Source organism: Pseudomonas sp. S2_B10, assembly GCF_054668425.1.
This window is the reverse complement of the sequence record NZ_CP162768.1, coordinates 5,084,017-5,312,675: the sequence shown is the minus strand read 5'-3', so window position 1 is coordinate 5,312,675 and position 228,659 is coordinate 5,084,017. Positions and strand designations below refer to the sequence as shown.

Genomic DNA, 228,659 nt, shown 5'->3' with positions numbered 1-228,659 from the left:
TTTCCCTCGAATAAAACGAAATGCCAAGGAGTTAAACCATGAGCGACAACATCTTCACCGGTTGCATGCCGGCCCTGATGACCCCGTGCACCGCCCAGCGCAAACCGGACTTCGATGCGCTGGTGAGCAAGGGACGCGAGCTGATTGATATCGGCATGAGCGCCGTGGTCTATTGCGGCTCGATGGGCGACTGGCCGCTGCTGACTGAAGCCGAGCGTCAGGAAGGTGTGGCGCGCCTGGTCGCCGCCGGGGTGCCGACCATCGTCGGCACTGGTGCGGTGAATACCCGTGAAGCGGTTTCCCACGCAGCGCATGCGGCGAAAGTCGGCGCGCAAGGCTTGATGGTCATTCCGCGCGTGCTGTCCCGTGGTGCTTCGGCGACGGCGCAAAAGGCCCACTTCGCTGCCATCCTGCAAGCCGCACCGAACTTGCCGGCGGTGATTTACAACAGCCCTTACTACGGCTTCGCCACCCGCGCCGATCTGTTTTTCGAACTGCGTCGCGAATACCCGAACCTGATCGGCTTCAAGGAATTTGGTGGGGGCGCAGACCTGCGCTACGCGGCTGAGAACATCACCTCCAAGGACGATGACGTGACCCTGATGGTCGGTGTCGACACGCAAGTGGTGCACGGTTTCGTCAACTGCAACGCTACCGGCGCCATCACCGGTATCGGCAACGCCCTTCCTCGCGAAGTGCTGCAACTGGTCGCGCTGAGCAAGCAGGCCGCGCAAGGCGATGCCAAGGCCCGACGTCAGGCGCGGGAGCTGGAATCGGCATTGGCAGTGCTGTCATCGTTCGACGAAGGCTGTGATCTGGTGCTGTATTACAAGCACTTGATGGTGCTCAACGGCGACAAGGAATACACCCTGCACTTCAACGAAACCGATGCGCTGAGCGACTCGCAACGGCGCTATGCCGAGAAGCAGTATTCGCTGTTCCGTCACTGGTATGAAAACTGGTCTGCCGAACAGAATTTCGCCTGACCACCACCTGCTGCGAGTCATCACGATTCGCGGCAGGCCTCGCTCATTTCACAGGAAGACACCATGACTCTGACGGGCAACATGCTGATCGGCCAGCAAGCCGTGACCGGTAATCGTCCAGCCTTTCGCGCGATTGATCCGGCGACCAACCAGGCACTTGAACCGCAGTACGCCGGGGCATCAGCCGAACAGGTGGAACAAGCCTGCGCCCTGGCCTGGGCGGCGCTAGACGCGTATTGCGAAACCAGCCTGAGCAGCCGTGCGGCATTTCTCGAAAGCATTGCCGAGCACATCGAAAACCTTGGCGATGAACTGATCGAACGCGCCCACGCCGAAACTGGTCTGCCACCTGCACGCCTTCAAGGCGAGCGTGGCCGCACCTGCTCGCAATTGCGCCTGTTCGCCCGTACGGTGCGCGCGGGTGAATGGCTGGATGTGCGCGTCGACAGTGCGCAACCGCAACGCCAGCCACTGCCGCGCTCCGACCTGCGCCAGCGGCAGATTGCCCTGGGGCCGGTCGCGGTGTTTGGTGCGAGCAACTTTCCCCTGGCATTTTCCGTGGCCGGTGGCGACACCGCTGCGGCATTGGCGGCTGGTTGCCCGGTGATCGTCAAGGCGCACAGCGCGCATCCCGGCACCAGCGAACTGGTCGGCCGCGCAGTCGCGCAAGCGGTCAGGGCCTGCGCTCTGCCCGAAGGCGTGTTTTCCTTGTTGTTCGATTCGGGGTACGAAGTCGGCATCGCATTGGTCAGTGATTGGCGCATCAAAGCCGCTGGTTTCACCGGCTCGCGGGCTGGTGGACTGGCCTTGATGAAAGCCGCGCAAGTGCGGCCGGAGCCGATTCCGGTGTATGCGGAAATGAGCTCGATCAACCCGGTAGTGCTGTTTCCTGCCGCGCTGGAAAATCGGGCGCAGGCGTTGGCCGAAGGATTTGTCGCGTCGCTGACACTGGGCGCCGGGCAGTTCTGCACCAACCCGGGATTGTTGATTGCCCGCAAAGGCCCGGCGCTCGACGGGTTTCTCGGCGCGGTAGCGGAACTGATCCCGCGCAGCGCGGCGCAAACCATGCTCACGCCCGGTATCTTCGGCGCCTATCAAGCAGGCGTGACCGCTCTGCAAGGCAATCCCCGTGCACGCGCGGTAGCGGTTGGCCAAGTCGGCGGCGCCCCGAATCAGTGTCAGACGCATGTCTTCAGCACCGATGCAGCGGATTTTCTTGCCGATCAAAGCTTGCAAGCCGAGGTCTTCGGCGCGACAGCGCTGATCGTGCAATGCAGCAGTGACGAGGAAATTCGTCAGGTCTGCGAACATCTGGAAGGTCAACTGACCGCGACCTTGCACATGGACGACGCCGACCTTGCACTGGCGCGCACGTTGTTGCCAACCCTCGAGCGCAAGGCCGGGCGCTTGCTGGTCAATGGCTGGCCGACCGGCGTGGAAGTCTGCGATGCGATGGTCCATGGCGGGCCTTACCCGGCGACCTCGGATGCGCGCAGCACCTCGGTGGGCACTGCGGCGATCCTGCGTTTCCTGCGGCCGGTGTGCTATCAGGATTTCCCCGACAGCTTGCTGCCGACGGCGCTGCAACAGACCAATCCGCTCAACCTTCGGCGCTTGCTCGATGGCCAACGGGAAGCGACACACCATGGCGAATAACCCTTCGCACGACATCGCCGTGGTCGGCGCCGGGATCATTGGCGTGGCTTGCGCACTGCGCCTGGCCCGCCAGGGTTTGCGCGTGGTGGTCATCGATCAGCAGGAACCGGGGCATGGCGCTTCGTTCGGTAATGCCGGGCATCTGGCCACCGAGCAGGTATTTCCGATTGCAGACGTGTCGATCCTCAAGCGCTTGCCAGCCATGCTGATGGACCCGATGGGGCCGCTACGCCTGGACTGGAAATACCTGCCGCGCGCGCTGCCGTGGTTTACCCGATTGCTGCTGAATCTGCGGCCTGAGCCTTTTCAGAAAACCGTCGCCGGCTTGCGCGCACTCAATGAAAGCAGCCTGGATGCGTGGCAGCGCTTGCTCAGCGATATCCAGCGCCCGGATCTGCTCAAGGTTGACGGCTCGTTACTGGTCTTCGAAAAACCTGAATCGCGGCAATCCCTCGAAGCCTTGCAGGCACGCCTGAATCAGCAGCAGGTGCCGGTGGATTACTGGCAGGCGGGGGCGATCCGCGAAACGGCGCCGCAGCTCAGCGAACAGATTCAGGGCGGACTGTTTTTCCCGCGCACCGGGCATTTCCTTGATCCCTATGGGGTGGTCTGCGCACTGGTCGAAGCGGCTCGCAGCAGCGGCGTGAGTTTTCTCCAGCAGCAGGTTCAGGGCGGCTACGTGCAGGAAAACGGCGTCATATTTATAACGGGCAACGGCGGTGTGAAGGCCAGCCGCGTGTTACTGGCCTGCGGTGCGCATTCGGCGAAACTGACTGCCGCGCTGACCGGCAAGCAAGTACCGTTGGACACCGAACGTGGCTATCACCTGATGCTGCCGCACGAGCATGATCGCCTGCCCTTCCCCGTCACCTCGCTGGAACGCAAATTCATCATGACGCCGATGCGCGATGGGCTGCGCCTGGCCGGCACGGTCGAATTCGCCGGATTGGAGCGGCCAGCGAACATGGCGCGCGCCTGGCAGTTGCAGCGTTTGAGCCAAGGCCTGTTTCGCAAGGACCTGAAGGCTGATGGCGCGACACCGTGGATGGGCTTTCGCCCGTCGCTGCCGGATTCGCTGCCGGTGATCGATCAGGTTTGCGACGGCAAGGTCTTGCTTGCCTTCGGTCATCAGCATCTGGGCCTGACTCAAGCGGCGCTGACGGCGGAATTGATCGGGCAGATGGTCTCAGGCGCGGCTCTCGCGCTGCCGAGTGTCGACGCCTACCGACTGGCACGTTTCTAAGCGTGCTTCAGCGCGTCGCCGTGATGCATGGCCACGTGGCCAGTCTTGTCGCTCTTGACCTCGTACTGCGGCGCGTCTTTCGAAGCCGGCCGGTGGCGGCCCATGAACTCGGTATCGCGAGTGTGCACCTTGACCACTTTGCCGTGGATCTCGCCGGCCTCGGAATTCCAGCGCACCGCTTCGCCGACTTTGAATGAACTGCTCATCATTGCGTCCTCGCCTCTGGCTGTTGGTTTATGGAGCCGCGCGCGTCGGAGAAATTCCGCTTTTTTGCGAGGCGACCGAAGGCAGGCAAAAAAATCGAACGGCGAAAATCACCCGCACCTCCAACCTGCACAAGCCGTAGAAAACGGCCATGACGAGGTGTGAGATGAATAACGATCAAGGCAAGCAAGGTGACGATCCGCTCCCAACCACGCCCGACCCGCTGAGTCCGGGGCGTACCGAGGTCGATCCGATGAAGGAACGCGGCATCGATGAGCTACCCGACAACGAAGGCGAAATCCCGCTGGATGATGACGACACCGGTCTGGATCCGGAGCGGGTACGTCAGGAAACCGATAACGCCGAGATGGACGACCAGCCCAATCCGCGTTGAGCCTGAAACGGCAGCCATACGGCTGCCTTTCGGTTGCGCAATCAACAGCAGAATCAGGCAAGCATTTCACAGAAATGCACTACCTCGCGCTCCGACCCAGGCGCAACAATGGGCGTCCGACAACCCCATGGAGGATGCTCACATGCTCGTACAAGCCTACGGCGCCCACGCTGGCGACAAACCTCTTGAGCCGATGCAGATCAACCGCCGTGCCCCGGCGGCGCACGACGTACAGATCGATATCGCCTTCTGTGGCATCTGCCATTCCGACCTGCATCAGGTGCGCGCCGAATGGGCTGGCACGCAATTCCCCTGCGTGCCCGGCCATGAAATCGTCGGCCGCGTCTCGGCGGTTGGCGATCACGTCAAAAACTACAAGGTCGGCGATCTGGTCGGTGTCGGCTGCATCGTCGACAGCTGCCAGCACTGCGATGACTGCGAATCCGGTCTGGAAAATTACTGCGACGGCATGATCGGCACCTACAATTTCCCGACCCCGGACGCACCGGGCTGGACCCTCGGCGGCTATTCGCAAAACATCGTCGTGCACGAGCGCTATGTGTTGCGCATCCGTCATCCCGAGGCGCAATTGGCCGCCGTCGCGCCGCTGCTCTGCGCCGGCATTACCACCTACTCGCCGCTGCGCCACTGGAACGCTGGCCCCGGCAAGAAAGTCGGTGTGGTCGGCATCGGTGGCCTGGGCCACATGGGCATCAAACTGGCCCACGCCATGGGCGCCCATGTCGTCGCCTTCACCACCTCCGAATCCAAGCGCGAAGCGGCCAAGGCGCTGGGTGCGGACGAAGTGGTGGTGTCGCGCAATGCCGAAGAAATGGCGGCACACACCAAGAGTTTCGACTTCATCCTCAATACCGTCGCAGCGCCGCACGATCTCGACGCCTTCCTCGTCCTGCTCAAGCGCGATGGCGCGTTGACCCTGGTCGGAGCGCCCGCATCGCCGCATCCGTCGCCGAACGTGTTCAACCTGATCACCAAGCGCCGCACCATTGCCGGTTCAATGATCGGCGGCATTCCCGAGACTCAGGAAATGCTTGATTTCTGCGCCGAGCACGGCATCGTTTCCGACATCGAGTTGATCCGCGCCGACCAGATCAACGAGTCCTACGAGCGCATGCTCAAGGGCGACGTGAAATACCGCTTCGTCATCGACAACGCAACGCTCGCCGGCTAAGCGCAAGCGCCCATCGGCAGCGCAATGCTGCCGATGGTTCGGGGATTTCACCTGCACAATTGACAGCGTCAGCGTTGCTCGCCAGAGTCGCACCCCTTTTTCCACCGCTGGGTGAACGGGGTCGCCATTGAACCAACAGACATTGTCCATGCGCCTGGAGCGCGTCGCTGCCCACGTGCCGGTCGGCGCGCGGCTGGCGGATATCGGCTCGGATCACGCCTATTTGCCGGTTGCCCTGATGCGCCGAGGCCTGATTACAGCGGCGGTGGCTGGCGAGGTCGCGCGCACGCCGTTCCACGCGGCGCAACGCACCGTCAATGACAACGACCTGCACGGCCAGATCAGCGTGCGTCTGGCCGATGGTCTGGCGGCGATCAGGCCTGACGACGGCATCAGCGCCATCACCCTGTGCGGCATGGGCGGCGAAACTATTCGCGATATTTTCCAGAACGGCAAAGCTCACCTCAATGGCGACGAACGGCTGATCCTGCAACCCAACGGCGGCGAGCAAGCGCTGCGCCAGTGGTTGATGGATAACGGCTACCGCATCGTCTGTGAAGAGGTGCTGCACGAGAATCGCTTCGACTACGAAATTATCGTTGCCGAGCGCGGTTCTGATCCGGTGACTTACGATGCCAGGGAACTGTTTTTCGGACCGCTGCATATGCAGGCGCGCTGCCCGGCATTTCTGCACAAATGGCAACGCAGGCTGAAGCAGCGGCAGAAGACGTTGGGGCAGTTTACGCGAGCGCAACAAGCGCTGCCGGAGGACAAAATTCTTGCGCTGAAGCAAGAGATGCAGTGGATCAGTGAATTGCTCGGGTGACTGTGCCGCCGTCTTCGCGAGCAGGCTCGCTCCCACAGGAAATTGCATTTCTCCTGAGGGAACACGGTCAACTGTGGGAGCGAGCCTGCTCGCGAAAGCGGTGGGTCAAGCTACAGAGCAACCAAGTTGGCCGCAGCCGTCGGAAAAAAAAGCCTGCTGTTAAAAGCAGGCTTTTTCGTGGGTGGTGAACTTACTTCTGCTGCGTCAGCGCCGAGTAGCTGTTCATCAGGTTGCGGTAGTTGGGAATGCGCTGCGACAGCAGGTTACCCAGACCTTCGATGTCGTTGCGCCAGTCGCGGTGCAGCTCACAGGCTACAGAGAACCAGTTCATCATCTGCGCGCCAGCCTGAGTCATGCGGCTCCACGCGGCTTGCTGAACAGTGGTGTTGAAGGTGCCGGACGCATCAGTCACCACAAACACATCAAAACCTTCCGCCAGCGCCGACAGGGTCGGGAACGCTACACAGACATCCGTTACGACACCGGCAATGATGATCTGCTTGCGCCCGGTGGCCTTGATTGCCTTGACGAAGTCTTCGTTGTCCCAAGCGTTGATCTGACCTGGGCGAGCGATGTACGGCGCGTCCGGGAACATCTCTTTCAACTCCGGTACCAGCGGGCCGTTCGGGCCTTGTTCGAAGCTGGTGGTGAGGATGGTTGGCAGGTCAAAGAACTTGGCCAGATCCGCCAGCGCCAGCACGTTGTTCTTGAACTCGTTCGGCGAGAAGTCCTGCACCAGCGAGATCAGACCGGTCTGGTGGTCAACCAGCAGCACGATAGCGTCGTCTTTGTTCAGGCGGTTGTAGGTTGGAGTGGTCATGGTGTGCGTCCCTTTTCAAGTTTTGAGTTTTGTTGTTGCGTTCAAGTTGGGTACAGATTACTGACGCACAGCAAAGGGATAAATCAGCTGAAAAGCGTTTCACCGTCCACTCAAACCGGACAATCATTCGAGGCCCGCTCTGATTAGATACACCACAGTACAAATGATGTTCCTCAGCCCCCATTTATCAACTCCACGCAACTTCCTAAAGTCTCCTCCAACAGCCACCCGCCATCCTGACGGGCCAGCGACAGAGGAAATCATCATGAGCACATCGAAAAAAGTAGTTGTCATCACCGGCGCCTCGCAAGGCATTGGTGCAGGTCTGGTCGAAGGCTTTCGCGCCCTTGGCCATCAAGTGGTCGCAACCTCGCGCTCGATCAAAGAGTCGAGTGACCCGGATGTCCTGACCGTTGCCGGCGACATTGCCGATCCGCAAACCGCCGAGCGCGTGATTCGCGCCGCCGTCGCCCGCTTCGGTCGCGTCGATACGCTGGTCAACAATGCCGGGATCTTTCTGGCCAAGCCGTTCACCGCTTACAGCCAGGCGGACTATGCCCAGGTCGTGGCGACCAACATGAGCGGCTTCTTCTACATCTCGCAACTGGCCATCGCCGAGATGGAAAAACACGGCAACGGCCACGTCGTCAGCGTGACCACCAGCCTGGTCGATCATGCAATCGACGGCGTGCCTTCGGTATTGGCGTCGCTGACCAAAGGTGGCATCAACGCCGCGACCAAATCCCTGGCGATCGAGTACGCCAAGCGTGGCATTCGGGTCAACGCGGTATCGCCGGGCATCATCAAAACGCCGATGCACGCCGAGGAAACCCATCAGGCGCTGGGCAGCCTGCACCCGGTCGGCCACATGGGGGAAATCGACGACATCGTGCAAGCGATCCTCTACCTCGACGGGGCGAATTTCGTCACTGGCGAGATCCTGCATGTCGACGGTGGCCAGAGCGCCGGCCATTGATCGAAACCCTGCAACGCCGCCGGTGGATACCGGCGGCGTCGTTGGTTGTGGTACACAGAGGATGAACGTCCGTCGATCCTCGGTGCGAGCCACAATGAAACGCCATTTTGAAGATTTGCAGTTAGGCAGTATCGAACTGTTCTGCCTGGCCGCCGAAGCCGGCAGCTTCACCGCCGCTGCGCAACTGGCCGGGGTCACGCCCGCTGCGGTGAGCCGGTCGATTCTGCGTCTGGAGCAACGCCTGGGTTCGCGACTGTTCGCCCGCACTACGCGCAGCATCCGCCTCACCGACGCCGGCCGCAGCTTCTTCGAACAGTGCAGCCAGGCGTTGACGCAACTGGTCGAAGCGCAGCAGGAAGTCATGGGCGCACAGACTTCGCCGTCGGGTCGACTGCGCATCAGCCTGCCAACCACCTACGGGCATCACCGCATCCTGCCGCTGCTGCCGAAATTTCGTGCGTTGTACCCCGAGGTCACGGTCGACGTGCACTTGGGCAATCGCAATATCGACTTCGTTGAAGAAGGCTACGACCTGGCGATACGCGTACGCGCGCAACCGGACTCGACCCTGATCGCGCGCCTGCTGGAAGACGCCGCCCTGGTGGTGGTCGCCGCCCCCGAATATCTGCATAGAGCCGGCACGCCGCAGACCCTCGACGATCTCATTGCGCATGAGTGCATCCAGTTCGAATTGCCCAGCAGCGGGCGGCGGATTTCCTGGCTGTTTCAGGAAAACGGCCGAGACCTGGAAGTGATTTCCGACGGTGGCTATTCCTGCTCCGACGATGTGCTCGGCGGTGTGACGCTGGCCAAGCACGGCGCCGGGCTGTTTCAGACTTACCGGTTCATCGTCGAGCAGGAACTCGCCGATGGCCGCCTGATTGAAGTGCTGCAGCCGTACGCCGGACGTTCGCGCCCCTACACCCTGCTCTACCCGCACGGCCGCTACGTGCCGCAGCGGGTGCGGGCGTTTGTGGATTTTCTGCTGGGGTTTCGTGAGGAATGGGCGGGACTCCCGAGGTAATCAGCCGGTCTGACGCAGGCGGCTGAGCTCCTTGGACGGCGGGCAGCCGAACTGGCGGTTGTACTCGCGACTGAACTGCGAGGCGCTTTCGTAGCCGACGCGGTAGCAGGCGCTCGAGACGTCCAGCCCTTCATTGATGATCAGCCGCCGCGCCTCTTGCAGGCGCAGCTGTTTTTGATATTGCAGCGGGCTCATGGCGGTGACGGCTTTGAAGCGGTGATGCAGCGCCGAATTGCTCAGATTGGCCACCTGCGCCAGCGCGTCGATGCGCAGCGGTTCAGTGAAATTCTTGTTCAGCCAGTCGATGGCCCGCGTGACCCGATGGGTCTGCGAATCGTTGACGGCGATTTCATACAGCAGATGCCCGTGCTGGCCGCGCAGCAGGCGGTAATACAGCTCGCGCAACGCCATCGGCGCGAGCATGCCGATGTCGCGCGGATTATCCAGCAGGCGCACCAGACGCAGCATGGTGTCGAGCAATGTCACGTCGATCTTGTCGAGAAACATGCCGCGCCCGGCGTCTTGCGGCATGCCGGTCAGCGGCGACTCGGCAATCAGTTGCGTCAGTTGCGCCGGATCGAAATCCAGCCGTACGCAAAAATACGGCGCCTCGGGCGAGGCTTCGATCACCCGTCCCGACACCGGCAACGTCACTGACACCACCAGGTAATTCAACGGGTCGTAGAGGAAACGTTCGTCGCCCAGCCCGACTTCCTTGCGCCCCTGCACGATCAGGCACAGCGCCGGGCGGTGCACGACATGGATCAGCTCGGACGGCCCATCGAGACGGATCACGTGCAGCGGCGCAATCGCGGTTTCGTAGGTGCCCGGCGCATCAAAGCGCTGGGTCAGCAGGCGCACCAGCTCGGCGCGATACACCGCCGTGTCGTGGAGGATGGAAGCGTCGTGGTTATCCATGCAAAGGGCCTCGAAAGCAGACGAAGGTGGGTCAACTGCCCAGGAAGATTAGCCAGTTTTACCCAGCGGCGACTAGATCAAAGATGCTGCAGATTTGCCTGATTCTGCGTCGGTCAGATCGGGGTAAACCATGGGCACATCTTCTTACGTGCCCATGGTTTGCCGCACTGCTATCAGCCTGCCGTTACCGTCATGCCGCCATCGGCCATGACCACCGAGCCGACCATGAAACTGGCGCGGTCGGAGGCCAGAAAGGTCACGATCTCGGCGATCTCTTCCGGCTGCGCCGCCCGACCGATTGGCGCTGCTTCGCCGTGCTGTGCGAGGAAGCCAGGGCCGTCCTCGACCACATCATTAAGGATATTGGTCACCACATCGCCGACGCCGATGGCGTTGACGCGAATGCCGTGCTCGATGACTTCCAGGGCCAGCGTACGGGTCAGTTGCGCCAGCGCACCTTTCGAGGCGGTGTAAGCGGCAATGGTCGGAAACGCAAAGTACGACGCATAGGAAGCGATATTGACGATCGCACCGGATTTGTTCGGGATCATCGCTTTCACCGCTTCGCGGCAGTGCAGGAAGGCGGCCGTGGCATTGACTGCCTGGATTTTTTCCCAATCGTCGCGGCTCATGTCGATCACGGCTTTGTTGATGATGATCCCGGCGTTGTTGACCAGAATATCCAGACGCCCGAACTGCTCGACGGCAAGGCCGACAGCACGTTCGGCGGCGCCGTCCTCGGTGATGTCCGCCACCAGCGGCACCAGATCGGGACGAGCCAGTGCTTCGACAGCCGGGTTGAGGTCTTCGGCAATCACCTTGGCGCCGCGAGCGTGCAGCATCAGCGCAATCGCCTTGCCGATGCCACTGGCCGCGCCAGTGACCAGTGCAACTTTACCGGCGACTTCTTGGGGCAGGGTGTGGTTGAAATCAGTCATGGTTTTAACTCCTCGATAGCGAATCGGTGTTGCGCCTGATGGCGCGGTCGTGAACACGGCTTCACTGTCGCGCACTGTCCGCCGCCGGGCTTTCGGGTGATTGCCGGGACTGTCGGGGTTTTGCGCTGGAGTTTCTCGTTCGCCCGCCCTAACCTTCAAAATCATTCGCAGCCGAAGCTTTTCATGGAGCGTCCTGTGCCCTCTTCCAGCCCCGCTACACCGACAATCAGCCAGCCCGCGCGCATCGCCGCCGAAGCCATGCCGGAGCATCTGCCCGGTGTTGCGGAAACGACCACGCCGCGGCCGCAGATCAAGGATGCGGTGGTGCAGCTGTTCCGCCATCAAACCCTGCTTGAGCCGATCCGCGTGCCGTGCGTGGCCGAACCGCTGCTGGTGCTGGTACTGGCCGGCACTGCCCGGGTCGAAGAACGCTCGTTGGGTGGAGAATGGCAGGCGAGCCAGGTCACGGCGGGCGACTTCTTCCTGACCAACACCCGCGAACCTTATGAAATGCGCTGGCAGACCGAAGGTTGCGAGGTCTTCGAAGTCATGCACCTTTATCTTGGTCTGGGCTTGATCGAACACGCGGCGCGCGAAGCGTTCGGCGAACAGGCCGGTGCAGTGACGTTTGTCGACGTGTCCGGTGCGCGTGACGAGCAGGTCAGCTTCATCCTTGAGCAACTGCGCATCGAACTGACCGAACAGCGCCATCCCAGTGCACTGCTGGTGCACAGTCTGGCCCAGGCGTTGGCGATCCATTTGCTGCGTCATTATCTCGACCCCGACAGCAACCCGCGCCGCGACAACGCCCTGCCCGCCTACAAACTGCGCCGGGTGATCGAAGCCATGAATGCGCATCTGCCGGAAGATTTCAGCCTCGGTGATCTGGCCGCAGTCGCTGAGCTGAGCGACTACCACTTCAGCCGCACCTTCAAGCGCGCCACCGGTTTATCGCCCTCGCAATACTTCATCCGCCTGCGCATGAGCCGCGCGCGTCATCTGTTGCTGGAGACCGCACGCAGCGTGATCGACATTGGCCTGGAAGTCGGCTACTCCAGCCCCAGCCACTTTTCCCAGGTGTTCCGCCGTGAAGTCGGGGTCACTCCGAGTGCCTACCGGGACGCGCCACGCGGAGCCTGAAAACCTGGCGAAAAGCGATGCAGCAGAATTGGGCAAATCCCGAGGAGGAATCGATTAATAGCCCATGAGCCGCCGCACTTAATCTTCTTCCAGGCCCACTCACGGGCACACAGAAGAGGACGACATCATGCTGAACATTCAAGACAAAGTGATCGTGATTACCGGAGCCAGCAGCGGCATCGGCGAAGCCACCGCACGCCTGCTCGCCGAACGTGGCGCCAAAGTGGTGTTGGGGGCTCGGCGTACCGAGCGTCTGGCAGTGATTGCCGAAGGGATCAATAGCGCCGGCGGCCACGCGCAGTTCCGCGCACTGGACGTCACCGATCAGCAGGATGTGCAGCGCTTCGTTGATTTCGCCGTCGAGCATTACGGCCGCGTCGATGTGCTGGTCAACAACGCCGGGGTCATGCCGTTGTCACGGCTGGATGCGTTGAAGGTCGATGAGTGGAACCGCATGATCGACGTCAACATCCGTGGAGTACTCCACGGCATCGCCGCCAGTCTGCCGTTGATGCAGCGCCAGCGCGCCGGGCAGATCATCAACATCGCCTCGATCGGTGCTTACGCGGTCAGCCCTACTGCGGCGGTGTACTGCGCGACCAAATACGCCGTACGGGCGATTTCCGAAGGCTTGCGCCAGGAAGTCGGTGGCGATATCCGCGTCACCGTCATCGCACCGGGCGTGACTGAATCGGAACTGGCCGAGAGCATTTCCGATGAAGGCGGCCGCGAAGAGATGAAGTCATTCCGCAAGATCGCCATCCCCGCCGAAGCCATCGCCCGCGCAATTGCGTATGCCGTCGAACAACCGGCGGATGTCGACGTCAGCGAACTGATCGTGCGCCCGACCGCGAGCCCTTACTGAGACCAGGAGTGAATCTGTGGGAGCGAACCTGTTCGCGAAAGCGCTGGGTCAGTCGAGGATGATGTTGAATGTACCGCCGTCTTCGCGAGCAGGCTCGCTCCCACAGGGGGTCGTGGCACCACCAAATCATTGGTCAACACGGAACATTGTGGGAGCGAGCCTGCTCGCGAAAGCGCGGGTCAGTCGGCAAAGATGCTGGATGTGTCGCCGTCTTCGCGAGCAGGCTCGCTCCCACCGGGGATTTAGCGCACGGATATTCCAACCCTGGCCGGTCGATACTGGTTTTCACGATGTCGGTGACTGAACTGCATAAGGGTGCGCGGGAGAGCCTCTCACTCTAATTCCAGAGTGGGAGGCATCGATTAAATCGCTCGATCAGCGTGACGGCGGATGTTCGGTTGACACCGAGTTGGCCGCATCCACATCTGACATATCTTCCTCGACCGGTGCCTCATCGTCCGGCGGCAAAGGCACCTCGGGATTTTCCCGCTTGGGATCGTGCCCCGTCTCGTTGTCGGTGGTGCGCGTCACGGCTTGTTGCGACTGGTTGCCCGGTGCGTTTTCATCAATGTCCATGTCGGTCTCCGATGTGATTCAGCGATAGGTACCTGAACGTGTGAAATGCCGGCGCGTGACAAGTGCCCGGCAATGGACGAACGGCGTTCTGTAGAAAACGCAAAAGCCTGCTTTCGAGGCAGGCTTTAGCTTTGGATGGGAGGCTTACTTCTGCTGCGTCAGCGCCGAGTAGCTGTTCATCAGGTTGCGGTAGTTGGGAATACGCTGCGACAGCAGGTTACCCAGACCTTCAATATCGTTGCGCCAGTCGCGGTGCAGCTCACAGGCCACCGAGAACCAGTTCATCATCTGCGCGCCAGCCTGAGTCATGCGGCTCCACGCGGCTTGCTGAACAGTGGTGTTGAAGGTGCCGGACGCATCAGTCACCACAAACACATCAAAACCTTCCGCCAGCGCCGACAGGGTCGGGAACGCTACACAGACATCCGTTACGACACCGGCAATGATGATCTGCTTGCGCCCGGTGGCCTTGATTGCCTTGACGAAGTCTTCGTTGTCCCAAGCGTTGATCTGACCTGGGCGAGCGATGTACGGCGCGTCCGGGAACATCTCTTTCAACTCCGGTACCAGCGGGCCGTTCGGGCCTTGTTCGAAGCTGGTGGTGAGGATGGTTGGCAGGTCAAAGAACTTGGCCAGATCCGCCAGCGCCAGCACGTTGTTCTTGAACTCGTTCGGCGAGAAGTCCTGCACCAGCGAGATCAGACCGGTCTGGTGGTCAACCAGCAGCACGATAGCGTCGTCTTTGTTCAGGCGGTTGTAGGTTGGAGTGGTCATGGTGTGCGTCCCTTTTCAAGTTTGGAGTTTTGTTGTTGCGTTCAAGTTGGGTACAGATTACTGACGCACAGCAAAGGGATAAATCGGCTGAAAAGTGTTTCACCGTCCACTCAAACCGGACAATCCACTTCAATCGTAAAACGGCTCAACCGAAGTCCGGCTGCCGACAAAGAAACTGTCCGCTACCAGGCGCAACGGTTGCAGGTCGAGGTCGCTGGCCTTGTCGCTGATCAATTGCTGGAAGTGGCGGTAGACCGCTGCGTACTCGCCCTCCTCCGACACGCTTTGCTTCACGCCGTCGATGCTTAGCACCGCGCCGCCATTGTCCAGACGCAGGACGCCTTCGACGCAGCGAATTTCGATGCTCCACAGTTCATCGTGGCCATGGTCGAAATCGAACTCGGCACGCACGTCGAGCCGACGCGCATCGGACATTTTGATAGAGGCGGCAATCGGCGACTGGCAGTTGCTCGGCACGCGCAGTTCGGCGGCTTCGACAAACAGCGGCAGCGCCAGCAAGTGGGTGATGATCGACAAAGCGTTGATGCCCGGATCGAACACGCCGAGGCCGCCCGGTTGCCAGATCCATGCCTGACCCGGATGCCACTTGCGTACGTCTTCCTTCCAGTCGATCTGCACGCTTTGCAGGGTGCGGCTGGCCAGCCAGTCGCGGGCGGCGGCGATGCCCGGTGCGTAGCGTGAATGCCAGGCGAACAAAGCGCTGACGCCTTGATCGGCGACTTGATCGACCAGGGCCATAGCCTCGCCCAATGTCGCACAGGGCGGTTTTTCCACCAGCACGTGCTTGCCGGCCGCCAACGCCTGTTGCACCAGTGCGAAGCGCCCCTGTGGCGGCGTGCAGAACGCAATTGCGTCGACAGTCGGGCCGTTTTCGAGCAGTTCGCCCAGCGACTGGAAGTTCTCCACCCCGGCGCAAGGTTTGCCCTGGGTAGCGACCGCCACCAACTGGAACGCCGGGTTGGCGAGGATGGCGGGAACGTGTTGATCCTGGGCGATCTTGCCGTAGCCCACCAGGCCGAGACGAATCGGTTGCATTACAGACTCCTGTTGTTGTTTTGGTCTTTGCAGCGCAGCGGCAAGAGTACGTGTTTCTGCGCCCGCCTCCAATCGTCATACTATTTAAATCGAGTTTGGTCGCGGCGAACGCATGGCTTATTCGTCATTTCTTCTTACACCTTTTATCGTCCGATCCGGCACCGCGCGGCGATCGGCAGCCGGCGATCAGCCTCAGTTTGCTATCATGCGGCGCTTTTACGGTTAACCCCTCGCCAGTCCTGCCGACTGGCGGGCTGCAAAAGGCGGTATTAGATGACGGCTTTGTTGACTCGCCGCAAGGTACTTGCGGGAATGGGCGTGCTCGGGCTCGGCCTGCTCGCCGGTTGCGACACCCGTGGCCAACTGTCGTACAAGTACGGCAAGGATCTGAGCGACAAGATCCTCGGACGCACCTTCAAGCTGAAGAACCCCGAAGGCGAAACCATGTCGCTGTCGAGCTTTCGCGGGATGATGCCGATGATCTTCTTCGGCTTCACCCAGTGCCCGGCCGTTTGCCCCACCACCCTGGCCCGCGCCGCGCAGATCAAGAAACTCATGGGCCGCGACGGCGACCGCCTGCAAGTGGTGTTCATCACCCTTGACCCCGAGCGCGACACGCCGCAGATCCTCGACGCCTACGTCAAAGCCTTCGATCCGAGCTTCGTCGCGCTGTACGGCACACTTGAGGAAACCAAGGCCACCGCCAAGGAATTCGACGTGTTCTACGAGAAAGTCCCGGCCGGCGACACCTACACCATCTCCCACACGTCCACCAGCTACGTCTACGACTCGCGTGGTGAGTTGCGCCTGGGCCTGTCCACTTCGCTGACAGCCCAAGAGTGCACGGAAGATTTGCTTACTGTTATGGAGGTCTGCTGATGCATCCCGTTCTGAATCACCTCAAACGCACCGTATGTGCACTGTCCCTGCTCGGCCTGGCCTTCCAGGTGTCGGCGCAGACCAAAGTCGACGATGCCTGGGTCCGTGCCACCGTGCCGACCCAGTCCGCCAGCGGCGCGTTCATGACCGTGACTGCCGACAGCGACAGCAAGCTGCTCAGCGTTGCCTCGCCAGTGGCCAAGGACGTTCAGATTCATGAAATGAGCATGAAGAACGATGTGATGACCATGGGCCCGGTGAAGTCCGTTGAGCTGCCTGCCGGCAAAGCCGTGAGCTTCGACCCGAACGGCTACCACGTCATGCTGATGGGCCTGACCGGTCAGTTGAAGGAAGGCGACAGCGTGCCGCTGACCCTGACCGTGGAAAACGTCAAGGGCGAGAAAGAAACCATTGAAGTCAAGGCACCGGTCCGCGCGCTGACCAACATGGGCGGCCACGATCACAGCAAGATGCATTGATCGCTGACGGAAAGACTGTTCGCCCGACACATAAACGGGGCGGCCTGATCGATGATCGGGCCGCCCCGTTTTTTTGCCCGGAAGAGGGTTTACGCGGCTAAACCTGTGGGAGCGAGCTTGCTCGCGAAGGCGTCAGGCCAGTCAACTCATCTGTGGCTGAAACTCCGCTTTCGCGAGCAAGCTCACTCCTACAGTAGTTCCGGGTGATGCCCAATCCCTCAACTCCCCGCACCACCATGCGCTTCTTCAAAGAAGTAATCCTTCCAGCTCGCCGCTTTGTTCTTCAACACGCCCAGTTCCTGCAATTTCTCGGCATATATAAACGTGCGTTGCGGTACGACGGTGAAGTCGATTTCCGGGTCTTTGACGATTTGCTCGACCAGAGCCAGCGGCAGTTTCGATTGTTCGACGCGGATGTAGGCTTGGGCAGCGGCGGGCTTGTCGGCTTTGATGATCTGCTCGGCTTCGGCCAGTGCGTCGTAGAACGCCTTGTAGGTTTTCGGGTTTTCGTCGTGGAATTTTTCCGTGGTGTAGAGCACGTTGAACGTCGCCGGGCCGCCGAGGATGTCGTAGGAGCTCAGCACTTTATGCACGTTCGGGTTTTGCAGAGCCTGGTACTGAAACGGTGGGCTGGAGAAATGCGAATTGATTTCCGAGCCGCCGGCGATCAGCGCGGCGGTGGCGTCCGGGTGCGGCAGGCTGACTGAAATGTTATCGAATTTCTTGAACTGGTCGTCGCCGAACTCCTTGGCGGTTTCAATCTGCAGGGTGCGCGACTGAAAACCCACGCCGGCGGCCGGCACGGCGATACGGTCCTTGTCGCTGAAGTCCTTGAGGGTTTTGATGTTCGGGTTGTTGGTCAGCAGGTAATTGGGCATCGACCCCAGCGCGGCGATGGCTTTGACGTTCTGCTTGCCCTTGGTGCGGTCCCACACTGTGAGCATAGGCGGCACGCCGGCCGAGACGACGTCCAGCGCTCCGGTGAGCAGCGCCTCATTCATGGCCGTGGCGCCAGAAATGCTGTTCCAGTCGACCTTGATGTCCAGCCCCTGAGCCTTGCCGTGCTTCTCGATCAGTTGTTGATCGCGCACGACATCAAGGATTAGATAACCAATGCCGAATTGCTGGGCGATGCTGATCTTACCCTCGGCTTGGGCGCCGCTACTGAACAGCGCACCCGCTGCCAGAGTAGCGGCCAACAGAGTCAGCGCAGAACGTTTGAACGGTGTGGCCATGACAACCTCGCAGCATGGGGGTGGGCTGAAAGGCCTGACTTTATAGCTATAAAAAACAGAAATTAAATATCCTTATCGCATATCGATAGCACTGAGCGATTTGACGTCTGCTGCTGGAATTCAGGAGCAGTGGATGAACCTACAACAGTCTGAAACAAAAAACTGCCCTCGGGAAAAATGGCACTACTTCCCACAACCCACGCCCGCTATGGGCACGCGCCGTTTCGGGGATCGCCGGCCGCAGGTTTAAAAAGCCGATCAGCCTTCCTGCCCTTGATATCATCACCCACACTTTTTTGACCCTTTGATGACAAGCAGGCCTTTTTTGTGAGCGCTCTTTTCAACTGGCTGCGGCGGCCGAATGCCCGCCTTCTTTCTCTAATCGTTTTGGTAATGATCGTGCCGGTGTGCCTGCGTGCAGCGTTGGGCTGGTCGACACCGCTGGGCTTTTTGTCGGATCTGGCCGTGGGTAGTCTGCTGGTGGTAGCGCTGCATCGCCGTACGTGGTGGCTGGCCTTGCCGGTGCTGGTGATTTGGGCGCTGCTGGCGATCGCCACGGCAGAATTGGTCAGCGCCGTCGGCCGCCTGCCGACGCCTTCGGATGTTCACTACCTGATCGACCCGCAGTTCGTCGAGAACTCCACTGGCGGCGGACTTGCGCACCCTGCCCTGGCCATTGCCTTGCTGGGTGCGTTGGTTTTCTGGCTGCTGGCCCAATTTGTGGGGCGCGGTCTGGCTCGTCCGGCATTGCCGCGCGCGGCCTGGGCAGCGCCGATCGTTTTGTTCGCCGCGCACTGGGGCGCGCTAAACCTGTGGCCGAATGACGGCGACGCCTGGCGCCTGTACAACCTGCCGCATCAATTGCTCGCCAGCGAAGTGGCCGACTTGCAGATCCAGGCCGAGGAGTGGCTGGACGGCGACGTCGAAGAACCGACACCGGCGATGGCCGGGCTCACCGATGTCGATCTCATTGGCCAGAAGCTGCTCGCCGCGCCGGGTCAGGCGCGCAATGTGTTGATCATTGCCCTGGAAGGAATCCCCGGCGCCTACATCCGCGCCAACCGCGAAGCGATCGGCAGTCATTACCAGGAAGACCTGATGCCCAACCTCAGCCGCTGGGCCGAGCGCGGCATGAACACTCCGGATTACGTGCTGCACACCCATCAGACCATTCGCGGTCTGTACGCCATGCTGTGCGGTGACTACGACAAGCTCAACAACGGCACGCCCAAAGGCGTGGAAATGCTCACCCTCAACGAACGCAACCAGGCCTGCCTGCCGGCGCAGCTGCGCGAACACGGCTTCAGCACTCATTACTTGCAGGGCGCCGGCCTGCGCTTCATGGCCAAAGACAAGATCATGCCGCACATCGGTTTCGATGCGACCCACGGCCTGGAATGGTTCAGCAACAGCAACTATCTGGAGTTCCCGTGGGGCAAGGATGACAAGGCGTTTTTCGAAGGTGCGCTGGATTACGTCGGCCAGTTGAAAAAGCAAAAGCAGCCGTGGATGTTGACCCTGCTGACGGTCGGCACCCATCAGCCCTACTCCGCACCGGAGGATTATCTGCAGCGTTATGAGACGCCCAAGCAGGCTGCCGTCGGTTATCTCGACGATGCGCTGGATCAGTTTCTTTCAGGGCTGGAGCGCCAAGGCGTTCTCAAGGACACACTGGTGGTGATCACCTCGGATGAATCCCATGGCATCGACGGCGTGCGGCTGGCCTCCTCGTGGGGTTTCAACCTGACGCTGGCACCGGAGCAGGCGCAACTGCCGCGTCTGAATGCCGGGGTTTATGGTCACGTCGATCTGAGCACCTCGATCCTCGACTATTTCGACCTGCCGGTGCCGACTGCGCTGAGCGGGCGGTCGCTGTTTCGCGACTACGACTCCGGGCGCGAAATCATGTCGTTCACCAACGGCAAACTGCGCTACCACAACGGTCAGGGCATCTTCTCCGAGTGCGATCTGCCGCGCCGCTGCCGCTATTACCAAAGCACCGGCTTCATCGCCGAAAGTGCCACATACAAAGGCACCTACAGCGGCCACCCGGCCCGGCAAATCGCCGCGCGCGCCGAGGCGCTGGACCTGTCCTTGCTGCGCACACCGCTCAATCATCGCTACCAGTTCGGCAGCAACAACATCATCCCTCTGCAAGCGCAGATCAAGGATGACTGGGCCGACAACCTGATCGGCGCGCAATACCTGGAAATGCCCAAAGGCTCGCACACCCGCGTGCGCCTGACCGTGCGCTCGGTCGATCCGCAGCAGGCGGCGTACATTCAGCTCAAGGCCAAGGAATTTGAACAGGACGTGCAACTGGGCCTGCCAGCAGAAATGGTAGCCACGGCGGATCAGCCGCTGGAGATGGATTTCAGCTTTGAAAACCCGCAGCCGCGCAAAGCCTTCTCGTTTCATTTGCTGGGCTACGGCAATGGCGCGGTTGAAGTATCGGACTTCAGCGTGATCACTGAACTGCCTGGGCAGGATGACATTCTTGATGACGTGCCCGAGGACGACACCGCGCAATCGAGTTGACGCCTTTATTTATAAAGGCTGCACTCGCCTGTCACTTTGCTTCGGGGTAACGAGTGTAAGATCGAAATTGCCTGTCACTTTCCCGGCTTGTCCCAGATCCAGAGCAAAAGTGCCTGTTACGGTTTTGCGAAAATTGGAAAAGGTGACGATGAGTTCACCCTCAATAATGGGTTGGTCAAAATGATTGATCACAACCTTCCAATGCCGCCCCATGGTTGGAAAAATCACTGTGTGAGGACCATCTCCCTCTAACGCATTCGGCACAGACAAATCGACCGTGTTTATAAAATCTTCAGTTCCGATGATGATAAATTCCTTCTCGGTCTGTGCATAAACACATAACTTGCTCTCCAGAAATTTATCGTCATCGAGAAACGCGACGAAGCTACCGGTAGCATTTCGTTTGTTCATAAGGTCACTTGTTTTGTCCTGATACATGTCGATATTCCCTTTAGGTAAAGGTGACGTTGCGTTGACTCCAACGTATTGGGATTGCGTGGTATCAACCACTGTCAAAGCTGACAGTTTTTAAGATCGCTTCGAAATAACGCCGCTTTTGCATCACGATATCGCGCTAGCAAAAGAGCCTGCCTATCGCCTGCCAAGACTGCGGCTATTAGCCGACTTGCCAACTCGGGTCTAGCCTTACCAGTCCGAAGTCGGCACGAGCCGGCCGCAGACCTGATAGGGATCCGAACATGGCAAACGAATCGAAATGCCCGTTCAACCACGCCGCCGGCGGCGGTACGACGAACCGTGACTGGTGGCCGAATCAACTCAATCTGAAAATCCTCAGCCAGCATTCCCCCAAGTCCGATCCGCTGGGCCAGGACTTCGACTACGCCAAAGCCTTCAAAAGCCTCGACTTCCAGGCGCTGAAACAAGACATCAAAGCACTGATAACTGATTCTCAGGACTGGTGGCCAGCCGATTTCGGCCATTACGGCCCACTGTTCGTGCGCATGGCCTGGCACAGCGCCGGGACCTATCGCACCGCCGACGGCCGTGGCGGCGCCGGCTCCGGTCAGCAACGCTTCGCCCCGCTCAACAGCTGGCCGGACAACGTCAGCCTCGACAAGGCCCGCCGTCTGCTGTGGCCGATCAAGCAGAAATACGGCCGCAACATTTCCTGGGCCGACCTGATCGTGCTCACCGGCAACGTCGCCCTTGAATCCATGGGCTTCAAGACCTTCGGTTTTTCCGGGGGCCGCGCCGATGTCTGGGAACCGGATGAAGATGTGTACTGGGGTTCGGAAACCGAGTGGCTGGGCGGCGACAACCGTTACGGCAAGAGCAATGGCCCGGTGCAGGAGCCCGGCGACGGCACGCTGGTGGCTGAGCCCGATCTGCATGGCCGTGAAGAAAGCCGCACCGATCAGGGCGAACGCAATCTGGAAAATCCCCTCGCCGCCGTGCAGATGGGTCTGATCTACGTCAACCCTGAAGGCCCTGAAGGCAACCCGGACCCGGTGGCCTCGGCCAAGGACATTCGCGAAACCTTCGGCCGCATGGCCATGAACGACGAAGAAACCGTGGCGCTGATCGCCGGCGGCCACGCGTTCGGCAAGACCCATGGCGCCGGCCCGGCTGACAATGTCGGTCCCGAACCGGAAGCGGCTGGCCTTGAGCAACAGGGTCTGGGCTGGAAAAACGCCTTCGGCACCGGTAAAGGCGCCGACACCATCACCAGTGGTCTGGAGGTAACCTGGACCACCACGCCAACACAGTGGAGCAACAACTATCTGGAAAACCTGTTCGGCTTCGAGTGGGAGCTGACCAAAAGCCCGGCGGGCGCCCATCAGTGGCAACCGAAAAACGGCGCCGGTGCCGGCACCGTTCCCCACGCTCACGATCCGAACAAGAAGCTCTCGCCGACCATGCTCACCTCCGACCTGGCGTTGCGCTTCGATCCTGCATACGAGCAGATTTCCCGGCGTTTCCTGGCCAATCCCGATCAGCTCGCCGACGCATTCGCCCGCGCCTGGTACAAGCTGATCCATCGTGACATGGGTCCGCTCTCTCGCTACCTCGGCCCGGAAATGCCGCAAGAGGAGCTGCTCTGGCAAGACCCGCTGCCCGACGTGACGCACCCGCTGATTGACGACAGCGACGCTGCGGCGCTGAAAACCAAGGTGCTGAATTCAGGACTGTCGGTGTCGCAACTGGTTTCGACCGCGTGGGCGGCGGCGTCGACGTTCCGCGGCTCGGACAAGCGCGGTGGCGCCAACGGCGGACGCTTGCGTCTGGCCCCGCAGAAGTTCTGGCAGGCCAACCAGCCCGAACAACTGGACAAAGTGCTGAGCACGCTGGAAAGCATTCAGAACGAGTTCAACGGTTCTGCTGCCAATGGCAAGAAGATCTCGTTGGCGGACCTGATCGTCCTGGCCGGTAATGCCGGGGTGGAAAAAGCCGCGCAGAACGCCGGGCATTCGGTGTCGGTGCCGTTTTCACCGGGCCGCGTCGATGCTTCGCAGGAGCAGACCGATGTCGAATCGTTCGGCTTCCTGGAACCGATCGCCGATGGCTTCCGCAATTACAGCAAAGGCAAATACACGGTTGCGGCAGAAACCCTGCTGATCGACAAGGCGCAGTTGCTGACTCTCACGGCACCAGAAATGACCGTGCTGCTGGGTGGTTTGCGGGTATTGAACACCAATGTTGGCCAGACCCAGCATGGCGTGTTCACCGACAGACCCGAAACGCTGAGCAACGACTTCTTCACCCACCTGCTGGACATGGGCGTGGAGTGGACGCCGACCTCACGGGATGCTGATGAGTTCGAGGGTCGCGAGCGCAAGACCGGGGCGGCGAAATGGACGGCGACGCGGGTGGATCTGGTGTTCGGCTCGAATGCGCAATTGCGCGCATTGGCCGAGGTCTATGCCAGTTCCGACGCGAACGCGCAGTTCGTCAATGATTTCGTCAAGGCGTGGACGAAGGTGATGAATCTGGATCGGTTTGATCTGCGTAAATAGCTGTTTGTTGTGCCAATGAAAATGCCGCTCGTTGAGCGGCATTTTTTTGTTGATCGTTCCCACGCGCAGCAAAGGAATGCAGCAAGGGACGCTCTGCGTCCCAAAGCCGATGCAGAGCGTGGAGAGAGGCATTCCCACGCAGAGCATGGGAACGATCAATTAAAGGCCCCAACATTTAATCGGCGTTACGCCAGGCTTTTGCTCACCACTTCATACACATCACTAGACAGCGCCCCGGACGCCAGAATCCGCTCCAGTTCAGCCTTCATCAACGCCTGGCGCGCGCTGTCGTATTTGCGCCAGCGGGTCAGCGGGGCCAGTTGGCGCGAGGCGATCTGCGGGTTGAAGCCGTTCAGTTCGATCACCAGATCGGCAAGGAAGCGATAACCGGAACCGTCCGCCGCGTGGAAGTTGATCAGGTTCTGCCCGGCGAACGCGCCGATCAGTGCCCGCACCTTGTTCGGGTTCTTGATGTTGAACGCCGGGTGCTGCATCAACGCCTTCACCCGCGCCAAACCGCCCGGCAAGGTGCTACCGGCCTGCACGCTGAACCACTGATCCATGACCAGCGGATTGTCCTTGAAGTGCTCGGCGAAGCTGGCCAAAGCCAGGGCCTTCTGCTCTTCGAACGGCGAGTTGACCAGCACCGCCAGCGCGGTCAGGCGCTCGGTCATGTTGTCGGCGGTCTCGAATTGCTCCAGCGCCGCTGCCAGCACTTCCGGCTTGCCGCTGAGCATCAGGTACGACAGGGCGATGTTCTGCAAGGCGCGACGGGCGAAGTGCTCGGCCTCGGCCACGTACGGAGTCTTTTTCGACAGATCGCGGTTGGCCTGATAACGCAGCCACAGCGCTTCGAACAAGCCTTCGGCGAGTTGCTTGCGGGCGAACTCGCGAGCGACGTGAATCGCCTCGACGTCAGCCACTTCGCTGATCTCGGTGAGATAGGCCTCACCCGGCAGCGAGAGCATTTCGGCAACCATCGCCTGATCCAGCGACTCGTCGGACAGCACCGTGCGCAGCGCCGACACCAAACGCGGATCGAGCTTCAGGCTCTCGCCGTTCTGATGCTGGCCGATCAACTCTTGAAGCACTTGCACCGACAGTTGCTGACCGGCATCCCAGCGATTGAAGCCGTCGCTGTCGTGCTGCATCAGGAACATCAGTTGATCGCGGTTGTACGGGAAGCTCAATTTCACTGGCGCCGAGAAGCCGCGCAGCAGCGACGGCAACGGCTGTTCGTTGATGTCGACGAAAGTGAAGGTCTGCTCGGCGTCGGTCACCGAGATCACCCGAGTGGTGCCTTGTGCCGAAGCTTCCCCAGCCAGACGCAGGGCGATTTCGTTGCCCTGGCTATCAAGCAGCCCGAGCTCGACCGGAATCACGAACGGCAGTTTTTCTACCTTGTCCGGGGTCGGCGGGCAGCTCTGGCGGAAGGTCAGGCTGTAGGTTTTCGCCGCAGCGTCATAGGACTCGCTGACGGCCAGACGCGGTGTGCCGGCCTGGCTGTACCAGCGCTTGAACTGGCTGAGGTCAACGCCATTGGCATCTTCCATGGCCTTGACGAAGTCGTCGCAGGTCACGGCCTGACCGTCGTGGCGTTCGAAATACAGATCGCTGCCCTTGCGGAAGCCGTCGGCGCCCAGCAGGGTGTGGATCATGCCGACCACTTCCGAACCCTTTTCGTACACGGTCAGGGTGTAGAAGTTGGAAATCTCGATGAAGCTGTCCGGACGCACGGCGTGGGCCATCGGCCCGGCATCTTCGGCGAACTGGTGGGTACGCAGGTACGCCACGTCCTGGATGCGCTTGACCGTCGCCGAGTTCATGTCCGAGGAGAAACCGGCATCGCGGAACACCGTGAAGCCTTCCTTGAGCGACAACTGGAACCAGTCACGGCAGGTCACGCGGTTGCCCGACCAGTTGTGGAAGTATTCGTGGGCGACGATCGCCTCGACCCGCTGGTGCGCGGCGTCGGTCGCGGTTTCGGCGCGGGCCAGCACGGCGCTGGAGTTGAAGATGTTGAGGCCCTTGTTCTCCATCGCGCCCATGTTGAAATCGTTGACGGCGACGATCATGAAGATGTCCAGATCGTACTCGCGACCGTACACCTCTTCGTCCCAGCGCATGGATTTCTTCAGGCTGTTCATCGCGTGCTGGCACTTGTCGATGTTTTCCGGCTCGACATAAATGCGCAGCGCGACGTTGCGCTGGCTCATGGTTGTGAAAGTGTCTTCGACGCACCACAGATCACCGGCGACCAGCGCAAACAGGTACGCCGGTTTCTTGAACGGATCTTCCCAGGTCGCCCAGTGCCGGCCGTCTTCGCCGGGGCCGGAAGCGATCGGGTTACCGTTGGAGAGCAACACCGGGTAGCTGTGCTGTTCGGCCACGACGGTGGTGGTGAACTTGCTCATCACGTCCGGGCGGTCGAGGTAATAGGTAATCTTGCGGAAGCCTTCGGCCTCGCACTGAGTGCAGAACATCGTGCCGGACTTGTACAGGCCTTCCAGCGCGGTATTGGTTTCCGGATGGATGCGCACGCTGGTGTCGAGGGTGAAGGTTTCACTGGTCGGTTGCAGCGTCAGGTGACTGTCGGAGACTTGATAGTCAGCGGCGCTCAGCTCCTGATCCGCCAGCGTCACCGACAGCAGCTCGAGTTGCTGGCCGTCGAGCACCAGCGGCGGCAGGCCGGCGCCACGTTCAGGATTACGGCGCATCACCAGTTGCGCATGAACCAGGCTGTGGTCCTCGAACAACTCGAAGGTCAGGTGCGTTTCGTCGATCAGGTACTCGGGCGCCTGATAGTCCTTGAGATAGATCATCTTCGGTTGTTCGGTGCGCATGCTGGAATCCTTATTGATGCACGGCGAGCTGGTACGCCGTGTATTTACGAATGTTGATCACGCCGGTGTCGAAGATCAGGTACTGACCCTTGATCCCCAGCAGCGTGCCTTCGGCAATCGGGTTCTTGTCCAGGTTGAAGCTGACGATTTTCGCCGGGTATTGCTCGACGGGATAGCGGATTTCCAGCGGTTCGACATCGGCAATCGTCTGAATAGCCTGTAGGCCGAATCGCTCCTGTAACCCTTGCAGGCCTTCGGCGCAGCTTTCGAACAACTGATCGCGCACCTGCGCCAGATCCACCGCCGCCGCATCGCCCTTGAGCAGCGCGCGCCAGTTGGTCTTGTCCGCCACCTGGCTGCGGAACAGGTCCTCGACAAACCCCGATTGCTGGCGTGTCGATACACGCATGATCGGCAGCGCCTGACTCGCACCCTGGTCGAGCCAGCGGGTCGGCAACTGCGTAGCACGGGTGATGCCAACCTTGATGCCTGACGAATTGGCCAGGTAAACCACATGGTCGGTCATGCAGAATTTCTCGCCCCACTCCGGATCGCGGCAGGTGCCGGCGTCGAAGTGGCAGCGCTCCGGGCTCATGATGCACAGGTCGCACTGCGCCAGTTTGGTCATGCACGGGTAGCAATAGCCCTGACTGAAACTGGTTTTGGTCTTGCGCCCGCAATGGGTGCAGTGGATCGCCCCTAAAAATTCCAGACGCAGCGTGCTGCCGATCAACGGATTGACCGGCACCTCGACGTCATCCAGACGAAACGCGTACTGCACGTTCGACCCGTCCAGACGCGCCGACATTTTGCTGATTGCACCGCGGCCAATCTCGATCAATGGATGGCATCCGACTTGAACAGGATATTCGGCACTTCGATCGACTTCGACGCACACTCTTGCGGGCCCATGTAGCCAGTGCGCTGGTCTTCCGGCAGGTTCTGGATTTCCCAGGCAATCATCGCCTGCAACGACAGCTCGCGCTGTTCGGCAGTGAGTTTGTTGCCGTCGGACCATTTACCGATTTCCACGGCCAGTTTCAGGCTTTCGTAGATGTCCGGGGTGATGTTGTTGATCATGTCGTTGAAAGAGGACATCAGGGTCTCCGTGCTCTTTGCTGAAACAAAAATGTTAGACGGCCAGTTTACGGCGGTTATACAAACCGCCCAACAAACCGGTAAAGCATCCGATGAGTAACCCGCTCAGGTGCGCGGCGTTGGCGATCTGGCCGAAACCGATCAGCGAGATCAGCCCGGACATGCACACCACCAGCCACACCAGCATCATCACCAGCACGCCGCGCGGCAAACGATAGGCCGGGTTCGGCGCCAGCAACTGGAAGATCCAGCAATGCCCGAGCAAGCCGTAAAGCACGCCGGACAGCCCACCAAACAGGCTCGGGCCGCTCCAGACGAACTGCGCGTAGTTGGACACCAGACTGAACAGCAGCGTCAGGCCGATCAGGTTGATGCTGCCCTGGCGCGACTCGATGCGCCGCCCCAGCTCCCAGTACCACATACCGTTCATGGCCAGATGGAGGATGCCGAAGTGGATCAGCATCGGCGTGACCAGCCGCCACCACTGCCCCGCCGCGAGGCTGTCGGCCAGCGGCGTGAAGTGGATGTACTCACCGATCACGCGGAAATCGAGAAAGGTCAGCCAGCGTAAGGTCTCGAGGTTTTCGCCGAGGAAGGTCAGACCACCGACGATCAGGCTCAACAGCAGAATCAACCCGGTGGCTTTGGCGTGTTTCAGCTGCTCGGCGAAACTCGGGCGCTTGAAGGTCTGGCCCATGGGTAGGTCCAGTTGCTGATCCGGGTCGCCGGCCGGGAAGCGCTCGTACAAGAAACGCACGTCCTCGCTGATTTCTTCTGGTGCCCACAGCACCTGTTCGCCCGCCTCTTCGCTGACGCGATGGGGCACTTGCATGCGTTGCAGCAGTTTGACAAAACCGCTCAGATCCACCGCCAACGGCAGGCGCAATACCGCTACCGCACTCATTGCAGCACCTCCGGCCGCTCGACATCGACCCAGACAAATTTTTGCGGATCCAGGCGCGTTTCCTGGTCCAGACGATAGGCCACCAGTTTGCCGTAGAGCACGGCGCTGTAATCCAAGCACGCGAGGTTCGGGCGGATCGGCGCCGGTTTGCCGCTGCGCCAGTAGTGGCCGACGAACAGCAACGGCTCGTCGACGCCATAGCGCAGCAGGGAATTCTTTTCAGTGGACGTCAGCGGCGTCTGCGCGACAGGTTCCGGCAGTGCATCGGGCTGGAACACGATGTCGCCATAGGTTTTCGGATCGTCTTCCCAGAACTTGGTGCGGAAGAACGAACGCACCAGACCGTCGCCGCTGGTCATGGTCAGGCCACCGGGCAGGCGCATGTCGGTGCCGCGCAGCAAGCGGTCGAACACAGTGCAGGCGAAGCTGCCGGGCACCGCCGAGGCCTGGAGGAAATGCTCATCGACGCAGCCATTGGGGAACAGCGCCCGCAGCGGCTCGATCAGCCCGGCGTCCCAGCACGCATGCACCACGCGGAAACGACCGGCATCGACGAACAGCGGCAGCTCGTAGAACCACTGCTGGAAGTCATGCCAGTCACCGGGATGGTCCTCGAATTGGCTCAGGGTTTCCTGCAACAGCCGCGCATGGCGCTTGGTGTGTTCGCGCACGAACTGCTTGCCGCTGCCCGGTGGCGCCGGGGTGACCCAGCCGAGCGCATTGAATTCATGGTTGCCCATGATGCACAGCGCCTGCCCCGCCTCGACCATGTCGTGGACGATGTGCAGCGCCTCGCGAATGCGCGGGCCACGGTCGATGATGTCGCCGACGAACACCGCCATGCGTGACGGATGCCGCCAGACCCCGCCCTGCTTGTGATAACCGAGACGGTCCAGCAAGTGTTCGAGGGTCATGGCGCATCCGTGCACGTCACCGATCAGGTCGTAACTGCGCGCGGGATCGAGCATCAGTCGCCTCCGCCCCCCAGCTTGCTGCCCCAGCCAAGCTTGGTGCGGCACACCTCGTAGTAATTGTGATCGAGCGGATGAATCAGGCGCAGCTTCTGCGCTTTCTTGCTCACGGTAATGGTGTCGCCCGGTGCGCAGGTGAAGTGGTTCTGCCCGTCGCAGGACACCTGCGGGTAGATTTGCATATCTTTGGACACGACGATTTTCAGCTCACTGTTGCCATCGACCACGATCGGCCGTCCCGACAAGGTATGGGGGTACATCGGCACAATCACAATAGCGTCGAGCTTGGGATGCATGATCGGCCCGCCGGCGGACAACGCGTAGGCGGTGGAGCCGGTGGGCGTCGCGACGATCAGGCCGTCGGCCTTCTGGCTGCAGACGAACTGGCCGTCGATATACAGCTCGAATTCGATCATCCGCGTCGATTTGCCCGGGTGCAGCACCACATCGTTGAGCGCATCGCCCTGGCCGATGGCCTCGCCATGGCGACGCACTTCGGCTTGCAGCAGGAAACGGTTTTCTACCAGATAGTGGCCGTCGAGCACTTCGGCGACCTTGATTTCCAGCTCGTCGGGGCGAATATCGGTGAGGAAGCCAAGGCTCCCACGGTTGATGCCCAGCACCGGAATATTGTGCCTGGCCAGCGCTCGCGCGGCGCCGAGCAGGCTGCCGTCACCGCCGACGACGATGACCATGTCACAAACTTCGCCGAGCATCTTGCGCGACGAGGTTTGCAGGCCATGGCCGGGCAGGACTTCAGCGATGGTGTCTTCGAGGATCACATGCAGGTGACGGTCGAGCAGAAAGCGTTTCAGTCGGCGGACGGTATCCAGCACCTGGGAACTGCCCAGGCGACCGATGATGCCGATATTACGAAATTGCTCCATGGGACCTCTGCGGACAATCGAAAACGCGAAAACCCGATTATGGGCGAAAGCGCCAGATAGACAAAATCCTTTCAGCCTCAAGGGTGCGCTCAGGTTTAAGGCTATGCTCGCAAGATGATCCTGTTCCCCGACTTGTTGCAATTGCCCCATCGATTACGCCATCCCGAAGTGCGGGACCTGGCGTGGGTGATCCTCGCGCCGCCGATGCTCGCCGCCACGCCGTGGCCCCAGCGCCATCCGCTTGCCGGCAGCGAATGGGTGCACGACCCGCAGCGCCTCGAACATTGGCTGCACCAGCTCGACCGCGACAGTTACGGCCTGCTGCAATGGCTGTCGCAGGCGCGCACCCGGCGTCTGGGTCTGTATTACGAGCGTCTTTGGCAGTTCGCCGTCTCGCATGCGCCGGACATCGAACTGATCGCCGCCAACCTGCCGATTCGCCGCGCCGGGCACACCCTCGGCGAACTCGACATGCTGCTGCGTGACCGCGACGGCGTGCATCATCTGGAACTGGCGATCAAGCTCTACCTTGGCCCGCAGGATGGCGATGGCCGCGATCCCGCGCAGTGGCTGGGGCCGGGTTGTCATGACCGGCTGGATCGCAAACTGGCACATCTGGCCGAGCATCAATTGCCGATCTCGGCGCGCCCGGAAAGCCGCGAGGTGCTCGCGGCACTGGATATCGAAACCTTCAGCGCGCAGTTGTGGCTGGGCGGTTATCTGCTGTATCCGTGGCCCGGGCACGCCGACTCACCGAACGGCGCGCATCCACAACATCTGCGTGGCAGCTGGCTGCATCAGAAGGACTGGCCGGCGTTTGTCGCACAGCGCCCGCCGGGCCGCTGGCAACCCCTGCCCCGCCATGCGTGGCTGGCGCCGGCGCATTACCCGGCGGATCAGGTCTGGACAGATGAGCACTTGCGTTTGTGGCTGGCAGACCTGCCAGCACTGGCCCCGGCGCAGTTGATGGTGCGCCTGACCGAGAATGCCCAGGGCGAATGGGAAGAGGCGGAGCGGTTGTTTCTGGTGGCGGATCTTTGGCCGAATGTCCCCGGCCAAGCCTGAGATTTGTAGTGCCTGACCCAATTCGCGAGCAGGCTCGCTCCCACAGAGAAAGCATCTCAAATGTGGAATGCGATCCCTGTGGGAGCGAGCCTGCTCGCGAAAAGAGCAACTCGGTCTATAGGGATAGCCGCACCGCCAATGCCGCCAACGTCACCAGCAACACCGGCACGGTCAACACAATCCCGACACGGAAGTAATAGCCCCAGCCAATATGGATGCCTTTGCGCTCCAGCACATGCAGCCACAACAACGTTGCCAGACTGCCGATCGGAGTGATCTTCGGCCCCAGGTCGCTGCCGATCACGTTGGCGTAGATCATCGCTTCCTTGATCACCCCGCTGGCCTGACTGGCGTCGATCGACAGCAAGCCGATCAGTACCGTTGGCAGATTGTTCATGATCGACGACAGCAGCGCCGTCAGCACCCCGGTGCCCATCGCCGCGCCCCACACGCCGTGGCCGGCGAATACATCCAGCCACCCGGCAAGGTAACCGGTGAGTCCGGCATTGCGCAGGCCGTACACCACCAGGTACATGCCCAACGAGAAAATCACGATTTGCCACGGCGCTTCTTTCATAACCTTGCGCGTGGAGATCTTGTGGCCGCGCGCGGCAATACCCAGTAGCAGCGCGGCGCACACCGCCGAAATTGCGCTGATCGGAATGCCCAGCGGTTCGAGGGCAAAGCAGCCGATCAACAGGATCACCAACACCGCCCAACCGGCGTAGAACGTCGCTTTGTCGTGGATCGCGGTGTGCGGGTTTTCCAGCTGTTCCGGATCGTAAGCGGCCGGGATGTCGCGGCGAAAAAACCACAGCAACATGCCCAACGTCGCCGCCACGCTGACGAAGTTCACCGGCACCATCACTGCGGCATAGCGGTTGAAGCCAATATGGAAGAAGTCCGCCGAAACGATGTTGACCAGGTTCGACACCACCAGCGGCAGGCTCGCCGTATCGGCGATAAACCCGGCGCCCATGACGAAGGCCAGCGTCGCCGCTGGTGAAAAGCGCAGCGCCAGCAGCATTGAAATCACGATCGGCGTGAGAATCAGCGCCGCGCCGTCATTGGCGAACAGCGCAGAGACCAGCGCGCCGAGCAGCACCATGAAGGCAAACAATTTGCGCCCACTGCCCCGCCCCCAACGCGCCACGTGCAGCGCCGCCCAGTTGAAAAAACCAGCCTCGTCGAGCAACAGGCTGATGATGATCAGCGCGACGAAGGTGCCGGTCGCATTCCAGATGATCTGCCAGACCAGCGGGATGTCCGTGAGGTGAACGACGCCAAAAATCAACGCCAGCACGGCGCCCAACGTTGCACTCCAGCCGACGCCGAGACCTTTGGGTTGCCAGATGACGAGGGTGATGGTCAGCAGGAAAATCAGTGACGCAGCGAGCATTCGCAGAAGCCTTCAAATAGCGAAACGGGTGGAAATCGAACAAATGTGGGAGCGAGCCTGCTCGCGAAAGCGGTTTGTCAGACGCGAAGAAATTGTTATCTGACAGTCCGCCTTCGCGAGCAGGCTCGCTCCCACAGTGCGTTTCGGTGAGCTTATTTCTTGTGTTGCTCGACGAACTGGCCGTAAGCATCGATGAATTTTTGCAGGAACGGCTTCACCGAGTCGCTCAGTTTGCCCGCTTCGTCGAACGCGTTACCGGCGCCGCCCAGGTAGGCTTCCGGCTGTTGCAGGCAATGGATATCAAGGAAAACAAAGGTCTGGCGCAGGTGCTGGTTGGCGCCGAAGCCACCGATGGCGCCTGGCGATACGCTGATCACCGCGCCGGGTTTGCCACTCCACGCGCTCTGGCCATAAGGACGGGAACCAACGTCGATGGCGTTCTTCAACGGTGCCGGGATCGAGCGGTTGTACTCGGGGGTGACAAACAGCACCGCGTCGGATGACGCCACTTTCTGACGGAAAGTGCTGTAGGCTGCCGGCGGAGAATCGCCGTCGATGTCTTCGTTGTACAGCGGCAGTTCACCGATTTCGACAATCTCGAGCTTGAGATTGGCCGGTGCCAGTTCGGCGAGGGCCAGTGCGACTTTGCGATTGATCGATGCTTTGCGCAGGCTACCGACCACTACAGCGACGTTGTAGACATTGCTCATGGATGACTCTCGATGGTCCGTGGGAAGAGTCGCTAGTTATAGATGATCCAGTGACATTTTCACCAGTGGTCATTGGTTTTTCCTGCGCGAGGAATATTTTTTTCCTGTAGGAAAACTTACCGAGCTTGCTGACGGTCTACAAAGCCGCAAATCAAGCGTTTTATCTCCAGAGGTTCTAAGCAGATGGCAGCAGTACTCGTCGGTCAGTTTCATGCAAGAGATGCGGAAGGCCGCGTTTATTCCGTGCATGAATTCCAGGAATCGAACCCGTCTGCAGACGGATCCACTGGCTCGGAGCCCATTTACAAACTCGCCATTGGCGATCGGGTCAACAAGGTCAGTGACAGCGAGTTTCTCCTGGTGCAATCAGGCATTACCCTGATCCGCGAACCTGAGCCAACCGTCGCTCAATAACCTAGCGTTATGAGCAGAAGTCATGCGAGCGGACTTGGGGTAGGATTCAGCGTCTGACCCCACCTGCTGAACATGGACTTCACGCATGCGTTTACGCCACATCGAAGTGATTCAGGCGCTCTTGCAGACCGGTCACCTGGGCACCGCCGCCGAATGGCTGCAACTGCCGGTGACCGAGGTCGAAGAGCGTTTGCGCGAAGCCGAGAGTCAGTTGGGGTTCATGTTGTTCGCCAGCGTTCGCGGTCGGCTGCAATCGACGCCCGAAGCGCGCGCCCTGCAAGCGGAAATCGCGCACATTTATGAGGCACTTGAGCCGGTGCAGCGTCTGGCCAACAGCCTCAAGCAATACCTCGCCCCGCCCCTGCGCATCATCGGCACCCCGCCGCTGGCTCAACAATTACTGCCACAAAGCCTTGCGACCCTGCGTCGACGCCTGCCCGACGCACCGTGCAGCCTGCTCAGCGCGCCGACTCGCGACATCGTCCGCAGCCTGTTATTGCGCGAAAGCGATCTGGGCCTGAGCCTGCACGATCCCGAACACCCCGATATCCACTGCCAGCCGCTGGCCCAGGGCAAGCTGCAATTGCTCGCTCCGCACGGCTGGCTGCAGCCGAAACAGAAATACATTTCCCTCGCGGATCTGGCCGGTCAGGCCATGGTCGGTCTCGAAGGTCAGGATCCGCTGAGCCCGGCGCTGGAAAACAAACTCCAGGCCTTGCGCCCGGCACCGAGCATTCAGACCCGCGTGCAGACCCATCAGATGATGCGCAGCATGGTCGAGGCCGGCGAGGGTCTGGCCATCGTCGATCCGTTCACCGCTCTGGGCGCCCGCGCCGGTGGGCTTGACGTCTGCCCGCTCTCACCGGCAGTGCCGATCAGCCTCTGCGCCCTGACCTTCAAACATGCCGCGCCGTCGGCGGCGATTCAGACCTTGCTGGCGATCGTCACGGAACAAGCCGAGGCGATGTTGTCGAGCTGAGTGGTTTTTACAGCGGATTATCGAACAGGCGATACCAGAACAACGCGACTTCAGCGGTATGCGGATCGATGCCGCGATAGCGCAACTGGTCGATGCCGCCGATCACATAGCCGCAACGCTCATACAGACGACAGGCGCCGAGATTGTTGTTTTGGGTTTCGAGCATGATGCCCGGCAGCTTCTTCTTGCGACTCCAGAACTGCGCGACATCAAGCAACGCCTTGGCCACGCCGTGGCGACGGGCCGGGGCATGCACCGCCAGCTCATCGATGTGGGCAAAGCCGTTCCAGTTGGTGCTGATCACCAGGTGACCGACCGGCTCGTCGTCCAGGTACGCCATGAAAATCGCACTGTCGGGCGCGTTGTGAAAGGCGCTGAATTCTTCGGGATCGATGCCGTAGCACTTGCGGTACGGCACGATTGGCGTTACCGGCCATTGCTCGACCGGTTTGCCGATCACGGCAGCGCCGTAGGCAGCGACCTCGAAACTGAAGTCGCTGCCCCAGATATACGGCGCAAAACCTTCGTCGGCTACACGCACCGACAACCCTGGGTATTTCGGATTCATGACCGGTTGCATACTGGGAAAAGTCCTCATTCCTTGACGCAGCCGACGGTGTCGACCTTACCGTCGCGATGGATGATTGCCAGCGCAAATTTCAACTCTTTGTACATGAGGCTCAGTGTCCTGAGGCGGCAGATTTGCACCTGACCAGTGCACTCAGGGTAGAGGGTTGCGGCGAATGTGGCGAGGGTGGCAACTTGGCTCCATGTCGCCAAACGCAAAAAATCGCTGCCTTCCTGGCCCCCACTATGGAATGCAATCCCTGTAGGAGCTGCCGAAGGCTGCGATCTTTTGATCTTCTGATCTTTTGATTTTTCAGACCTGCGCATCAGCCTCGGCAATCTGCGTCCACAACGCCGGCGCTCCCGCCGATTTGGCGATGATTTCCAGCCGCACCAGATGCGCCGCCAGTTCTTCTTCGGTCGCCCGGATGATGCGTGCTGGCTGGCGATCGACCGGCAGGCGGCGGATTTCGGTAGCCGAGTTGTCGGCGCCCTCGCCCGTGCCATTGCCGTCAGACGCGTTGCCAGCCAGCGACAGGCTGGTCTGGCCGCCGGTCATGGTCAGGTAGACGTCGGCGAGAATCTCCGAGTCGAGCAAGGCGCCGTGCAGTTCACGGCCGGAGTTGTCGACGCCGTAACGTTTGCACAACGCGTCGAGGCTGTTGCGCTGCCCCGGGTGACGTTCCCGGGCCATCATCAGGGTATCGAGGATGGTGCAATGCTGGGTGATATCGGCGCGATCGTGCTGGCCCATCAAGGCAAATTCGTTGTTGATGAAGCCAACGTCGAACGCCGCGTTGTGGATGATCAGTTGCGCGCCCTGGATGAACTCGAAGAACTCATCGGCAACTTCGGCAAAGCGCGGCTTGCCGACGAGGAATTCGTTGGTAATGCCATGCACACCGATCGCGCCTTCGTCGCTCTCGCGATCCGGTTGCAGATAAACGTGGAAATGCCGGCCCGTCAGGCGCCGACCGATCAGTTCGACGCAACCGATTTCAATGATCCGGTGACCATCGGTCACCGGCATGCCGGTGGTTTCGGTATCGAGTACAACGGATCTGGTGGCCATCAGTGCTCAGCTCTCAACGGGTCAATCGTGCAAAAGCGCGGATGTTAACACGCTGGACTCGAACCCTGTAGGAGCTGCCGAAGGCTGCGATCTTTTGATTTTTCCTGCAACAAGATCAAAAGATCGCAGCCTTCGGCAGCTCCTACAGGGGAATGCATTCCAATGTGGGAGCGAGCCTGCTCGCGAATGGCAGCGCCACGGTTTATAAGCGAAATCAGCTCTGCTTGTAACCACGCACTTCGTCAACGCCACGATTGGCCAGTTGGTCAGCCCGCTCGTTACCGTGATGGCCAATGTGCCCGCGCACCCATTTCCAGGTGACTTTGTGGCGGTTGACCTGCTCGTCCAGCTCTTTCCACAGATCGGCATTCTTCACCGGCTCTTTCGCAGCCGTTTTCCAGCCGCGCTTCTTCCAGTTGGCCATCCACTCGTTGATGCCTTTCATCACGTATTGCGAGTCGGTGACCAGCAGCACTTCGCAGGGGCGCTTGAGCGCTTCGAGGCCACGAATCGCGCCGAGCAGCTCCATGCGATTGTTGGTGGTGTTGGCCTCGCCGCCCCACAGTTCCTTTTCGACGCCCTTGCACACCAGCAGCGCGCCCCAGCCGCCGGGGCCGGGGTTGCCCTTGCAGGCGCCGTCGGTGAACAGTTCTACGGTGTCGACGCTTTCCACGCTTTCGCTCATGCCAGTCTTTCCAGAAAAATGCCTGTCCTGCCAATCACGGATCGACAATGACCGCGACCGGGACAAGCCCGGCCACAAATAAAAGAAGATTTACGGTTCGATGCGGCGGCGGTTGACCTTGGCCATCGGCAGCGGAATCAGCTTGCCCATCGGCTCGCGGCGTTCCTGGCGCAACGGCCTGAGCCCCACCACGATCTTGCGCGCCACCAGCAGATAGAAGCCGCCGCCGGACAATTGCCAGTCACCGGCCTTGCGTTCCCAGCCGGCCAGACGGTTCTGCCACTTGGGTGATGCGAGCGGCGGACGATAGCACCCGAAGCGGCGTTTCTCCAGCGCGAAGCCCAGCAGATTGAGCCAGTCGGCGACCCGCGACGGCGAGATGCAGCGCGCCTTGCGCAGGGCATCATTGGCGAAGAAATGCCGCAGCCCCCAGGTGCTCCAGGGGTTGATGCCGATGATCAGCAGATGCCCGCCGGGGCGCACGCTGCTCGCCGCTTCACGCAGCAAACCGTGGGGCGACAGGCAGAAATCCAGGCCATGCTGCATCACCACCACGTCGGCGGCGTGCTCGCTCAACGGCCAGGCCTGCTCTTCGCAAACGATCTCGACTCCGGGCAACGGTGCGCCAAGACGCACGTTGCGCTGCACTTGCGGCGCGGCCGGCGGGGTTTCGGCGGACGGCCCGTAATGCACCAGATAACCGCCGAAGAAGCGGCCGAGCTCGTCATCGAGCATGCGCCGCTCTTCATCCAGCAGAAATTGCCCGAGCGGCCCCGACAGCCATTCGCGGGCGGCGCTGATCAATGCCAGCCAGTCGGGATCGGCCTGAGCGAACGCTTTATCGGTCATGTCATTCTCCAACGCGCCAGGAACTACTAAGATGCGCCAATGTTTTCTGCTTGGCGAATTCCGACGATGATACAGATCAGTGCCCTGCCCGCGTTCACCGACAACTACATCTGGTTGTTACAGGATCATCAGACCCAGCGCTGCGCGGTGGTCGATCCGGGCGACGCCACCCCGGTGCAGGCGTGGCTTGACGCGCATCCGGGCTGGGTGCTCAGCGATATTCTGATCACTCACCATCACCATGACCATGTCGGCGGCGTCGAGCGCCTGAAAGCCGCGACCGGCGCCAAGGTCTACGGCCCGGCCAGCGAAAGCATTCCGGCGCGTGACATAGCGCTCAAGGACAACGACAGCGTCAGCGTGCTCGGCTGGGACTTCGACGTCTATGCGGTGCCCGGTCACACCCTGGGGCACATCGCCTATTACCACCATGGCCTGTTGTTCTGCGGCGACACCCTGTTCGCCGCCGGTTGCGGCCGGTTGTTCGAAGGCACACCCGAGCAGATGTACCACTCGCTCAGCCGTCTCGCGGCCCTGCCGGAAGATACGCTGGTTTACTGCACCCACGAATACACCTTGAGCAATCTGAAATTTGCCGCCGCCGTCGAGCCGGGCAACCCGGACATTGCCGCCCGTCTGGAAAAGGTCACCCAGCAACGGCAGAACGGCGTGATGACATTGCCGTCGACTTTGGCCCTGGAAAAGCTGACCAATCCGTTTTTACGCACTTCTGAAACATTGGTTACACAAAAAGTGGACGAACGGGAAGGCGCTCAAAACCGGGCGCCGAACGAGGTATTTGCGGCTCTGCGGGCATGGAAAGACAAGTTCTGACAAGCGCGCCGGCCGGGACAAAAATTCTCAATGGTTGACCGCAGGGGGTGCGCTTTCTAGAATCGCCCGACATTTTTGCCCGGAACTTACTTCCAGCCAATGTCGTCATCCATACGTAAGTCCGTCAATTCAGATGCTTTGACCCGCCTGGCGCAAGCCATCGCGGTGGCTGTGTCCGCCACGCTGGCGGGTTGCTCCAGCCACGCTCCGCAGACTGAAGCGACGCATACGCCGAACATTGCTGCGCGAGCCAAGCAGAAGCCGATCTGGCTGACCGAGAAGCCCACTCCCGTGGCGCCCCAGGACATCTGGGAACGCATGCGTCAGGGCTTCCAGTTGCAGGAAGGCCTTGGCGTCAATCCGCGCATCGAGCAACAACGCCTGTGGTTCGCCAGTAACCCCTCCTTCCTCGAGAATGCCGGTGAACGCGGCAGCCTCTACATTCATTACATTGTCGAACGCCTCGAAGAGCGCAACATGCCGCTGGAACTGGCCCTGCTGCCGGTGATCGAGAGCGCGTACAACCCGATGGCCTACTCCCGCGCCGATGCGGTGGGCCTGTGGCAATTCATTCCGTCCACCGGGCGTTACTTCAACCTGCGCCAGACGCGTTTTTATGATGGTCGTCGCGACATTACCGCCTCGACCACGGCCGCGATGGATTACCTGACCCGCCTGCACGACATGTTCAACGGCGACTGGCTGCTGGCGCTGGCAGCCTACAACGCTGGTGAAGGCACCGTCAGCCGGGCGATCGAGCGCAACGAAAAGCTTGGCCTGCCCACTGACTACTGGAACCTGCCGCTGCCGGCGGAAACCCAGGCCTATGTGCCGAAGTTGCTGGCGCTGTCGCAAGTGGTGCTGGCGCCGGAAGCCTATGGCGTCAACCTCAATCCGATCGCTAACGAACCCTACTTCCAGGTTGTCGAAATCAACCAGCGCATGGACCTGTCCAAGGTCGCTGCGGTGGCGAACATCGATGAAGACGAACTGTTCCAGCTCAATCCGGCGTTCAAACAGCGCACCACCATCGACGGTCCGCAGCATTTGCTGGTGCCGACGTCCAAGGCACAACTGCTGACTGCCAGTCTGCAGACCATGCGCCCGGACGAACTGATCAGCCCGCGCTCGCTGAAACCGGTGTTCGAAGGCGCCGATCCGTCGGAAGTGGCGCAGCTCAAACGTGCTTATCGGGTCAAGCGTGGCGACAACCTCGGCTCCATCGCCAAGGCCAACAAGGTCGAAGTCAAGGATCTGCAGCGCTGGAACAAGCTGACCGGCAAGAATCTCAAGGTCGGCCAGACCCTGGTCATGCAGGACAACACCAAGCGTGCCCCGGCGCGCAAGTCCGGCCGGGTCAACACCGTGGTCGCGGCAAATACCAAGACCAAAGGCAAGGACGAGAGCAAGCAGCAGACCCAGTACAAGGTCAAGCGCGGCGACACCCTGTATGTGGTGGCCAAGCGGTTCAACGTCGAGATGCAACATCTCAAGCGTTGGAACCCGGGTGCGGGCAAGGCGTTGAAGCCGGGGCAGATGCTTACGGTTTATCAGCCGCACTGATTGAAGAGCCCCTGATATTTCAGGGGCTTTTTTTGGATGAAGTTTTTGTGGTGTGCTTTAGATCCATCCCCCTCACCCCAGCCCTCTCCCCCAGGGGGGAGAGGGGGAAATGGAGCCGATCGGGGGCTTTTCAGAAACTGACTTCGACTCGGTATCGCACGTCGGTGCAACTCGCCCAGACACCACGATCAGTCCCCTCTCCCCTCCGGGAGAGGGTTAGGGTGAGGGGCTCTTCGCGCAAACGATTAACCCGCCATTAACCCGCATCTTTTTCCTGTCCAGACAAGCTGTTACTGTACGGCCCACAAAGCCCAAGCCGCTGGATCGGATCTGACTTGAAGCGTGCCCTCTCCCTGCTCCTGATCAGCCTGGCCTTGAGCTCACCCGCAAGCGCGACGATTACCGAAAGTCATGGTTATGCGCAGTTCGGCACGCTCAAGTACCCGGCCAGATTTACCCACTTCGACTGGGTCAACCCGCAAGCGCCCAAAGGCGGTACGTTGCGGGTGATGGCGTTCGGCACCTTCGATACTGTCAATCCGTACACCTTCAAGGGCACCAGCCCGGTTACCACCGCCAATTTTCTCCAGTACGGCATCAACGAGCTCAACGAGCCGCTGATGGTCGGTACCGGGCAGTATTCGCCGTCCGGCGACGAGCCGGCGTCGAGCTACGGTTTGATCGCACAATCGGTGGAGTACAGCGAAGATCGCAGCTGGGTCGTCTTCAATTTACGCCCCGAGGCGCGGTTCCACGACGGCGCACCGATCACCGCCTATGACGTGGCATTCTCTTATCGCCTGCTGCTCAAGGACGGTCATCCGCTGTATCGCACGGCCTTGCAGGAAGTGCTACGGGTCGACATCCTCAACAAACAACGCATTCGTTTCGTGTTCAAGCGCTCGGGCAATCCGCTGCTGATCCTGCGCCTTGGCGAGTTGCCGGTGCTGCCGCAGCATTACTGGAAAGACCGCGACTTCAAAGCCACCACCTTCGAACCGCCGCTGGGTAGCGGGCCGTACCGCATCACTACGGTCACGCCGGGGCGGCAGCTGATGTTCGAGCGGGTCAAGGATTACTGGGGCAAGGACCTACCGGTCAATCGCGGCAAGTACAATTTCGATCGCATGGAAGTCGAGTTCTACCGCGACAGCGATGTCGCCTTCGAAGCGTTCAAGGCCGGGGAGTTCGACATCTACATCGAGCATCAGGCGAAGAACTGGGTCAACGGCTACAACTTCCCTGCTGTACGTCGTGGCGAAGTGATCAAGGCACAGATCCCGCATCAGATTCCGACCCAGACTCAGGGCCTGTTCATGAACAGCCGCCGCGCGACCTTCGCCGACGTAAAGACCCGCGAAGCGCTGGGCCTGATGTTCGATTTCGAGTGGACCAACCGTGCGCTGTTCAGCGATGCCTATAAACGCACCAGCAGCTACTACCCCAACAGCGAATTCACTGCGTCCGGCCTGCCGGTCGGCCATGAATGGCTGATGCTCAAGCCTTACAAGGAGCAGTTGCCAGCCCGGCTGTTCACCGAGCCGTTTACCCTGCCGAAGACCGACGGCCGAGGCATTCCCCGGGAAACCATGCGCAAGGCGCTGGCCCTGCTCGCCGAGGCCGGTTGGAAGCTCCACGGCCAGCGCCTGCAAGACAAAGACGGCCAACCGCTGCGTTTCGAACTGCTGCTGGTCAACCCGAGCCTGGAGCGGCTCTATCAGCCGTACATCGAAAACCTCAACAGCATCGGCATCGACGCGCGCCTGCGCACCGTTGATCGTGCGCAATACAAACAGCGCCTCGATCAATTCGATTTCGACATGATCTCGATGACCCTCGGCCAGACCCTGAGTCCGGGCCTTGAGCAGTGGCAGTACTTCCACTCCAGTCAGGTGAACGTCAAGGGCAGCAAGAATTACGCGGGCATCGCCAACCCGGTGGTCGATCACCTGCTCGAACAATTGCTCGCCGCGCGCACCCGCGACGAGCAGGTCGCCGCCGGCAAGGCGCTCGATCGCGTGCTGCTCTGGCAGCACTACAGCATTCCCAACTGGTACCTCAATTATCACCGTCTGGCCTACCGCAACCGGTTGGCCTTTGTCACCACGCCGCCCTACACCCTGGGCCTGAGCGCATGGTGGCTGAAGTCTTCGGAGAAAGATCGATGAACGCTGTTCGCACCCTGCTCGTGCAGGCCAGCGGCTTGCTGTTCGCCGGGCTGGCCTGGGCCGCCCCGCAACACGCCGTGACCCTGTACAACGAGCCGCCGAAATACCCGGCCGATTTCAAGCATTTCGACTACGTGAACCCTGATGCGCCCAAGGGCGGCGTATTCCGTCAGGCCGGGTTCGGTGGCTTCGACAGCCTCAACCCGTTCATCAACAAAGGCGTACCGGCCGATGACATCGGCCAGATCTACGACACCCTGACCAAACACAGCCTCGACGAGCCGTTCACCGAGTACGGCCTGATTGCCAGCAAGATCGAAAAAGCCGACGACAACAGTTGGGTGCGTTTCTACCTGCGCCCGGAAGCACGCTTTCACGACGGCCACCCGGTGCGCGCCGAAGATGTAGTGTTCAGCTTCGAGACGTTGACCAAGGAAGGCTCGCCGATGTTTCGCGGCTACTACAACGACGTCGCCGAAGCCATCGCCGAAGACCCGTTGAAAGTGCTGTTCAAGTTCAAGCACAGCAACAACCGCGAGCTGCCGCTGATCCTCGGCCAGTTGCCGGTCCTGCCGAAACACTGGTGGGCCAGTCGCGACTTCAACAAGGGCAATCTGGAAATCCCGCTGGGCAGCGGCCCGTACAAGGTCACCCAAGTGAAGGCCGGCCGTTCGGTACGTTACGAGCGGGTCAAGGATTACTGGGGCAAGGACTTGCCGGTCAACCGTGGCTTCTACAACTTCGACACGATGACCACCGACTATTACCGCGACAACACCGTCGCCCTCGAAGCACTGAAGGCCGGGCAGTTCGATTACTGGCTGGAGATGACCGCGAAGAACTGGGCCAGCGCCTATAACGTTCCGGCGGTCACCGAGGGCCGTTTGATCAAGGAACTGATCCCCAACAGCAACCCGACCGGCATGCAGGGCTTCGTCTTCAACCTGCGCCGCCCGGTGTTCCAGGATGTGCGCGTGCGTCAGGCGCTGGGGCTGCTGTTCGACTTCGAATGGACCAACAAGCAATTGTTCAACGGCGCCTACGTGCGCACCCGCAGTTACTTCGAGAACTCGGAAATGGCCGCCACCGGCCTGCCCGACGCCGAGCAACGGACGATCCTCGAACCGTTTCGCAGCAAACTGCCGGCCCAGGTGTTCAGCGAAGCCTTCGAAAATCCCAAGACCGACGCCAGCGGCATGATCCGCACCCAGCAGCGTGAGGCCTATCAACTGCTGCAAGAGGCCGGCTGGAAAATCGTCGATGACAAAATGGTCGACGCCACTGGCAAACCGGTGGTGATCGAATTCCTCCTCGCCCAGACCGAATTCGAACGGGTGCTGCTGCCGTTCAAGCGCAACCTCAGCGACCTAGGCATCGATCTGGTCATCCGCCGCGTCGACGTCTCGCAGTACATCAACCGCGTGCGCTCGCGGGATTTCGACATGATGGTCGGCAGCTTTCCCCAGTCCAATTCGCCGGGTAACGAGCAGCGCGAGTACTGGATGAGCGCCGCCGCCGACAAACCGAGCAGCCGCAACAGCATGGGCCTCAAAGACCCGACCGTTGATCAACTGGTGGAAAGCCTGATCAACGCCGACTCGCGCAAAAGTCTGGTTGCCCACGCTCGCGCCTTGGACCGGGTGCTGCAATGGGGCTACTACGTGGTGCCGAACTGGCATATCAAGAGCTGGCGCGTGGCTTACTGGAATCATATAGGCCACCCGAAAACCTCGCCCAAGTACGACATCGGCATCAATACCTGGTGGGTCAAGCCTGACGCCAAGCCTGCCGTAGAAGTCGAAACCCAACTGCAAGCCGACCCTGCGGGCACGGAGTAATCAGATGCTGGCGTATATCTTTCGGCGACTGCTGCTGATCATCCCGACCCTGTTCGGCATTCTGCTGATCAACTTCGTGATCATCCAGGCCGCGCCCGGCGGGCCGGTCGAGCAGATGATCGCCAAGCTCGAAGGTTTCGAAGGCGCCACCAGCCGGATTGCCGGCGGCGGTGCCGAAGTGGCGGTGGCCGGCTCGTCCTACCGTGGCGCGCAGGGGCTGGATCCGGCGCTGATCAAGGAAATCGAGCACATGTACGGGTTCGACAAATCGGCCCCGGAACGTCTGTGGATCATGGTCAAGAACTATGCGCAGCTGGATTTCGGCGACAGTTTCTTCCGCGACGCCAAGGTCATCGACCTGATCAAGGAAAAGATGCCGGTGTCGATCTCGCTGGGGCTGTGGAGCACGCTGATCATGTATCTGGTGTCGATCCCGCTGGGCATCGCCAAGGCCACGCGGCACGGCAGTCACTTCGACGTATGGACCAGTTCGGCGATCATCGTCGGCTATGCGATCCCGGCGTTTCTGTTTGCGATCCTGCTGATCGTGGTATTTGCCGGCGGCAGTTATCTGGACTGGTTCCCCCTGCGCGGGCTGACTTCGAACAACTTCGATGAGCTGAGCCTGGGCGGCAAGATCCTCGATTACTTCTGGCACCTGGCATTGCCGGTCACCGCACTGGTGATCGGCAACTTCGCGACCATGACCCTGTTGACCAAGAACAGCTTTCTCGACGAGATCAACAAACAGTACGTGGTCACCGCCAAAGCCAAGGGCCTGACCCGCCATCGCGTCCTTTACGGCCACGTGTTCCGCAACGCCATGCTGCTGGTGATTGCCGGTTTTCCGTCGGCATTCATCGGTATCTTCTTCACCGGTTCGTTGCTGGTGGAAGTGATTTTCTCCCTCGACGGCCTCGGCCTGATGAGTTTCGAAGCGGCGATCAATCGCGATTACCCGGTGGTGTTCGGCACCCTGTTCATCTTCACCCTGCTCGGGCTGGTGGTGAAACTGATCGGCGATCTGACCTACACCTTTGTCGATCCGCGTATCGACTTCGCCAGCCGGGAGCATTGAGATGAACCTGTCCCCTCTCAACCGCCGGCGCTTCGAACTGTTCAAGGCCAACAAGCGTGGCTGGTGGTCGCTGTGGCTGTTCCTGATTCTGTTCGGCCTCAGTCTGGGCGCCGAACTGATCGCCAACGACAAACCGCTGGTCGTGCATTACGACAACAACTGGTATTTCCCGGCGATCAAGCGCTATCCGGAAACCGCGTTCGGCGGCGAATTCCCGCTGGAAGCCAACTACAAGAGTCCGTACATTCGCGAACTGCTCAAGGCCAAGGACGCGTGGATTCTGTGGGCGCCGATCCCCTACAGCTACCAAAGCATCAACTACGACCTGAAAGTCCCGGCCCCGGCGCCACCCTCGGCGGACAACCTGCTGGGCACCGACGATCAGGGCCGCGACGTGTTGGCGCGGGTGATCTACGGTTTCCGCATTTCCGTGTTGTTTGCGCTGACGCTGACCGTGCTGAGTTCGATCATCGGCGTGATTGCCGGGGCGCTACAGGGCTTTTATGGCGGCTGGGTCGATCTGGCCGGGCAGCGTTTTCTCGAGATCTGGTCGGGGCTGCCGGTGCTGTATCTGCTGATCATTCTCGCCAGTTTCGTCCAGCCGAATTTCTGGTGGTTGCTGGGCATCATGCTGCTGTTCTCGTGGATGAGCCTGGTCGATGTGGTGCGCGCCGAGTTCCTCCGTGGCCGCAATCTGGAATACGTGCGCGCCGCCCGCGCGCTGGGCATGCAGAACGGCGCGATCATGTTCCGCCACATCCTGCCCAACGCCATGGTCTCGACCATGACCTTCATGCCGTTCATTCTCACCGGCGCCATCGGCACCCTGACCGCGCTGGACTTCCTCGGCTTCGGCTTGCCGGCCGGCAGTCCGTCGCTGGGCGAACTGGTTGCCCAAGGCAAATCCAACCTGCAGGCGCCGTGGCTGGGCATGAGCGCGTTTGCCGTACTGGCACTGATGTTGAGCCTGCTGGTGTTTATCGGCGAGTCCGCTCGCGATGCCTTCGACCCGAGGAAGTGAAATGAATCAGGACAATCTGATCGAAGTGCGCGACCTCGCCGTCGAATTCGGTTTCGGCGAGCGAGTACACCGTGTGGTCGAAGGCGTGAGCTTCGATATCAAGCGCGGCGAAACCCTGGCACTGGTCGGCGAATCGGGCTCGGGCAAATCGGTAACGGCGCATTCAATCCTGCGCCTGCTGCCCTACCCCATGGCGCGGCATCCGGCCGGCAGCATCAATTACGCCGGGCAGAACCTGCTGGATTTGAGCGAGAAGACCATCCGCCATATTCGTGGCAACCGCATCGCCATGATCTTTCAGGAGCCGATGACTTCGCTCAATCCGCTGCATTCGATCGAGAAGCAGATCAACGAAGTGCTCGGCATCCACAAGGGCCTGAGTGGCAAAGTGGCGACCAAACGCACGCTGGAGCTGCTGGAAATGGTCGGTATCCCCGAGCCGCACAAGCGGCTCAAGGCGCTGCCCCATGAATTGTCCGGCGGCCAGCGGCAGCGGGTGATGATCGCCATGGCCCTGGCCAACGAGCCGGAATTGCTGATCGCCGACGAACCGACCACCGCGCTGGACGTGACCGTTCAGCTGAAAATCCTCGATTTGCTCAAGGATCTTCAGGCTCGATTGGGCATGTCGCTGCTACTGATCAGTCACGATTTGAACCTGGTGCGAAGAATTGCGCATCGCGTATGTGTCATGCAGCGCGGTTGCATCGTCGAACAGGCATCGTGCGCAGAGCTGTTCCGTTCGCCGCAGCATCCGTACACTCGGGAATTGCTCGGCGCGGAGCCCAGCGGCGGCCCGGCGAGCAATGAAATCGGCGCGCCGCTGCTCGAAGTCGAGGACCTCAAAGTCTGGTTCCCGATCAAGAAAGGCCTGCTCAAACGCACGGTGGATTACGTCAAGGCAGTGGACGGCATCAATTTCAGCCTGCCTCAGGGGCAGACTCTGGGGATCGTCGGCGAAAGCGGTTCCGGCAAATCCACCCTCGGTCTGGCGATTTTGCGGCTGATCGGCAGCAAAGGCACGATCCGCTTTGAAGGCAAGCAGCTAGACTGCCTGACGCAGAACGAGATTCGCCCGCTGCGGCGGGAGATGCAGGTGGTGTTTCAGGACCCGTTCGGCAGCCTGAGCCCGCGCATGTGCGTCAACGACATCGTTGGCGAAGGCCTGCGGATACACAAGATGGGCACCGCGACCGAACAGGAAGCGGCGATCATTGCGGCATTGAAGGAGGTAGGTCTGGATCCGGAAACCCGGCACCGCTACCCCCACGAATTTTCCGGTGGGCAACGGCAGCGAATCGCCATTGCCCGGGCCTTGGTGCTGAAACCGGCGCTGATCCTGCTGGACGAGCCGACTTCGGCGCTCGACCGCACGGTGCAGCGGCAAGTGGTGGAGCTGTTGCGTTCACTGCAAGCCAAGTACAACCTGACGTATTTGTTCATCAGCCATGACCTGGCTGTCGTCAAAGCGCTGAGCCACCAGCTGATGGTGGTCAAGCATGGCCAAGTGGTCGAACAGGGAGACGCGCAAAGTATCTTTGCCGCCCCCCAACATCCGTATACACAGCAGTTGCTGGAAGCCGCTTTTCTGGCACCAGCCACTGCGCAATAACCTGAAAGAGGAGCAACACATGGGTTTTCTCGCCGGTAAGCGCGTACTGATCGTCGGTGTCGCCAGCAAGCTGTCCATCGCATCCGGCATCGCTGCCGCCATGCATCGCGAGGGCGCTGAGCTTGCCTTCACTTATCAGAACGACAAACTCAAGGGTCGCGTCGAAGAGTTCGCACAAGGCTGGGGTTCGAGCCCTGAGCTGTGCTTCCCGTGCGACGTGGCCAGCGATGAAGAAATCGCCAAGGTCTTCGAAGAGCTGAGCAAGAAGTGGGACGGTCTGGACTGCATCGTGCACTCCGTCGGGTTCGCCCCGGGCGACCAACTGGACGGCGACTTCACCGAAGCCACCACTCGTGAAGGTTTCCGCATCGCTCACGACATCAGCGCCTACAGCTTCGTGGCCCTGGCCAAGGCCGGTCGCGAAATGATGAAAGGCCGCAACGGCAGCCTGCTGACCCTGTCGTACCTGGGCGCCGAGCGCACCATGCCGAACTACAACGTGATGGGCATGGCCAAAGCCTCGCTGGAAGCCGGCGTCCGTTACCTGGCCGGTTCCCTCGGTCCGGACGGCACCCGCGTCAACTGCGTATCGGCTGGCCCGATCCGCACCCTGGCCGCTTCCGGCATCAAGAACTTCCGCAAGATGCTGGCCGCCAACGAAGCGCAGACTCCGCTGCGCCGCAACGTCACCATCGAAGAAGTCGGCAACGCCGGCGCCTTCCTGTGCTCCGACCTGGCGTCGGGCATCAGCGGTGAAATCATGTACGTCGACGGCGGCTTCAACACCACCGCGATGGGCAACATCGAAGAGTGATCTTCCTGTAGCCGATAGAAAAACCCGCCGGATCCGGCGGGTTTTTTATGCCTGCAGGAAAGCTCGCCCAACTACATATGTACCGCCAACCACCCTGCCCTGCCTTTGATACTCGGCGCTCAATGCTTATCAGCCGCCAGGGAGGCGCAGATGGACGACACACCGGTACATGAACAGACGCTGATTCACAATCTCATCGCAGAATTGACCGCCGTACCGGTGGTCAGCGCCGCCACACCGGCGCGCACGCTGGAGGTTCCCCGTGCATGCCGGCTGCGCGAATGGATGGAGCTTTACTGGAGCGCCCTCGAACGCCCTGAATTTCTCGATTGGGCCAGTGGCTTTAACATCGATCTGGACACCTTGCAGATCAAGGGCGATACCCTGCAAGCGCAATCACCCTCGAACGGCTCCAACGGCGTTCGCACGTTCACGCTGGAAGATGATTCAGGCTGGTGGCAGATGGCGCCGATGCTGCTGTCGATTTCCCAGCGTATCGATCCTGCGGGGCTGGGCCTGCCCTACATCGGCGGTAAATCCGCCAACCCGCTGTATCGGTTTCCACGGCAAGTGGTGCTGGCGTTCTACGGTTACCCGGAACCGCAAAACCAGATTCAGGCCCGAGTCATCCTCGCCGAGCTGAAGAAAACCGGGCTGGCGGCCATCGATGAAAACGGCCAGAGCACGTCGGCGCTAGTGAAGGAACGCAACGCGCAACTGGAAGACTTTCGGGCGATCGCCGATCGAATCGATGAAGTGTTGCTGGCGAGCGACCCTTTCGAGCAGCGAGGCTTTCTCGACACGCCGGTAACCCTCACTTCGGCCTCTGTTTCCGCGCCGGCCAGAGGGCCGCGCCTCAAACTGGGCGAGCTTCTGGGCCGCTATGAGTTTGCGTTGCCGCAAGATGCTCGCGAAGCCAGGGCACTTGCGCAACGCCTGCGCCAGCAAAGCTGGCCGGCGCTGCCCTACGTCAGCGATTACGTGCAAAGCAACGACCCCATCCGCAGTTATCGTGAAGAATTTGGCGCTCTGGAAGATAACCGGCACATCGTGCGACGCCTTGAAGCGCTGAGCTGGAACAAAGCGCCCAAGGCCAAGATCGATTACGAGGAAATCAGCGAGCCCCATCCGGATTCCGCGCTGGCGGGACGGATGAAGTATGGCCAGCGTCAATTGCAGACACTCAGCGCCGATGAGGATTTTCAAGCCATCCTGCAGCAGCACGGACTGCCCGCCGACAGTCAATTGCTCGTCACTGAATCCGGTCATGTCGGTACTGCCAGCGTAAAAGGCTGGGTCACCCTGACGGCGCAGGTGGAAAAACAGGCTGATCTGAAACTCTTTCGCGACCAGCTCAAGGCCAAGGCAAGCAAAGCCGGCGGCGCCTTGCGTTCAAGCGGTAAAGTCACCCTTGGGCAAATGTTGCGCTTCTACAATCTGCTTTTGCCGAACACTGTCGAGCAAGCCCTCGCGCTGGTGAAATGGTTCAGGATCAATCTGCACACCCGTCCCGGACATATGAATCACTGGTATCTGCTGGGCCAGCCGTGGACACAAACCGAGCGGTTCACGGCGCAACAGCGTCAGAGCATCATCGACACCACACAGGCGTTTTTACCCGTAGACTCGCCGCCGTTGATCGACTACCTCAGTGAGGGTGTCGATACTGATCTGCCGCTCAAAACGCTCCAGGCAAAAGCCGACTACCTGATCAGCCGAATTCTGATCACACCGCGCGCGCAAACGCTGGGCAATCTGCTGGTGAAGAATCTGGGTGCTCCGGCGCAGGAGAAACGCCTGCTGGCCACCAACCGCGATCGCCTGTTGCTCGCTGCATTGATTCTCAGCCTGGAGCCGAACGCGGGTGAGGATTTGAACCGTATTGTCGAGCAACGTCTGGAGGGGCGTGATTTCTGGGGCGACAGCTATGACGAGGTACGCCGCTTCATTGATCGGCAGCCCGCTCTTGCATCGGTCAAAAACAAGACGTTGGCCACCCATCTGTTGTTGTCCGGTATAGCGCCGGAGTTTCTGACCCGGCATATTCCGCCATCACTCTGTTACATGAGTTGTTCGCGTTGGGTCAGGCTGAAGCAGGTCGTGCTGTATATCGAAAGCCAAATGCCGGGTGTGGCACGCCTGATGAGCTATGAGCAACTGAACCAACTGACCAAAGGCCCGGCCCCCACGCACTTCTACAAATTCCTGCGCGAGGATTCCTGTGCCTCACTGGTCGTTGACTGGGCGGTTGCCAGAGGGCTGATCCAGCGCAATGCCGAATTTCCGGTGACTGTTTATGACGCCACGACGCTGAAGCAGGCCGATGTCCTGTTCCGCAACCACAATCGCCTGTTGAACGATCTTTATCGGCGGGCGTTCCTTTCGGCACCGCCCACTCCCGTCACGGTTGCCCTGGCCGATCTGCGCAAGGTGTTCAGCGATTCCCCCTACCTCACGGAGAAGGCGCTGTTTGTTGCAGACGCCAACCCGCAGACCTTTTCAGCGCATTACTCGCTGAGCGAATTGCATGTCGCCGGCAAGCTGACAGGGAAGCTGGCGGGATGGCAATCGAGCAATGCACAGTTGCAACTGGCCCCCATGCTTGCCTCGTTGCCCAGACTGCACAATGTGGCGACCTACTTCCATGCGGCACTGAGCGCACGCCTGAGGCAAATGAAGGACGCACATATCGCATTTCTCAAGGAAGCGTTCTGTCGCTTGCCGTTCGCGCAGCGAATCGACATCGAAGATCACGAGCTGGAACTGCTCGCCCTGCGGCCAGTATCGGCAGCCACGGACAAGCTGGCTGACGCCAGCACTGCGCCATTCGGCATCTTGGCGCTGCTGCGTGGGAGTCCAGCCAGAGTCTTCGAGATTTTCACTGGCAGGAATGAAGTGGTGCTGCGTCGCGATATCGACCTTGCATTACTCAAACCATCGGGGGCAAATGATGCGGCGAAATCGCTGCCCGTCGACGTCGAAGCCTACAGGCACGGCTCCCAGCCTCGCTTGAATGCCACTTGTAACGCGTTCATTACTCGCCTCGATATTCAGGGCGCACCCCTGGCGCAACAGGAGCGCGCCGCCGTGCCCGATACCTTCGCCTCCAACACAGTCAACGCCATCGCCAGCACCGCTGTCCGGCATCTGTTCGATGCCTTTAAAGCACAAGCCTTGCAAGACGCATTGCGCGTGCCCGAACTCGAGGATGCCGTTGCGAGTCACGAGAAATGGCTGACGTTTTACCAGAAGCTGAGCCCGCCCAAGCGCTGAGCACTGGCGAATCCGGCGATAGATCGACTGACGCCTTCGCGAGCAGGCTCGCTCCCACATAGATGGTGCTGAACTGAAAAATCCTCCGCGCCATCGAGACCTGTGGGAGCGAGCCTGCTCGCAAAGACATTCCATCAGCCAGCATCAAATTGCCTGACCCACCGCCATCGCGGGCAAGCCCGCTCCCACGGGATTCAAGGGACTCTGTGGGAGCTGGCTCGCCAGCGATGGTGCCGTTACTAACAGCCTTTCAGAGCTTGCTTGTGCGCATACATCGCGCCATCCGCATCGGCGAGCAGGCGATCAACGGTTTCGTGGCGTTTGGGGTCGTATTCGATCTGGCCGACGCTGAAACGAATCGCGTAACCACGGTGCAGCGTGGCGTTGCGCTCTTCGAGGATTTCCTTGAGCCGCGCCATGATCCGCGTGGTTTCAACGTGGCTCGAGCCGGTCAGCAACGCGACGAACTCATCACCACCCAAGCGCCCGACCACATCGCTCTCGCGAAAGGCAATGCGCAACACATCGGCGAAGGTCTTCAGCGCACTGTCGCCTTCGGCATGCCCGTACAGATCGTTGATCTGCTTGAAGTCGTTGAGATCGAAAAACAACAGCGTCGCCGGTCGGTTCAAACGTGCGCAGGCATCCAGCGCATGCTGGGCCAGTTGCTTGAAACCACGGCGATTGGACAGCAGCGTCAGTTCATCCATGCTTGCCATCTGCACCGCCGTCAGCTCTTGCTCGGCCATCTCCGCGAGGTCGCGCAACAAGGCACGCTCTTCGTCGTCGAGGTTGCGGGGTTTGGTATCGATCAGGCACAAGGTGCCCATCTTGTTGCCGTCAGGCACGGTCAGCGGATAACCGGCGTAAAAGCGAATATTCGGCGCGCCGGTGACCAACGGGTTGTCATGAAAGCGCAAATCTTCCAGCGCATCGGGCACCAGCATCAACTCGTTTTGCAAAATCGCATGGCCGCAGAACGAGACATCGCGGGACGTCTCGCTGACATCCAGACCCACACAGGACTTGAACCACTGGCGATCCTTGTCGACCAGCGTGACCAGGGCGATCGGCACGTTGAACAGGCGCTTGGCCAGGCGCGTCAGGCGATCGAAACGCTCTTCAGGGGCCGAGTCGAGGTTGAGGCCGTGCAAGGCGTCGATTCGTGCAGCTTCATTGGCAGGTTTTCCGGGCACCAGCATGCGCACACTCCGTAGACAGTCATGCGTTCAGCGTAGCGCTTAATCGTCGGGGCATCACATTTGCGCCACCGGACAAGGCCCGCCGGCATCGGCCCAGAGTTTGAATTGCGCGACGAAGATATCGTGCGGCACTGGCACCGGTGCGCGCCCTGCCCCGGGATTCCAGCCCCAGAGCACCAGTTTGTCTTCGCTGACGTGTTTTAACAGCGCGGCGAAATCACGATCACCATTGCTCGCGCGGTCCTTGATCAGCGCGCAGAGCTTGTCCGGGGGCAGGCCGATCCAGGCCATTTTGTGTGCCGCTGGCGGCAGGCTCCAGTGCGGCGCACCCGGCGGCGCATGGGGGCCATAACTGGCCGGCGGATTGCTTTCAGCATGACAGGTGGCGCAGGGCAAACCGGCGGCGCCCTTGCCGTCCATGCCGCGCACCACATTCATCGCGTGGGGGGTGCCGGCGTCGAACTGCAACGGCGAATCGCCGGGAATGTGGCAGTTCTGGCAGCGCGGACTCTGGAACACTTTCTGCACCGTGCCGAAGGCCTTCAACGCTTCCTGATCCTCGGCAAACAGGTCCGAGGCATAGCCACCGAGGCCCAGCAACACGACGGTGCCCAACACAAGATGTCGTTTCATCTCACACCCCCGACAATTGCAGTGGCAGTTCGCGCAGGCGTTGCCCGGTCAAGGCGAACACTGCGTTGGCCACCGCCGGCGCGGTCGGTGGCACGCCGGGCTCGCCGATGCCGCCGGGTTTTTCGCTGCTGGGGACGATGTGCACTTCCACCACCGGCATTTCGTTGAGCCGCAGCACCTGATAATCGTGATAGTTGGACTGCACGACGCCGCCGTCCTTGACGGTGAGCTTGCTGTGCAGGGCCATGCCGAGGCCGAAAGTGATGCACGATTCCATCTGCGCGGCGATGCTCTGCGGATTCACCGCAATGCCGCAATCCACTGCGCAGACCACCCGATGTACGCGGATCGCCAGATTGTCTTGCGACACCTCGGCCACTTGCGCCACGTAGCTGCCGAACGACTCGTGCACCGCCACGCCGAGGGCATGGCCGTCCGGCAACGGTGCGCCCCAATTGGCCTTCTCCACCGCCAGATTGAGCACGCCGAGGTGGCGCGGGTGCGCCTTGAGCAGCGTTCGTCGGTACTCCACCGGATCCTTGCCCGCCGCCGTCGCCAGTTCATCGATCAGCGATTCCATGACAAAACCCGTGTGGGTGTGGCCCACCGAACGCAGCCACAACACATTGATGCCGGTCTGCGGCGAATGCAGCTCGACCTGATGATGAGGCAGATCCTTGATGTACGGACTGTCGGCCACGCCCTCGACCGAGGTGGCATCGATGCCGTTCTTGACCATCGCTGCCTCGAGCATCGTCCCGGCCATGATCGACTGGCCGACCAGCACATGCTGCCAGCTCATCGGCAAACCATCAGCACCCAGTCCGACCTGCGCCTTGTGCAGGTACATCGAGCGGTAGTAGCCGCCGCGAATGTCATCTTCGCGCGCCCACACGGTTTTCACCGGCAGGTCCGCCGCTTTCGCCACTTGCACGGCTTCGGCGACGAAGTCCGAAGTCGGATTGGCACGGCGACCGAAGCCACCGCCGAGAAATTCCGTGTGAATTTCGACCTGCTCGGGCTTGAGCCCGGTGATCTTGCTGGCGACCATTTGGTCCAGCGTCTGAAATTGCGTACCGGTCCAGATCTCGCATTTGCCGGCGCTGATTTTCACCGTGCAATTGAGCGGTTCCATCGGCGCGTGGGCCAGGTAAGGCACGCTGTATTCGACCTCGATTTTTTTCGCGGCTTTGCCGAAATTGGCCTTGGCGTCCCCCGCCTGAGTGGCGGAAGTGCCCGGCGTCGCCGCCAGTTTGCGGAAACTCTCGAGCAGTTTTTCACTGCTCATGTCGGCCAACGGCCCCAGGTCCCAATCGACCTTCAGCGCATCACGGCCCAGCTTCGCCGCCCAGAAATGCTCGGCCACCACCGCTACGCCGCTGGGCACCTGCACAACCTTGTGTACGCCGGGAATGGCCAGCGCTGCGGCGCCTTCGAAGGATTTCACCGTGGCACCAAACACCGGCGCGCGGGCGACCATCGCGGTCATCAGGCCTTCAAACTGCACGTCCATGCCGAACTTGGCGCGGCCGGTGATCTTCTCCGGGGTATCGAGGCGCTTGGTCGGTTTGCCGATGACTTTCCAGTCCTTGGCTTCCTTGAAAGTGATGGTTTTCGGGTCCGGCACCGGCAGTTGCCCGGCGGCATCGGCCAGTTCGCCGTAGGTCGCGCGTTGGTCCCCGGCGATGACCACGCCGGACTCCGTGCGAATCGTCGACGGCGCGACGTCGAAGCGTTTCGCAGCCGCTTCCACCAGCATCTGCCGCGCCGTCGCCCCGGCGAGTCGATAGCGGTCAAATTCCATCCAGGTCGATGTCGAACCTCCGGTGATCTGCATGCCGCCAAATGCCGGCAAGCCGTAATCCGCCGCCGAGGCTGGCGAGTGCTCGACGCGGATTTTCGACCAGTCGGCGTCCAGTTCTTCGGCGATCAGCATGGTCAGGCCGGTCCAGATGCCCTGGCCCATTTCCGAATGACCGAGCAGCACGGTGACGCTGTTGTCCGCCGCGATGCGCAGAAACGCGTTGGGTGCGAACGTCTTGTTCTGATTTTCTGCCGCCCGGGCAAAGCGGTTGGCCCCGGGCACCACAAACGCCACCATCAGGCCGCCGCTTAACAGTGCGCTGCCCTTGAGAAACCCGCGACGCGATACAGGACTGTTCATCGTTCCTCTCCCAGAGAATGACTCAGCCGATTTCGGCGGCGCGTTTGACCGCAGCGCGAATGCGCGGATAGGTGCCGCAGCGGCAGATATTGCCGGAGAGCGCCTGATCGATATCGCTGTCGGTGGGCTTGGGAATTTTCGCCAGCAACGCGGCGGCGGACATGATCTGCCCGGACTGGCAATAACCGCACTGCACCACGTCCAGCTCGGCCCAGGCCTGCTGCACCGGGTGCGAGCCATCGGTGGACAAGCCCTCGATGGTGAGGATTTTCTGGCCGTGGGCGACGGCAGTCGCCGGGGTGATACAGGAGCGTAATGGCGCGCCGTCGACGTGCACGGTGCAGGCGCCGCACTGGGCCATGCCGCAACCGAACTTGGTCCCGGTCAGGTGCGCGATATCGCGCAGAACCCAGAGCAGCGGCATGTCGGCGGGTACATCGAGCTCTTGGTCCTTGCCATTGATATTCAGGGTCAGCATCGGGTGATTTCCTCAGACTCACGTATTGCAAAGGGGCGTCGCTGTGGTCGCAAAAACCTACGGACGCCCGCGCTTATCCCTTTCAGCAAAGCCTAATTTGCGCTTGAAGCCAGACGTTGTGACCAGCGGTCATGCAGACCCCGGCTTTGCTCCTACAGTTGATAACGGCTCGCACTGAGTCGTCGTATCTCTGCGCAACCGGCCCGCGAACCTCGCGGTTGTCCATCACAGGTCAGGAGTAACGAATATGGGCTTTGTCACCACTCGAGACGGCGTCGACATCTTCTACAAGGACTGGGGGCCGCGCGACGCGCCGGTGATGCACTTCCACCACGGCTGGCCGCTCAGCTCGGATGACTGGGACGCGCAGATGCTGTTTTTCCTGGCACAGGGCTTTCGGGTGATTGCTCATGATCGACGCGGGCATGGCCGCTCGAGCCAGGTCTGGGACGGCCACGACATGGATCACTACGCCGACGATGTGCTGGCAGTGGTTAATCATCTGGGTACGCGCGACGTTGTCCACGTCGGCCATTCCACCGGCGGCGGCGAAGTGATCCATTACATCGCCCGGCATGGTCAGGACAAGGTCAGCAAAGCGGTGTTGATCAGCGCCGTGCCACCGTTGATGGTGCAGACCGAAAGCAACCCGGGCGGTTTGCCGAAATCGGTGTTCGATGGCTTTCAGGCGCAGTTGGCGGCGAATCGCGCGCAGTTCTATCGCGATGTGCCGAGCGGACCTTTCTACGGCTACAACCGCCCGGGCGCCGAGTCGGCGGAAGGGATCATCGCCAACTGGTGGCGCCAGGGCATGATCGGCGGGGCCAAGGCGCATTACGACGGCATCATCGCCTTCTCGCAGACCGACTTCACCGAAGACCTGAAAAAAGTCACCGTGCCGGTGCTGGTCATGCACGGCGAGGATGACCAGATCGTGCCTTACGCCAACTCCGCACCGTTATCGGCGAAACTGCTGCCCAACGGCACACTGAAGTCGTACCCAGGATTTCCGCATGGCATGCCGACCACGCAGGCTGAAACCATCAATGCGGATTTGTTGGCGTTTATTCGCGGGTAACCGCCTCAATCAGGCTTACTGCAATTGGCAAACACTGATCCCCTGTGGGAGCGGGCTTGCCCGCGAGGCGTCTCTCCAGTCCAATTATCTGCGAATGACACTCCGCTTTCGCGAGCAGGCTCGCTCCCACAGTTGGGATTGGGTATATCCGTCAGAGACTGGTCGGCTGGAAGGCCGCCATCGCTGGCAAGCCAGCTCCCACAGTTGGAATTGGGTATATCCGCCAGAGACTGGTCGGCTATAAGGCCGCCATCGCTGGCAAGCCAGCTCCCACAGTTGGAATTGGGTATATCCGCCAGAGACTGGTCGGCTATAAGGCCGCCATCGCTGGCAAGCCAGCTCCCACAGTTGGAATTGGGTATATCCGCCAGAGACTGGTCGGCTATAAGGCCGCCATCGCTGGCAAGCCAGCTCCCACAGTTGGAATTGGGTATATCCGCCAGAGACTGGTCGGCTATAAGGCCGCCATCGCTGGCAAGCCAGCTCCCACAGTTGGGATTGGGTATATCCGTCAGAGACTGGTCGGCTGGAAGGCCGCCATCGCTGGCAAGCCAGCTCCCACAGGGATCAGGGTAGATCTGCTGTTCATTCGTATCTTTGAGATAGCTATCGCGAGCAGGCTCACTCCTACAAGAGCAAGAGCAAGAGCAAGAGCAAGAGCAAGAGCAAGAGCAAGAGCAAAAGATCGCAGCCTTCGGCAGCTCCTACAGTCTCCGCGTTCGCCTTAGGTCGAGTGTCAGCTCGCCTGCTTTTGATCTTGATCCACCGGCGACGTCGGAAGGCTGAGCGGAGGGATTGATCCGGGCGTGGGAGCGCAGCGACCGTCTGGCGCAGCCAGACTCAGCGGAAGGAGGTGCAGCGAAGCAAACCGGAGCCGCTGCGCCCGGATCAGTCCCGGAGCGAAGGAACCCGAGCCTGCGAGGGCCGAACGCAGGAGCAAGCGTTTTTTTGCTTACTTTTTTTAGGCGTTTGTAAAAAAAGTGAGTCGCCGTAAGGGCGAAACCCTAAGCAGCCGTTACCGCAGCAACGGATATGTACTCGGTCAACCAGAACAAATCATCGCTCGACAACAAGCCTTCGCGAGCAGACTCGCCCCCACAGAAATCGCAAGCGTGCTGAAGGCTGAATCAATCCCCTACCCCTCTGCCCGCCCTTCGCCTTCACGATCACCACGGTAATGCCTGGCCAGCGGAAAATCCGGCAGCCACGATTCACGCCGCACAATCCAGCTCTCATAGGTCGGCTTCAACTGATCCGGCGCATCCAGCGCGCCGAGGTTCACCTCGACCTCATCACCACTGCGATTGAACACCGACGAACCACAGCGCGGGCAAAAGTGCCGCCCTTGATACTCATGGGTTTCACCGCTGATGGTCACCGCGTCCTCAGGAAAAATCGCCGAGGCATGAAACAGCGCACCGTGGATCTTGCGACAGTCCAGGCAATGGCACAGCCCGACCCGGTAAGGCTCGCCAGAGGCTTCAAAACGCACATCGCCGCACAGGCATCCGCCGGTAAATGCAGTCATGGTTCAGCTCCATCGCGCTCGTGGTGTCACGCCCCCAGAGCCTATAACAGTCGGCGCTGCAATGCAGACGATGTTTCAGATGAAAGAACTCAATGTCGCCGCACTGCAACGGGCATTCGCCGGCCAGAGCTAATACACTCGGACGCTGACCTGCCGGGACGATCACGATGAAACACGCCACAGCGAAAAACCCCGAGAAAGCCCCGCGCTTCTGGCGCGACGACGCCCTGCCCTTCATCGAAGCGCGGGCGATCGTGGATGGGCGTGAAGTCTGTTATGCGCGGCATTCCCACGCGCACTTTTCCATCGGCGCAATCACCGCCGGGCGCAGTACCTATGTGCATGAGCAGGCGCAGTATGAAGTGGCAGCAGGCACCGTGGTGCTGATGAATCCCGGCGATGTACACGCCTGCAATCCGATCGATGATCAGCCTTGGTCGTATGTGATGCTGTATGTCGAAACGCCGTGGCTGACGGATTTGCAGCATCAATTGGGGTTTGCCGGGGAGCTGGAATTCCGGCGATTTAGCGACACGCATCTGGCTGATGCCGAGCTGTTCGGCAAATTGATGGGGTTGTATGAGGTTTTGCTCGACGACCAAATGGAGGCACTGGCGAAACACAGCGCGGCGGTAGAGTTTTTCAGTGATTTGCAGGTCCGCCTGAATCCGGCAGATGAGCCCGTCGATGAGCCGAATTTCAAGCTGGAACGCGCCGCTGATTTCATCCGTGGACATTGCACCGAAGTGCTCAGCCTGGAGGCAATTTGCGCGGCGGCGCAACTGTCGCCGTCGTACTTGATTCGCGCGTTCAAGCAGCGTTACGGGATGACGCCCCATGCCTTCCTGGTCAACCAGCGCATCCAGTTCGCCCGCGAGCGCTTGCGTAGCGGCCAGTTGATTGCCGATGTCGCGCTCCAGGCCGGGTTTGCCGATCAGGCGCATTTTCAGCGAGCGTTCAAACAACATCTGGCGGCAACGCCGGGGCAGTATCGCGGCTGACTTCATACTCGAAGTTGAACACTACCCCCTTGTGGGAGCGAGCCTGCTCGCGAAAGCGGTGTGTCATTCAACACTTCACTGACTGATCCACCGCATTCGCGAGCAGGCTCGCTCCCACAAGGGGTTGTGGTGGGCCTGTCAATCAAGTGAACAGCAAATAAAGCGCACTCACCGCCAGCAACAACGCCATCAACCGATTGAACCAGCGCATCCCTGCCGCATTGCTCAGATACCCGCGCAAGAACGTCCCGGCATACGCCCAGCAACCCACCGACAGATAGCAGATCACCAGATACACCGCCGCAAATTGCCAGACCAGCCGCGCCTCGCCGTCGGCGACAAACGCGCCCATGCCGGCGACGCATGCCAGCCAGGCCTTGGGGTTGAGCCATTGCATCACCGCGCCATAGAGCATCGACGGCGCACGGCCGGACTCGCTGGTGTTCAGTTGGCCGTCATCGCTGGCCAGTTTCCAGGCCATGAACAACAGGAACGCCACCCCGGCCCATTGCACCACGCGGGTCATGAACGGCCACAATTGCAGCACCTCATGCAGGCCCAGGCCCATCAGCACCAGCAACAGCACAAACCCCAACGTCGCCCCGGCCACGTGCCGCTGGCTGGCGCGGAAACCGTACTGCGCGCCGGCGCTCAAGGCGACGATATTGACCGGCCCGGGGGTGATGGATGCGGCGAGGGCAAACGCCGCCATGGAAAGAATCAGACTCATTGCACACCTGCTTCAATCGAGGAACGAGGTGGCTACGGTAGCGAGCGGGGGATTTGCAGTATTGAAGAAAATGACCCTGAGGCTGCGAATCTGATCCGATCGTTCCCACGCTCTGCGTGGGAATGCAGCCCGGGACGCTCTGCGTCCCATTCAGAGCCGAACGCAGAGCGTCCGTAGAGGCATTCCCACGCAGAGCGTGGGAACGATCGAAACCTACTGGGGGCAATCAGGCCAGGCGCGGCACGGTGAAGCGGAATTCGCTGCCCTGCCCCGGCTCGCTCTCGGCGACGATCTGGCCGCCATGGGCTTCGACGATGCCTTGGGTGATGTACAAACCCAGGCCAGTGCCGGTCGGGTTGCCTTCCTTTATCGTCCAGTAGCGGTCGAACACATGCGGCAAGTGCTCCTTGGGAATGCCTTCACCACTGTCACGCACGATGAACACGATCTCGTCGCCCACCGATTTCGCGTGTACGCCGACGGTGCCCATGCGCGGGGTGAACTTGATGGCGTTGCCCACCAGGTTCGACAGCACCTGAAACAGCCGCTCGGGGTCGGCGTGGATGCGCAGGTCAGGATCGGCCTGGAAGGAAATGCTGATGTCCTTGTCATGGGCCAGCGGCGACAGCAACGCTTGGGCCTCTTCAAAGATGTGCCCGACCTCCAGCGCCTGCGGGGTGATCGAGTAGCGCCCGGCATCGATTTTCGAGGTATCGAGCAGGTCTTCCAGCAGCGTGTTCATCCGCGCCGTGGCCTGCTGCATGGTGTCGATTGCAGTGGAGATACGCCGCGAAGTGTGCGCGCCTTCCGAGCTGAAGGCTTTCTGCATCATGCCGCAGAGCATCGAAATCACCGTCATCGGGTTGCGCAGGTCATGGGAAACCACCGCTACCAGATCATCGCGCGCCTGCACCGCCTCCTGTTCACGACGTACCTGACGGGCCAGATCGTTTTCCAGCGCCGAACGGCGCAGGTCATTGGCGGCGAACCGGTCACCGTGGCTCCACTTGGTGGAAATCCCGGCCATCTCGACCTTCCAGATCTCGAACGAAGTACGCGGACGCAGGCGCATCCCGGCGTCGGAGGTTTCCAGATCCAGCGGCTTGCGCGGGTCACCGCTCCAGTTGATGTTTTCCTTCACTTCCGGACGGAACCACAGCACGCCGTTGTCCACCGGTTTGGGCAGGCTCATGGCGAGCACACCGCTGGCCACAGACTGATACTGCGCCGCCGGCGGGTAAACGCTGGACAGGTGATGGCTGGCGAACACCGGCTCGCCGCGCGCCTGCAACCACTTGTGCAGCGCGCGAATTTCTTCCGGCGCCGGGCAGTTGCCGTAACGGTGCAACTGCTTGTCTTCGATGATCGCAATGCCGCCGGCATTGACCAGCGCCATCAGCGTCGCTGGCTGCTGGGCGAGGCCGTCGAAAACATTTTGTGGCGAATCGACCATCGCCTGATTAAGCCGCGCCAGCGCTTCGACCTTCTCTTCACGCTGGCGGGTCAGTTCAAGGGTTTCCATGGCACTGATCTGCAACGACAGGACCTGGCCGATGGTCTGGCAAGCCATGCGCAATTCATGCGGCACGTGCAGCGGCTGGCGGTTGCCGCAGCTGATCAGGCCCCAGAGCTTGTCGCCCTTGAGCAGGGAAATGCTCATCGACGACAGCACGCCCATGTTCTTCATGTACTGGCAGTGAATCGGCGAGACGCTGCGCAGCGTGGCGAAACTGAGGTCCAGCGGCGTTTGCGTGTCCGGGCGCAGCTTCGGCACCAGTGGCACTGGCTGATAATCGGCGTTGGGGATGATCCGCAGCCAATTGGTGCGGTACAGCTCGCGCGCCTGCTCGGGAATGTCCGAAGCCGGGAAGAACAGGCCGTTGAACACTTCCATCGACGGATCGGACGCTTCGGCGATGACCTGACCGTGGCCCTCTTCCTCGAAGCGATAGATCAGCACCCGGTCGTAACCGGTCATCGCCTGGATTTCCTTGACGCTGATGTCGTACAGGGCCTGCAGCGTGGTCGCCGCTTGCAGGCGCTGGAGCATGCGGCCCAGGTGGGTATTGACGCCGGCGACGTTGCGCGGCTGGAAATTCTTCACATGGATTTCCAGCTCGAGAATCAGCACGCCCTGATGGCGGTGCAGCAAACCTTCGAATTCAGTGCCGTTGAGCTCGAATCGTAGCGGCGCCGCCTCGGAAAACGCTGTCTGCTGCAAGGCTTCAAGCACGTGCGCGGTGTGTTCGGCGCCGATCAGGCTGTGCAGCGGCTGGCCGATCAGCGATTCGGGCGCGCGGGCCAGCAGGGTTTCGACGTTGGCGCTGACCTGAATGATCTGCAGCGCAGGCTCGGTCAGGGTCAGCAGCAAACCATGGGGCTGGATCGCGCCAGGAAAGCGGATCGGCTCGTCGGCACAGTTGGCCAGCAGTTCTTCAAAGGCTTGTGGGTCTTGCGGGTTCATGCCAGTACCTCCTGGCGCTCGAGCCACTGCTCGAAACAGCTGAATGTGGTTTGTGCTGCGCTGACCACGGCCGCGCGTTCGCTGGCCGCCATGGGCCGGTTGCTCAGGTATTCGATGAACTCACGCCAGCGCCGCCCGGTGGCCGCGCCGTAGACGTCGAGGAAGGCAGCGCCATTGTCGGCGTCCAGATTCAGCCGCGCGGCGATCTCCCGACGCAGGATCTGCCCGCCGAGAGTGGCGCCTTCGAGCACGTACAAAACACCGAGACTGGCGGCGCTGGAGTCGATCACCGGCAAGTCCTCGCACAGCGGCAAATCATTGGTCGTCGCGCCCAGCGCGCGCAGGTCGGCGTGCAAGGTCTCGGCCTTCAAACGAGGCGTCAGATCGAAATCATCCGGGACAGCGCCACTGGCGAGCAACGCCCGTTCCAGCGGCTGATAAAAACCGTAATAGGCCGCCATCAAGCGCTCGAATGCGGGGGTATCGAGGGTATCGGTAAAAAAAGGAAGGCGTTTTTCCAGTGCGATGTGCAGTTCGGCTGTGCCGGCCCGCAGATCTTGCAGCACCGGTGGCACATAAACCTCACGGGCCTTTGCTTGCATGTAGATCGCTCTTGGTGGGACCCGGCAGGGGCCATTCTGGGTGGGCTCGACGTGGGGGGAATTTATCACGCCACGCGGCTTTTTCTGCCTGCCGAAGCGTTTTTTCTGTCGAACTGCGACCCTATGACAGGTTCAGAGTGGCGCCGGATCAGAAAAGTTCGACCGACGCCATTATCCTGCCACTGCTGACCACCTCAATCAGCGCCGTCGTTCTGCACCGATGGATCGCCGTTGGCCGGTACGCTGCTGTCGGCAACGGGTTTCGAAGGATTGTTTTTTTCGGCGCCGGGATAACCGGGCAGACCGCGAGTATCGTCCGGCGTCATGACATCCTCGTTATCGCGGCTGACATCCCAGTCGGTGGTGGCGTTGGGGTCTTCATCGCGCCCGGCCGTGCCGATGGCGAAGCCGTCGTCGTTGGCATTGACGGTTTGCTCAAGCGCTTTGTCGTTGCTGGATGGGTTGCTCATGTCTGCCTCCAGAACACGTTGATCGGACTTGTTTGGAAACGCCTCGGCCGCTCAAGTGCAATGGACAAGACCAACGGTGCATTCGCGGGGCACTGGTCGCCTGGCGTGAACCACCGCAACGGCGCACGGTTCTCAAGAGAACCACTTGCTCGAGCACCGTCATGAGCCACCCGCGATTCGGCATTGAGGAAGAGTACTTTCTCACTGACCTGCAGAGCCTGCGCATGGTCGGCAGTCCGCCCCCACAGGCCATCGAGGCTTGCAGGGCGGCGCTGGGTGTGTGGTTTGCCACGGAGATGTTTCAGGGCCAGATCGAAGTGGCTTCGCCGGTGTTCAGCGACTTTGTGCACGCTGGCGATTTTCTCCGTGGCAGCCGTCAGGCCTTGGGTGCAGCCCTTGAACCGTTTGCTCTGGGCGTGCTCAGCGCCGGCAGTCATCCGCTGGCCGACTGGCGCGAGCAGGTTCCGACCGACGAGGAACATTTCCATCATCTGTTCGAGCGCTACGGCCATGTTGTCCGCCGCAGCGTGTTGTCGGGGCTGCATGTGCACGTCGAGGTGATCGAGCCGCTGGATCGCATCGCCGTGATGAACGAAGTCCTGCCGTGGACGCCGCTGCTGTTGGCGCTGAGTTGTTCGTCGCCGATCTGGGATGGCGCCGCCAGCGGTTTCATGAGCTATCGGCAGACCGCGAGTGACGAATGGCCACGCATGGGCATCCCGCCGCTGTTTGTCGATCAGCGCCATTACGACGAACACTTGGCGTTTCTCATGCGTATCGGCGCGATCAGCCAGCCCGGCGAGTGTTGGTGGGGCGTGCGCCCGGCAGCGCGTTTTCCGACCCTGGAACTGCGTATGACTGACGCTTGCCCTCGGGTCGAGGATGCGCTGACCCTTGCGGCGTTCTTTCGCGTTCTGGTGGCTCACGCCAGTGCGCAGCGGCGGCCAGGATTGCTCTATGACCAGACCGCACGTTCGATGCTGGAGGAAAATCGCTGGCGGGCCAAACGCTTGGGAATTCATGGGCGCTATTTGGTCGAAGGCATCGACGGCGACTGTTCGCTCGCGCAATGGCTGGAACTGGCCGAGCAGCGCTTTGCCGAGACGGCGCAGATACTGGGTGCAGCGCAGCTGTTCGAGCGTGCGCGGACGATCATCGACAGCGGCACCAGCGCCGATCGGCAACTGGCGCTGTTCAATCTGGCGTCTGAACAACCGCAAAACGGCCGCTCGGCCCTCGGGCAAGTGGCCGAGCTGCTGCTTCAGGAAACCGCTGGCTGATCGCTCTCGGACGGGCCTTTGAGTTCGACCTGATTGCCGTCCGGGTCGAAACAGTAAAGCGACAAGCCGTAACCCTCGGCGCCAAAACGCCTGGCGGCTTGTTCAACGGTCAGCCCGAACGATTGCAGATGGGCGATGAGCGCGGCTTCGTCGAACGGCTCTATGCGCAGACAGAAGTGATCGACGTTGCGCTTGTGCGCATCAGCGGCGCCGCCGCCCTTGCGCCCGAGTTCGCCCGCCAAATCGACGAGATCGATCATCGACGTACCGGCCCGCAGGTGCACCAGCCCCAGCGGCTGGTTATGCCTGACCACTTCGGCGCCAAACACCCTGGCGTAGAAATCGATGCTGCACTGCAGGTCGGCGACGCGCAGGACGATATGATCGATGTGCTGAATGGAAAAGGGATGCATGAGTTGGCTTCCTCGAAAGCGGCGACCCGCTCATTGTGCTGCACAAGGGAAAAAATTCACTGTCGATTTTTCGGTGGAGCCATCGACAAAGCGGATTTACTCTCACGTCATGAACATACCAGCCGCTGTCCTGCCGCCCCACGCCGAAATGGTTCGCGCCATGCTCGAGCGCGACACTGCCTATGAAGGCGTATTCTTCACCGCCGTGAAAACCACCGGGATCTTTTGCCGCCCCAGTTGCACGGCGCGCAAGCCGAAACCGGAGAACGTCGAATTCTTCGCCCACGCCGACGAATGCCTGTGCGCCGGTTATCGCGCCTGCCTGCGCTGCAAACCGCTGGACGCGGCAGCCATTGCCCCGGACTGGGTGCAGCGCCTGCTCAACGCGGTGGACGCCGATCCCGAACGGCGCTGGAGCGATGCGCAATTGCTCGCCGAGGGCATCGAACCGCTGAAACTGCGGCGCTGGTTCAAGCAGCATTTTGGCATGACCTTCCACGCCTGGCTGCGCACACGGCGCCTCGGCATGGCCCTGGGCGGGATCAGGCAAGGCACGTCGATCGATCACGCGGCGTTCGACTCCGGCTACGAGTCGCTCAGCGGTTTTCGCGATGCGTTTCAGAAGTCCTTCCACATCACCCCGGGCCGCGCGGCCAATAGTGAACCGTTGCTGTTCACCCGCCTGACCACGCCGCTGGGGCCAATGATCGCCATGGCCGAGCGCCGTGGGCTGGTGTTGTTGGAATTTCTCGATCGCCCGGCGCTGACCCGTGAAGTTGAAGCGCTGCAAAACCGTAACGGCTACGCGATTGCACCGGGGCATAACGCCCACTTGCAGCAGATCGAGGTGCAACTGGCGGATTACTTTGCCGGCAGACTCACTCAGTTCAGCGTGCCGCTGCACCTGCCCGGCAGCGCTTTTGCCCGTGAGGTGTGGGCGGCGCTGCTGCAAATTCCCTATGGCCACACCAGCACGTACGGCGCCATCGCGGCAGGCCTGGGCAAACCCGGCGCCAGCCGTGCCGTCGGGCTGGCCAACGGGCACAATCGGCTGTCGATCGTGGTGCCGTGCCACCGAGTGATCGGCGCAGACGGTTCGCTGACCGGTTATGGTGGCGGACAACCGCGCAAGGCGTTCCTGCTCAGGCTGGAAAACGCCGCGCTGCAAATGACTCAACAATTGGCTTTTTGAGCCATGCGATCCAACGCGCAAACAGGGATTTCGATGAGTACGTCCGTATCACCGCAACATGGCTGACACGTATGAGATGGCCAGCGCTTTTCTGGCCGCGATAGACGCTGATTGGCTGCGCCATGTCAGCGCCGTCGGCCCGTGCCTGCATCAACCACATCCAGCGCGCGACCCGTATGAATCGCTAGTACGGGCGATTGCCTATCAGCAACTGCACGCCAAGGCCGGCGATGCGATCCTTGGGCGTTTAGTGGGGTTGTTTCCCGGTCAGGTGTTTCCACGCCCGGAGCAGATTCTCGCGACTGAGGTCGAGCGACTGCGTGCTTGTGGCTTTTCAGCGAGCAAGATTGCGACGATTCAAGGGATCGCCCAGGCGACGCTGGACGGCGTGGTGCCGGATTACCCGACTGCACGGGCGATGGACGATGAAACCCTGATCGAACGCCTGACCAGTTTGCGCGGTGTCGGCCGCTGGACCGTGGAGATGCTGTTGATCTACAGCCTCGAACGCATGGACATCCTGCCGGCGGATGATTTTGGCGTACGTGAGGGATATCGGCGCTTGAAGGGACTGGAGGTGCAGCCGACGCGCAAACAGATGATCGGGATTGGCCAGGCGTGGAAGCCTTATCGGACGGTCGCGGCCTGGTATCTGTGGCGCGTGGCCAAGGCTTAGACCGCATTATCGTTCTTCGCGAGCAGGCTCGCTCCCACACTGAATCAGCGTTCGGCGCTCTGTTTCCGCGCTCCCAGGGTGAGGGGAAAATCGAACTGTCGCTGCAAATCCTCAGCCTTGAGAATCTCGAATAACGCCTGCGCCGCCGCCGACAGGTCATTGCCCGGCTCGGTCAACACACCAATCGCCCGCTCCACAGAATCATTCAAGGTCAGGCAATGCGCACCGAGCTCGCACATTTGCCCCGCGCACAATGCCGGCACCGCGCTGACCCCAAGCCCGCTGGCAACCATTCGGCCAACGGTCGCCAATTGATGACTCTCGAACTCCACCGGCAACTTCATTCCGCGCGCCTGCAAATGCTCTTCCAGCATCACCCGCACCGTTGATGGCCGCTGCAGGGTGATGAACGGTTGCTCCAGCAAGGTCTGCCAATCGATGTCGGCGCGACCGGCCAGCGCTGAATCGGCCGGCACCACGGCGACAAAACGATCGACATACAAAGGCGTGAACGTCATCGATGTGCTCTGCATCGGCGCGAACGCCACGCCGAGTTCAACCTGACGATCGCGGACCATTTCCAGCACTTGCTCGTTGATCACGTCGTTGACCGTCACGTTGACGTTCGGATAACGCGCGCGGAAGCTCTTGAGAATCGGCGGCAGAAGATTGCCGGCAAACGACGGCATCGCCGCCAGCGTCACGCGTCCGCGTTGCAGGCTGAAACGCTGGCGCATCTCGTCTTCGGCGTTGTCCCAGTCGGCGATCAAGCGGCGCGCCAGCGGCAGCAGGGACTCGCCTTCCGGGGTCAACGCCACGTTACGCGTGTTACGGCTGAACAGACGCCCTCCCAGGCCCTCTTCCAGCGCCTTGATGGTCAGGCTGAGCGCCGATTGCGACAAATGCAGACGCTCGCAGGCCACAGCGAAGCTCAGGCTATGGGCCACGGCGAGAAAGGCCCGGATCTGTTTGATGGTCATGTCGCTTTGCTCCAGTTGCGAGCGGCAAGCGTCAAGCTGCAAGCCGTGATGCGATGGCCCTGATCGTTCCCACGCTCCTGCGTGGGAATGCAGCGCGTGACGCTCCGCGTCACTGGACGCGGAGCGTCCCTGGAGGCATTCCCACGCGGAGCGTGGGAACGATCATCGCCGAACGCGTATTGGTGAGATTTATCAATCAATCCACCTTAAAAATCAACTTAACAAATATATCCAGCAGAGAGACACTCCAGTCATTCGGCTAGCCAGCCGCCCGCAAATAATAAAAGAGGTGCCTATGGCAGGTTTCGACAAGCGTGTGTATTCCTACGAGGAAGCGATGGCCGGGCTGGAAGACGGCATGACCGTTATCGCCGGCGGCTTTGGTCTGTGCGGCATTCCGGAAAACCTGATCGCCGAGATCAAGCGCAAGGGCACCCGTGACCTCACCGTGGTTTCCAACAACTGCGGCGTTGATGGTTTCGGCCTTGGCGTGCTGCTCACCGACCGCCAGATCAGCAAAGTCATCGCCTCCTACGTCGGCGAGAACAAACTGTTTGAAGAGCAACTGCTCAAGGGCGAGATCGAAGTCATCCTTACCCCGCAAGGTACCCTCGCCGAAAAAATGCGCGCGGGCGGCGCCGGCATTCCGGCGTTCTTCACCGCCACTGGCGTTGGCACCCCGGTTGCTGAAGGCAAGGAAGTGCGCGAGTTCAAGGGGCGCAAATACCTGATGGAAGAATCCATCACCGGCGATTTCGCCATCGTCAAAGGCTGGAAGGCCGACCATTTCGGTAACGTCGTTTACCGTCACACCGCGCAGAATTTCAACCCGTTGGCCGCTACCGCCGGCAAGATCACCGTGGTCGAAGTCGAAGAAATCGTCGAGCCCGGCGAACTCGACCCGACGCAGATCCACACCCCGGGCATCTACGTCGATCGAGTCATTTGCGGCACGTTCGAAAAACGCATCGAACAGCGCACCATCCGCAAATAATCAGGCCTACGGAGAACAACAACATGGCACTTACCCGCGAACAAATGGCTCAACGCGTCGCCCGCGAAATGCAGGACGGCTACTACGTGAACCTCGGCATCGGCATTCCGACCCTGGTCGCCAACTACATCCCCGAAGGCATGGAAGTCATGCTGCAATCGGAAAACGGCCTGCTCGGCATGGGCCCGTTCCCGACCGAAGAAACCATCGATGCCGACATGATCAACGCCGGCAAACAAACGGTGACTGCGCGGATCGGCGCGTCGATCTTCAATTCCGCCGAATCCTTCGCGATGATCCGCGGCGGCCATGTCGACCTGACCGTGCTCGGCGCGTTCGAGGTCGACGTCGAAGGCAACATCGCTTCGTGGATGATCCCCGGCAAACTGGTCAAGGGCATGGGCGGCGCGATGGATCTGGTGGCCGGCGCCGACAACATCATTGTCATCATGACCCACGCGTCCAAGGACGGTGAGTCCAAGCTGCTGGCCAAGTGCAGCCTGCCGCTGACCGGTGCCGGCTGCATCAAGCGCGTGCTGACCGACCTCGCCTATCTGGAAATCGAAAATGGCGCTTTTGTCCTCAAGGAACGCGCACCTGGCGTCAGTGTTGAGGAAATCGTCGCCAAAACCGCTGGTAAACTGATCGTCCCGGATCACGTACCGGAAATGCAGTTCGCTGCCCAGTGAGGAATTCGAAAATGCAAGACGTCGTCATTGTTGCCGCCACGCGTACCGCGATCGGCAGTTTTCAGGGCTCCCTGGCCAATGTATCCGCAGTAGACCTGGGCGCGGCGGTGATCCGCCAGTTGCTCGAGCAGACCGGCCTCGACGGAGCGCAGGTCGATGAAGTGATCATGGGCCAGGTGCTCACCGCTGGCGCCGGGCAGAACCCGGCACGTCAGGCCGCAATCAAGGCTGGCCTGCCACACGCCGTACCGGCCATGACCCTGAACAAGGTTTGCGGTTCGGGCCTCAAGGCTTTGCACCTGGGCGCGCAAGCGATCCGTTGCGGCGACGCCGAGGTGATCATCGCCGGCGGTCAGGAGAACATGAGCCTGTCCAACTACATCATGCCGGGTGCGCGCACCGGTCTGCGCATGGGCCACGCGCAAATCGTCGACACCATGATCAGCGATGGCCTGTGGGATGCGTTCAACGATTACCACATGGGCATCACTGCCGAGAATCTGGTCGACAAATACCAGATCTGCCGCGAACAGCAGGACGCCTTCGCTGCCGCTTCCCAGCAGAAAGCTGCCGCTGCGATCGAGGCCGGGCGCTTCGTTGATGAAATCACGCCGATCCTGATCCCGCAGCGCAAAGGCGATCCGGTCGCGTTCAAGGTCGACGAGCAGCCACGCGGCGATACCAGCGCAGAATCTCTGGCGAAACTGCGTCCGGCGTTCAAAAAGGACGGCAGCGTCACCGCAGGCAACGCCTCGTCGCTGAACGACGGTGCCGCCGCCGTGATTCTGATGAGTGCCGAGAAAGCCAAATCGCTGGGCCTGCCGGCTCTGGCCAGGATTGCCGCCTACGCCAACGCTGGCGTCGATCCGGCGATCATGGGCATCGGCCCGGTATCGGCGACCCGCCGCTGCCTGGACAAGGCCGGCTGGAACATCGACCAGCTCGACCTGATTGAAGCCAACGAAGCGTTCGCTGCGCAATCGCTGGCCGTGGCCAAAGACCTGCAATGGGATCTGGACAAGGTCAACGTCAACGGCGGCGCCATCGCCCTCGGCCACCCGATCGGCGCATCAGGTTGCCGCGTGCTGGTGACATTGCTGCACGAAATGCTCAAGCGCGATGCGAAAAAAGGTCTGGCGACCTTGTGCATCGGCGGCGGTCAGGGCGTGGCTTTGGCGCTGGAACGCGGCTGATACGGAGTTCAAGGTTGACGGCGGATCCACGACATCCGCTGTTGGCTGGCAACAAAAAACCCGGTGCGATTTGCGTTGCACCGGGTTTCTTTTTGCCTGTCTACAATCGGTGGTGAATGTTCTGGCCCCTTCGCGGGCAGGCTCGCCCCACATTCTGCAACGCATTTCCCTGTGGGAGCGAGCCTGCTCGCGAAAGCGCTTGATCAGGCGCCAACCACTCAAGGCTTGCGCAACAGATAGGTATCCATGATCCAGCCATGCTCCGCTCGCGCCGCCTTGCGCACCCGTTCGATCTCATCGGCCACTTCCGCCAGCCGGCCGCTGAGCAGTATCTCGTCCGGCGTGCCCAGGTAAGCGCCCCAGAAAATCTCGGTCTGCCGATCTGCCACTTGCTGATAGGAATCTTCGGCATCGAGCATCACCACCAGACTGTCCGCTTCACTCACCTGCCCCGCCGCCAATCGCCGGCCTGTGGTGATTTCTACTGAGCGACCAATCGTGTTCAAAGGTATTCTGTGCTGCGCAGCCAGGGCCTGAACGCTGGTGATCCCCGGTATCACTTCGTATTCAAACTGACAGCGGCCTGATGCCTGAATCGCCTGAAGAATCCGCAGTGTGCTGTCGTACAACGCCGGATCGCCCCAGATCAGGAATCCGCCGCACTGGCCGTCGGACAATTCTTCATTGATCAGCCGTTCGAAGGTCTGCTGCTTGGCGAGGTTCAGTGCATCGACGCTCGCTGTGTAGTCGACATCGCCGCGCTCGCGCTCCGGACTGCTGGCTTCGACAAAGCGATGTGCGTGGTCGGTGATGTAGCGCTCGCAGATCTCGCGGCGCAGATCGATCAGCGTCTGCTTGCTCTGGCCTTTATCCAGCAAAAAGAACACATCGACCCGATTCAGCGCTTTCACCGCCTGCATCGTGATGTAGTCCGGATTGCCGGCGCCAATGCCGATGACCAGCAGCTGTTTCATCAGAATTCCTCTTCAAGGGCTATGCCCGGCAAGCGTAGCCGCCAGATGCCATTGAAGCGCAAGTCGATCATCGCCAGTGGCTCGACGTCGATCGCATTGAACGCTGCGCCCTGCAGCACCTGCATCAGCGCCGCGCGCATGACGAACGGATGCGTGACTGCCACTACATGTCCTGGGGTTTCGGCGATGGAGTCCAGCCACATTGAGACCCGCTGCGTCAGTTGCCTGACCGATTCGCCGCCGTGGGGTGCGGCTTCAGGATCGGCCAGCCAGGCTTGCACAGCCTGGTTTTCATTGGCTTGCAGATCCTTGACCGATTGCCCGTGCCAGCGTCCCCAATCGCAATCGCGCAGGGCTTGATCAATCTGCGCATCGACGCCAAACCATGCTGCCGTTTGCCGGGTACGCAGCTCAGGCGCGCAAATCAGCCGCCGTGGCGGGGCGAATCGCGCCCTCCACGCGTCAGAAGCTAAATGCAACTCTTCAACAGGCTCGTCCGTAGGAAAACGCGCCAGTTTCTGTGCGACGGTTCGCGCATGGCAAATCAGTGTCAAACGGCTACTTGGCACAAGCAGGTTCTCGGTCGAAAGATAAAACAAACAATGGCACACAGCCGATACGCGTCGCATTGTGCCGTAAAACCTTGGCGTTCAGGGTTGTCACCGGCCCGTCGCTGAGCTTGGGATAGGCAATGTCTGACACAGCAATCGGCAAAGGACTACAACAGCGCGTTACTTCGACGTAGCCCTTATTACACGGGCACCTTGCACACTTTTAGTGCTCAGAAAACCTGTACAAAATTTAGCTAGACATGTAGCACCCATTACATAAATACTCGTTTAACGGAATGTGAAACAAATTCGACACCCCATCCAGCAGGAGCCCGGATGCCCCCTCTCAGAGACCTGATCACCGATCCCGGCCTGGACCTGACGCCGTCGGAGCGCAAAGTCGTTCGCGCCCTGCTTGATCAGTATCCGCGCAACGGTCTCGGGCCTATGGCGCGACTGGCCGAACATGCCGGTGTCAGCGATCCGACCATCGTGCGTCTGGTGAAAAAGCTCGGTTTCGGCGGTTATGCCGAATTCCAGGAAGCCCTGCTCAGCGACATGGACCATCGCCTGCGTTCACCGCGCACACTGTTGCAGCCGCGCTCGCAGCAGAACAAGGACGATGCCTGGGCGCATTACCTGGCCGACAGCCAGCGTTTACTGGTCGACACCCAAGCCCTGACCCAGCCTGAAGACGTGCGCATCCTCGTGGAATGGCTGCTCGACAGCCGCCATCAGGTCTACTGTTTCGGTGGCCGCTTCAGCATTCTGCTGGCCAATTACCTGCTCAACCATTTGCGTCTGCTGCGTCCCGGCTGTTTCGCCCTGGAAGATAACGCGCTGCTGCCTGACCGCTTGTTCGACCTGCAACGTCAGGACGTGGTGCTGGTGTTCGACTACCGGCGCTACCAGACCCAAGCTTTGCGCGTTGCGCAGGCGGCGAAAAACAACAACGCGCGAGTGGTGTTGTTCACCGATGTCTACGCCTCGCCGCTGCGCGAATTGGCCGACCTGATCATCAGCGCGCCGGTGGAATCGGCGTCGCCGTTCGACACCATGGTGCCGGCGCTGGCGCAGGTCGAGGCGTTGATTGCCTGCCTGACCTTGCGCGTGCCGGACCCGGCCGATCGCCTGGAAGGCATCGATGCCCTGCGCAACGATTTTGCGACTCACCTGCTGGAGGACAAATAAGGATGTTCAGCCTTCCCCACCGCTCGCCACGGGACCTGCCGTTTGCGACCGACCACACCGCTTTGTTGCTGGTGGACATGCAGCGCGCCTGGCTCGAACCGCAATTCGACCCGCACCTGAGCGGCGCGGATGCCGAGTATTTTCTCCAGCGCACGCGCAGCCAGGTGGTGCCCAACCAACAGCGCCTGCTTGGCGCCTTTCGTCAGGCGCAGCAGAACGTGCTGCACACGATTATCGAAAGCCTGACCGCCGACGGTCGCGACCGCTCGCTGGATCACAAACTGTCTGACATGCACTTGCCCAAGGGCAGCGTGCAGGCTCAGGTCATCGCTGAACTGACCCCGACCGAAAACGAAATCGTGCTGCCGAAGACCTCCTCCGGGGTGTTCAACTCGACCAACATCGATTACGTGCTGCGCAATCTGCAAACCCGGCATCTGATCATCGCCGGCATCGTCACCGACCAATGTGTGGACATGGCCGTGCGCGACGCCGCCGACCGTGGTTATCTGGTGACGCTGGTAGAAGACGCCTGCGCCACTTACAGCGCCGAACGCCATCACGCCTGCCTCAACGCGATCAAGGGTTACTGCTGGATCACCGACACCGACACCGTGCTCGGTCGTCTGCGGGAGATGCAGCCATGAGCCCGCGCCTGACCCCGTTGCCGATGACCACACTGGTCACCACCGACCTGATCGGCATCACCCGGGGCCGCTCGTTTCCTAGCGATGAGCTGGAGCATTACCAGGCGGCGGGTTGCGGCTGGGTCCCCGCCAACAGCGCGTTGACGCCGCAGGACATCATCGCCTCGAGCAGTCCGTGGGGCGCGTACGGCGATCTGCGGCTGATTCCGGATCTGAGCAGCCGCGTCACTGTCGGCAGCGGCCCGGACGCCAATGCACCGGTGCTGGATTTCATCCACGCCGATATTCGCGAGACCGACGGCCAGGCCTGGGGCGCCTGCCCACGCACATTGCTGCGCGATGAAATCGAGCGCTATCACGATGAGCTGGGGTTGCAGGTCAACGCCGCCTTCGAACATGAATTCAACCTGCACGCAGGCATTGCCGAACACGCGGCGTTCTCTCTCGAAGCGCAGCGCCAGGGCGCCGAATTCGGCGGCTGGCTGCTCAGTGCCCTGCGCGCCGGCGGCGTCGAGCCGGAAATGTTTCTGCCGGAATACGGCAAGCACCAATACGAAATCACCTGCCGCCCGACTCTCGGCGTAGCGGCGGCGGATCGTGCGGTCAACGTGCGCGAAATCACCCGGGAAATCGCCCGGCAAATGGGCCTCGACCTGAGTTTTGCGCCGAAGACTGCCGCCGAAGCGGTGTGCAACGGTGTGCACCTGCACGTCAGCCTGCTCGACCTGGCCGGCCAGCCGATGTTGTACGACGCCGGCACCAGCAACGGCCTGTCGAGCATCGGTCAGCATTGGGCTGCCGGAGTCCTGCATTTTCTACCGGCGCTGTGCGCGTTCACCGCGCCGACGCCGCTGTCCTACCAGCGTTTGCAGCCGCACCACTGGAGCGCCTCCTATGCGTGTCTGGGGCAGCAGAACCGTGAAGCGGCGCTGCGCATCTGCCCGACTGTGACCCTGGGCGGCAAGTCCGCCGCGCAGCAGTTCAACCTGGAATTCCGCGCCATGGACGCCACCGCCTCGCCGCATCTGGCCATGGCCGCGCTGCTGATTGCCGGGCGGCTGGGCATCGAACAGCGTCTGGCGCTGAGCGCGATCACCGATGAAATTCCCGATTCACTCAACGACGAGCAACGCAAGGCCCGGGGCATCGTCGCCCTGCCCGCCTCGCTGGCTCAGGCGCTGGATTGCCTGCGTGACAGTGCAGCCTTCAATGAATGGCTGCCCAAGCCGTTGCTCGACACGTATTACGCCCTGAAAACCGAGGAACTGGCGCTGACGGAACAGCTCTCGCCCGCTGACCTGTGTGAGCACTATGCACGCCTGTACTGAATCCGCCGAGCTGGGGTTATACACCCGCCCGGTCTACACCCTGAGCCGCGAGGACTCGACGAATCCGTTGATCCTCGTGTGCGAACACGCCAGTCGATACATCCCCGACGCCCTGAACAATCTGGGCCTGGACGAGGCGGCCGCACGCGAACATATCGCCTGGGACATCGGCGCGCTGCAACTGGCCGAACAGTTGTCGGAACAACTCGGCGCCACGTTGCTCAGCGCCAATTACTCACGGCTGCTGATCGACCTCAACCGCCCGCGCCATGCGCCGGACAGCATTCCGTTGCAGAGCGAGATCTATCCGATACCTGGCAATCGCGAACTCGACGAAGCAACCCGCGAGTACCGCCGGCAAACGCTGTTCAAGCCGTTTCATGCGCGCTTGCAGACGCTGATCGATGAACGCATTGCAAAAGGCCGGCCGGTGCGTGTAGTCGGTATTCACAGTTTCACCCCGGTGTATTACGGCCAGCCGCGACCACTGGAAGTCGGCGTGTTGTTCGGCCAGGCCCGGGACTATGCCCTGCGTTTGCTCGACGGGCTGCAAGTGCATCCGCTGAAGGTGGCGGGCAACCAGCCGTACAGAATTGATCCCTTGGGCGACATGACCGTGCCGGTGCACGGCGATGCCCGGGGCCTTGAGGCGGTGCTGATCGAGGTGCGCAATGATCTGCTGCGCAGCCCCGAAGCGGTCTCGCGCTGGGCAGGTTACCTCGCACCTTTGCTGTAAACGATGGACCGATAAAACATAAACCGACCGATGGCTGACAAGGAGTTGCGCTTCATGGAAATTGAAGAATTCGGCTACAAGCAAGAGTTGAAACGTAGCCTGACGCTGACCGATCTGGTGGTGTACGGGATGATCTTCATGATCCCCATCGCCCCGTTCGGTGTGTATGGCTACGTCAACGCCGAAGCACCGGGGATGGTGCCGCTGGCGTACATCATCGGCATGGTGGCGATGCTGTTCACCGCCCTGAGTTACGGCAGCATGGCCAAGGCCTTTCCGGTTGCCGGCTCCGTATATTCCTACGCCCAGCGCGGCCTTAATCAACACGTCGGCTTCATCGCTGGCTGGCTGATGCTGCTCGATTACCTGCTGATTCCGCCGCTGCTGTACCTGTATTCGGCGATGGCGCTCAACCATTTGTACCCGGACATCCCCAAGGTCGGCTTCATTCTGGCGTTTCTGGTCAGCGCAACATTCGTCAACCTGCGCGGCATCACCTTCACCGCGCGGATGAACATGCTGTTCCTGCTGGCACAACTGGTGGTGCTGGGCATCTTCCTGTTCTACGCCTGGAACGCCCTGCACAACGGTGGCGGTAACGGTGAGCTGACGCTGGCGCCGCTGTATCACCCGGAAACCTTCAACTTCGCCCTGCTGATGCAAGCGGTGTCGATCGCCGTGCTGTCGTTCCTCGGCTTCGACGCGATCTCCACCCTCGCCGAAGAAATCAAGGAAGATCCGGGCCGCAGCGTCGGCAAGGCAGCGCTGATCACCCTGGCGGTGATGGGCACGATTTTCGTCGTACAGACGTGGATTGCCACCGATCTGGCGGCGGGCATGGGCTTCAAATCCGCCGACACCGCGTTCTATGAAATCGCTGAAATCGCCGCTGGCAGCTGGCTGGCGACTCTGACCGCCGTCGCCACGGCGCTGGCCTGGGGCGTGGCCGTGGCAATCACCTCGCAGGCCGCCGTCTCGCGTCTGCTGTTCGGCATGGCCCGCGACGGCAAGCTGCCGAAGGTGCTGGCCAAGGTCCACCCGAAACACAACACGCCGTACCTGAGCATTTATCTGGTGGCCGTGTTGTCGCTGCTGATCTGCTACCTGTTCATCGACGCGGTCGACATCCTCACCTCGCTGATCAACTTCGGCGCCCTCAGCGGTTTCATGCTGCTGCACCTGACGGTGATCAACCACTACTGGCGTCGGCAGAAGTCGGGGCAGTTTGTGCGCCATCTGCTCTGCCCGGTGATCGGCTTCATCATCGTCGCCGCCATCATGTACAACATGGGCGTCGATGCGCAGAAACTCGGCCTGATCTGGATTGCCCTTGGCCTTGTGTACCTGTTCTTTCTCAACAAGCTCGGCGCCAGTACAGCGCTGCCCGATCCGAGCAAAGGCTGACAAGAAAAAGAGCGGCGTCTGACAACAAATCAGGCGACCGCCGATTCAACGCGTGGAAACCGACAGTGATAGTCAGGTTCGGCGAATGGGCCGAATCTTTTGATACAGGAGTACATCCATGCTGGTCTTACGCCCAGTCGAGCAGAATGATCTGCCCCAGCTACAGCGCCTGGCCCGCGAGAGCCTGATCGGCGTGACTTCGCTGCCGGATGACAGCGAACACCTGCGCGAAAAAATCGCCGCGTCGTGCGCGTCTCTCGACAGCGCCGCCACAGCCCAGGGGCCGGAAAACTATTTCTTTGTACTGGAAGATCTCGAACGCCAGCAATTGGTCGGCTGCTCGGAAATCCTTGCCACCGCCGGCTTCAAGGAGCCGTTCTACAGCCTGCGCAACCGCCATTTCACCAGCACTTCGCGGGAGTTGAACATCGAGCACGGCGTGCCGGCGTTGTCACTGTGCCATGACCTCAGCGGGCATACCTTGCTGCGCGGTTTCCACATTGACGCCGCGCTGGTGCGTACGCCGTTTTCCGAACTGTTGTCGCGAGCGCGCCTGCTGTTCATTGCTGCGCATGCACAGCGGTTCTCCGAAGCGGTGATCACCGAAATCGTCGGCTACAGCGACGAGCAGGGTCACTCGCCGTTCTGGGATGCGCTGGGCAAGCACTTTTTCGACCTGCCGTACGCGGAAGCCGAGCGCCTGTGTGGGTTGCAGAGCCGCACGTTTCTCGCCGAACTGATGCCGCAATACCCGATCTACGTGCCGATGCTGCCGCAAGCGGCGCAGGATTGCATCGGCCGCGTGCACCCGGACGGCCAGGAAGCGTTCGACATCCTCGCGCGGGAAGGCTTCGAAACCAACAGCTACATCGACCTGTTCGACGCCGGCCCGACCCTGTATGCGCGTACCGCAAACATTCGCTCGATCGCTGGCAGCCAGACCGCCATTGTCCGCCAACAAGTATCGACCGACGCCCGTGGCCGTTACCTGCTCAGCAACGACGCCCTGCATGACTACCGCGCGATTGTCACCGAACTCGACTATCACCCTGATCAACCGCTGCCCCTGACGCCCGCCATCTGCGCGGCACTGAAAGTCAGCGAAGGCAGCTCGATACGGCTGGTCGCTCTGTGAGCCGCGTTAGCCATCCGCGCCTGAATCGGTACGCCAAAGGAGTTGGAGCATGATTGTCCGTCCGGTAAAAGTCAGCGACCTGCCAGCCTTGATGACCCTCGTCGAACAGGCTGGACCAGGTTTCACCACCCTTCCGGCCAACGAGGACCGACTTGCGCACCGGGTGCGCTGGGCGCAACGGGCGTTCGCCGAACAGGTGGAGCGCGCCGATGCCGATTACCTGTTTGTCCTCGAGGATGATGAGCAGCGCGTGGTCGGTGTCAGCGCGATGGCCGGCGCCGTTGGCTTGCGCGAGCCCTGGTACAACTACCGGCTCGGGGTGACCGTCAGTTCGGCGCCGGACCTGGGCATTCAGCGGCAGATCCCGACGCTGTTCCTCAACAACGAACTGACCGGGCAATCGGAGCTGTGCTCGCTGTTCCTGCGCCATGACCAGCGCAACGGCAGCAATGGCCGCCTGTTGTCGCTGGGTCGTCTGCTGTTCGTCGCCGAATTTCCGCATCTGTTTGGCGAGAAGATGATCGCCGAACTGCGAGGCAGTGCCGATGAAAACGGTTGCTCGCCATTTTGGGACAGCCTCGGCCGGCACTTCTTCCAGATGGATTTCACCCACGCCGATCACTTGTCCGGCCTGGGCAACAAAGCCTTTATCGCCGAACTGATGCCGCGCCAGCCACTGTATACCTGCCTGCTCACCGAACAGGCGCAGGCGGCAATAGGCCAGACTCACCCGAACACCCAGCCGGCGTTGAAGATTCTTCAGGCCGAGGGCTTCACGCACAAAGGCTATATCGACATTTTCGACGGTGGCCCGGTCATCGAAGCGCCGATCCGCAGCATCCGCACGGTGCGCGACAGCCTCGAACTGACCCTGAGCCTCGGCACCCCGGACGAGCAGGCGCCGCTATGGCTGATTCACAACCGCCGGCTGGAAAACTGCCGTATCACCGTGGCCCCCGGTCGACTGGTGGGCAACAGCCTGGTTGTCGATCGTCTCACCGCCAAACGCCTGCAACTTCAGCCGGGCAATTCAGTGCGCGCAGTGCTCCTGCCCCATCAACAGCAACATGCCGTGGCGGCCTGATATTTCCAGCACGGGAGATTAAACCTTTCAGCCGCCAGTCCTGCCGCGCAAATTCGTCATGATTCTTGACCCATTCGCGTGATAGCCTTTTCACTCTTCGGCGTTGACACCTTTGCTCAAGCCCTTCCATTCCTTATGTATTGGTGGAACTCGTATGACCAGGCTTTCCCATCAAGATTTGCGCCGTAACTTCCGTCAGCTGCTGGCCTCCGACACCTGCTACCACACGGCTTCGGTGTTCGACCCGATGTCCGCCCGCATCGCCGCTGACCTGGGTTTTGAAGTGGGTATCCTCGGCGGTTCCGTGGCCTCCCTGCAGGTGCTTGGCGCGCCGGACTTCGCCCTGATCACCCTCAGCGAATTCGCCGAACAGGCCACGCGCATTGGCCGCGTCGCCCAATTGCCAGTGATCGCCGACGCCGACCACGGCTACGGTAACGCTCTTAACGTGATGCGCACCATCGTCGAACTGGAACGCGCTGGCGTCGCTGCACTGACCATCGAAGATACCTTGCTGCCCGCGCAATTCGGGCGCAAATCCACCGACCTGATCACCGTGGCCGAAGGCGTCGGCAAGATCCGCGCGGCGCTGGAAGCCCGGGTCGACACCGAGATGGCCATCATCGCCCGCACCAACGCCGGCATTCTGCCGAATCAGGAAATCATCAGCCGCACCCGCCAATATCAGGCGGCGGGCGCTGACGGTATCTGCATGGTCGGCGTGCAGGACTTCGATCAACTGGAACAAATCGCCGAGCACCTCACAGTGCCGCTAATGCTGGTCACCTACGGCAACCCGGCCCTGCGCGACGACAAACGCCTGGCCGAACTGGGCGTGCGCGTGACCATCGACGGCCATGGCGCCTACTTCGCCGCGATCAAAGCAACCTACGACAGCCTGCGCGAACAGCGGCAGATCTTCACCCAGGCCGCCGACCTGAGCGCGACCGAGTTGACCCACACCTATACCCAGCCGGAGGAATACATTCTCTGGGCCAAGGAGTACATGAGCGTCAAGGAGTGATGCACACGCTGCACCGGCCCCTTCGCGAGCAGGCTCGCTCCCACAGTTGAAATGCGGTCCCCTGTGGGAGCAAGCCTGCTCGCGAAAGCGTCTATTGCGGCACCGCTAAACCGGCGTCTTATACCCCTCCTCCCGCTGCGCCGCCCGCGCCTGAATCACATTCAAAATCGCACAGCCCTCGCGCATCAGCAGATGAACCGCGCTGGTCACCCGCGTCAGATCACAATCGGAGATGCCCTTGAGGTTGAGGCTGGCGAAAGTGTCGGCCAGATCGCGCACGACCAAAAACCGGTGCATCGCACAGGCGGCCATGTCGCTGAGTTCAGTGTGGGTATTGATGAAGAGCACCGGCGATTCGGCGTCGTAGGTGTCGATGGGGAGATAGCGCGGCATTACTTGGTCGGTCATAGAGTTCACTCCAGAAAGGTCAGGTTCTGTATTCGACCGGCCAAGATCGTCGCAGGGTTATCTGCGAACCGAGACTATAAGAGCCGCGCCCGACGGCCGCAACGAGAGCTTCTGTCGGACTTTTCGGTATTTTTTGTGCGCCGTCCTCGACTGCCACTTTTCCCACAAAAGCCCCTCACCCTAGCCCTCTCCCAGAGGGAGAGGGGACTGATTGGGGGATGCTCTGGATCTACGCCGACGTGAGAGATCGCGTTGAATGCGAATTTGAATTCAACTTGATCTGGCGGTTGCCACATGGACCACAAACAACGCGGTCAGTCCCCTCTCCCCTCCGGGAGAGGGTTAGGGTGAGGGGCCGATTTCTCTGGCACCCCGCCCGGCCTCGTCACACCGCAAACCCCATCACCGCGGCTTGGCCAACTCCATGATCATCCGTGACAACAAATAAATCCGCGGCGCCACGCTCGCCACCTCGGCATATTCCTCAGGCGTGTGAATATTGCCGCCGACAATGCCGAAGCCATCCAGCGTCGGCGTCCCTACGCCTGCGGACAGACTGGCATCCGCCGCGCCACCACTGCCCTCCTCGGTCAGCTTGCGGCCAATCTCGCCGTAAATTCCCTGGGCCATGGCCATCAGGCGATCCGACTCGGCCGTTTGTGGCATCGGCGGCAAACCGCGCTGCAAGGACGTTTTCACTTCGGTATCGGCAATCAACTTGTCCTGCGAGACCCGCGCCAGATCCTTCTCGATGCGATCAAATTCCTCCGGCACTGCCGCGCGCACATCCGCCTTGGCCGTGGCCTGATCAGGAATCACGTTGGTGCGATCGCCGGCCTTGAGCACGGTGAAGTTGATGGTGGTCTTCTTCGCCTCGTCACCGAGCTTGCCCAGTTGCAGAATCTGATGCGCCGCTTCCATCGCCGCGTTCCGGCCCAACTCTGGCGCGACGCCGGCGTGGGCGGCCTTGCCTTTGACTTCGACCAGCGCCGTCGCACTGCCCTTGCGCCACACCACCAGGCCATCGGCCGGGCGCCCCGGTTCGAGGTTGAGGGTGACGTCGTGCTGTTTGGCGGTTTTCTTGATCAGGTCGGTGGCGACGTCCGAGCCGGTTTCTTCGCTGGCATCCAGCAGGAAGGTGATCTGCGCGTAATCCTTGAAGTCGAGGTTCTTCAGCACTTTCAATGCGTAGATGCCGGCGACGATGCCGCCCTTGTCGTCCATCACACCCGGCCCGTAGGCGCGGCCGTCCTTGATGTGGAAAGGCCGCTCGGCGGCGGAGCCTTCCTTGAACACCGTGTCCATGTGCGCCATCAGGAGGATCTTCGCTTTGCCCGTGCCTTTGAGCGTGGCCAGCACGTGGTTGGATTTTTCCGGGGTGTTGGGCACCAGTTCGATGGTGGCGCCGAGTTTTTTCAGTTCATCGATGGCAATGTCGCTGACCTGTTTCAGGCCCGGCTCATAACCTGAGCCGGAGTCGATATTGACCAGTCGCTCCAACATTTTCAGGGCTTCGGGCTGATACTGCTCGGCATCGGCGAGCACTTGTTTGTGCGGTTCGGCGCAAGCGCTTACGGCCGAGAACGCCAGGGACAGACCGAGACTGGCGGCCAGCAGAGAGCGGGGAAATGAGAACGTCATGAAGCAGTCCTTGTTTCGTGTCGGGGGACTTCAACCGTAACCGACATCGGCGCAAGGCTCTATAGCGAATGCGACACTGATCTAACCGACAACACATACCCCGGTGGGAGCGAGCCTGCTCGCGAAGGCGTCGTGGCAAACGATATTGATACCGCCTGACCCAGCGCTTTCGCGAGCAGGCTCGCTCCCACAGGTATCAGCTCGCCCGTCAGACCGAATCCAGCAGCGCCTGCCTCGGCTTGTTGTCGCTGTTGCAGATCACCCGATTGCGCCCACTGGCCTTGGCTTCGTACAACGCCTGATCGGCCTCATCCAGCCAACGCGTGGCGTCGGCATGGCTCGGGTCGTACGCGGCCAGGCCAATGCTCAGACTGACCTTCAACGCGGGGTTCTGCTCGTAGCCCATCACCGCAAAACGCTCGCGCAAGGCTTCCATGGCCTGAGCCGCGTTGAACAGTGGCAGCTCCGGCAAAATCACGCAGAACTCGTCCCCGCCATAGCGCCCCGCCACATCCGTGGCGCGCAGATTCTGTTTGAGCAGTTTGCTCAACTGGCGCAGGACGATATCGCCAGCGACATGCCCATAGGTGTCATTGATCGCTTTGAAGTGGTCGATGTCGATCAGCGCAATCGCCGCGCCCTGCTGCTGGCGTTTGCAGCGCTGGAACGCGAGGTTCAGCTGATCCTTCCACGCGCCATGATTGAGCAGGCCGGTCAGGCTATCGGTGCGACTCAACGCCAATAGCTCGCGCTTGTGCCGACCGAGAGTCGAGGCCTGGCGAAAGCAGATCCAGCCCAGCGCCAGCGGATACAGCAACAGCAACGGCAAACAGGCGTACAGCTGCAGCGGCGATGTCGGTGGAATGAACGCCGGAGCAAACACCACCAGCCCCACGCCCATACCGAATAGCTGTGCCGCCGTGCCCGCCAGCAAAAAACGCCCGCCACCGATGGCGACGTTGTTCATCGCCATCATCGAAATCGTGGTAGCGCTGGGCAAGGGATTGAACTGCATGGCGGCGACCCAGAAGCCGCCCATGAATGCATCGATCAGCAAATTGCGGTGTTCGGCGCGAAACGGCACGCTCGAGCTTCGCGCCCATAGAAAGGCCAGATGCGGCCAGACCAGGCCGTTGAACAGCATCAGGCCCCACACCCACAGCGGCGGATCGAGCGCGTGCATCGCCACGCTGACACACATCAGCCCGAGCAGCAGCCCGAACACCCGCGACCTGTACAGCCTCCTGGCCAGTGAAAGTCCCTTTCCTCGCGTATTTCCCATAAGGGCCTCGACCGCGCGATGCATGGTTACATCCCGACAAGGATGTGTCCGGAGTCTATCAGGGCGCCGTTAAATAGCCATCACCGGCCAGCGGCCTGAATAGAGCGCTATCAGCGCCGCACGCGCGGCCCAGAGTTGGCTATAAATGAAAGAGGGGAAATGGAAAAACAACTATAAAAAGGGGGCACATGCATACCTACGCTGTGTTGATCATCGGCAGCGGTTTCGGCGGCCAGTGCGCGGCGGTCAACCTGCTCAAGGCCGGAATCGACGACTTTCGCATTCTCGAGCGACGCGATTTTTTCGGCGGCACCTGGTGCCAGAACACCTACCCCGGCGCAGCGGTGGACGTGCCGTCGCCGCTGTATTCGCTGTCATTCGCGCCCTACCGCTGGTCGCAGATGTTCGCCGAACAGGCGGAACTGCGTCGCTACACCGAACAGCTGATCGAGCAGTTCGGTTTGCGCGACCGCGTGGAGCTGGGGGCCGATGTCGAGCGGGTCGAATGGGACGAAGCGGAAAAGCGTTGGTTGGTGCACACCCGCGCCAGAGGTACTTTCCGAACCCAATTCCTGATCAACGCTTCCGGGCCGTTGAGTCAGCCGGTCATCCCCAACTTTCCTGGGATGGATCGCTTTCAAGGCAAGACTTTTCACACAAACAATTGGGATCACAGCTACGACTATCGCGGTAAACGCGTGGCGATCGTCGGCAGTGGTGCCAGCGCCGCGCAGGTGATCCCGGCGATTGCGCCACAAGTCGAACACCTGCATGTATTCCAGCGCACGCCGCATTGGGTGCTGCCGCGTGCCGATCGCAAATTCGGCCGTTTCCAACGCTGGCTGCTCGGTCTGAAGCCGGCGTACAAGCTGCTGCGCTGGCTGATCTACTGGCAATTCGAAACCCGGGTGATCGCCTTCAAATACTCGAGACCGGCGATTCATCTGGTCCAACAACATGCGCTGCGTTTTCTCAAGCGCCAGGTTCCGGACCCGCTGCTGCGGCAAAAACTCACTCCGGACTTCACCATCGGCTGCAAACGCGTTTTGGTGTCCAGCACGTACTACCCGGCGCTGAGCCGCGCCAACGTCACGTTGCACAGTCGCGAGCACGGCATCGCTTCGATCGACGAAAGCGGGATCAACACCGTGGACGGTGAGCATCTCGATGTTGATCTGATCGTCTGGTCCACCGGTTACGACGCCACCGACGGGGTGATTTCCTACCCGGTCAGCGGCAAAAACGCGGTGCAACTCAGAGATGTCTGGGCCGAATACCCGCGCGCGTACCTCGGCACCAGCCTGCCGGATTTCCCCAACCTGTTTATCGTCACCGGGCCGAACACCGGCATTGGCCACACCTCGGCACTGTTCATCATCGAATCGCAGATGAACTACATCCTCGACTGCATCCGCACCGTACGGGCCAAAGGCCTGCACAGCATCGAAGTGCGCCGTGACGCAGAACGTACCTACACTGCAATGATCCACCGGGAAATGCAGCGCACGGTGTGGAAGTCCGGTGGTTGCCACAGTTGGTACCAGAGCAAGAGCGGTCATGTGATCGCGATGTTTCCCGGCTTCAGTTTCAGCTATCACCTGCTGACCCGGGCGCTGAAACCGGCCGACCATATTTTGTCCTGAACACGTAAAAGGAAGACGTCGATGCTTTTGCTGTTTGTCGCACTCGCGGTTTTCGTGGCCTGGAGCTGGTTGAGTTACCCGGCGGTCGGCCATTGGCTGTACGACCTGGCCATGGCCAGCGAGGCCAGGTTGTACAAATTGCACAAGATCGAAGTGCCGATCGCCGAGATGACCGTGTCGACCTGGCAAGGCGGGCCGTACGAGGCGTCCAGCGCGATCCTGATGCTGCACGGCTTCAGCGCCGACAAAAACCTCTGGCTGCGCTGCGCCCGGCACTTCGTCCGTCAGTATCGGGTGATCATTCCGGATCTGGCCGGCCACGGTGAGACTGGCTTCAAGGCTGGCGGCGGTTACGACATTGCGGTTCAGGCCAAACGCATGATTCAGCTGCTCGATGTCTGCGGCGTAGAGAAAGTCCACGTCATCGGCAACTCCATGGGCGGCTACATTGCCGCGTGGCTGGCAGCGACCTATCCGGAGCGAATCGCCTCGCTGGCATTGATCGACCCGGCCGGCGTCACCGCACCGGAGCCGAGCGACATGGAGCGCCATCTGGCGCGCGGGCACAACCCGTTCCTGATCAACTCCCGCGAAGAATTCCAGCGCTTCTACGCGATGACCATGGAGTCGCCGCCGTGGGTGCCGAAGCTGGTGCTGGACGCCTTCGCCCAGCGCTACGAGCAACAACGTGACGAGCTCGAAGAAATCTTCCGCGACTTCCGCGCCAGCCCGCCGATGGAGCCGAAACTGGCCGAGATCCAATGCCCGGCGCTGTTGCTCTGGGGACGCAAGGATCGCCTGATCGACGTCAGCAGCGTGCCGGTGTGGAGCAAAGGCATCGCCAATCTCGAAGTGGATGTGTGGGATCACGTCGGGCACATGCCGATGGTCGAACAGCCGGGAAATACCGCGCGGCTGTACGGGGAGTTTCTGGAACGACAGCGATGAACATGGATATTCGCAATGCCCCAGGTGGCGCAACTGATCGTTCCCATGCTCTGCGTGGGAATGCCTCAGGGGACGCTCTGCGTCCAGTGACGCGGAGCGTCACGGGCTACATTCCCACGCAGAGCGTGGGAACGATCAGCGGAGACAGAAGGTTGGCGTTCCCATGAACATTCTTTACGACGAACGCCTCGACGGTCCGTTGCCCGAGGTGAACAAGGGCGAATTGCTCAAGGCTCTGCAACAAGCCCTGCCGGACCTGGACATCCTCTGGCGCGAAGATGAACTCAAACCCTACGAATGCGACGGTCTCTCCGCCTACCGCACCACGCCGATGCTGGTCGCCCTGCCCCGGCGCCTGGAGCAAGTGCAAACCCTGCTGAAACTCTGCCATCAGAACAACGTGCCCGTGGTCGCGCGGGGTGCCGGCACTGGGTTGTCCGGCGGCGCCCTGCCACTGGAAAAGGGCCTGCTGCTGGTGATGGCGCGGTTCAACAACATCCTGCACATCGACCCCGCTGCACGTATCGCGCGGGTTCAGCCGGGTGTGCGCAACCTCGCCATATCTCAAGCGGCGGCGCCGTTCGGTTTGTATTACGCGCCGGATCCGTCATCGCAGATCGCCTGCTCGATCGGCGGCAACGTCGCGGAAAACGCTGGTGGCGTGCATTGCCTCAAGTACGGCCTGACCGTGCACAACGTGCTGAAAATCGAAGTACTGACCATCGAGGGCGAGCGCCTGACGCTGGGCTCCGAGGCGCTCGATTCAGCCGGTTTCGACCTGCTCGCCTTGTTCACCGGCTCCGAAGGCCTGCTGGGGATCATCACCGAAGTCACGGTGAAACTGCTGCCCAAACCGCAAGTCGCCAAGGTCCTGCTCGGCAGTTTCGATTCAGTCGAGAAGGCCGGCCGAGCGGTTGCCGAAATCATCGCTGCCGGGATCATTCCCGGAGGCCTGGAAATGATGGACAACCTGGCCATTCGCGCCGCCGAAGATTTTATCCACGCCGGTTACCCGGTCGACGCCGAGGCGATTCTGTTGTGCGAACTCGACGGCGTCGAAGCCGACGTGCACGACGATTGCCAGCGGGTGCGCGAAGTCATGACAGCAGCCGGCGCCACTGAAGTGCGCAAGGCCCAGGACGAGGCCGAGCGCGTGCGTTTCTGGGCCGGGCGCAAAAATGCGTTTCCGGCGATCGGCCGGTTGTCGCCGGATTATTACTGCATGGACGGCACCATCCCGCGGCGCGAATTGCCCGCTGTGCTGCAAGGTATCGCTAGCCTCGGCGAGGAATATGGCTTGCGCGTGGCCAACGTGTTCCATGCCGGCGACGGCAACATGCATCCGCTGATTCTGTTCGACGCCAACCAGCCAGGGGAGCTGAATCGGGCCGAGGCGTTGGGCGGCAAGATCCTCGAACTGTGCGTGAAAGTCGGCGGCAGCATCACCGGCGAGCACGGCGTCGGCCGCGAAAAAATCAATCAGATGTGCGCGCAGTTCAACAGCGACGAGTTACTGCTGTTTCATGCGGTGAAAGCCGCGTTCGATCCGCAAGGCCTGCTCAATCCCGGCAAGAACATTCCGACCCTGCACCGCTGCGCCGAATTCGGCGCGATGCACATTCACGCCGGGCAACTGCCCTTCCCCGAGCTGGAGCGATTCTGATGGCTGATTTCGATGCCGCCAACGCCCTGCTCGATCAGGTCAACGCCGCGCGGGCCAATGCCACGCCGCTGAAGATTCAGGGCGGCAACAGCAAGGCGTTTCTCGGTCGCGAGGTGGCCGGCGAAGTGCTCGACACCCGTGCTCATCGCGGCATCGTTCAATACGATCCGACCGAACTGGTGGTCACCGCACGTGCCGGCACGCCGTTGTCCGAGCTGCTTGCGGCGCTGGATGAGGCCGGGCAAATGTTGCCCTGCGAACCGCCGTCCTTCGCCGACAGCGCCACGGTCGGCGGCATGGTCGCCACGGGACTGTCCGGACCTCGCCGGCCGTGGTCCGGCTCGGTACGCGACTTCGTTCTCGGCACGCGGGTGATCACCGGCCTCGGTCAGCATCTGCGCTTCGGTGGCGAAGTGATGAAAAACGTCGCCGGTTATGACCTTTCGCGACTGATGGCCGGCAGTTTCGGTTGCCTCGGCGTGCTCACCGAAGTGTCGCTGAAAGTCCTGCCGAAACCGCGCCAGTGCCTGAGCATTCGCCTCGATATCGACTGCGCTCGGGCCTTGAGCAAACTTGCCGAATGGGGCCAGCAACCGCTGCCGATCAGTGCTGCGTGCCACGATGGCCGGAGCCTGTATCTGCGTCTGGAAGGCGGCGAAGGTTCGGTGACGGCGGCGCATCAACGCCTGGGTGGCGAGCCGCTGGACTCGGTTTTCTGGCGCGACCTCAACGAACAGCGCCTGAGTTTTTTCGACGAAGGTTTGCCGCTGTGGCGCCTGTCATTGCCGAACAATCTCGGCCCGCTCGAGCTGCCCGGCGAGCAACTGATCGACTGGGCCGGCGCGCAACGCTGGCTTAAATCCGAAAGCTCTGAGATTCACGCACTCGCCCATTCCTTGGGCGGCCATGCAACGTGCTTTACCCACGGTGCCACCGACTCGCCGTTTCAACCCTTGGCGCCAACCCTGCTGCGCTACCACCGGCAACTCAAGGCGCAACTCGACCCGCAAGGGCTGTTCAACCCCGGACGCATGTACGCGGAGGTCTAGCCATGCAAACCACCCTCAGCGAGCAATCGCGAAAATTGCCCCGGGCTGGCGAAGCGGAAAAGATCCTGCGCACCTGCGTGCATTGCGGTTTCTGCAACGCGACGTGCCCGACCTATCAATTGCTCGGCGATGAACTCGATGGCCCGCGCGGGCGCATTTATCTGATCAAGCAAGTGCTGGAAGGCGCACCGGCCACCGAGCAGACGCAACTGCATCTGGATCGTTGCCTGTCGTGCCGCAACTGCGAAACCACCTGCCCGTCCGGCGTCGATTATCACAACCTGCTCGACATTGGCCGCGCGGTAGTCGACAGCGCGGTGCCGCGCCCTGCCGCTCAGCGCTTGCTGCGCGAAGGCTTGCGTGCGTTGGCGCCCAATCCCGGTTTGTTCAAAGGCTTGCTGCGCATGGGCGCGACCTTTCGACCGCTGCTGCCGCGCCTGCTGGAAAGCAAACTGCCGCAACACTTGGGTGTTATGGGGTCGCGCCCCGCTCCTCGGCATGCGCGCCGGGTGTTGTTGCTCGAAGGCTGCGTGCAACCGGGTCTGTCGCCGAACACCAATGACGCGACCGCGCGGGTGCTCGATCGTCTGGGCATCAGCGTCACTCCGGTGAGCGAGGCGGGTTGCTGCGGCGCGCTCGACTATCACCTCGACGCCCAGGCCAAAGGTCTTGACCGCGCTCGACAGAACATCGACGCCTGGTGGCCGCACTTGCAGAATGGCGCCGAAGCCATCGTGCAAACGACCAGCGGTTGTGGCGCGTTCATCAAGGATTATGGGCATTTGCTTGCGGACGACCCGATCTACGCCTCGAAAGCACGGCGGATCAGCGAAATGACTCGGGATCTGGTGCAAATCATCGCCGAGGAACCGCTGGAGCAAGTGTGCGCCGCCAGCGAACGACGCATCGCCGTGCATTGCCCGTGCACTTTGCAGCACGCACTGAAACTCGGCGGCGCCGTGGAAGCCGTGCTGACCCGACTCGGCTTCAACCTCACACCAGTGCCGGACGGCCATTTGTGCTGCGGCTCGGCGGGCACCTACTCGCTGACCCAACCGGTGCTGGCGCGGCAACTGCGTGACCATCGACTCAACGCCCTGGAAAGCGGCCGACCGGAGTTGATCGTCACTTCCAATGTGGGCTGTCAGAGCCATCTGGCGAGCGCCGGGCGCACGCCGGTCAGACACTGGATCGAGCTGGTGGATCAGTCGTTGGCAGAATGAAGTTCGTAGGATTCTTCGTTTGCCCGCGTGGGCGAAGGCTGCGATCTTTTCCGGCATCCATTTCGTCACCGTGGCAGGAATTTTTTTCATGACCGTGCAGCCGTTCGTCAACCCCGACCTGATCCGCCAACGCTTCTCCCGAGCGATGTCCGACATGTACCGCGAAGAGGTGCCGCTGTACGGTGCGCTGATGGAACTGGTGGAAAAAACCAACCGCGAAGTGCTGGCAGGTCAGCCAGACATCGCCGGGCAACTCAAGCGCACCGGCGAAATCGATCGGTTGGACATGGAGCGCCACGGCGCTATCCGCGTCGGCACCGCGAGCGAACTGGCCACCCTCGCCCGCCTGTTCGCGGTGATGGGTATGCAACCGGTGGGTTATTACGACCTGACCCCAGCGGGTGTGCCGGTGCATTCAACGGCGTTTCGCGCGGTGCATGAAGAAGCGCTGCAGGTCAGCCCGTTTCGCGTGTTTACCTCGTTGCTGCGCCTGGAGCTGATTGAAGACGCTGAATTGCGTTCGTTTGCCGAGTCGGTACTGGCCCGTCGTTCGATTTTTACTGAAGAGGCGTTGCGCCTGATTGAACAGGCGGAAACGGCTGGCGGACTGAATGACGACGAAGCCGCAGAATTCGTCCGACAGGCCCTGGAGACTTTTCGCTGGCACCACAGCGCCACCGTCAGCGCCGCGCAGTACCAGAAACTCAGCGCCCAGCACCGCTTGATCGCCGATGTCGTTGCGTTCAAAGGCCCGCATATCAATCACCTGACCCCGCGCACGCTGGACATCGACACCGTTCAGCAACAGATGCCCGCCCATGGCATTACACCAAAAGCGGTGATCGAAGGCCCACCGCGCCGCAACTGCCCAATCCTGCTGCGCCAGACCAGCTTCAAAGCGCTGGACGAGCCGATCGCCTTCACCGATCAGCCCGAAACCCGTGGCAGCCACAGCGCGCGCTTCGGCGAAATCGAACAACGCGGCGCCGCCCTCACGCCGAAGGGTCGCGCGTTGTATGACCGCTTGTTGAATGCCGCTCGCGATGAATTGGGCGACTTCCCTAACGAAGCCAATGCCGCACGCTACGACGCGCTGATGACTCAGCACTTTGCGGAATTTCCTGACAGCATCGAGGGCATGCGCGAACAGGGGCTGGCGTACTTTCGTTTTTTCGCTACGGAAAAGGGCCTCGCGGCGCACGGACTTGGCGAATCGTCCCTGGAGGATTTATTGCGCGATGGCTACGTGAAAGCGGAGCCACTGGTGTACGAAGATTTCCTGCCGGTGAGCGCAGCGGGGATTTTTCAGTCGAACCTGGGGGATGCCGCACAGGCGCATTACGGCGAACACTCCAATCGACAGGCTTTCGAACAGGCGCTGGGGCGTTCGGCCATCGATGAGTTGGGGTTGTATGCCGGGACGCAACGGCGGTCGATTGAGGAGTGTTTGACCCGACTCGCGCGTTAAAACATCAAAAGATCGCAGCCTACGGCAGCTCCTACAGTGGAAATGCATTCCAAATGTAGGAGCTGCCGCAGGCTGCGATCTTTTGATCTGAAGCTATGAGGCAATCTTTGCCTCCATAGCAATCTTTGCCTCCATAAAGGCATCTGGCCATTATGCGCAAGAAGTTGCGCAGTAGCCCGTAATATTTCACGGCCTAAATCCTCTGCAGCGCAAGCAGTGCAAGCCCTGCAGCCAAGTGCGCAAGAAGTTGCGCAGTACTGCGCAACTTCTTGCGCACTTTCTCCCGACTGGCCCGCTGAAAATCGCCCCGAATGATCACCGACTACCGTGGCGCCCCCGCCATCCGGGCACCGCGCAAAACCTGGCACGCTCCTTGATAACTCTCAGCCACCCACCGGGCGATTTCGCCTCCGGGCACCCTAACTTTATCCGCAAGGAGAGCACCCCATGGCAACACCAGCGTACATGTCGGTTACCGGCGAAAAACAAGGCCTGATCACTGCCGGCGCTTTCACCGCCGACTCCGTTGGCAACACCTACCAGGAAGGCCACGAAGACCAGGTCATGGTTCAGGCTTTCACCCACGACGTGATCATCCCGCGTGACCCGCAATCCGGTCAGCCAACCGGTCAGCGCGTACACAAGCCAGTTGTGATCACCAAGGTCTACGACAAAGCTTCGCCACTGCTGCAAGCAGCACTGACTTCCGGCGAGCGCATGAGCGAAATCGTTATCCAGTGGTACCGCACTTCGGCTCAAGGCACCCAAGAGCACTACTACACCACCAAACTGGAAGACGCGATCATCGTCGCCATCAACAACAAAATGCACAACTGCCAGGATCCAGGCAACGCGCACTTCACCCACCTGGAAGAAGTGCAGTTCACCTACCGCAAAATCACCTGGACCCACGAAGTATCCGGTACTTCGGGTTCCGATGACTGGCGTGCTCCAGTCGTTTAATTACGGCTGACCGTTACACGCATCGGCCAGCTCTGCTGGTCGATGTTGTTTACGCCCCTCCAGAATTTCGCGTACGTTGAGCCGCTTTTTTGCGGCCGTCGACGAGCGCCGCTGTACAGCACGAGGAACAAGGGATGTTCGCGCCGGCCAATGAAACCCACTTTGCCCTGACCATCGAAGGGCTTTCCGCCGACTTTCAGGTGTTTACCCTCACCGGCCGGGAAGCCATCAGCCAGCCTTTTGTCTTTGAGGTGGAGCTGGTCAGTGAGCAGCCGTCGCTGGACCTCGAAACCCTGCTGCACAAACCGGCCTTTCTGCAGCTGTCGCCTGACGGCAGCGGCATCCATGGCCAGATCTACCGCGCCGCGCAAGGCGATTCCGGCAAGCGTCTGACCCGATATTCGGTGACGCTGCGCCCACAACTGGCGTACCTGGCGCACCGCATCAACCAGCGCATCTTCCAGAACCTCAGCGTGCCGAAAATCATCGGCCAAGTGCTGGAAGAGCACGGTATTCAAGGCAACGCCTACGAATTCAAGACCGGCTCGATCTATCCCGAGCGCATCTACTGCGTGCAATACGACGAGTCGGATCTGCACTTCATCCAGCGCCTGTGCGAGGAAGAAGGCATTCACTTCCACTTCCAGCACAGCGCCAACGCGCACAAGCTCGTTTTCGGCGACGACCAGACGGTGTTCCCGAAACTGGCCCCTGTGCCTTATCAGCAAGACTCCGGCATGGTCGCCAGCAACCCGGTGATCAAGCGCTTCGACCTGCGCCTGGAAACCCGCACCAGCCGCACCACCCGCCGCGACTACGACTTCGAAAAACCGCGCCTGACCCTGGAAAGCGAAAACCGTGGCGACGCCCTGCCCGACCTCGAAGACTACGATTACCCGGGCCGCTTCATCGACCGCGAGCGCGGCAAGCACCTAGCCAAACGCGCCCTCGAACGCCATCGCAGCGACTTCCAATTGGCCGAAGGCAAGAGTGATCAGCCACTGCTGGTCAGCGGCCATTTCCTCGCCCTGACCGAACACCCGAAAGCCAAATGGAACGACCTGTGGCTGCTCACCGAAGTGCTGCACGAAGGCAAACAGCCGCAAGTCCTCGAAGAGTCGGTGACCAGTGACACCACCGCACTCAAAGACGATTTCCACCAGGGCTACCGCAACCGCTTCCAGGCCACGCCATGGGACGTACCCAACCGCCCGCCGCTGCGCCACCCGAAACCGCGCATCCTCGGCAGCCAGAGCGCCGTGGTCACCGGCCCCAAAGGTGAAGAAATCCACTGCGACGAGTACGGCCGGGTCAAAGTCCAGTTTCACTGGGACCGCGAAGGCCAGGCCGACGACAAGACCAGTTGCTGGCTGCGCGTCTCCTCCGCCTGGGCAGGCGCCCAGTACGGCGGCATCGCCATCCCGCGCATTGGCATGGAAGTGCTCGTCACGTTCCTTGAAGGCGACCCCGATCAACCGCTGATCAGCGGCTGCCTGTACCACAAGGAAAACACCGTCCCCTATCCACTGCCGGCAAACAAGACCCGCAGCACCTTCAAGACCCTGAGTTCCATGGGCGGTGGCGGCTACAACGAACTGCGCATCGAAGACAAAAAAGGCCAGGAACAAATCTACCTGCACGCCCAGCGCGACTGGGACGAAAACATCGAGCACGACCAGAAAATCCGCGTCGGCAACGAACGCCACGACACCGTCGAGCAAAACAGCTACAGCGAATTCAAGGCCGAAGAACACCACACCGTCTACGCCGACCGCAAAGTCGAAACCCGCGCCAACGACCACCTCACCGTCGGCGTCAACCAGCACATCAAGATCGGCACCGGCCAGTTCATCGACGCCGGCCAGGAAATCCACCTGAGCAGCGGCATGAAAGTGGTCATGGAGGCTGGTGCGGAACTCACGCTGGTGGGCGGTGGCAGTTTTATCAAGATCGATGCTGGCGGCGTGACTATGAGCGGGCCGGTGATCAACATGAATTCTGGTGGTAGTCCGGGCAGTGGGACTGGTGCTGCGCCGTTGATGCCGGGGCCGTTGAAGCAAGCGGATACGGATAAAGCCGGGCAGTTGCTGGTGCCAGCGCAGAGGCAGGCGTTGATGCAGAAGAAGCCGATTTGTGCGGTGTGCGAAGCCGCCAAACAGGCTGCGCATAGGGAGCTTCAGTAAATGATCGAGCTACCGCCACTTCCGATTGATCTGCCATGGGAAACCCCAGCTTATCTGCTGCTGGATGGCGTCAGTGTTCCCCATCTCGCGCAGCAATTGTTTCAATGGGATAACCAAGCCTACAGCCTGTATCAGTCCACTCGCTGGCAGGAGTTGTCAGATATTTCGCCCTATCTGATCGAGCTTAAAGGTGCCAGCGATCCGCTCTTGGCGTACTTCAGAGAACATGCGGCTGAGGAGTGGGGTTATCTGCTGTTCAGCGACGCAGATGCGCATTCGTTGTGGGGCCATTGGCGTCACTTGCTGAGCGTGAAGCACCCGAGTGGCATAGAAGTCATGCCCCGTATTGCCGACCCTGCGGTCATGCACCAGCTGTTTGCATTGGCAGAAAAAAAGGGCAGCGCGAAATGGTTCGGACCGGTCAGACATGTCTGCCTGCCGGACGGAGTTGGCATCAACTGGCATCAACACATTTGCCACCGACCCGCTATAGCCGAACCCGAGACCTATCGTTTGACGGATGAAGAACTCACTGCGTTGGGCGAAGTAGAATTTCGTAACTTCATATCTGATCTAAATGAGCATTTGCATACGTACTTTGCGGACTTCATGGCGACTTTTGCATCTGAAGATCGTCGGCCCTATGCGCAAGCACTCGCGGAAGATGCCTATCAAAAGGGTTTCGCTTCTGAACAGGAAATCACCCTCTATGCGAACGTTTTCGGCTATCTCGCTGGTGAGCCGGTCACTGATCATCCCGACATCGTTCAGCTACTCGCGCAATCGACGTCTGAAGCACCACTGAAACGCGTTGAGCGCGCTGCAGAACTGGCCGAACGCCGTGCCGCCGATCGACAAGGAAGCCAATCGTGACCACTCAACAACCGCCTAAACCCAGCGCCAACACCGCCGCAATGGCCAAGCCGGCGAAAGACACCCGAGTGCCGATGGGTGTGTGCCCGTTGATGAACAAGAAAGTGCAACTGCTACCTCTGCGCTATGGCCTGGTCCAACATCTCGATCCAGCTGCCGAGGTGTCCATGCCGTACAAAACCAAAAGCCAGCCGCTGGGCATTCGTTTGCTGCGCGATGGGTATCTGTACATCATCAATGGCACCACCGGTTACTTGCACGAATACCGGATCGAGAAAGGCCAGATCACCAAGCTGCTGTGGAACAGTCAGGAAGTATCGGCCGACACTCGGACCAGTTCAGTCGGGGAACCGCATCTGATTTTCACTCGATCTCACACGCTTTACGCCAGTTATTCCGAGATTCAGTGGACAGCTTTCAAATGCTCGCAAGTGCTCAACTCCAAGGATGAGCGCAAACGCTTGATGCAGCAGCTCGAGTTGACAAGCGCCTGCCCGGAAAAGGGTGGCGAGCATTTGCTGAGTAAGCAGCAGGCGGAGAGCTGGCTGGCCGAGGTCAAGGAAGATCAGTCTCGATCCGATGCCAAACCAGAGGGTTCGAATCAGCAGGAAAGCGTGGCCTATCACTGGGAGGATCAGCCACTCTTCAAGCAAACCACCATTGAAAGTCTGACCAGTAACGTGCAAGGCCCGTACAAGAACGACTACCTGTTTCTGGTGCTACGAGACGACATTGGCGTGATGCGTGATCTGGCCAGTGCGCAGTTGAAAGTGGCTGACTGGATTGAACAATGGAGTGCTGATGAACGATGCCAGGCTCAATACCTTACTGGCTCTTACATACAGTCGCTCTACGACGTCAATGGGCCCCGACTTGACGCTCTGAGCAAAACAGACCCTGATATCAAGTCGTTGAAAGACGACACCAACGAAGAGCAGCAGAACAAGATTTATGAGTATCTGAAGGTTCGCCGGGATAACAGAGATCCGGGGATCTATGGAGACGAAGCGCACTGGCGAAAAATGGCTGAAAAGGATCCTTATGCCCGTGCGTACATGGACATGACGGATTCGCTGGGCAATCCGTTATACCGTAAACATCAAGACACCTTGAATAAACTGAGCCTGCAAAGCTGGTACGCATTGCATGGCAAGGAGCTCGGTCAGCGTGGCGTCGATGACTTGGTTAACCGACCGGAGATGGAGGCATTTCTCCTCAAACAGCAAATACTGCTGAGCCACTGGCACGGACGGTTGAAGAACATTCGTGATGATCGCCTGACGATGTTTACCAGTGGCTACTTCCACGGAGCCGCCTGGTACTACGATTTCAAGCTCGATGCGCAAATCAAGCATCGTCTGGAGACTGAATTCGTCTGTGTCGCCGCGATGTGTGCTGACCCGAAGGCCGTCGCGAAACTTGAGGCTTACATGGAAGCCAATCTGCTGACCGTCGTACCTGGGCTGGACACGCTGACTCTGGCCGCACAAGTCGACGTAGCAAAAAAACTCGCGGACTTGAGCAGTTTCTCGATCAACGTGATCTCCGCCAAGGAAAACCTGGCCAACGTCAACGTCCTGACCAATCAGTTCCACAGTTTGATGACCGAGCGCCTGCCCAACTACGCCAAACTGAACACTCAGTTCATGGGCATGCAAAGCTTGCTGGACGAGGCCTATAACCCAGCTCGACAGATGAAAATTGCCGATCAGTTGGACAAAGCTCACGTAGCCTTCGCGCGTGCACAAACCGTCGATCCCAACAGCTACATTCGCGAAATCGGAGCGCCTGCGCGTTTACAGTTACTGCGAGAGTTTTCCCGGCAAGGGCTGACATTGCGTGCAGCGTCTGCCGCCGAAATCAACGCCTTCAACCTTGCCCGAGATCAGGCGTTGGACCTGCGCGGCCAGTTGAAGGAAACCTACAAGCTGCGCAATCGCGAATTGTCCCGGCAAACCACCGGCTCCGCCATGCCGGGCAGTGAAACGCAGTACAACCAACGGATTGCCCAAATCAAAAATTCGCTGTTACCTTTGGAACAGAGGCTCTGCGATGCGTTGACTGTAGGCGGAGACAGCCCGGCAAAAATCGGCACGGTGATCGAAGGTCTGGATCCGCAATTGCGGGCAGAGATGGGCCGGACCGTACGAGACTTCCGGGCTACAGGGACATTCAATAAGCCGCTCGCAGGGGTCATGAGGTCGAAGGGGGATGGGATCGCGTTTGCGTTGTTTGTGATTCAGGGGCAGAAGTTTATTGAAGCGATAAGTTCAATGAGTAAAAAAGATGTTCCGTCGCTATCTGACTGGTGGAACCTATTTGAGTCACTCGTAGGTTTTTCGGCTGCTGGTTTTGCTACGGTACAAGGCTTGGCGGTAACAATATTTCAAGCTCATTTATCGGAAATGGTTAGTGCTACAGGCAAGGTCAATACCCTTAGCCGCTTGGGCCGATGGACGGGCGTCGCTGGTGTAGGCGCTTTCAGTTTCGGCGCGATTTCCGCCTCTATTGACTTGGGCAAGCACTCCATTCAATGGGGCAAGGCCTTGGCTAAAGGCGATTACAAAGAATTAGGAGCTACAACCCTCCAAATCAGTGGTGACTCAATACTAGTAGGTACAAATACATGGGCTGCCACGCGTACAAGTTCAATCGTTGTTAACATTATGAAAAGCCCGACTGAACTCCGTGCTTTAGCTTGGGCAGAGGCGAGTCCAAGAATTATGGCGATTGGCGCACGCGCCAACTTGATTGGTCTGATCGCGACTGCTTTGCAACTGGTGGGCGAGGGTTTATACAACTATTTCAATCTGGACGACTTGCAAAGATGGATGGAGTCCAGCGTCTGGGGAAATAAAACTAAGAATCGCAGCATGCAGGACGAATGGAACGAACTGGCAAAGGTCGTGCAAAAACCTACTTGTGAAATGATTCGTGATGCCAAGCAGACCTATCTGAAGCTTATAATTCCAGGCGTTAGCACGCAGGAAATGGATACTCGAAAATTGCAATTGAAAGCGTACCAGCAATATCGCGATGTTCCAAAGAAAGGGGGTTACGCGCCTGGCCCATTTCCCTTGAGATGGCGGGAGTGCACGACAACTTGGATTAGTCGATTAGTCGTAGCCAGTAAAGGCAGCGAAGCGTTGACAATTCATTTGCCGATCAGTGACTCATTGCAGACCACAGATTTTTCCTTGGCATTGACCATCGCTTATCAATTGGAAGCTGAACGTGACGTAATGCACGAAACCTGCTTTGTGCTCCGTGACCTGCATATTATTAGCTCACCTTATAGGCGCGATCCAACGCGCGGTGTCTTTAAGCTTGATTCTGCTGACTCGTTGCCGATTGGCACAAGTAAATCCCAATTCATATTGTTCAAAAAAGAAGATTTGGGGACCATCGATGCTTAAAAGCCTTTTCAAACGCGGCGCTAAATTCACTACTTCTGAAGCCGCAGCGGACATCCGTAGCGAGAGGCCAAGGGCTGGAGAAGTCCGCGCCCGTGGAATGAATGAAACTTTGTTTCTATCGCCATTACCGGTCTATACAGGACAAACTCAATCCTCTCGCCGGAATTTTTCAGGGATGAACGAAGTATTCCTGGAACTCGGTGGAAGTAATTGGGGAATGGTTGAACAAGGAAAAATACTTGCCGCTGGAATTTGGATGGCATTGACGACAGCATTCATTGCTCCGGTGCTTATCTGTGCTTGGCTCGCACTTTTCAGCCCTCACGGAATAGATCGAAGGTTCGTCGACCTAATTGGTGACTCGTTACTGGTTTTTGCTAGTGGCTCTCTACTGTTTATTCTCCCTCTTGGTGCGTACTTATACGGAATGCTCTCCGGCGTCTTTAAAGCAGCAAAAACCTACCCCGTCCGCTTCAACCGCCAACGCCGCGAAGTCTGCTACGTCGACAGCAAAACCCGCCGCGTCCTCATCGTGCCTTGGGAAAGCGTAGTCGCCTGGGTCTCCAACACTCAGGGCGTCACCAGTTATGGCGCTACTCGCCAGTACACGTTCGGCATGGGTCTGGAGGATGAGGAGCAGGACAAAGTGCAATTCCTCCTGCTACCACAACCCAGCGATGCACATGCTTTAGGGATGTGGACGTCAATTCGTAATTACATGGAAGACGGTCAGTTGGTAGATGCTCCAAACCCGATGCTCAAGGCACTGGGTTTGACTCCATCCGGTGATCGGCTCAAACCGTACGAAGGCCTACACACTTTTGAAATCGAACGCGAAGACGCACGCGCGATGGGGTCGCTGGACGAGGGTGGCGACGAACTGACGCCCGAGCAGCGCGAGCATTACGGTTACTCGAAAAAATCCCATTGGCCACTGCGCCGCTGGTACATGTGGCGCGTGCTGAGCTTCTGGAAGATGCCTTACATGCTAGCCGAATGGGCGCATCGCAAAGGGCGGCCTACCCTTCCGGAACAAGTGCAAACATGGTCTGAGCCGTTGCCACCAGAGCAATGGGCCAAGCCCAGCGCTGCATTGGTGAAAACCAATCAAATGGTCAAGACTGCCATGGACAAAAAAGGCGCCACGTTCGTCGAAGCGTGCAAAGCGGCGGGTTTGCATGGATGAAATGTGAGCAACCAAGGTCGTCTATTTCTTTGAGTTTTTAACATCTGTTAAAACGTAAAGCCGATTTGTTTCGGTTTATCCGACGCCATAAGTCGGAAATTTCGAGTCTGAAATCCCCATGAATATCCGTCAGATAACGCTTGCCAATCGATGGACCGCAACCTTTCAAAACATCGGCGAGTTTCGCATGGGCGTCGAGGGCTGGGGCTTGCTTCTACAGGGTCCGAATAACCAGACGATCAAATACTTCGCAGACCAGATTGTTCTAGCGAACGACGAGGACGGCAACCAAGCCAACACCTGCATCCTGCTCTCGGTCGATGGTGTTTACGGCTGTTTGCATACGGCCGTAGACGGCGACTGGGTGATCGATTTTGCACGAGGGATGATTGCCCCTCATCGAGTAACGATTCGCCACCATCACGACGCTTACGACGAAAGCCTCGCACTATACGAACAGCCGGCCTTCAAACGTGCGCGCCAGTACATCAGTGTTGTTGGAAAACACATCTACCTGACTTTTCCGCTAACCAGAGATGAGGATTTTCCCAAGGTATGGGACGAATACCTGGCAATCCGCAAGCGCCAACTGGATGAGCTTTACTTCTCAACCTGATGAACGCATGGCTACATCCGGTAAGCATCCCAACCGTTTTACGTCCTCACACTTCTCCAGTGTCCCCCCCTCCCAAATTAAGCTTCACCTAAGCTTCCCCCGCTAGCATCCCGGCTCATCAACCTGTCGTCTTGAGCCGTGATGAGTCCCTCCGACATGAAAGCCTTCGATCTGCCTACCCAGCCGCATCCCAACTTCAGTCTGGTTCTGGTCAATTACAAAACCCCGGACATTACCCGCATGTGTCTGGAGCTGTTGCGCGAGCATGTTCAGGCGCAGGGCATTCCAGTGTGGGTGGTGGACAACGATTCGGCGGATGCCAGCCTCGATTATTTGCGTTCGCTGGACTGGATCAATCTGATCGAGCGGCCGTCGCCCGGTAAGGAAATGGGGCATATTGCTCATGGCAAGGCGCTGGATCTGGCCTTGGCGAAAGTTGAGACCGATTATTTGTTTCTGCTGCACACCGATACCTTTGTCTACGACATGGAAGTGTTCGCGATGATGATGCGCGAATGCACGAAAAGTGCGGACATGGCGGCGGTGGGTTGTGTTGAGCAACTTGATCGTGGGTGGCTGCGAGATACCTGGCGGTTAACTTCGCGATTCTGCAAACATCATGTTCGTCGGCTCAAAGTTCATTTCGGGCTGCATTCGAAACCACCACGCCCGTATAAAGAAACCCATTTGAAAAGTTTCTGCACGCTGTGGAATGCACGTTTGATGAAGTCGCTCGGACTGCACTTCTGCATGGATGAGGAGGTGCCTGGTTACACGCTTCAGGATCGAATGGTCGGGTTGGGCTATGGCGTCAGGTTTCTCTCGCCGCGGAAGATCTTCCGCTACCTTGATCACATCCAGGCCGGCACCGTCGCGGCGGCAGGCACGTATGGCAAGGATCATCGCCGTACAAAAATGTACCAGCAGACACTCAAGCGCTTGCAGGGGCAGCATGGCAAAACCGGTATGCAAGCTTCGACTTGATCGAAAACAATAAAAAAGGGCGACTGCAAAGTCGCCATTTTTGTTTGCAGATTCTGTATACAACTTCCGCTAGCAGTGGAGTTCGCCCAGTGTTACGGCCTGGCAATCCTTGCACCGGTAAAGAGCCCTGACACTGGGCGAACGCCGAGGATTTTAATTCAAACAAGTGGACCTGTCGTCATGGCCAAACATGAAATTTTTGCACTGAAAAGTTAAAAACTGTGTTTTGCCGATTTATCCCGGGAATTGTCTTACAAAAAACTTTATATGATTGCTCTCATACATAAAGTTGTACAAGAGCAATAAACTTGTAGAGTGAATACTCAACTATCGTGCTGACTGGTCACTTTCAGGATATCGGTATAAGTGACAATAACGCTCTGCCCTACTTTCAGATCTTTCAACTTGGCCTGAATCTCCGGCTTCTTCACATCGAGCGTCTTCGATTGTCCGGACGGATTTTCCAGGGTGACCTGATTGGTCTTCAAATCAATTTTGCTGATTTTCAGCTGCACCTGAACCTGACGATAGGCCTCGCCGCCCGGGTTATCGCTGCCCGGGGCCTTGCGCAGTTCGCCGGTACGTTCGGTGGTGCCTGGCAGACCTTTATCCACGTCTGTATCGAGATAAGCGGCGACAGATCGCTGCACCTCGATCTTCACCAGGTCCCCTACTTTGAGATTGGCAAGATTTTTCGCTTTGTCGCTGAGCTGAACGTGGACCTGACGTCCCTCGGGGCCTTCCAGCACGACCTGGTGATTGGCCGGGTCGACGGCGAGCACTTTGGTGGTAACGGAATCGGCCTCAACGACGGCGGATAACGGAATGTCGGCAGCCAGAGCGCCGAAACTCGTGACAGAAAGCAGCGTTGCGAGAGTGATGGCCTTGGCCAGAGCGTCGAGCTTCATATGCATTACTTTCCCTGTGATGAAATGGCGACGCCCGCCACCGAAACGACTTCAGCAGCAGGCGTGCCAGTGAGCATAGACGCTGTTCAGGGCTTGACTTGGGTTTTTGGCCCACGGGTATGTGGCTTGGCAGTCTCTTGGGCGGTGGATTCGCCACTGGGCGTGCCTTTGCCGCTGTCCTGTCGCTGCTTGGGATCGGTCGGGCGCAAGGCATCATTGTCGCGCTCGGTTTCACCGGCCGGGCGTGGTTCGTCGGGGTTGTCGTTCTGGTTGTTGGTGGTATTCATGGCAGGAGTCCTCAGGCTTCGGGATCTTCAAGTTCGCGGGCGACGTTGACCTCGGGTGACTGCTTGTGCAGATCGTCGGCTTTGGCGCGCATCAACTGCCATTGCTCAAGATCGATTGCGCCTTGGCCGAGCAGGTCATCGGCGATGCGTTGCAGATCGAGGTAGTGAGCGTCAGGGGAGTTCTGCCAGTAGGCTTGATCGTCGAACAGGCGCTGCCAGGTGTCGAGGTCTGGGGGTTGCAGGTCGTCGCTCATGGGTGAGTCCGAAAATGGCGGGTTTCTGGGTAGAGCGGAGAGCGCTGGCGAGAGTTCCAGTCAGTTAACTCAGCGGTCACAGCGCTGACGCTTTCGCGAGCAGGCTCGCTCCCACAGGGAAGAAAGCGGTGCCGCCGTTAATACCCGGTCATTTCCAGATAGCCTTGGCCAGGATGGCTGCCATCAATCTTCACCGGCCCTTCCCAGTACGGGATACGCAAATCCATCCACGCATTGCGGTTGATCGCGTCAACGCTGATATCGAGTTTCTTGTCAGGAATGCGGATCGACCATTTCACCGGCATCGGTCGATCGGCAACCTTTGCCGTGTCCTGCGGCACAAGGCTGATCTGCTCGCTGCGCAACGTCTGAATCTGCCCGTCAGCGGCGATCCAGGTGCCGGTCAGATAAGGCGCGCCGGTCTTCTGCCGCATGCGATAAAGCATCACGTGTTCGCCGCTGTCCAGATGCAGCGAGAACCAGTCCCAGCCAGTTTGATTGGCGGTGAGTGGCTGACTGCTCCACTCGCGATCGAGCCACGCCGGGCCGCTGACGGTGTAGGTCTGGCCGTCGATCTGCAGCGTGCCGCTGGCCTGGAAAAATGGCTGGCTGTAGTAATACGACGCCTGGCCTTCTTCGGATTTCTGGCTGAAACCCTGGTCGCCTTGCAGCACCAGCGGTCGGCTGGAGGTAAGGCGCAGTTGATAAGCGAAATTCTTGTCACGAGCACTGAGTTGCATGTCGCGCAACGGATCCTGCGCCTGACTGGCAAACATCCAGTCATCGATCCACGCCTCGAACGGCGCCAGGCGCACGCCGGCCTGGCCTACTCCGCCCCGGGCGTAGCGCTCGGCGGCATGATGCACCGAGCGCGAAGTGACTGCCGCATGGCCCAGCCAGATCGTTTGGTTGCCCCAACCGGCCTGCTCGGCGACGGGTTTCAGGGCGCTGCGAAACAGCGTCCATTGCACGCCGAAATCATTGCCCTGCTGATCCTTGAGGTTGGCGGTGACGTACCACCACTCAATGCGAAAACCATCATGCGCGCCATGATCGGCCGGAAAGCTGAATATCCGACCGGGCACCACCGGGGTGAAGGATTGCGCCTGATCGCCCATGCCGGCAAAACCCTTTTCCTCGGGTGCAGGCTGATCGCAGCCAGCGAGCAGCAGCGCAATCATCAGCACGAGCCATTTAGTCCTCATGGGCAAATGTCCTCAGCAAGTCCGCCGGTTGTGTGCGGTACAGCGAATACAGCGGCCATGCCGAAGCCAGTAAAGTCGCGAGCAAGGCCAGGCCCATCAGTTGCAGCAACTGCAACGGGAACACCCGCAACGGCAGGCGCCAGCCGAATGCCTGCACGTTGATCACCGCATCCAGGCACCACGCCAGGGCGATGCCCAACGGCAGCGCCAACAGCAACGTCAATACGGCAAGCAGCCAGGTCTGACCGAGGTTGAGCAGCATCAATTGTTTGCGTGTAACGCCCAGCGCCCACAGCGGTGCGAGCTGACTGAGGCGACTCTGGCTCTGAGTGAGCAGACTGATGAACAGCGCCACACCCGCCACGGCCAGGGTCAGGCTGTTCAAAGCTGCTGTCGCAGCAAATGTGCGTTCAAAGACTTGGACCGACCAGCCCTTGAGCCGCGCCTGATCGACGATGCGGTTGTCATCTAGCGCAAAACGCGTCTGCAAGGCGTTGAGCAGCGCCGGAATCTGCGCTGGGTCGATACGCAGATTGAAGCGGTTCGGCGTGAGTTGCGGCCAGCCGCGCAGCAGGTGCTCACTGCTGATCAGCACGTGCCCCTTCGGATTGCCGTAGTCGGCGTAGATGCCGACGATGCGCGGCGACCATGTGCCGTTCGGCGTGGGAATGTTCAGATGCTCGCCCGGCTTCACTTTCAGGCGTCGCGCCAGTTGTTCGCTGAGCATCACCGCATCGTCCGTGGCCAGTTTGCCCCACGGATCGCTGCCACTGCTGTCGAGCAACGGCCAATGCTGGCGATAGTACGAGTGGTCGATGATGCCGTAGACATCGGCCGGCCAGCCTTGCAGCGTCACCGAAACCTGCCAGTTGGGCAGCACAGCGGTCACGTCGGGCTGCTGCTTGAGCCAACTGTGCATCTCGCGGGCCTGCGCCGGATTGGCCGGGTTGATGTACAACTCGGCGCTCAGGCGTTGTTCGAGCCAGTCGTTGAAGGTCTGGCGAAAACCGGCGGTCATGCTACCGGCGCCGATATTGGCGGCGAGCGCCAACAGCAGCGCCATCAGCGCCAGACTCAGGGCTGGCAGTTGCTGGCGGCAGTCGGCGAGAAACCACTGGCCGAGCACCGAACGACTGCGCCCGAGCAACGGGTTCAACAACGCGCTGAGCAACACCGGCAAGGCCAGAGCGGCACCGAGCAACAGCCCGGCCATGAGCACGAAACCGCTGCTCAGGCTGTCGCCCCAGATCAGCGCCGCCAGCGCAATTGTCAGCAGCGCTGTCGCCAGCCAACCCTGTCGGCGCAACCAGCGCGAATACTGTTGATGCCACGCCTGCGGATCGGCCACCGCCAGCAATGGCAGGCGCGCCGCCCGCAGCAGACTGTTGGCCCCGGCCAGCAACGCGCCGAGCAGGCTCAGCCCTATGCCGCTGAACCACCACCAGGGACTCAAACGCAACTGCCCCGCCACTTCCGCGCCATATAAACCGCGCAGGCTGGCGGCGACGTCCGGCAGCAGCACGCTGGCCAGCCAATAGCCGCTGATCACACCGAACAATCCGCCGATCAGCGCCAGCACACCCAGTTCAACCACCAGACATGCGATCAGCATTCGTGCACTGACGCCACAGGCGCGCAAGGTGCGCAGCAAACCTCGGCGCTGTTCCAGAGCGAGGCCGATGGCGGCGTGGACGATGAACAGGCCGACCAGAAATGACAAAAATCCAAGGGCATCGAGATTGAGGTGAAAGCTCTCGGTCAGCCGCGCGAGATTGTTTTCTTCGCCGCTGCTCTTGAGCTGCAAGCGATCGGTGAAACTCGCTGGTAATTCTTGATGAAAGTCCTTGGGCAGCAGCAATCGCGACAATTGCTCGGATTGGTCGAGCAGTCTTTGTGCTGCGCCGATGTCGACCAGCAACAACCCCGGCGCCATGTCCTTCTGCGCGAACAGCGGCGGCAGGGTTTGGCCGTTCACGGTTTGCGGTGTATCGCCTTCGCGCAAGCCGAGCATTTGCATCGTGTCCGGAGAAATCCAGGTGCTGCCCGGCGGGCTGAAAAATTCGACGATGCGCTCGATCGGCATCGCCTGCCCGGCCACTGCCGAATCCGTCGGCAGCGACACCGGCTCGATGCCCATCACCTGAATCCGCTGGTCTTCGTGACCCTTGAGCGTCAGCCGGCCCTGCAACACCGGCGACACCGGCCAGCCCTGACGGCGCAATTCGATAAACCAGCGCTGTGGAAACAGCGACCCATTCGGCGTGCTGAGGCTGGCCTGCGGTTCGCCGCCGATCATCTGGCTGGCCCGCGCGTAGCTGTCACGTGCCTGACTGTTCAGCGCCTCGACGCCAGTGAGCAGACTGGTGGCCAGCCACAACCCGGTCAGCACGCTGAAAAACTGCACGGGATGGCGCCGCCAGTGGCTGAGCAGCGCGCGCAGGGTTTGCCGCCAGATCATCAGGCGACCCGCCCGTTCGACAACACCACACGCTGGGCCAATCGCGCCGCGACGCGCTGACTGTGGGTGACCATCAGCAGGGTCGTCGGCGTGTCATCGAGCAATTCCAGCAACAGCCGCAGCACTTCATCGCTGGTCGCTTCATCGAGGCTGCCGGTGGGTTCATCGGCCAACAGCAATTTCGGCTGCGAAGCCAATGCTCGGCCCAAAGCGACTCGTTGCTGCTGACCGCCGGAGAGTTGCTCGGGATACCGCGAGAGCAGATCGCCCAGACCCAGACGCTGCACCAGATGCGCTTGCCAGCGCGGCTCATGGCGCCCGGCCAGGCGCGCCTGAAAGGCCAGATTGTCTTCCACGCGCAGACTGCCGATCAGGTTGAACTGCTGAAACACCAGACCGATTTCCGTACGTCGCCAGTTGGCCAGTTGCGCTTCGCTCATGGCTTCCAGACGATGTTCACCGCTGCGGATGCTGCCGCTGTCGACCTTGTCCAGCCCCGCCACCAGATGCAGCAGCGTGCTTTTGCCACTGCCCGATTCGCCCATCAGCGCCAGGCTGCCACCGGCTTCCAGCGTCAGGTCGACGCCTTGCAGCACCGGCAACAATCCCTGTGGCGTGGCATAGCTTTTGAAAACGTCGCGAACCTCAAGCATGGGCAAACCCGATCAGTGAACCTGGGCCTAGGATAGCGGCCCTGAATGGTTTTTGTCCGCTGATGATCATCGTCAACCCAGCGCCGCGCCCTAAGCTGCTGGCTGTTCGGCCATAACGATAAAAAAACCGGAGACACCCATGCCCCGTTTCATCCTGAGCCCGCGTGGCCTGCTGACCTGCCTGATCACCACTTGCCTGAGCCAGCCGTTGCTCGCTGCTGACGGTCCGGTGGCGCCGAGCGTGCAAACCGCCGCAAGCAACGCTGCCGTGCTGCAAACCCTGCCTTTCAGCGACCGCACCGATTTCGAATCCGTCAGCAAAGGCCTGATCGCACCGTTCAAGGGCCAGATCAAGGATGCCGCCGGCAAAGTCATCTGGAACGTCAATGCCTATGATTTCCTCGCCAAAGACAAGGCGCCGGAATCGGTCAATCCGAGCCTGTGGCGACTGGCACAGCTCAATGCCCACGCCGGTCTGTTCGAGGTCAGCCCCAAGCTGTATCAGGTACGCGGTCTCGACCTGGCCAACATGACCATCATCGAAGGTGACGACGGGCTGATCATCATCGATCCGCTGACCATGGCCGAAACCGCCAGGACGGCGCTGGATCTGTACTACGCACATCGCCCGCGCAAACCGGTCGTCGCAGTGATCTACAGCCACACTCATGTCGATCATTTCGGCGGCGTGCGCGGGGTGATCGACGAGGCCGATGTCAAGTCCGGCAAGGTCAAGGTCTACGCGCCGGTCGGCTTCATGGAACACGTGATGAGCGAGAACGTCATGGCCGGCAATGCCATGAGCCGCCGCGCGCAGTACCAGTTCGGCAGCCTGTTGCCGCGCAGTGAAAAAGGTCAGGTCGATGCTGGCCTCGGCAAGAGCGCGCCCAGCGGTGGCACGGTCACACTGATCGCGCCTACCGATCTGATTGCCGAGCCGTTGGAAACCCGCACCATCGCTGGCCTGCAAGTCGAATTCCAGCTGACCCCGGGCACCGAAGCGCCAGCGGAAATGAACCTTTATCTACCGCAGCTGAAAGCCTTGTGCATGGCCGAAAACGCCACGCAGATGATGCACAACATCCTCACCCCGCGCGGTGCGCAGGTGCGTGACGCCAAAGCCTGGTCGCAATATCTCGATGACAGCCTGGCGCGCTATGGTGACAAGGCCGACGTGCTGTTCGCCCAACACAACTGGCCGACCTGGGGTGGCGAGCGGATTCGTACTTTGCTCGCCGATCAGCGCGACATGTACGCGTTCATCAACGACCGCACCCTGCACTTGCTCAACCAGGGCCTGACGCCGCTGGAAATTGCCGAAGCAATCAAGAAACTGCCCGGCTCGCTCGATCAGAAGTGGTACACCCGTGGCTATTACGGCTCGCTGAGTTTCAATACGCGCGCGGTGTATCAGCGCTACATGGGTTTCTACGACGGCAACCCGGCCAATCTCAATCCGCTGCCCCCGGTCGATGCGGCTAAACGCTCGGTCGAGGCCATGGGCGGTGCCGCGTCGGTGCTGGAGAAAATGCGCAGTGCGATGGCCAGCGCTGACTACCGATGGGCCGCGCAGTTGGGCAACCAGTTGCTGTTCGCCGATCCGGACAACGCGGATGCCCGCAACGCTCAAGCCGAGACGCTGGAGCAGTTGGGTTATCAAAGCGAGAACGCCACCTGGCGCAACATGTACCTGACCGGTGCGATGGAACTGCGCAACGGCGTACCACCGCAGTCTGCCAATACCGTATCGGTGGACATGGTCCGGGCGATGAGTCCGGAAATGTTCTTCGACTACCTCGCGGTACGCCTGGACAGCGACAAAGCCGTGGCCCATGACCTGACGCTGAACTGGACGTTCGACGATGTGCAAAGGGATTTCACCCTGACCCTGCGCAATGGCGTGCTGACTCATCGCGCCGGCTTGAATCCGGCGGCGGATGCGAGCGTCAGCCTGAGCCGCGATACGCTGGAGAAGATCAGCCTGAAGCAATTGGACTTCCCGACGGCGATGCAAAAAGGGCTGGTGAAGTTGCAGGGCAATGGTCAGAAATTCGGATTATTGATGGGCAGCCTGGATACGTTCGGGCCGCAGTTCAATATCGTCACGCCGTAAGTCAAAAGCCCCTCACCCTAGCCCTCTCCCAAAGGGAGAGGGGACTGACCGTGTTGGATGTACGAGATACGCCGAGGTGGGATACCGAGTAGAACTCAGATTCCGAACGCCATGAAGATCGGCTCCCTTTCCCCCTCGCCCCCTTGGGGGAGAGGGGGGAAATCTTGCTGGCACCCTCAATAACGATCAATCACCTCAATCCTGCTTTCAACAAACCTGCCCCGGATTCAACCGGAACTGCTTCGGCGTAATCCCGAACTGTTTGCGAAACGCGCGGATAAAGTTGCTCGGCTGGCGATAACCCAGCCGCTCAGCGATCCGCTCGATCGGTTGATCACCCGCCGTCAGCCAGTGCCGCGCCATCGTCAGATTGTCCTCACGCGCAGGCGCACAAGTTGCAGCGTGCAAGTGGCGCAGCATGCTCTGGTGCAGAAACGGGTTGGCGCCCAGCAAGGCCTGATCGAGCCTGGAGCGCGGCAAGGTCAGGCACAGATGCTCGCCTTGCTCCACCGCGATACCCACTCCACGCAGCCAGCCACCGGCCATTTGCTCCGGGCGCAGGCTGACACTCACAAACAAATCTCCAGGCGCCCCGCCGAGTCGACGGGCAATGTTGCGCACCAGCGTTATCGCCGCCGCATCCAGAGCGAAATGATGGAGCTGCCCCCGCAGCGAACGCAGGCGCAAACGAGCCACGTCGCCTGCCTCGACCAACTCCACCGCAACGTAATTGATCACCCTTGGCAAGCAGTCAATGAAGCACTTCAGACTGGCCCGCAAGGTCGCGGCCGAGTCGAGCAGAATATTCAGTCCTTGCAGGCAATCGGTCGCCATCCCGTCGGACAGTTCGCAGCCAAACGTCGGCGCTACCCCGGCCCATTCACACTCACGCCACAACCGTTCAACCGCTTGTGCGGCGATCAATTGATGCTGTCCGGCAAGCACAGACGGGCAGATCCCCACGCGCGTCATCAAGCGTTGCGGGCACAGCCCGGACTGGCGAGCATGCGCGAGAATCGTGCGGGTGAACGCGCTGGAGGCGAACAGAGGCTGAGACATGAAGGCGGCCATCGAAGAACAGGCGTGTACTTATGCCAGCGGACGTGCTATCGATCCAATGCATTAAAAGTATTCACAAAATGCAGGAGACGCATGATGGATCTTCGCCAGCTTCGCCACTTGGTCGCCCTCGCTGATTACCGCAACTTCGGTCGCGCCGCCGAGGCGATCAACCTCAGCCAACCAGCGTTCAGCCGCAGCATCCAGACTCTGGAGCGTGACCTTGACTGCGACCTGGTCGAGCGCAGCAGCCGTGAGTTTCGCCTGACCGGGCAAGGCCAACTGGTGCTGCAACATGCGCGGCGCCTGCTCGCTGGCAGTCAGGCGCTGCACAACGAATTGACGCAATACAACGGTCTCACCGGCGGCGAACTGCAATTCGGTTGCGGTCCGTATCCGGCGCAAGTGCTGGTGCCGGAAGCGCTGGCCGACTTCATTGATGCGCATCCGGCGATTCGCACGCGGTTTCATCAGGGCGACTGGCAGCAATTGACGCTGTGGTTGCGCGAGCAGCAGATCGAGTTTTTCGTCGCCGATGCGCGGCACTTTGTCAGCGATCCGCAGTATCAGGTGCATCTGCTGCGCACGCGGCCGGGACGGTTTTTCTGTCGCGCCGGCCATCCGCTCCTCGCGCAACGAGACCTGCGATTGCGCGCCCTGCTCGATTACCCGATCGTCGGCACGCGCATTCCACCGATGATCCGCAAGGTGCTCGCCGATATCCTCGGTGAGCAGGACTTCACCCCAAGCGTCGAGTGCGCACAATTTGACGCGATCCAGCGCGTAGTGCTGCGTTCAGACGCGGTGGGGCTCGCCACGCTTGAGGCCTTGCGTGAACAACTTGATCGAGGCCTGATCGAGCTGCTCGACTTTGTCGACGTCCCCCATGACGAGCCGGCGCTGCAACTGGGTTATGGCATCGTCAGCCGCGCCGGTTTTACCCTGACGCCAGCAGCGCGGGCGATGATCAAGGCGATCCTCAGCGTCGATCAGCGTTTGCTGGCGGCTAACGGAGCTACGGGAGACGCGCGCACAACATGAGCAAAATCGATCCGCAGCCCGTCAACGCTTTTTACGCGCCGACCCTGCTGCCGGCCATTGAAGAATTGCTCGCGCGCGGCGTTACCCAAGGCGCAATCGAAGCGCAGCTGCGCCGCAGCCTGTTCGATCTGCGCACGCCGTTCACGCGCATGCCGCTGCTGATGTCACGGCGCTTCTGGGCGTTTGCCGTGGAACAGAGCGGGGATCCCCTGATCGGTCTGGCGGCGGGTGAACGTTTCGTTTCGACGGCCACCAACGGGCTGACCTATCTGTTCGATGTCGCCGTGTCGCTGGAACGTGCCTGTGCGTTTTTCGCCGAGTACTTTGCGTTTTTCAACGGACATTTCCGTGTGCAAATCCTGCGTGAAGATGACGGCGTAACACTGCGTCTGGTCGACGACGGCAGTCTTGGTGCTCCGGCGGCGCTGACCGATTACATCCTTGTCAGCCTGTGCAGCCTGGTACGACGCAAATTGCTCGCCAGCGGCGTGAATCGTGATCCGGTGCTAGGTGTGGCACTGGCATCGGCAAGCCGCGAGCAGCATCAATCGGCATTGCGCGCGCCGGTGAGCGCAGAGCAATCATGCGCGGCGATTCATCTGGATCCGCAGCTGTTCGTAATGCCGTTGACACCGGGCAATCCGGCATTGGAAACAACGCTTGTCGATCTGCTGGAACAGACCCGACGTCTCAGTGAATCGACCTTGCTCGGACAGCTCAGCGATTATCTGATCGAAGATCTGGCGACAGCGGATTGGCAGCAGTTCTGTGTTACACAGCATTTGCTTGAGCGCACGGCGGCAAGGCGTTTGAAGGCGTTGGGCTGGACTTTCAGCGAACTGCTTGATGAGCATCGCCGCTATCGTGCCGAGGACCTGCTGCAATCCGGGGCGCTGGAGCTGGTCGACGTGGCGGATCGCTTGGGTTACAGCGATGTGCAGGGATTCAACCGGGCTTTCGCGCGCTGGCTGGGGTGCGCGCCTGGGGAGTATCGGGCGCGGTGGCTGAAGCTTTGAATTGGCTGGTGTCAGTGCTGGCCCCATCGCTGGCAAGCCAGCTCCCACAGAGGCCAGTGCTGACACAGGATTTGTGAACAACCTCGAACCCTGTGGGAGCTGGCTTGCCAGCGAAGAGGCCCGCCCGAGCAACTCAAAACTCATTGCCCCGCAGCCACACTCGCCGGTGCCCGCTCAGGCGTAACGATGCTGCCCAGATCGATATTCTTCCACTCAGGCTTGGCCCCCAAGCGCGCATTGAAGCGGTAGTTGAAAGTGAACTCATCCGCCGTCGGCACGCTCAGCGGTTTGCCATACACCGCTTCGATTGCGCCCAAGTCGTAGCCCATCACCTGCAACAGTGTCGGGAAGATGTTGTAGTGGCTGGAGCGGTCCTTGTTTGCTGGCAGATTCGCCGCCCAGTCCGGCGTCTGCAATCCACGGCCCTGAATCACCACCAGCGGCACCAGCCCCTCCTCTTCCACCGGGTCGCCGCCGCAGTGGGTATTCAAGCCCGGGTTGCCGCGCTCATGCAGATCCTGGCCATGATCGGAGGTGTAGATCAGCAGCGCATTGTCCAGATTGGCCTGGGCAAACACCCGGGCGAAGAACTCGCCGACGTTCCACAACAGCGTGTTCTTGTAGGCGTTGCGATACAGCACCCAGTCATCCGGCTGGCCGTTGAAACCGGTGCGTTCGCCAGTATCGGCGACTTCAGTGAACTGCCCGCGCGGCAGCGTTGGCCGGTAGGCCATGAACGCGTCCGGGTATTTGTCATGCACCGGAAAATGCGCGCCGACCTTGTTGATCACGATCAGCTCGGGGCGATCGTCATTGAGCAATTCGATCAGCTTCGCCGCTGCCGCCATATCGCGGTCGCGCACGCTGGTCTGGTCGAATTGCACGAAACTGTCGATGTCGTTTTTCTCGGCGGCGGTCATCAGGTTCTGCAGGTTGCCGGCCGTGCGTTGGGCGTCGATGTAGACCGTGCCGAGCCCGGCCTTCTTCGCGTACTGCCAGATCGACGGCAACGTGCTGTTGATGCGCCTGTAATCGGCGCGGGTGCCGCCGTAGCGCAAGGTGACGTTGGTGTCGGCGCTGCAGTTGGCAATGGACGCGGCATAACCGAAGTTGAAGACATCGACCCCGGCCGGCGCTTGCTTGAGGTTGCTGTGCACGCCGAACGGCGCGTTGATGTCGAGGTAATTGCCGGAAATGCTTTCGTCGATGATCAGCACGATATCGTGGCCGACGGCAGGCGTGGCGCGCGCAAGCGTCACCGATTCACGCGGGCCGACGGTGTCATGCAACGCTTCGTAAGCAAACAGGTTGAGGTAGGCCAGCGGCGTGTACATGATCGGCAGACCACGTGCGCCCTCACCCGCTCGTAGAAACAACAATCCGCTGAGCATCAATACGCCGACGAGGGGCGCCGCGACCCGCAACGTGTTGGGTATGAACAGCGCATGACGCGGCTTGAGCCCGATGCCGAACAACAGCAGCAAGCCACTGAGCAGCGCGCGCAGGATCGCGTCGCGGTACTGATAGGCCGCTTCCTGAATGAAGCCGCCGGAGTACACCAGCGAGACAAAATCGCTGTACCTCAGGTAATCCGCCGTGACCCGGGTATAGACATCGAAAAAAACCGCCGCAACAAACAGCGTTAATGCGAACGCATGTCGAACAAGAGCCTGACGTATATAGGCAGTTAGATATAACGCGAAAGTAAGCGCCAAAAACATCGCGCCAAAAACAAGTACATTAAAACCCCACCCGATAGCATTTAACCGGTCCAGATAGTAGTCGGAAAAGAGCAATAAGTAGGCAACTAAAAGCAGTTCCTTGGCGTATTTGAACATGGCGATACCGGCCGTCCGAAATGGGAGGTTGTCAAAGCTTTGTCGGTCAGAACCTGACACTAGCACCCGGCCATCAAAGCGCAAGAAATGACTGATAGCCGGGTAAAGCGTCAAAAAAACGGTGACTCAAATCTGACACACCGGCGGGGATGAAAGCCTTTAATTTCGGGGACTTAGACCGTCTGTCGGTTAAATTGAATCTGAACAAATCTGCAAAGAAAGAACAAATTCAATCGCAGCAATGACTTGATGGCCAATCGCCAAAAACGCCTCAAGTGTTATACCCGTGCAACATGTCATTTTGCTGACACGCTTTTCAAACCCTGCGCTATACCCCTTTAACAATCTCATTCCGTAGTTAACTTTTCTGGTTTTATTGAGGTGCGCAGATGGACGTGAGCGTATTTGGCACTGGCTATGTCGGACTTATACAAGCCGCTGCACTTGCCGATGTCGGCCATCGGGTTTTATGCATTGATATTGATCCCAACAAGATCAAACAACTGCAACAAGCGGTACCGCCTATCAGTGAGCCAGGCCTGTCCGCAACACTTGAAGAAAACATCAAGGCCGGGCGCTTGTTGTTCAGCACCCAGGCCAGTGATGCGGTGACTCACGCCGAGCTGATTTTCATCGCCGTCGGCACCCCGGCGGACGAAGACGGCTCAGCCGACCTCAGCCATGTACTCAACGTCGCCCGGCAGATCGCCGGTCTGATGGAGGCCGATCGCACGCTGATCATCAAATCCACAGTGCCGGTCGGGACTGCCGACCAGGTTCTGGCCACGGCCACCAGCGAATTGCTGTTGCGCGGCAAAACCGAGCTGCAGGTGCGGGTGGTATCCAACCCGGAATTTCTCAAGGAAGGCAGTGCCCTCGCCGACTGCATGCGCCCGGACCGGATCATCATCGGCACCCGCGACGACGCTGCCCGCGAGCAGATGAGCGAGCTGTACGCGCCGTTCTGCCGCAACCACGAAAAACTGATGTTCATGGACAACCGCAGCGCCGAGCTGACCAAGTACGCGGCCAACGCGATGCTCGCCACCCGCATCAGTTTCATGAACGAACTGGCCAATCTCACCGAGCTGCTCGGCGCCGACATCGAAGCGGTGCGCAAAGGCATCGGCTCCGACCCGCGCATCGGCTATCACTTCATCTATCCGGGCTGCGGCTTCGGTGGCTCGTGCTTTCCCAAGGATCTGCGGGCCTTGCTGCACACCGCCGAACACAACGGCATGCCGCTGAAACTGCTGCGCAGCGTCACCGACGTCAATGACAGCCAACGGCACATCCTGTTCAGCAAATTGCGCGCGCAGTTTCCGCAAGGCCTGGCCGGCAAATCCATCGCCGTCTGGGGCCTGGCGTTCAAACCGAACACCGACGATATGCGCGAAGCCCCCAGCCGTTACCTGATGGACGCGTTGTGGGCCGAAGGCGCCAGCGTGCAGGCTTATGATCCGGAAGCCATGTCCGAGTGCCGGCGCATCTACGGCTACCGCAACGACCTCCACCTGTGCGCGACCCGCGACGACACTCTCGAAGACGCCGACGCGCTGGTGATCTGCACCGAGTGGAAAAACTTCCGCGTAGTCGATTTCGAGCTGCTCGCCGAGAAGCTGCGTTCGAAGGTGATCATCGATGGGCGCAACCTTTACAACCCGGAACAGGTTGCCGCCGCCGGCCTGCATTACAGCGGCATCGGCCTGCGCCACATCGCCCCTGAAGGGCTACGCCCATGAAAATTCTGGTGACCGGTGCCGCCGGTTTCATTGGTGCCCATTGCGTCCTGCGCTTGCTGCGCGACGGGCATTCGGTGGTCGGCCTGGACAATTTCAATCACTACTACGACCCGCAGCTCAAGCACGACCGCGTGCAGTGGGTGCGCGAGCAGGTCGGCGATTTTCCGCTGGCCACGGTGGATCTGGCCCACGCTTCGGCGATCGATGCGCTGTTTGCCCGCGAGCAGCCACAAGTGGTGATCCATCTGGCTGCGCAGGCCGGGGTGCGTTATTCGCTGGACAATCCACGGGCGTATCTGGACAGCAACCTCAACGGTTTCCTGAACATTCTCGAGAGCTGCCGCCACCACCCGGTCGAACACCTGATCTACGCCTCGTCGAGTTCGGTGTACGGCGCCAATCAACACACGCCTTACTCGGTCAAGGATGGCGTCAACCATCCGCTGTCGCTGTACGCCGCGACCAAGAAAGCCAATGAACTGATGGCGCACAGCTACAGCCATCTGTTCGGCATTCCCTGCACCGGCCTGCGCTTTTTCACCGTGTACGGGCCTTGGGGTCGGCCGGACATGTCGCCGATCCAGTTCGCCCGGGCGATCAGCGAAGGCGAGCCGCTGAAGCTGTTCAATTACGGCGAGCACCAGCGCGATTTCACCTACATCGACGACATCATCGAAAGCATCGCACGCCTCATCGATCAGCCACCGCAAGCCAATCCGCAGTGGGATCGCGAGCAGCCCGACCCGGCCAGCAGCATGGCGCCGTGGCGTCTGTTCAACATTGGCGGGCAGCAGCCGGTTGCACTGAAAACCTACCTCGCGCTGATGGAAAAACATCTCGATCGGCAAGCCATTGTCGAGCTGCTGCCGCTGCAACCGGGCGACGTGCTCAACACCTGCGCCGAGGCCAGCGATCTGGCCCAGGCCACCGGATTCCAGCCCCGGATAGAACTGGATGAAGGACTGGGCCGCTTCATCGCCTGGTTCCGCGACTACTACCCCACTGCCCGTGCGCCGCTTGCGGCTGATTGAATGCGGAGGACGCCATGACTGGACATGAAAGAAGTGTGTCGATTGCACAGATGCGCCCTGACAAGCGCGTCGACCCGGAACATCGCATGCGCCTCGACGCGGCGATCCACCGTCAGGGTCGCGGCTGGCTCAGCGGCCGCGATGGCGGCCGCCCATGGCAGCTGTCGCGGACCAACCGGGTGGTCGCCTGCCTCGGCGCGCTGACGATTCTCGTGCTGATCTCGCCGGTGCTGCTGGGTCTGGCCCTGGCCATCAAGCTCACCAGTCCGGGGCCGGTGCTGTTCGTGCAGAAACGCACCGGTTATCGCGGGCGCAAGTTCGGCATGTTCAAGTTCCGCACCATGGTCAGCAACGCCGAAGAACTCAAAGAGTCGCTGCGCCACCTGAACAAACACGGGGCTGACGCCATCGACTTCAAGATCGACAAGGACCCGCGTGTCACCGGCATCGGCAGTTTTCTGCGGCGCACCAGCCTCGACGAGCTGCCCAATCTGATCAACGTAGTGACCGGCGACATGCGCCTGGTCGGCCCTCGTCCGACCTCGTTCAACGCCTACCGCTACAAGGACAATCACCTCGCGCGTCTGGCGATCTACCCCGGCATGACCGGTCTGTGGCAGATCTCCGGACGCAGCAACATCGACTTCGACCAGCGCGTTGAGTTGGACCTCAGCTACATCGCCGAGCAGAGCCTTCTGCTTGATCTGAAGATTCTGTTGAAAACCCCCTTCAAAGTATTCAGCGGCCACGGAGCAAGCTAATGGACGGTTCAACCAATAAAAGCCTGAGCATCGCCAGCCCCAGCGAATCGAATCTGACTTCGACCGTGCTGGATCTCGATCTGCGCATTCTGTTCCTGACCGCCGCCAACCCCGGCGCCGGCACCACTACCAGCGCTCTGGCACTGGCCAGTCAGCTGGCGCAGATGAGCAGCGGCCAGGTGCTGCTGGTCGACGCCAGCCAGTCGGCGAACAACCTCACCCAGCAGATGAACCTCGGCAAGGAGCGCGGCCTGCGCGACCTGCTGTTCAACCCGGGCAACCCGCCGCTGTTGCAGGACTGCGTGGTGCAGGTCTCGAGCCTGCCCTTCCATGTGCTGCCCAACGGCCGGCCGATCCGCACGCTGGAACACCTGACCGCCGAGCGCCTGAGCCCGTTGCTCGACCAGTTGGGCAGCCAGTACCGCTTTGTGGTGATCGACGGCGACGCGGTGTATTCCGCCGCCGACACCCTGGTCATCAGTACTCAGGTCGACGGCGTGGTGTTTGTCGTGCGCGCCGAAGACACCCGCTGGGAAGTCGCCCAGGCCGCTGTGCAACGCCTGACTCAGGCCGGGGCGAAAGTGGTCGGCAGCGTGTTCAACCGGCGCAAGTACTACATGCCCAAATGGCTTTACAAAAACCTGTAAGCGAACGCAAAGGATGACGCCATGAACGCCAGAATGCTTGTCCTGCTGTTGCTGCCGCTTGCGGGCTGCTCCAGCACTTCCGACACCCAGAACATGCCGGTGAATATTCTCACCGCCTCCCCGGCCAACGCCCAGGCGACCGATATGCCGAAGATCGAGCAGACCCTGCGCCCGCAGGATGTGCTGGACGTGATCTTCCATATCAGCACCAGCGGTTCGGACGCCTACCGCGTGCAATCGGGCGACCAGATCGGCCTGAATTTCACCGCCGCCAGCCAGCTCAACGGCAATCAACTGGTGCTGCCCGACGGCACCATCGAACTGCCGGGCGCCAACACCTCGGTGAAGATCGCCGGGCTGACCAGCGAAGAAGCGCGTCAGGAAATCCAGCGCGTGTATCAGCGCAAACAGCTGTTCCAGCCCAACCGCAACCAGCTCACCGTGCAGATCATCAGCCCACTGAGCAACGAGCAGAACCTGAAAAGCGCCCTCAATCACCCGGCCACCGGCATGAGCCGCGAGATCACCGTCGGCACTGACGGCTACGCGAGTTTTCCGGAAATCGGCGCCGTGCCGCTGCAAGGCATGACCGTCAATCAACTGGAATCGTTCCTCAACAAAAAGTACGCGCAACTGCCGGGCCGCATGACCGTGGACGTGCTGCTCAAGTCCACCGCCGGCAACGAGATCTACGTGCTCGGCGAGGTCGCACAACCGGGCTCGTATCCGATCCGCCGGCCGGTGTCGGTGCTCGAGGCGCTGACCCTGGCGCGCGGTACCAACGTCAAGGCGCGGCTGGATTCGGTGGTGATCATGCGGCGCAACGGCAATCAGGTGAAAGCCGTGCGCTACGACGTCGAAAAAGCGCTGTCCGGCGACGCCCCGCAAATCGCCTACCTGCAACCGGACGACATGCTCTACGTGCCAAAAACCAAACTGGCCAGCGCCGGCGAACTCGCCCGCCAACTGGCTGATGTGGTGCTGTTCCAGGGCGTCGGTTTCAGCTTCGGCTACCGCGTCGACAACAAAGACAGTGACAACTAACTCACAGGTGACCGACATGAACCCAAAGGAAAACTACCTGCATGAGTTCTTCAGGATTTTCTTCGCCAACAAGCAGTTGGTGAAGCGCGTCTTCCTGACCTTTGCAGTCATCGCCCTGCTCCTGCCGTTGCTGCTCAAACAGAGCTTCGATATCACCGCGCAGGTCATCGTGCAGTCGAAAAAACTCTCTCAGGGCGACGCCACCACGTCGCTCACGGTGGACAACGCCACCTTCATTCCGCCGTCGCTGGCGGACATGGAAACCGAGAGCAACATCCTCCGCTCGCCAGCACTGATCCGTCAGACCATCAGCGAACTGCGCGACAACGGTGAATACAGCCCGCCACCCGGGGTGTTCGCCAAGTTGCTCGGCGAACCATTCAAGCACTACGTCTCGACGCCGCTGCGCGAGTACGTGATCAATCCGCTTCGCGACGGGCTCGGGATGGAAACCGATCCGGTACGTGACACCACCCTCGACGCCCTGACCCAGCAAGCCGTCGACAGCCTGAAAATCGAAACCCTGCCCGGTTCCAACGTGATCTCGATCACCTACAGCTTCCCGGATCCGCAGCAAGGCACGACGTTTGTCAGCGCCCTGCTGCAGAACTATCTGGTCAGCCGTCAGGCCCTGCAATCGATCGACTTGCCGCAGTCGTTCTACGAGACCAAAAAGCACCAGTATCAAGTGCGTCTCGATGGCCTGGAAGGTAATCGTCAAGCACTGCTGGAAAATGTCGGCGCAGCGGATCCGAAGGAGGAAATCACCTTCCGCCTCAACGCCATCAACACTGAAGAACAGGCGCTGAACCTGTATCAGGACCGCCTGCTGCAAAGCCAGCGCTGGCTCGAATATCTGAAAACCGCGCTCGCCGCCGCCAGCAGTAGCAAGCTCAACGACTACACCTTCCCCTACACCTTCACCACCACCGTCGACAACGTGGCGTTCGAGGACCGGGAAATCAAACAGATGGGCGAGCAACTGACCAGCCAGGTCAGCCGTTACATGAACGATCTGGCGGTGTTCCAGCCCGGCAGCGAACCGATGCTGTTGACCCGCGAGCAGATCGCCCGCACCCGTCAGCAGTTTCTCAAAGTGGTGAGCAACCGCATCCAGGAACGCACCGCCGACCTGGCCGTGGTCAAGCAGGTGATCGAGCAGAAAACCGCGCGCATCGCCGAGTTCAAGAACCGCATCCGCGACCTGCAGCAGACCCAGAGCAAACTGCGCCAGATGGACACCGAGATCGATGCGCTGCACGCAGCGTTCTCGACCTATGCCCAGCGTTTTGCCGAAAGCAGCACCACGCGCTCGCTCAACGATGACCTGTCCAACGCCCGGGTACTCAGCCCGCCGTTCGAACCGACCGAGGCAGCGTTCCCGAAACCGCTGCTGATCATCCCTTTCGGGCTGTTCACCGGTCTGCTGCTGGCAATCGCGTTCGTCTACGTGCGTGAGTTCTTCGACCATCGCTTCAAGCATCCGGCGCAAATCAGCCATGAACTGGGTCTGCCGGTCTTGTTGGTACTCAACGAAGAAACGTCACAGCCGGGCAATCCGCACAAGAACTGGACCATGCCGAGCCTGGTTCACTGGGTGCGCAATTGAACGCGGTGTCCACCCCAATCGTCGCCCTGCCGATCATTCATTTGCTCAGCAGCGGCGGCTTCTACGGGGCCGAGCGGATGTTGCTGGATCATTGCCTGGCCACGCCGGGGCAGCACCAGGTGCTGTTCCTCGACGCACCGCCTGAGCTGATCTCGCGCTTTCGCGAGGCTGGGGTGGACGCTCGCGCTTGTTCAGGGCCGGGCGAGCTGTTGCGGCACTTGCGTCAGCGCCGTGGCGACAAACCGTTGCTCAACACCCACAACTTCAAAGGACTGCTGTTCGGCTGGGTCGGCGCCACGCTGTTGCGCCTGCCGCTAGTGATCACCCAGCACGGGTTCACGCCGCGCAGTCGCAAGCAGAAGTTCTACACCTGGCTAAGCCTGCAACTGTGCCGCACGGCGTCGGTAAAACGGGTGGTCTGCGTGGCGGAAAGTATCGCCGTGCTGCACCGTCAGGCCAACGTCCGGACGGAGAAGTTGCAGGTGATTCCCAACGGTTTACCAGCGGCGCCAGCGATGCCGTCGCTGGCAGAGCGGCAACGCTGGCTGGCCGGTTACGTCGGGCGGTTGAGCAGTGAAAAAGGCCCGGACCTGTTCCTCGATGCGCTGATCGCGTTGTGTCACCAGCATCCGCAACTGGACGCGGTGATGCTCGGTGACGGCCCGGAACGCGAGGCCTTGCAGGCGCGCATCGATGCTGCCGGGTTGCAGCAGCGGATTCGCCTGCCGGGCTACCAGACGGCGATGCAAGGCTGGTGGCAGCAACTCGATGCGTTGGTGATCAGCTCGCGCACCGAGGGCACGCCAATGATTCTGCTCGAAGCGATGCAGGCCGGCGTGCCGGTTGTGGCGTTCGCGGTCGGCGGTATTCCCGATGTCCTGCAGGACCGTCACAACGGCCTGCTCGCGGCGCCGACGGATACCGCCGCCCTCGCCCGCCAGCTCGACACCTTGCTGGCCGAACCGAAGCTGGCCGCGCAGTTGCGTGAAAACGCCAGACGCACCCAACAGGAACGCTACGACCTCAAGGCTTTGGCCGAACGCTGGTCGCAGCTGTACATCCAAACGGCACGGGAGACACGCGCATGATTTTCCCGCTCTCGATCGTCAGTCTGTTCGCCCTGGTCAGCCTCGGTCTGCTGGCCAGTCCCTGGCCGTATCTGGCGCCGGGGGCAGTGATTGGCCTGGTCGGTTTCACCGTCCTGTACCGCAAGCCGACCTGGGGCCTGCTCGGCATTGCCGCGCTGGTACCGTTCGAAGGGTTCTTCAAAGACAGTTCAGTGTCGGGAAGCAAGTTGCTCGGCGCCTCGCTGGCGGTGATCGTGATGCTGCAACTGGCGCTGCACCAGATTCCGTCGCAACGCCTTCGCAGCAACCTGTGGCACTGCCTGATCGGCTTCATGGTTCTGTATTTTCTCAGCCTGCTCAATACCGATGACATGGGCATGTCGCTGGGGCATCTGCGCGAACTCAGCGTTGGTCTGGTGCTGTTTGTCATTACCTTGTTGATCGGCCGCGAACTGAACCTCGACCTGTTCGCCCGGCTGGTGACCCTCGCCGTCACCGCGACCTGCGCCATGGCAATGTTCTCGGCGAAGTTTCAGGATCAGGGCCGCGCCGCCGGCCTGCTCGAAGACCCCAACGCCTTCGCTATGCTCATCGCCTTCGCCATTCCTCTGGGCCTGCTGCTGGTGATCCGCAGCCCGAACCTGCTGCACCGCTTGTTCTGGGGCGCCTGCTGCCTGCTGTTGCTGGGCGGCATGACCAAGACCGAATCGCGCTCAGGTCTGGTGGTATTGGCGTTGAGCCTGCTCATCGGCATTTGGCACTACCGCGCGCAACTGACCCACATCCGCCCACGGCATCTGGGTTTCGTCATGCTCGGTGCGGCCATCGTGATTCCGCTGGCGATCTACGCCATGCCGGCCGGTTACATGGCGCGGATCCAGTCATTGAGCATCCTCAGCGCCGGCTCCAAGGCGCAGGACGAATCCCTCGGCCGCCGTGCTTCCTACATCGTCGTCGGCGGCCAGATGATCCGCGAACATCCGGTGCTCGGCTCCGGTCCCGGGACCTTCCCGTTGCATTACGCGACCACCGGTTACGCCAAGGCGTTTTCCGCCAACCGCAAGATCGGCGATCTGTACCGCCGCGCCCACAACACCTATCTGGAAATCTTCAGCGAACTGGGCGTGCCCGCCGGGCTGTTCTTCGTCGGCATGCTCGGGCTCGGTCTGTACAACCTGATTCGCGCGCGGGCGGCGTGGATGCTGCGCGGTGATGGACATCGGGCGGACATGATGACCCACATGGGGGTGAGCTTTCTGTCGCTGACCCTGTTCCTGATGTTCCTCAGCGCGCCGAACCAGAAATACGTGTGGATCATGCTGGCGCTGACCAGCGTCCTGCGCATCAAGGCCGAGCAGGCGCCACTGACCCCGGAGACGCAGGCATGAAGCGGATCAGCATCGTCATCCCGATGTACAACGAGGCGCGGCACATTGGCCGTACCCTGCTCGCCGCGCAGAAAGCCGCACACGCGGCCAACGTCGAGTGCGAGCTGATCGTGGTCGACAACGGCTCGACCGATCAGGGTCCGCAGATTGCCCGGCAGTTCGGCGCAACCGTGCTGAGCTTGCCGGGGCTGTTGATCGGCGCTCTACGCAATCGCGGCACGGCGATCGCCAGCGGGGAATGGCTGGCCTTCATCGACGCCGACGTGGAAATGCCTGAAACCTGGTTGCAGCCCTTGTTCGACATCCAAGCCAGTGGCCAAGCCGATGTGTTCGGCCTGGATCTGCATACGCCGGCCGAGGCGCCATGGTTCGCCACGGCCTGGCAGCGGCGCACTTCGCAGCCGTCGCACCGGGTCAGCCACAGTGTCGATTGGCTGCCCAGTTCCAACCTGCTGATGCGTCGCGACTGGTTCGACAAGGTCGGCGGTTTCAACGAGGCCCTGCGCACTGGCGAAGACAAGGAATTCACCCTGCGCCTGCACGAACAGGGCGCGCGTCTGCTGTCGGTCAATGACAAGGTCGCGCTGCACTGGGGTTACGAGATGAACTGGCGCGAATGGATGGGCAAGGAAATGTGGCGTCAGGGCAGCCATCTGCAACTGCTGCGCACCCATGGCATGAGCCTGCGCCTGCTGCGCTTTCCAATATTGTCGTTGTTGGTGTGGATCCTCGATTTCCTGGCGATTTCCGCACTGCTAGACGGCTTTCCCCATCACGCGGCGGTGATGGTCACCCTGACCGTGATCCCCGGTCTGGTCCTGAGCGTTCGCCAGAGCATCAAGCACCGCGATCCGGTTCTGCTCCTGCAACTGTGGGGCCTGCACTGGCTGCGCCTGCACCTGGCCGGCGCGGCGTTCATTTTGAGTCTGTGTCAGTGGAACGCAAGGAGGCCTGCCCGTGGCTGAGTTCATTTTCTGGATGTGCCTGTTGCTGCCGGTCTACGCCTACGTCGGCTACCCGCTGTTGCTGACGATCCTCGCGCCGCTGTTTCCAGCGTGGCGACACACGCCGGCGCCGCCGCTGAACGTCAGCATCGTCATCGCCGCGCACAACGAGGCGCGGCATATCGAGCACAAGTTGCGCACGCTGCTGGCCCAGGATTATCAACCGGCAACGCTGCAGATCATTCTCGCCAGCGACGGCTCTACCGATGACACCGTGGCCTGCGCGCACAAAGTGATTGATCCGCGCATCACCGTGCTTGACCTGCCGCGTCAGGGCAAAGCCGCCACGCTGAATGCCGGCGCGGCCCTGAGCAGCGGCGACATTCTGGTGTTCACCGATGCCGACAACCAATGGTCACGCGACACCCTCGGTCACTTGCTCGCGCCGCTGAGCGATCCACAGGTCGGCGCTTGCGCCGGGCACATGGTGATCCAGGTCACCGGTGGCGGTCTGAGTGTCGGCGACAGCCTCTATCGGCATTACGAAGGCTGGTTGCGCCGGGTCGAGAACCGCACCGGTTGCATGGTCTCGGCCGACGGCGCCCTGCTCGCCCTGCGCCGCGAGTTGTTCCAGAACGTACCGGCCGAGGTCAATGACGACTTTTTTATCAGCACCTGCGCGCCGGTAGCCGGCAAGCGCATCGTCTACGTGCCCGAAGCGCAAGTGATCGACCATGGCGTCGACGAGGCGGACAAACAGTTTCGCCGCCGTCAGCGCGTCACCGTCGGCGGCCTGCAAAGCCTGGCCCAGCGCCGCGAGCTGCTCAACCCGCTCAAGCATGGCCTGTATTCCCTGGCGTTGATCAGCCACAAATTGATCCGCCGCCTGGCGCCGGTACTCCTGCTGCCATTGCTGCTGAGCAATTGCTGGCTGTGGGACGAGCACGCTTTCTATCGCCTGAGCCTGATCGCGCAACTGTTCGGCTACAGCGTGGCAATTGCCGGGCTGCTGGATGCGCAACACCGCTTGCCGAAACCGTTCCGCCTCGCCGCGTTTCTGCTGGTCACCCTCGCCGGGATGAGTCTCGGCCTGTGGCAGTTCCTGCGCGGTCAGCGGTATGCCCAGTGGAATCCGGAACAGAACCGTTAAGAGGACCGAAGCCATGGCGATCAAACAACTGATAAAAAGCACCAGTGGCTGGCTCTATCTCAACTCGCCGGTGGGCCGTCAGCAGTTGCAGGGCACGGGGGTGATTCTGATGCTGCACCGCGTGCTGTCCAATGACCGCGCCGCCGACCTGCCGCACCGCAATGAACTGTGCGTCGGACCGAAAGCGTTCGAGCATTTGCTGGTGTGGCTGCGCAAGCATTTCGACTGCGTGCCGCTGATGGAAATTCTCCAGCCCAACGCCCTGCGCAGCGAGCGCCCACGGGTGGCGCTGACCTTTGACGATGGCTGGCGTGACAACGCCGTCAACGCCTTCCCGTTGCTGCAGAAACACCAGGTGCCGGCGAGCATTTTTCTCTCCACCGATTTCATCGGCAGCCGCCAGCGTTTCTGGTGGGAAAGCCTTGGCGAAACCCTATGGGGCAGCCATGGCGATAAAGCACGCATGCACCTGATCGAATGCCTGCATGCGCGCAAACATCCGCTGCCGGTGCTGCTTGATGACATCGATGTCGAGCGCCGCAGCCTGGCGCTGCTGCATTACCTGCAAGGGCTGAAAAGCCTGGCTCCGCAGGAGCTGGAAGAACTCACCGACGAATGCCCGAAGGACTCGCTGCCACAGGCACTGGACTGGCATCAGGTGCGGGCAATGGAAGCCTCCGGTCTGGTGCGGTTCGGCCCGCACGGCGCCAGCCACGCAATCCTCACCGGTCTCGATGATGCGCGCCTGAGCGAAGAAATCCGCCGCAGCCGCGACGCATTGAACAACGGCTGCAACCGACCTCTACCGGTCTATTGCTACCCCAACGGCGACAACGATGATCGCGTTCGCCAGCAGGTCGCGGACCACGATTACCCGTTTGCGCTGGGCACCGGCACCGGGATCTATCGCGGCGACGGCGATCCGCTGAACCTGCCGCGTTTCGGCGTCAGCCAGCGCACCGCGCGCCATCCGCAATTGCTGTCTTGGCGGATCTACCGGGGAGCGCGGCCATGAGCCGAGGCAACTACCTCAAGCACCTCGCGTTGAGCATGGGCACCAAGCTGGCGATGATCGCCTTGCGTTTGCTGCGCAACGTCTTGCTCGCGCGGATTCTCGGCCCCAGCGAACGCGGCCTGTTCGCCCTGCTCAGCACCCTGCCTGACCTGATCAGCGCGGCCACCAGCGGCGGTTTGAATTCGGCGGTCGGTTATCAGGCGGCCAAGCAGCGGCCGATGGGTTTGCTGCTCAGCCAGGTGCTGGTGTTCGGTTGTTTGCTGGCCGGTTTGCTGACTTTGCTGGTGGTGGCGCTGGTGCGCGAATTTGGCACGCAACTGGACGTGACCATGCAACTGGGCCTGCTCGCCTGGCTGTTGCTGCTGGCGGTGCCGTTGACCGTGTTGAAAAGCGGCCTGCTGACCCTGCACAACGCCTCGGGTGGCGTGGTCGCATTCAACGTCTTGCGCCTGATCGAATCGCTGGCGCCGCTGTTGCTGTTCGTCGCACTGTTCTGGATGTGGCAGAGCGCGGCGTTGGAGGCAGCGCTGATCAGTTGGCTGGCCGGTATCAGTCTGGTGGTGCTCGCCGGTTGGGTCTGGCTGAAGCGGGCGCAGCCATTGCAGCTGCAATGGGATCGCGCCAGCCAGAAGGAGCTGCTGCGCTACAGCGCGCGCAGCCATCCCGATCTGCTGTTCCAGCAAGTGATTTTGCGCTCCGATTACCTGTTCATCGGCGCCCTGCTTGGCAGCACCGCGCTGGGCCATTACGCCATGGCCAGCGCTGCTGCCGAATTGCTGTTGATCGTCCCCGAAGCGGTGACCACACCGCTGATGAAACGCCTGCTGCAACAGGATGAAGGCATGGACAAGGTCACTCCGCTGGCGCTGCGCCTGACCGCGACGGTGATGCTCGGCGCCTGTTTGAGCATGGCCGTGATCGGCGAGTGGTTGATCGTCACCCTGTTTGGCGCTGCCTACCAACCGGCGTACCCGGCGCTGCTGGCGTTGCTGCCGGGGCTGTTGGGTCTGTGCTACGCGAGCATTCTGCGCCTGGACTTGCTGGGCAAGAATCGCCCCGGCTCGGTGTCGTTGTTGATGGGCCTGGGCGCGCTGCTCAATCTGGCGCTGAACCTGGTGCTGATTCCGACCTACGGCATCGTCGGCGCCGCCGCCGCATCATCGATCGCCTATCTGGCGGTGACCGTGGCCATGCTCGTGCTGTATTGCCGTTTGAGCGCTGTGCCGTTCTGGCAAACCCTGATCATCCTGCCCCGCGACGTGCTGCCGATGTGGTCGATGCTGCAGAGGAAGCCCGCATGAAAGGCTGGTACCTGCTGTTCGGTCTCGGCCTGTCGCTGGACGCTTTGGCGGCGTCGATGCGCTGGGGCGAGATTCGTGACGGCAGTCTGTTTCTGCAAACCGATCAGCCTGACAGCGTGACCGTGCGCTGGACCCCGGCGTGGCAAGCGGATGCCAACGAAGAGCAACTGTACCTGCTCGACGGTCGCGGCAAATTGCTCGGCGAACGCTTGATCAAGGCCAGCGAAACCCGTGGCAGCCAGACCTGGCCGCTGCTGCCCGGCGCGGCGAGTTATCGACTGGAAATTCCCGGCTACAGCTTCCGCCACTACCGCATCGAACACGATGAACGCACCGTTGCCCTGTTTGCCCCGGCCAAAGTGCACTTCAGTGCCGAAAGCAAAAATGGCGACGTGCTGTATTTCAAAGTCGCGGCCGGTGAGCATGCAGTGCTCGCCGGCAAATTTCACGGCGGCGTCACCGCGCTACAGGCGCAGCGGATCGGCGACCACCAGGCGCTGACTCTCGCACTAAAGCCCTATCGCGCCTATTGGCAGTTCGATCAGGTCGCGTTGCCAGTCAGCCCCCGCGAGCAGGTCTGGCGCCTGCAACTGCAGGGCAGCGGCAAAGCGGCGTTCTGGCTTGATGGCACGACTAATCTGTTTGCGCAGAATCCGCAGCAACTGCAACCGCTGCGCGAAGACGTCGGAGATGTCCGGCTGGTGCTGCATGACAAAGTCCTCGGGCGCACGCCGGATCTCGGTATTGCCCTGCCCTACGTGATGCCGCCCGCAGCCAGCCACGCGCTGCTCGATGCGCTGAAACCGACGGCAGCGAGCTATTACAGTTTCGTCGACGTCACGGCGCAGAACCCGCAATTCGAAGACGCGTTTCGCCGGGTCTATCAGCAGCGCTTCGGCATTCGCAACGACATCACCCTGCTGGCGGGCAGTCAGCGCCAGGCCGATCTGCGCGCCGACGTGCAGAGCAACAGCGGCCTCGACGCCTGGCTGGCCACCACCCGCGCACTGGGCGGCAACGGCATGCACTACATCGGTTTTGCCGACGAGCCCAATCTCAACTATTCCAGCTACGAGCAATATCAGGCGATTTTCACCAGCATGGCCCGTCAGGTGCGCAGCGACCCGGCGAATGCCCGCGCCGGTGTGCGCATCGCCATGCCGGCCAGTTCGCGACTGGTCAACGGCCCGTTCGCCGATAACGCGGCGGACAAGCGCGGAATCGATTGGGCACGGCGCCTGCTCAGCGAGTCAGCCGATCAGGTCGATGCACTGGCCTGGCATGAATGGATGATTCGCGATCTGCTCGCCACCCGCGTCTACCGCGACAGCGTGCGCCGTGCCGCCGAACTGGTCGGCCGCGACGCCAATGGTCAGCCGCGCAAGGCCTTGCTTCTCGATCAGACCAACCTGTCCAGCGGCTCCAGCCTCAGCCCCTACGATCAGGAAACCCACTACACCTCGCTGTGGTGGGCCTCAGTGGTGATCAATGCCTCGCAGGACGGCTTGCTGAGCATGCTCAACTGGTTTCAGGCCGCTGACGAACCGCATTACCCCAAAGGCATGTTGCGCGTGTTGGGCGACGATCGCTTCGAGCTGAAACCGGTCGGCCTGGCCCAGCAATTCATCGCCCGCCACTGGCTGCACCAGGTGCTGCAACTGGACAACGATGCCTTTGAGGTGGATGTGCTGGCGATGGCCGGCGACGAGCAGCGCACGTTGCTCGGAGTGAACAAAGGTACGCGCCTGCAACGCGTCGATCTGAGCGGCGCCCGATGCCCGCTCAACCATGGCGCCCTGCGTTACTTCGGCGCCGACAATCGCAGCCGCGACGCACCGTTTGCCTGCGACAACGGGCGCGTGCGTTTCGAACTGCCGGGGCAAACCCTGTTTGCCCTGAGCTGGAGCGCTTCATGAGCCGCCCTTCGATGCTCTGCCGCGTGGGCTTGATGCCGCGCATGGCACCCTCATCAGGAGAAGAGACCATGGATGTTTTGCAAAAACTCAGCGGACATATTCGTCGTAAAGGCCTGCGAGCGACCTTGGGCAAGATCCGCAAACTGTACATTTTTTCCCATCAGCAACTGCTGTGGATGGAGCGCGACCTGGTCAGCCCGGTGCCGCCGCACAAGCTCAAACCCTATCCGCCGTTGCGCGTGGTCAGGATCACCGCGGACAACGCCAGCGCTTTCGCGCGTTACTTTGGCGACCGTGTCGGCACGATGGCCGAGCTGGCCAAAGAGGGCCACACCGGGCACATGCATGTCGACGAGCAAGGCGATGCCGTGGCGTTTATCTGGGGCACGCCGCGCAGTTATTTCGATCGGCACTACTACGGCTGCCGATTCCCGGTGAAGCCCGGCGAGTTCTTCGAGTTCGGCGGCGAACTGGCCCGGGCCTACTGGGGGACAGAGCTGTCGGTGGACCTGCAATTGCGCCTGTGGGAAGCCATGGCCGCCCAGGGCTGCCGAAAAGTGGTCGATGTCTGTGAGTCGACCAACATCCCGGCACTCAAGCTGCATCTGCGCATGAGCTATACCGAACAACGGCGGATCATGAATATCTACACGCTGTTCGGCCGCTGGCGCTTCTATCGCGAAACCCGCTACAGCGGTTCGCGCCTGGCGGCGCTGGGTAAAACTTCCCGTCCACCTGTCAACGCAACGGCGGCCTGAACCTATGGTGATGCGATTCGAATGGTGCACGTCCCTGTGCGCCGCCGACTTCCCGGCAACCGCGTATGAAACGCTGCGCCTGGGCGTGACCGACCATACGCCGTTCAACAATCTCGGCTGGTTATGTGCGGCGGAACAGGCTCTGGGTGAGGATCAGCGCCTGCACATTCTGCTCGGTTGGGAAGCCGCAGAACTACGCCTGTGCCTGCCGCTGGTAGCCAGCCGCGAGCGCTTCGCCGGCGTGCCGTTTCGGGTCTTGCATCACTTGGGTTATCCGCTGGCTGATCGTCTGGCCCTGCTGTCGTTGCTCGGCGGCGCGGACATGCACGAGGCGCTGCTGTTGATTCGCCAGCGCCTGCCCCATGCGCTGCTGCAACTCAATGAGCTCTCGGAACCGGCGGGTGAAGAAAGTGCCGTCACCGCATGGATGGCGCGCAGTTCTACGGCCGAGCGACGCCTGAGCTGCCGGGTGCCAGTGCATCTGATCAGCGAAGCCGACCATCAGGAAGTCTCCGGCGACCCGCGCTACAAACTGCGCCGGGCACGCAAACGGATTGCCGCGTGCGGTGCGCAGATCCGCCGGATTACCCCGGATGCGCTGAGCATGGCTGCCTTGTTGCAGACCATCAGCGAAGTCGAGGCGGTGAGCTGGAAAGGCGATGAAGGCGTCGGGATTTTCGCCACACCGCGCAGTCGCCAATGGATCGAACGCGCCTTCACCGCCCTCGCCGGCCAAGGCATGGTACGCGTGGTGATGCTCGAGCTGAACGGCCGCTGCATCAGCTATCGCCTCGGCCTGCTCGAACAGGGCCGGCTCTACGATTACAACCTCGCCTTCCTGCCGCAGTACGCCGATCTCGGCAGTGGCCGGGTGTTGCTGGAGGAATGGATTCGCTGGGGCCTGGACGAGCACTGGCGCTGGATCGATGCCTCGCGGGTCAGCCTGGAAAACTCCAGCCATCAACTGCACGAACGCATGACCGGGCAATTGGAACACTGGCGCTGGAGTTTCTATTCGTGGCGCCCAAGTGGGCTGGCATTGGGTCTGGCGCTGCGCATCTGGTATCGCTGCAAGCCCGCCGTGCAGCAGTGGCGCACCAGGCGCGCCAACAAAAAATCTGCAGCACTGGTGCAACCTGTCGCAATCACTCCGGAGGGCGGCCATGCCTCGCCAAGTCATAGTCAACGCTGATGACTTCGGTCTCAGCGCCAACGAAAACGCAGTGATCTTCGCTGCCTTCCAGGCCGGCCTGATCAGCTCGGCCACGGCCATGGCCAACATGCCGGCGTTTGAAGCCGCCTGCACCATGGCCCGCCATCCGACGCTGCAAGGTCGGATCGGTCTGCACTTCAACCTGACCTACGGGCGCCCGCTGAGCCAGGCGATCCTGGGGCGGCGGACCTTTTGCGATGGCAACGGCGTGTTCGACCTCAACCTGCCCCGCCACAGCCTGTGGCTGAGTCGCGCAGACCGTGACGCGGTGCGCGCCGAGTTACAGGCGCAGTGGCAACGCTGCGTCGATCACGGCATGCGCCCGAGCCATATCGACTCGCACCAGCACGTACACAACATCTGGCCAATCGGCGAAGTCGTCGCGAAGTTTGCCGCCGAGCAAGGCGTACCGATTCGGCTGGCGCGCAACCTCGGGCACAACCTCACGCTGCCCAAGCGCCTATTCAAGGGTTTGCTCAATGGCCGTTTGCAGAGTCTGGCGCGGGTCACCGCCGATTACGTCTGTACACCGGTGGACCTGCGCAATGCTAGCGTCCCCAGCGACGGCGTGCTGGAAATCGTCGCCCACCCGACCCGCCTCGGCGTCGATTTCGGCGATGCCTATCTCGACTCCGGCGATTCTTTGAGCGAGGTACTTGAGCAGGGTTTGAGAGGCGTCGCGCGAGTCTCGTATGCCGACCTCAATCGAGAGGAAACGCAGGGCGCTACGGCGCTCGAATGAATCACCGCTGTAACGACACTCACCACAACATCCGGGCAAAGACCCTGGAGGGGCATCATGAGCATCATCACCAAAGTGCAAGATCGCATCAGACAGAAAGGCCTGGGCCGCACCGTCGGCACGTTGTGGAAACGCTACGTGTTCTTCCACTGGGAACTGCTGTGGATGGAGCGCGACCTGGTCAGCCCGGTGCCGCCACACAAACTGCGCCCGTATGAAGGCCTGCGCAAAGTCGACATCACCCCGGAGAACGCCGTGGCGTTCAGCAAACACTTCGGCGACCGTGTCGGCACCATGGCCGAACTGGCTGCCGAGGGCCACACCGGGCACATGTACCTGGACGCCGATGGCCACGCCGTGGGCTTTATCTGGGGCAGCATTCGCGACTACCACGACCGCCACTATTACGGCTGCACCTTCCCGGTCAAACCCGGCGAGTTCTTCGAATTCGGCGGCGAAATGATCCGCGCCTACTTCGGCAGCAGCCTGTCGGTGGACGTGCAGGTTGCACTGTGGCAAGCGATGGCGGCGCAGGGTTGCACCAAGGTGGTCGACGTTTGCGAAACCCACAACATCCCGGCGCTTAAACTGCATATCCGCATGGGTTATCAGGAACAGGGCCGGGTGACCCACGTTTACTGCCTGTTCGGCCGCTGGAAATTCTTCCGCGAAACCCGCTATGAAGGCTCACGCCTGGATCCGCTGCGCAAACCGGGCCGGCCGGTGGTAAGTGCCGCGGCCCAGGCTTGATCCGGCCTTGTGAAATGTGGCGGTCGCAAGGCCGCCATCGCGAGCAGGCTCGCTCCCACATTGGAATGCGTTTCCCTGTGGGAGCGAGCCTGCTCGCGAAGAGGCCAGCCGTCGCAAAAAAGGTTCTCAGGCCTTGCTTGCCACCAGGCTAAAGCACATCGGCAGCTGCGCCTGCTGGTTCAGGTAGCAGTCATACACCTCTTCCCGGTTCGAATGCGCATATTCCTTAAAATCCACAATGCTCAGCCCCGCTCCAATGGCGCCGCTGAAGATCCCGCCCAGCGTATGCACGAACCAGTACGACTTTGCCGCCGGCTGCTCGACTTTACCTACGTAAACGATCGGCTCTTGCTGCACAAACGGCTCGGCACGGAAATACGAGCTGGCGAGGCGGTAGGGATCTTCAGCCTGCGGATCAACCATTTCCAGAAACGGATGGGTTTCGTAGATCACCAGCTTGCCGCCCGGCTTCAGCACCTGCGCGACATGACGGAAGAATTCGCCGATGTCAGGCATCCAGTTGAGTACCCCGATGGTGATCAGGGCGACGTCGAAGCGGTTATGCAGCGATGCGGGCAGATGGTGGATGTCGCTCTCGACGAATTCGGCAGTATGCGGCGAGCGGCTGTTGAGCTCGCGGGCCTGCTCAAGAAACGCTGCCGATTGATCGACGCCGACGACACTGCGCGCACCCAGCGCAAACAGCGACAGGCTCTCCCGACCGTTATTGCAGCCCAGTTGAATCACGTCTTTGCCGTCGACTTCCAGCAAGCCGCGCAAGGTGTCATCGAGGCAGCAAAACTCCGCCTGCGCGACATCGCTGAGCAATGCCTGCCAGTCCGGTGAATCCTGATGATGGCGAGCGGAATCGTTCCACGCCTGTCGATTGCTTTCGATGGCGGTTTTGGGGTTGGGCACTTCCATGGCGCTACTCCGGGTGAAGCTCGTGATTGAGCGGCGTGAGTGTAGAACAGACGCGGGGTGGCGGTTGTTCCAATGTTGTAATCACACTGCGCAGTCCTCTTCAGCGAGTCCTACAGAAAAAGGAAGGAACTCGAGAAACCCCAACCGTTTTCCTACATCTTCCGTCGGTTGGCCGCCGGAAGCGCTCAGTCTAGGATTTGTCGAACTACAAGTACTCATGGAGCTCGACCAAGATGCAGTTCATCCAGACAACGACGACAGCAATCCCTGTACCGAATAGACTGCCAGGCATTGATCCCGGAGGCACTATGGACGGCAAAATCTTTCCCGACGATTCAGGGTTTGAAAGCGACGAGCAGGCTGCCAGTCATGATCGCTGGTTGCGAGCCAAGGTGCAGGCGTCCAGAGATGATCCCCATCCGAGTCTCACCCATGAGGACGTGATGGCGGACATGCATGCCTTGATCGAATCCATGCGAAAAAAGGTCGATGCAGATTGAGTGGCGGCCCGAAGCCAAGGCCGATCTTTCGAACATCCTCAGATACATTGGCGAGAGAAACTTTGCAGCCGCAGTGAGTCTCTCGAAATCCATCGAAGAATCCACAACCTCACTCTCCGTTCATCCCCATCTCTACCGTAAAGGTCGATCTCCCGGCACCCGGGAAATCGTTGTACATCCTAACTACGTAGTGATTTATGAGGTGACGGATCGAATCGAGATACTTAGCGTTTTGCATACCCGACAGGAATATCCATAAAGACATCGCAGGAAAAAACGGTAGGACGTTCGCCCGATCGATAACACGCCGTTTGCCCAGCAGGCCCCACTATCAAAGATTCACATGACTCTGGTTAAGCCGCTCACGCAAAAACTCCACCAGCGCCTGTACCGGCCGCGAAGCCTGGCGATGCTGCGGATAAACCGCCGACAGGGTCAGTGGCTCCGGGCGCAACTCATCCAGCACTGGCACCAGCCGCCCGTCCTTCAGCGCCGCACCGACGATGAAGGTCGGCAGATAAGTAATGCCCATCCCCTGCACCGCGGCGTCTCGCAGCAGTTCGCCATTGTTGACGCGCATGCGGCCGGCGACGTTGATCAGCAGCGGTTTGCCCGGCGCTTCGTTGAAACGCCATTGCACCGAGCGCCCGTGGCCGTAAGGCAGGCAGTCGTGGCTGTGCAGGTCTTCAGGCTTTAGCGGTGTGCCGCGTTCGGCGAGGTAGGCCGGGCTGGCGCAGTAGACCCGTTCGATGCTGGCGATACGTCGGGCGATCAATGTCGAGTCCTCCAGCACGCCGATGCGCAGGGCCAGGTCGTAGCCTTCGCCGAGCAGGTCGACCGGACGATCGCTCAGATCCACTTCGACGGTGACTTCGCGATAACGCTGCAGGAATAGCGGTAGCAGACAACCCAGATGCGCCACGGCAAACGACAACGGCGCGCTGAGGCGAATCGTGCCGCGCGGCTCGGCGGTTTCGCCGGCGATGCCCTGCTCGACCTGTTCCACCTCACCCAACAAGCGCAACGCCGATTCGTAATAGCTCTGCCCCAGCGGGGTGACGTCGAGCCGGCGGGTCGAGCGATTCAACAAGCGCACACCGAGGCGCTCTTCCAGTTGCATCAAACGGCGGCTGACGAACTGCTTGGACAGCCCCAACTGATCGGCCGCGGCGGTGAAGCTGCCGGAGTCCATGACCTGGCAAAAAATACGCATGTCTTCGAACGGGTTCATTGTCACTCTCTGGTGGACAGTTAAACGCTTTATAGCCGCTTTTTCGCTTTTCAGCAGCCCATTAATCTGTGCTCACGGTTTGAAAACAACCCTGAACACAAAGAGCTGCCGAAGGCAGCCATCTGATCGTTGGGACGCGGAGCGTCCCCGGCTGCATTCCCACGCAGAGCGTGGGAACGATCAGATCGCAGCCTTCGACAGCTCCTACATCACACATTCAAAAATGGAATTGAACATGAGCATCAAGAAAACCCTAGCCGCATCCCTCCTCGCCCTGTCCGTCAGCAGCGCTTTCGCCGCTGGCAGTCCTGGCGTCGAACACAACACCCAGGCGTTCCTCGATGCCCTCGCCGCTGGCGGTGGTCGTCCGCTGGAGCAACTGAGCCCGAAGGACGCCCGTGCAGTGCTGACTGGTGCCCAAGCTTCGGTAAAGGTTGATCTGTCCGGCGTGGAAGTCAGCGACAAGGCGATCAAGGTCGACGGCCAGACCATCAACCTGAAAGTGGTGCGCCCGGCCAAGGTCAAGGGCGAGTTGCCGGTGTTCATGTTCTTCCACGGTGGCGGCTGGGTGCTGGGTGACTTCCCGACGCACCAGCGCCTGATCCGTGATCTGGTGGTCGGCTCTGGCGCTGTTGCGGTGTATGTCGATTACACGCCATCGCCGGAAGCGCAGTACCCGACCGCGATCAATCAGGCTTACGCCGCGACGAAATGGGTGGCCGAGCACGGCAAAGACATCGGTGTCGATGGCAAACGTCTGGCAGTGGCCGGCAACAGCGTCGGCGGCAACATGGCGGCGGTCGTGGCGTTGATGGCCAAGGAGCAGAAAACCCCTGCCCTGCGCTTCCAGCTGTTGATGTGGCCGGTAACCAATGCGCAATTCGACGACGCTTCTTACCAGCAATTTGCCGAGGGACACTTCCTTACCAAGGGCATGATGCAGTGGTTCTGGGACAACTACACCACCAACCCGGCCGAGCGTGCGCAGATCCATGCCTCGCCACTCAACGCCAGCGCCGAACAGCTCAAGGGCCTGCCCGCTGCGCTGGTGCAGACCGCCGAGTTCGACGTGCTGCGTGACGAAGGCGAAGGCTATGCGCGGCACCTGGATGCGGCCGGCGTGCCGGTGACCTCGGTGCGTTACAACGGGATGATTCATGACTTCGGCCTGCTCAATCCCCTGAGCCAGATTCCGGAAGTCAAAGCGGCGGTGCGTCAAGCGGCGGCTGAACTGAAGACTCATCTGAATCCATAAAAGCGAAAGATCGCAGCCTGCGGCAGCTCCTACCCTGGAATACGATTCCCTGTAGGAGCCGCCGCAGGCTGCGATTTTTTTTCTCACCAGCGTCGCGGAGTACCGGTCATGACCCTTTTCTACGCCCACCTGCTGTCCTGGAGCGCTGTGCTGTTGCTGCTCGACGCCGCGCTCTGGCATTTCTCGCCCTTCAGCCATCGCGCGCCGCGAGTCGGTGTGCGTCTGGCACTGTTTCTGGCATTCAGCGCGCTGGTGATCAACGCCGGTGTTAGCCCGTTGCAGGCGCCGCTTTTCGCTGATGATCGCGTGGCACAACTGGGGGCGACGGCGCTGGGGATTCTCTGGTGGTTGTACGCAGCACGGGTGCTGACCGAAGTGATCGGCCTGGCGCTGATGCGCCGCATCGGTCACAGCGGGCGCTTGCTGCAGGATGTCATCGGTGCGCTGGTGTTTCTGGTCGCGATTGTCGCGGCAGCCGGTTACGTGCTGGAGCTGCCGGTCAAAGGTCTGCTCGCCACCTCCGGGGTGGTCGCCATCGTGGTCGGTCTGGCGCTGCAAAGCACCCTCGCCGATGTGTTTTCCGGCATCGTCCTCAACACCACCAAGCCGTATCAGGTAGACGATCTGGTGATGATCGACGGCGTCGAAGGCAAGGTCTTCGATATCGACTGGCGCGCCACGCACCTGCTGACCAGCGCCGGCACCATGGCCGTAGTACCGAACTCGGTGGCGGCCAAGGCGAAAATCGTCAATCTCAGCCGGCCGAGCAACATGCACGGTGTCTCGATCAGTATCAAAGTGCCGAACCACATTCGTCCGCGTCGGGTATTGGATGCCCTTGACCGCACCTTGCAGGGCAGCAGTTCGCTGTTGCTCAGCCCGGCGCCGAAAGCCGTACTCAAAGAGGCCGGCGAAACCATGTCGGAATACGTTGCCAGCGGTTTCATCGCTGAGCTGGGCAAGAAGAGCGAAGTGCGCAATCAACTGTTCGACCTCGCCCATCGCCATCTCGAAGCCGCAGGTATTTCGCGCCATCCTGACGGCGTGATCGAACCGTCGAGCCGCGCCCGTGCGTTGCTGGATGAGGTGAAGATTTTCCGCTCGCTGAGCAGCGAGGAACGTGATCGCCTGGCTGAGTCGATGGTCGCGCAGCAGTACACGGCCGGTCAGGTGGTGCTGGATCTGGACGAGGTGCCGGACAGTCTGTTCGTGATCGCCACGGGCGTGGTCAGCGCGACGGTGCCGGACGGCAATGGCCAGACCGAGGCCGGGCGCATGGGGCCGAGCGAAGTCATGGGCGAACAGAGCATTCTTGCCGATACACCGTCGCAGGCGACGTTCACGGCGCTGACGTCGAGCATCATCTATCGTCTCGACAAACAGTTGACCCGTGAGTGCATGGACAAGCGCAGCGAAGTCGGCCGGGCCTTGAACAAGTTGCAGGCGGTGCGTCAGCAGAACAGTCGCCTCGCGCTGATGGCCAAACCGGTGGCGGTGAAAAAAGGTGGTTTTTTGGGGTGGTTGCAGAAGCGTTGAAAGCAAAAGATCGCAGCCTGCAACAGGCTGCGATCTTTTCGTCTTACTTGGCAGTGAACTTGGTGTAGCTGTTGATCAGGTTGCGATAGTTAGGCAGACGCTCGGACAGCAGATGCGCCAGGCCTTCCATGTCGTTGCGCCAGTCGCCTTGCAGCTCGCAGGCCACAGCGAACCAGTTCATCAGGTGTGCACCGGCGGCCGACATCCGCGCCCACGCCGCTTGTTGCACGGTGGTGTTGAAGGTACCCGACGAGTCGGTAACAACAAACACTTCAAAGCCTTCAGCAATCGCCGACAGGGTCGGGAAAGCTACGCAAACGTCGGTCACTACACCGGCGATGATCAGTTGCTTGCGGCCGGTGGCCTTGATCGCTTTAACGAAGTCTTCGTTGTCCCAAGCGTTTATCTGGCCTGGACGCTGAATGAACGGCGCGTCGGGGAATTGCTCGAGCAGCTCTGGCACAATCGGGCCGTTTGGACCTGCGTCGAAGCTGGTGGTCAGAATGGTCGGCAGCTTGAAGAACTTGGCGATGTCGCCCAGTGCCAGCACGTTGTTCTTGAACTCGTTCGGCGAGAAATCCTGCACCAGCGAGATCAGACCGGTCTGGTGATCGACCAGCAGGACGACGGCATCATCTTTGTTCAGACGCTTGTAAGGAACGCTCATGGCAAAACTCCTGGATGGATGGTTGTTGCGGGAAGCGCCGGCCCTGATGACCGGCGCTTTTTTCAAACTCAGAACGCGAAGCAGGAACAGCCGAACGCGCCCCAGAAACCGGCGAAATCGCTGACCGGCGCATTCGACATCCGCGCTTTTTCATGGCTGTGGGTGTGCACGGCGCATGGCCCGCTGCACTGGTGAACCTGCGCTTGCAACGGCGAGTTCGGGCGCCAGTGGCCCGGCACCTTGACCACGGGCGACCAGTCCGGCAGCACCGGAATCGAGCGCGGGCCGAGGTCTTCGAAGTCGCCGGCGGCGTAGACGATCTTGCCGCCGACCACGGTAATCACCGACTCGATCCACTTGATCGCTTCTTCTTCAACGCTGAAGAAGTCCGCGCTCAGTGCCGCGAGGTCTGCCAGTTGGCCGACGCGGATCTGGCCCTTCTTGCCCTGCTCGAAGAGAACCAGGCGCTGCCGTGGGTGAACAGTTCCAGCGCGGTGCTGCGTGGCAAGCCTTCTTCGTAAAGCGCCAGACCGCCAACGGTACGGCCGCTGACCATCCAGTACAGCGAAGTCCACGGGTTATAGCTGGACACGCGGGTGGCGTCGGTGCCGGCGCCAACCGGCACGCCTTCAGCGAGCATGCGCTTGATCGGTGGCGTGGCTTCGGCGGCTTGTTTGCCGTAGCGATCGACAAAGTATTCGCCCTGGAACGCCATGCGATCCTGAATCGCAATGCCGCCGCCCAGCGCTTTCACGCGCTCGATGTTTTGCGGGGTGATGGTTTCAGCGTGGTCGAAGAACCACGGCAGACCGTTGAACGGAATGTCGCGATTGACCTTCTCGAACACATCGAGCATACGGCTGATCGATTCGTTGTACGTGGCGTGCAGACGGAACGGCCAGCGCTGCTCGACGAGGTGGCGTACCACCGGCTCGAGTTCCTGTTCCATGGTCTGCGGCAGGTCCGGACGCGGTTCGAGGAAATCCTCGAAGTCGGCGGCGGAGAACACCAGCATTTCGCCGGCACCGTTGTGGCGCAGGTAGTCGTCGCCCTGATGCAACTTGACGCTGCCGGTCCAGTTCTGAAAATCGGTCAGCTCTTCTTTCGGCTTCTGGGTGAACAGGTTGTAAGCGATGCGTACGGTCAACTGGTCGTCTTTGGCCAGTTGCTCGATCACTTGGTAATCGTCCGGGTAATTCTGGAAACCACCCCCGGCGTCGATTGCACTGGTCAGGCCCAGGCGATTGAGCTCGCGCATGAACTGGCGGGTCGAGTTGACCTGATATTCCAGCGGCAGCTTCGGTCCCTTGGCCAGTGTCGAGTAGAGGATCATCGCGTTCGGCCGCGCGACCAGCATGCCGGTCGGGTTGCCGTTGCTGTCGCGGACTATTTCGCCACCCGGCGGGTTTGGCGTGTCGCGGGTGTAGCCGGCCACACGCAGGGCAGCGCGGTTGAGCAGCGCACGGTCGTAGAGGTGCAGGATGAACACCGGAGTATCCGGCGCGGCCTGGTTGATTTCTTCCAGGGTCGGCATGCGTTTTTCGGCGAACTGGAATTCGTTCCAGCCACCGACCACGCGCACCCACTGCGGGGTGGGCGTGCGATCGGCCTGATCCTTGAGCATGCGCAGCGCGTCGGCGAGCGATGGCACGCCTTCCCAGCGCAGTTCGAGGTTGTAGTTCAGACCGCCGCGAATCAGGTGCAAGTGCGAGTCGTTGAGGCCAGGGATGACGCAGCGGCCCTTCATGTCGACCACTTGTGTGGCGCTGCCCTTGAGGGCCATGGCCTCGGCATCGTTACCGACGGCGACGAAGCGGCCATCCTTGATCGCCACCGCACTGGCCAGTGGTTTTTCCCGGTCTACGGTATGAAATTGGCCATTGAATAAAATCAGATCGGCGCTCATCGCAGTTCCTCAAGCGAAAGTGAAAAGAAGCAAACCCCGCTTAACGCGGCGAGGTTTCTTGGGAATCGAGGTGTTCGTGGGCCTGACTGGCTTCCAGCCACGGGGTAAACAAACGGGTGACCGGCGGCATCACCACGTAGACCACCGAGAGGACGATGGTCAGGGTGATCAGGAACGTGGCGACCACGTAGTTGGACAGAAGCGGATGCAGCGCCAGCAGCGGGCCCCAGATCAGCGGCACCAGCAGGGTGTGCGGCAGAATCACCAACAGTGTGACGACAGCCTGCTTCCAGCGCGGCGGCGGCGAGCCGGCCTCGGCCAGCGGTGTGAACCAGAATTCATTGACCGGTGCGACTTCGGTCTGATCACCGTCGGCCAGCATCGGTGCGGCTTCAGCCACCAGCGCCTGACGCTCGGAGGACTCCAGCCAGCCCTGCATCGCTTCGGTGGAGCTGAAGCGCAATACGCAAGTGTAGAAATCCAGACGCCCGCGCTTGCCGCGCACCACGTCGACACCCAAATGCCCTTCGCGCTGCCCGGCGACGCGCACGATATTGCGCAGCCATGCTTCATAGGCCGACTCGAAACCGGCCTTGACCGAGTGTTTGATGATCAACGTGACGGTCTCATCGGCCCCCGGTGCTTGTGAATTGAGGACTTCAGGCATAACGCAGCACTCCGGGCAAACGAACAGGGATCGCCAGCCGTCCCGGCCCGGCAATCAATACGGTGGTGAAAAGAATCAACAGCAACCAGCCAAACTGCCCTTCAGCCACACTCCATTGCGGATGCACGACCAGCAGCGCCACGAGCAGTACAAAGAGAATAGGCAAACAAGCCAATCGCGCCAGCACACCGGCGACGATCAGCAACGGGCAGAGGACTTCGGCGAAAATCGCCAGGATCAGGGTCAGGTGGGCGCCGAGGTGGAACGGGTCTTCGATCAGTTGCAGCTGCGCGGTGAAGTCCAGCAACTTCGGCAAGCCGTGCACCCACAACAGAAACAACCCGCCGCTGACCCGCAGGAACAGCAACCCGATGTCGCGCGCCTGTTCATCCCTCGTAGCAATCATGACCCGACCCTTTGAATGTCATTGACGGGAATCATGCCAAGGCCGGCGCGGGAGAAATTGGATGGGTGTGCTTAGTTGCTTTTCAGGTCTTTGATGTTCTGCCGCCAGCCACAAAACAATGTGGGAGTGAGCTTGCTCGCGAAGGTGTCAGGTCAGCCACATCCACATTGACTGACACACCGCTTTCGCGAGCAGGCTCGCTCCCACAGGTTTTTGTGGTGACCAACAATGTTCATTCCACCCCGTATCCCTGTGGGAGCTGGCTTGCCAGCGATTGGTCGGCACATCCACCACCTTCTTTGACGGACCCACCGCAATCGCTGGCAAGCCAGCTCCCACAAGTCTATGTGCCGAATCACAAAGCCCGGTCAGCCCCGAATTTCTCTGTGGGAGTGAGCCTGCTCGCGAAGGCGTCAGGTCAGTCACATCCACACTAACTGACACACCGCAATCGCGAGCAAGCTCGCTCCCACAAGGATTGGCGGCGTGCATTCAATTTGCAGACCGCCACAAAAACAATGTGGGAGCGAGCCTGCTCGCGAAGGCGTCAGGTCAGTCACATCCACACCAACTGACATACCGCTTTCGCGAGCAGGCTCGCTGCCACAGGAGAACTGCTTGTGTAATCGAGGGCGGTTAAAGCGCCGGAATATCCAGCGGCGCCGCCATGAACTGGCTAATGCGCGAGCGCAGCCATTTCTCTGCCGGGTCGTTGTCGTGCACCCCGCTCCAGGCCATGGACAATTGCGCGGCATCGATCGGGAATGGCGGATCTTCGGCACGCAGGGCGCAGCCTTCAACCAAGGCACAGGCGGCGTAGTCCGGCACCGTCGCGATCATCTCGGTACCGGCGAGCAAGGCGCGCAAACCGCTGAACTGCGGTACGCCGAGAACGACTCGGCGGCAACGGCCGATCTTGGCCAGATCCAGATCGATATTGCCGCTCAGGTCACCGGAGAACGACACCATCGCGTGCGGACGCTCGCAATATTCGTCCAGGGTCAACGGCCCCGGACGGTCGTCGCCGCGCAGCACTTTGCACGGAATATCACGCAGCTTCTTGCGCTTGGCGTTGGCCGGCAGATCCGTGGTGTAGCTGACACCCACGGAGATTTCTCCAGAGGCCAACAGCGCCGGCATCAACAGATAGTTGGCGCGGCGCACCACCACGACGATCCCCGGCGCCTCCTGCTGAAGCTGGCGCAACAGCGGTGGAAACAGACCGAACTCGGCGTCGTCCGACAGACCGATGCGAAATACGTCGCAACTGCTGGCCGGTTCGAACTCCTTGGCGCGGCTGACTGCGCCGGAAATCACGTCCATTGCCGGTTGCAATTCCTTGAGGATCGCCAGCGCCCGCGCTGTCGGCTCCATGCCGCGACCGTTGCGCAGCAGCAACGGATCGTCGAACAGATCACGCAAGCGCCCCAGTGCAGCACTGACCGCCGGCTGGCCCATGAACAGTTTTTCCGCCACACGGGTCAGATTCTTTTCGAACATCAGCGCTTCGAAAATCACCAGCAGGTTCATGTCGACGCGGCGCAGATCGTTACGGTTCATGGGTGTGGTTTCCTTATCGGTGTCAGACGCTTTTTGCCACAGGCGTTGGGCACTTTACTCGATCAATGGCACTTTCGCCGCGCGTTTGTAGGGGCCGTACTCCACCGGCACCCATTGGAAATGTTTGCCCTCGGCGGTGATGTGGCCGATGCCCGGGAACGGCAGATGCGCTGCCGTCACCCAGGTCTTGCTCGCTGCCGCAGCACTGAACACTGCCTGACGACTGCTGATCGCTTGCTGACTGTTGACGTCGAAACCGATCGACACTTCCGGGTGCAAAAACTGCACCGCCAGGTTATGCACCAGATCGCCCATGAACACGATGCTCTGCTGCTGCGAATTGAAGCGATATGTGGTGCTGCCCGGCGTGTGGCCGGCTTCCAGGGTTGCTTCGACCAGTCCCGGCAGTGGCGACTGCCCGGCGGCAAACGTCTTGAAGCGGCCGGCGGCAACATAGGGCGCCGTAGAGTCCCGGGCTATCCTGAAAAACTCTTTGGCGCCCGCCGGGGCCTTGGCCAGCGCTGCCGGATCGAGCCAGTAGTCGGCCTCGGCTTTGGCTGCAAACACGGTGGCGTTGGCGAACACCGGTTTCTTTTCGGCGTCGACCAGACCGCAGACGTGATCGAGGTGCAGGTGCGTCAGCAGAATCGTGTCGACCTGTTCAGGCTTGTAACCGGCGGCCTGCATGTTGGCCGAGAGTTGGCCTGCGGTGGCGCCGATGCACTGTCCTGCGCCCGTGTCGACCAAAATCAGTTGTTTGCCAGTGTTGACCAGAAAGGCATTGAACGCCGTCTGCACGCCAGGGGTTTCAATCGAACGGCGCGCAAGCAGCGCGCGAATCTGACTCTGGCTCATGCCCTGCAACAACTTCGGCGACAAATCGTTGTAACCGTCGAACAACGCGGTGACTTCGTAATCGCCGACAGCCAGCCGGAAATAACCCGGCGCCTGAGTGCCAACCTGCGGTGCCTGCGCCATGGCGCCGGACATTGCCAGCACGACCGCCAGCGTCGTTGCCGCTTTCACCAAGCTTTTCATTGCATTCCCCTTTGAACCTGGCCAACGGCGGCCGTGCTTTGTCGACATCGTCGCGCAAAGCGCCGGGCGCTGACTTGCAAGGATGTGCTGAGTTCCAGCCTGAGCGAGGAAATTAACAACGATTAACTCGTCAGTCTCAAGGCATCGCCCAACAATGAAGCCCTCTGCGCAGCGTTGCTTTTTTGACCTGAGGGAATGCGCCGACCGTGCCTTCCCCACCGACACGGACCTTGGCCATGGCTTATCTACAGCAATCCGTCGCCCTCGCCCCTGCCAGCGAACCGCGTAAAAACACGACTGGCGGACTCAGTCCGCAGCGCGAACGCCAGATCAAACAGTTGATCCTGGATCGCTTGGGCGAAAGCCTCGAAGTGGCTGAACTGGCCCGGGCATGTGCACTGTCACGCAGTCATTTCTCCCGCGCATTCAAGTGCAGCACCGGCCTGTCGCCACAGGACTGGATCCGCGCCCAGCGCCTGGCCCGGGCCAAGTTGCTGATCCAGCACACCGACTTGAGCCTGACGCAAATCAGCCTCGAATGCGGCTTCTGCGATCAGGCGCACTTCTGCCACATGTTCACCCGCAGCGAGGGCATCAATCCCTTCGCCTGGCGCTGTCGAGTCATGGATAAACCGAAAAACACCGCAGCGCAGCCTGCGGTGTTTTGACTGCTGCCGTTACGCCACCCGTTGCACTGATGGTCAAACCTGAGGATTATGCCCGGACACCCCGGATCAGACGGCCTGCGCATGCGCCAGGCACTGATTCGCCCTGTCCGCCGCATCACCGCAGGAGCGCGCTGTTGAGTTTTTCCCCGAATCAGGCCATTGCGTTTGGCCCCTATCGGATTCATCCCGGGCAACGATTGCTACTTGAAGGCCAACAGCCTCTGCGCCTGGGACGGCGGGCGATGGACATCCTCCTGATTTTGCTGGCCCATGCCGGTGAAGTGGTGAGCAAACAGCAATTGATGGCCGGGGTCTGGCCAGACAGCGTCGTCGAAGACATCAACCTGCGCGTGCACATGGCGGCGCTGCGCAAAGCGCTTGGCGACGGGCAGAACGGCCAGCGCTACATCGTCACCGTGGCGCAGCGCGGCTACAGCTTTGTTGCACCATTCGTGCTCGACAGCATCGAAGCAACGCCTGCGGTCGCCGCGCCCCGGCACAACCTGCCGCTGCGTCGTACGCGGATGATTGGTCGCCAACCCCTGATCGATCACTTGATTACGCAACTGCCGCGCCGACGCTGCATCACTCTGGTCGGCCCCGGCGGCATTGGCAAGACCACCGTCGCCCTGCGCGTCGCCGAACAATTGCTCGACCAGTATCGCGACGGCATCCGCCTGGTGGATCTGGCGCCCATCGCCGATCCCGCGCTGATCGGATCGCATCTGGCGACGCTGCTTGATCTGTCCGCAGCTGAAGGCGATGCGCAGGCTGGTCTGGTCGACGGCCTGCGAGAACAGCAAATGTTGTTGGTGATCGACAACTGCGAGCATTTGATTGATGCGGTCGCCGCGCTCAGCGAGCAGATTCTGCGGGGGGCACCAAAGGTGCATATCCTGGCGACCAGCCGCGAGAGCCTGCGCGCTGAGGGTGAGTTCGTGCAGCGTCTGGAATCGCTCGAATGCCCGTCCATGTCGACCCCGATGGAGCCGGCCCAAGCACTGGGCTTTGCTGCGATGCAGTTGTTTGTCGAGCGCGCCACCGCAGCCAGGGAAAACTTCCGACTGAGCCACGCCGAGTTGCCGCAAGCGATCGAAATCTGCCAGCGCCTGGACGGCATTCCGCTGGCACTGGAACTGGCCGCCGCGCAGGTCAGCGAATTGGGGGTGGACGGATTGCTCAAGCAATTGCGCGAGGGTTTGCCGCCATTGTCGGCCGGACACCACAGCAGCGCCGAACGCCACCTGACCCTGCGCGCGACGATGGACTGGAGTTTCAACCTGCTCAACGTCTGCGAGCAAACCTGTCTGCGGCGACTGGGGATTTTCCGCGGCAGCTTCACCCTCGCCTCGGCGGCAGCGGTGATCATCGGTCAACAGATTGATCCCGGCGCGGTGTTCACCGCCGTCACGCAATTGGTGGCCAAATCCCTGCTGAGCGTCGAAGTGGGCGACGAAGATGTTTTCTATCGCTTGCTCGACACTACCCGCCACTACGCACTGGAAAAACTCGAACAGGCCGACGAGCTCAACGCAACCCGCCAACGCCACGCCGAGCGATGCCTGACACTGATGCAGCAGGCGCAGGCGGATTGGGACAATACTCCGACTGTATTGTGGATGGAGCGCTATGCCCGGGGTCTGGAGGATTTGCGCGCGGCGCTGGACTGGAGCCTCAACGGCCCGGGACCGGATGAGCTGGGGGTGCAACTGGCAGCCGCGTCGGCGCCTTTGTGGCAGGAGCTGTCGTTGCTGCGCGATTACAGCCGCTATGTGCGCCGGGCACTGAGTCTGCTGGAGGCTTCGCCAGCAGACTCGCTGCTACCGCCCTGCCCTCGCCTGCAAATCGCCTTGAAACTGGCGCTCGGTAGCGCCAGCTATCACACCTGGGGCGGCACGCCACAAACCATTCAGGCCTTCGTCGACGCCTGCCAATTGGCCGAGGAACACGGCGATCTGGCCGGGCAACTGCGCGCAGTGTCGGGGCACATGGCGGTCAATCTGAGTTGCGGGCATTACCGCATGGCTTTGGCCCAGAGTGAGCAATTCGACCGCATCGGCCTGCACGGCGAACCGCTGCTGTCACTGAGCACACATCGCTTGCGGGTGCTGGCCCTGCATTATGCCGGCGACCAGCCGCAGGCACGCGTACATGCCGAGCAGGTGCTGCAACGCATGGCACACAGCGGCCATCTCAATCGTTTCACCCATGGTTTTGGCGTGCAGTACGATCAGAGCGTCGCTTCGCTGACAGTGCTGGCCCGAGTGCTGTGGTTGCAGGGTCTGCCCGAGCAAGCCTGGCGCGCCGCACGGCAGGCGCTGGACATCGCCGTGCAGATCAATCACGGCACATCGATCTGTTACACCCTGGCGCTGGCCAGTTGTCTGATCGCTCATTACAACGGCGACCATGTAAACGCCCGCGCGCTGCTGCAGTTGCTGCTGGAACAATCGCAGAAGCACTCGGTGCTGCTGTTCAATAACTGGGGCCGGCAGTATGCGCAGGTGATCGATCCGGATAATGCCATGCCCGTACCAGCACAGAGCAGCGGTCTGATTCGGGAAGTGATGGTTACGCTGGATGAGCGTTTTGTCGATGATGCACTGGTGGAGCGCGCGCGCAATGGCGATGCGGGATGGAGTGCAGCGGAGATATTGCGGGCGCGGGCGGCGGCATTGTTGAAGGGTTCATCCTGTGGGAGCGAGCCTGCTCGCGAATCGGCCCGCTCAGACACCGCTGAAACCCAAGAAGCCGAACAAACCCTGCAACAAGCTCTGGCCGTCGCCAGATGCCAGGGCGCCCTCGCTTGGGAACTGCGCAGCGCCACGGACCTCGCCCGATTATGGCAGCGCCAGTCCCGCCATCGCGAAGCATGGGATTTGCTCAGCCCCATTTACCAGCGCTTCACCGAAGGCTACGCCACACCGGACTTGCGCAAGGTCCGCCTGCTACTCGACAGCCTCCACGAGCAGTGCCCGGCCTGAAGCGTTGCGCGTTCTGCTGAGATAGCGCGCATGGCGCTGTTTCAGTTCGAACTTGTCGTCACTGCGCTCGAACTGATCACGAGCATAGCGGCGCACGGTGTTGAGCATCCAATAGCGGGCCGTCGCACGGTTGGGTTCTCGAACAAGCAACGATTTGCGCGCCAACCCTTCGATTATCGCGGACAGTCTGGAACCCGCCACATCCGCGCTGCTGATCACACTCAGTGCGGCCTCCAGGGTAAAGCCCGCGCTGAATACCGATAGACGCAGCAGCACACGCTGTTCCATCTCCGTCAGGTACTGGAAGCTCCAATCGATCGCAGCGGCCATCGACTGATGGCGCGGTTCCGCGGTGCGCCGGCCTTGGCCAAGCAACTGCAGGCCGTTTTCAACCTGTGCCTGCAAGCCGATCAAGCCCAGCGCGTCGATCTGTGCAGCGGCGAGCTCGATCGCCAGCGGCAGACCGTCCAGTTGACGGCAGATCTCGCGCACTCCTGGCAAATCCTGCTCACGCAAACAGAAGCCATGCTGCCGTGCCCGCGCGCGATTGACGAACAACTGCACCGCCGGATAGCCCATGGCTTCTTCGACGGTGTTCAATGTCGAGCGCTTGGGAATCGCCAACAGCGGCACGTAATGAACGGTCTCCTGCGCGACTTGCAAGGCTTCGCGGCCGGTGACCAGAATCGACAGGCGAGGCGCAGCATGCAACAGCGTTTCCACCAGTGCCGCACAGCTGTCGCGCTGGTGGTCGCAGTTATCCAGGATCAACAAGGCGTGCCGGCCGGTCAGTGTGAAAAAGTCTGTCTTCAGGGTGTGCAACAGGCGCTCGAGTAATGGAATGTCATCTTCGAGGCTGGCAAGGTCGACCCACCAGGCGCCATCGCGAAAGTATTGCAGGAGCAATTCCGCCACGCGCAATGCCACAGTGGTCTTGCCAACACCCGGCGCACCGGTAATCGTCATCAAGCGGCATACCGGCATTTGTCGAACCAGACTACCAATCAGGGCTTCGCGCCCACTGACTGGCGTCAGTCGTGCCGGAAGATTGTGCAGGGGCATGAGCGCGGCAGCGGGCATGGTCAGCGCATCACTGGTGCCCTGCTCCACCGGGGCGACAAAACTGTAGCCGCAGTGCGCCACGTGAATGATGAAACGCTGCCCGTTTACGCCGTCACCCAGTGCGCGGCGCAACGCCGCAATGTGCACCCGCAGGTTGATCTCTTCGACGACCGAGGTCGGCCACACTCGAGCAATCAACTGCTCTTTGCTGACCACCTCACCCGCGTGTTCGAGCAGCGCCTGAAGGATGTCCATGGCGCGCCCGCCCATGCGCAACGGCTGCTCTCCTTCAAGGACCAGACGTTGGCGCACATGAAAGGCGTAGGGGCCGAAACGCAGCACTGAACCGTGGCTTGTGTCGTTGTGATTATTCATGCCAAACATCTTGGCACTCTCGCGTGACGATACAACCGCCAGAGCCGACGCAGCACGGACATCCGACTGCGTCAGACGGACAGAACCGCTCTAGCTGAACTGTTCGCGGTATTGTAACGGTGTAAGACCGAGCTTTTCGGCGAACAACGAGCGCATGTGCCGGACACTGCCAAAGCCGCTTTTGTAGGCGATGGTCTTGAGCGGCAGATCGCCGGTTTCCAACAGGTTTCGCGCGCAGTCAATGCGGGCATTCTGCAAAAACTCCATCGGCGTCATATTGACGTCACGGGCGAACAGGCGAGCAAAGTGCCGTGCGCTCATGTTCGCCAATCCAGCCATGCGCTCGACGGTGAACGCTTCATCCAGATGTTCAAGGACGTAATTCTGTGCGCGGGTGATGGGCGTTTCTTGCGGTGAGACTGCCGCCATCAACGGGCTGAACTGCGCTTGACCGCCCTGGCGCTTCATGACCACCAACAAGACCTTGGCAACGTCCTGGGCGATTTTCTTGCCGTGATCTCTGGCCACCACCGCCAGCGCCAGGTCGATGCCGGCCGTAACGCCACCGGAGGTGATGAGATTACGATCCTCGACGTAGATCTGATCGGTGGTCACCGTGGTTTTCGGGAAAGCCTCGATCAGCCGTTCGGTGTAGTTCCAGTGCGTGGTGACGCGATAACCATCAAGCAGGCAGGCGTGGCCGAGGATGAATGCGCCAGTGCAAATCGAACCGTAACGCTCCGCGCGCGGCACGGCTTTTTTCAACCAGCCAAACAGCTCGGGAAATCTCTGGTTATAGGCGCCGGGTCCGCCCGGCACCAATAGCAGGTCATAGCGCTCGGCCGCTTCGTCGATGTGCAAGTCAGCCTGAACCTGCACGCCGTTGGACGCCCTCAGCAAGCCGCGCTCTGTGCCGAGAGTCGTCAATTGATAGTGCAGATCAGGTTTCAGATAACGGTTGGCGACTGAAAACACCTCCAGCGGCCCCGCCATGTCGAGCATCAGAAAGTCAGGGAACAGCACCATTGCCACGGTTTTCATGGGAGGTTTCACACATATTCAAGGGTCAATACGCACGCTTCAGCCAAGGCATTATGGCGGACCGAGTGTTCAGGAGCGTGATCGAATGGGTGAACCATAACGCAAAACTGTCAACCTGAGCCGGACAGTCTTTCAATTTCCATCTACTTATTGCCTCACCGGGTAACCAGTAACCTTCTCCTCACTCGGACGAATTCACGTCCCGCCAGGAGATTTCATCATGCTGACTCTTCGCAAAGCCTCCGATCGCGGCCTCGCCAATCACGGCTGGTTGAAGTCGTTTCACACCTTTTCTTTCGCCAGCTACCGCAACCCGCGTGAACAGGGTTTCTCCGATCTGCTGGTGATCAACGATGACCGGGTCGCCGCCGGCAAAGGCTTTGGCCAGCACCCGCACCGCGACATGGAGATCTTTTCCTATGTGCTCGAAGGCGCGCTGGAACACAAGGACACCCTCGGTACTGGCTCGGTGATCCGCCCCGGGGACGTGCAATTGATGAGTGCCGGCAGCGGCGTGGCGCACAGTGAGTTCAACCACTCGGCCACCAAGCCCGTGCACTTTCTGCAAATCTGGATCGTGCCGGATGTCAGTGGCGCCAAGCCGCGCTATCAACAGGAACACTTCAGCGCGCAGAAAAAACGTGGTCGCCTGCAACTGATCATCTCGCCGGACGGTAGCAATGGCTCCCTGAAAGTCCGTCAGGATGCGCGGGTCTACGCCGGGTTATTTGACGGCGAGGAAAGTGCCACGCTGAAATTGCCGGCCAATCGTTACGCTTACGTGCACGTTGCGCGTGGCAGCGTCGAACTCAATGGCCAAGCCTTGCAGGAAGGCGACGGCGTGCGGGTTCGTGAAGAACAGCTGCTCACCTTGAGCAACGGGGTCGATGCCGAAGTGCTGGTGTTCGACTTGCGGCCTCAGGAGTTGCCGGAAATGCCATGATCTGGCGCGATGCAGAACGGCCTTCCACTGAAGGCCGTTTTTTATTGCGGCGGCTCTGCTGAGGGTTGTACGACAGGTTTGGGTGACGATACCTCTTTGCCAATCTGAATCGCTGCCAGCGTGGTTTGTATCGTGGTCAACACCGCCGCCTGATTGGCAAAATGTGCGCCAACCAGCAAGGAAGCCACGCCGAGGAAATGCACAGTGGTGGCAGCCCAGTAATTGGCCTTTACCGTCGATGCCTGTCTGATCGCTTCCCGCGATTCGTCGGCGATTTTCTGCACGCCCATCCACATCAGGTCATAACGCTTGTCCCGTTCCTGCAGGGCCTTGTCCCGTTCAAGATAGACCTTGTCCCGCTCTGCCTGAGCAGCCAGGAACCCGCGAATGTCGGCGCGCATTTCTGCCACGCGGCCATCCATCCTCGTCTCGATGGTTTCTATCCTGGCATCGAATTCTTCGCGACTTATGCTGCTCATGATTTACCTGTCCCGCCCCGCGTCCGATCTGTCCGTGACTGCATATTGATTCACTTCCCTGATTTTCAATTCGACACCTTTCTGCGGCTACGCGGCCTTCCCTGGCTCTTCGTTTCGATGCATCACTGAGGTCTGCATCGAGCTGCAGTGACAATAGAACTCATCACGGACTACAACAAGCCGGCCCATTCTGTCTCGGACGTAGGCTGTTTCGTCAGCAGTTGTAGCCTCGGCAAAACCCTGAACCACTTATTCGTTTTCCAGCGCAAAAGCCTCAACGATCTGCTCGATGACCGCCCGTACCCGCGCGGTGTGACGCAGGTCGGCGTGGGTGACCAGCCACACTTCATACGGCAGCGGCCGGGTCCGCTCCGGCCAAAGTCTGACGAGGCCATCGCGTTCGCCCATGTATACCGGTATCTCGCCTATCCCGAGGCCTGCGGCAAGGGCTCGACGCACCAAAAGGCTGGAGCTGAGCGTGGCGACGATGCGTCCGCGGGTCAACGGTTCAGAGACCAGCGTCAGGTCTTTTTTGCTCTGTAAGTACGGCTGATACACCACCAGATCATGGCCCTCGAAAGCGTTGCCGGGCTGCGGTTCTCCATGGCGCTCGACATAGGCCTGTGCTGCGAAAAGTCCTACAGGCCAACGGGCGATTCGCCGAGCGATGAGATCCGGGTTATCCGGCCGAGTATTGCGCACCGCGATATCGGCTTCGCGCTTGGCCAGACTGAGAATCTGCGTCGATGCATCCAGCTGAATCTGCACGTCGGGGTGCTGGTCATGCAGGCGCGCCATCGCCGGGATGATGAAGTCGATGGCCATCGAGTCGGTGGTGCTGACCCGTACGTTACCGGTCAGACGATCGTCCAGCCCGTGGATGTGCCGCTCCAGTTCCAGTGCCGAATGTTCCATTTTTTCCACACTTTTACGCGCCGCTTCACCAACACTGGTCAGCGCGTAGCCATCGGAGGTACGCAGGAACAGCGTCGCGCTCAAAGACTTTTCCAGCGCGGTAATACGCCGCCCGACAGTGGCCTGGTCCACGCCCAGAACTCGTGCAGCTCCGCGCAAGGTGGACTCGCGACAGACCGCCAGAAAAACCCGCGCATCATCCCAATTCATGCTGATCCTCATCGAAGCATTTTTGCATCACTCTGCCGCTTAATCGCTGCATATGCGCAGCCAAGATAGCCGATAAGCTGAGCGCCATACACCTCTTGTGAGATCGCTATCATGCGTACTGCAAATTCCTCCGGCATCTGGCTGCCGATCTTCGCCGGGCTTTGCGCCAGCCTGGTCAGCATTGGCCTGGCGCGTTTCGCCTACACGCCGCTGATCCCTTCGCTGATTCAGGCACAGTGGTTTTCCGCCAATGATGTCGTCTATCTCGGCGCGGCCAATCTGGTCGGCTACTTGATCGGCGCCCTGCTCGGTCGGCCCATGGCCCATCGACTGGGTAACCGCAACGCCTTGCGCCTGATGATGCTGGCGGTCACGGGAGCATTTTTTGCCTGTGCTTATCCGCTCTCGGTGAGCTGGTTCTTCGGCTGGCGTTTGCTGTCCGGCATTGCCGGTGGCGCGATCATGGTGCTGGTGGCGGCAACCGTGCTGCCTCACGTTCCGGTGGCGCGCAGAGGTCTGGCCAGTGGCGCAATCTTCCTGGGCATCGGCCTCGGAATCGCCGGCTCCGGGACCATCGTGCCGCCGCTGCTGAGCCTCGGCTTGCAAGCGACCTGGCTGGGACTGGGCGCGCTGGCGTTGTTGCTGACCGCGTTGAGCTGGTTCGGCTGGCCTGCGGATACCGCGCACCCTGTGGCTGCGCACGCAACGTCGGCTGATGAGCCGACACCGCCGGGCGTCTACCTGTTGTTTGCTCAATACGCGTTCATGGCCGCCGGGCTGGTGCCTGCCATGGTGTTTCTGGTGGATTACGTGGCTCGCGGACTGGGCGCCGGGGCGCATATCGGCGCAATGGTCTGGGTGATGTATGGCCTGGGAGCGATTGTCGGGCCGGTGACGTACGGTTTTCTGGCCGACCAGCTTGGTGCACGCACTGGCATTCGCGTGGTGCTGGTAGTTCAAGCCATTGCCCTCGGTTTGCTCGCCGTCTCCCATGCGTTTCTGGCGCTGGCTTTACTGGCGGTGATTCTCGGCTCGTTCCCGCCGGGCATCGTGCCTCTGGCTTTGGCCCGCGTGCATGAGCTGGTGCCGTCGCATCACCGTCAGCAGATCGCCTGGAGCCGCGCCACCGTATCGTTCGCCACTTTTCAGGCTCTGGCCGGGTTTGCCTACTCGGCGCTGTTCAACGCTTCAGGTGGTCAGCACACGCTGCTGTTTGTGATCGCCGCTGGCGCAATCGTCGTGGCTCTACTGCTGGAGCTAGCCATGCGCTGGCTGCCCTCTGCTAATGAAACGCGCTGCGCGGCGAACTGAGGGGAATCATTGCACCCTGTCTGCGCTCCCATCTACACGACCTTCTCCACAGGAATCGACATGTCACTGCCTAAAGAAATGACCCGTATCGAAATCACCCAACCCGGCGGCCCTGAAGTATTGCAAGCCAGGCGCGTATCTCTGCCCACTGCTTCCGAGGGCCAAGTGCTGATCCGTGTTCACGCCGCCGGAATCAATCGTCCGGACGCCTTGCAGCGCGCCGGCAAGTACCCGATGAAGCCCGGCATGGACCCGATCCCCGGTCTGGAAGTGGCTGGCGAAGTGGTCGCGGTTGGCACCGGAGTAACGCGTTTCGCGGTCGGCGATCGGGTCTGCGCGCTGACCAATGGCGGCGGTTACGCCGAGTATTGCGCGGTTCCGGCCGGCCAGACTTTGCCTGTGCCGGATGGAGTCGATTGGGTCCAGGCCGCCGCGATTCCGGAAACGTTTTTCACCGTCTGGGCCAACCTTTTCGGCCTCGGCGCCGCCAAGGCCGGGCAGCGCGTGTTGATTCACGGTGGCACCAGCGGTATCGGTACCACCGCGCTGATGCTCTGTCGTGAATTTGGCATCGAGGCGTTTGCTACCGCAGGCAGTGCTGAAAAATGCGACGCGATCCGTCAGCTTGGCGGGCAACCGATCAACTATCGTGAGGAAGATTTCGCCGAGGTCATTGCCCAGAAAACCGCAGATCAAGGCGTGAACGTGATTCTCGACATCATGGGTGGCTCGTATCTGAACGGCAACATCAGCGCACTGGCAATGGATGGCCGACTGGTGATGCTCGGCTTTCTCGGCGGCGCCCGCGCCAACGACATCGATCTGCTGGCGATCCTCGGCAAACGCGCAGTGGTCACCGGCTCGCTGCTGCGCGCGCGTACCGCTGAGGAGAAAGCCGCCATCGCCGATCAACTGCAAGAACACGTTTGGCCTGCCCTCAGCGCCGGGCGCTGCCTGCCGATCATCGACAAGGTTTACCCGCTGGCTGACGCGGCTCAGGCCCATGCCCGCATGGAGGGCGGCGATCATATCGGCAAGATTGTGCTGCAAGTGGGGTGATCGATTGCAGCATCTTGTAATCGTTGGGCGTGCACGGTGGTCGAAAAACAGTCACGCGCAGACCGAGGCATCTGGTAAAAAGCGTTCTTTGTCTGCGCTGTGGTGAAACGATTAATGTTCCTGTCCTTCCTGACCCGCCTGCGACGCCGCCGCTTGGCATTCGCCATGATGGCCGCGCTGATCATTGGCGTGCCGACGAGTTGTGCGGTGCTGGAACACACCGAGCGCAAACTGTTGTTTCGCATCGAGCCGGGCACCGCCGGCTGGTATCGCGGTCTGCCCGGCAGCGTTCAGGAACTCGATCTGCAACCGAAGAGTTTCAAGGCCGGGCAGAACATCCATGCCTGGTGGTGGCCGGCGGAACGTGCCAATGCCCCGGCAATCCTTTATTTGCATGGCGTGCGCTGGAACCTCACCGGACAGTTGTTCCGCATAGAACAACTACGCGCGGCGGGCTATTCGGTGCTGGCCATCGATTATCGCGGGTTCGGCCAAAGCAAGGGTGATCTACCATCCGAAAGCAGCGTTTATGAAGATGCCCGCGTGGCCTGGGAGCGCTTCCAGCTGCTGCAACCGGACCCGAACAAGCGCCTGATCTACGGCCACTCTCTCGGCGGTGCGGTGGCGATTGATCTGGCGGCCGAGCTCGGACAGAACGCGGCGCGCAACAACACACCTCTGCCGGTTCGCGGTCTGGTCATCGAATCTACCTTCACTTCTCTCGCCGACGTAGCTGCCGCCGTGGCCAACACCTCGCTTCCTGTGCGTTGGCTCCTGTCGCAGAAATTCGATTCCATCGACAAGATCGCCGACATTCACATGCCACTGCTGGTGGTGCATGGCCTGGCTGATGCCTTCGTGCCGCCGCGCTTCAGCGAGCAGCTATTCAATGCCGCAGAGCAGCCCAAACGCCTGCTGCTCGTGCCCGGCGCGACGCACAACAACAGCATGGCGCTTGGCGGCCAGGGCTATCGCAAGGCTCTGGATGCACTGATGCAGACCAAAGCGGCGCCGCGGGTTGCCGGGCCGGCAGTCGCCAAGGGCTCTCGCGATTCCTGAGCTGTGTAAATCAGTCCTGAGAAACCGGCATCAGCGCCGAGCCAACTCATGGCGTACGCATTGTTCGTAATAGGTCTGCTTGACCGCTGCCGGTTTGAGCTTCGAACTGCTGTTGTAGGTCTGCTCGGTAATCCCCATCGCTGTCATGCGCATCCAGGGTTGCTGGAATCGGCGAACCTGCAATTGCTTGCGCGCGCCATACAGCGAAACCCCGGACAGTTTTGATCGCTGCGCCCCGGCAGCAATATCCGAGCCCCAGGTGCAGGCAAAGCGATGGCCCTTGCTCAACTCTTTTGCCTGCACTCCCGAGGCGATCAAAGCCAGGGAAAGCGTCACAACGGTGATGACAATCGTGCGCATATAGCCAACCTAACCTTTTGAAAAAAGGCGATTTTGCCGGTGCGAAATACCTATGGGGGCCAGCAATTTGCCTGCTGTCGCGAGATTTTTGATCCGGCTGAATACAATCAGGCTTCGCCGCTCGTCCAGTACTGCGCACCTTTGGCAGACAGGCTTATCCAAAGCAGTACATCCCACCGCGTAGAAGGCCCACGTGATGAACAAGAAAATCTTCGCAATTTCGTTTTTCAGTCTGTACTTGATTGGCCCGCTCCACGCTTGGGCAGCCGAAACGACAGCGGGCGCTGCCACCCCCGCCACCGCCCTGCCCGGTGTCAATCATGCACAAAGCTCTAGTGACCATGATGAGAAGGCCAACAAGAAAGGTGAAGAGTCTTCAGGCGCCAATGCGGGCTCAGAGCCGCACGAGACGGAGAAGGATGCGGCGACGTCGAGCGACTCTGAAGATCTTGAGAAAAAACCCGCTCAGTAACCACGGACTTTGCTATTCATAACGAAATACCGACGCCGAACTAGCGCAATACAGGGTGATATCAATATGATGCGCGCACTGGCCACCATAGAAGGTGGCCAGAGGAAAATACATCCAAGGAATGCAAATGAAAGATTTCGTCATCGGCGTCAACAACATCGTTCTCTACATCGCACTGGCGGTCATCCTGATCGTTTCCCTCTTCATGATGAGCCAGAGCTTTCTTTCGGGTCTCGGCATGTTTGTAGGCGGCACCCTGGGCTGGTGCATCGTCTCTGGCTTCTGGTTCGTGCAATCGGCGACCTACGAAGAACTGCGCAAGCTGAACTCGAAAACCAGCTGATCTGCGCCGAGTATTGGTTAAAGAAAAAGGCCAATGTCATCGACATTGGCCTTTTTATTTCAGCTTCGAAAGGATTGATTAGTCATTGCTTGGTGCACTGAGCGCCCAGTCCCATGCCCATGGAACCCAGAGCAACCATCGGGCCGCTCGGCAGTTCGCACGTATATTCGCCACTTTCGGTTTGAGCGGTGTAGAAGGTTGTATTGAAGTCGCTGCGGATATTTGAAACCTTGATTACGGGTTTGCCGATGGTGGTCTGTGCGCGATTCTTGAGATCACTCTCTCCCGGTTTGACGGTCTGGCATCCAGTAACTGCGAGCGCCATTGTTGCGAATAAAGCGAGAACCGGGATAGTCCTTGATGAGTTCATTGCAGATCGACCTTTTTGATTTTCATACCGGAGAAATACTGGCAATAACCTGCCGAGCGAAAGGACTTTAAGGTCGAGCCGAAACGGGGGCAATTAGGTCGGATGTGCTAATGGCTGAAGGCTAGCCTCACCTGCGATGAGGTTGTGCAACTGCTTTCCGGTTGCCGACTGCTGTTAATCGGTTTGGAAAACGTCTACCCGCAAGCGATCGCCGCCCTCCTCTCGGCAATCGATACGGACCGGCAAAAACAGGTGAATAACTTCGATGTTGCTGCGCAGATGATCAGTCATGCGCGGCGTGGTGAACGATCCGCCACCGGCCAGCGCCATCGGCAACAGCAACTGATCGGCCAGATGCTCAGCGACCGCAGCATCACTGCGCAACCAGTCGACAGCCTGATTGATTGCGGCATCGGCCACCTTCTCGGCGCGTAACGACACTTGGCCAAATGCGCTGAACACCTCAGTGACATGCTCGAAAACGTACTCCAGCAATAACACATTGCCCGGGCCGCGTGCCGGATCAAGCGCCACAGGTTGCAGCGCCTCCTCTGGCCAGTTCAAACGCTTGGCCACCTGACTCAGCTCTCGCTGAGCGACAGTAGGTGCGAGACCTGCGGTCAGCGCCAATGCGCGTCGTGAGACTGCCTCGCCGCGCTCACACAGGTCCAAGCGCGTGAGGCGCGAGGGCTGCACCTTCACCGCAATTTCGCCACCGCCAGCCGGTACGAAACCATGACGCAGCAACTCCAACTCGACATCGCCGCCCATGCGCCGCAGCAGCGGCAACCAACTGCGCGACAGGAAATCCGTCGGCGGCGCCAGCGGATTATGCGTGCCACCGGAGATTGTCACTCGACTGGCCTTCGATGCCCGTAACAAGGCTGGCAGCAACGTCTGCAGCACCAGCGTGCAGCTGCCGGCCGTGCCGATAGCGAACTGAAAGTCGCCGCCGCGAATTTCGCCCGGTTCGAAGCTCAGGCCTTGCGACCCCAGATGCGCACCAGATATCTGTGCACCACAAATCTCGCCCGCCGCCATCACGGCTGTCAGGTGCTGACGCAGCAATCCCGGACGACTGCGTCTGGCGCGAATCTGTTTAATGCGAAACGCCCGACCTGTCACCATCGACAGGCTCAACGCACTGCGCAACACCTGGCCGCCACCGATGGCGCCGTCCAGTTCGATTATCTCTTTCATTGCAAATCCTTACGCGTATAGCCCGACGGTGTCTCTGAGGTACCGTTAAACCGTCGTGGGTCTTCCTGAGTTACGATCAATATTGATAATTCGCGCTTCAGCTCAGCCGCGATGAACCGGGGCAGCGCCGGACGCAGAATTCTCGCCAGCGCTGTAGTTCCTTAGCCTTTGACGCACACCACCTGACGCAGGGTGTGCAGCACTTCCACCAGCTCACGCTGGGCGTGCATGACTTTGTCGATGTCCTTGTAGGCCATCGGAATTTCGTCAATCACCGCTTCGTCCTTGCGGCATTCCACGTGGGCCGTGGCGCGAATCTGATCGGCGACGGTGAAGGTATTCTTGGCCTTCGTGCGGCTCATGGTGCGCCCGGCGCCATGACTGCAGGAACTGAACGACTCTGCGTTGCCCAGACCGCGCACAATGAAACTCTTGGCGCCCATCGAGCCCGGAATAATCCCCAGTTCGCCCTTCTTCGCTGACACCGCGCCTTTGCGGGTAATCAGCACGTCTTCACCGAAATGCCGTTCCTTCTGCACGTAATTGTGGTGGCAGTTGACCGCCTCCAGCGCCACTTCGAACGGCTTGCGGATGATCTGCCGCGTGGCCTGAACCACCGCACGCATCATCAGTTCACGGTTCTGTCTGGCGAAGTCCTGCGCCCAGCCAACCGCCTCCACGTAATCATCAAAATGCTGGCTGCCCTCTTCGAAATAGGCCAGGTCACGGTCCGGCAGGTTGGCAATGTGCTGACGCATATCGGCTTGGGCCATCTGGATGAACAGGTTGCCGATAGCGTTGCCGACGCCACGCGAACCGCTGTGCAGCATGAACCACACCCGATTGGCCTCGTCCAGGCACACTTCGATGAAATGGTTGCCACTGCCGAGCGTCCCCAAGTGCCCACGGTTGTTGGTGTTGGCCAGTTTCGGATACTTGTCGGTGATCAGTTTGAAGCGCGGCTGCAACCCCGCCCAGGCCTGATCGGCTTGCTGAGGAATCTCGTCCCAGGCGCCTTTGTCTCGCCGCAAACGATTCGAACTGCGGCCATGTGGCACCGCTTGCTCGATGGCGCTACGCAGTCCCTGGAGGTTGTCCGGCAGATCCGAAGCCATCAGCGATGTACGCGCAGCGATCATTCCACAACCGATGTCGACGCCCACCGCCGCCGGAATGATCGCGCCGACCGTTGGAATAACGCTGCCGATGGTTGACCCCTTGCCCAGGTGCACATCCGGCATCACCGCCAGATGCTTGAAGATGAAGGGCATTTTCGCAGTGTTCATCAACTGTGCGCGGGCTTCGTTTTCAACCGGGACGCCTTCGGTCCAGAGTTTGATGGGCTTGCCGTTGGCGACTTCGAGAAGCTGGTAGGTTTGGTCTTTCATATCTTGGTGTCCATGTTCGTTTCCACCAGCATTGCAGCCGCTGTGCCAGCTTTGGATGCGGCTATGGTTTTTTCTGCTATGTTTCTGATTTTAATAGCTTTTATCTCTGATGCGACGAGTCTCGATAATCTATGGAAGACAAATCAGACCAGCAAAATTATCATTGCATATCGTCATTTATCTTATGAGATAAGCATGCCCAACAAACGCACGGTCGCCATCGGATTTATCGGAGCCACCCTGGATCGTGTCGGCAAAGGTGCCAGCCGTTGGAATTATTGGCGACCAAGCGTAGGCCTGTGCCAACAAACAGACCTCCCTATCCACCGACTTGAATTGATTCACGGCCTCGACGCGCGCGACGTCAGCCTCGCCGAGCGCATTCGAGTGGACATCCAGCAGATTTCTCCAAGCACCGAAGTGCGCCTGCATCCAATGTCGCTGCGCAACCCTTGGGACTTCGAGGAGGTGTACGGCGCCCTGCACGACTTCACCACTGCGTACAATTTTGACACCGAGCACGAGGATTACCTCGTCCACATCACCACCGGCACCCACGTCGCACAGATCTGCTGGTTCCTGCTGACCGAGGCGCGCTATCTGCCAGCCCGGCTGATTCAGACCTCCCCCGCCAAGCGCAAGAACGAAAACGAGCCCGCCTGCGGCACTCACGCGCTGATCGATCTCGATCTGTCGCGCTATGATCGCATTGCCTCACGTTTCGCCAGCAAACGCCTCGAAGGCCTGGAATTTCTCAAGTCCGGCATCGCCACGCGCAACCCGGCCTTCAACCGCTCCATTGAACAGATCGAGCGCGTTGCGCTGCGCTCGAAAGCCCCCATGCTGCTGATCGGCCCGACCGGCGCCGGCAAATCCTTCCTGGCGCGGCGCATCTACGAACTCAAACGCAATCGCCATCAGATGCAGGGACGCTTTGTCGAAGTCAACTGTGCAACCTTGCGTGGCGACGGCGCGATGTCGGCCTTGTTCGGCCACGTCAAAGGCGCCTTCACCGGCGCGCAAAACGCTCGCGATGGCCTGCTGCGCGCCGCAAACGGCGGCATGCTGTTTCTCGATGAAATCGGCGAGCTCGGCGCAGACGAACAAGCGATGCTGTTAAAGGCAATCGAAGAGAAACGCTTCTTCCCGCTGGGCTCGGACAAGGAAGTCGAGAGTGATTTTCTGATAATCGCCGGCACCCACCGCGACCTGCGCAGCCGCGTCGCCGAAGGCCTTTTTCGCGAGGACCTGTACGCAAGGATCAACCTCTGGACATTCGACCTCCCCGGCCTCGCCGGCCGCCGCGAGGACATCGAGCCAAACATCGATTTCGAACTGGAACGCCACGCGCGCGAACATGGGCAACGCGCGCGTTTCAATCTCGAAGCACGCCGACGCTACCTGGCCTTCGCCAGCTCACGTGAAGCAGCGTGGCTGGGCAACTTTCGCGAACTGTCCGCGTCGATTACCCGGATGGCAACTTTGGCCGAAAGCGGACGCATCGATGAAGCGCAGGTAGACGATGAGATCGATCGATTGCGATATGCATGGGGCTTGGCGCAACCCACTGCTATATCAACTGAGTTGCCGGGAGATGGCGAGAGCATGGACTTGTTCGATCGCTTGCAGTTGAAGGCTGTCATTGAGGTGTGCCGGCAGGCCGATAGCCTGTCCGATGCAGGCCGACAGCTGTTCGGTATTTCCCGGCAGGCCAAGGCGCAGCCTAATGATGCCGATCGCTTGAGGAAGTACCTGGCGCGGTTCGGACTTGAATGGGGCAAGTTAGTGGACACGAGGTGAAGCACAGCGCTCTTGATCGCACTACTTCAATGATGACTGTAGAAAAAATGAATTAGCCGCCTGATCTCTCGGTCAAGAATTATGAACGCAGTAAATCTGACGAGGTGACAGCAATGACTATCCAGGCAGAGACACTCGTACAACTGACCGAAGCGCTCCAAGAGCGAGGCATGAAAATGGTCTCAGACGTCCATTTCACCCGCGCACCCTATCGATACAACCATCGCTGGATCTGCATCGTAGAGTGAACATGCTTGTTGCCGGCGCCTGGATCGAAGCGTCCAGCCGCCGGCGCCGCTCGGCTTCGCCCACCCACGCCCAAATAACCGTCTGCGCCCAAGGATGTCGATAGAGGGTTGGGCGGCAATAAAAACCCGGCGCGATGGCCGGGTCTCGTGAACTATTACAATTGATCGGGCTTACTTAGCGCCGCCATTATCTCGGCCCGTCTGGGCGTCCTGATCAGAGCCAGGATTGCCGGGTGGCGGATTCCAGTCCTCTGGTCGTTCGTCGGTGCCCTGCTTCGGCTCAGAATCAGCCTGCTCCAGGCCGGAATCATGACCCTCGCCAGAATCAGGGGTTTGTTCGTCTGGTCCCGGATATGGCGCTTCAGGGCCGTTGTTGTCGTCGATCATCATTCTCTCCCGTCAGTGGCGCAGGGGCTGCGCTTAATAAGTAAGAGAAGATCGGCGCACAGAGAGTGCTATTTGCTCGACGAGCGGACTTTCTTACTAATCCAAACACTTGGTGATGCGAGTCGCAGGCGTGATCGAGTAGCCCCGCAAATCTCACACACATGAAAAAGGCCAATGCTGTGAACATTGGCCTAAGTCATTGAAAAATATGGTCGGGACGGAGTGATTCGAACACTCGACCCCTAGCACCCCATGCTAGTGCGCTACCGGACTGCGCTACGCCCCGACTGATGTTGCATCCCGTTCTTCACCTCGAAGAACGCTCAAGAATATATCGCAAGCTTTTGAAAACTGGAAGTATTCAAACGCAGCTTTTTATTTCTTGAGTACCACCAGAACATCTTCCAATTCAGCAATCATCTGCCGAATCATCTGTTTGTACTGTGTGGTGTCATCTTTGGCTTCGTCGCCGGACAGACGCAGACGTGCGCCGCCGATGGTGAAACCCTGATCGTAAAGGAGCGCGCGGATCTGCCGGATCATCAGCACGTCCTGGCGCTGATAATACCGGCGGTTCCCGCGGCGTTTGACGGGGTTGAGCTGCGGAAACTCCTGCTCCCAGTAGCGCAGCACGTGTGGCTTTACGGCACACAGCTCGCTGACTTCACCAATGGTGAAGTAGCGTTTGCCCGGGATGACGGGTAGTTCGTCGTTATGACTTGGTTCCAGCATAAGCCTCAACTCGGGCCTTCAACTTCTGCCCTGGACGAAAGGTGACCACACGGCGAGCCGTGATCGGGATTTCTTCCCCCGTTTTCGGGTTGCGGCCAGGCCGCTGGCGTTTGTCCCGAAGGTCGAAATTGCCGAAACCGGACAATTTGACCTGCTCGTTGTCTTCAAGAGCGTGCCTGATTTCCTCGAAAAACAGTTCGACCAATTCCTTGGCTTCCCGCTTGTTCAGGCCCAGCTCTTCATACAGACGTTCCGCCATCTCAGCTTTCGTCAAAGCCCCCATACGTCACTTCCTTAACGTGGCGTTCAACCTTTGTTCGAGCGAGGTGAGGATATTTTGCGTCGTCGAATTCACCTCATCGTCATTAAGAGTGCGCGATGGATGCTGCCAGGTCAAGCCGACTGCAAGGCTTTTTCTATCAGGATCAATACCTTTACCCTGATACACGTCAAACAGCCTGAGCTCTGTGAGCCATTCGCCTGCATTTTCACGGATTACGTCCAGCACAGCCGAGGCCGCGACGTCTTTGTGCGCGATCAGTGCAAGGTCACGACGCACTTCAGGAAAGCGCGACAACTCGTGGAATTTCGGCATTTTACCGAGCGCCACTTCCGCCAGAACCAGCTCAAAGACGAACACCGGACGATCCAGCCCCAGCGCCTTCGACAGCTCAGGGTGAATTGCACCGATATAGCCTACCTCGCGACCTTCACGCTCGATGCGCGCGGTTTGACCCGGATGCAGCGCCGGGTGTTTGCCCGGAGCAAAGGTGAACGAATCCAGGGCACCGGCAAAACCCAGTACAGCCTCCACGTCAGCCTTTACGTCGAAGAAGTCGACGGTATCCCGACCCTGCGCCCAGCCTTCCGGCAAGCGACTCCCGCAAACAACCCCGGACAGCATAGGCTCTTGCTTCAAGCCCTCAAGCTGACCAACGAAGCGCAGACCGCTCTCGAACAGACGCACGCGATCCTGCTGACGGTTGAGGTTGTGCTGCAACGCCTTGACCAGACCTGGCCACAACGACGAGCGCATGGCGGCCATATCGTTGGAGATCGGATTGGCCAGCAACAGCGGCTCGACACCTGGATTGAACAGTTCGAACTGACGCGGATCGATGAAGCTGTAAGTGATCGCTTCCTGATAACCACGAGCAACCAGCAGACGACGCAGCTCAGGCAGATCACTACGCGCTTCGGCCTTGGCTTGCGGCGCCAGACGCGCTTGCGGGTAGCGAACCGGCAAACGGTTGTAACCGTAAAGACGCGCCAGCTCTTCGATCAGGTCGACTTCCAGGCTGATATCGAAGCGGTGGCTTGGCACTTCAACTCGCCATTGACCTTCGCCGTCAGCGGCAATGCTCAGGCCCAAGGCACTGAGCAGGCGCTCGACCTGTGCCGAATCCATCTCCATGCCGAGCATCTGAGTGATGCGCTGAGCGCGCAGAGTAATCGGTGCAATCGATGGCAGATGTTGTTCGCTGACGGTCTCGATGATCGGACCAGCTTCGCCGCCAGTGATTTCCAGCAGCAGGCCAGTGGCGCGCTCCATGGCTTCACGAGCGAGTTGCCAGTCAACGCCACGCTCGTAGCGATGCGAAGCGTCGGTATGCAAGCCGTAAGAACGTGCCTTGCCGGCAACCGCAATCTGATCAAAGAACGCAGATTCGAGGAACACATCACGGGTGGTCGCGGAAACACCGCTGTGCTCGCCACCCATGACGCCGGCGATCGCCAGTGCACGAGTGTGGTCAGCGATGACCAGCGTATCGCTACGCAGGCTGACTTCCTGACCATCAAGCAGAACCAGCTTTTCGCCCTCTTCAGCCATGCGCACACGAATGCCGCCATTGATTTCGGCGAGATCGAAAGCGTGCAGCGGTTGGCCGAGCTCGAGCATGACGTAGTTGGTGATATCGACGGCAGCGTCGATGCTGCGCACGTCGGCGCGACGCAGACGCTCAACCATCCACAGCGGGGTTGGCTTGGACAGGTCGACGTTACGGATGACCCGACCCAGGTAACGTGGGCACGCGGCTGGGGCCAGCACCTCGACCGAGCGCACTTCGTCGTGCACCGCTGCAATCGCAGCTACCACAGGACGGGTTACCGGCACGGCGTATAGCGCGCCGACTTCACGAGCCAGACCGGCCAGGGACAGGCAGTCGCCGCGGTTCGGAGTCAGGTCGACCTCGATGCTGGCGTCTTCCAGATCCAGGTATACACGGAAATCTTTGCCCACCGGCGCATCGGCCGGCAGCTCCATCAGACCGTCGTTGCCCTCACCGACCTGCAGCTCGGCTTGCGAGCACAGCATGCCGTTGGACTCGACGCCACGCAGCTTGGCCTTCTTGATCTTGAAGTCGCCCGGCAGCTCTGCGCCAATCATGGCGAACGGAATCTTCAGGCCCGGGCGCACGTTTGGCGCTCCGCACACGACCTGGAAGGTTTCCGCGCCATTGCTGACCTGGCATACGCGCAACTTGTCGGCGTCCGGATGCTGCTCGGTGCTCAGCACCTCACCCACCACCACACCACTGAATACGCCGGCGGCCGGAGTAACGCTATCGACCTCAAGACCGGCCATCGACAGACGGGCAACCAGCTCGTCGCGATCTACCTGCGGGCTGACCCAGCCACGCAGCCATTGTTCACTGAATTTCATCCTGCTCTCCTAAGAATTCGTTACGACTAGCGAAATTGCGCGAGGAACCGCAAGTCGTTGTCGAAGAACAGACGCAAGTCGTTCACGCCGTAACGGAGCATGGCCAGACGCTCGACACCCATGCCGAAGGCAAATCCGGAGAACTCTTCCGGATCGATGCCGGACATGCGCAGCACGTTCGGGTGAACCATGCCGCAGCCCATCACTTCCAGCCAGCCGGTCTGCTTGCAGACGCGGCAGCCTTTGCCGCTGCACATCACGCATTCCATATCGACTTCAGCGGATGGCTCGGTGAAGGGGAAATACGAAGGACGGAAACGCACGGCCAGTTCTTTCTCGAAGAACACCCGCAGGAATTCTTCGATCGTGCCTTTGAGATCGGCAAAATTGATATCGCGATCGACCAGCAGGCCTTCGACCTGGTGGAACATCGGCGAATGGGTGATATCGGAGTCGCTGCGATAGACGCGGCCCGGGCAGACGATGCGGATCGGCGGCTGCTTCGATTCCATGGTGCGGACCTGTACCGGCGAGGTATGGGTGCGCAGCAACATGTTGGCATTGAAATAGAAGGTGTCATGCATCGACCGGGCCGGGTGATGGCCTGGGATGTTGAGCGCTTCAAAGTTGTGGTAGTCGTCTTCGACCTCAGGGCCTTCGGCGATGCCGTAGCCAATGCGGGTGAAGAACTGCTCGACGCGCTCCAGAGTCCGGGTGACCGGATGCAGACCGCCAGAGGTCTGGCCACGGCCCGGCAATGTCACGTCGATGGATTCGGCAGACAGTTTGGCAGCCAGCTCGGCTTCTTCAAACAATGCCATGCGCGCATTGAGAACGCCTGTAACACGTTCCTTGGCAACGTTGATCAGCGCACCGACTTGCGGACGCTCTTCGGCCGGCAGATTCCCCAGGGTCTTCATCACCTGAGTCAATTCGCCCTTCTTGCCAAGGTATTGAACCCGGATTTGCTCCAGGGCATTGATATCTTCAGCGCTTTGCACAGCCTCTAGTGCTTGAGAGACCAGCGCATCCAGGTTTTCCATGTACAGACTCCAGATACAAAATAGGGGAAGAGCTTGAAGGCTCTTCCCCTATTTATGACGTTTAACACCTGGCCCCACAGAGGTGAGGCCGGGTGACTGTCGGGGGTACTTAAGCCAAGGTGGCTTTAGCTTTCTCGACAATCGCAGCAAACGCCGCTTTTTCGTTCACTGCCAGATCAGCCAGAACCTTACGGTCGATCTCAATGGACGCTTTTTTCAGGCCAGCGATGAAACGGCTGTAGGACAGACCGTTAACACGAGCACCAGCGTTGATACGAGCGATCCACAGAGCGCGGAACTGACGTTTTTTCTGACGACGGTCACGGTAGGCGTATTGGCCTGCCTTGATTACCGCTTGCTTGGCAACACGGAATACGCGGGAGCGTGCGCCGTAGTAGCCTTTAGCAAGTTTCAGAATTTTTTTGTGACGCTTACGGGCAATGACGCCACGCTTTACACGAGCCATGAGTTACTTCCTCTATTCTTGACTAAATTAACGAAGGCGCAGCATGCGCTCGACTTTTGCCACGTCAGACGGATGCAGCAAGCTGCTACCGCGCAGTTGACGCTTACGCTTGGTCGACATTTTAGTCAGGATGTGGCTCTTGAAAGCGTGCTTGTGCTTGATGCCGTTAGCAGTTTTCAGAAACCGCTTGGCAGCACCACTTTTGGTTTTCATTTTTGGCATGTTCGGATACTCCGCATTCAGTTGATAAACATAATCAGAAGGCCTGCCGTGCCCTGTTGATTACTTCTTCTTTTTCGGGGCGATGACCATGATCAGCTGGCGTCCTTCCATCTTAGGATGCTGTTCGACCGAACCGTACTCGAGCAGGTCTTGTTCAACCCGCTTGAGGAGTTCCATCCCCAGCTCCTGGTGGGCCATCTCACGGCCGCGGAATCGCAAGGATACCTTGGCCCTGTCCCCGTCACTCAGGAAACGTACCAGGTTGCGCAGTTTTACCTGGTAATCCCCTTCCTCCGTCCCTGGACGAAACTTGATTTCTTTAACCTGAATCTGCTTCTGGTTTTTCTTCGCCGCGGCAATCTGCTTCTTCTTCTCGAAGATCGATTTGCCGTAGTCCATCACCCGGCAAACAGGCGGGACTGCATCTGCGGAAATTTCCACCAGATCAAGCTTTGCTTCTTCAGCGATACGAAGCGCTTCATCAATCGAGACGATGCCAATCTGCTCGCCATCAGCGCCAATTAACCGAACCTCGCGTGCCGAGATATTCTCGTTGATCGGGGCTTTCGGTGCAGCTCGTTTATCTTGTCTCATTTCACGCTTAATAATAATTACTCCGAATCTGGGCGACCACGCCGGGAAACCGCTTGCGCGAGAAACTCAGCGAACTGGGCGACGGGCATCGAGCCCAGGTCAGCACCTTCACGAGTACGCACAGCGACAGTCTGCATCTCGACTTCCTTATCTCCGATAACCAAAAGATAGGGAACCTTGAGCAAAGTATGCTCGCGGATTTTAAAGCCGATCTTTTCATTTCTCAAGTCGGACTTGGCACGAAATCCGCTTTCGTTGAGAGTTTTTTCAACCTCTGCAACAAAATCTGCCTGTTTATCAGTGATATTCATGATCACCGCCTGGGTCGGCGCGAGCCACGCAGGGAAAGCACCTTCGTAGTGCTCGATCAGAATCCCGACGAAACGCTCGAACGAACCGAGGATCGCGCGGTGCAACATCACTGGGTGTTTGCGGCTGTTGTCTTCGGAGACGTATTCAGCGCCCAAACGGACAGGCAGGTTAAAATCGAGCTGCAAGGTACCACACTGCCAGACTCGACCGAGACAATCTTTCAGCGAGAACTCGATCTTCGGCCCGTAGAAAGCACCCTCGCCCGGCTGCAGATCGTACGGCAGGCCAGCAGAATCAAGGGCTGCAGCCAATGCTGCTTCAGCGCGATCCCACAGCTCATCGGAGCCGACGCGTTTTTCCGGACGAGTGGACAGTTTCATCTCGACTTCGGTAAAGCCGAAATCGCGATAGACGTCCATGGTCAGCTTGATGAACGCAGCGGACTCGGCCTGCATCTGCTCTTCGGTGCAGAAGATGTGCGCGTCGTCCTGAGTGAACGCTCGCACGCGCATGATGCCGTGCAACGCACCCGACGGCTCGTTACGGTGGCAAGCACCGAACTCGGCCAGACGCATCGGCAACTCGCGGTAGCTTTTCAGTCCCTGATTGAACACCTGCACGTGGCATGGGCAGTTCATCGGCTTGATGGCGTAGTCGCGGTTTTCCGACTGAGTGGTGAACATGTTGTCGGCGTAGTTGGCCCAGTGCCCGGATTTTTCCCACAGGCTGCGGTCGACGACTTGAGGAGTCTTGATCTCAAGGTAGCCGTTGTCGCGCTGGATCTTGCGCATGTACTGCTCGAGCACCTGGTACAGAGTCCAGCCATTCGGGTGCCAGAACACCATGCCCGGCGACTCTTCCTGAGTGTGAAACAGGCCCAGACGCTTGCCGATCTTGCGGTGATCGCGCTTCTCGGCTTCTTCGATGCGCTGGATGTACGCCGCCAGCTGTTTCTTGTCAGCCCAAGCGGTGCCGTAGACGCGCTGCAATTGCTCGTTCTTGGCGTCGCCACGCCAGTAGGCGCCCGACAGCTTGGTCAGCTTGAAGGATTTCAGGAAACGCGTGTTCGGCACGTGCGGACCACGGCACATGTCGACGTATTCTTCGTGATAGTACAGACCCATGGCCTGCTCGTTCGGCATGTCTTCAACCAAACGCAGCTTGTAATCTTCGCCACGAGCCTTGAACACTTCGATCACTTCAGCGCGCGGAGTGACTTTCTTGATGACGTCGTAATCTTTCTCGATCAGTTGCTGCATGCGCTGTTCGATGGCCGCCATGTCTTCCGGCGTGAAAGGACGCTCGTAGGCGATGTCGTAATAGAAGCCTTCGTCGATGACCGGGCCGATGACCATCTTCGCGGTCGGGTACAGCTGTTTGACCGCGTGGCCAACCAGGTGCGCGCAAGAGTGGCGAATGATCTCCAGCCCCTCTTCATCCTTTGGCGTAATGATTTGCAGGGTCGCGTCGCTGCTGATGATGTCGCTGGCGTCGACCAGTTGGCCATTGACCTTGCCGGCGAGCGTAGCCTTGGCCAGACCTGCACCAATGGATGCGGCGACCTCGGCTACGGAAACCGGGTGATCGAATGAACGTTGACTGCCGTCGGGAAGAGTAATAGTTGGCATGGCGCCTCCTCTCCTAGTGGTGACCCCTACCAAAGGTCACGTGGGTTGGGATGAGCCAGTACAAGATCCGATCCAGGCCATTCAATGACGAACGCCTGCCTTACAGCGGCAGGAGCCTTGCGGCCAACCGGAAAACCGGACCAGAGTGACTGGGATTCAAATCGGAAAAATTCGCACGCCGACCGCTTCGGGACTGAAGGTCATCCGAAGCCTGAGAACGCTTGAGCCCGGCATGCTAGCACAGATGAGCGGTCGCTTACGCCCTGATTTGGCAGAAGGCCAAATGTCCGTTTTTATGCCAGAGTGCTGAACTTGATCGGCCTTTGCGCCCTCAGATAATAAGACATTGACCCACAAGGAGCATCCTCGCATGCGTCTGAAAAGCTTATTCGCCGTCGTCGCCCCCGTCGTTCTGCTGCTGCCACTGAGCGCCCATGCCGACTGGCCAAAAGGCGAGCGCGAGAAGTACATGGCCCAGTGCACTCAGGCTGCCACCCAACAAATTGGTGCTGCTGCCGCCAAATCCCACTGCGCTTGCGGAGCTGACGCCATCAAGTCCTATCCGGCCAGCGACATTCAGGCGCTGATGGACAACAAGGCGACGCCTGAATTGCAAAAGAAAGCCCTTGGCCAGATCGCCAAATGCAAGGCAAATACCGCCCCGAAAAAATAAGAAAACCGGTCATTAACATCGGCTGAAAGGCGGAAAAAAGTGCTGGAAATGAGGCTTTTCAGACGATTTATGCAGGTTTTACAGGTTTTTTTATCGTCTTTACGTTTCGCTGAAAGCCTTTCAAACCGGGGCTTTCAGCGCAACCAGGTGGTAAAGAAAACACGACTGATTGGCAAACAGCACGTCCGGGGGGCTACCAAAGCGAACATTTCGACTATGATACCCGGGTGTGCCCAGTTGGCCTGAGCAGCACAGCACTACTGAAAATATATGTTTCTTGGAGATACACCATGTCTAATCGCCAAACCGGCACCGTTAAATGGTTCAACGATGAAAAAGGCTTCGGCTTCATCACTCCTCAAGGTGGCGGTGACGACCTGTTCGTACACTTCAAAGCTATCGAATCCGACGGTTTCAAAAGCCTGAAAGAAGGCCAGACCGTCTCTTTCGTGGCTGAGAAAGGCCAAAAGGGTATGCAAGCTGCACAGGTTCGCCCAGAGTAATTTCTCGGCGCACTAAAAAAACCCCGTCCTGGTGACGGGGTTTTTTATGCCTGACGCAAAAGGACTCAGCCGCAGTTGACGCGAGTAACTACCAGGTTGTTGTCGGTGTTCAGGTTCAGGCGATCGGAGCGGTATTCCAGGGTGATCATGTCGTTCGGCTTGAGGAAACGCGCATTTTGCGCCCCAGCCTTGGCACGCGCCTGATCCAGCAACTCAGGGGATGCCTTCTTGCCGATGGCAAATTGCGCTGCCGATGCTTCGCAGCGGCTATTTCCTGATTCAGCCGCCACGGGCTCCTTTGCCGACTCGCTGGAGGTTGTGCTGCAACCAGCCAACAGAGCAGCGGCCATAAGTGCACCCAGTGTCGCGAACTTCAAAGGCATGAAGCCTCCTTGTTTTCAAATGTTTAAGCAGAGATCGTGCGACCGCCAATGCGGCGTTTGGTTTCAAGGCTCAAGCCATGCCCTGCCCCACGAGCGGAAAAATGCCGAGTGTGCCTGAGCCGCCCTGTCCGGCTCATCAAACATTCGTGACTGAATATTAACGACCTCAATAAACGTCGATGTAGTCGTAGGGCGGATTCGGCCAGTTGTCTTTGAGTGCGTTGAAAATCTGCATCACCCAGACTTCATCGCTGGCTGCGACGTTACCCACATAGCCCGACCCCTTCGCCCAGGTTTCCAGGCGAAACAGCAGACCCTCGATATCCTGCCCACCGGTCACCGTAGACAGATAGGCAATGCCATCTTTGGTCACGCGCAATTGGTTGTGCACGTCGTCACTGCCCGAGGCAAGCAATTGGCGCACTGCTTCGAGTGTGAGGCCGTCAGGGGTATTCAGATCAATCTGCACAGCGGGGTCCTTTGCAAGCCGGAAAAGACCAAGTGTCGCATAGCGCTCCGCTCATGCCTAAGTCGCAGTGCCAAATGCCGCACAAAATGGTTAACTCGAAAACAGACATCCTGACCTTTCGAGCCTCCCATGACCAGTGTAAGCATCGACGCCGCCATCAACGCCAAATGGGCCGAAGGACACAGCTCTTACAGCCCCGGCACGACGGAAGAATTGGCGCTGATCGGCATTGATTTACTGGTCAAGGAGTTGGGGATAGAAGCGGCGCAGCATTTTATCAATCAGGTATTCGAACGCTATCCGATCAGCCAGGCCGAACAGCCGCAGTGAAAACCCGCAGGCAAACCGCCTGCGGGTTGACGAATTATTTCAGGCGTTTCAGGCGCTCGGTCAACAGATCAAAGAATCCCTGGGCGTCGCCATTTTCGACCCAGAATGCATTCTTCGGTGCTTTCAGGCCGTCATACCAGTCAACAATGGTCTGGCCGAATGTCGGTCCTTCACGGCTATCCACCACGACGTTAACCGCCCGACCGGCAAACAACTCAGGCTTGAGCAGATACGCCACAACCGTCGCGTCATGCACCGGGCCACCGGGAATGCCGTAGTGCTCCATATCGCCCTTGATGTATTCGTTGAGAATGTCGCCGACGATCTTGCTCGCATTGTTGTTCAGCGCGGCGATCTGCTTCAGGCGTGCATCGCTGGTCAGGATCTTGTGGGTCACGTCCAGCGGCAGATAAGTGAGTTTCACCCCGCTCTTGAGCACCACCTCGGCAGCCTGCGGATCGGCGAACAAGTTGAATTCAGCCACAGGGGTGATGTTGCCACCGTTGAAATGCGCCCCGCCCATGATCACCACTTCCTTGATGCCCTGAACGATTTCCGGCTCCTGGATCAATGCCAGAGCCAGGTTGGTCTGCGGACCGAGCATGGCAATGGTGATGCTGTGCGGTTTGGCCGATTTAAGAGTGTCGATCAGATAATTGACCGCATTGCCTTTCGCCAAGCCTTTCTTCGGTTCGTGAACCGTGACGCCTGACAAACCTTCCTTGCCATGAATGTTCTCGGCGTAGATCGGCGTGCGCATCAGCGGCTTCGGTGCGCCAGCGTAAACCGGCACGTCTTCGCGTCCTGCCCATTCGCGAGCCAGGCGTGCGTTACGCGAAGTCTTGTCCAGGCGCACGTTGCCGGCGACAGTCGTTAACGCGCGGATATTCAATTCATCCGGCGACGCCAGCGCGAAGAGCAAAGCGACAACGTCGTCAGCGCCTGGATCGGTGTCGATGATCAAATCGATTTTTTCAGCGGCCTGAACGCCGGTCGCAGTTATCACAGACAAAAGCAGCAGACCCCGAAGCAGTTGATGGAGTTTTTCAGCATAGCGTTGCATAGCGCATTCCTTGTGCAGGTGATATCGGAAATCAGAATGTAACCCCGGCGACCAGAACGATGTTGCAGTACGGCTGACATTCTCCTGTACGAATGATCGCCCTGGCTTGTCGGCTAAGCACCTTGAACTGCTCGTGGGTGAGCAGATCCCTACGGCCCAGCGCGCCCTCTTCGTTCAACGCGTCCAGATCGGCCAGTGCCGTGGGTTGTTTGTCGAAGATCTCTTTGGCCAGCACATGGCTTTCTACCTGCATCTCGCTGAGTACAACTTTCAGCGTGCTGACGAAATCAGGGATGCCATGGGTCAGCGCCAGATCAATCAACTCGACACCCGGTGGCACGGGCAAACCGGCATCGCCAATCACGACCATGTCACCGTGGCCAAGAGAAGCGATCAATCGCGACAGCGCGACGTTAAGCAGAGGAGTCTTTTTCATGCGGGTTTGAACGCCTGTACTTCGGACATGGTTGGAATCGACGGTTGCGCACCGGCGCGGGTAACCGACAGTGCAGCGGCGATCTGACCGTAGCGAATCGCCTCGGCCTCAGTCTTGCCATCGGCCAGCGCTGCGGCAAAACCGCCGACGAAAGTGTCGCCCGCCGCCGTGGTATCGACCGCCTTCACGGTCGGCGCGGGGAAATGTTCGAAGCCGTTGCCGTTGGCGAACAATGAGCCTTGCGCGCCTAACGTGACGATGACTTTGCCCGCGCCCATGGCAATCAACTGAGTGGCAGCCGTTTCTGCCGACTGCAGCGAGTCGACAGCGAGCCCGCTCAATGCGGCGGCTTCGCTTTCGTTGGGAATCAGATAGTCGATGGCGGCAAACCAGTCAGCCGGCAAAGGACGGCTGGCCGGCGCCGGGTTGAGGATGACGGTTTTGCCCAGCTCACGCGCACGCTTGAGCGCATGTCCGACCGTCGCATCGGGAATCTCGAGCTGACAGATCACTACATCGGCGGCCTGTAAAACCGCATCAAAACGGTCGATCACTGCCGGCGTCATCGCGCCGTTGGCACCGGCGACAATCACGATGGCGTTCTGGCTGTTGTCATCCACCACAATCAGCGCTACGCCACTGGAATCCTCTACGACACTGACAGCCTCGCAGTCGATGTGCTCGGCGAGCAAGGCATCACGCAATCGCACACCGTAGTCGTCATTTCCGACGCAACCGATCATTGCCACCTTAGCGCCCAAGCGCGCAGCAGCAACCGCCTGATTGGCGCCCTTGCCGCCAGACACCGTGGCAAAGGAATGACCGATCAGCGTTTCACCGCCGCGTGGCAGCCGTGGCGCCCGGGTGACCAGGTCCATGTTCAGGCTGCCTATTACCACTACATTTGCTGGCATACATCACTACTCATCAATTCGGTTTCAGCGATATTCGGTGAACACGCCGGACAGCGGCGCGGTCGATTCGCGCAGGACAATGCTCGGGGTCACGATGCGTTGATCGGTGCCCGAATCCGGCGCAGCAATTCTGCGCAACAGCACTTCGGCGGCCATCTCGCCCAGTTGCAGGATCGACTGGCCGACCGTGGTCAGCGCCGGATAGACATAACGGCTCATCTGAATGTCATCGAAGCCGATCACCGACAGCTCGGCCGGTACCCGGACATTACGTTCAGCCGCCGCACGCAGCACACCGATGCCAATCATGTCGTTACCGGCAAAAATCGCGCTCGGCGGATTGATCTCGAGCAGCCGGGCAGCGGCGTTGTAACCGCCAGTGCTGGTGAAGTCGCTTTCGAGCATACGCTCCTCGCGCACCTCGATTCCCGCTTCTCGCAGCGCTCGGCAATAACCGGCCTGACGCATTTGCGCCACGCTGGTACTGGCCGGACCGCCGATGGTGGCGATGTCGCGATGCCCCAACTCGAGCAGGTGACGGGTTGCCAGATAAGCGCCGTATTCGTGGTCGATGCGCACCAGATCGGCATTTACACCCTCCAGGCCTCGGTCGACGATGACCATCGGCGTCTTCACGCCCGCCAGCCCTTGCGCCAGACCACTGTCACCGCCGGCGGAGGCGACGATCAAACCGTCGATGCGTTTTTCCAGCAACACGCGCAGATAACTGCGCTGCTTGTCCGGATTGTCGTCGGAGTTACAGAGGATCACGCAGTAACCGTTGCGCTCGCAGTAATCCTCGATTCCGCGCGCCAATTCAGCGAAGTACGGGTTGAGGCTGTTAGGCACCAGCAGGCCGATGGTCGCCGTGGTTTTGGCTTTCAGCGAGCGCGCCACGGCACTGGGAACGTAGTCGAGGCTCTTGATCGCCGCCTCGACTTTGCGCCGCACTTCTTGACTCACCGGGCGGGTGTTGTTCACCACGTGCGACACGGTCGTGTAGGAAATACCCGCAAGCGCCGCTACATCCTTGATCGTTGCCATGGTTCAGCCCCGGCGACTGGCGCGTTGACTGCGATAGGTGTCGAGCACCACGGCGATAACAATTACCGCACCGGTGATGATGCGCTTGGTCGGCTCCGTCGCACCAATCTGCGCGAGACCGGCCGCGAGCACGGAAATGATCAACACACCAAAGAAAGTACTGATCACCGAACCGCGTCCACCCATCAGGCTGGTACCACCGATAACCACCGCCGCGATCACTTGCAGTTCCAGGCCGGAACCTGCGTTCGGGTCAGCCGCCTCCAGACGCGAAATCTGAAACAGAGCGGCAATGCCCGCCAGCAGGCCCATAAGGCTGAACACCAGAATCTTGTAGGGCTTGGGATTGATCCCGGCCAGCCGCACGGCTTCTTCGTTGGTGCCGATGCCGATCAGGTAGCGGCCGAAAACCGTGCGGGTCAAAACTGCCTGCGCGATGAAGATCACCAGCAAAGCGATGATGAACGACGGGGAAATGCCGAACGCGATCGGATTCGACAGCCAGGCGAACGCATCGCCGATGTACGCAGTCCGCGACCCGGTCATCTGATACGCCACACCGCGGGCCATTTCCAGCACGCCGAGAGAGACGATGAACGACGGAATCCGCCAGGCCACGGTGATCGAGCCAGTGATGGTCCCGGCTAGCGCCGCCACCGCCATGCCGAGCAGCGCCGCTGGCAAAACGCTCCAGCCCCAGCCGAGAATCGCAACGCTGACCGTCGATGCGGCCAACGCCAGCACCGAGCCGACGGACAAATCGATGCCGCCGATGATCAGCACAAAGGTCATGCCCACGGCCAGCACCATCAGGTCGGGAATCTGGTTGGCCAGGGTGCTGAAAGTGTTGTACGAAAGGAAATGGCTGCTCAGAACCGAGAACAGCGCAATCATCGCCAGCAATGCACCGGCCAGGCCCAGATAAGTACCCAGGCCAAAGAAATTGCCACTACGTTTACTGGCAGAAGATGCAGTTTTCATGGGAGATCCCTAGGCGCTGCCTCATTGAGCAACGCATCACGTTTCTGGTAGCCGGCGAATGCGGCGGCAAGCAAATCATCCTGGGTCCAGCTGTCGCGCTCGAAGGTGTCGATCAGACGCCCCGCCGAAAGCACGCCGATCCGGTCACAGATCAGCATCAACTCGCGCAAGTCACTGGACACCACCACCAACGCCTTGCCCTGGCGGGTCAACTCACCGAGCAAACCGTAAATATCGAACTTGGCGCCGACATCAATCCCGCGAGTCGGCTCGTCGAACAGCAGCACCGAACAGTCGCGCTCCAGCCAGCGACCGATCACGACCTTCTGCTGATTGCCGCCGGACAGTTCCGAAACCAACTGCGTCGGGCTCGAGCTGCGGATGCGCATGGCTTCGATCTGACGCTTCGCCAGGGAGATTTCGTCGCCGTTGTTGACGAAACCGCCACTGGAGATTTCCGGCATGTTACCCAGGGCGATGTTGGCGCTGATCGACTGACTGAGCAGCAGCCCTTCGCCCTTGCGATCCTCGGTGATCAACGCGATGCCATTGCGTACGGCATCGACTGGCGAGCGAACACTCACGACCTTGGCCGGGGAGCCGAGCGCGATGGTGCCGCTGTCGGCAGCATCGGCACCGAATATCAGCCGCAGCAATTCCGTGCGCCCTGCCCCGATCAATCCGGAAATACCGAAGATCTCCCCGGCACGCACCTCAAAAGAGACGTCGCGGACTTTGTCAGAGCGGGTCAGCCCTTTGACCGTCAACGCCGGAGCGCCGATCTTGCGCGGCCCCATGTCGATGTGTTCGCCCAGTTCGCGACCGACCATCAAGGTGACCAGTTGCTCGCTGTTGTAGTTGGCCATCGGCTCGACGCAGACCAGATTGCCGTCACGCAGCACGGCAATACGCTGCGCCACCCGCGCCAGTTCTTCGAGGCGGTGAGAGATATAGATGATGGAAACGCCGCGGGCCTGCAATCGGCTGATCTGCTCGAAGAGCATTTCGACTTCGCGCGCCGTGAGCATCGCGGTCGGCTCGTCAAGGATCAGCACATGGCAGTCGCCGATCAGGTTGCGCGCGATTTCAACCATCTGCTGATGGCCGATACCGAGTTCGCCGACCAGCGTGTCCGGATCGATCGCATCGAGGCCGACTTGCGCCATGGCTTCGATCGCGGCCTTGCGCAACTGCTTGCGGCTGATCCAGCCAGCGCTGCTCGGCAGATTATCCAGAAAGAGGTTTTCCGCCACCGACAGCGTCGGCAACAGATTGAGTTCTTGCATGACCATGCGCACGCCAAGCTCTTCGGCCTGGGTACGGCTGCCCGGACGATAGTCCTTGCCGTGGAATTGCATCTGGCCGGTAGTGGGTGTGACCAGACCACCAATGATCTTCGACAGGGTACTTTTGCCGGCACCATTTTCGCCGGTCAGCGCCAGTACTTCACCGCGCATCAGCGTCAGATCGATGCCGGTGAGCACCGGTTGCGCATAGGTCTTGCCGATACCGCTGACCGAGAGGACAGCGTTCGGAGCGGAAACTGACATAGGAATCTCCACGCGCTCGCCCGGACGGACGAGCGCCGTTGTGTCGCCAGATGACTTACTGGGTGATCAGCTCGACCGGTGTTTCGATCACGCCGTTGGCACCGCTGTCGACTTTCTCGCCTTTGATGATCTTCAGCGCGGTTTCGATGCCGAACACGGCCTGCTTGGCTGCAAACTGATCAGCCGTCGCCAGCACGCGGCCGTCCTTGAGCATTGGCTTGATGGCATTGATATTGTCGTAACCGACGACTTTCACCTGCCCAGCCTTACCAGCGGCACGGACTGCGGAAACGGCACCGACCGCCATGCTGTCGTTACCGGCCAGCAGCGCTTTGACATCCGGGTATTCACTGAGGATCGAAGCCGCAACCTTGTTGCCCTTGTCGATTTCCCAGTCACCGGACTGCAGCGAGACCACTTTGATCTGCGCGGCTTCCATCGCGTCCTTGAAACCGGCCGTGCGCGCCTGCGCGTTGGTGGTGGTGGACACGCCTTCGATGATGCCGACCTCGTCGCCCGCCTTCAGTTGCTTGGCCAGATATTCGCCAACCAGACGTGCACCCTTACGGTTGTCCGGACCTACGAACGGCACGTTGATGTTCTTGCTTTTGACCACGGCGGGATCAAGCTGGTTGTCGATGTTGATCACCGTGATACCGGCGTCTACGGCCTTCTTGATCACAGGCACCATGGCCTTGGAGTCAGAAGGCGCGATCACCAGTGCATTCACCTTGGCCAGGATCATCTGTTCGACGATGCGAGTCTGGCCGGCGGTGTCGGTTTCGTCTTTGATACCGTTGGAGATCAGATCGAAATCGGCGGAGTGTTCTTTCTGGTAGGCCTTGGCGCCGTCTTCCATGGTCAGGAAGAATTCGTTGGCCAAGGATTTCATGACCAGCGCGACTTTGGGCTTTTCTGCAGATTCGGCGAACGCCGAGGAGACAGGTAGTGCGGCGGCTGTGGCAGCCAGCATAGCGACAGCAAGAAGACGTGCGGCGAATGGCAGCTTCATGGGTTCACTCCGATCTTATGATTATTGTGAGCAACGTTTGCGCTGACGTAAGCTACGTCACGACTCCGGGAGCAGATGCCCTTCCAAGTCGCGCAAACGTTTGCGTAGACCGAACTATGAGAATCCCGCTGACATTTGTCAACAATCAGAAATCGTCTTTTGTTGTAGGCCGAATCGCTGAGTCGGCCATCAGACGCTTCAGGCGGACGTGTTGACCAGGCCACCGCTGGTAGCGCTTTTCGACATCTCCTTGACCAACGCACCCGCCACTTCTGCCAGTGCGGCGCTGGTTTGCGCGATCTGGCCCTGAATCGACATCACTGCCTGGGACTTCGCTTCGGGAGTCGGATAGCTTGCAGCCTGAGCCGCAGCCAGTTGCTGTTGCTGCTCCTGAAGTTGCTTCTGCAATTCCTTCATCCGCTTGAGCAACGTCTTGACGGTGATGCTGAGATTGCTGTCAGCCTCGGTTTCACTGTTTTCCTGCACAGGCCCGCCACCGGTTCTGACCTGATTCTTCTCAGTCTTTTCGGTACCCAGCGCCTGCGCCGAAGTCTCATTGGTCGCATCGTTCAGGCTGTTGATCGTCGCTGCAGTTTTACCGCCAATGGTGACTGCAGCGGGATTGGCAAAACCGACCGTCAGTGACATGTGAACTCCTAAGATTTGGTTTCCTTGAGGACGCATCGGCCTGAGAGCACATTTCTTTAGCGGGGATTTGTCACCCGCCTGGCTTTTCAGAGATTGCCTATCGGCGAGCCGAACACGAATCCGCCTGTCGTTCGGAATCCCGGATGGATGGATCCTCAACGATGCTCCAGCCCTCGACAAATATTGATTTAAATCATTGGGTTAAACATTTTCCGCCAGCACATTACGCATGGTATGAATCCTGCTCCCGTCCTTGCACCTCGAGCATTCAGATCGGCTTGGGGCGCATCTAGATGAACCTGCATCAGCACCGTCTCACGACTAGAGAGAAAAATAATGAAATCTGCTTTCAATACTTTGATTCCGGGCGCATTGGCCCTCCTCCTGCTCCTGCCTGCTGCCCTTCAGGCAAAAGAAGCCGAAACCCAGACGAAACTGGCCAACGTCGTCGTCCTCGCCACAGGCGGCACCATCGCTGGCGCCGGCGCCAGTGCTGCCAACAGCGCCACTTATCAGGCAGCGAAAGTCGGTATCGAACAACTGATTGCCGGCATTCCCGAGTTGAGCAAACTGGCTAACGTGCGTGGCGAACAAGTCATGCAGATCGCTTCGGAAAGCATCACCAACGACAACCTGCTGCAATTGGGTCGTCGCGTTTCCGAACTAGCTGACAGCAAGGACGTGGACGGCATCGTTATCACCCACGGCACCGACACCCTCGAAGAAACCGCTTACTTCCTGAACCTTGTCGAGAAGACCGACAAGCCGATCATCGTCGTAGGTTCGATGCGTCCGGGCACTGCCATGTCGGCAGACGGCATGCTTAACCTGTACAACGCCGTCGCCGTGGCGAGCAGCAAAGAAGCACGCGGCAAAGGTGTGCTGGTGACCATGAACGACGAGATCCAGTCCGGTCGCGACGTCAGCAAAATGATCAACATCAAGACCGAAGCATTCAAAAGCGCCTGGGGTCCGCTGGGCATGGTGGTCGAAGGCAAATCCTACTGGTTCCGCCTGCCGGCCAAGCGTCACACCATGGATTCGGAATTCGACATCAAGGACATCAAGAGCCTGCCTGACGTAGAAATTGCCTACTCCTACGGCAACGTCAGCGATACCGCCTACAAGGCACTGGCTCAAGCCGGCGCCAAAGCCATCATCCACGCCGGCACTGGCAACGGTTCGGTATCCTCTCGCGTGGTTCCATCCCTGCAAGCCCTGCGCAAGGATGGCGTGCAGATCATTCGCTCGTCCCACGTCAACGCCGGCGGCTTTGTCCTGCGTAACGCCGAACAGCCCGACGACAAATACGACTGGGTTGTCGCTCACGACCTGAACCCGCAGAAAGCCCGCATCCTGGCGATGGTTGCACTGACCAAGACCAACGACAGCAAAGAGCTGCAACGGATGTTCTGGGAATACTGATTGAACATCGCCTGATCACTTCTCGATCGGGCAATTGCGCATCACCTGTCAGCTTGGCAGGTGGTGCCCCGCTTACACCCTTCCAATACTTTTCCCACAAAAATCTCGACAAGTCCTACACCAAAATCGGAAACCCGCTGTCAGAGGATTTTCTTGAATTTTAAGCAGTTGCGAAATCGCTTACAGTTAAATACTGTATGCACGTACAGCTTAATAAGGATAACCTCGTGGCCACCTCTCCTGCTGCTCCTGACGCTTATGAACGCATGGGTATGCGCGTTCAGAAAATCATCAATTCCCCCACCGCCCAAAAAGCCAAAGCCGCACTGATTTTCCGTCTGCCGGATGAGCCGATGGACGACTGGGAGCGCTTGCTCGAGGAAATCGACGAGAACGACAACGTCACCCTCGCCTATCGCGATGACGGTGGCGTGCAGATTTTTTGGGTTGTGCCGAAGGAAGATTGATTCAATGAGTGTCCGCTGTGTTGCTTTGCTGTTGTTGTTTTTCGCCGTGGGCGCCCAGGCTGGCGCCCCACGTACATTTTCCGAAGCCAAGAAAGCCGCATGGAAACTTTATGCGCCGCAGTCCACGGAGTTCTACTGCGGCTGCAAGTACACCGGCAACCGCGTCGATCTCAAGGCTTGCGGCTATGTGCCGCGCAAGAACGCCAAGCGTGCATCGAGGATCGAGTGGGAGCACATCGTGCCGGCGTGGCAGATCGGGCATCAGCGGCAGTGCTGGCAGCAAGGCGGACGCAAGAATTGCACGCGTTACGATCCGGTTTATCAAAAGGCCGAAGCTGACCTGCACAACCTGGTACCGAGCATCGGTGAGGTCAACGGTGATCGCAGCAACTTCAGCTACGGCTGGTTGCCGGTGCAGTCCGGTCAGTATGGATCCTGCCTGACGCAGGTCGACTTCAAGGCCAAGAAGGTCATGCCCCGCCCTTCGATCCGCGGCATGATCGCCCGCACGTATTTTTACATGAGCAAACAATACGGACTGCGGCTGTCGAAGCAAGATCGGCAGTTGTACGAAGCGTGGGACAAGACCTATCCAGTGCAGGACTGGGAACGTCAGCGCAACCAGAGCGTGGCGTGCGTGATGGGGCGTGGCAACGAGTTTGTCGGCTCGGTAAATCTGAAAGCCTGCGGCTGATCGCAGCACAAATAAAAAGGCCTCGAGCGTTATGCTCGAGGCCTTTTTCACGTTTGGCGTTCAACCTGTTTTGAAGGCGCTTCGCTTATGGCGTGAGGGGATGCTCAATCACCACCGACTCGATATTTTGTTTCTTGGCTTTTACCAATGCCGCATCCACCTGCACCTTGCGCGCCTCGGCGTCAGCCTGGGAATTGAACGGACCGATCAGAATTCGTGTTTTACCGCTGCCGTCCTTGACGACCGTCGGAACGAAAGCATGCTCGATCAACCAGCCGCTCAGGTCACTGACAGCCTGCGGAGTTTCGCCCCGAACTTCCAGATCCCACTGTGGCGCGGCGGCCGCCGGCGCTGCCGCGACCTTTGCCTCAGGCTTTGGCGCATCTACATTCTTGCCTTCACCGCAGCCTGCCAATGCCAGTGCCGCTACCAGCCAAACCAATTTGCGCACAACGCTTTCCTCGGAATTCACAAAGCCGCGATCTTATCATTCAAAAATACTTCGCGAGCCCCGCAAAATGGGCACAAAACAACGAGAATGATGATTGCAGCCTCTGTATAGTTACGCCCTGGGAATTAATGCCGCATCTGCGCGTCAGAAAGAGGCACCCAAACCGTGAGACTTCGCACTAATCTATAGATACCACCGACCTCTGCACTGTCTGAATCAGGTGCCCTACAAAGCAATCAAGGAGAAGACCATGCTGATACTCACCCGCAAAGTCGGTGAAAGCATAAACATTGGTGATGACATCACGATCACCATCCTCGGAGTCAGCGGCCAACAAGTCCGCATCGGCATCAACGCTCCGAAAAACGTGGCAGTGCACCGTGAAGAAATTTACCAACGCATCCAGGCCGGCCTGACCGCTCCGGACAAGCCGCAAACACCCTGAGCCACTTTGCATTACGTAGCCAGTCCTATTGCCGTCGCGCAAGACTGGCTAAAGATTCACGCGCCGTTTAGCCATCCGCATTTCACCCCGCTGGGCACGGCGCCTGAAGCACACTGACTCCTTTCACTTGTCACTCCCTCCTTTCTTACGCCGATATTACCTTTCACTCCCGGAGCTGGCTGTCGGACGTTTCCGATAGAGCGCGGAGAATTTCGCCTTCTAAGCGAATATCACGCCACGCGCCATGCCCGTCGCCGCGACCATCATCAGGATCAGCAGCAGCGCTTCAACATGACTGATTCGCGCGTACAACTTCGCACGCCCGGCATCAGGCGCTACCCCGCGCGACGATGCGATGCGCCATTTGATCAGCGTGATCATGGGTGCAAGCTCTACCAGCAGGATCAGCACTAACAACGTCATCTTCAGATGAAACAGCGGCTGATGCAGGTAATAGTCAGAGCCTTTCTCGTAACCACCAAACGCACGCATCGCTCCGGTTATAAGCAGCGTCAAAGCTGAAAGCCCCCAGAGGTTATCCGCGAGCAGCACGCGCTTGAGCTCTCCCGTGCCCGCCGAGAGCTGGCTGAACGCTGTGCCGCGCGTCAGTACCGCCCAGAAAGCCAAGGCAAACGCGAATAGATGAACAGCCGCAAGGATCCACTGACTCAGCATCGACGCACCCCCTTACAAAGAGTTGAAAATCGGCCAGTCAGTAGTAGACGAAAAAGCGGGGCCTCGCTTGGAGGTGACGGCGAGACAGATGCCAAACGCCAAAACGCAGGCAAAAAAAATCCCAAGCAGCTGATGGAAGCTTGGGATTTAAAAATGCATAAACCGTGGTGGTGAACGCGGAACGGATGTTACTTAAATTCCCAATATGCAACAAGGCTTTTTCGATAACCGGTTGGAGAAAAATAGCTGTAAGCCTTTGGATATTCAGGTGTTTTCAACCACGAAATGGTAAAAAAACGCACCAAAATGGCGCTTGATCATTTTGCGCAAATAGTAATGAATGGAGAGCTGATCAGAGCGAAGCGGAAATGACTGGGAACAAGCGTTGCGCAAATCGCAGAAAACAAAAAAGGGCCCACCTTTCGGTGAGCCCTTCTAGACCGCCCAGCAGAGCGGATTTTGTTTGGTAGGCGCGATTGGACTCGAACCAACGACCCCCACCATGTCAAGGTGGTGCTCTAACCAACTGAGCTACGTGCCTGCTGTGAGGCGGCATTCTACGGAATTCCGGAGGGGTGTCAACACCTTTTTTTCACTTAACTCTATGAATATGCAAAATATTTAATTTCGCCTCAGCGACGAAGATTTTCCGGTGGCTGGCGGAGGTTTTTCAACTCGGGTAGGATCGACGCACTCGTAAAATATATTAAACAGAGGCGGCAGGATGGCGAACACCCAATACCCAGAGTCTTATTACGCTGCGTCGGCCAATGCCGTACCACCACGCCCTGTGCTGCAGGATGATGTGGAGACGGACGTCTGTGTGATCGGCGCCGGGTATACCGGGCTGTCGTCCGCCCTGTTCCTGTTGGAGAACGGTTTTCGCGTAACCGTGCTGGAAGCGGCGAAAGTCGGTTTTGGCGCCTCGGGCCGAAACGGCGGGCAGATCGTCAACAGCTATAGCCGCGACATAGACGTCATTGAACGCACGGTCGGCCCCAAGCAGGCGCAACTGCTCGGCGAAATGGCCTTTGAAGGCGGCCGGATCATTCGGGAGCGCGTGGCCAGATACAACATCCAGTGCGACCTGAAAGACGGTGGTGTATTCGCCGCCCTTTCCGCCAAACAAATGGGCCACCTTGAATCGCAGAAACGGTTGTGGGAACGCTTTGGTCACACTCAGCTGGAACTGATGGACCAACGCCGCATCCGTGAAGTGGTGGGTTGCGATCAATACGTCGGTGGCATGCTCGATATGAGCGGCGGCCACATCCATCCGCTGAATCTGGCGCTCGGTGAAGCGGCGGCAGTCGAGTCTCTCGGCGGCACCATCTATGAGCAATCACCTGCCGTGCGCATCGAGCGCGGGGCCAATCCGGTTGTGCATACACCGCAAGGCAAGGTCAGGGCCAGGTTCATCATCGTCGCCGGCAACGCCTATCTTGGTAATCTGGTGCCCGAGCTGGCGGCCAAATCGATGCCGTGCGGTACCCAGGTGATCACCACCGAGCCGCTGGGCGATGAGCTGGCGAAGGCGCTTTTGCCGCAGGATTACTGCGTGGAGGATTGCAACTATCTGCTCGACTACTATCGCCTGACCGCCGACAAACGCTTGATCTTCGGTGGCGGCGTGGTTTACGGCGCTCGCGATCCGGCGAACATCGAAGCGATCATTCGCCCGAAGATGCTCAAAGCTTTCCCGCAACTCAAGGACGTGAAGATCGACTACGCCTGGACCGGCAACTTCCTGCTGACCCTTTCGCGCTTACCGCAGGTCGGGCGCCTGGGCGACAACATCTACTACTCGCAGGGCTGCAGCGGTCACGGCGTCACCTACACGCATCTGGCTGGCAAAGTCCTCGCCGAAGCATTGCGCGGTCAGGCCGAGCGCTTCGATGCCTTTGCCGACCTGCCCCACTACCCCTTCCCCGGCGGGCAATTGCTGCGCACACCGTTTGCCGCGCTGGGGGCCTGGTATTACGGGCTGCGCGATAAGTACGGTCTATAAACACCATTGTGGCGAGGGGATTTATCCCCGCTGGGGGTGCGAAGCGCCCCCTCTTGAGCAGGAGGGGAATGCTACGCAGTCCAACGGGGATAAATCCCCTCGCCACAGTAGATTCAGCAAGGCTTAGGATCAGAGCTGATCCCGAGCGATCCCGCTGCGAATCCGCAGGATATCCGCCAGCACCGCCAGCGCAATTTCCGCCGGGGTCTTGCTGCCGAGGTTGAGGCCGATCGGCGCATGAATCCGCGCCAGCTCCGCCTCGCTCAAACCACCAATGCGACGTAAGCGCTCAAAGCGTTTTTGCGACGTCTGCAGCGATCCCATCACACCGATGTAAAACGCCTTGGTGCGCACCGCCTCCATCATCGCCAGATCATCGATACGCGGATCGTGGGTCAACGCCACTACCGCCGTATCGCGATGACAACCACCGTCGGCAATAAACACCGAAGGCAGCTGCCGACGGATTTCTACGCCATTGAGCACCACACCTTCCAGCACCTCGTCGCGCGGATCGCAGAGAATCACTTCGAAGCCAAGTCCTACCGCGAACTCGGCACAGGCCTGCGCCACACTGGAGTAGCCGGCGAGCAACAAGCGCTGTGCTGCACCGATACGGATGCGCACCCGATCAATCTCACGCTCGATCCGTGCACCCTGCTCGCGATCAGCCAACAGAACGCGCGCACCGCTGGCCAGATCGACTTCGCGAAGCAGACGACGTTGACCCAGCAGCGCTGATTCCAGTTCACGCAGATGCGCCTGCACCGCGCTGTCGGCGTCAAGTTTTTCCACCAACACATCGAGAATGCCACCGCAAGGCAGACTGACCCGCGAGCGCGGATCATCGCCTTCGCCGTAACGCACGACGCTGACTGCTTCGAGAAACGCACCTTCGGCAACGCGCTGAAGAAAATCCTCCTCAACGCAACCGCCCGACAGCGAACCGATCCACTGCCCGCTTTCGTTCACCGCGAGCAGCGAACCCGGCGCGCGCGGTGCCGAGCCGTAAGTGGTCAGCACCGTGCACAGCCAGATTCGCTGCCCGGCCACCGACCATTCCAGCGCCCGACGCACCACTTGCAGATCGAGATGCTGCATATCAGTGGGCCTTGTGCTCGACGCTCGGCGCGTCGGCTTGCAGCTTCTGCACTTCACTTACTGCCAGCTCAGCGCTCTGGCCGCCCCAACCCTGACGCAGGTAGTTGAGCAGATCAGTCAATTGCTCAGGACTGAGCTTTTCAGCAAAACCCGGCATCGGCTGCATGTGCTCGAACCCGGAGAACTTCTGTTCGCCGATGCCGTCCTCGATCACTCGCAACAGATTGCGCGGATCTTCCAGACGCAACGTGGTGTTGCCGCGCATGGCCACTGCGATGTGCGGTTTGCCTTCTCCGCCAACCGCGTGACAACCGGCGCAGACGTTCAGATATTCCTGACGGCCGCGCTGAGCACTCGCGCTGAGCTTGTCCAGCGGTACTTCGACGAGCTCTTTGGCTGGTGGCGGTTGCTCGCCAAGCAGGAACGTCGCCATTGCCGCCAGATCAGCATCGCTCAGACCTTGAGTGCTGTTGTGAAACACCGGGAACATTTCGTTGAACATCGTTCCTTGCGCGCTCATGCCATGCTTGAGAAACGTGCTTAGATCCTGCTGATTCCAGCCGCGCGCGGCCAGGTCGGTAGCCAGCAGGCTCGGCGCCAGATAACCATTGAGGATGCCGCCGGTCATGCGCTTGTCCATTTGCATCGCGCCGGGCAGGCCGCGTGGCGTATGGCATTCACCGCAATGGCCGAGGACGTCGACCATATACTGGCCACGCTTCCACGCCGCACTTTTGCCTTCGGCGGGCTCCAGCTTGACGTCTTTGCCGTAGAGCATGTTCCAGCCGGTCAGGCCCAGACGCACATTGAACGGAAAGCTCAGGCTGGTCACCGGCGCGGCGCGTTCGATCGGCTCGATGGTTTTCAGATACGCGTGAATCGCATCGGAATCGGCGCGCGGCATCAGGTGATACGAGGTGTACGGCATCGCCGGATACAGATTCGCACCGTCGCGCCGTTTGCCTTCGGTCAGCGCAGCGAAGAACTCGTCATCGTTGTACAGACCGATGCCGTGCTCTTTGCTCGGGGTGATGTTGGTGCCGTAGATCGTGCCGAATGGCGAGACGATCGGCAGGCCGCCGGCATAGGGCGCGCCACCGGGTGCGGTGTGACAAGCCATGCAATCAGCGGCGCGGGCGAGGTATTCGCCGCGCTTGACCTGATCCTCGGCGTGGACCGCCAAAAGCGGCGCAGCCAGTCCGACCGCAAAAGTCAGGCGGGTCAGTAAACGCTTCATGCTCAACCCTCCTTGACCAGGCCGAGATCGGTCAGCACGTTGCGCGTAGCGTTGTAATAACGCACGTAACCGGTGCAGCGGCAGACGTGATGACCGAGACTGTCCTCGATCACCTGTTCCAGCTGACTTTTGACAATCGGCTGGCGCTGCAGCTTCTCGACCAACACCGTCGCGGCGTTGACGAAGCCTGGCGCGCAGTAGCTGCACTGGAAAGCGAACTCGTCGACAAAGCGCTGCTGGATCGGATTGAGCTCGGTGACCTGGCCCTGCTCGTCGCGAGTGGCGTGGCCTTCGATGGTGCGGACTTTCTTGCCCTCGAAGTAGTGCGCGCCGGTGATGCAGGTGCGCACTTCTTCGCTGGTACCGTCGGGGTTATCAACGATCACCACACAGGCGTGGCAGATCCCCTGACCGCAGCCCAGCCGCGAGCCGGTGAGGTTTTTGTATTCGTGCAGGTAGTCGATCATCGGCAGGTCATCAGGGATGTCCACCGGGCCGACGGATTGACCATTGAGGGTCAGTTGAAGCGGACGGTTAGCCATTGAGGGCCTCCTTGATGCGCGCAGCGGTGATAGGCAAGTCACGAACACGTTTACCGATGGCGTGCGCCACGGCGTTACCGATGGCACCGACAATCGGGATCATCACCACTTCGGCGATGCCCTTGGACGGATCGCTCGGCGACAGCGGCGGCAGGATCTCCGCAGTCTGCTTCCACACCGCTACGTGACGCGCCATCGGCAGACGGTAACGGTTGAAGTTCCAGTCACCCTCCCCCGGCCCGCCTTCGTACAACGGCATCTCTTCCATCAGCGCATGACCAATACCCATGGCGATACCGCCTTCGAGCTGGCCCTTGACCAACTCTTCAACCAGCACCCGGCCGCACTCGATCCACGAATGGTGGTTGAGCACCTCGACTTCCGCCGAGCCTTTATTGACCTTCAACTCGACCAGCGTCGCGACCGGGCTGTAATAGGTCACGGCAGCGTTGTTCAACTGCACTACCGGGTAGTTGACGTTCTGCCGATCAAGCAAGTGGAAGCCGGCGCTGTTCATCTGCGCTTTCTTCGCTTGCGGCGCGCCATCGCCGTATTTCACCGCCAGACCGTCGAGCGGCAGGCGCTCGCGCACGCCGTCGATGCTGTATTCAGCCTCGGCCCAGCTCCAGCGGTTGAAACCATGCACCGTGGCGCCAGTCACCAGACCGCGTTCGTGGGCGCGTTTGGCCAGTTCTTCGAAACTCAGCGGCTGCATGCCGTTGGCGGTCAGCTTGCCGTCGACCCAATGCGCATCTTCGCGACGCACCACGTAAGGGTTGGCCTGGCCGCCGTACGGCCCCTGACGCCATATCTCCAGCGCCGCCGGCCACAAACCATGGTTGAACAGCACCCGCGCCGCTTCACGGGTCGCATGACTGAAGTAATAGGCGGAGTTGGTCGCCGAGGACGCCGACGCCAGCTTGCCGACCCAGCGCGGATTACGCAGCAGATTGTCCTGTTCGGCCTGACTCATGATGTACGGGTTGCCGCTGGTGATCAGCTGCATTTCCTGCCACTCGGTTTCTCCGGTCTTCACATCATGCGCCGGGCTGCCGAGGAAATCGGCGACGACCAAGGCTTGCGAAGTGGACATGCCGGTGCCGATTTCGATACCGATATGGCGCAGGGTGATGCGCCCGTCAGCGGTGAATTCGATGCTGGCCATCGGTGCTTCGGAGCCGGTACCGAAGTCTTTCTGGCAAATGGCGAAACCGACGCCGTACCAGTTATCCGGGTCTGCCGCTTCACGTTGTTGCTTGATCGTGTCGCGGTTTTTCCAGACTTCGTGCACCGAGGCCTTGTCGAGAATTTCGTGCAGGCGCAATGCACCGGCCGGGATTGCGCCCTGGGTATTTTTCATACCGGAACGCAGGGCATTCCTGCGGCGCAAATCGATGGCGTCGACACCCAGACGATTGGCGATCTCGTCGACCATCATTTCGGTCGCCGCCATGCTTTGCAGGGTGCCGTAACCGCGCATCGAACCCGCCTCGACCGCGCGCGAGTGATACGCGGTGACTTGCAGGTCGTTCTGCGGCATGTAGTAGATCGACTGCGCTGCGGTGGCGCCAACCGCCGCCACCGATGGGCTGTAGTTGACCCGACCGCCGCCGTCGACGCTCATTTCTGCACGGAAAATCTTGAAGGTGTAGTCGTTCTTGTCCACGGCCAACTGGTAGCGGATGTCGAACGGGTGACGCTTGATACCGCTCTGGAATTGCTCATAGCGGTCGTTGGCCAGACGCACCGGCACACCGGCGCCGTACAGCGCGGCCAGGGCTGCGTAGTGGACAAAAATGTTGTGGTCTTTGGAGCCATACCCGACGGTGTAGCCCGGGTGCATGTTCAGGTTGGCCAGGCCGAAACGCGACGGCCCGATCATCTTCGCAGTCTCGGTCGCGACTTCCAGCGGGCACTGGGTCGCCACGACGAAATGCAGGGTTTTGGTTTTCGGGTCGTACCAGCCGTTGCCGTTGTCCGGCTCGAGGGCGGCCGGTTCGATCGACGGCGTCTTGTAGCGCTCATCGAACACCAGCCAGTTGTCTGGCGGCGTGTCGATCTCCTGCTTCATGCGATCGGCGTAGAACAGACCGCGCTCGGTGAGGTTGCCATGCAGGTTCGGCGATGCATTCCACACTGGACGGCGGTTCTTCAGCATCGGGAACAGAATCGAATCCTTGAGGCTGGCGAACTCGTCTTCATCCGCCGAGGTCGCGCCACCGACGCGCACATAGCGGAAGCTGCCGTAGGGATCACCTTCGTAGAACGGCACTTTGGCGCCGTAACGAATCGCCTTGTCATTGAATTTGAGTTGATTCTTGGCCTGACGGAAACGCTCGAAATCGTTCCAGATCAGGATCGCCACCGGGTGACCGATGAACATCGGCACTTTACCTTCCGGCAGCAATGGATCAGGCGCGTGCTCTTCGGGGAAGACGATACCGTCCTTGTCCAGATCGGCAGCGGTGACGATGCGGTCCGGTTGCAGATCGGCGCCGAGCCACGACAGGTCGTAGCCTGCGTAGATATGGTCGGCCTTGATGGTTTTCAGCAGCATGGCGTGGCCTTGTTGCTCAGGCCAGCCAGGCATGTCCTTGGCGCGGATGTCGCGGGCAAACACCTTGCTGCCGCAGACCTTGGACAAGGCATCGTTGCGTTGACGGGCCTTGCCGTTATTGCCGAGCCATTTCTCGGACGGCACAGTGACGCTGTTTTCCATCAAGGCAGCCAGCGCCTGACTGCTGAGCGGCGTGAGCGTAACGCTCACACCCGCCACCAGCCCGCCCTGGAGGAACGAGCGCCGGGATATTTCACGGTTGGACATGGATCATCCTCTGGGCGGTTATAGGTCCGCCCTTGTGGTTATCTACTGGGGATCTCGAGTCGTGCAGAAGCTCTTTCTGGCGAAGCAAAGAGCTGTGTTGACAGTGCAAAGCTGACCGAAAGGTTAACTTTAAAGGTTTCTGCGCCCACAGCAAACAACCAGTTACAAAAACCTGACTAAATAATCAAAAAAATCAATGCGACGTAGCACCGCAGAAGGCTTGCAGAGATTCTTGCAGGAGCTGTCGAGTGAAAAGAGGCTGCGATCTTCTGATCTTGCTTTTTAAAATCAAGATCAAAAGATCGCAGCGTGCCGCAGCTCCTACAGGACGATTTGCGTAGGAGTTCGAGAGAGGAATAGCTAAATTTCAGACACAAAAAACCCCGGTCTTTCGACCAGGGTCTTTGCTATCGATCCGATTCAGCCAATGGCTGATTTCGGCGCTTCAAGGCGTTCAGTGGTCCTTGAAACAGATATGGCGCAGCGGACGGGACTCGAACCCGCGACCCCCGGCGTGACAGGCCGGTATTCTAACCGACTGAACTACCGCTGCGTATCGCTTTGAGCTTGCGCTCAAGTAACTCGTTTTGATTGCCGGCTTCGGTGCCTTGCAATCGCGAATCAGATGAATCTGACTCGTAAAATATGGCGCAGCGGACGGGACTCGAACCCGCGACCCCCGGCGTGACAGGCCGGTATTCTAACCGACTGAACTACCGCTGCGCGTCGGTGCAGGCACTTTCAGCCTACTCTCTTGCTTGCGCAAGCTTCTCGGGAGTGGTGGGTGATGACGGGATCGAACCGCCGACATTCTGCTTGTAAGGCAGACGCTCTCCCAGCTGAGCTAATCACCCGTTTGCATCTCCGAGGCCGCGAAATTTACGCAGGTGGCGAAGCTAAGTCAATAGCAGGATTGGAGTTTTTCTGAAAAAGACGAAATTGCTTCATTCCTGAAGAAGCCATCGACCGATGGACCGCATTCGCGAGCAGGCTCGCTCCCACAGGACGCGGCTTCGCTTGTTATTCCGTGTAGATCATCTTCTTGGTCATGCCGCCATCGACGACAAATTCCTGCCCGGTGACAAATCCCGCATTGCGCGACAGCAACCACGCCACCATCGCCGCCACGTCTTCGACCGTCCCCACCCTGCCCGCCGGATGCTGGGCGTGATCGGCATCGGCCAAAGGTTCGGCGCGGCGCACAGAGGGATCACGAGTATCGATCCAGCCCGGACTGACCGCATTCACGCGGATTTCCGGCCCAAGGCTGATTGCCAGCGCATGGGTCAGCGCCAACAGCCCCCCTTGCTCGCCGCATACGCCTCGGAGTCCGCCTCCGACTGTCGCGCACGGGTCGAGGCCAGATTGACGATCGAACCGTTGTGCGCACGCAGATAAGGCGCACAGTGCTTGGCCAGCAACATCGGCCCGCTCAGATTCACCGCCAGCACCCGATTCCAGTACGCCAGATCGAGGCTTTCCAGAGTGATGTTGTGCGGATCGGCCACCGCCGCGTTGCAGACAAGCGCATCAAGGCGACCAAACTGTCCCAGCACCTCGGCCACGCCCAGTGCGACCTGATTTTCCTCGGCGACGTCCATGGCGATGAACCAGGCATTCTCGCCGAGCACCTTCGCCACTTTCGAACCACGCGCCCGATCGAGATCGGTCAGCACCACTTGCCAGCCTTCGCTGATCAGCCAGGCGGCAATTCCGAGGCCGATACCGCGTGCAGCGCCGGTGACCAGCGCCACGCGGCCATGGGTATTGGCCGCCGGTGTGGACAACTCGATCACAATGCCGCCAGACCGCGCGCCAGGTCAGCCTGCAGGTCAGCCACATCTTCCAGACCAACCGCGACGCGAATAAGGCTGTCGCGAATCCCCGCCGCTTCACGCTCCTGCGGCGCCAGACGGCCGTGGGAGGTGGTGCTTGGATGGGTGATCGTGGTTTTGCTGTCGCCGAGGTTGGCGGTGATCGAAATCAACCGAGTAGCATCGATAAAGCGCCAGGCGCCTTCTTTGCCGCCCTTGACCTCGAAGCTGACCACCGCACCAAAACCCTTCTGCTGGCGCTGGGCCAACTCGTGCTGCGGATGGCTCTTGAGGCCGGCGTAATGGACCTTCTCGATGCCGTCCTGCTGCTCCAGCCATTCGGCCAGCGCCTGAGCGTTGGCGCAATGCGCTTTCATGCGCAGGTTGAGGGTCTCGAGGCCTTTGAGGAAGATCCACGCGTTGAACGGGCTGAGGGTCGGCCCGGCGGTCCGCAGGAAACCCACCACTTCTTTCATCTGTTCACCGCGACCGGCGACAACGCCGCCCATGCAGCGACCCTGACCGTCGATGAACTTGGTCGCCGAGTGCACGACAATGTCCGCGCCGAGCTTCAGCGGCTGCTGCAACGCCGGGGTGCAGAAGCAGTTGTCGACCACCAGCTGCGCGCCCTTGGCATGCGCGATTTCTGCCAGCGCGGCGATATCCACCAGCTCGGCCAACGGGTTGGACGGCGACTCGACAAAAAGCAGTTTGGTGTTGGACTTGATCGCCGCGTTCCAGGCCGACAGATCGGCCAGCGGGACGTAATCGACTTCGACGCCGAAGCGTTTGAAGTATTTCTCGAAGAGGCTGATGGTCGAGCCGAACACGCTGCGCGACACCAGCACATGATCGCCAGCACTGCACAGGCTCATCACCACCGCCATGATCGCGGCCATGCCGGTTGCCGTGGCGACGGCTTGCTCGGCGCCCTCCAGCGCGGCAATGCGTTCTTCGAACGCGCGCACGGTCGGGTTGGTGTAGCGCGAATAGACGTTGCCGGGCACTTCGCCGGCAAAGCGCGCCGCTGCATCGGCAGCGGTGCGGAACACGTAACTGGAGGTGAAGAACATCGGGTCACCGTGTTCGCCTTCCGGCGTGCGGTGCTGACCGGCACGGACGGCCAGGGTATCGAACGCTACGCCTTCGAGGTCGCTGTCCAGCCGACCGGCATCCCATTCCTGACTCATGCTGTCTCTCCTTGCTGTTCTCGAACAATAAATATCAGATACAAAACCGGCCCCTCAGGGCCGGTGGAAACTCAGTTGTTGTACAGATCGATGATCGCACTGACTGCCTGGGTCTTGACCTTCGAGGCATCGTTGCGCGCCTGCTCGATCTTGTTCAGGTAAGCCTCGTCGACGTCACCGGTCACGTACTTGCCGTCAAACACTGCGCAATCGAAGTGCTCGATCTTGATCTTGCCGCCGCCGACCGCTTCGATCAAGTCAGGCAGATCCTGATAGATCAGCCAGTCTGCACCGATCAGGTCGGCCACGTCCTGAGTCGAACGGTTGTGCGCGATCAGTTCGTGGGCGCTCGGCATGTCGATACCGTACACGTTCGGGAAGCGCACCGCAGGTGCCGCCGAGCAGAAGTAGACGTTTTTCGCGCCAGCTTCGCGGGCCATCTGGATGATCTGCTTGCAGGTGGTGCCGCGCACGATCGAGTCATCGACCAGCATGACGTTCTTGCCACGGAATTCCAGCTCGATGGCATTGAGCTTCTGGCGTACCGACTTCTTGCGCGCAGCCTGGCCCGGCATGATGAAGGTGCGACCGATGTAACGGTTCTTGACGAAACCTTCGCGGAATTTCACGCCCAGGTGATTGGCCAGCTCCAGCGCTGCGGTACGGCTGGTGTCCGGAATCGGGATGACCACGTCGATATCGTGCTCAGGGCGCTCGCGCAGGATCTTCTCGGCAAGCTTCTCGCCCATGCGCAGACGCGCCTTGTAAACCGACACGCCGTCGATGATCGAGTCCGGACGCGCCAGGTAGACGTGTTCGAAAATGCACGGGGTCAGCGACGGGTTGGTTGCGCACTGACGGGTGTGCAGCTTGCCGTCTTCAGTGATGTAGACCGCTTCACCCGGGGCCAGGTCGCGAATCAGGGTAAAACCGAGCACGTCCAGCGAAACGCTTTCCGAGGCGATCATGTACTCGACGCCTTCGTCGGTGTGTCGCTGGCCAAACACGATCGGGCGGATGCCGTGCGGATCGCGGAAACCGACGATGCCGTAACCGGTGACCATCGCCACAACGGCGTAACCACCAACGCAACGGTTGTGCACGTCGGTCACGGCGGCGAACACGTCTTCTTCGGTCGGCTGCAGCTTGCCGCGCTGGGCCAGCTCGTGGGCGAATACGTTGAGCAGCACTTCCGAATCGGAACTGGTGTTGACGTGACGCAGATCGGATTCGTAAATCTCTTTGGCCAACTGTTCAACGTTGGTCAGGTTACCGTTATGCGCCAGTGTGATGCCGTACGGCGAGTTGACGTAGAACGGCTGGGCTTCGGCCGACGTCGAGCTGCCGGCAGTCGGGTAACGGACGTGGCCGATACCCATGTGGCCGACCAGACGCTGCATGTGACGCTGCTGGAACACGTCACGCACCAGGCCATTATCCTTGCGCAGGAACAACCGGCCATCATGGCTGGTCACGATACCGGCAGCGTCCTGGCCGCGGTGCTGGAGCACGGTTAGCGCGTCATACAGCGCCTGATTGACGTTCGACTTACCGACGATACCGACGATGCCACACATGCGACGCAACCCCTACTTAATGGATCTGAACTGAGCAACACTCACTGAGGCGTTTTCGCCGTCGGCAAGAGCTGCTCCTTGAACGGAATCTCAGCGGGTACGCTGATTCCGCTGGCAAGCCACTGACTGCTCCACCCCAGTATCAGGTTTTTGGACCAGTCGGCGACCAATAGAAACTTGGGCACGAGCTGTGATTCTTTCCACCACCCGTCCTGCTGTACCGGCCCCAGGCTCAACAGCCCGACCGCCACGACCACCAGCAACACGCCACGCGCTGCGCCGAAGGCCATGCCGAGGAATCGATCGGTCCCGGACAACCCGGTGACGCGAACCAACTCGCCGATAAGATAATTGATCATTGCGCCCACGATCAGTGTGGCGACAAACATGATGGCACAGCCCGCGATCACGCGAGCCGATGGGGTTTCGATGTATCCGGCGAGGTACTCGGACAGTGAGCCACCAAACATCCAGGCAACCGCTCCTGCGATGATCCAGGTCAGCAGCGATAAAGCTTCCTTTACGAAGCCGCGGCTCAGACTGATCAAAGCGGAGATGGCGATGATTGCAACGATCGCCCAGTCAACCCAGGTAAATGGCACAGTGCAGCCTACAGACGGATAAGGCGGCGCATTTTAGCAGAGCGCATGGCTGTCGGTAAGCTGCGATTGTCAGTGCTTTTCAATCGAGGTGATAGATTTCAGCCACGTTCAGGCTGAAAACGGACAACGAAGCCCTTGAGGTTCTGCTGACGACTCAGCAGATCGCGCAGACGATCGGCTTCGGCACGCTCGATCAGCGGACCGACGAACACCCGATTCTTGCCATCGGCAGAACGAATGTAGGCGTTATAACCCTGGCTGCGCAGGTTCTTCTGCAGGCTCTCGGCGCTGGCGCGGCTCGACAGACTGGCCAGTTGCACCGACCAGCTCACCGACAGACCGTTGGCATCGACGCGGCTCTGCGTGGTGTCAGGCTTGCTGGTTGCGGATGTGATCGGCTGAGCCGGCGCCGGAATCGGCTTGGCCACCGGTGGCGGCGTTGCCGGACGGGCTATCTGCGCAGGGATGGTCGGTGCTGGCGCAGCCGGTGCAGCCGGGGCAGCCGGGGCCGCAGGCACCGCTTCTTCAGCGACTTCTTCGTCAGTCGGCACAGGCTCTTGCGGCAAGGCTTGCGGCTCGGGCACGGCGACCGGGTCCATTTGCACTTGCGGCATGGACGAAGGCTGAGGCGCAGCCGGGGCCTCGACGGTCACCTGACGCTGCTCGTCCTGACGGGAAAACAGCATCGGCAGGAAGATCACCGCCAGCGCCACCAGCACCAGCGCGCCAACCATGCGCTGCTTGTACGCTTTATCCAGCAAAGCCATTTGCCGCTTCCTCCGTGGAGCGCCGGGCCAGCCATTCAAGGGCCTCGGCGACACAATAAAATGATCCGAACAAGAGAATCTCGTCGTCGCTGGTTGCTATAGCGCACTGCCCTTCCAGAGCGGCCGCAACGCTGGCATAGGACGTTACTGAAGCACCAAGATTCTGCAGCGCCGCCTCAAGTTCAGCCACCGGACGCGCGCGCGGCGAATCCAGCGGCGCGACAGCCCAATGCGCGACACTAGCATTCAATTCGCCAACAACACCATTCAGATCCTTGTCCGCCAGCAGGCCGAATACCGCCAGGCGCTTGCCAACCGGCGGCCGCGCAGCCAGACGCCGAGCGAGATATTCAGCGGCATGAGGATTGTGACCAACATCCAGCAACATGTTCAGGCGCTTGCCGTTCCATTCGAACGAACGACGATCGAGGCGTCCGACCACGCGCGTCGCCTGCAACGCCGCGACAATCTGTTCGGCATTCCACGGCAAACCTGTCAGCAGATAGGCTTGCAGCGCCAGCGCGGCGTTTTCCATCGGCAGATCGAGGAGCGGCAAGTCGCGCAACTCGACCACTTGGCCCAGGGCATCGGTGCCGCGCCATTGCCAGTGCTGGTCAGTGATGCCGAGATCGAAATCGCGTCCACGCAGGAAGAACGGGCAGGCCAGTTCGTGCGCTTTGTCGAGCAGTGGTTGCGGAGGATTCAGGTCGCCACACAGAGCAGGCTTGCCCTGGCGGAAAATTCCGGCCTTCTCGAAGGCCACGGATTCGCGGGTATCGCCCAGATAATCGGCGTGATCGACGCCAATGCTGGTGACCAGCGCAATATCGGCATCGACTACATTGACGGTATCCAGACGCCCGCCCAACCCGACTTCAAGCACCACAGCGTCAAGCGCCGCCTGCTGGAACAGCCAGAACGCTGCCAGAGTGCCCATTTCGAAGTAAGTCAGGGAAGTCTCGCCGCGGCCCGCCTCGACCGCAGCAAAGGCTTCGCAGAGCTGCGCGTCAGTGGCTTCGACGCCGTCGAGCTGCACCCGCTCGTTGTAACGCAGCAGGTGCGGAGAATTGTAGACACCAACGCTCAGGCCCTGCGCACGCAGCAATGAAGCCACGAACGCGCAGGTCGAGCCCTTGCCGTTGGTGCCGGTGACCGTGATCACCCGAGGCGCCGGCTGGCCCAGCCCCATGCGGGACGCTACCTGTTGCGAACGCTCCAGGCCCATGTCGATGGCCGACGGATGCAACTGCTCAAGGTAGGCGAGCCATTCACCAAGGGTGCGCTGGGTCATACGTTGGCAGGCACCGGCGGCACCACGATCGGTTCGATCGGCGCGGCGACGAACTTCGGCGTCGGCTTGCCGGTCATCTGTGCCAGCAGGTTACCCAGACGCGGACGCAATTCCTGACGGTGAATGATCATGTCGATCGCGCCGTGCTCCAGCAGGAACTCGCTGCGCTGGAAGCCTTCCGGCAGTTTCTCGCGCACGGTCTGCTCGATCACCCGCGGACCGGCGAAGCCGATCAGGGCTTTCGGCTCGCCGACGATGACGTCGCCAAGCATCGCCAGACTGGCGGAAACGCCGCCGTAGACCGGGTCGGTCAGTACGGAGATGAACGGAATGCCTTCTTCACGCAGACGCGCCAGCACGGCCGAAGTCTTGGCCATCTGCATCAGCGAGATCAGCGCTTCCTGCATGCGTGCACCACCGGAGGCGGCGAAGCAGATCATCGGGCAGCGGTTTTCCAGTGCGTAGTTGGCAGCGCGAACGAAGCGCTCACCGACGATGGCGCCCATTGAACCGCCCATGAAGTTGAATTCGAATGCCGAAACCACTACCGGCATGCCCAGCAAAGTACCGCTGACCGAGATCAGCGCGTCTTTTTCGCCGGTCTGCTTCTGCGCGGCAACCAGGCGATCCTTGTACTTCTTGCCGTCACGGAATTTCAGACGATCAACCGGTTCCAGGTCAGCACCCAGTTCGTTGCGGCCTTCCGGGTCGAGGAAAATGTCGATGCGGGCACGTGCGCCGATGCGCATGTGATGGTTGCACTTGGGGCAAACGTCCAGGGTCTTTTCCAGCTCCGGACGGTACAACACCGCCTCGCAGGACGGGCATTTGTGCCACAGACCTTCAGGCACCGAGCTCTTCTTGACCTCCGAGCGCATGATCGAAGGGATCAGTTTGTCTACTAACCAGTTGCTCATGCTTTCTTTCTCCAGTACCGGCGGCCCGAACGCTCTGGTTCGCAGCCCCGCGTATGCCCTTGAGCTAAATTCATGTGTGTGGCGATGGTTGCCGAACAGTGGCGGTCAGCGCGGAACATGACCTGCGACGATTCAGCAACCCTCAGCCGCGCCTGCTTTGTGCAAGTGCATTGATGGACGGCGGCAGACTGCCAGCCGTCACATCGACGATGTATTGCCGCGCACCGCGTTGATGAATGCGCGAATCTTGTGGTGATCCTTGATGCCTTTGCTCGCTTCTACCCCGCCGCTGACATCCACCGCGTAGGGCTTGACCCGCGCTACCGCGTCGGCAACGTTCTCCGGCGTCAGGCCGCCGGCCAGAATCAGCGGCTTGCTCAAGTGTTGCGGAATCAGTGACCAGTCAAACGCCTCGCCGGTTCCGCCAGGCACCCCTTCGACATAGGTGTCGAGCAGTACGCCACTGGCGCCGGGAAAGGCATCGCAAGCAGCGGCAATATCATCGCCGGCCTTGACCCGCAGCGCTTTGATGTACGGACGATGCCAGCCTTCACACTCCTCCGCACTTTCGTCGCCATGGAACTGCAGCAGATCCAGCGGCACCGCATCGAGGATTTCTCCGAGCTCGCAACGGCTGGCATTGACGAACAGCCCCACGGTGGTAACGAACGGCGGCAGCGCCTTGATGATCGCCCGCGCCTGCTGCACGTTCACCGCTCGCGGACTCTTGGCGTAAAACACCAGGCCGATCGCGTCAGCACCGGCTTCGACGGCGGCCAGCGCATCTTCGATGCGGGTAATGCCGCAGATCTTGCTGCGAACGGCTGACATGTCAGGAAAACCTCAAGGCAAAATCCGAAAACGTCCCGGATGGTAACAAAAGCGTTCGAGGGCGTCAGCCGTCAAGTTCGGAGAAACCCGTAAGGAAATGTGGCCCGATAAAGCGCTCGGGCAACGGAAATTCGTCGTGGTACTCGACCTGCACCAGATACAACCCGTAGGGATGCGCCGTGACCCCGCCGGAGCGACGCTCGCGACTTTCCAGCACTTCCTTCATCCACTCCACCGGACGCTCACCGGCACCGATGGTCATCAGCACACCAGCGATATTGCGCACCATGTGATGCAGGAAGGCATTGGCCCGAATGTCGAGCACGATCATCTTGCCGTGACGGGTCACGCGCAGGTGATGCATCTTCTTGATCGGCGACTTTGCCTGGCACTGACCGGCCCGGAACGCACTGAAGTCGTGAGTACCAATCAGGTACTGCGCGGCCTCGGCCATGCGCTCGGCGTCGAGCGGACGGTGATTCCAGGTGATTTCTTCATTGAGGTGCGCCGGGCGGATCTGATCGTTGTAGATCACATAGCGATAACGCCGGGCAATGGCTTTGAAGCGCGCATGAAAATGCGCCGGCATGACCCTGGCCCAACTGACGCTGATGTCGTGGGGCAGATTGATGTTGGCGCCCATGACCCAGGCTTTCAGCGAGCGATCAACCTGGGTGTCAAAGTGCACCACTTGGCCGCAGGCATGCACGCCGGCATCGGTACGCCCGGCGCATTGCAGGGAAACCGGCGAATTGGCGACTTTCGACAGGGCTTTTTCAAGCTCTTCCTGCACCGTCGCCACTCCGGTCAGCTGCCGTTGCCAGCCGCTGTAGCGCGAGCCTTTGTACTCAACGCCCAGCGCGACGCGGTAAAAGCCGTCGGGCGCCATTTCGGCGACCGGGTTATCTATGTTTGCCAAGGTGGGACAGCCTGCTGATTTGCAAAGGCGGGCATTATAAGGCGGTGGGCTGGGGATGCCAGAGTTCTCTATCGCATGATCTGCCGCCATCGCTGGCAAGCCAGCTCCCACATTGATTTGCGGCGTGCACCCAACCTGTGGGAGCTGGCTTGCCAGCGATGACGACGGCACTCACAACCCTTCATCCGGCACAAACAAAAACGGCAGCCCCACCGGGCTGCCGCTTGTTGTTTACCGCTGAACTTACGCCAGGTTGGAAAGCATTTCCTTGGCCTCGCCCCGCTGCTTCTCGTCACCCTCGGTCAACACTTCGTTGAGGATGTCACGCGCACCGTCAGCGTCGCCCATGTCGATGTAAGCCTGGGCCAGATCGAGTTTGGTCGCTGCTTCGTCGGTGCCGGCGAGGAAGTCGAAATCATCTTCACCCAGGTCATCACCCAACGCTGCGTCCGCTTCGGTGAAGCTCGGTTCGGCCATGCTTTGCGACAGGCGATCCAGCTCGGCATTGACGTCGTCGAGCTCGGCCGCGAAAGCATCCGGCTCGGCGGCTGGGTTGGTGTCCATTTCGTCGGCCAGCGACAGGTCGAAATCGGCTGGGAGTTCCAGATCGTCCTGCGGCACGTCAGCAACTACCGGCGTCTCGACCGGCGGCAAGTCCTTCACGCCGTCGTCAAGATCCAGCAGGAAGTCATCTTCAGCCAACGTGGCCGGCGATGGTTCGGCGCCCAGATCCATGTGCAGATCGAAGTCCGACAGATCGTCGAGATTGTCTTTCATCTCGGTCTGCTCTTGCAGCACCGAAGCGAAGCTCAGATCGTCTTCGGCCGGAAACGCGTCTAGCTCGACAGGCGCTTCTGGCTCGACCGCTGGCGCAGGATCGACCGGGGTGATGTTGTCGAGGTCGTCCAGGCTCAAATCGAACGCGGTGTCGAGGTCGTCAGCGGCAGCCTCTGGCGCTTGCGGCTCGTCTTGCAGCAGTTCCTTGACGTACTGCGCGTCCAGTTCGGCAGCGACGGCGGCAGCTGCCAGCCCACCGGCAGCGACCACAGCCATGGCTGGGAAGCGGCTTTTCAGCGCTTCGACCTTGGCGAAGTTATCGCCATTGGCCACCAGTTGACGCTCTTGCGCAACGAACGCATCGCGGTCGCCCTGCTGACCGTAGACTTCCATCAGCTTCAGGCGCAGATCGCTGCGTTCCGGCTCAAGGCTGACGCCCTCTTCCAGCAGCGCGGCGGCCTGATTAAGGCGGCCGGCATTGATGTGCGATTGCGCTTTGTCGAGCACATCATCAGAGCGTTCGCCGGCCGGGGCCACCAGTGGTGCGGCAATCGGCGCAGCCATCACCACCGGAGTGACGACCGGTGCAGGGGCTGGCGCAGGTGCCGGAGCTGGCGTGTTGAGCTTGACGCTGGCTGCCGGGGTTTCCAGGCCGGAGAAGCTGCTTTCCGGCAGATCCTGCTCAGCGGAGAACTCTTGCTCTTCAGCCAGAGCGCGGGCCATGCGCAGGTGCTTTTCGGCTTCCTGCTGGGCTTTGCGACGACGTGCCAGCAGCAACAGCAGAAGCAGCAGAACCACCGCACCGCCGCCGATCAGGCCGAGCAGGATCGGATTGGTCAGCAGTTCATCGAAGGCTTTGTCGTCATCGGCGGCAGCAGGCGTGGTTTCGACCACCGGCTCGACGACCGGCTCAACCGGGGTTTCCGCTGGCGGCGCGATGGCCGACTCTGGAGTCGGTGAAGCCGCTGCGGCGTCGGCCGGGGTGGCTGGCGGTGTTGCGGCCAGTTCGGCAGTGATCGCCGGCACCGGCGGCACAGCAGCAGTGGCGCCAGGCGCAGCGCCGGCGCCGTCGGCCTGCATCTTCGCCAGTTGATTGTTCTTCAGCTCGATCAGCTTTTGCAGCTTGTCCAGCTGGCTCTGCAGATCAGCCATGCGGCTTTTCAGTTCCTCGTTGTCACGACGGGTCGTGTCGAGGTTTTCCTGAGTGATTGCCAGTTTGTTGCTCAGCGCCTTGGCGTCGCCGGCCGGTCCTTTCGCACCGGGCTTGGCGCTTTCCGCCGAGACCAGGCTCAGATTGTCCTGGGTGTTGGCCGCTGCACCGGTATTGCCACGGCCACGATTGGTCGCATCCAGCTGCTGCTGACCAGTGCCAGGCTTGCCTACGTAACGACGGCCCTGACGCCAGGCTTCGTTCTGCGCCGCCACTTCAGCGATGGCAGCCGACTGCGGCAGCGCTGTGCTTTGTACCGGGTCCGGCAGACGCAGCACCTGGCCGGTTTTCAGACGGTTGATGTTGCCGTCGATAAAGGCATTCGGATTGAGCGCCTGAATCGCCAGCATGGTCTGCTGCACCGAGCCGCCGTTGCGCGCCTTCGCGGCGATTTCCCACAGGGTATCGCGCGGCGTGGTGGTGTATTGATTGCGATGGGTGGCGCCAGTGGTGGGCGCAGTGATGGTCTGCGACGGCGCCGGTTGCGCGGCGGCGTCTGCGGTCTGCGGCGAGAACTTCGACGGATCGAGCAGCACGCTGTAATCACGCAACAAGCGGCCATTGGGCCACATCACCTGCACAAGGAACTTCACCATCGGTTCCGACAGCGGTTGGCTCGAGGTCACGCGCAACACGCTTTTGCCGTTGGCGTTGAGTACCGGGGTGAACGTCAGGTCATTGAGAAAAGCCTGACGGTCGACGCCAGCCTTGGCGAAATCTTCAGGGGAAGCCAGGCTCGGCACCACTTCGGCAGCGGTGAGATCCTTGACGTCGAGCAGCTCGATTTCAGCCACCAACGGCTGGTTCAGGGTCGACTTCAGGGTCAGCTCCCCGAGCCCGAGGGCATGCGCCATACCGGAGGACAGCGCCGAGGCGGCCGCTATTGCTAACACCAGTTTGCGAACTTGAACCATAGCCTCATCCTTTGTTTGAACGTTCCTCGGCCAGCGAGAAGCTTTTGAATACCGCTGCCGTAAGGCATTGCGCGCGACGACGGGGGTCGCCGCGCGCGATCATTTCGGTGCTGCCCCGGAAAGTCCCGGAGGGTGACTCGTCATCGACGCGCTTCGGGCAAGCATAGCGCTCACCTAGAATCAGTCGACAAATTGTTGCCAAGTATCTTTTACAGCAGGTCTTTTATCAACAACTCAGCCAGTTGCACGGCGTTGAGAGCCGCGCCTTTGCGTACGTTATCTGACGTCAGCCAAAGATTTAGTTCCGCCGGGTCGTCGACGCCCGTCCGCACGCGGCCTACGTAGACCACGTCCTGCCCCACCGCATCGCCGACCGCGGTCGGATAATCGCCGGCCTCGACCAGCTCGATGCCCGGTGCAGCCTCGAGCGCGGCGTTGACCTTTTCCAGGTCAACAGCGCTGCCTGACTGCAAGGTCACGCTAAAGCTATCGCCAAAAAACACCGGGGCTTGAACGCAAGTGGCAGAAATCTTCAATAAAGGTTTCGCCAGGACCTGGCGCAGCTCTCGAACCAATCGTTTTTCCAGCAGCGTGTGGCCCTGCGCATCAGGCGTACCGACTTGTGCCAGCAGGTTGAACGCCATCTGCCGATCAAAGAACGTCGGCTCCAGCGGGCGCATGTTCAGCAGCTCGGCGGTCTGCCGCGCGAGCTCGGTGACTGCCTCGCGGCCTTGTGCCGAAACGGCCAGATTGGCGGTGACGTTGACGTATTGCAGATCGAGCAGATCGAGCAACGGCGCCAGCACCACCGCAAGCGTCGTCGCAGACGGGCTTGGGCTGCTGACCTGGAATGGGCTTTTCAGACTGGCGAGAATATCGGCATTGGCCTCGGGCACCACTTGTGGCGCCTGATCGGTGGGCAAGGCGCCGGACAAGTCGATCAACGAGCAACCGGCAGCATGGGCGCGAGCGGCGTAGCTCAGCGACACAGCAGCGCCGGCGGCGAAGAACACCAGTCTGACCTTGCTGAAATCGAACTCGTCGACCTCGCGCACGCGTACGTTTTTGTTGCGGAAAAGCACCGAGCTGCCGGCCGATTCACTGCTGGCCAGCAGGTGCAGGTTGCCGACCGGGAAGTCGCGTTCTTCGAGAATCTGTACGAGGGTTTCGCCGACAGTACCGGTGGCGCCGATAACGGCGATATCGAAAGTCTGGGTCATGGAGCTACCTCTGGCAAAACGGGGGGAGCGGCACTTTACCGGGTGGGTGGCGCACAGGCAATTTCTGCAGGATTTGCGGCGGCTGGACCGGCCCTTTCGCGAGCAGGCTCGCTCCCACAGGGACCGCATTTCAATGTGGGAGCGAGCCTGCTCGCGAAAAAGGCAGTACAGACACCGGAGAAATCCTTGGCATAAAAAAACCCGCACCTCTCACAAGGCACGGGCTTCTTCAATGCTTCAAGCGATCAACGCTCCAGCAGGATCCGCAGCATGCGGCGCAGCGGTTCGGCCGCGCCCCACAGCAGCTGGTCGCCGACGGTGAAGGCGCCGACGAATTGCGAACCCATGTTCAGCTTGCGCAGACGACCGACCGGTACATTCAGGGTGCCGGTGACCTTGGTCGGGCTCAGCTCCTGCATGCTGATCTCGCGGTTGTTCGGTACCAGCTTGACCCAAGGGTTGTGCTGGCTGATCAGCCCTTCGATATCAGCGATCGGTACGTCCTTGTTCAGCTTGATGGTCAGCGCCTGGCTGTGGCAGCGCATGGCGCCGATGCGCACGCAGATGCCGTCGACCGGGATCGGGCTCTTGAAGCGACCGAGAATCTTGTTGGTCTCAGCCTGGGCCTTCCACTCTTCGCGGCTCTGGCCGTTCGGCAGTTCCTTGTCGATCCATGGGATCAGGCTGCCGGCCAGCGGTACGCCGAAGTTTTCGGTCGGGTACGCGTCGCTGCGCATGGCTTCGGCCACGCGACGGTCGATGTCGAGGATCGCGCTGGCCGGATCGGCCAGTTGATCGGCGACAGCGGCGTGGGTCGCGCCCATCTGCTTGATCAGTTCACGCATGTTCTGCGCGCCGGCACCGGAGGCCGCCTGATAGGTCATGGCGCTCATCCACTCGACCAGACCGGCCTCGAACAGACCGCCCAGGCCCATCAGCATCAGGCTGACGGTGCAGTTGCCGCCGATGTAGTTCTTGGTACCCGCGTCCAGCTGCTGGTCGATGACCTTGCGGTTGACCGGGTCGAGAATGATCACCGCGTCATCGTTCATGCGCAGGCTCGACGCCGCGTCGATCCAGTAACCCTGCCAGCCGGCTTCACGCAGCTTCGGGAATACTTCGCTGGTGTAGTCGCCGCCTTGGCAGGTCAGGATCACGTCGAGGGTCTTCAGCTCGTCAATGCTGTAAGCGTCCTTGAGAGGAGCAATGTCCTTGCCCACGGACGGGCCTTGGCCACCGACATTGGACGTGGTGAAAAACACCGGCTCGATAAGATCGAAATCCTGCTCTTCCAGCATCCGCTGCATGAGCACGGAACCGACCATCCCGCGCCAACCGATCAGACCTACACGTTTCATCGCAACTACACCTTCTTGAAAAGTGGGCCGCTGCTTTGTATTGAATTTCGCAGCGGGCCCGAGAGATTACAGATTCCGCAGCGCGGCGACTACTGCGTCGCCCATTTCCTGCGTACCGACTTTGGTACAACCGGCCGAGTGGATGTCGCCGGTGCGCAAGCCCTGATCGAGCACGACGCTGACAGCTTTTTCGATGGCATCGGCAGCGTCGTGCAGATTGAAGCTGTAACGCAGCATCATCGATACCGACAGGATCGTCGCCAGCGGGTTGGCAATGCCTTTACCGGCAATGTCCGGGGCCGAACCGTGGCAAGGCTCGTACATGCCCTTGTTGTTGGAATCCAGCGAGGCCGACGGCAGCATGCCGATCGAGCCGGTGAGCATCGACGCTTCGTCGGAGAGGATGTCGCCGAACATGTTGTCGGTGACGATCACGTCGAACTGCTTGGGTGCGCGCACCAACTGCATGGCGGCGTTGTCGACGTACATGTGGCTCAGTTCGACTTCCGGGTAATCCTTGGCCACTTGCTCGACCACTTCGCGCCACAACTGGCTGGATGCCAGGACGTTGGCCTTGTCCACCGAGCAGAGCTTCTTGCCACGAACCATGGCCATGTCGAAACCGACACGGGCGATGCGGCGGATTTCGCTTTCGCTGTACGGCAGCGTGTCGTAGGACTGACGCTCGCCGTTGTCCAGCGTACGGGTGCCACGCGGCGCGCCGAAGTAAATGCCGCCGGTCAGCTCACGGACAATGAGGATGTCCAGACCGGCAACGATTTCCGGTTTCAGGCTCGACGCGTCGGCCAGTTGCGGATAGAGGATCGCCGGGCGCAGGTTGCCGAACAGGCCCAGTTGCGCGCGGATTTTCAGCAGACCGCGCTCAGGGCGGATGTCACGCTCGATGGTGTCCCATTTCGGGCCACCGACCGCGCCCAGCAGCACGGCGTCGGCAGCGCGGGCGCGATCAAGGGTTTCGTCGGCCAGCGGCACGCCATGCTTGTCGATGGCCGCGCCGCCGATCACGTCGTGGCTCAGCTCGAAGCCCAGGCTGTACTTGTCATTGGCCAATTCCAGCACCTTGACCGCTTCGGCCATGATTTCCGGACCAATACCGTCACCCGGGAGAATCAGAATCTGCTTGCTCATGCTTTCCTCGTGTCTTCAAGCGGTGCGCCAGTGAACGGCGCGCCGGGAAAAATTCCTATCGCTCGGCCATCAGTACGATCACATCGGTACTGAACGAGCCGTCGGCATCTATCTCAAAATACTCACGCACTTCGTTGCCCATCGACTGCTGCAACTGGCGGATCGCCGCGCGCATCACGTCAGGTGTGCGCATGCGCTCGACCCAGCTGCTGTACTCCAGACGCAGGCGCTGCCGGGTGGTACTGCGCACATGCAGACCAGCCTCGCTGACCTGGCGCAGCCACTCGGCGGCGGAGTAGTCGCGGACATGGCTGGTGTCGCGCAGCACTTCGACGCTTTGCAGGTAAGTGTCGAACAACGCACTGCCCGGTGACAACACGTCAACGAAAGCCGCCACCCCGCCCGGCTTCAGCACCCGGCGCACTTCGCGCAAGGCGAGACCGAGGTCGCTCCAGTGATGCGCCGAGTACCGGCTAAACACAAAATCGAACTCGCCATCAACGAACGGCAAGCGCTCGGCAGCGCCGTTGACGGTAATGATGTTGTTCAAGCCGCGATCAACGGCAGCGCCGGCAACCACATCAAGCATTTGCTGCGACAGGTCGTAAGCCACCACTTCCTTGACCAATGGAGCGACGTGGAAACTGACATGGCCTGCGCCGCAACCCAAGTCCAGCAAACGAGCCTCGCCCTGCCCGGCCAGCTCAGCCTGTAGCAATGCGAATTCGGTGCCTTGAGCGTGAACCGCGCTGCTCAGGTAGGCGGCGGCCTGTTCACCGAATTGCTTTTGTACGACCTGAGTGTGTTGGGCGGTACTGGTCATGGGCACATCCTGGTATCTATGTTGTTTGCGCTGCCGTCTTCGCGAGCAGGCTCGCTCCCACAGGGGAATGCATTCCAAGGTGGGAGCGAGCCTGCTCGCGAAGGGGCCAGCCCTGACTACATCAATCTCGAATCACGCGTCGCGAAACAACCACGGCTGGCTAACTCGATGCTTGGCCTCGAACGTCGCGATCGCATCGCCGTCCTGCAAGGTCAGGCCGATATCGTCCAGACCGTTGAGCAGGCAGTGCTTGCGGAACGCATCGATCTCGAAGCTGTACACCTTGCCATCCGGGCGGGTCACGGTCTGCGCTTGCAAGTCGATCTGCAATTGATAACCCGGCTCGGCTTCAACCTGCTTAAACAGTTCATCAACTTCTGCATCGCTGAGAATGATCGGCAGCAGGCCGTTCTTGAAACTGTTGTTGAAGAAGATGTCGGCGTAACTCGGCGCGATGATGCTGCGGAAACCGTACTCTTCCAGCGCCCACGGCGCGTGTTCACGGCTCGAGCCGCAGCCGAAGTTCTCGCGGGCGAGCAATACGCTGGCACCCTGATAACGCTCGGCGTTGAGGACGAAATCCTTGTTCAACGGGCGCTTGGAGTTGTCCTGGTACGGCTGGCCGACATCCAGATAACGCCACTCGTCGAACAGGTTCGGACCGAAACCGGTGCGCTTGATCGACTTCAAGAACTGCTTGGGAATGATCTGATCGGTGTCGACGTTGGCACGATCCAGAGGCGCGACAAGACCAGTGTGCTGAGTAAATGCCTTCATCTTTACTGTGCTCCTTGGATCAATTCACGAACATCGATGAAACGGCCGTTCACCGCTGCTGCCGCCGCCATGGCCGGGCTGACCAAGTGGGTACGGCCACCGGCGCCCTGACGGCCTTCGAAATTACGGTTGGAAGTCGAGGCGCAATGCTCGCCGGACTCCAAACGGTCCGGGTTCATCGCCAGGCACATCGAGCAACCCGGCTCGCGCCATTCGAAACCGGCCTCGAGGAAAATCTTGTCCAGCCCTTCGGCTTCAGCCTGCGCTTTGACCAGACCCGAGCCCGGCACGACGATTGCCTGCTTGATGGTCGAGGCGACCTTGCGGCCCTTGGCGATGACCGCAGCGGCGCGCAAGTCTTCGATGCGCGAGTTGGTGCAGGAACCGATGAATACGCGATCAAGCTGAATGTCGGTGATCGCCTGATTGGCGGTCAGACCCATGTATTTCAAGGCGCGAACGATCGAGTCACGCTTGACCAGATCCATTTCCTTGGCCGGGTCCGGCACATTCTGATCCACGGCCAAGACCATTTCAGGCGAAGTGCCCCAGCTGACTTGCGGCTTGATTTGCGCGGCGTCGAGCTCGACCACGGTGTCGAATTTGGCATCGGCGTCGGAGACCAGATCTTTCCAGGCTTCGACGGCCATGTCCCACTGCTCGCCCTTCGGCGCGAATGGACGACCTTTGACGTAGTCGATGGTCTTCTGATCTGCCGCCACCAGGCCCACGCGGGCGCCGGCTTCGATGGACATGTTGCAGATGGTCATGCGGCCTTCGACGGACAGATCGCGGATCGCGCTGCCGGCAAACTCGATGGCATGGCCGTTACCGCCGGCGGTGCCGATCTTGCCGATCACCGCAAGGACAATGTCCTTGGCGGTCACGCCGAACGGCAATTGGCCTTCGACGCGCACCAGCATGTTTTTCATTTTTTTTGCGACCAGGCACTGGGTGGCGAGCACGTGCTCGACCTCAGATGTACCGATACCGTGGGCCAATGCCCCGAATGCGCCGTGGGTCGAAGTGTGCGAGTCACCGCAGACCACGGTCATGCCCGGCAAGGTCGCGCCCTGCTCCGGGCTGATCACGTGAACGATGCCCTGACGGACGTCGTTCATCTTGAATTCGACGATGCCGTATTCATCGCAGTTGTCGTCGAGGGTCTGCACCTGCAAACGCGAAACCTGGTCGGCAATGGCTTCGATGCCGCCCTTGCGCTCCGGAGTGGTCGGTACGTTGTGGTCCGGGGTCGCAATGTTGGCATCGATGCGCCAAGGCTTGCGCCCGGCCAGACGCAAGCCTTCGAAAGCTTGCGGCGAAGTCACTTCGTGGATGATGTGACGATCGATGTAGATCAGCGCCGAGCCATCGTCGCGCTGCTTGACCAAATGCGAATCCCAGAGCTTGTCGTAGAGCGTTTTGCCGGCCATCAGACGGTTCCTCATCAGCTTGTTTCTATGCCCTGGGCTCATCAATAACCCTTTGGCTTGTGAGGCCGATCCTATGGGGTTAGATTAAATAACTCAAATTCATATTTTTTATGCTTTGGATAACCAACTGGAATGCGACATGGATCTGGCTAACCTGAATGCTTTTATTGCCATCGCCGAGACCGGCAGCTTCTCCGGCGCCGGCGAACGCCTTCATCTGACACAACCGGCGATCAGCAAGCGCATCGCCGGGCTTGAGCAGCAATTGAAAGTGCGCCTGTTTGATCGACTGGGTCGCGAAGTCGGTCTGACCGAGGCGGGTCGCGCCCTGCTGCCAAGGGCCTATCAGATTCTCAATGTGCTCGACGACACCCGCCGCGCCCTGACCAACCTGACCGGCGAGGTCAGCGGCCGCCTGACCCTGGCCACCAGTCACCACATCGGCCTGCACCGCTTGCCGCCTCTATTAAGGGAGTTCACCCGCCGCTACCCACAGGTTGCGCTGGATATTCAGTTCCTTGATTCGGAAGTGGCCTACGAGGAAATTCTCCACGGCCGCGCAGAACTGGCGGTCATCACCCTCGCGCCAGAGCCGCACACCCTGGTCAAAGCCACGCCGGTGTGGGACGACCCGCTGGATTTCGTCGTCGCCCCGGAGCATTCGCTGATCAACAACGGCGCCGTCAGTCTGGCGGACATCGCCGGTCATCCGGCGGTTTTCCCCGGCGGCAACACGTTTACCCACCACATCGTCCAGCGTTTGTTCGAAGCTCAGGGCCTGACGCCGAACATCGCCATGAGCACCAACTATCTGGAAACCATCAAGATGATGGTCTCCATTGGCCTGGCCTGGAGCGTGCTGCCGCGCACCATGCTCGACGAACAAGTGGCAAGCATCGCATTGCCGGGCATACAGCTCACTCGCCAGCTAGGCTATATCTTGCACACCGAACGGACGCTATCGAATGCAGCACGCGCCTTCATGGCCCTGCTGGATGCACAAATCGATCGGCCAGGGATCCCGGCCTGACTTGTGCTACTCCTATAGAGCCGCTCCTGTGCCTCACGCCACTCAGCTCAAGGCCCGCTGACAATGCCGAAATCTGTTGACCGAATTCCGCCGATGCCGCGAATCCAGGCTGTTGATCCGCGACACTCCGAGCAGAGCTGGGAAAGCGCGCCGCAATTGCTCGCCGCGCTCAACGGCGCGCGGCTCGGTGCCTGGTATTGGGACATCGAACGTGGGCAGATCAGCTGGTCACGGGGCACTCAGGCGTTATTCGGTTTCGATCCACGGCAGCCATTACCCGCCGATTTGGAATACCTCGACCTGTTGCCGCCGGAAGACCGTGCGAAAACCGTGCGTGCTTTCCATGCGGTGATCGCCGGCGCCCCGTTGGAGCAGGCGATGCATCACCGTATTCGCTGGCCCGACGGCAGCCTGCACTGGCTGGAGATCAGCGGCAGCCTGCTGCCAGACAAGAACGGCCGGCCCCGAATGATCGGGGTGATTCGCGAAATCACCCACCAACGCCAGCGCGAGCAGGCCCTGAGCAGCTCGGAGAAACGTTTCGCGACACTTTTCCACCTGTGCCCGAACATGGTTCTGCTGACCCGTCAGGATGACGGTCTGATCAGCGAGGCCAACCAGTATTTCGAAAGCCTGTTCGGCTGGCCGGTGCAAAGCGCAATCGGCCGCACCACCCTGGAACTGGGCCTGTGGGTGCATCCCGAGCAACGCGCCGAACTGGTGAAGAAAACCAAAGCCAAGGGCGAGCTGATCAGCATGGAAGTGCAGTTTCGCGCCAGCAATGGCCAAGTGCACGACGGCATCCTCAGCGCGCAGAAGGTCGAGCTCGAAGGTCAGCCCTATCTGCTCAGCACCTTCCTCGACACCACCGAACGCAAAGCCGCCGAACTGGCCTTGAAGGACAGCCAGGAACGCCTCGACCTGGCGCTGGACTCGGCGCAACTCGGCACCTGGGACTGGCACATCCCCAGCGGCATGCTCTACGGATCGGCGCGCGCTGCGCAATTGCACGGGCTGGAGCCGATTCCATTCCATGAATCATTCGAGGAGTTTTTCGAAGGCGTGCCGGGCGAGGAACGCGACAGCATGCGCGACGCCTACCGCAGCCTGCGCGAAGGCCCCGCCGGCAATTATCAACTGACCTATCGCGTGCAATTGCCCGACGGCAGCTCGCGCTATCTGGAAAGCCGCGCGCGTCTCTATCGCGACGACAACGGCGCGCCGCTGCGCATGGCCGGCACGTTGCTGGACATCACCGATCAGGTCGAGCGCGAGCAGCGGCTGGTAGCCTCGGAAGAGAAATTCGCCACGCTGTTTCAGGTCAGCCCCGATCCGATCTGCGTGACGCGCCAGGAAACCGGGGAATTCATCGAAATCAATTCGAGCTTCAGCCAGACCTTTGGCTGGAGCGCCGCCGATGTGATTGGCCACACCGCCGAGGAAATCGGTCTGTGGGACGCCTCGGCGAAGAGCCTGCAACGCATCGAACGGGTGATTCGCGAACAAGGCCTGAGCAACGTGGCCATTCTCGTCCAGCACAAGGACGGCCAGTCGCTGACCTGCGTGATTTCCAGCCGGCAGATCAGCGTCGGCGACCAGCCGTGCATCGTCACCACCCTGCGCGACATCACCCAGCAACAACGCTCGGAAGCAGCGCTGAAGGCCAGCGAAGAAAAATTCGCCAAGGCGTTTCACTCCAGCCCCGACGCCATCACCATCACCGAGCGCGACACCGGGCGTTATCTGGAGGTCAACGACGGTTTCTGTCGCCTCACCGGTTACCGCGCCGACGAAGTAGTGGGCAAAACCGTTTATCAGGTGGGGATCTGGGCCGAAGAGAAACAGCGCTCGACCCTACTCGCCGAGTTGCAGATCAAGGGCCGCGTGCATCATCAGGAAATGCTCGGGCGCAACAAGCGCGGCGAGTTGCTCACCGTTGAGGTCTCGGTCGAGCCGATCACCCTCAATGAAACCGCGTGCCTGCTGCTGACCGCGCGTGACGTCAGCCTGTTGAAGAACGCCGAAGCGCAGATTCGTCACCTGGCCTATCACGACCCGCTGACCAACCTGCCCAACCGCGCCCTGCTGATGGATCGCCTGAGTCAGCAGATCGCCCTGCTCAAGCGCCACAATCTGCGCGGCGCCTTGCTGTTTCTCGACCTCGACCACTTCAAGCACATCAACGATTCCCTCGGTCACCCGGTCGGCGACACCGTGCTGAAAATCATCACCGCGCGGCTCGAAGCCAGCGTGCGCATGGAAGACACGGTAGCGCGCCTCGGTGGCGATGAGTTCGTGGTGTTGCTCAGCGGCCTCGAAGGTTCGCGCAGTGAAGTCAGCGAACAAGTGCGCGCGCTGGCCGACACCATTCGCGAATTACTTTCGGAGCCGATGTTCCTCGATGGCCAGCGCCTGCAAGTGACGCCGAGCATTGGCGTGGCGCTGATTCCCGATCACGGCTCGACCCCGACCGACCTGCTCAAACGCGCCGACATCGCCCTGTACCGGGCCAAGGATTCCGGGCGCAACACCACGCAGATGTATCACAACACCATGCAGAAAGCGGCCAGCGAACGCCTGCGCATGGAGACCGACCTGCGTCTTGCGCTGTCGCGCGGCGAGTTCAACGTGCATTTTCAGCCACAGGTCGATGCCCGCGACAACCGCATCATCGGCGCCGAAGCCCTGGTGCGCTGGAACCATCCTGAACTTGGCGCGCAATCGCCTACCGAGTTCATCAAGGTGCTGGAAGATAGCGGCCTGATTCTCGAAGTCGGCACCTGGATCCTCGATGAAGCCTGCAACGCGTTCAAACAATTGATCGCACTGAAACTCGTCGACCCGCTGAATTTCAGCCTGTGCGTGAACATCAGCCCTCGGCAGTTCCGCCAGAACGATTTCGTCGAACGCATCGAACACAGCATGACCAGCCACGGCCTGCCCTGCTCGCTACTGAAACTGGAAATCACCGAAGGCATTGTCATTCAGAATCTGGAAGACACCATCAGCAAAATGCGCCGCCTGAAAAAGCTCGGCGTGAGCTTCGCCATGGACGATTTCGGCACCGGTTATTCATCGCTGACGTATTTGAAGCGGCTACCGGTAGACACCCTGAAGATCGACCAGTCGTTCATCCGCGATGCAACCACTGACTCCAATGTCGCGGAGATCATTCGCGCAATTGTCGCGATGGCCCGCAGCTTGGAATTGGAAGTGATTGCCGAAGGCGTGGAGACGCCCGCGCAACTGGCGTTTTTGCAGGGGCTGGAATGCCATTTGTATCAGGGTTATCTGCACAGCCGGCCGGTGGGGTTGGAGGATCTGAAAAAACTGCTGCCCTGAATCGGCGGTCGCACAGACTGGCAACAGAGCAACAATTGCCACGCTTTGCCTCAGCCTGTAGGGTCGCGTTTTTTGCGCCGCTTCGAGATCAACCATGCAGGATGCATCCCTTCCTCGCCCGGCCCTGCTGGGCATCGACCTTGGCACCACCAACAGCCTGATCGCCGTCTGGCGTGAAGGCCGCGCCGAACTGATCCCCAACGCCCTCGGCGATGTGCTGACACCGTCGGTGGTCAGCCTTGATGAAGACGACACGATTCTGGTCGGCAAAGCCGCCCGCGCCCGCCTGACCACGCACCCGGAACGCACTGCCGCCGCGTTCAAGCGCTTCATGGGCAGCGACAGGCAAATCCAGCTCGGCTCTCGCCAGTTCAGCCCGGAAGAGTTGTCGGCGCTGGTACTTGGCTCACTCAAGCAAGACGCGGGAGCCTTTCTCGGCCAGGCGGTCACAGAAGCGGTCATTTCCGTACCGGCATATTTCAGTGACGAGCAGCGCAAGCGCACCTTGTTCGCCGCCGAACTGGCCGGGCTGTCCGTGACGCGCCTGATCAACGAACCGACCGCTGCCGCCATGGCGTACGGCCTGCACGAACAGAAGTTCGAACGCACGCTGATTTTCGATCTCGGCGGCGGCACGTTCGACGTCACCGTGCTCGAATACGCATTGCCGCTGATCGAAGTGCACGCCTCCACTGGCGACAACTTTCTTGGCGGCGAAGACTTCACCGCAGCCCTGTTGCAGGCCTGCCTGAAAAATTGGCAACTCACCCCCTCAACGATCGATGCACAAGCCATGGCCAGCCTCGGTGATGCCCTCGAACAGCTGAAATGCAAACTCGGCGAAGGCGCGCAGCAGTTGAGCTGGCGGCATGCCGAGCAGACATTCGAATGGGAACTGGATGAAGCCGCTGCAGTGAAAATATGGGAGCCGTTGCTGGCCCGCTTGCGCGCGCCAATCGAACAGGCTCTGCGCGATGCCCGACTGAAACCGCGCGACCTCGACAGCCTGGTGCTGGTCGGTGGCGCCACGCGCATGCCGGCGGTACAGCAAATGGTCGCCACGTTGTTTGGACGCCTGCCTTATCGGCATCTTGATCCAGACACTATCGTGGCGCTGGGGGCGGCGACGCAGGCGGCATGCAAGGCGCGGGACGGTGCGGTCGAGGAATTGATTCTGACGGATGTCTGTCCGTATACGCTGGGGATTTCGACCAATCGTGGCGAAGGCGTCAGTGGCGCGTTCTCGCCGATCATCGAGCGCAACACCATCATCCCGACCTCAAGGGTGGAGCGTTACCACACGACATCTCCACGACAGGAAGTCATCCGTATTGCGGTCTATCAGGGCGAACGTCCGTGGGTACGCGACAACATTTTTATCGATGCTTTCGATGTCACGCTGACGCCGAGCGATGATATCCAGGCGCTGGATGTGCGGTTCAGTTATGACATCAACGGTTTGCTCGAAGTTGACGTCACCCTGCCAAGGACGGGCGAACGCCACAGCCACAGCATTGACCGCAGCCCGACCGGACTCGATGCGCAATCGCGGCAAACCAGTCATGAACGCTTGAGTACGCTGAAAATTCACCCCCGCGACACTCTGCCCAATCGAACCCTGCTGGCTCGACTGGAACGGGCGTGGACGCAAAGTCTGGGCGAAGAACGCCAGCGGATTGCCGACTGGCTGGACAGTTTCACCACGGTGCTGGGCGACCAGCGATCGGAAGAAATCGCCAGCCACCGCTCACAACTCAACAAGGTTCTGGATGAGTTACGCCTCTAGCCGATAAGTCGCCGTAAGGTCGCCTGCAAACCACCGGACAAGGTATCTTCACCGCCACTGTCCGGTGGCACGCCATAACGATTGGGCAGCTTCTCTCCGGGAAAACCGAACAGTATCAGCGGCAGAAACGGCAATACCGGCGACAGCATTACCAAAATCAGCAACATCGGAATGCCCCGCCCCATGTCATGCAAACGGCGCAGGACCGCACCGAGCAGAAACGCCAGGCCCAGTAGCAACACGACGATGCCGGATACGGGCGTACCGCTGAGCAGCGCCGCCACGGGCGTCACCAGCAACGCGCCAATGACCTGCCAGATAAACGCCCCGCGCCCCAGCCGGGTACCCAGGCTCCAGAACGCAGCGGCGGGGGTTGGACGGGTCGTTGCCTTGGCTAACAGCAAACGCTCAGACCACGACAGCAATGCACTGAATGCGAAGCGCAAACCGAGTCCATTTTCCGAGTCATCCTTGGCCCGCTGCATGCGTAACAGAACCTTCTGCCTTGGCAAGCCCAGATTGCCAAAACGCACCAGATCCTTCAGCACATCCAGCGCCAGGTAAAAGGCGTCGCTGACACCCTCCTCCGCGAGAGCCTCACGGGGCGGGTGAACAGGCTCACCCTTGATCAGACTGTGACGGAAGCCGTCGAACCAGTCCTGTGGATTGACCACCTCGGTGATACTTTCCAGCAGGTATTTACGCTGTTGCGCAGTGAGCAACGGATCGTGGTAAAGGACTCCACCCAAGAGCATGCGCCCGAGCAAATCTTCGTTGAAGCTGGCGATGTCGCTGCGCATGCACTCGAACAAACGGTCATTACCCAACAGCCGAGTGCTATCGAGCGCCTCATGCACACTGAACAACTTGCGCGCGAGCAGCGAGTGCACCGGATCCGCCGCTTGCAGCCAGCCGAGCAGGCCACTGGCGCTGCCCTGCTCGCGACTCAGGCGACAGAGCAGCGGCTGCAAACGGGCCAAGGGGTGTTCACGCGCAATGCTCATGGCGTCGACGCAGTGTCCCGATTGCGCGCCCAGCCAACGCGTCGGATCGTCGAGGGTGGCCAGCAGGTAAATCGCCTGACGATGCCATTCCCAGACATCAGAGTAGCTATCGACCGCCGGAAGCAGCATGCCTTGCGCGGCCAGTTGCGCTTGCAACTTGAGCCCCGCAAGCCGTTCGTCACGCTTGTCGAGACTGAACGCTTCGGCAAGCCGCGCCAGCGATCGGGCGTCGTAAGCACGCAAACGGCGCATCCACAGCAGACTGAGCTCAAGCGGTTCGCCCTTTTCCAGCGCCGACGGCAGTGTCGATGCCGAGTCGCTGGCCAGAAACGCTTCCAGGGCCTGAGGAATCGGCGCTCGGGTCAACCAGCGGATCTGCTGCCCGGCCTGATACTGCAAGCCTTCCAGCACCAGTTGATCGAGCACATCCCCCGGCTCGGATGCCTGCATGATGCGTCGCAGCAATGGCACATCACCACGGTGCAAAGCCCAGGCATGCTGGTAGAGCGTTTGCAACGGACGGTCATCACTGTCAATGATCAGCGCCGCCAACAACGGCAACTCGTCACCACTGACACGCCATTCGATAAATGCACCGGCAATGTCCTGCAACTCGAGCTGCTTGGCCCTGAACCAACGCCCGAGTGTTTCCGGGCGCTGTGATGGACTGCCGTACTCTTGAGTGACATCACCTAGATCCTCGGACCAGTCGCGGAAGTTTTCCAGACGATCAAAGGCCTGAATCAGCAGCGGCAGGCGCTGAGGCTGATGTCGCGCGCACAACGCCAGTAACCACGTCGCCGCTTTCGGATGCTGATGTTCGCGCCAGAGCCGCACCCATGCCTGCAGTGCCAACTCTTCCATTCCCAGCGCACTGCGCTGACAGGCCAACAGATACAGCCAGTCGACATCTTCAGGCGCAAGCCGATGCTGCTCGCTGATAATGTCGAGAAAGTCTTTGTTGGCGATATCAGCCTGACTGAACTGTATGGCCAAGCGTTGCAATAACCCGTCATCAGCAGGCAGGGGGATGCAAGTGTGCAGGCCGGCGAAATGACGGTAGTCGTCGAGCGACGCCTCTCGGTGCAGGTGATTCAGGGTTCGCACATACCAGAGAGTTTCCAACTGCGCGACAGCGGGCCAATGGCTCATCAACGAGGTGTCGAACGGATCCGCCGCGCTGATCCGCTGCAAAAACTCGTCGACATGCCGTGCGTTGTCGAAATCCAGATCCAGCATGCGGCTCGCCCAGCCCAGGCGCTGGGCCAACAAACGGGCGCAGGCATGGGAAATCGGGCCGGCGTCGAGCAACTCGCGCAGCAATGGCCAGCAAACTTCGTCCAGCACCTCCAGCGGCAGGCGGTCCAGCTCAAGGTTGAATGCCTGCCAGGCCACCGGTTGGAAGCGACGCGCTGGATCAAGCAGCAATGCTTCAAAGTCGGCCATCGTCTGATCGGCAGGACTGATCTCATCGGCAACCGGTTGATCCGGCTCCCCGGCTTCCTCGCGGGCAAAGCGTAATGCCAGCTCATAAGCCTCACGCAGCGCCTGAAAACCTTCCGGATCGGTTTCCGGATGGTGCTGCGGCAAGCGTGCGCGATAGGCGCCGCGAATGACGTCGTTGTCTTTGGTGGGCTCGATACCCAAGCGAATCCAGCAGCTCATGACCAGTCGAACTCCCCTAGCGAATCAGGCCGCTCGGGTGGATACAAGGGCATGTCCCAAGGCAATTGTGCGAACAGCGCGCGCGCATCACGATCAAGCTTTCTGATGACCACGGTGGTGCCTATGTAATCGCCTTGCCGGTCATATTCGTGCTCCAGCTCTTCATCCTTGTTGCCCAGGCAATGCCAGAAGGCTTTGCCGAAGACAAAGCCGTTAAGGTAGCTCGTCCAACTGTCGTAGTAGTAGCGCGCGCGTGCCGCCATGCGACCATGCAGCCAAAGGCTTTCGGTGAGATCAATCCAGCCGTGCAGCACTGCAGAACGCAGCAGAAAACCCATGCGACCAAGGTCCCAGGCACGGATGCCACCTGAACCGCACTCGCCAAATGTGCGACTGGCGAATTCGTAGAAAGCTCGCTGGCGAGTGTCGAGTGTTGCGAGCAAGGCCTGCCATTCGGACGGCAGACACCTCTGCCACTGCCGATAGGCTTCGTTCAACTGCGTAGCGTGGCCGTTATCGGCAGTACGCAGCATGTCCAACAGCTGTTCGCGCGTAGTGATGCCCCAACCACCTTCGACATCGACATGTTTGAGGTCAAAGCAATAGGTGGGTGCGGTGTAATCGGCGTCGGGATTGAGGGCGACCAAAGGCGCAGAAAGCGCGTATAGCCAGCGCTGTTCCATTTCGTCCATGAACAAAGGCTCCGGGGCCAGCGGGAATTAAGGGGGGGCTGGCCTTGATGGCGCGGATTGTAAAGAGCCACAAAGCCAGCAGCAAACGTTGCGTCGGCTTTCTTTGCGCGCACAAAAAAGGCCCCGACGTATCGGGGCCTTTCGTTCAGCGGCTTATCGCCGATTCGGGCGATTGTGTGTCAGCACATCAATCAATGCTGCAACGCCGGCTGCTGCGCTCCATTGATCGGGATGCGCTTGGCTTTCGCTTCTTCCGGGATCACACGGAGCAGGTCGATGCTCAGCAGGCCGTTGCGCAGCGCAGCGTCCTTGATCTCGATGTGATCGGCCAGACGGAACGACAGCTTGAAGGCTCGCTGGGCGATGCCTTGATGCAAGAACGTGACGCTTTCGTCAGTGTCACGCTTGCCGCCACTGATGGTCAGCACACCCTTCTCGACCTGCAGGTCCAGGTCTTCTTCCTGGAAACCGGCGGCCGCGACGACGATACGGTATTGATCATCACCGTGTTTTTCGACGTTGTAGGGTGGGTAGCTGCTGCCTGGCTCGTTGCGCAGGGCGGTTTCGAACAGGTCGTTGAAACGGTCGAAACCTACCGAGGAACGGAACAGTGGCGCGAGAGAAAATGCAGTACTCATGATTCAAATCTCCTGAAAACAATCAGCAAGGTTTTGTGTCTCCGCGACCCGAATTCGGCATCGCGTAACCCTTAGATAGGGACCGCTGTTTTGATTTCAAGAGAATATTTTGAGATTTTTTATGCGGCTTCGACGAGCGGCAATCCGAGCAAGCGCGAGACCTGATCCGGCTCGGTTTCACGGCGCAGAACGGTGAAAAGCTCGGCGGCTTCCGGGTAGTTGCGCGTCAACATGGCCAGCCATTGCTTGAGGCGACCGGGCGATTGGCGCGCGGTCATCTGCGCCTTGGCCTGCAGCCAGAAGTCCTGAATCAGCGGCATCAGCTCGGCCCAGGTCATCTCGACGACCTCTTCACCAGCGCGAGCCGCAGCGATCTGCCGAGCGAGATCCGGGCGGGAGACCAGGCCCCGACCGAGCATGATGTCTTCGACGCCGCTGATTTCGCGGCAACGGCGCCAGTCTTCGACGCTCCAGATGTCTCCGTTGGCGAAGACCGGGACCTTGACCACATCCTGCACACGCGGGATCCACTCCCAATGCGCCGGCGGTTTGTAGCCGTCCATTTTCGTCCGCGCGTGTACGACGATGTGCTCTGCCCCGCCTTCGGCCAGTGCCGTGGCGCAGACCAGCGAGCCGTCCGGGCTGTCGAAACCCAGGCGCATTTTCGCGGTGACCGGGATGTGCGCCGGGACGGCGCGACGGACATGCTCGACGATCTGGTTGAGCAGCTCCGGCTCCTTGAGCAGCACGGCGCCGCCACGGGATTTGTTGACGGTCTTGGCCGGGCAGCCGAAGTTGAGGTCGATCACTTCCGAGCCAAGCTCGCAGGCCAACGCGGCGTTTTCCGCCAGGCACACCGGATCGGACCCGAGCAATTGCACGCGCAGCGGCACGCCGGACGCGGTGCGAGCGCCGTTGAGCAGCTCGGGGCCGAACTTGTGGAAATAGGCAGGCGTGAGCAACTGGTCGTTGACCCGAATGAACTCGGTCACGCACCAATCGATGCCGCCAACGCGGGTCAACACGTCGCGCAGGATGTCGTCGACCAACCCTTCCATGGGCGCCAGAGCAATTTGCATGGGGAAACACTACTTGAAGAAAAAACGTGCGGCAGTTTACTGGATATCGCACAAATCCGCAGAACTACACATATCTCTGTGGGAGCGAGCCTGCTCGCGAAGACGGTCTGTCAGTTGACGCATGCGTAACTCACGCGATGCTTTCGCGAGCAGGCTCGCTCCCACAGGGTGAGATTCACATGGCTTCTGCAATCTGGATCGCCGGGCCATAGCCTTCGATAAATTCCGCCGGCATACGCTTGGGCTTGCCGGTCGACAGTTCGATGCAGACAAATGTGGTCTGCGCGCGCAACAGGGTGGCGTTGTCGCTGGGGCGTTTGAGCTGGAAATGCCGGGTCATTTTCAGGCGCTGATCCCAATCGACGATCCAGGTCGCCAGTTGCAGTTCATCGCCTTCATAGGCGGCGGCCAGATAATCGATTTCATGGCGGACAACGGCCATCGCCCGATCCAGCCGCCGGTATTCGACCAGGTCCAGGCCGAGGCGCTGCGAATGGCGCCAGGCGCAGCGCTCGAGCCAGGTGACGTACACCGCGTTATTGGCGTGCCCGAGCCCGTCGATGTCTTCGGCGCCTACTTGCAGATCAATGGTAAACGGCGTTGCCCGATCCCAGCCCATGCCCCACTCCCGGTCAAAGTATTCAACCGGGGCAGTGTAACGGAGCTCAGGCCGATTGGCGCGCCTGAAGGCTGCGACCGGCGAGCAGTGATAACACGCCATCAATCACTCGAGGGTCGGCCAGCACGCGTTGATGGCCGCCGCTTTCGAGGCGCAGCAGGCGGCTGTCGAACCAGGCTTCGTGAATCAATTGCGATTCTTTGACCGAGACAAAATTGTCGTCCTCGGCATGCACGATCAGGCCGGGCATATCCAGTTGATAGTGGGCCACGTCCAGCGTCGCGGCGCGCATGCCGACGTCCTGCTCGACCTGACGAATGAACGCCGAACGCGCGCGCGGCGGCATGCCGACCATTCGCGCGAAACCGCGCAGCACGCCGAGAATCCGCGACGGTGCGGCGATGCTGACCAGGGTTTCGGTGCGCAGCCCCAATTGCACGGCGAGCATGGCGCTGGCGCCGCCCATGGAATGCCCGATAACCGCTTGCAGCGGCGGCAATTCGGCAGCGGCTTCAAGCATGGCGCGGGCGAACAGCACTACATTGGCTTCTCGCCCAGGGGAGCGACCGTGGGCCGGGCCATCGAGCGCGACGACGGTATAGCCAGCATCAACCAAAGCGTTTATCAGCGAAGCGAATTGCGTTGGCCGCCCTTCCCAACCATGCATCAGCAACACTGCAGGACCTTGGCCCCAACGCAGCGCCGACAGACCGAAGCGCAATGTGATGCGTTCGGAGCTGGCCAACAGCGGCAGCTCCCAATCGCGCAGCGGTAGAGCGCGGGGCGTCATGAACGCCAGACGCATTTTGCTTGCCACCAGTCTGGGTGCAAACCAGCCCAAGGTACCGTTAACGCCACGAACCCACTTCAACGCGTTCATCGCACTCTCCTCAGGCTTGTTGCCTTCAGGTCAACGCACCGCCGACTTGGCAGCGCGCAGCAATCGATCGGATAAATCTCCCGGACCCAGCGCTCTGGCCAAGGCCAGACCACCGACCATCAACGCGACATCGGCCAAAGCCTTGTCGGTGTCTTCAGGGCTGGCCGCCAGTTGCGCGACCATCAATTCCAAATGCTCGTTCAGCGCAATGCGGAACGACTCCGGCAAACGCCCCAGCTCCCCAATCGAGGCCGGGATCGGGCATGCGGCCTCGCTGGAATCCCGGTGTTTGCGTGACAGGTAGAACGCAGCCACCAAAGCGCGACGCTCTTCGCCGGTCAGATCGGCGTCCATGTCGGCAATCAGGTCGCGACGGCGGCCCAGCAGCTGCTTGAACGCCTCGAGCATCATCGCGTCCTTGCTTTCGAAGTGCGCATAGAAGCCGCCGACAGTCAGCCCGGCGGCGCCCATCACTTCACCCACGCTCGGGTCTGCCGGGCCGCGTTGAATCAATGCGGCGCTGGCAGCCTTGAGGATGCGTTCGCGGGTTTGAGCTTTTTTATCGTTCATCGTTGCCTCCGAATATTACGACTAGAATATTATTCGCATAATAATATTCCGCAAGTCATGAATATGACCGCTGGTCTGAAGCACAGTGTAAGGAAAAAGGAGAGTTGGCCAAACGCCAGACAAACAAAAGGGCCATTCAATAATTGAATGACCCTTATAAAATCCCGCAGAGCGGGTAATCGTGGCGTCCCCTAGGGGACTCGAACCCCTGTTACCGCCGTGAAAGGGCGGTGTCCTAGGCCACTAGAC

The 228,659-nt window shown here is 60.3% G+C and carries 207 protein-coding genes, 6 tRNA genes and 2 pseudogenes (1 of these 215 running past the window's edge); 99 read left to right on the top strand and 116 right to left on the bottom strand.

Annotated elements, in window-relative coordinates; genetic code table 11:
- Positions 1–38: 38 nt before the first annotated feature.
- From AB4O45_RS23700 to AB4O45_RS23690, 3 genes are all read left to right on the top strand, one after another.
- Entirely contained in the window at positions 39–986 is a 948-nt protein-coding gene (locus AB4O45_RS23700) for a dihydrodipicolinate synthase family protein (RefSeq protein WP_056784739.1), read from the top strand.
- Between the two features lie 63 nt (positions 987–1,049).
- Entirely contained in the window at positions 1,050–2,642 is a 1,593-nt protein-coding gene (locus AB4O45_RS23695; RefSeq protein ID WP_460160636.1) for an aldehyde dehydrogenase (NADP(+)), read from the top strand.
- Positions 2,632–3,885 carry an NAD(P)/FAD-dependent oxidoreductase gene (locus AB4O45_RS23690; RefSeq protein ID WP_460160635.1) on the top strand — a complete coding sequence of 418 codons (1,254 nt, stop codon included), beginning with the start codon at positions 2,632–2,634 and terminating at the stop codon, positions 3,883–3,885. Before AB4O45_RS23695 ends, AB4O45_RS23690 begins: the two co-directional genes overlap by 11 nt.
- On the opposite strand, the gene AB4O45_RS23685 is transcribed toward AB4O45_RS23690, so the two are convergent.
- Positions 3,882–4,091, bottom strand: coding sequence for a hypervirulence associated TUDOR domain-containing protein (locus AB4O45_RS23685; protein WP_460160634.1), 210 nt, complete (start codon positions 4,089–4,091; stop codon positions 3,882–3,884). The genes AB4O45_RS23690 and AB4O45_RS23685 overlap by 4 nt on opposite strands.
- Before the next feature lie 164 nt (positions 4,092–4,255).
- Between AB4O45_RS23685 and AB4O45_RS23680 the strand changes: the two genes are divergently transcribed.
- The 3 genes from AB4O45_RS23680 (at position 4,256) to AB4O45_RS23670 (ending at position 6,501) form a co-directional block, all read left to right on the top strand.
- Positions 4,256–4,483 (top strand): hypothetical protein, encoded by a 228-nt coding sequence (locus tag AB4O45_RS23680; protein WP_110645810.1) that lies wholly within the window; start codon positions 4,256–4,258, stop codon positions 4,481–4,483.
- 142 nt (positions 4,484–4,625) lie between these two features.
- A complete protein-coding gene (locus AB4O45_RS23675; protein ID WP_071171871.1) occupies positions 4,626–5,675 on the top strand; it encodes an NAD(P)-dependent alcohol dehydrogenase in 1,050 nt (349 codons plus the stop codon).
- A gap of 127 nt (positions 5,676–5,802) precedes the next feature.
- Positions 5,803–6,501 (top strand): tRNA (adenine(22)-N(1))-methyltransferase, encoded by a 699-nt coding sequence (locus AB4O45_RS23670; RefSeq protein WP_315435612.1) that lies wholly within the window; start codon positions 5,803–5,805, stop codon positions 6,499–6,501.
- A 190-nt stretch (positions 6,502–6,691) separates the two neighbouring features.
- Here AB4O45_RS23670 and ycaC (AB4O45_RS23665) read toward each other — a convergent pair whose 3' ends face one another.
- Positions 6,692–7,321, bottom strand: coding sequence for an isochorismate family cysteine hydrolase YcaC (gene ycaC / locus AB4O45_RS23665; protein WP_016774235.1), 630 nt, complete (start codon positions 7,319–7,321; stop codon positions 6,692–6,694).
- 265 nt (positions 7,322–7,586) lie between these two features.
- Here ycaC (AB4O45_RS23665) and AB4O45_RS23660 point away from each other — a divergent pair, with 265 nt between their 5' ends.
- Both AB4O45_RS23660 and AB4O45_RS23655 read left to right on the top strand, forming a co-directional pair.
- Positions 7,587–8,297, top strand: a complete 711-nt coding sequence (locus tag AB4O45_RS23660; RefSeq protein WP_041480604.1) for an SDR family NAD(P)-dependent oxidoreductase — start codon at positions 7,587–7,589, stop codon at positions 8,295–8,297.
- A 94-nt stretch (positions 8,298–8,391) separates the two neighbouring features.
- Positions 8,392–9,321 carry a LysR family transcriptional regulator gene (locus tag AB4O45_RS23655; protein ID WP_041480605.1) on the top strand — a complete coding sequence of 310 codons (930 nt, stop codon included), beginning with the start codon at positions 8,392–8,394 and terminating at the stop codon, positions 9,319–9,321.
- On the opposite strand, the gene AB4O45_RS23650 is transcribed toward AB4O45_RS23655, so the two are convergent.
- Both AB4O45_RS23650 and AB4O45_RS23645 read right to left on the bottom strand, forming a co-directional pair.
- Positions 9,322–10,239 (bottom strand): AraC family transcriptional regulator, encoded by a 918-nt coding sequence (locus AB4O45_RS23650; RefSeq protein WP_016774232.1) that lies wholly within the window; start codon positions 10,237–10,239, stop codon positions 9,322–9,324. It abuts the gene before it with no gap.
- Between the two features lie 173 nt (positions 10,240–10,412).
- On the bottom strand, positions 10,413–11,177 hold the full coding sequence (locus AB4O45_RS23645; RefSeq protein WP_056784713.1) for an SDR family NAD(P)-dependent oxidoreductase: 765 nt from the start codon (positions 11,175–11,177) through the stop codon (positions 10,413–10,415).
- 258 nt (positions 11,178–11,435) lie between these two features.
- Here AB4O45_RS23645 and AB4O45_RS23640 point away from each other — a divergent pair, with 258 nt between their 5' ends.
- Positions 11,436–12,317, top strand: coding sequence for a helix-turn-helix domain-containing protein (locus tag AB4O45_RS23640; protein ID WP_460161517.1), 882 nt, complete (start codon positions 11,436–11,438; stop codon positions 12,315–12,317).
- Positions 12,318–12,444: 127 nt separating this feature from the next.
- On the top strand, positions 12,445–13,182 hold the full coding sequence (locus tag AB4O45_RS23635) for an SDR family oxidoreductase (protein ID WP_095179590.1): 738 nt from the start codon (positions 12,445–12,447) through the stop codon (positions 13,180–13,182).
- Positions 13,183–13,557: 375 nt separating this feature from the next.
- Here AB4O45_RS23635 and AB4O45_RS23630 read toward each other — a convergent pair whose 3' ends face one another.
- The 3 genes from AB4O45_RS23630 to AB4O45_RS23620 form a co-directional block, all read right to left on the bottom strand.
- The gene (locus AB4O45_RS23630) at positions 13,558–13,758 is read right to left on the bottom strand and encodes a hypothetical protein (RefSeq protein ID WP_016774226.1); all 201 of its coding nucleotides are present in this window, start codon (positions 13,756–13,758) and stop codon (positions 13,558–13,560) included.
- A 144-nt stretch (positions 13,759–13,902) separates the two neighbouring features.
- Positions 13,903–14,532, bottom strand: coding sequence for an isochorismate family cysteine hydrolase YcaC (ycaC, locus tag AB4O45_RS23625; RefSeq protein WP_016774235.1), 630 nt, complete (start codon positions 14,530–14,532; stop codon positions 13,903–13,905).
- 129 nt (positions 14,533–14,661) lie between these two features.
- A complete protein-coding gene (locus AB4O45_RS23620; RefSeq protein WP_460160633.1) occupies positions 14,662–15,588 on the bottom strand; it encodes a Gfo/Idh/MocA family protein in 927 nt (308 codons plus the stop codon).
- A 273-nt stretch (positions 15,589–15,861) separates the two neighbouring features.
- Here AB4O45_RS23620 and AB4O45_RS23615 point away from each other — a divergent pair, with 273 nt between their 5' ends.
- The gene (locus AB4O45_RS23615) at positions 15,862–16,467 is read left to right on the top strand and encodes an SCO family protein (RefSeq protein WP_016774221.1); all 606 of its coding nucleotides are present in this window, start codon (positions 15,862–15,864) and stop codon (positions 16,465–16,467) included.
- Entirely contained in the window at positions 16,467–16,946 is a 480-nt protein-coding gene (locus AB4O45_RS23610; protein ID WP_095179587.1) for a copper chaperone PCu(A)C, read from the top strand. The genes AB4O45_RS23615 and AB4O45_RS23610 overlap by 1 nt, the downstream gene beginning before the upstream one ends.
- Before the next feature lie 218 nt (positions 16,947–17,164).
- Here the strand turns inward: AB4O45_RS23610 and AB4O45_RS23605 are convergent, their stop codons facing one another.
- Positions 17,165–18,181 (bottom strand): ABC transporter substrate-binding protein, encoded by a 1,017-nt coding sequence (locus AB4O45_RS23605; RefSeq protein WP_150742724.1) that lies wholly within the window; start codon positions 18,179–18,181, stop codon positions 17,165–17,167.
- Positions 18,182–18,508: 327 nt separating this feature from the next.
- On the opposite strand from AB4O45_RS23605, the gene AB4O45_RS23600 reads away from it, so the two are divergent.
- Complete coding sequence (locus AB4O45_RS23600) at positions 18,509–20,719, top strand: LTA synthase family protein (RefSeq protein ID WP_460160632.1); 2,211 nt, start codon at positions 18,509–18,511, stop codon at positions 20,717–20,719.
- Between the two features lie 9 nt (positions 20,720–20,728).
- On the opposite strand, the gene AB4O45_RS23595 is transcribed toward AB4O45_RS23600, so the two are convergent.
- Complete coding sequence (locus AB4O45_RS23595; RefSeq protein ID WP_256808869.1) at positions 20,729–21,157, bottom strand: hypothetical protein; 429 nt, start codon at positions 21,155–21,157, stop codon at positions 20,729–20,731.
- Between the two features lie 260 nt (positions 21,158–21,417).
- Between AB4O45_RS23595 and katG the strand changes: the two genes are divergently transcribed.
- Positions 21,418–23,694, top strand: coding sequence for a catalase/peroxidase HPI (katG, locus tag AB4O45_RS23590; protein ID WP_460160631.1), 2,277 nt, complete (start codon positions 21,418–21,420; stop codon positions 23,692–23,694).
- A gap of 185 nt (positions 23,695–23,879) precedes the next feature.
- Here the strand turns inward: katG and pepN are convergent, their stop codons facing one another.
- The 6 genes from pepN to AB4O45_RS23560 are packed head-to-tail and all read right to left on the bottom strand — an operon-like array spanning position 23,880 to position 30,397.
- The gene (gene pepN / locus AB4O45_RS23585; protein WP_460160630.1) at positions 23,880–26,537 is read right to left on the bottom strand and encodes an aminopeptidase N; all 2,658 of its coding nucleotides are present in this window, start codon (positions 26,535–26,537) and stop codon (positions 23,880–23,882) included.
- A 10-nt stretch (positions 26,538–26,547) separates the two neighbouring features.
- Positions 26,548–27,378 (bottom strand): DUF2797 domain-containing protein, encoded by an 831-nt coding sequence (locus tag AB4O45_RS23580; RefSeq protein WP_186569239.1) that lies wholly within the window; start codon positions 27,376–27,378, stop codon positions 26,548–26,550.
- Entirely contained in the window at positions 27,375–27,635 is a 261-nt protein-coding gene (locus AB4O45_RS23575) for a YeaC family protein (RefSeq protein ID WP_016774215.1), read from the bottom strand. Before AB4O45_RS23575 ends, AB4O45_RS23580 begins: the two co-directional genes overlap by 4 nt.
- A gap of 34 nt (positions 27,636–27,669) precedes the next feature.
- Entirely contained in the window at positions 27,670–28,539 is an 870-nt protein-coding gene (locus AB4O45_RS23570) for a rhomboid family intramembrane serine protease (RefSeq protein ID WP_460160629.1), read from the bottom strand.
- A complete protein-coding gene (locus tag AB4O45_RS23565) occupies positions 28,536–29,507 on the bottom strand; it encodes a metallophosphoesterase (RefSeq protein ID WP_095179579.1) in 972 nt (323 codons plus the stop codon). The genes AB4O45_RS23570 and AB4O45_RS23565 overlap by 4 nt, the downstream gene beginning before the upstream one ends.
- Positions 29,507–30,397: an NAD(+) kinase gene (locus AB4O45_RS23560; protein WP_041480619.1), complete on the bottom strand. Its 891-nt coding sequence runs from the start codon at positions 30,395–30,397 to the stop codon at positions 29,507–29,509. Before AB4O45_RS23560 ends, AB4O45_RS23565 begins: the two co-directional genes overlap by 1 nt.
- A 114-nt stretch (positions 30,398–30,511) precedes the next feature.
- Here AB4O45_RS23560 and AB4O45_RS23555 point away from each other — a divergent pair, with 114 nt between their 5' ends.
- Complete coding sequence (locus AB4O45_RS23555; protein ID WP_460160628.1) at positions 30,512–31,462, top strand: DUF1853 family protein; 951 nt, start codon at positions 30,512–30,514, stop codon at positions 31,460–31,462.
- 115 nt (positions 31,463–31,577) lie between these two features.
- On the opposite strand, the gene AB4O45_RS23550 is transcribed toward AB4O45_RS23555, so the two are convergent.
- On the bottom strand, positions 31,578–32,861 hold the full coding sequence (locus tag AB4O45_RS23550) for an arsenic transporter (protein ID WP_095179577.1): 1,284 nt from the start codon (positions 32,859–32,861) through the stop codon (positions 31,578–31,580).
- Between the two features lie 152 nt (positions 32,862–33,013).
- Positions 33,014–33,571 carry an NADPH-dependent FMN reductase gene (locus tag AB4O45_RS23545; RefSeq protein WP_039763234.1) on the bottom strand — a complete coding sequence of 186 codons (558 nt, stop codon included), beginning with the start codon at positions 33,569–33,571 and terminating at the stop codon, positions 33,014–33,016.
- Between the two features lie 183 nt (positions 33,572–33,754).
- Between AB4O45_RS23545 and AB4O45_RS23540 the strand changes: the two genes are divergently transcribed.
- Together AB4O45_RS23540 and AB4O45_RS23535 are read left to right on the top strand one after the other, a co-directional pair.
- Complete coding sequence (locus AB4O45_RS23540; protein ID WP_071171849.1) at positions 33,755–33,985, top strand: hypothetical protein; 231 nt, start codon at positions 33,755–33,757, stop codon at positions 33,983–33,985.
- Between the two features lie 85 nt (positions 33,986–34,070).
- On the top strand, positions 34,071–34,964 hold the full coding sequence (locus AB4O45_RS23535; protein WP_460160627.1) for a LysR family transcriptional regulator: 894 nt from the start codon (positions 34,071–34,073) through the stop codon (positions 34,962–34,964).
- Between the two features lie 7 nt (positions 34,965–34,971).
- On the opposite strand, the gene AB4O45_RS23530 is transcribed toward AB4O45_RS23535, so the two are convergent.
- The 5 genes from AB4O45_RS23530 to AB4O45_RS23510 all read right to left on the bottom strand — a co-directional run bounded on the left by AB4O45_RS23530 (position 34,972) and on the right by AB4O45_RS23510 (position 38,137).
- The gene (locus tag AB4O45_RS23530; protein ID WP_460160626.1) at positions 34,972–35,544 is read right to left on the bottom strand and encodes a GNAT family N-acetyltransferase; all 573 of its coding nucleotides are present in this window, start codon (positions 35,542–35,544) and stop codon (positions 34,972–34,974) included.
- Between the two features lie 14 nt (positions 35,545–35,558).
- On the bottom strand, positions 35,559–35,858 hold the full coding sequence (locus tag AB4O45_RS23525; RefSeq protein ID WP_460160625.1) for a hypothetical protein: 300 nt from the start codon (positions 35,856–35,858) through the stop codon (positions 35,559–35,561).
- Entirely contained in the window at positions 35,845–36,603 is a 759-nt protein-coding gene (dnaQ, locus tag AB4O45_RS23520) for a DNA polymerase III subunit epsilon (RefSeq protein WP_041480624.1), read from the bottom strand. The genes AB4O45_RS23525 and dnaQ overlap by 14 nt, the downstream gene beginning before the upstream one ends.
- 214 nt (positions 36,604–36,817) lie before the next feature.
- Positions 36,818–37,288, bottom strand: a complete 471-nt coding sequence (gene rnhA / locus AB4O45_RS23515; protein ID WP_007910572.1) for a ribonuclease HI — start codon at positions 37,286–37,288, stop codon at positions 36,818–36,820.
- 90 nt (positions 37,289–37,378) lie between these two features.
- Positions 37,379–38,137 carry a class I SAM-dependent methyltransferase gene (locus AB4O45_RS23510; RefSeq protein ID WP_041480625.1) on the bottom strand — a complete coding sequence of 253 codons (759 nt, stop codon included), beginning with the start codon at positions 38,135–38,137 and terminating at the stop codon, positions 37,379–37,381.
- Between the two features lie 66 nt (positions 38,138–38,203).
- Here AB4O45_RS23510 and gloB point away from each other — a divergent pair, with 66 nt between their 5' ends.
- The 9 genes from gloB to AB4O45_RS23465 all read left to right on the top strand — a co-directional run bounded on the left by gloB (position 38,204) and on the right by AB4O45_RS23465 (position 52,338).
- Positions 38,204–38,971 (top strand): hydroxyacylglutathione hydrolase, encoded by a 768-nt coding sequence (gene gloB / locus AB4O45_RS23505; RefSeq protein WP_460160624.1) that lies wholly within the window; start codon positions 38,204–38,206, stop codon positions 38,969–38,971.
- Between the two features lie 99 nt (positions 38,972–39,070).
- Positions 39,071–40,534, top strand: coding sequence for a transglycosylase SLT domain-containing protein (locus tag AB4O45_RS23500; RefSeq protein WP_041480626.1), 1,464 nt, complete (start codon positions 39,071–39,073; stop codon positions 40,532–40,534).
- A gap of 335 nt (positions 40,535–40,869) precedes the next feature.
- On the top strand, positions 40,870–42,702 hold the full coding sequence (locus tag AB4O45_RS23495) for an extracellular solute-binding protein (RefSeq protein WP_460160623.1): 1,833 nt from the start codon (positions 40,870–40,872) through the stop codon (positions 42,700–42,702).
- Entirely contained in the window at positions 42,699–44,540 is a 1,842-nt protein-coding gene (locus AB4O45_RS23490) for an extracellular solute-binding protein (protein ID WP_041478649.1), read from the top strand. The genes AB4O45_RS23495 and AB4O45_RS23490 overlap by 4 nt, the downstream gene beginning before the upstream one ends.
- 4 nt (positions 44,541–44,544) lie before the next feature.
- Positions 44,545–45,618 carry a microcin C ABC transporter permease YejB gene (locus AB4O45_RS23485; RefSeq protein WP_016774154.1) on the top strand — a complete coding sequence of 358 codons (1,074 nt, stop codon included), beginning with the start codon at positions 44,545–44,547 and terminating at the stop codon, positions 45,616–45,618.
- A 1-nt stretch (position 45,619) separates the two neighbouring features.
- Positions 45,620–46,639, top strand: a complete 1,020-nt coding sequence (locus AB4O45_RS23480; RefSeq protein ID WP_016774153.1) for an ABC transporter permease — start codon at positions 45,620–45,622, stop codon at positions 46,637–46,639.
- Between the two features lies 1 nt (position 46,640).
- On the top strand, positions 46,641–48,251 hold the full coding sequence (locus tag AB4O45_RS23475; protein WP_457263551.1) for an ABC transporter ATP-binding protein: 1,611 nt from the start codon (positions 46,641–46,643) through the stop codon (positions 48,249–48,251).
- 19 nt (positions 48,252–48,270) lie between these two features.
- Entirely contained in the window at positions 48,271–49,065 is a 795-nt protein-coding gene (fabI, locus tag AB4O45_RS23470) for an enoyl-ACP reductase FabI (protein ID WP_003202751.1), read from the top strand.
- 150 nt (positions 49,066–49,215) lie between these two features.
- On the top strand, positions 49,216–52,338 hold the full coding sequence (locus AB4O45_RS23465) for a hypothetical protein (protein ID WP_460160622.1): 3,123 nt from the start codon (positions 49,216–49,218) through the stop codon (positions 52,336–52,338).
- Positions 52,339–52,577: 239 nt separating this feature from the next.
- Here AB4O45_RS23465 and AB4O45_RS23460 read toward each other — a convergent pair whose 3' ends face one another.
- The 4 genes from AB4O45_RS23460 to AB4O45_RS23445 are packed head-to-tail and all read right to left on the bottom strand — an operon-like array spanning position 52,578 to position 56,815.
- Positions 52,578–53,540: a sensor domain-containing diguanylate cyclase gene (locus tag AB4O45_RS23460; RefSeq protein WP_460160621.1), complete on the bottom strand. Its 963-nt coding sequence runs from the start codon at positions 53,538–53,540 to the stop codon at positions 52,578–52,580.
- 54 nt (positions 53,541–53,594) lie between these two features.
- Positions 53,595–54,173 (bottom strand): hypothetical protein, encoded by a 579-nt coding sequence (locus AB4O45_RS23455; RefSeq protein ID WP_460160620.1) that lies wholly within the window; start codon positions 54,171–54,173, stop codon positions 53,595–53,597.
- Between the two features lies 1 nt (position 54,174).
- Entirely contained in the window at positions 54,175–56,337 is a 2,163-nt protein-coding gene (locus tag AB4O45_RS23450) for a xanthine dehydrogenase family protein molybdopterin-binding subunit (protein ID WP_460137890.1), read from the bottom strand.
- 22 nt (positions 56,338–56,359) lie between these two features.
- A complete protein-coding gene (locus AB4O45_RS23445) occupies positions 56,360–56,815 on the bottom strand; it encodes a (2Fe-2S)-binding protein (protein ID WP_041478642.1) in 456 nt (151 codons plus the stop codon).
- 247 nt (positions 56,816–57,062) lie between these two features.
- Here AB4O45_RS23445 and AB4O45_RS23440 point away from each other — a divergent pair, with 247 nt between their 5' ends.
- A complete protein-coding gene (locus AB4O45_RS23440; RefSeq protein WP_460160619.1) occupies positions 57,063–57,893 on the top strand; it encodes an alpha/beta fold hydrolase in 831 nt (276 codons plus the stop codon).
- Positions 57,894–59,028: 1,135 nt separating this feature from the next.
- Here the strand turns inward: AB4O45_RS23440 and AB4O45_RS23435 are convergent.
- On the bottom strand, positions 59,029–59,421 hold the full coding sequence (locus tag AB4O45_RS23435) for a GFA family protein (RefSeq protein WP_236169368.1): 393 nt from the start codon (positions 59,419–59,421) through the stop codon (positions 59,029–59,031).
- Between the two features lie 167 nt (positions 59,422–59,588).
- On the opposite strand from AB4O45_RS23435, the gene AB4O45_RS23430 reads away from it, so the two are divergent.
- Complete coding sequence (locus AB4O45_RS23430) at positions 59,589–60,422, top strand: AraC family transcriptional regulator (protein ID WP_460160618.1); 834 nt, start codon at positions 59,589–59,591, stop codon at positions 60,420–60,422.
- Between the two features lie 142 nt (positions 60,423–60,564).
- Here the strand turns inward: AB4O45_RS23430 and AB4O45_RS23425 are convergent, their stop codons facing one another.
- The 4 genes from AB4O45_RS23425 to AB4O45_RS23410 all read right to left on the bottom strand — a co-directional run bounded on the left by AB4O45_RS23425 (position 60,565) and on the right by AB4O45_RS23410 (position 64,688).
- A complete protein-coding gene (locus tag AB4O45_RS23425; protein WP_095179566.1) occupies positions 60,565–61,152 on the bottom strand; it encodes a LysE family translocator in 588 nt (195 codons plus the stop codon).
- A gap of 226 nt (positions 61,153–61,378) precedes the next feature.
- Positions 61,379–63,616: an ATP-binding protein gene (locus AB4O45_RS23420; RefSeq protein ID WP_460160617.1), complete on the bottom strand. Its 2,238-nt coding sequence runs from the start codon at positions 63,614–63,616 to the stop codon at positions 61,379–61,381.
- Positions 63,613–64,218, bottom strand: a complete 606-nt coding sequence (locus AB4O45_RS23415; protein WP_041478637.1) for a biliverdin-producing heme oxygenase — start codon at positions 64,216–64,218, stop codon at positions 63,613–63,615. The genes AB4O45_RS23420 and AB4O45_RS23415 overlap by 4 nt, the downstream gene beginning before the upstream one ends.
- Before the next feature lie 194 nt (positions 64,219–64,412).
- Positions 64,413–64,688, bottom strand: coding sequence for a hypothetical protein (locus AB4O45_RS23410; protein WP_423523379.1), 276 nt, complete (start codon positions 64,686–64,688; stop codon positions 64,413–64,415).
- 161 nt (positions 64,689–64,849) lie between these two features.
- On the opposite strand from AB4O45_RS23410, the gene AB4O45_RS23405 reads away from it, so the two are divergent.
- Positions 64,850–65,968, top strand: coding sequence for a carboxylate-amine ligase (locus AB4O45_RS23405; RefSeq protein WP_460160616.1), 1,119 nt, complete (start codon positions 64,850–64,852; stop codon positions 65,966–65,968).
- On the opposite strand, the gene AB4O45_RS23400 is transcribed toward AB4O45_RS23405, so the two are convergent.
- Entirely contained in the window at positions 65,950–66,381 is a 432-nt protein-coding gene (locus AB4O45_RS23400) for a VOC family protein (protein WP_460137884.1), read from the bottom strand. The two genes, AB4O45_RS23405 and AB4O45_RS23400, sit on opposite strands and share 19 nt — an antisense overlap.
- A gap of 109 nt (positions 66,382–66,490) precedes the next feature.
- On the opposite strand from AB4O45_RS23400, the gene AB4O45_RS23395 reads away from it, so the two are divergent.
- Both AB4O45_RS23395 and AB4O45_RS23390 read left to right on the top strand, forming a co-directional pair.
- Positions 66,491–67,573: a bifunctional transcriptional activator/DNA repair enzyme AdaA gene (locus AB4O45_RS23395; protein ID WP_460137883.1), complete on the top strand. Its 1,083-nt coding sequence runs from the start codon at positions 66,491–66,493 to the stop codon at positions 67,571–67,573.
- A 58-nt stretch (positions 67,574–67,631) separates the two neighbouring features.
- Positions 67,632–68,249, top strand: coding sequence for a DNA-3-methyladenine glycosylase family protein (locus tag AB4O45_RS23390; RefSeq protein ID WP_252869195.1), 618 nt, complete (start codon positions 67,632–67,634; stop codon positions 68,247–68,249).
- 44 nt (positions 68,250–68,293) lie between these two features.
- Here the strand turns inward: AB4O45_RS23390 and AB4O45_RS23385 are convergent, their stop codons facing one another.
- Positions 68,294–69,229: a LysR family transcriptional regulator gene (locus AB4O45_RS23385; RefSeq protein ID WP_252869194.1), complete on the bottom strand. Its 936-nt coding sequence runs from the start codon at positions 69,227–69,229 to the stop codon at positions 68,294–68,296.
- A gap of 295 nt (positions 69,230–69,524) precedes the next feature.
- Between AB4O45_RS23385 and AB4O45_RS23380 the strand changes: the two genes are divergently transcribed.
- Genes AB4O45_RS23380 through AB4O45_RS23370 form a run of 3 tightly spaced genes read left to right on the top strand, consistent with a single transcriptional unit; the run spans position 69,525 to position 72,105 of the window.
- A complete protein-coding gene (locus AB4O45_RS23380; RefSeq protein WP_016774135.1) occupies positions 69,525–70,223 on the top strand; it encodes a CoA transferase subunit A in 699 nt (232 codons plus the stop codon).
- A 23-nt stretch (positions 70,224–70,246) separates the two neighbouring features.
- Positions 70,247–70,912 (top strand): CoA transferase subunit B, encoded by a 666-nt coding sequence (locus AB4O45_RS23375; protein WP_016774134.1) that lies wholly within the window; start codon positions 70,247–70,249, stop codon positions 70,910–70,912.
- 11 nt (positions 70,913–70,923) lie between these two features.
- Complete coding sequence (locus AB4O45_RS23370) at positions 70,924–72,105, top strand: acetyl-CoA C-acetyltransferase (protein ID WP_460160615.1); 1,182 nt, start codon at positions 70,924–70,926, stop codon at positions 72,103–72,105.
- 218 nt (positions 72,106–72,323) lie between these two features.
- Here AB4O45_RS23370 and cobF read toward each other — a convergent pair whose 3' ends face one another.
- The gene (gene cobF / locus AB4O45_RS23365) at positions 72,324–73,079 is read right to left on the bottom strand and encodes a precorrin-6A synthase (deacetylating) (RefSeq protein ID WP_460160614.1); all 756 of its coding nucleotides are present in this window, start codon (positions 73,077–73,079) and stop codon (positions 72,324–72,326) included.
- Complete coding sequence (locus AB4O45_RS23360; protein WP_305383117.1) at positions 73,079–73,648, bottom strand: histidine phosphatase family protein; 570 nt, start codon at positions 73,646–73,648, stop codon at positions 73,079–73,081. Before AB4O45_RS23360 ends, cobF begins: the two co-directional genes overlap by 1 nt.
- 318 nt (positions 73,649–73,966) lie before the next feature.
- Between AB4O45_RS23360 and AB4O45_RS23355 the strand changes: the two genes are divergently transcribed.
- The 8 genes from AB4O45_RS23355 to AB4O45_RS23320 all read left to right on the top strand — a co-directional run bounded on the left by AB4O45_RS23355 (position 73,967) and on the right by AB4O45_RS23320 (position 82,179).
- Positions 73,967–74,821 (top strand): MurR/RpiR family transcriptional regulator, encoded by an 855-nt coding sequence (locus AB4O45_RS23355; RefSeq protein WP_095179557.1) that lies wholly within the window; start codon positions 73,967–73,969, stop codon positions 74,819–74,821.
- Positions 74,822–74,823: 2 nt separating this feature from the next.
- A complete protein-coding gene (locus AB4O45_RS23350; RefSeq protein ID WP_252869191.1) occupies positions 74,824–75,468 on the top strand; it encodes a cysteine hydrolase family protein in 645 nt (214 codons plus the stop codon).
- Positions 75,465–76,796, top strand: a complete 1,332-nt coding sequence (locus AB4O45_RS23345; RefSeq protein WP_460160613.1) for a type I glutamate--ammonia ligase — start codon at positions 75,465–75,467, stop codon at positions 76,794–76,796. Before AB4O45_RS23350 ends, AB4O45_RS23345 begins: the two co-directional genes overlap by 4 nt.
- The gene (locus AB4O45_RS23340; protein WP_252887676.1) at positions 76,780–77,532 is read left to right on the top strand and encodes an N-formylglutamate amidohydrolase; all 753 of its coding nucleotides are present in this window, start codon (positions 76,780–76,782) and stop codon (positions 77,530–77,532) included. The genes AB4O45_RS23345 and AB4O45_RS23340 overlap by 17 nt, the downstream gene beginning before the upstream one ends.
- 54 nt (positions 77,533–77,586) lie before the next feature.
- Entirely contained in the window at positions 77,587–78,936 is a 1,350-nt protein-coding gene (locus tag AB4O45_RS23335) for an APC family permease (protein ID WP_076567476.1), read from the top strand.
- A 118-nt stretch (positions 78,937–79,054) separates the two neighbouring features.
- Positions 79,055–80,071 (top strand): arginine N-succinyltransferase, encoded by a 1,017-nt coding sequence (locus AB4O45_RS23330; protein ID WP_460160612.1) that lies wholly within the window; start codon positions 79,055–79,057, stop codon positions 80,069–80,071.
- Between the two features lie 49 nt (positions 80,072–80,120).
- Complete coding sequence (gene astA / locus AB4O45_RS23325) at positions 80,121–81,155, top strand: arginine N-succinyltransferase (RefSeq protein WP_041478621.1); 1,035 nt, start codon at positions 80,121–80,123, stop codon at positions 81,153–81,155.
- 154 nt (positions 81,156–81,309) lie between these two features.
- Positions 81,310–82,179, top strand: coding sequence for an isocitrate lyase/PEP mutase family protein (locus AB4O45_RS23320; protein WP_024012471.1), 870 nt, complete (start codon positions 81,310–81,312; stop codon positions 82,177–82,179).
- 105 nt (positions 82,180–82,284) lie between these two features.
- Here AB4O45_RS23320 and AB4O45_RS23315 read toward each other — a convergent pair whose 3' ends face one another.
- The 3 genes from AB4O45_RS23315 to AB4O45_RS23305 form a co-directional block, all read right to left on the bottom strand.
- Positions 82,285–82,587: a hypothetical protein gene (locus tag AB4O45_RS23315; protein WP_056784599.1), complete on the bottom strand. Its 303-nt coding sequence runs from the start codon at positions 82,585–82,587 to the stop codon at positions 82,285–82,287.
- A 402-nt stretch (positions 82,588–82,989) separates the two neighbouring features.
- A complete protein-coding gene (locus AB4O45_RS23310) occupies positions 82,990–84,228 on the bottom strand; it encodes a M20/M25/M40 family metallo-hydrolase (RefSeq protein ID WP_460160611.1) in 1,239 nt (412 codons plus the stop codon).
- A gap of 208 nt (positions 84,229–84,436) precedes the next feature.
- Positions 84,437–85,510 carry a diguanylate cyclase gene (locus AB4O45_RS23305; RefSeq protein WP_150742763.1) on the bottom strand — a complete coding sequence of 358 codons (1,074 nt, stop codon included), beginning with the start codon at positions 85,508–85,510 and terminating at the stop codon, positions 84,437–84,439.
- 188 nt (positions 85,511–85,698) lie between these two features.
- Between AB4O45_RS23305 and AB4O45_RS23300 the strand changes: the two genes are divergently transcribed.
- The 13 genes from AB4O45_RS23300 to AB4O45_RS23240 all read left to right on the top strand — a co-directional run bounded on the left by AB4O45_RS23300 (position 85,699) and on the right by AB4O45_RS23240 (position 103,725).
- The gene (locus AB4O45_RS23300) at positions 85,699–87,153 is read left to right on the top strand and encodes a flavin-containing monooxygenase (protein ID WP_460160610.1); all 1,455 of its coding nucleotides are present in this window, start codon (positions 85,699–85,701) and stop codon (positions 87,151–87,153) included.
- Between the two features lie 21 nt (positions 87,154–87,174).
- Positions 87,175–88,101 (top strand): alpha/beta fold hydrolase, encoded by a 927-nt coding sequence (locus tag AB4O45_RS23295; RefSeq protein WP_460160609.1) that lies wholly within the window; start codon positions 87,175–87,177, stop codon positions 88,099–88,101.
- A 163-nt stretch (positions 88,102–88,264) separates the two neighbouring features.
- Entirely contained in the window at positions 88,265–89,764 is a 1,500-nt protein-coding gene (gene glcD / locus AB4O45_RS23290) for a glycolate oxidase subunit GlcD (RefSeq protein WP_460160608.1), read from the top strand.
- On the top strand, positions 89,764–90,813 hold the full coding sequence (gene glcE / locus AB4O45_RS23285) for a glycolate oxidase subunit GlcE (protein ID WP_423523343.1): 1,050 nt from the start codon (positions 89,764–89,766) through the stop codon (positions 90,811–90,813). Before glcD ends, glcE begins: the two co-directional genes overlap by 1 nt.
- Positions 90,814–90,815: 2 nt before the next feature.
- Complete coding sequence (gene glcF / locus AB4O45_RS23280) at positions 90,816–92,036, top strand: glycolate oxidase subunit GlcF (RefSeq protein ID WP_256811176.1); 1,221 nt, start codon at positions 90,816–90,818, stop codon at positions 92,034–92,036.
- 88 nt (positions 92,037–92,124) lie between these two features.
- Entirely contained in the window at positions 92,125–93,504 is a 1,380-nt protein-coding gene (gene hglS / locus AB4O45_RS23275; RefSeq protein WP_460160607.1) for a 2-oxoadipate dioxygenase/decarboxylase HglS, read from the top strand.
- Positions 93,505–93,951: 447 nt separating this feature from the next.
- Positions 93,952–94,467, top strand: a complete 516-nt coding sequence (locus tag AB4O45_RS23270) for an Hcp family type VI secretion system effector (RefSeq protein WP_007949952.1) — start codon at positions 93,952–93,954, stop codon at positions 94,465–94,467.
- Between the two features lie 134 nt (positions 94,468–94,601).
- Entirely contained in the window at positions 94,602–96,650 is a 2,049-nt protein-coding gene (locus tag AB4O45_RS23265; protein WP_460160606.1) for a type VI secretion system Vgr family protein, read from the top strand.
- Entirely contained in the window at positions 96,651–97,523 is an 873-nt protein-coding gene (locus tag AB4O45_RS23260) for a DUF4123 domain-containing protein (RefSeq protein ID WP_460160605.1), read from the top strand.
- Positions 97,520–100,939, top strand: a complete 3,420-nt coding sequence (locus AB4O45_RS23255; protein ID WP_460160604.1) for a toxin VasX — start codon at positions 97,520–97,522, stop codon at positions 100,937–100,939. Before AB4O45_RS23260 ends, AB4O45_RS23255 begins: the two co-directional genes overlap by 4 nt.
- Before the next feature lie 175 nt (positions 100,940–101,114).
- A complete protein-coding gene (locus tag AB4O45_RS23250; protein ID WP_353187890.1) occupies positions 101,115–102,125 on the top strand; it encodes a DUF6708 domain-containing protein in 1,011 nt (336 codons plus the stop codon).
- A gap of 118 nt (positions 102,126–102,243) precedes the next feature.
- Positions 102,244–102,741, top strand: a complete 498-nt coding sequence (locus AB4O45_RS23245; RefSeq protein WP_353187889.1) for a hypothetical protein — start codon at positions 102,244–102,246, stop codon at positions 102,739–102,741.
- 156 nt (positions 102,742–102,897) lie between these two features.
- The gene (locus tag AB4O45_RS23240; RefSeq protein WP_256811179.1) at positions 102,898–103,725 is read left to right on the top strand and encodes a glycosyltransferase family 2 protein; all 828 of its coding nucleotides are present in this window, start codon (positions 102,898–102,900) and stop codon (positions 103,723–103,725) included.
- Positions 103,726–104,048: 323 nt separating this feature from the next.
- On the opposite strand, the gene AB4O45_RS23235 is transcribed toward AB4O45_RS23240, so the two are convergent.
- From AB4O45_RS23235 to AB4O45_RS23210, 6 genes are all read right to left on the bottom strand, one after another.
- Positions 104,049–104,633, bottom strand: a complete 585-nt coding sequence (locus AB4O45_RS23235; RefSeq protein WP_460160603.1) for a hypothetical protein — start codon at positions 104,631–104,633, stop codon at positions 104,049–104,051.
- A gap of 86 nt (positions 104,634–104,719) precedes the next feature.
- Complete coding sequence (locus AB4O45_RS23230; protein WP_460160602.1) at positions 104,720–104,920, bottom strand: hypothetical protein; 201 nt, start codon at positions 104,918–104,920, stop codon at positions 104,720–104,722.
- Positions 104,921–104,931: 11 nt separating this feature from the next.
- Positions 104,932–105,174, bottom strand: a complete 243-nt coding sequence (locus AB4O45_RS23225; RefSeq protein WP_056784562.1) for a hypothetical protein — start codon at positions 105,172–105,174, stop codon at positions 104,932–104,934.
- 137 nt (positions 105,175–105,311) lie between these two features.
- Complete coding sequence (locus tag AB4O45_RS23220; protein WP_150741574.1) at positions 105,312–106,379, bottom strand: lipocalin-like domain-containing protein; 1,068 nt, start codon at positions 106,377–106,379, stop codon at positions 105,312–105,314.
- Complete coding sequence (locus AB4O45_RS23215) at positions 106,369–108,837, bottom strand: ABC transporter permease (protein ID WP_460160601.1); 2,469 nt, start codon at positions 108,835–108,837, stop codon at positions 106,369–106,371. The genes AB4O45_RS23220 and AB4O45_RS23215 overlap by 11 nt, the downstream gene beginning before the upstream one ends.
- Positions 108,837–109,490, bottom strand: a complete 654-nt coding sequence (locus tag AB4O45_RS23210) for an ABC transporter ATP-binding protein (RefSeq protein WP_016774109.1) — start codon at positions 109,488–109,490, stop codon at positions 108,837–108,839. The genes AB4O45_RS23215 and AB4O45_RS23210 overlap by 1 nt, the downstream gene beginning before the upstream one ends.
- Positions 109,491–109,629: 139 nt before the next feature.
- Between AB4O45_RS23210 and AB4O45_RS23205 the strand changes: the two genes are divergently transcribed.
- Positions 109,630–111,603, top strand: coding sequence for an alkyl/aryl-sulfatase (locus tag AB4O45_RS23205; RefSeq protein WP_460160600.1), 1,974 nt, complete (start codon positions 109,630–109,632; stop codon positions 111,601–111,603).
- Positions 111,604–111,810: 207 nt separating this feature from the next.
- On the opposite strand, the gene AB4O45_RS23200 is transcribed toward AB4O45_RS23205, so the two are convergent.
- Positions 111,811–112,662, bottom strand: coding sequence for a helix-turn-helix domain-containing protein (locus AB4O45_RS23200; RefSeq protein WP_460160599.1), 852 nt, complete (start codon positions 112,660–112,662; stop codon positions 111,811–111,813).
- 96 nt (positions 112,663–112,758) lie between these two features.
- Between AB4O45_RS23200 and AB4O45_RS23195 the strand changes: the two genes are divergently transcribed.
- Positions 112,759–113,703, top strand: a complete 945-nt coding sequence (locus AB4O45_RS23195; RefSeq protein ID WP_460160598.1) for a LysR family transcriptional regulator — start codon at positions 112,759–112,761, stop codon at positions 113,701–113,703.
- Positions 113,700–114,719, top strand: coding sequence for a helix-turn-helix transcriptional regulator (locus tag AB4O45_RS23190; RefSeq protein WP_460160597.1), 1,020 nt, complete (start codon positions 113,700–113,702; stop codon positions 114,717–114,719). The genes AB4O45_RS23195 and AB4O45_RS23190 overlap by 4 nt, the downstream gene beginning before the upstream one ends.
- Before the next feature lie 140 nt (positions 114,720–114,859).
- On the opposite strand, the gene AB4O45_RS23185 is transcribed toward AB4O45_RS23190, so the two are convergent.
- Complete coding sequence (locus tag AB4O45_RS23185) at positions 114,860–116,557, bottom strand: sulfatase-like hydrolase/transferase (protein ID WP_460160596.1); 1,698 nt, start codon at positions 116,555–116,557, stop codon at positions 114,860–114,862.
- Positions 116,558–116,946: 389 nt separating this feature from the next.
- Here AB4O45_RS23185 and AB4O45_RS23180 point away from each other — a divergent pair, with 389 nt between their 5' ends.
- The 17 genes from AB4O45_RS23180 to AB4O45_RS23100 all read left to right on the top strand — a co-directional run bounded on the left by AB4O45_RS23180 (position 116,947) and on the right by AB4O45_RS23100 (position 135,635).
- Positions 116,947–118,299 (top strand): UDP-glucose dehydrogenase family protein, encoded by a 1,353-nt coding sequence (locus AB4O45_RS23180; RefSeq protein WP_016774103.1) that lies wholly within the window; start codon positions 116,947–116,949, stop codon positions 118,297–118,299.
- Positions 118,296–119,330, top strand: a complete 1,035-nt coding sequence (locus tag AB4O45_RS23175) for an NAD-dependent epimerase (RefSeq protein WP_041478601.1) — start codon at positions 118,296–118,298, stop codon at positions 119,328–119,330. Before AB4O45_RS23180 ends, AB4O45_RS23175 begins: the two co-directional genes overlap by 4 nt.
- A 14-nt stretch (positions 119,331–119,344) precedes the next feature.
- Positions 119,345–120,091: a sugar transferase gene (locus AB4O45_RS23170; RefSeq protein ID WP_016774101.1), complete on the top strand. Its 747-nt coding sequence runs from the start codon at positions 119,345–119,347 to the stop codon at positions 120,089–120,091.
- Positions 120,091–120,738 (top strand): CpsD/CapB family tyrosine-protein kinase, encoded by a 648-nt coding sequence (locus AB4O45_RS23165; protein ID WP_024012451.1) that lies wholly within the window; start codon positions 120,091–120,093, stop codon positions 120,736–120,738. The genes AB4O45_RS23170 and AB4O45_RS23165 overlap by 1 nt, the downstream gene beginning before the upstream one ends.
- Positions 120,739–120,759: 21 nt before the next feature.
- Positions 120,760–121,782, top strand: a complete 1,023-nt coding sequence (locus AB4O45_RS23160; protein ID WP_095179536.1) for a polysaccharide biosynthesis/export family protein — start codon at positions 120,760–120,762, stop codon at positions 121,780–121,782.
- Positions 121,783–121,798: 16 nt separating this feature from the next.
- Positions 121,799–123,391 carry a GumC family protein gene (locus AB4O45_RS23155; RefSeq protein ID WP_236169334.1) on the top strand — a complete coding sequence of 531 codons (1,593 nt, stop codon included), beginning with the start codon at positions 121,799–121,801 and terminating at the stop codon, positions 123,389–123,391.
- The gene (locus AB4O45_RS23150) at positions 123,388–124,479 is read left to right on the top strand and encodes a glycosyltransferase family 4 protein (RefSeq protein WP_252877837.1); all 1,092 of its coding nucleotides are present in this window, start codon (positions 123,388–123,390) and stop codon (positions 124,477–124,479) included. The genes AB4O45_RS23155 and AB4O45_RS23150 overlap by 4 nt, the downstream gene beginning before the upstream one ends.
- Positions 124,476–125,846: an O-antigen ligase family protein gene (locus tag AB4O45_RS23145; RefSeq protein WP_256811202.1), complete on the top strand. Its 1,371-nt coding sequence runs from the start codon at positions 124,476–124,478 to the stop codon at positions 125,844–125,846. The genes AB4O45_RS23150 and AB4O45_RS23145 overlap by 4 nt, the downstream gene beginning before the upstream one ends.
- Positions 125,843–126,811: a glycosyltransferase family 2 protein gene (locus AB4O45_RS23140; protein ID WP_305382627.1), complete on the top strand. Its 969-nt coding sequence runs from the start codon at positions 125,843–125,845 to the stop codon at positions 126,809–126,811. Before AB4O45_RS23145 ends, AB4O45_RS23140 begins: the two co-directional genes overlap by 4 nt.
- On the top strand, positions 126,804–127,940 hold the full coding sequence (locus AB4O45_RS23135) for a glycosyltransferase family 2 protein (RefSeq protein WP_460160595.1): 1,137 nt from the start codon (positions 126,804–126,806) through the stop codon (positions 127,938–127,940). The genes AB4O45_RS23140 and AB4O45_RS23135 overlap by 8 nt, the downstream gene beginning before the upstream one ends.
- A 13-nt stretch (positions 127,941–127,953) precedes the next feature.
- Complete coding sequence (locus AB4O45_RS23130) at positions 127,954–128,955, top strand: polysaccharide deacetylase family protein (protein ID WP_460160594.1); 1,002 nt, start codon at positions 127,954–127,956, stop codon at positions 128,953–128,955.
- Complete coding sequence (locus AB4O45_RS23125; RefSeq protein ID WP_460160593.1) at positions 128,952–130,256, top strand: oligosaccharide flippase family protein; 1,305 nt, start codon at positions 128,952–128,954, stop codon at positions 130,254–130,256. The genes AB4O45_RS23130 and AB4O45_RS23125 overlap by 4 nt, the downstream gene beginning before the upstream one ends.
- Positions 130,253–132,172 (top strand): hypothetical protein, encoded by a 1,920-nt coding sequence (locus AB4O45_RS23120; protein WP_460160592.1) that lies wholly within the window; start codon positions 130,253–130,255, stop codon positions 132,170–132,172. Before AB4O45_RS23125 ends, AB4O45_RS23120 begins: the two co-directional genes overlap by 4 nt.
- 68 nt (positions 132,173–132,240) lie before the next feature.
- Positions 132,241–132,930 (top strand): GNAT family N-acetyltransferase, encoded by a 690-nt coding sequence (locus tag AB4O45_RS23115; RefSeq protein WP_095179528.1) that lies wholly within the window; start codon positions 132,241–132,243, stop codon positions 132,928–132,930.
- A 4-nt stretch (positions 132,931–132,934) separates the two neighbouring features.
- Positions 132,935–134,122 carry a GNAT family N-acetyltransferase gene (locus AB4O45_RS23110; protein ID WP_236169331.1) on the top strand — a complete coding sequence of 396 codons (1,188 nt, stop codon included), beginning with the start codon at positions 132,935–132,937 and terminating at the stop codon, positions 134,120–134,122.
- Positions 134,094–134,885, top strand: coding sequence for a carbohydrate deacetylase (locus tag AB4O45_RS23105; RefSeq protein ID WP_353187876.1), 792 nt, complete (start codon positions 134,094–134,096; stop codon positions 134,883–134,885). The genes AB4O45_RS23110 and AB4O45_RS23105 overlap by 29 nt, the downstream gene beginning before the upstream one ends.
- Positions 134,886–134,942: 57 nt before the next feature.
- Positions 134,943–135,635, top strand: coding sequence for a GNAT family N-acetyltransferase (locus AB4O45_RS23100; protein WP_041478587.1), 693 nt, complete (start codon positions 134,943–134,945; stop codon positions 135,633–135,635).
- A 126-nt stretch (positions 135,636–135,761) separates the two neighbouring features.
- Here the strand turns inward: AB4O45_RS23100 and AB4O45_RS23095 are convergent, their stop codons facing one another.
- Positions 135,762–136,559, bottom strand: coding sequence for a class I SAM-dependent methyltransferase (locus tag AB4O45_RS23095; RefSeq protein ID WP_460160591.1), 798 nt, complete (start codon positions 136,557–136,559; stop codon positions 135,762–135,764).
- A gap of 308 nt (positions 136,560–136,867) precedes the next feature.
- On the opposite strand from AB4O45_RS23095, the gene relB reads away from it, so the two are divergent.
- A complete protein-coding gene (gene relB, locus AB4O45_RS23090) occupies positions 136,868–137,059 on the top strand; it encodes a type II toxin-antitoxin system RelB family antitoxin (protein ID WP_460160590.1) in 192 nt (63 codons plus the stop codon).
- Positions 137,049–137,318, top strand: a complete 270-nt coding sequence (locus AB4O45_RS23085) for a type II toxin-antitoxin system RelE/ParE family toxin (RefSeq protein WP_082228561.1) — start codon at positions 137,049–137,051, stop codon at positions 137,316–137,318. The genes relB and AB4O45_RS23085 overlap by 11 nt, the downstream gene beginning before the upstream one ends.
- 72 nt (positions 137,319–137,390) lie before the next feature.
- Here the strand turns inward: AB4O45_RS23085 and AB4O45_RS23080 are convergent, their stop codons facing one another.
- Positions 137,391–138,290, bottom strand: coding sequence for a LysR family transcriptional regulator (locus AB4O45_RS23080; protein WP_256811227.1), 900 nt, complete (start codon positions 138,288–138,290; stop codon positions 137,391–137,393).
- Between the two features lie 235 nt (positions 138,291–138,525).
- Between AB4O45_RS23080 and AB4O45_RS23075 the strand changes: the two genes are divergently transcribed.
- The gene (locus tag AB4O45_RS23075) at positions 138,526–139,545 is read left to right on the top strand and encodes an alpha/beta hydrolase (RefSeq protein WP_310215527.1); all 1,020 of its coding nucleotides are present in this window, start codon (positions 138,526–138,528) and stop codon (positions 139,543–139,545) included.
- A gap of 108 nt (positions 139,546–139,653) precedes the next feature.
- Positions 139,654–141,081: a mechanosensitive ion channel family protein gene (locus AB4O45_RS23070; protein ID WP_073474277.1), complete on the top strand. Its 1,428-nt coding sequence runs from the start codon at positions 139,654–139,656 to the stop codon at positions 141,079–141,081.
- Positions 141,082–141,124: 43 nt separating this feature from the next.
- Here the strand turns inward: AB4O45_RS23070 and ycaC (AB4O45_RS23065) are convergent, their stop codons facing one another.
- The 6 genes and pseudogenes from ycaC (AB4O45_RS23065) to AB4O45_RS23040 form a co-directional block, all read right to left on the bottom strand.
- The gene (ycaC, locus tag AB4O45_RS23065; protein WP_016774080.1) at positions 141,125–141,748 is read right to left on the bottom strand and encodes an isochorismate family cysteine hydrolase YcaC; all 624 of its coding nucleotides are present in this window, start codon (positions 141,746–141,748) and stop codon (positions 141,125–141,127) included.
- Between the two features lie 68 nt (positions 141,749–141,816).
- Positions 141,817–143,654, bottom strand: a pseudogene (locus AB4O45_RS23060) (amidohydrolase).
- Between the two features lie 40 nt (positions 143,655–143,694).
- Complete coding sequence (locus AB4O45_RS23055; protein WP_041478579.1) at positions 143,695–144,321, bottom strand: antibiotic biosynthesis monooxygenase; 627 nt, start codon at positions 144,319–144,321, stop codon at positions 143,695–143,697.
- Positions 144,314–144,727 carry a DoxX family protein gene (locus AB4O45_RS23050; protein WP_024012430.1) on the bottom strand — a complete coding sequence of 138 codons (414 nt, stop codon included), beginning with the start codon at positions 144,725–144,727 and terminating at the stop codon, positions 144,314–144,316. The genes AB4O45_RS23055 and AB4O45_RS23050 overlap by 8 nt, the downstream gene beginning before the upstream one ends.
- A 636-nt stretch (positions 144,728–145,363) precedes the next feature.
- Complete coding sequence (locus AB4O45_RS23045) at positions 145,364–146,287, bottom strand: LysR family transcriptional regulator (protein ID WP_039762138.1); 924 nt, start codon at positions 146,285–146,287, stop codon at positions 145,364–145,366.
- Between the two features lie 54 nt (positions 146,288–146,341).
- Positions 146,342–147,325 carry an MBL fold metallo-hydrolase gene (locus AB4O45_RS23040; protein ID WP_375709718.1) on the bottom strand — a complete coding sequence of 328 codons (984 nt, stop codon included), beginning with the start codon at positions 147,323–147,325 and terminating at the stop codon, positions 146,342–146,344.
- Positions 147,326–147,561: 236 nt separating this feature from the next.
- Here AB4O45_RS23040 and AB4O45_RS23035 point away from each other — a divergent pair, with 236 nt between their 5' ends.
- Positions 147,562–147,993: a helix-turn-helix domain-containing protein gene (locus AB4O45_RS23035; RefSeq protein WP_041478577.1), complete on the top strand. Its 432-nt coding sequence runs from the start codon at positions 147,562–147,564 to the stop codon at positions 147,991–147,993.
- A 134-nt stretch (positions 147,994–148,127) separates the two neighbouring features.
- The gene (locus tag AB4O45_RS23030; RefSeq protein WP_460160589.1) at positions 148,128–150,977 is read left to right on the top strand and encodes an ATP-binding protein; all 2,850 of its coding nucleotides are present in this window, start codon (positions 148,128–148,130) and stop codon (positions 150,975–150,977) included.
- On the opposite strand, the gene AB4O45_RS23025 is transcribed toward AB4O45_RS23030, so the two are convergent.
- Positions 150,942–152,414 carry an ATP-binding protein gene (locus AB4O45_RS23025; RefSeq protein ID WP_460160588.1) on the bottom strand — a complete coding sequence of 491 codons (1,473 nt, stop codon included), beginning with the start codon at positions 152,412–152,414 and terminating at the stop codon, positions 150,942–150,944. The two genes, AB4O45_RS23030 and AB4O45_RS23025, sit on opposite strands and share 36 nt — an antisense overlap.
- Positions 152,415–152,504: 90 nt before the next feature.
- Positions 152,505–153,455 carry a GlxA family transcriptional regulator gene (locus tag AB4O45_RS23020; RefSeq protein ID WP_056784478.1) on the bottom strand — a complete coding sequence of 317 codons (951 nt, stop codon included), beginning with the start codon at positions 153,453–153,455 and terminating at the stop codon, positions 152,505–152,507.
- Positions 153,456–153,675: 220 nt separating this feature from the next.
- Between AB4O45_RS23020 and AB4O45_RS23015 the strand changes: the two genes are divergently transcribed.
- The gene (locus tag AB4O45_RS23015; RefSeq protein ID WP_056784475.1) at positions 153,676–154,398 is read left to right on the top strand and encodes a pirin family protein; all 723 of its coding nucleotides are present in this window, start codon (positions 153,676–153,678) and stop codon (positions 154,396–154,398) included.
- Between the two features lie 41 nt (positions 154,399–154,439).
- On the opposite strand, the gene AB4O45_RS23010 is transcribed toward AB4O45_RS23015, so the two are convergent.
- Both AB4O45_RS23010 and AB4O45_RS23005 read right to left on the bottom strand, forming a co-directional pair.
- Positions 154,440–154,877, bottom strand: coding sequence for a hypothetical protein (locus tag AB4O45_RS23010; protein WP_056784473.1), 438 nt, complete (start codon positions 154,875–154,877; stop codon positions 154,440–154,442).
- A gap of 249 nt (positions 154,878–155,126) precedes the next feature.
- Positions 155,127–156,002 (bottom strand): LysR family transcriptional regulator, encoded by an 876-nt coding sequence (locus AB4O45_RS23005; protein WP_056784468.1) that lies wholly within the window; start codon positions 156,000–156,002, stop codon positions 155,127–155,129.
- Between the two features lie 111 nt (positions 156,003–156,113).
- Here AB4O45_RS23005 and AB4O45_RS23000 point away from each other — a divergent pair, with 111 nt between their 5' ends.
- The 3 genes from AB4O45_RS23000 to AB4O45_RS22990 all read left to right on the top strand — a co-directional run bounded on the left by AB4O45_RS23000 (position 156,114) and on the right by AB4O45_RS22990 (position 159,431).
- A complete protein-coding gene (locus tag AB4O45_RS23000; RefSeq protein ID WP_150635737.1) occupies positions 156,114–157,313 on the top strand; it encodes a YbfB/YjiJ family MFS transporter in 1,200 nt (399 codons plus the stop codon).
- 60 nt (positions 157,314–157,373) lie between these two features.
- The gene (locus AB4O45_RS22995) at positions 157,374–158,372 is read left to right on the top strand and encodes an NAD(P)H-quinone oxidoreductase (RefSeq protein ID WP_460160587.1); all 999 of its coding nucleotides are present in this window, start codon (positions 157,374–157,376) and stop codon (positions 158,370–158,372) included.
- A gap of 114 nt (positions 158,373–158,486) precedes the next feature.
- Positions 158,487–159,431 carry an alpha/beta hydrolase gene (locus AB4O45_RS22990; RefSeq protein ID WP_041478569.1) on the top strand — a complete coding sequence of 315 codons (945 nt, stop codon included), beginning with the start codon at positions 158,487–158,489 and terminating at the stop codon, positions 159,429–159,431.
- Between the two features lie 30 nt (positions 159,432–159,461).
- On the opposite strand, the gene AB4O45_RS22985 is transcribed toward AB4O45_RS22990, so the two are convergent.
- Positions 159,462–159,791, bottom strand: a complete 330-nt coding sequence (locus AB4O45_RS22985; protein WP_041478568.1) for a hypothetical protein — start codon at positions 159,789–159,791, stop codon at positions 159,462–159,464.
- 196 nt (positions 159,792–159,987) lie between these two features.
- On the opposite strand from AB4O45_RS22985, the gene AB4O45_RS22980 reads away from it, so the two are divergent.
- Positions 159,988–160,263 (top strand): hypothetical protein, encoded by a 276-nt coding sequence (locus AB4O45_RS22980; RefSeq protein WP_310215501.1) that lies wholly within the window; start codon positions 159,988–159,990, stop codon positions 160,261–160,263.
- 127 nt (positions 160,264–160,390) lie between these two features.
- On the top strand, positions 160,391–160,606 hold the full coding sequence (locus AB4O45_RS22975) for a hypothetical protein (RefSeq protein ID WP_041478566.1): 216 nt from the start codon (positions 160,391–160,393) through the stop codon (positions 160,604–160,606).
- A gap of 82 nt (positions 160,607–160,688) precedes the next feature.
- On the opposite strand, the gene AB4O45_RS22970 is transcribed toward AB4O45_RS22975, so the two are convergent.
- The 3 genes from AB4O45_RS22970 to AB4O45_RS22960 form a co-directional block, all read right to left on the bottom strand.
- Positions 160,689–160,976, bottom strand: coding sequence for a hypothetical protein (locus tag AB4O45_RS22970; protein WP_041478565.1), 288 nt, complete (start codon positions 160,974–160,976; stop codon positions 160,689–160,691).
- 174 nt (positions 160,977–161,150) lie between these two features.
- Positions 161,151–162,176, bottom strand: coding sequence for an RNA 3'-terminal phosphate cyclase (gene rtcA / locus AB4O45_RS22965; RefSeq protein WP_460160586.1), 1,026 nt, complete (start codon positions 162,174–162,176; stop codon positions 161,151–161,153).
- 161 nt (positions 162,177–162,337) lie between these two features.
- Positions 162,338–163,564, bottom strand: coding sequence for an RtcB family protein (locus AB4O45_RS22960; RefSeq protein ID WP_252877822.1), 1,227 nt, complete (start codon positions 163,562–163,564; stop codon positions 162,338–162,340).
- A 195-nt stretch (positions 163,565–163,759) separates the two neighbouring features.
- On the opposite strand from AB4O45_RS22960, the gene rtcR reads away from it, so the two are divergent.
- On the top strand, positions 163,760–165,364 hold the full coding sequence (gene rtcR, locus AB4O45_RS22955; protein ID WP_460161516.1) for an RNA repair transcriptional activator RtcR: 1,605 nt from the start codon (positions 163,760–163,762) through the stop codon (positions 165,362–165,364).
- A gap of 419 nt (positions 165,365–165,783) precedes the next feature.
- Here the strand turns inward: rtcR and AB4O45_RS22950 are convergent, their stop codons facing one another.
- The 10 genes from AB4O45_RS22950 to thrS form a co-directional block, all read right to left on the bottom strand.
- Entirely contained in the window at positions 165,784–165,999 is a 216-nt protein-coding gene (locus AB4O45_RS22950; protein ID WP_076567342.1) for a hypothetical protein, read from the bottom strand.
- A gap of 209 nt (positions 166,000–166,208) precedes the next feature.
- Positions 166,209–166,285, bottom strand: a tRNA-Pro gene (locus AB4O45_RS22945).
- 89 nt (positions 166,286–166,374) lie between these two features.
- Positions 166,375–166,731 carry a MerR family transcriptional regulator gene (locus AB4O45_RS22940; protein ID WP_003179985.1) on the bottom strand — a complete coding sequence of 119 codons (357 nt, stop codon included), beginning with the start codon at positions 166,729–166,731 and terminating at the stop codon, positions 166,375–166,377.
- Positions 166,712–167,014 carry an integration host factor subunit alpha gene (gene ihfA / locus AB4O45_RS22935; protein WP_002553164.1) on the bottom strand — a complete coding sequence of 101 codons (303 nt, stop codon included), beginning with the start codon at positions 167,012–167,014 and terminating at the stop codon, positions 166,712–166,714. Before ihfA ends, AB4O45_RS22940 begins: the two co-directional genes overlap by 20 nt.
- Positions 167,015–167,017: 3 nt before the next feature.
- Entirely contained in the window at positions 167,018–169,396 is a 2,379-nt protein-coding gene (gene pheT / locus AB4O45_RS22930; protein WP_460160585.1) for a phenylalanine--tRNA ligase subunit beta, read from the bottom strand.
- A gap of 26 nt (positions 169,397–169,422) precedes the next feature.
- Positions 169,423–170,439: a phenylalanine--tRNA ligase subunit alpha gene (gene pheS / locus AB4O45_RS22925; protein WP_003226365.1), complete on the bottom strand. Its 1,017-nt coding sequence runs from the start codon at positions 170,437–170,439 to the stop codon at positions 169,423–169,425.
- A gap of 109 nt (positions 170,440–170,548) precedes the next feature.
- Entirely contained in the window at positions 170,549–170,905 is a 357-nt protein-coding gene (gene rplT, locus AB4O45_RS22920) for a 50S ribosomal protein L20 (protein WP_002553161.1), read from the bottom strand.
- Between the two features lie 27 nt (positions 170,906–170,932).
- Positions 170,933–171,127, bottom strand: coding sequence for a 50S ribosomal protein L35 (rpmI, locus tag AB4O45_RS22915; RefSeq protein WP_002553160.1), 195 nt, complete (start codon positions 171,125–171,127; stop codon positions 170,933–170,935).
- 60 nt (positions 171,128–171,187) lie between these two features.
- Positions 171,188–171,739 (bottom strand): translation initiation factor IF-3, encoded by a 552-nt coding sequence (gene infC, locus AB4O45_RS22910; protein WP_169432615.1) that lies wholly within the window; start codon positions 171,737–171,739, stop codon positions 171,188–171,190.
- A complete protein-coding gene (gene thrS, locus AB4O45_RS22905) occupies positions 171,739–173,661 on the bottom strand; it encodes a threonine--tRNA ligase (RefSeq protein ID WP_024012407.1) in 1,923 nt (640 codons plus the stop codon). Before thrS ends, infC begins: the two co-directional genes overlap by 1 nt.
- A 370-nt stretch (positions 173,662–174,031) precedes the next feature.
- Here thrS and AB4O45_RS22900 point away from each other — a divergent pair, with 370 nt between their 5' ends.
- Together AB4O45_RS22900 and AB4O45_RS22895 are read left to right on the top strand one after the other, a co-directional pair.
- Positions 174,032–174,334: a hypothetical protein gene (locus AB4O45_RS22900; RefSeq protein WP_460160584.1), complete on the top strand. Its 303-nt coding sequence runs from the start codon at positions 174,032–174,034 to the stop codon at positions 174,332–174,334.
- Between the two features lie 290 nt (positions 174,335–174,624).
- Complete coding sequence (locus AB4O45_RS22895) at positions 174,625–174,837, top strand: cold-shock protein (RefSeq protein WP_003179963.1); 213 nt, start codon at positions 174,625–174,627, stop codon at positions 174,835–174,837.
- A gap of 65 nt (positions 174,838–174,902) precedes the next feature.
- On the opposite strand, the gene AB4O45_RS22890 is transcribed toward AB4O45_RS22895, so the two are convergent.
- Both AB4O45_RS22890 and AB4O45_RS22885 read right to left on the bottom strand, forming a co-directional pair.
- Positions 174,903–175,220 carry an I78 family peptidase inhibitor gene (locus AB4O45_RS22890; protein WP_016774047.1) on the bottom strand — a complete coding sequence of 106 codons (318 nt, stop codon included), beginning with the start codon at positions 175,218–175,220 and terminating at the stop codon, positions 174,903–174,905.
- Positions 175,221–175,386: 166 nt separating this feature from the next.
- Positions 175,387–175,689, bottom strand: a complete 303-nt coding sequence (locus AB4O45_RS22885; protein ID WP_056784439.1) for a hypothetical protein — start codon at positions 175,687–175,689, stop codon at positions 175,387–175,389.
- 129 nt (positions 175,690–175,818) lie between these two features.
- Here AB4O45_RS22885 and AB4O45_RS22880 point away from each other — a divergent pair, with 129 nt between their 5' ends.
- On the top strand, positions 175,819–176,019 hold the full coding sequence (locus AB4O45_RS22880) for a hypothetical protein (RefSeq protein WP_056784436.1): 201 nt from the start codon (positions 175,819–175,821) through the stop codon (positions 176,017–176,019).
- A 34-nt stretch (positions 176,020–176,053) separates the two neighbouring features.
- On the opposite strand, the gene AB4O45_RS22875 is transcribed toward AB4O45_RS22880, so the two are convergent.
- The 8 genes from AB4O45_RS22875 to AB4O45_RS22840 form a co-directional block, all read right to left on the bottom strand.
- Positions 176,054–177,082 carry a nucleoside hydrolase gene (locus AB4O45_RS22875; protein ID WP_315435647.1) on the bottom strand — a complete coding sequence of 343 codons (1,029 nt, stop codon included), beginning with the start codon at positions 177,080–177,082 and terminating at the stop codon, positions 176,054–176,056.
- A gap of 31 nt (positions 177,083–177,113) precedes the next feature.
- Entirely contained in the window at positions 177,114–177,518 is a 405-nt protein-coding gene (gene rbsD, locus AB4O45_RS22870; protein WP_041478553.1) for a D-ribose pyranase, read from the bottom strand.
- Positions 177,515–178,432 carry a ribokinase gene (gene rbsK, locus AB4O45_RS22865; RefSeq protein ID WP_056784430.1) on the bottom strand — a complete coding sequence of 306 codons (918 nt, stop codon included), beginning with the start codon at positions 178,430–178,432 and terminating at the stop codon, positions 177,515–177,517. The genes rbsD and rbsK overlap by 4 nt, the downstream gene beginning before the upstream one ends.
- A 24-nt stretch (positions 178,433–178,456) precedes the next feature.
- Positions 178,457–179,476: a LacI family DNA-binding transcriptional regulator gene (locus tag AB4O45_RS22860; RefSeq protein WP_056784428.1), complete on the bottom strand. Its 1,020-nt coding sequence runs from the start codon at positions 179,474–179,476 to the stop codon at positions 178,457–178,459.
- A gap of 3 nt (positions 179,477–179,479) precedes the next feature.
- Complete coding sequence (locus AB4O45_RS22855) at positions 179,480–180,457, bottom strand: ABC transporter permease (protein ID WP_016774040.1); 978 nt, start codon at positions 180,455–180,457, stop codon at positions 179,480–179,482.
- Positions 180,454–182,007 carry a sugar ABC transporter ATP-binding protein gene (locus AB4O45_RS22850; protein ID WP_056784422.1) on the bottom strand — a complete coding sequence of 518 codons (1,554 nt, stop codon included), beginning with the start codon at positions 182,005–182,007 and terminating at the stop codon, positions 180,454–180,456. Before AB4O45_RS22850 ends, AB4O45_RS22855 begins: the two co-directional genes overlap by 4 nt.
- A 55-nt stretch (positions 182,008–182,062) precedes the next feature.
- The gene (locus tag AB4O45_RS22845; RefSeq protein ID WP_056784417.1) at positions 182,063–183,019 is read right to left on the bottom strand and encodes a sugar ABC transporter substrate-binding protein; all 957 of its coding nucleotides are present in this window, start codon (positions 183,017–183,019) and stop codon (positions 182,063–182,065) included.
- A 198-nt stretch (positions 183,020–183,217) separates the two neighbouring features.
- Complete coding sequence (locus AB4O45_RS22840) at positions 183,218–183,667, bottom strand: hypothetical protein (protein WP_460160583.1); 450 nt, start codon at positions 183,665–183,667, stop codon at positions 183,218–183,220.
- A gap of 336 nt (positions 183,668–184,003) precedes the next feature.
- On the opposite strand from AB4O45_RS22840, the gene AB4O45_RS22835 reads away from it, so the two are divergent.
- From AB4O45_RS22835 to AB4O45_RS22825, 3 genes are all read left to right on the top strand, one after another.
- Positions 184,004–185,092 carry an asparaginase gene (locus AB4O45_RS22835; protein ID WP_095179504.1) on the top strand — a complete coding sequence of 363 codons (1,089 nt, stop codon included), beginning with the start codon at positions 184,004–184,006 and terminating at the stop codon, positions 185,090–185,092.
- 197 nt (positions 185,093–185,289) lie between these two features.
- Positions 185,290–185,559, top strand: coding sequence for a DUF1654 domain-containing protein (locus AB4O45_RS22830; protein WP_016774035.1), 270 nt, complete (start codon positions 185,290–185,292; stop codon positions 185,557–185,559).
- A 4-nt stretch (positions 185,560–185,563) separates the two neighbouring features.
- Positions 185,564–186,253: an endonuclease gene (locus AB4O45_RS22825; RefSeq protein WP_041478547.1), complete on the top strand. Its 690-nt coding sequence runs from the start codon at positions 185,564–185,566 to the stop codon at positions 186,251–186,253.
- A gap of 85 nt (positions 186,254–186,338) precedes the next feature.
- Here the strand turns inward: AB4O45_RS22825 and AB4O45_RS22820 are convergent, their stop codons facing one another.
- Positions 186,339–186,704 (bottom strand): SPOR domain-containing protein, encoded by a 366-nt coding sequence (locus AB4O45_RS22820; RefSeq protein WP_122506441.1) that lies wholly within the window; start codon positions 186,702–186,704, stop codon positions 186,339–186,341.
- 250 nt (positions 186,705–186,954) lie between these two features.
- Here AB4O45_RS22820 and csrA point away from each other — a divergent pair, with 250 nt between their 5' ends.
- The gene (csrA, locus tag AB4O45_RS22815) at positions 186,955–187,149 is read left to right on the top strand and encodes a carbon storage regulator CsrA (RefSeq protein ID WP_003179932.1); all 195 of its coding nucleotides are present in this window, start codon (positions 186,955–186,957) and stop codon (positions 187,147–187,149) included.
- A 219-nt stretch (positions 187,150–187,368) separates the two neighbouring features.
- Here the strand turns inward: csrA and AB4O45_RS22810 are convergent, their stop codons facing one another.
- Complete coding sequence (locus AB4O45_RS22810) at positions 187,369–187,824, bottom strand: DUF2214 family protein (protein WP_056784409.1); 456 nt, start codon at positions 187,822–187,824, stop codon at positions 187,369–187,371.
- A 464-nt stretch (positions 187,825–188,288) separates the two neighbouring features.
- Positions 188,289–188,365 (bottom strand) — tRNA-Val (locus AB4O45_RS22805).
- Between the two features lie 183 nt (positions 188,366–188,548).
- Here AB4O45_RS22805 and AB4O45_RS22800 point away from each other — a divergent pair.
- On the top strand, positions 188,549–189,832 hold the full coding sequence (locus tag AB4O45_RS22800) for an NAD(P)/FAD-dependent oxidoreductase (protein ID WP_041478544.1): 1,284 nt from the start codon (positions 188,549–188,551) through the stop codon (positions 189,830–189,832).
- A gap of 129 nt (positions 189,833–189,961) precedes the next feature.
- On the opposite strand, the gene AB4O45_RS22795 is transcribed toward AB4O45_RS22800, so the two are convergent.
- The 23 genes and pseudogenes from AB4O45_RS22795 to leuC all read right to left on the bottom strand — a co-directional run bounded on the left by AB4O45_RS22795 (position 189,962) and on the right by leuC (position 215,105).
- Positions 189,962–190,933: an XdhC family protein gene (locus AB4O45_RS22795; protein WP_460160582.1), complete on the bottom strand. Its 972-nt coding sequence runs from the start codon at positions 190,931–190,933 to the stop codon at positions 189,962–189,964.
- A 1-nt stretch (position 190,934) separates the two neighbouring features.
- Positions 190,935–192,170 carry a c-type cytochrome gene (locus tag AB4O45_RS22790; RefSeq protein ID WP_375123392.1) on the bottom strand — a complete coding sequence of 412 codons (1,236 nt, stop codon included), beginning with the start codon at positions 192,168–192,170 and terminating at the stop codon, positions 190,935–190,937.
- A 2-nt stretch (positions 192,171–192,172) separates the two neighbouring features.
- A complete protein-coding gene (locus tag AB4O45_RS22785) occupies positions 192,173–192,712 on the bottom strand; it encodes a (2Fe-2S)-binding protein (RefSeq protein WP_016773947.1) in 540 nt (179 codons plus the stop codon).
- Positions 192,705–195,536, bottom strand: coding sequence for a xanthine dehydrogenase family protein molybdopterin-binding subunit (locus tag AB4O45_RS22780; protein WP_460160581.1), 2,832 nt, complete (start codon positions 195,534–195,536; stop codon positions 192,705–192,707). The genes AB4O45_RS22785 and AB4O45_RS22780 overlap by 8 nt, the downstream gene beginning before the upstream one ends.
- Before the next feature lie 476 nt (positions 195,537–196,012).
- Positions 196,013–196,089: transfer RNA gene (locus tag AB4O45_RS22775), tRNA-Asp, on the bottom strand.
- 93 nt (positions 196,090–196,182) lie between these two features.
- A tRNA-Asp gene (locus AB4O45_RS22770) sits at positions 196,183–196,259 on the bottom strand.
- A 55-nt stretch (positions 196,260–196,314) separates the two neighbouring features.
- Positions 196,315–196,390: transfer RNA gene (locus AB4O45_RS22765), tRNA-Val, on the bottom strand.
- A 166-nt stretch (positions 196,391–196,556) separates the two neighbouring features.
- A pseudogene (locus tag AB4O45_RS22760) lies at positions 196,557–197,332 on the bottom strand (SDR family oxidoreductase).
- Positions 197,329–198,540 carry an O-succinylhomoserine sulfhydrylase gene (locus tag AB4O45_RS22755; RefSeq protein ID WP_236169454.1) on the bottom strand — a complete coding sequence of 404 codons (1,212 nt, stop codon included), beginning with the start codon at positions 198,538–198,540 and terminating at the stop codon, positions 197,329–197,331. The pseudogene AB4O45_RS22760 and the gene AB4O45_RS22755 overlap by 4 nt, the downstream one beginning before the upstream one ends.
- A gap of 71 nt (positions 198,541–198,611) precedes the next feature.
- A complete protein-coding gene (gene purF / locus AB4O45_RS22750) occupies positions 198,612–200,117 on the bottom strand; it encodes an amidophosphoribosyltransferase (RefSeq protein ID WP_016773943.1) in 1,506 nt (501 codons plus the stop codon).
- A 41-nt stretch (positions 200,118–200,158) separates the two neighbouring features.
- Positions 200,159–200,719, bottom strand: a complete 561-nt coding sequence (locus tag AB4O45_RS22745; RefSeq protein ID WP_016773942.1) for a CvpA family protein — start codon at positions 200,717–200,719, stop codon at positions 200,159–200,161.
- 98 nt (positions 200,720–200,817) lie between these two features.
- Entirely contained in the window at positions 200,818–201,486 is a 669-nt protein-coding gene (locus AB4O45_RS22740; RefSeq protein ID WP_460160580.1) for an SPOR domain-containing protein, read from the bottom strand.
- A complete protein-coding gene (gene folC, locus AB4O45_RS22735) occupies positions 201,470–202,777 on the bottom strand; it encodes a bifunctional tetrahydrofolate synthase/dihydrofolate synthase (protein WP_460160579.1) in 1,308 nt (435 codons plus the stop codon). The genes AB4O45_RS22740 and folC overlap by 17 nt, the downstream gene beginning before the upstream one ends.
- Positions 202,774–203,694 carry an acetyl-CoA carboxylase, carboxyltransferase subunit beta gene (accD, locus tag AB4O45_RS22730; RefSeq protein ID WP_016773939.1) on the bottom strand — a complete coding sequence of 307 codons (921 nt, stop codon included), beginning with the start codon at positions 203,692–203,694 and terminating at the stop codon, positions 202,774–202,776. The genes folC and accD overlap by 4 nt, the downstream gene beginning before the upstream one ends.
- A gap of 198 nt (positions 203,695–203,892) precedes the next feature.
- Positions 203,893–204,525 carry a phosphoribosylanthranilate isomerase gene (locus AB4O45_RS22725; protein ID WP_056784388.1) on the bottom strand — a complete coding sequence of 211 codons (633 nt, stop codon included), beginning with the start codon at positions 204,523–204,525 and terminating at the stop codon, positions 203,893–203,895.
- A 64-nt stretch (positions 204,526–204,589) separates the two neighbouring features.
- Positions 204,590–205,414, bottom strand: coding sequence for a tRNA pseudouridine(38-40) synthase TruA (truA, locus tag AB4O45_RS22720; RefSeq protein ID WP_016773937.1), 825 nt, complete (start codon positions 205,412–205,414; stop codon positions 204,590–204,592).
- Positions 205,415–205,687: 273 nt separating this feature from the next.
- Complete coding sequence (locus tag AB4O45_RS22715) at positions 205,688–208,345, bottom strand: FimV/HubP family polar landmark protein (protein WP_460160578.1); 2,658 nt, start codon at positions 208,343–208,345, stop codon at positions 205,688–205,690.
- Between the two features lie 209 nt (positions 208,346–208,554).
- Positions 208,555–209,565 (bottom strand): aspartate-semialdehyde dehydrogenase, encoded by a 1,011-nt coding sequence (locus AB4O45_RS22710; protein WP_150635754.1) that lies wholly within the window; start codon positions 209,563–209,565, stop codon positions 208,555–208,557.
- 245 nt (positions 209,566–209,810) lie between these two features.
- Entirely contained in the window at positions 209,811–210,923 is a 1,113-nt protein-coding gene (gene asd, locus AB4O45_RS22705) for an aspartate-semialdehyde dehydrogenase (RefSeq protein WP_016773934.1), read from the bottom strand.
- A gap of 66 nt (positions 210,924–210,989) precedes the next feature.
- Positions 210,990–212,072 (bottom strand): 3-isopropylmalate dehydrogenase, encoded by a 1,083-nt coding sequence (leuB, locus tag AB4O45_RS22700; RefSeq protein WP_016773933.1) that lies wholly within the window; start codon positions 212,070–212,072, stop codon positions 210,990–210,992.
- 55 nt (positions 212,073–212,127) lie between these two features.
- The gene (locus AB4O45_RS22695) at positions 212,128–212,895 is read right to left on the bottom strand and encodes a class I SAM-dependent methyltransferase (protein WP_056784380.1); all 768 of its coding nucleotides are present in this window, start codon (positions 212,893–212,895) and stop codon (positions 212,128–212,130) included.
- Positions 212,896–213,027: 132 nt separating this feature from the next.
- Positions 213,028–213,672, bottom strand: coding sequence for a 3-isopropylmalate dehydratase small subunit (leuD, locus tag AB4O45_RS22690; RefSeq protein ID WP_024012386.1), 645 nt, complete (start codon positions 213,670–213,672; stop codon positions 213,028–213,030).
- A gap of 2 nt (positions 213,673–213,674) precedes the next feature.
- Positions 213,675–215,105, bottom strand: coding sequence for a 3-isopropylmalate dehydratase large subunit (gene leuC, locus AB4O45_RS22685; RefSeq protein ID WP_041478531.1), 1,431 nt, complete (start codon positions 215,103–215,105; stop codon positions 213,675–213,677).
- A gap of 139 nt (positions 215,106–215,244) precedes the next feature.
- On the opposite strand from leuC, the gene AB4O45_RS22680 reads away from it, so the two are divergent.
- The 3 genes from AB4O45_RS22680 to AB4O45_RS22670 all read left to right on the top strand — a co-directional run bounded on the left by AB4O45_RS22680 (position 215,245) and on the right by AB4O45_RS22670 (position 221,263).
- Positions 215,245–216,135: a LysR family transcriptional regulator gene (locus AB4O45_RS22680; RefSeq protein WP_024012384.1), complete on the top strand. Its 891-nt coding sequence runs from the start codon at positions 215,245–215,247 to the stop codon at positions 216,133–216,135.
- Positions 216,136–216,198: 63 nt separating this feature from the next.
- Positions 216,199–219,477, top strand: coding sequence for a PAS domain S-box protein (locus tag AB4O45_RS22675; RefSeq protein WP_071171649.1), 3,279 nt, complete (start codon positions 216,199–216,201; stop codon positions 219,475–219,477).
- 94 nt (positions 219,478–219,571) lie between these two features.
- The gene (locus AB4O45_RS22670; RefSeq protein WP_460160577.1) at positions 219,572–221,263 is read left to right on the top strand and encodes an Hsp70 family protein; all 1,692 of its coding nucleotides are present in this window, start codon (positions 219,572–219,574) and stop codon (positions 221,261–221,263) included.
- Here AB4O45_RS22670 and AB4O45_RS22665 read toward each other — a convergent pair.
- From AB4O45_RS22665 to AB4O45_RS22630, 8 genes are all read right to left on the bottom strand, one after another.
- Positions 221,260–223,932, bottom strand: coding sequence for a DUF805 domain-containing protein (locus AB4O45_RS22665; RefSeq protein ID WP_460160576.1), 2,673 nt, complete (start codon positions 223,930–223,932; stop codon positions 221,260–221,262). The two genes, AB4O45_RS22670 and AB4O45_RS22665, sit on opposite strands and share 4 nt — an antisense overlap.
- The gene (locus AB4O45_RS22660; protein WP_460160575.1) at positions 223,929–224,624 is read right to left on the bottom strand and encodes a DUF1266 domain-containing protein; all 696 of its coding nucleotides are present in this window, start codon (positions 224,622–224,624) and stop codon (positions 223,929–223,931) included. Before AB4O45_RS22660 ends, AB4O45_RS22665 begins: the two co-directional genes overlap by 4 nt.
- A 191-nt stretch (positions 224,625–224,815) precedes the next feature.
- Positions 224,816–225,262 (bottom strand): Hsp20 family protein, encoded by a 447-nt coding sequence (locus AB4O45_RS22655; RefSeq protein WP_016773925.1) that lies wholly within the window; start codon positions 225,260–225,262, stop codon positions 224,816–224,818.
- 119 nt (positions 225,263–225,381) lie between these two features.
- Entirely contained in the window at positions 225,382–226,341 is a 960-nt protein-coding gene (locus tag AB4O45_RS22650; RefSeq protein ID WP_016773924.1) for a tRNA dihydrouridine synthase, read from the bottom strand.
- A 175-nt stretch (positions 226,342–226,516) separates the two neighbouring features.
- Positions 226,517–226,960, bottom strand: a complete 444-nt coding sequence (locus tag AB4O45_RS22645; RefSeq protein ID WP_016773923.1) for an acyl-CoA thioesterase — start codon at positions 226,958–226,960, stop codon at positions 226,517–226,519.
- 46 nt (positions 226,961–227,006) lie between these two features.
- Entirely contained in the window at positions 227,007–227,840 is an 834-nt protein-coding gene (locus AB4O45_RS22640; protein WP_150635760.1) for an alpha/beta fold hydrolase, read from the bottom strand.
- Positions 227,841–227,870: 30 nt separating this feature from the next.
- Entirely contained in the window at positions 227,871–228,410 is a 540-nt protein-coding gene (locus AB4O45_RS22635; RefSeq protein WP_041478525.1) for a TetR/AcrR family transcriptional regulator, read from the bottom strand.
- Between the two features lie 182 nt (positions 228,411–228,592).
- Positions 228,593–228,659: transfer RNA gene (locus tag AB4O45_RS22630), tRNA-Glu, on the bottom strand; it runs 9 nt beyond the window's last position.

What these genes read in the sequence shown, in the direction of transcription:
- AB4O45_RS23700 (WP_056784739.1), top strand. Translation starts at nt 39, where the DNA reads ATGAGCGACAACATCTTCACCGGTTGCATGCCGGCCCTGATGACCCCG.
- AB4O45_RS23695 (WP_460160636.1), top strand. Translation starts at nt 1,050, where the DNA reads ATGACTCTGACGGGCAACATGCTGATCGGCCAGCAAGCCGTGACCGGT.
- AB4O45_RS23690 (WP_460160635.1), top strand. Translation starts at nt 2,632, where the DNA reads ATGGCGAATAACCCTTCGCACGACATCGCCGTGGTCGGCGCCGGGATC.
- AB4O45_RS23685 (WP_460160634.1), bottom strand. Translation starts at nt 4,091, where the DNA reads ATGAGCAGTTCATTCAAAGTCGGCGAAGCGGTGCGCTGGAATTCCGAG.
- AB4O45_RS23680 (WP_110645810.1), top strand. Translation starts at nt 4,256, where the DNA reads ATGAATAACGATCAAGGCAAGCAAGGTGACGATCCGCTCCCAACCACG.
- AB4O45_RS23675 (WP_071171871.1), top strand. Translation starts at nt 4,626, where the DNA reads ATGCTCGTACAAGCCTACGGCGCCCACGCTGGCGACAAACCTCTTGAG.
- ycaC (WP_016774235.1), bottom strand. Translation starts at nt 7,321, where the DNA reads ATGACCACTCCAACCTACAACCGCCTGAACAAAGACGACGCTATCGTG.
- AB4O45_RS23660 (WP_041480604.1), top strand. Translation starts at nt 7,587, where the DNA reads ATGAGCACATCGAAAAAAGTAGTTGTCATCACCGGCGCCTCGCAAGGC.
- AB4O45_RS23655 (WP_041480605.1), top strand. Translation starts at nt 8,392, where the DNA reads ATGAAACGCCATTTTGAAGATTTGCAGTTAGGCAGTATCGAACTGTTC.
- AB4O45_RS23650 (WP_016774232.1), bottom strand. Translation starts at nt 10,239, where the DNA reads ATGGATAACCACGACGCTTCCATCCTCCACGACACGGCGGTGTATCGC.
- AB4O45_RS23645 (WP_056784713.1), bottom strand. Translation starts at nt 11,177, where the DNA reads ATGACTGATTTCAACCACACCCTGCCCCAAGAAGTCGCCGGTAAAGTT.
- AB4O45_RS23640 (WP_460161517.1), top strand. Translation starts at nt 11,436, where the DNA reads ATGCCGGAGCATCTGCCCGGTGTTGCGGAAACGACCACGCCGCGGCCG.
- AB4O45_RS23635 (WP_095179590.1), top strand. Translation starts at nt 12,445, where the DNA reads ATGCTGAACATTCAAGACAAAGTGATCGTGATTACCGGAGCCAGCAGC.
- AB4O45_RS23630 (WP_016774226.1), bottom strand. Translation starts at nt 13,758, where the DNA reads ATGGACATTGATGAAAACGCACCGGGCAACCAGTCGCAACAAGCCGTG.
- ycaC (WP_016774235.1), bottom strand. Translation starts at nt 14,532, where the DNA reads ATGACCACTCCAACCTACAACCGCCTGAACAAAGACGACGCTATCGTG.
- AB4O45_RS23620 (WP_460160633.1), bottom strand. Translation starts at nt 15,588, where the DNA reads ATGCAACCGATTCGTCTCGGCCTGGTGGGCTACGGCAAGATCGCCCAG.
- AB4O45_RS23615 (WP_016774221.1), top strand. Translation starts at nt 15,862, where the DNA reads ATGACGGCTTTGTTGACTCGCCGCAAGGTACTTGCGGGAATGGGCGTG.
- AB4O45_RS23610 (WP_095179587.1), top strand. Translation starts at nt 16,467, where the DNA reads ATGCATCCCGTTCTGAATCACCTCAAACGCACCGTATGTGCACTGTCC.
- AB4O45_RS23605 (WP_150742724.1), bottom strand. Translation starts at nt 18,181, where the DNA reads ATGGCCACACCGTTCAAACGTTCTGCGCTGACTCTGTTGGCCGCTACT.
- AB4O45_RS23595 (WP_256808869.1), bottom strand. Translation starts at nt 21,157, where the DNA reads ATGTATCAGGACAAAACAAGTGACCTTATGAACAAACGAAATGCTACC.
- katG (WP_460160631.1), top strand. Translation starts at nt 21,418, where the DNA reads ATGGCAAACGAATCGAAATGCCCGTTCAACCACGCCGCCGGCGGCGGT.
- pepN (WP_460160630.1), bottom strand. Translation starts at nt 26,537, where the DNA reads ATGCGCACCGAACAACCGAAGATGATCTATCTCAAGGACTATCAGGCG.
- AB4O45_RS23575 (WP_016774215.1), bottom strand. Translation starts at nt 27,635, where the DNA reads ATGTCCTCTTTCAACGACATGATCAACAACATCACCCCGGACATCTAC.
- AB4O45_RS23570 (WP_460160629.1), bottom strand. Translation starts at nt 28,539, where the DNA reads ATGAGTGCGGTAGCGGTATTGCGCCTGCCGTTGGCGGTGGATCTGAGC.
- AB4O45_RS23565 (WP_095179579.1), bottom strand. Translation starts at nt 29,507, where the DNA reads ATGCTCGATCCCGCGCGCAGTTACGACCTGATCGGTGACGTGCACGGA.
- AB4O45_RS23560 (WP_041480619.1), bottom strand. Translation starts at nt 30,397, where the DNA reads ATGGAGCAATTTCGTAATATCGGCATCATCGGTCGCCTGGGCAGTTCC.
- AB4O45_RS23555 (WP_460160628.1), top strand. Translation starts at nt 30,512, where the DNA reads ATGATCCTGTTCCCCGACTTGTTGCAATTGCCCCATCGATTACGCCAT.
- AB4O45_RS23550 (WP_095179577.1), bottom strand. Translation starts at nt 32,861, where the DNA reads ATGCTCGCTGCGTCACTGATTTTCCTGCTGACCATCACCCTCGTCATC.
- AB4O45_RS23545 (WP_039763234.1), bottom strand. Translation starts at nt 33,571, where the DNA reads ATGAGCAATGTCTACAACGTCGCTGTAGTGGTCGGTAGCCTGCGCAAA.
- AB4O45_RS23540 (WP_071171849.1), top strand. Translation starts at nt 33,755, where the DNA reads ATGGCAGCAGTACTCGTCGGTCAGTTTCATGCAAGAGATGCGGAAGGC.
- AB4O45_RS23535 (WP_460160627.1), top strand. Translation starts at nt 34,071, where the DNA reads ATGCGTTTACGCCACATCGAAGTGATTCAGGCGCTCTTGCAGACCGGT.
- AB4O45_RS23530 (WP_460160626.1), bottom strand. Translation starts at nt 35,544, where the DNA reads ATGCAACCGGTCATGAATCCGAAATACCCAGGGTTGTCGGTGCGTGTA.
- AB4O45_RS23525 (WP_460160625.1), bottom strand. Translation starts at nt 35,858, where the DNA reads ATGCGCAGGTCTGAAAAATCAAAAGATCAGAAGATCAAAAGATCGCAG.
- dnaQ (WP_041480624.1), bottom strand. Translation starts at nt 36,603, where the DNA reads ATGGCCACCAGATCCGTTGTACTCGATACCGAAACCACCGGCATGCCG.
- rnhA (WP_007910572.1), bottom strand. Translation starts at nt 37,288, where the DNA reads ATGAGCGAAAGCGTGGAAAGCGTCGACACCGTAGAACTGTTCACCGAC.
- AB4O45_RS23510 (WP_041480625.1), bottom strand. Translation starts at nt 38,137, where the DNA reads ATGACCGATAAAGCGTTCGCTCAGGCCGATCCCGACTGGCTGGCATTG.
- gloB (WP_460160624.1), top strand. Translation starts at nt 38,204, where the DNA reads ATGATACAGATCAGTGCCCTGCCCGCGTTCACCGACAACTACATCTGG.
- AB4O45_RS23500 (WP_041480626.1), top strand. Translation starts at nt 39,071, where the DNA reads ATGTCGTCATCCATACGTAAGTCCGTCAATTCAGATGCTTTGACCCGC.
- AB4O45_RS23490 (WP_041478649.1), top strand. Translation starts at nt 42,699, where the DNA reads ATGAACGCTGTTCGCACCCTGCTCGTGCAGGCCAGCGGCTTGCTGTTC.
- AB4O45_RS23485 (WP_016774154.1), top strand. Translation starts at nt 44,545, where the DNA reads ATGCTGGCGTATATCTTTCGGCGACTGCTGCTGATCATCCCGACCCTG.
- AB4O45_RS23480 (WP_016774153.1), top strand. Translation starts at nt 45,620, where the DNA reads ATGAACCTGTCCCCTCTCAACCGCCGGCGCTTCGAACTGTTCAAGGCC.
- AB4O45_RS23475 (WP_457263551.1), top strand. Translation starts at nt 46,641, where the DNA reads ATGAATCAGGACAATCTGATCGAAGTGCGCGACCTCGCCGTCGAATTC.
- fabI (WP_003202751.1), top strand. Translation starts at nt 48,271, where the DNA reads ATGGGTTTTCTCGCCGGTAAGCGCGTACTGATCGTCGGTGTCGCCAGC.
- AB4O45_RS23465 (WP_460160622.1), top strand. Translation starts at nt 49,216, where the DNA reads ATGGACGACACACCGGTACATGAACAGACGCTGATTCACAATCTCATC.
- AB4O45_RS23460 (WP_460160621.1), bottom strand. Translation starts at nt 53,540, where the DNA reads ATGCTGGTGCCCGGAAAACCTGCCAATGAAGCTGCACGAATCGACGCC.
- AB4O45_RS23455 (WP_460160620.1), bottom strand. Translation starts at nt 54,173, where the DNA reads ATGAAACGACATCTTGTGTTGGGCACCGTCGTGTTGCTGGGCCTCGGT.
- AB4O45_RS23450 (WP_460137890.1), bottom strand. Translation starts at nt 56,337, where the DNA reads ATGAACAGTCCTGTATCGCGTCGCGGGTTTCTCAAGGGCAGCGCACTG.
- AB4O45_RS23445 (WP_041478642.1), bottom strand. Translation starts at nt 56,815, where the DNA reads ATGCTGACCCTGAATATCAATGGCAAGGACCAAGAGCTCGATGTACCC.
- AB4O45_RS23440 (WP_460160619.1), top strand. Translation starts at nt 57,063, where the DNA reads ATGGGCTTTGTCACCACTCGAGACGGCGTCGACATCTTCTACAAGGAC.
- AB4O45_RS23435 (WP_236169368.1), bottom strand. Translation starts at nt 59,421, where the DNA reads ATGACTGCATTTACCGGCGGATGCCTGTGCGGCGATGTGCGTTTTGAA.
- AB4O45_RS23430 (WP_460160618.1), top strand. Translation starts at nt 59,589, where the DNA reads ATGAAACACGCCACAGCGAAAAACCCCGAGAAAGCCCCGCGCTTCTGG.
- AB4O45_RS23425 (WP_095179566.1), bottom strand. Translation starts at nt 61,152, where the DNA reads ATGAGTCTGATTCTTTCCATGGCGGCGTTTGCCCTCGCCGCATCCATC.
- AB4O45_RS23420 (WP_460160617.1), bottom strand. Translation starts at nt 63,616, where the DNA reads ATGAACCCGCAAGACCCACAAGCCTTTGAAGAACTGCTGGCCAACTGT.
- AB4O45_RS23415 (WP_041478637.1), bottom strand. Translation starts at nt 64,218, where the DNA reads ATGCAAGCAAAGGCCCGTGAGGTTTATGTGCCACCGGTGCTGCAAGAT.
- AB4O45_RS23410 (WP_423523379.1), bottom strand. Translation starts at nt 64,688, where the DNA reads ATGAGCAACCCATCCAGCAACGACAAAGCGCTTGAGCAAACCGTCAAT.
- AB4O45_RS23405 (WP_460160616.1), top strand. Translation starts at nt 64,850, where the DNA reads ATGAGCCACCCGCGATTCGGCATTGAGGAAGAGTACTTTCTCACTGAC.
- AB4O45_RS23400 (WP_460137884.1), bottom strand. Translation starts at nt 66,381, where the DNA reads ATGCATCCCTTTTCCATTCAGCACATCGATCATATCGTCCTGCGCGTC.
- AB4O45_RS23395 (WP_460137883.1), top strand. Translation starts at nt 66,491, where the DNA reads ATGAACATACCAGCCGCTGTCCTGCCGCCCCACGCCGAAATGGTTCGC.
- AB4O45_RS23390 (WP_252869195.1), top strand. Translation starts at nt 67,632, where the DNA reads ATGGCTGACACGTATGAGATGGCCAGCGCTTTTCTGGCCGCGATAGAC.
- AB4O45_RS23385 (WP_252869194.1), bottom strand. Translation starts at nt 69,229, where the DNA reads ATGACCATCAAACAGATCCGGGCCTTTCTCGCCGTGGCCCATAGCCTG.
- AB4O45_RS23380 (WP_016774135.1), top strand. Translation starts at nt 69,525, where the DNA reads ATGGCAGGTTTCGACAAGCGTGTGTATTCCTACGAGGAAGCGATGGCC.
- AB4O45_RS23375 (WP_016774134.1), top strand. Translation starts at nt 70,247, where the DNA reads ATGGCACTTACCCGCGAACAAATGGCTCAACGCGTCGCCCGCGAAATG.
- AB4O45_RS23370 (WP_460160615.1), top strand. Translation starts at nt 70,924, where the DNA reads ATGCAAGACGTCGTCATTGTTGCCGCCACGCGTACCGCGATCGGCAGT.
- cobF (WP_460160614.1), bottom strand. Translation starts at nt 73,079, where the DNA reads ATGAAACAGCTGCTGGTCATCGGCATTGGCGCCGGCAATCCGGACTAC.
- AB4O45_RS23355 (WP_095179557.1), top strand. Translation starts at nt 73,967, where the DNA reads ATGCCCCCTCTCAGAGACCTGATCACCGATCCCGGCCTGGACCTGACG.
- AB4O45_RS23350 (WP_252869191.1), top strand. Translation starts at nt 74,824, where the DNA reads ATGTTCAGCCTTCCCCACCGCTCGCCACGGGACCTGCCGTTTGCGACC.
- AB4O45_RS23345 (WP_460160613.1), top strand. Translation starts at nt 75,465, where the DNA reads ATGAGCCCGCGCCTGACCCCGTTGCCGATGACCACACTGGTCACCACC.
- AB4O45_RS23340 (WP_252887676.1), top strand. Translation starts at nt 76,780, where the DNA reads ATGCACGCCTGTACTGAATCCGCCGAGCTGGGGTTATACACCCGCCCG.
- AB4O45_RS23335 (WP_076567476.1), top strand. Translation starts at nt 77,587, where the DNA reads ATGGAAATTGAAGAATTCGGCTACAAGCAAGAGTTGAAACGTAGCCTG.
- AB4O45_RS23330 (WP_460160612.1), top strand. Translation starts at nt 79,055, where the DNA reads ATGCTGGTCTTACGCCCAGTCGAGCAGAATGATCTGCCCCAGCTACAG.
- astA (WP_041478621.1), top strand. Translation starts at nt 80,121, where the DNA reads ATGATTGTCCGTCCGGTAAAAGTCAGCGACCTGCCAGCCTTGATGACC.
- AB4O45_RS23320 (WP_024012471.1), top strand. Translation starts at nt 81,310, where the DNA reads ATGACCAGGCTTTCCCATCAAGATTTGCGCCGTAACTTCCGTCAGCTG.
- AB4O45_RS23315 (WP_056784599.1), bottom strand. Translation starts at nt 82,587, where the DNA reads ATGACCGACCAAGTAATGCCGCGCTATCTCCCCATCGACACCTACGAC.
- AB4O45_RS23310 (WP_460160611.1), bottom strand. Translation starts at nt 84,228, where the DNA reads ATGACGTTCTCATTTCCCCGCTCTCTGCTGGCCGCCAGTCTCGGTCTG.
- AB4O45_RS23305 (WP_150742763.1), bottom strand. Translation starts at nt 85,510, where the DNA reads ATGGGAAATACGCGAGGAAAGGGACTTTCACTGGCCAGGAGGCTGTAC.
- AB4O45_RS23300 (WP_460160610.1), top strand. Translation starts at nt 85,699, where the DNA reads ATGCATACCTACGCTGTGTTGATCATCGGCAGCGGTTTCGGCGGCCAG.
- AB4O45_RS23295 (WP_460160609.1), top strand. Translation starts at nt 87,175, where the DNA reads ATGCTTTTGCTGTTTGTCGCACTCGCGGTTTTCGTGGCCTGGAGCTGG.
- glcD (WP_460160608.1), top strand. Translation starts at nt 88,265, where the DNA reads ATGAACATTCTTTACGACGAACGCCTCGACGGTCCGTTGCCCGAGGTG.
- glcE (WP_423523343.1), top strand. Translation starts at nt 89,764, where the DNA reads ATGGCTGATTTCGATGCCGCCAACGCCCTGCTCGATCAGGTCAACGCC.
- glcF (WP_256811176.1), top strand. Translation starts at nt 90,816, where the DNA reads ATGCAAACCACCCTCAGCGAGCAATCGCGAAAATTGCCCCGGGCTGGC.
- hglS (WP_460160607.1), top strand. Translation starts at nt 92,125, where the DNA reads ATGACCGTGCAGCCGTTCGTCAACCCCGACCTGATCCGCCAACGCTTC.
- AB4O45_RS23270 (WP_007949952.1), top strand. Translation starts at nt 93,952, where the DNA reads ATGGCAACACCAGCGTACATGTCGGTTACCGGCGAAAAACAAGGCCTG.
- AB4O45_RS23265 (WP_460160606.1), top strand. Translation starts at nt 94,602, where the DNA reads ATGTTCGCGCCGGCCAATGAAACCCACTTTGCCCTGACCATCGAAGGG.
- AB4O45_RS23260 (WP_460160605.1), top strand. Translation starts at nt 96,651, where the DNA reads ATGATCGAGCTACCGCCACTTCCGATTGATCTGCCATGGGAAACCCCA.
- AB4O45_RS23250 (WP_353187890.1), top strand. Translation starts at nt 101,115, where the DNA reads ATGAACGAAGTATTCCTGGAACTCGGTGGAAGTAATTGGGGAATGGTT.
- AB4O45_RS23245 (WP_353187889.1), top strand. Translation starts at nt 102,244, where the DNA reads ATGAATATCCGTCAGATAACGCTTGCCAATCGATGGACCGCAACCTTT.
- AB4O45_RS23240 (WP_256811179.1), top strand. Translation starts at nt 102,898, where the DNA reads ATGAAAGCCTTCGATCTGCCTACCCAGCCGCATCCCAACTTCAGTCTG.
- AB4O45_RS23235 (WP_460160603.1), bottom strand. Translation starts at nt 104,633, where the DNA reads ATGAAGCTCGACGCTCTGGCCAAGGCCATCACTCTCGCAACGCTGCTT.
- AB4O45_RS23230 (WP_460160602.1), bottom strand. Translation starts at nt 104,920, where the DNA reads ATGAATACCACCAACAACCAGAACGACAACCCCGACGAACCACGCCCG.
- AB4O45_RS23225 (WP_056784562.1), bottom strand. Translation starts at nt 105,174, where the DNA reads ATGAGCGACGACCTGCAACCCCCAGACCTCGACACCTGGCAGCGCCTG.
- AB4O45_RS23220 (WP_150741574.1), bottom strand. Translation starts at nt 106,379, where the DNA reads ATGAGGACTAAATGGCTCGTGCTGATGATTGCGCTGCTGCTCGCTGGC.
- AB4O45_RS23215 (WP_460160601.1), bottom strand. Translation starts at nt 108,837, where the DNA reads ATGATCTGGCGGCAAACCCTGCGCGCGCTGCTCAGCCACTGGCGGCGC.
- AB4O45_RS23210 (WP_016774109.1), bottom strand. Translation starts at nt 109,490, where the DNA reads ATGCTTGAGGTTCGCGACGTTTTCAAAAGCTATGCCACGCCACAGGGA.
- AB4O45_RS23205 (WP_460160600.1), top strand. Translation starts at nt 109,630, where the DNA reads ATGCCCCGTTTCATCCTGAGCCCGCGTGGCCTGCTGACCTGCCTGATC.
- AB4O45_RS23200 (WP_460160599.1), bottom strand. Translation starts at nt 112,662, where the DNA reads ATGTCTCAGCCTCTGTTCGCCTCCAGCGCGTTCACCCGCACGATTCTC.
- AB4O45_RS23195 (WP_460160598.1), top strand. Translation starts at nt 112,759, where the DNA reads ATGGATCTTCGCCAGCTTCGCCACTTGGTCGCCCTCGCTGATTACCGC.
- AB4O45_RS23190 (WP_460160597.1), top strand. Translation starts at nt 113,700, where the DNA reads ATGAGCAAAATCGATCCGCAGCCCGTCAACGCTTTTTACGCGCCGACC.
- AB4O45_RS23185 (WP_460160596.1), bottom strand. Translation starts at nt 116,557, where the DNA reads ATGTTCAAATACGCCAAGGAACTGCTTTTAGTTGCCTACTTATTGCTC.
- AB4O45_RS23180 (WP_016774103.1), top strand. Translation starts at nt 116,947, where the DNA reads ATGGACGTGAGCGTATTTGGCACTGGCTATGTCGGACTTATACAAGCC.
- AB4O45_RS23175 (WP_041478601.1), top strand. Translation starts at nt 118,296, where the DNA reads ATGAAAATTCTGGTGACCGGTGCCGCCGGTTTCATTGGTGCCCATTGC.
- AB4O45_RS23170 (WP_016774101.1), top strand. Translation starts at nt 119,345, where the DNA reads ATGACTGGACATGAAAGAAGTGTGTCGATTGCACAGATGCGCCCTGAC.
- AB4O45_RS23165 (WP_024012451.1), top strand. Translation starts at nt 120,091, where the DNA reads ATGGACGGTTCAACCAATAAAAGCCTGAGCATCGCCAGCCCCAGCGAA.
- AB4O45_RS23160 (WP_095179536.1), top strand. Translation starts at nt 120,760, where the DNA reads ATGAACGCCAGAATGCTTGTCCTGCTGTTGCTGCCGCTTGCGGGCTGC.
- AB4O45_RS23155 (WP_236169334.1), top strand. Translation starts at nt 121,799, where the DNA reads ATGAACCCAAAGGAAAACTACCTGCATGAGTTCTTCAGGATTTTCTTC.
- AB4O45_RS23145 (WP_256811202.1), top strand. Translation starts at nt 124,476, where the DNA reads ATGATTTTCCCGCTCTCGATCGTCAGTCTGTTCGCCCTGGTCAGCCTC.
- AB4O45_RS23140 (WP_305382627.1), top strand. Translation starts at nt 125,843, where the DNA reads ATGAAGCGGATCAGCATCGTCATCCCGATGTACAACGAGGCGCGGCAC.
- AB4O45_RS23130 (WP_460160594.1), top strand. Translation starts at nt 127,954, where the DNA reads ATGGCGATCAAACAACTGATAAAAAGCACCAGTGGCTGGCTCTATCTC.
- AB4O45_RS23125 (WP_460160593.1), top strand. Translation starts at nt 128,952, where the DNA reads ATGAGCCGAGGCAACTACCTCAAGCACCTCGCGTTGAGCATGGGCACC.
- AB4O45_RS23120 (WP_460160592.1), top strand. Translation starts at nt 130,253, where the DNA reads ATGAAAGGCTGGTACCTGCTGTTCGGTCTCGGCCTGTCGCTGGACGCT.
- AB4O45_RS23115 (WP_095179528.1), top strand. Translation starts at nt 132,241, where the DNA reads ATGGATGTTTTGCAAAAACTCAGCGGACATATTCGTCGTAAAGGCCTG.
- AB4O45_RS23110 (WP_236169331.1), top strand. Translation starts at nt 132,935, where the DNA reads ATGGTGATGCGATTCGAATGGTGCACGTCCCTGTGCGCCGCCGACTTC.
- AB4O45_RS23105 (WP_353187876.1), top strand. Translation starts at nt 134,094, where the DNA reads ATGCCTCGCCAAGTCATAGTCAACGCTGATGACTTCGGTCTCAGCGCC.
- AB4O45_RS23100 (WP_041478587.1), top strand. Translation starts at nt 134,943, where the DNA reads ATGAGCATCATCACCAAAGTGCAAGATCGCATCAGACAGAAAGGCCTG.
- AB4O45_RS23095 (WP_460160591.1), bottom strand. Translation starts at nt 136,559, where the DNA reads ATGGAAGTGCCCAACCCCAAAACCGCCATCGAAAGCAATCGACAGGCG.
- relB (WP_460160590.1), top strand. Translation starts at nt 136,868, where the DNA reads ATGGACGGCAAAATCTTTCCCGACGATTCAGGGTTTGAAAGCGACGAG.
- AB4O45_RS23085 (WP_082228561.1), top strand. Translation starts at nt 137,049, where the DNA reads ATGCAGATTGAGTGGCGGCCCGAAGCCAAGGCCGATCTTTCGAACATC.
- AB4O45_RS23080 (WP_256811227.1), bottom strand. Translation starts at nt 138,290, where the DNA reads ATGAACCCGTTCGAAGACATGCGTATTTTTTGCCAGGTCATGGACTCC.
- AB4O45_RS23075 (WP_310215527.1), top strand. Translation starts at nt 138,526, where the DNA reads ATGAGCATCAAGAAAACCCTAGCCGCATCCCTCCTCGCCCTGTCCGTC.
- AB4O45_RS23070 (WP_073474277.1), top strand. Translation starts at nt 139,654, where the DNA reads ATGACCCTTTTCTACGCCCACCTGCTGTCCTGGAGCGCTGTGCTGTTG.
- ycaC (WP_016774080.1), bottom strand. Translation starts at nt 141,748, where the DNA reads ATGAGCGTTCCTTACAAGCGTCTGAACAAAGATGATGCCGTCGTCCTG.
- AB4O45_RS23055 (WP_041478579.1), bottom strand. Translation starts at nt 144,321, where the DNA reads ATGCCTGAAGTCCTCAATTCACAAGCACCGGGGGCCGATGAGACCGTC.
- AB4O45_RS23050 (WP_024012430.1), bottom strand. Translation starts at nt 144,727, where the DNA reads ATGATTGCTACGAGGGATGAACAGGCGCGCGACATCGGGTTGCTGTTC.
- AB4O45_RS23045 (WP_039762138.1), bottom strand. Translation starts at nt 146,287, where the DNA reads ATGAACCGTAACGATCTGCGCCGCGTCGACATGAACCTGCTGGTGATT.
- AB4O45_RS23040 (WP_375709718.1), bottom strand. Translation starts at nt 147,325, where the DNA reads ATGAAAAGCTTGGTGAAAGCGGCAACGACGCTGGCGGTCGTGCTGGCA.
- AB4O45_RS23035 (WP_041478577.1), top strand. Translation starts at nt 147,562, where the DNA reads ATGGCTTATCTACAGCAATCCGTCGCCCTCGCCCCTGCCAGCGAACCG.
- AB4O45_RS23025 (WP_460160588.1), bottom strand. Translation starts at nt 152,414, where the DNA reads ATGAATAATCACAACGACACAAGCCACGGTTCAGTGCTGCGTTTCGGC.
- AB4O45_RS23020 (WP_056784478.1), bottom strand. Translation starts at nt 153,455, where the DNA reads ATGAAAACCGTGGCAATGGTGCTGTTCCCTGACTTTCTGATGCTCGAC.
- AB4O45_RS23015 (WP_056784475.1), top strand. Translation starts at nt 153,676, where the DNA reads ATGCTGACTCTTCGCAAAGCCTCCGATCGCGGCCTCGCCAATCACGGC.
- AB4O45_RS23010 (WP_056784473.1), bottom strand. Translation starts at nt 154,877, where the DNA reads ATGAGCAGCATAAGTCGCGAAGAATTCGATGCCAGGATAGAAACCATC.
- AB4O45_RS23005 (WP_056784468.1), bottom strand. Translation starts at nt 156,002, where the DNA reads ATGAATTGGGATGATGCGCGGGTTTTTCTGGCGGTCTGTCGCGAGTCC.
- AB4O45_RS23000 (WP_150635737.1), top strand. Translation starts at nt 156,114, where the DNA reads ATGCGTACTGCAAATTCCTCCGGCATCTGGCTGCCGATCTTCGCCGGG.
- AB4O45_RS22995 (WP_460160587.1), top strand. Translation starts at nt 157,374, where the DNA reads ATGTCACTGCCTAAAGAAATGACCCGTATCGAAATCACCCAACCCGGC.
- AB4O45_RS22990 (WP_041478569.1), top strand. Translation starts at nt 158,487, where the DNA reads ATGTTCCTGTCCTTCCTGACCCGCCTGCGACGCCGCCGCTTGGCATTC.
- AB4O45_RS22985 (WP_041478568.1), bottom strand. Translation starts at nt 159,791, where the DNA reads ATGCGCACGATTGTCATCACCGTTGTGACGCTTTCCCTGGCTTTGATC.
- AB4O45_RS22980 (WP_310215501.1), top strand. Translation starts at nt 159,988, where the DNA reads ATGAACAAGAAAATCTTCGCAATTTCGTTTTTCAGTCTGTACTTGATT.
- AB4O45_RS22975 (WP_041478566.1), top strand. Translation starts at nt 160,391, where the DNA reads ATGAAAGATTTCGTCATCGGCGTCAACAACATCGTTCTCTACATCGCA.
- AB4O45_RS22970 (WP_041478565.1), bottom strand. Translation starts at nt 160,976, where the DNA reads ATGAACTCATCAAGGACTATCCCGGTTCTCGCTTTATTCGCAACAATG.
- rtcA (WP_460160586.1), bottom strand. Translation starts at nt 162,176, where the DNA reads ATGAAAGAGATAATCGAACTGGACGGCGCCATCGGTGGCGGCCAGGTG.
- AB4O45_RS22960 (WP_252877822.1), bottom strand. Translation starts at nt 163,564, where the DNA reads ATGAAAGACCAAACCTACCAGCTTCTCGAAGTCGCCAACGGCAAGCCC.
- rtcR (WP_460161516.1), top strand. Translation starts at nt 163,760, where the DNA reads ATGCCCAACAAACGCACGGTCGCCATCGGATTTATCGGAGCCACCCTG.
- AB4O45_RS22950 (WP_076567342.1), bottom strand. Translation starts at nt 165,999, where the DNA reads ATGATCGACGACAACAACGGCCCTGAAGCGCCATATCCGGGACCAGAC.
- AB4O45_RS22940 (WP_003179985.1), bottom strand. Translation starts at nt 166,731, where the DNA reads ATGCTGGAACCAAGTCATAACGACGAACTACCCGTCATCCCGGGCAAA.
- ihfA (WP_002553164.1), bottom strand. Translation starts at nt 167,014, where the DNA reads ATGGGGGCTTTGACGAAAGCTGAGATGGCGGAACGTCTGTATGAAGAG.
- pheT (WP_460160585.1), bottom strand. Translation starts at nt 169,396, where the DNA reads ATGAAATTCAGTGAACAATGGCTGCGTGGCTGGGTCAGCCCGCAGGTA.
- pheS (WP_003226365.1), bottom strand. Translation starts at nt 170,439, where the DNA reads ATGGAAAACCTGGATGCGCTGGTCTCTCAAGCACTAGAGGCTGTGCAA.
- rplT (WP_002553161.1), bottom strand. Translation starts at nt 170,905, where the DNA reads ATGGCTCGTGTAAAGCGTGGCGTCATTGCCCGTAAGCGTCACAAAAAA.
- rpmI (WP_002553160.1), bottom strand. Translation starts at nt 171,127, where the DNA reads ATGCCAAAAATGAAAACCAAAAGTGGTGCTGCCAAGCGGTTTCTGAAA.
- thrS (WP_024012407.1), bottom strand. Translation starts at nt 173,661, where the DNA reads ATGCCAACTATTACTCTTCCCGACGGCAGTCAACGTTCATTCGATCAC.
- AB4O45_RS22900 (WP_460160584.1), top strand. Translation starts at nt 174,032, where the DNA reads ATGCGTCTGAAAAGCTTATTCGCCGTCGTCGCCCCCGTCGTTCTGCTG.
- AB4O45_RS22895 (WP_003179963.1), top strand. Translation starts at nt 174,625, where the DNA reads ATGTCTAATCGCCAAACCGGCACCGTTAAATGGTTCAACGATGAAAAA.
- AB4O45_RS22890 (WP_016774047.1), bottom strand. Translation starts at nt 175,220, where the DNA reads ATGCCTTTGAAGTTCGCGACACTGGGTGCACTTATGGCCGCTGCTCTG.
- AB4O45_RS22880 (WP_056784436.1), top strand. Translation starts at nt 175,819, where the DNA reads ATGACCAGTGTAAGCATCGACGCCGCCATCAACGCCAAATGGGCCGAA.
- AB4O45_RS22875 (WP_315435647.1), bottom strand. Translation starts at nt 177,082, where the DNA reads ATGCAACGCTATGCTGAAAAACTCCATCAACTGCTTCGGGGTCTGCTG.
- rbsD (WP_041478553.1), bottom strand. Translation starts at nt 177,518, where the DNA reads ATGAAAAAGACTCCTCTGCTTAACGTCGCGCTGTCGCGATTGATCGCT.
- rbsK (WP_056784430.1), bottom strand. Translation starts at nt 178,432, where the DNA reads ATGCCAGCAAATGTAGTGGTAATAGGCAGCCTGAACATGGACCTGGTC.
- AB4O45_RS22860 (WP_056784428.1), bottom strand. Translation starts at nt 179,476, where the DNA reads ATGGCAACGATCAAGGATGTAGCGGCGCTTGCGGGTATTTCCTACACG.
- AB4O45_RS22855 (WP_016774040.1), bottom strand. Translation starts at nt 180,457, where the DNA reads ATGAAAACTGCATCTTCTGCCAGTAAACGTAGTGGCAATTTCTTTGGC.
- AB4O45_RS22850 (WP_056784422.1), bottom strand. Translation starts at nt 182,007, where the DNA reads ATGTCAGTTTCCGCTCCGAACGCTGTCCTCTCGGTCAGCGGTATCGGC.
- AB4O45_RS22845 (WP_056784417.1), bottom strand. Translation starts at nt 183,019, where the DNA reads ATGAAGCTGCCATTCGCCGCACGTCTTCTTGCTGTCGCTATGCTGGCT.
- AB4O45_RS22840 (WP_460160583.1), bottom strand. Translation starts at nt 183,667, where the DNA reads ATGTCACTGACGGTCGGTTTTGCCAATCCCGCTGCAGTCACCATTGGC.
- AB4O45_RS22835 (WP_095179504.1), top strand. Translation starts at nt 184,004, where the DNA reads ATGAAATCTGCTTTCAATACTTTGATTCCGGGCGCATTGGCCCTCCTC.
- AB4O45_RS22830 (WP_016774035.1), top strand. Translation starts at nt 185,290, where the DNA reads ATGCACGTACAGCTTAATAAGGATAACCTCGTGGCCACCTCTCCTGCT.
- AB4O45_RS22825 (WP_041478547.1), top strand. Translation starts at nt 185,564, where the DNA reads ATGAGTGTCCGCTGTGTTGCTTTGCTGTTGTTGTTTTTCGCCGTGGGC.
- csrA (WP_003179932.1), top strand. Translation starts at nt 186,955, where the DNA reads ATGCTGATACTCACCCGCAAAGTCGGTGAAAGCATAAACATTGGTGAT.
- AB4O45_RS22810 (WP_056784409.1), bottom strand. Translation starts at nt 187,824, where the DNA reads ATGCTGAGTCAGTGGATCCTTGCGGCTGTTCATCTATTCGCGTTTGCC.
- AB4O45_RS22800 (WP_041478544.1), top strand. Translation starts at nt 188,549, where the DNA reads ATGGCGAACACCCAATACCCAGAGTCTTATTACGCTGCGTCGGCCAAT.
- AB4O45_RS22795 (WP_460160582.1), bottom strand. Translation starts at nt 190,933, where the DNA reads ATGCAGCATCTCGATCTGCAAGTGGTGCGTCGGGCGCTGGAATGGTCG.
- AB4O45_RS22790 (WP_375123392.1), bottom strand. Translation starts at nt 192,170, where the DNA reads ATGAAGCGTTTACTGACCCGCCTGACTTTTGCGGTCGGACTGGCTGCG.
- AB4O45_RS22785 (WP_016773947.1), bottom strand. Translation starts at nt 192,712, where the DNA reads ATGGCTAACCGTCCGCTTCAACTGACCCTCAATGGTCAATCCGTCGGC.
- AB4O45_RS22780 (WP_460160581.1), bottom strand. Translation starts at nt 195,536, where the DNA reads ATGTCCAACCGTGAAATATCCCGGCGCTCGTTCCTCCAGGGCGGGCTG.
- AB4O45_RS22755 (WP_236169454.1), bottom strand. Translation starts at nt 198,540, where the DNA reads ATGAGTCAGGAATGGGATGCCGGTCGGCTGGACAGCGACCTCGAAGGC.
- purF (WP_016773943.1), bottom strand. Translation starts at nt 200,117, where the DNA reads ATGTGTGGCATCGTCGGTATCGTCGGTAAGTCGAACGTCAATCAGGCG.
- AB4O45_RS22740 (WP_460160580.1), bottom strand. Translation starts at nt 201,486, where the DNA reads ATGGCTTTGCTGGATAAAGCGTACAAGCAGCGCATGGTTGGCGCGCTG.
- folC (WP_460160579.1), bottom strand. Translation starts at nt 202,777, where the DNA reads ATGACCCAGCGCACCCTTGGTGAATGGCTCGCCTACCTTGAGCAGTTG.
- accD (WP_016773939.1), bottom strand. Translation starts at nt 203,694, where the DNA reads ATGAGCAACTGGTTAGTAGACAAACTGATCCCTTCGATCATGCGCTCG.
- AB4O45_RS22725 (WP_056784388.1), bottom strand. Translation starts at nt 204,525, where the DNA reads ATGTCAGCCGTTCGCAGCAAGATCTGCGGCATTACCCGCATCGAAGAT.
- truA (WP_016773937.1), bottom strand. Translation starts at nt 205,414, where the DNA reads ATGGCGCCCGACGGCTTTTACCGCGTCGCGCTGGGCGTTGAGTACAAA.
- AB4O45_RS22715 (WP_460160578.1), bottom strand. Translation starts at nt 208,345, where the DNA reads ATGGTTCAAGTTCGCAAACTGGTGTTAGCAATAGCGGCCGCCTCGGCG.
- AB4O45_RS22710 (WP_150635754.1), bottom strand. Translation starts at nt 209,565, where the DNA reads ATGACCCAGACTTTCGATATCGCCGTTATCGGCGCCACCGGTACTGTC.
- asd (WP_016773934.1), bottom strand. Translation starts at nt 210,923, where the DNA reads ATGAAACGTGTAGGTCTGATCGGTTGGCGCGGGATGGTCGGTTCCGTG.
- leuB (WP_016773933.1), bottom strand. Translation starts at nt 212,072, where the DNA reads ATGAGCAAGCAGATTCTGATTCTCCCGGGTGACGGTATTGGTCCGGAA.
- AB4O45_RS22695 (WP_056784380.1), bottom strand. Translation starts at nt 212,895, where the DNA reads ATGACCAGTACCGCCCAACACACTCAGGTCGTACAAAAGCAATTCGGT.
- leuD (WP_024012386.1), bottom strand. Translation starts at nt 213,672, where the DNA reads ATGAAGGCATTTACTCAGCACACTGGTCTTGTCGCGCCTCTGGATCGT.
- leuC (WP_041478531.1), bottom strand. Translation starts at nt 215,105, where the DNA reads ATGGCCGGCAAAACGCTCTACGACAAGCTCTGGGATTCGCATTTGGTC.
- AB4O45_RS22680 (WP_024012384.1), top strand. Translation starts at nt 215,245, where the DNA reads ATGGATCTGGCTAACCTGAATGCTTTTATTGCCATCGCCGAGACCGGC.
- AB4O45_RS22675 (WP_071171649.1), top strand. Translation starts at nt 216,199, where the DNA reads ATGCCGAAATCTGTTGACCGAATTCCGCCGATGCCGCGAATCCAGGCT.
- AB4O45_RS22670 (WP_460160577.1), top strand. Translation starts at nt 219,572, where the DNA reads ATGCAGGATGCATCCCTTCCTCGCCCGGCCCTGCTGGGCATCGACCTT.
- AB4O45_RS22665 (WP_460160576.1), bottom strand. Translation starts at nt 223,932, where the DNA reads ATGAGCTGCTGGATTCGCTTGGGTATCGAGCCCACCAAAGACAACGAC.
- AB4O45_RS22660 (WP_460160575.1), bottom strand. Translation starts at nt 224,624, where the DNA reads ATGGACGAAATGGAACAGCGCTGGCTATACGCGCTTTCTGCGCCTTTG.
- AB4O45_RS22655 (WP_016773925.1), bottom strand. Translation starts at nt 225,262, where the DNA reads ATGAGTACTGCATTTTCTCTCGCGCCACTGTTCCGTTCCTCGGTAGGT.
- AB4O45_RS22650 (WP_016773924.1), bottom strand. Translation starts at nt 226,341, where the DNA reads ATGCAAATTGCTCTGGCGCCCATGGAAGGGTTGGTCGACGACATCCTG.
- AB4O45_RS22645 (WP_016773923.1), bottom strand. Translation starts at nt 226,960, where the DNA reads ATGGGCTGGGATCGGGCAACGCCGTTTACCATTGATCTGCAAGTAGGC.
- AB4O45_RS22640 (WP_150635760.1), bottom strand. Translation starts at nt 227,840, where the DNA reads ATGAACGCGTTGAAGTGGGTTCGTGGCGTTAACGGTACCTTGGGCTGG.
- AB4O45_RS22635 (WP_041478525.1), bottom strand. Translation starts at nt 228,410, where the DNA reads ATGAACGATAAAAAAGCTCAAACCCGCGAACGCATCCTCAAGGCTGCC.